The organism is Bacteroides sp. BFG-637 (assembly GCF_024793605.1).
GTDB classification, from domain to species: Bacteria; Bacteroidota; Bacteroidia; order Bacteroidales; family Bacteroidaceae; genus Bacteroides; species Bacteroides vicugnae.
In genome coordinates this window covers 1,557,130-1,787,815 of record NZ_JANUPD010000002.1, presented here as the reverse complement: position 1 = coordinate 1,787,815, position 230,686 = coordinate 1,557,130, and the positions used below count along the sequence as shown (strand labels likewise).

General features: G+C 41.5%; 140 protein-coding genes, 1 tRNA gene and 15 pseudogenes (2 of these 156 running past the window's edge). 68 read left to right on the top strand and 88 right to left on the bottom strand.

Annotated features, from left to right (window positions below; translation table 11 throughout):
- The 3 genes from NXX38_RS07295 to NXX38_RS07285 all read right to left on the bottom strand — a co-directional run.
- A protein-coding gene (locus NXX38_RS07295; RefSeq protein ID WP_258978931.1) for a SusC/RagA family TonB-linked outer membrane protein crosses the window boundary here: on the bottom strand, positions 1-2,008 show its 5' portion. The gene continues 1,337 nt to the left of window position 1, outside the view; only the first 2,008 of its 3,345 coding nucleotides appear in the window; it begins with the start codon at positions 2,006-2,008; the stop codon falls past the left edge of the window.
- A gap of 39 nt (positions 2,009-2,047) precedes the next feature.
- On the bottom strand, positions 2,048-3,247 hold the full coding sequence (locus NXX38_RS07290; RefSeq protein ID WP_258978930.1) for a FecR domain-containing protein: 1,200 nt from the start codon (positions 3,245-3,247) through the stop codon (positions 2,048-2,050).
- A 246-nt stretch (positions 3,248-3,493) separates the two neighbouring features.
- On the bottom strand, positions 3,494-4,063 hold the full coding sequence (locus NXX38_RS07285) for an RNA polymerase sigma-70 factor (protein ID WP_164727186.1): 570 nt from the start codon (positions 4,061-4,063) through the stop codon (positions 3,494-3,496).
- Positions 4,064-5,379: 1,316 nt separating this feature from the next.
- On the opposite strand from NXX38_RS07285, the gene mnmG reads away from it, so the two are divergent.
- The 7 genes from mnmG (at position 5,380) to NXX38_RS07250 (ending at position 12,890) form a co-directional block, all read left to right on the top strand.
- Positions 5,380-7,266, top strand: coding sequence for a tRNA uridine-5-carboxymethylaminomethyl(34) synthesis enzyme MnmG (mnmG, locus tag NXX38_RS07280; RefSeq protein ID WP_148367835.1), 1,887 nt, complete (start codon positions 5,380-5,382; stop codon positions 7,264-7,266).
- A 50-nt stretch (positions 7,267-7,316) separates the two neighbouring features.
- Entirely contained in the window at positions 7,317-7,847 is a 531-nt protein-coding gene (locus NXX38_RS07275) for an adenine phosphoribosyltransferase (RefSeq protein ID WP_148367834.1), read from the top strand.
- Positions 7,848-8,043: 196 nt separating this feature from the next.
- Positions 8,044-9,885 (top strand): excinuclease ABC subunit UvrC, encoded by a 1,842-nt coding sequence (gene uvrC / locus NXX38_RS07270; RefSeq protein ID WP_258978929.1) that lies wholly within the window; start codon positions 8,044-8,046, stop codon positions 9,883-9,885.
- 229 nt (positions 9,886-10,114) lie between these two features.
- A complete protein-coding gene (dtd, locus tag NXX38_RS07265) occupies positions 10,115-10,567 on the top strand; it encodes a D-aminoacyl-tRNA deacylase (protein ID WP_148367832.1) in 453 nt (150 codons plus the stop codon).
- A 19-nt stretch (positions 10,568-10,586) separates the two neighbouring features.
- Positions 10,587-10,925, top strand: a complete 339-nt coding sequence (locus tag NXX38_RS07260; protein ID WP_258978928.1) for a nucleotide pyrophosphohydrolase — start codon at positions 10,587-10,589, stop codon at positions 10,923-10,925.
- Entirely contained in the window at positions 10,912-11,814 is a 903-nt protein-coding gene (gene deoC / locus NXX38_RS07255; RefSeq protein WP_004296713.1) for a deoxyribose-phosphate aldolase, read from the top strand. Before NXX38_RS07260 ends, deoC begins: the two co-directional genes overlap by 14 nt.
- Positions 11,815-12,209: 395 nt before the next feature.
- Complete coding sequence (locus NXX38_RS07250) at positions 12,210-12,890, top strand: DUF1266 domain-containing protein (protein ID WP_148367831.1); 681 nt, start codon at positions 12,210-12,212, stop codon at positions 12,888-12,890.
- Here NXX38_RS07250 and NXX38_RS07245 read toward each other — a convergent pair.
- Positions 12,891-13,866: pseudogene (locus tag NXX38_RS07245) on the bottom strand (polyprenyl synthetase family protein). It lies immediately after the preceding gene.
- 88 nt (positions 13,867-13,954) lie between these two features.
- On the opposite strand from NXX38_RS07245, the pseudogene polA reads away from it, so the two are divergent.
- Positions 13,955-16,805, top strand: a pseudogene (gene polA, locus NXX38_RS07240) (DNA polymerase I).
- A 390-nt stretch (positions 16,806-17,195) separates the two neighbouring features.
- Positions 17,196-17,591, top strand: coding sequence for a DUF3836 domain-containing protein (locus tag NXX38_RS07235; protein ID WP_004296707.1), 396 nt, complete (start codon positions 17,196-17,198; stop codon positions 17,589-17,591).
- A gap of 88 nt (positions 17,592-17,679) precedes the next feature.
- On the opposite strand, the gene NXX38_RS07230 is transcribed toward NXX38_RS07235, so the two are convergent.
- Together NXX38_RS07230 and NXX38_RS07225 are read right to left on the bottom strand one after the other, a co-directional pair.
- Positions 17,680-18,459: a LytTR family DNA-binding domain-containing protein gene (locus NXX38_RS07230; RefSeq protein WP_148367827.1), complete on the bottom strand. Its 780-nt coding sequence runs from the start codon at positions 18,457-18,459 to the stop codon at positions 17,680-17,682.
- The gene (locus NXX38_RS07225; protein WP_148367826.1) at positions 18,456-20,507 is read right to left on the bottom strand and encodes a histidine kinase; all 2,052 of its coding nucleotides are present in this window, start codon (positions 20,505-20,507) and stop codon (positions 18,456-18,458) included. Before NXX38_RS07225 ends, NXX38_RS07230 begins: the two co-directional genes overlap by 4 nt.
- A gap of 124 nt (positions 20,508-20,631) precedes the next feature.
- Between NXX38_RS07225 and NXX38_RS07220 the strand changes: the two genes are divergently transcribed.
- From NXX38_RS07220 to NXX38_RS07140, 17 genes are all read left to right on the top strand, one after another.
- Positions 20,632-21,537: a serine O-acetyltransferase gene (locus tag NXX38_RS07220; RefSeq protein ID WP_004296704.1), complete on the top strand. Its 906-nt coding sequence runs from the start codon at positions 20,632-20,634 to the stop codon at positions 21,535-21,537.
- Positions 21,538-21,553: 16 nt separating this feature from the next.
- On the top strand, positions 21,554-22,993 hold the full coding sequence (locus NXX38_RS07215) for a class I SAM-dependent RNA methyltransferase (RefSeq protein WP_195649662.1): 1,440 nt from the start codon (positions 21,554-21,556) through the stop codon (positions 22,991-22,993).
- A gap of 149 nt (positions 22,994-23,142) precedes the next feature.
- Positions 23,143-23,706: an ORF6N domain-containing protein gene (locus NXX38_RS07210; RefSeq protein WP_148367824.1), complete on the top strand. Its 564-nt coding sequence runs from the start codon at positions 23,143-23,145 to the stop codon at positions 23,704-23,706.
- Positions 23,707-23,720: 14 nt separating this feature from the next.
- Positions 23,721-25,919 (top strand): DPP IV N-terminal domain-containing protein, encoded by a 2,199-nt coding sequence (locus NXX38_RS07205; RefSeq protein WP_258978926.1) that lies wholly within the window; start codon positions 23,721-23,723, stop codon positions 25,917-25,919.
- A gap of 65 nt (positions 25,920-25,984) precedes the next feature.
- Positions 25,985-27,259, top strand: a complete 1,275-nt coding sequence (gene purD / locus NXX38_RS07200) for a phosphoribosylamine--glycine ligase (protein ID WP_258978925.1) — start codon at positions 25,985-25,987, stop codon at positions 27,257-27,259.
- Between the two features lie 236 nt (positions 27,260-27,495).
- Positions 27,496-28,506 (top strand): hypothetical protein, encoded by a 1,011-nt coding sequence (locus tag NXX38_RS07195; protein WP_258978924.1) that lies wholly within the window; start codon positions 27,496-27,498, stop codon positions 28,504-28,506.
- Positions 28,491-28,970, top strand: coding sequence for a YqaA family protein (locus NXX38_RS07190; protein WP_117610918.1), 480 nt, complete (start codon positions 28,491-28,493; stop codon positions 28,968-28,970). Before NXX38_RS07195 ends, NXX38_RS07190 begins: the two co-directional genes overlap by 16 nt.
- A 66-nt stretch (positions 28,971-29,036) precedes the next feature.
- Positions 29,037-29,783, top strand: a complete 747-nt coding sequence (gene mnmD, locus NXX38_RS07185; protein WP_234131826.1) for a tRNA (5-methylaminomethyl-2-thiouridine)(34)-methyltransferase MnmD — start codon at positions 29,037-29,039, stop codon at positions 29,781-29,783.
- 44 nt (positions 29,784-29,827) lie between these two features.
- Positions 29,828-30,757 carry a metal ABC transporter solute-binding protein, Zn/Mn family gene (locus NXX38_RS07180; protein ID WP_074559799.1) on the top strand — a complete coding sequence of 310 codons (930 nt, stop codon included), beginning with the start codon at positions 29,828-29,830 and terminating at the stop codon, positions 30,755-30,757.
- A gap of 37 nt (positions 30,758-30,794) precedes the next feature.
- Complete coding sequence (locus tag NXX38_RS07175; protein ID WP_234131746.1) at positions 30,795-31,616, top strand: metal ABC transporter ATP-binding protein; 822 nt, start codon at positions 30,795-30,797, stop codon at positions 31,614-31,616.
- A gap of 199 nt (positions 31,617-31,815) precedes the next feature.
- On the top strand, positions 31,816-35,229 hold the full coding sequence (locus NXX38_RS07170; RefSeq protein ID WP_258978923.1) for a DUF2723 domain-containing protein: 3,414 nt from the start codon (positions 31,816-31,818) through the stop codon (positions 35,227-35,229).
- Positions 35,230-35,355: 126 nt separating this feature from the next.
- On the top strand, positions 35,356-35,976 hold the full coding sequence (locus tag NXX38_RS07165; RefSeq protein WP_258978922.1) for a polysaccharide deacetylase family protein: 621 nt from the start codon (positions 35,356-35,358) through the stop codon (positions 35,974-35,976).
- 678 nt (positions 35,977-36,654) lie between these two features.
- Positions 36,655-36,885 (top strand): hypothetical protein, encoded by a 231-nt coding sequence (locus NXX38_RS07160; RefSeq protein ID WP_148367870.1) that lies wholly within the window; start codon positions 36,655-36,657, stop codon positions 36,883-36,885.
- A 99-nt stretch (positions 36,886-36,984) separates the two neighbouring features.
- Positions 36,985-37,476, top strand: coding sequence for a hypothetical protein (locus NXX38_RS07155; RefSeq protein WP_032842839.1), 492 nt, complete (start codon positions 36,985-36,987; stop codon positions 37,474-37,476).
- Between the two features lie 20 nt (positions 37,477-37,496).
- On the top strand, positions 37,497-38,132 hold the full coding sequence (locus tag NXX38_RS07150; RefSeq protein WP_195649656.1) for an outer membrane beta-barrel protein: 636 nt from the start codon (positions 37,497-37,499) through the stop codon (positions 38,130-38,132).
- Positions 38,133-38,237: 105 nt separating this feature from the next.
- Entirely contained in the window at positions 38,238-38,957 is a 720-nt protein-coding gene (locus tag NXX38_RS07145; RefSeq protein WP_009001383.1) for a hypothetical protein, read from the top strand.
- 48 nt (positions 38,958-39,005) lie between these two features.
- Entirely contained in the window at positions 39,006-39,476 is a 471-nt protein-coding gene (locus NXX38_RS07140; protein ID WP_074559731.1) for a lipocalin family protein, read from the top strand.
- Positions 39,477-39,694: 218 nt separating this feature from the next.
- Here the strand turns inward: NXX38_RS07140 and NXX38_RS07135 are convergent, their stop codons facing one another.
- The 14 genes from NXX38_RS07135 to metK all read right to left on the bottom strand — a co-directional run bounded on the left by NXX38_RS07135 (position 39,695) and on the right by metK (position 52,811).
- Positions 39,695-40,936: a DUF4861 domain-containing protein gene (locus tag NXX38_RS07135; RefSeq protein WP_074559733.1), complete on the bottom strand. Its 1,242-nt coding sequence runs from the start codon at positions 40,934-40,936 to the stop codon at positions 39,695-39,697.
- A 148-nt stretch (positions 40,937-41,084) separates the two neighbouring features.
- Positions 41,085-41,888, bottom strand: a complete 804-nt coding sequence (locus tag NXX38_RS07130; protein WP_195649652.1) for a gluconate 5-dehydrogenase — start codon at positions 41,886-41,888, stop codon at positions 41,085-41,087.
- Positions 41,889-41,928: 40 nt separating this feature from the next.
- Positions 41,929-42,771 carry a 5-dehydro-4-deoxy-D-glucuronate isomerase gene (gene kduI, locus NXX38_RS07125; RefSeq protein ID WP_074559737.1) on the bottom strand — a complete coding sequence of 281 codons (843 nt, stop codon included), beginning with the start codon at positions 42,769-42,771 and terminating at the stop codon, positions 41,929-41,931.
- 794 nt (positions 42,772-43,565) lie between these two features.
- Positions 43,566-43,636 (bottom strand) — tRNA-Gln (locus NXX38_RS07120).
- A gap of 107 nt (positions 43,637-43,743) precedes the next feature.
- Complete coding sequence (gene tyrS / locus NXX38_RS07115; protein ID WP_258978918.1) at positions 43,744-45,036, bottom strand: tyrosine--tRNA ligase; 1,293 nt, start codon at positions 45,034-45,036, stop codon at positions 43,744-43,746.
- 86 nt (positions 45,037-45,122) lie between these two features.
- Complete coding sequence (locus tag NXX38_RS07110) at positions 45,123-45,815, bottom strand: TatD family hydrolase (RefSeq protein ID WP_258978917.1); 693 nt, start codon at positions 45,813-45,815, stop codon at positions 45,123-45,125.
- A gap of 24 nt (positions 45,816-45,839) precedes the next feature.
- The gene (gene yidD / locus NXX38_RS07105; RefSeq protein ID WP_004298909.1) at positions 45,840-46,115 is read right to left on the bottom strand and encodes a membrane protein insertion efficiency factor YidD; all 276 of its coding nucleotides are present in this window, start codon (positions 46,113-46,115) and stop codon (positions 45,840-45,842) included.
- On the bottom strand, positions 46,112-46,501 hold the full coding sequence (gene rnpA / locus NXX38_RS07100) for a ribonuclease P protein component (RefSeq protein WP_081352769.1): 390 nt from the start codon (positions 46,499-46,501) through the stop codon (positions 46,112-46,114). The genes yidD and rnpA overlap by 4 nt, the downstream gene beginning before the upstream one ends.
- 5 nt (positions 46,502-46,506) lie before the next feature.
- A complete protein-coding gene (locus tag NXX38_RS07095) occupies positions 46,507-47,253 on the bottom strand; it encodes a uroporphyrinogen-III synthase (RefSeq protein WP_074559743.1) in 747 nt (248 codons plus the stop codon).
- Between the two features lie 4 nt (positions 47,254-47,257).
- The gene (locus tag NXX38_RS07090; protein WP_074559745.1) at positions 47,258-48,091 is read right to left on the bottom strand and encodes a DUF4271 domain-containing protein; all 834 of its coding nucleotides are present in this window, start codon (positions 48,089-48,091) and stop codon (positions 47,258-47,260) included.
- Entirely contained in the window at positions 48,088-48,675 is a 588-nt protein-coding gene (locus NXX38_RS07085) for a TIGR00730 family Rossman fold protein (RefSeq protein WP_074559771.1), read from the bottom strand. Before NXX38_RS07085 ends, NXX38_RS07090 begins: the two co-directional genes overlap by 4 nt.
- A gap of 499 nt (positions 48,676-49,174) precedes the next feature.
- Positions 49,175-49,546 carry a DUF3244 domain-containing protein gene (locus tag NXX38_RS07080; protein WP_195649649.1) on the bottom strand — a complete coding sequence of 124 codons (372 nt, stop codon included), beginning with the start codon at positions 49,544-49,546 and terminating at the stop codon, positions 49,175-49,177.
- A 127-nt stretch (positions 49,547-49,673) separates the two neighbouring features.
- The gene (locus NXX38_RS07075) at positions 49,674-51,338 is read right to left on the bottom strand and encodes a hypothetical protein (protein WP_148367810.1); all 1,665 of its coding nucleotides are present in this window, start codon (positions 51,336-51,338) and stop codon (positions 49,674-49,676) included.
- A 180-nt stretch (positions 51,339-51,518) separates the two neighbouring features.
- Positions 51,519-52,811, bottom strand: coding sequence for a methionine adenosyltransferase (gene metK, locus NXX38_RS07070; protein ID WP_148367809.1), 1,293 nt, complete (start codon positions 52,809-52,811; stop codon positions 51,519-51,521).
- A gap of 230 nt (positions 52,812-53,041) precedes the next feature.
- On the opposite strand from metK, the gene NXX38_RS07065 reads away from it, so the two are divergent.
- The gene (locus tag NXX38_RS07065) at positions 53,042-53,230 is read left to right on the top strand and encodes a hypothetical protein (protein ID WP_009001370.1); all 189 of its coding nucleotides are present in this window, start codon (positions 53,042-53,044) and stop codon (positions 53,228-53,230) included.
- On the opposite strand, the gene folK is transcribed toward NXX38_RS07065, so the two are convergent.
- From folK to NXX38_RS06960, 21 genes and pseudogenes are all read right to left on the bottom strand, one after another.
- Positions 53,205-53,690 (bottom strand): 2-amino-4-hydroxy-6-hydroxymethyldihydropteridine diphosphokinase, encoded by a 486-nt coding sequence (folK, locus tag NXX38_RS07060; RefSeq protein WP_217723698.1) that lies wholly within the window; start codon positions 53,688-53,690, stop codon positions 53,205-53,207. The two genes, NXX38_RS07065 and folK, sit on opposite strands and share 26 nt — an antisense overlap.
- Entirely contained in the window at positions 53,690-54,748 is a 1,059-nt protein-coding gene (gene queA, locus NXX38_RS07055; RefSeq protein ID WP_004298889.1) for a tRNA preQ1(34) S-adenosylmethionine ribosyltransferase-isomerase QueA, read from the bottom strand. Before queA ends, folK begins: the two co-directional genes overlap by 1 nt.
- A gap of 17 nt (positions 54,749-54,765) precedes the next feature.
- Entirely contained in the window at positions 54,766-55,488 is a 723-nt protein-coding gene (gene truB / locus NXX38_RS07050) for a tRNA pseudouridine(55) synthase TruB (RefSeq protein WP_148367807.1), read from the bottom strand.
- Positions 55,488-56,342: an undecaprenyl-diphosphate phosphatase gene (locus NXX38_RS07045; RefSeq protein WP_148367806.1), complete on the bottom strand. Its 855-nt coding sequence runs from the start codon at positions 56,340-56,342 to the stop codon at positions 55,488-55,490. Before NXX38_RS07045 ends, truB begins: the two co-directional genes overlap by 1 nt.
- A gap of 2 nt (positions 56,343-56,344) precedes the next feature.
- Positions 56,345-56,587 (bottom strand): DUF3098 domain-containing protein, encoded by a 243-nt coding sequence (locus tag NXX38_RS07040; protein ID WP_009001366.1) that lies wholly within the window; start codon positions 56,585-56,587, stop codon positions 56,345-56,347.
- A gap of 11 nt (positions 56,588-56,598) precedes the next feature.
- The gene (locus NXX38_RS07035; RefSeq protein WP_117513332.1) at positions 56,599-57,480 is read right to left on the bottom strand and encodes an ABC transporter permease; all 882 of its coding nucleotides are present in this window, start codon (positions 57,478-57,480) and stop codon (positions 56,599-56,601) included.
- 3 nt (positions 57,481-57,483) lie between these two features.
- Entirely contained in the window at positions 57,484-58,383 is a 900-nt protein-coding gene (locus NXX38_RS07030) for a methyltransferase domain-containing protein (RefSeq protein WP_008641564.1), read from the bottom strand.
- Between the two features lie 194 nt (positions 58,384-58,577).
- Entirely contained in the window at positions 58,578-61,391 is a 2,814-nt protein-coding gene (locus NXX38_RS07025) for a SusC/RagA family TonB-linked outer membrane protein (RefSeq protein WP_258978916.1), read from the bottom strand.
- A 357-nt stretch (positions 61,392-61,748) separates the two neighbouring features.
- Complete coding sequence (locus tag NXX38_RS07020; RefSeq protein ID WP_234131754.1) at positions 61,749-62,234, bottom strand: hypothetical protein; 486 nt, start codon at positions 62,232-62,234, stop codon at positions 61,749-61,751.
- On the bottom strand, positions 62,185-62,586 hold the full coding sequence (locus NXX38_RS07015) for a hypothetical protein (RefSeq protein ID WP_258978915.1): 402 nt from the start codon (positions 62,584-62,586) through the stop codon (positions 62,185-62,187). Before NXX38_RS07015 ends, NXX38_RS07020 begins: the two co-directional genes overlap by 50 nt.
- Positions 62,583-62,912 (bottom strand): hypothetical protein, encoded by a 330-nt coding sequence (locus tag NXX38_RS07010; protein WP_258982039.1) that lies wholly within the window; start codon positions 62,910-62,912, stop codon positions 62,583-62,585. The genes NXX38_RS07015 and NXX38_RS07010 overlap by 4 nt, the downstream gene beginning before the upstream one ends.
- Positions 62,892-63,478: pseudogene (locus tag NXX38_RS07005) on the bottom strand (RHS repeat domain-containing protein); the annotation flags it as partial. The pseudogene NXX38_RS07005 and the gene NXX38_RS07010, both read right to left, overlap by 21 nt.
- A 75-nt stretch (positions 63,479-63,553) precedes the next feature.
- The gene (locus NXX38_RS07000; RefSeq protein ID WP_234131755.1) at positions 63,554-63,811 is read right to left on the bottom strand and encodes a hypothetical protein; all 258 of its coding nucleotides are present in this window, start codon (positions 63,809-63,811) and stop codon (positions 63,554-63,556) included.
- A 4-nt stretch (positions 63,812-63,815) separates the two neighbouring features.
- Entirely contained in the window at positions 63,816-64,715 is a 900-nt protein-coding gene (locus NXX38_RS06995) for a polymorphic toxin type 10 domain-containing protein (protein ID WP_258978914.1), read from the bottom strand.
- Positions 64,636-68,088 (bottom strand): DUF6443 domain-containing protein, encoded by a 3,453-nt coding sequence (locus tag NXX38_RS06990; protein WP_258978913.1) that lies wholly within the window; start codon positions 68,086-68,088, stop codon positions 64,636-64,638. The genes NXX38_RS06995 and NXX38_RS06990 overlap by 80 nt, the downstream gene beginning before the upstream one ends.
- Entirely contained in the window at positions 68,085-71,090 is a 3,006-nt protein-coding gene (locus NXX38_RS06985) for a hypothetical protein (protein ID WP_258978912.1), read from the bottom strand. The genes NXX38_RS06990 and NXX38_RS06985 overlap by 4 nt, the downstream gene beginning before the upstream one ends.
- Before the next feature lie 98 nt (positions 71,091-71,188).
- The gene (locus tag NXX38_RS06980; RefSeq protein WP_005681936.1) at positions 71,189-71,284 is read right to left on the bottom strand and encodes a smalltalk protein; all 96 of its coding nucleotides are present in this window, start codon (positions 71,282-71,284) and stop codon (positions 71,189-71,191) included.
- Positions 71,285-71,289: 5 nt separating this feature from the next.
- Positions 71,290-71,817, bottom strand: a complete 528-nt coding sequence (locus NXX38_RS06975) for an N-acetylmuramoyl-L-alanine amidase (protein ID WP_234131758.1) — start codon at positions 71,815-71,817, stop codon at positions 71,290-71,292.
- Positions 71,818-71,901: 84 nt separating this feature from the next.
- Entirely contained in the window at positions 71,902-72,405 is a 504-nt protein-coding gene (locus NXX38_RS06970) for an HU family DNA-binding protein (RefSeq protein WP_009001357.1), read from the bottom strand.
- A 122-nt stretch (positions 72,406-72,527) separates the two neighbouring features.
- Positions 72,528-73,418, bottom strand: a complete 891-nt coding sequence (locus NXX38_RS06965; protein WP_234131759.1) for a DUF4373 domain-containing protein — start codon at positions 73,416-73,418, stop codon at positions 72,528-72,530.
- Positions 73,406-73,726: a hypothetical protein gene (locus NXX38_RS06960; RefSeq protein ID WP_234131760.1), complete on the bottom strand. Its 321-nt coding sequence runs from the start codon at positions 73,724-73,726 to the stop codon at positions 73,406-73,408. Before NXX38_RS06960 ends, NXX38_RS06965 begins: the two co-directional genes overlap by 13 nt.
- Before the next feature lie 438 nt (positions 73,727-74,164).
- On the opposite strand from NXX38_RS06960, the gene NXX38_RS06955 reads away from it, so the two are divergent.
- On the top strand, positions 74,165-74,878 hold the full coding sequence (locus tag NXX38_RS06955; protein WP_258978910.1) for a helix-turn-helix domain-containing protein: 714 nt from the start codon (positions 74,165-74,167) through the stop codon (positions 74,876-74,878).
- A gap of 82 nt (positions 74,879-74,960) precedes the next feature.
- Here NXX38_RS06955 and miaB read toward each other — a convergent pair whose 3' ends face one another.
- Positions 74,961-76,334, bottom strand: coding sequence for a tRNA (N6-isopentenyl adenosine(37)-C2)-methylthiotransferase MiaB (miaB, locus tag NXX38_RS06950; protein ID WP_148367735.1), 1,374 nt, complete (start codon positions 76,332-76,334; stop codon positions 74,961-74,963).
- Positions 76,335-76,670: 336 nt separating this feature from the next.
- Between miaB and NXX38_RS06945 the strand changes: the two are divergent.
- The 3 genes and pseudogenes from NXX38_RS06945 to NXX38_RS06935 all read left to right on the top strand — a co-directional run bounded on the left by NXX38_RS06945 (position 76,671) and on the right by NXX38_RS06935 (position 80,151).
- Positions 76,671-77,143, top strand: a pseudogene (locus NXX38_RS06945) (ferrichrome ABC transporter substrate-binding protein).
- Positions 77,144-77,323: 180 nt separating this feature from the next.
- On the top strand, positions 77,324-78,823 hold the full coding sequence (locus tag NXX38_RS06940; RefSeq protein ID WP_258978909.1) for an acetyl-CoA hydrolase/transferase family protein: 1,500 nt from the start codon (positions 77,324-77,326) through the stop codon (positions 78,821-78,823).
- A gap of 131 nt (positions 78,824-78,954) precedes the next feature.
- Positions 78,955-80,151 carry an ATP-binding protein gene (locus tag NXX38_RS06935; RefSeq protein WP_148367732.1) on the top strand — a complete coding sequence of 399 codons (1,197 nt, stop codon included), beginning with the start codon at positions 78,955-78,957 and terminating at the stop codon, positions 80,149-80,151.
- A 6-nt stretch (positions 80,152-80,157) separates the two neighbouring features.
- Here the strand turns inward: NXX38_RS06935 and dacB are convergent.
- From dacB to NXX38_RS06915, 4 genes and pseudogenes are all read right to left on the bottom strand, one after another.
- Positions 80,158-81,469, bottom strand: a pseudogene (gene dacB, locus NXX38_RS06930) (D-alanyl-D-alanine carboxypeptidase/D-alanyl-D-alanine-endopeptidase).
- 143 nt (positions 81,470-81,612) lie between these two features.
- Positions 81,613-82,815, bottom strand: a complete 1,203-nt coding sequence (locus NXX38_RS06925; protein WP_309569431.1) for a TlpA disulfide reductase family protein — start codon at positions 82,813-82,815, stop codon at positions 81,613-81,615.
- Positions 82,816-82,904: 89 nt separating this feature from the next.
- The gene (gene lpdA / locus NXX38_RS06920) at positions 82,905-84,248 is read right to left on the bottom strand and encodes a dihydrolipoyl dehydrogenase (protein ID WP_258978907.1); all 1,344 of its coding nucleotides are present in this window, start codon (positions 84,246-84,248) and stop codon (positions 82,905-82,907) included.
- Positions 84,249-84,289: 41 nt separating this feature from the next.
- A complete protein-coding gene (locus tag NXX38_RS06915; RefSeq protein WP_148367729.1) occupies positions 84,290-84,742 on the bottom strand; it encodes a PH domain-containing protein in 453 nt (150 codons plus the stop codon).
- 106 nt (positions 84,743-84,848) lie between these two features.
- Between NXX38_RS06915 and nadB the strand changes: the two genes are divergently transcribed.
- The 7 genes and pseudogenes from nadB to NXX38_RS06880 all read left to right on the top strand — a co-directional run bounded on the left by nadB (position 84,849) and on the right by NXX38_RS06880 (position 99,681).
- Positions 84,849-86,420 carry an L-aspartate oxidase gene (gene nadB, locus NXX38_RS06910; protein WP_148367728.1) on the top strand — a complete coding sequence of 524 codons (1,572 nt, stop codon included), beginning with the start codon at positions 84,849-84,851 and terminating at the stop codon, positions 86,418-86,420.
- Positions 86,421-86,785: 365 nt separating this feature from the next.
- Positions 86,786-87,844 carry a glycoside hydrolase family 130 protein gene (locus NXX38_RS06905; RefSeq protein ID WP_258978906.1) on the top strand — a complete coding sequence of 353 codons (1,059 nt, stop codon included), beginning with the start codon at positions 86,786-86,788 and terminating at the stop codon, positions 87,842-87,844.
- Positions 87,844-89,107 (top strand): annotated as a pseudogene (locus NXX38_RS06900) (MFS transporter). Before NXX38_RS06905 ends, NXX38_RS06900 begins: the two are co-directional and overlap by 1 nt.
- Positions 89,091-90,824 carry a hypothetical protein gene (locus tag NXX38_RS06895; RefSeq protein WP_258978905.1) on the top strand — a complete coding sequence of 578 codons (1,734 nt, stop codon included), beginning with the start codon at positions 89,091-89,093 and terminating at the stop codon, positions 90,822-90,824. The pseudogene NXX38_RS06900 and the gene NXX38_RS06895 overlap by 17 nt, the downstream one beginning before the upstream one ends.
- Positions 90,825-90,841: 17 nt before the next feature.
- Positions 90,842-93,910, top strand: coding sequence for a TonB-dependent receptor (locus NXX38_RS06890; protein WP_258978904.1), 3,069 nt, complete (start codon positions 90,842-90,844; stop codon positions 93,908-93,910).
- Between the two features lie 24 nt (positions 93,911-93,934).
- On the top strand, positions 93,935-95,488 hold the full coding sequence (locus NXX38_RS06885) for a RagB/SusD family nutrient uptake outer membrane protein (protein ID WP_258978902.1): 1,554 nt from the start codon (positions 93,935-93,937) through the stop codon (positions 95,486-95,488).
- A gap of 238 nt (positions 95,489-95,726) precedes the next feature.
- Positions 95,727-99,681, top strand: a pseudogene (locus NXX38_RS06880) (two-component regulator propeller domain-containing protein).
- 199 nt (positions 99,682-99,880) lie between these two features.
- Here the strand turns inward: NXX38_RS06880 and rbr are convergent.
- Entirely contained in the window at positions 99,881-100,459 is a 579-nt protein-coding gene (gene rbr, locus NXX38_RS06875; RefSeq protein ID WP_148367721.1) for a rubrerythrin, read from the bottom strand.
- Between the two features lie 247 nt (positions 100,460-100,706).
- Here rbr and NXX38_RS06870 point away from each other — a divergent pair, with 247 nt between their 5' ends.
- Positions 100,707-102,386, top strand: coding sequence for a SulP family inorganic anion transporter (locus NXX38_RS06870; protein ID WP_258978901.1), 1,680 nt, complete (start codon positions 100,707-100,709; stop codon positions 102,384-102,386).
- 781 nt (positions 102,387-103,167) lie between these two features.
- Here NXX38_RS06870 and NXX38_RS06865 read toward each other — a convergent pair.
- The 7 genes and pseudogenes from NXX38_RS06865 to NXX38_RS06835 form a co-directional block, all read right to left on the bottom strand.
- A complete protein-coding gene (locus NXX38_RS06865) occupies positions 103,168-105,207 on the bottom strand; it encodes a fimbrillin family protein (protein ID WP_258978900.1) in 2,040 nt (679 codons plus the stop codon).
- Positions 105,208-105,237: 30 nt separating this feature from the next.
- Positions 105,238-105,711, bottom strand: coding sequence for a hypothetical protein (locus NXX38_RS06860; RefSeq protein WP_258978899.1), 474 nt, complete (start codon positions 105,709-105,711; stop codon positions 105,238-105,240).
- Between the two features lie 12 nt (positions 105,712-105,723).
- Positions 105,724-106,905: a glycoside hydrolase family 88 protein gene (locus NXX38_RS06855; protein ID WP_117933363.1), complete on the bottom strand. Its 1,182-nt coding sequence runs from the start codon at positions 106,903-106,905 to the stop codon at positions 105,724-105,726.
- Positions 106,906-106,919: 14 nt separating this feature from the next.
- Positions 106,920-108,851: a heparinase II/III family protein gene (locus NXX38_RS06850; RefSeq protein WP_148367717.1), complete on the bottom strand. Its 1,932-nt coding sequence runs from the start codon at positions 108,849-108,851 to the stop codon at positions 106,920-106,922.
- A 21-nt stretch (positions 108,852-108,872) separates the two neighbouring features.
- Positions 108,873-110,688 (bottom strand): annotated as a pseudogene (locus NXX38_RS06845) (heparinase II/III family protein).
- Positions 110,689-110,708: 20 nt separating this feature from the next.
- Complete coding sequence (locus NXX38_RS06840) at positions 110,709-112,520, bottom strand: RagB/SusD family nutrient uptake outer membrane protein (RefSeq protein WP_148367715.1); 1,812 nt, start codon at positions 112,518-112,520, stop codon at positions 110,709-110,711.
- Between the two features lie 29 nt (positions 112,521-112,549).
- Entirely contained in the window at positions 112,550-115,822 is a 3,273-nt protein-coding gene (locus tag NXX38_RS06835; RefSeq protein WP_258978898.1) for a TonB-dependent receptor, read from the bottom strand.
- A 267-nt stretch (positions 115,823-116,089) separates the two neighbouring features.
- Between NXX38_RS06835 and NXX38_RS06830 the strand changes: the two genes are divergently transcribed.
- Entirely contained in the window at positions 116,090-117,523 is a 1,434-nt protein-coding gene (locus NXX38_RS06830) for a sialate O-acetylesterase (protein ID WP_258978897.1), read from the top strand.
- A 167-nt stretch (positions 117,524-117,690) separates the two neighbouring features.
- Entirely contained in the window at positions 117,691-121,662 is a 3,972-nt protein-coding gene (locus NXX38_RS06825) for a hybrid sensor histidine kinase/response regulator transcription factor (RefSeq protein ID WP_258978896.1), read from the top strand.
- 72 nt (positions 121,663-121,734) lie between these two features.
- On the opposite strand, the gene NXX38_RS06820 is transcribed toward NXX38_RS06825, so the two are convergent.
- The 10 genes and pseudogenes from NXX38_RS06820 to NXX38_RS06775 form a co-directional block, all read right to left on the bottom strand.
- Positions 121,735-122,508, bottom strand: coding sequence for a radical SAM protein (locus NXX38_RS06820; protein WP_148367711.1), 774 nt, complete (start codon positions 122,506-122,508; stop codon positions 121,735-121,737).
- A gap of 117 nt (positions 122,509-122,625) precedes the next feature.
- Positions 122,626-124,740 (bottom strand): DUF5117 domain-containing protein, encoded by a 2,115-nt coding sequence (locus NXX38_RS06815; protein WP_258978895.1) that lies wholly within the window; start codon positions 124,738-124,740, stop codon positions 122,626-122,628.
- Positions 124,741-124,771: 31 nt separating this feature from the next.
- On the bottom strand, positions 124,772-127,114 hold the full coding sequence (locus tag NXX38_RS06810; RefSeq protein ID WP_148367709.1) for a zinc-dependent metalloprotease: 2,343 nt from the start codon (positions 127,112-127,114) through the stop codon (positions 124,772-124,774).
- Positions 127,115-127,129: 15 nt separating this feature from the next.
- On the bottom strand, positions 127,130-128,797 hold the full coding sequence (locus NXX38_RS06805; protein ID WP_258978894.1) for a PKD-like family lipoprotein: 1,668 nt from the start codon (positions 128,795-128,797) through the stop codon (positions 127,130-127,132).
- 16 nt (positions 128,798-128,813) lie between these two features.
- Positions 128,814-129,494: a DUF4843 domain-containing protein gene (locus NXX38_RS06800; protein ID WP_148367707.1), complete on the bottom strand. Its 681-nt coding sequence runs from the start codon at positions 129,492-129,494 to the stop codon at positions 128,814-128,816.
- Between the two features lie 9 nt (positions 129,495-129,503).
- Positions 129,504-131,027: a RagB/SusD family nutrient uptake outer membrane protein gene (locus NXX38_RS06795; protein ID WP_148367706.1), complete on the bottom strand. Its 1,524-nt coding sequence runs from the start codon at positions 131,025-131,027 to the stop codon at positions 129,504-129,506.
- 16 nt (positions 131,028-131,043) lie between these two features.
- Positions 131,044-134,393, bottom strand: a pseudogene (locus NXX38_RS06790) (SusC/RagA family TonB-linked outer membrane protein).
- 132 nt (positions 134,394-134,525) lie between these two features.
- Positions 134,526-135,659 (bottom strand): FecR family protein, encoded by a 1,134-nt coding sequence (locus NXX38_RS06785; protein ID WP_234131774.1) that lies wholly within the window; start codon positions 135,657-135,659, stop codon positions 134,526-134,528.
- Between the two features lie 32 nt (positions 135,660-135,691).
- Complete coding sequence (locus NXX38_RS06780) at positions 135,692-136,201, bottom strand: sigma-70 family RNA polymerase sigma factor (protein WP_148367703.1); 510 nt, start codon at positions 136,199-136,201, stop codon at positions 135,692-135,694.
- A 44-nt stretch (positions 136,202-136,245) separates the two neighbouring features.
- A complete protein-coding gene (locus NXX38_RS06775; RefSeq protein WP_258978892.1) occupies positions 136,246-138,294 on the bottom strand; it encodes a helix-hairpin-helix domain-containing protein in 2,049 nt (682 codons plus the stop codon).
- A 145-nt stretch (positions 138,295-138,439) separates the two neighbouring features.
- Between NXX38_RS06775 and NXX38_RS06770 the strand changes: the two genes are divergently transcribed.
- Positions 138,440-139,018, top strand: a complete 579-nt coding sequence (locus tag NXX38_RS06770) for a DUF4294 domain-containing protein (protein ID WP_148367701.1) — start codon at positions 138,440-138,442, stop codon at positions 139,016-139,018.
- Positions 139,019-139,051: 33 nt separating this feature from the next.
- On the opposite strand, the gene NXX38_RS06765 is transcribed toward NXX38_RS06770, so the two are convergent.
- Genes NXX38_RS06765 through NXX38_RS26880 form a run of 3 tightly spaced genes read right to left on the bottom strand, consistent with a single transcriptional unit; the run spans position 139,052 to position 142,246 of the window.
- Complete coding sequence (locus NXX38_RS06765) at positions 139,052-139,966, bottom strand: DUF4380 domain-containing protein (RefSeq protein WP_258978891.1); 915 nt, start codon at positions 139,964-139,966, stop codon at positions 139,052-139,054.
- A complete protein-coding gene (locus tag NXX38_RS06760; protein ID WP_409013814.1) occupies positions 139,966-141,651 on the bottom strand; it encodes a GH92 family glycosyl hydrolase in 1,686 nt (561 codons plus the stop codon). The genes NXX38_RS06765 and NXX38_RS06760 overlap by 1 nt, the downstream gene beginning before the upstream one ends.
- A complete protein-coding gene (locus NXX38_RS26880; protein ID WP_409013803.1) occupies positions 141,644-142,246 on the bottom strand; it encodes a hypothetical protein in 603 nt (200 codons plus the stop codon). Before NXX38_RS26880 ends, NXX38_RS06760 begins: the two co-directional genes overlap by 8 nt.
- A gap of 414 nt (positions 142,247-142,660) precedes the next feature.
- Here NXX38_RS26880 and NXX38_RS06755 point away from each other — a divergent pair, with 414 nt between their 5' ends.
- From NXX38_RS06755 to NXX38_RS06735, 5 genes are read left to right on the top strand one after another with little or no spacing between them, the layout of a single operon-like run.
- On the top strand, positions 142,661-145,723 hold the full coding sequence (locus NXX38_RS06755) for a TonB-dependent receptor (protein WP_258978890.1): 3,063 nt from the start codon (positions 142,661-142,663) through the stop codon (positions 145,721-145,723).
- An 18-nt stretch (positions 145,724-145,741) separates the two neighbouring features.
- Positions 145,742-146,158: a RagB/SusD family nutrient uptake outer membrane protein gene (locus tag NXX38_RS06750; RefSeq protein ID WP_258978889.1), complete on the top strand. Its 417-nt coding sequence runs from the start codon at positions 145,742-145,744 to the stop codon at positions 146,156-146,158.
- Complete coding sequence (locus tag NXX38_RS06745) at positions 146,152-147,351, top strand: RagB/SusD family nutrient uptake outer membrane protein (protein ID WP_258978888.1); 1,200 nt, start codon at positions 146,152-146,154, stop codon at positions 147,349-147,351. The genes NXX38_RS06750 and NXX38_RS06745 overlap by 7 nt, the downstream gene beginning before the upstream one ends.
- 2 nt (positions 147,352-147,353) lie before the next feature.
- Positions 147,354-149,120: a hypothetical protein gene (locus tag NXX38_RS06740; protein ID WP_258978887.1), complete on the top strand. Its 1,767-nt coding sequence runs from the start codon at positions 147,354-147,356 to the stop codon at positions 149,118-149,120.
- A gap of 4 nt (positions 149,121-149,124) precedes the next feature.
- Positions 149,125-150,762 (top strand): glycoside hydrolase, encoded by a 1,638-nt coding sequence (locus tag NXX38_RS06735; RefSeq protein WP_258978886.1) that lies wholly within the window; start codon positions 149,125-149,127, stop codon positions 150,760-150,762.
- A gap of 668 nt (positions 150,763-151,430) precedes the next feature.
- Here the strand turns inward: NXX38_RS06735 and NXX38_RS06730 are convergent.
- From NXX38_RS06730 to NXX38_RS06710, 5 genes are all read right to left on the bottom strand, one after another.
- Positions 151,431-154,673, bottom strand: coding sequence for a glycoside hydrolase family 2 TIM barrel-domain containing protein (locus NXX38_RS06730; protein WP_258978885.1), 3,243 nt, complete (start codon positions 154,671-154,673; stop codon positions 151,431-151,433).
- Positions 154,674-154,714: 41 nt separating this feature from the next.
- Entirely contained in the window at positions 154,715-157,336 is a 2,622-nt protein-coding gene (locus tag NXX38_RS06725; RefSeq protein WP_258978884.1) for a hypothetical protein, read from the bottom strand.
- Positions 157,337-157,344: 8 nt separating this feature from the next.
- Positions 157,345-158,346, bottom strand: coding sequence for a hypothetical protein (locus NXX38_RS06720; RefSeq protein ID WP_258978883.1), 1,002 nt, complete (start codon positions 158,344-158,346; stop codon positions 157,345-157,347).
- 35 nt (positions 158,347-158,381) lie between these two features.
- A complete protein-coding gene (locus tag NXX38_RS06715; protein WP_258978882.1) occupies positions 158,382-160,193 on the bottom strand; it encodes a glycoside hydrolase family 105 protein in 1,812 nt (603 codons plus the stop codon).
- A 200-nt stretch (positions 160,194-160,393) separates the two neighbouring features.
- Positions 160,394-161,674: a hypothetical protein gene (locus NXX38_RS06710; RefSeq protein WP_234131782.1), complete on the bottom strand. Its 1,281-nt coding sequence runs from the start codon at positions 161,672-161,674 to the stop codon at positions 160,394-160,396.
- 333 nt (positions 161,675-162,007) lie between these two features.
- Here NXX38_RS06710 and NXX38_RS06705 point away from each other — a divergent pair, with 333 nt between their 5' ends.
- A complete protein-coding gene (locus NXX38_RS06705; protein WP_258978881.1) occupies positions 162,008-162,574 on the top strand; it encodes an NPCBM/NEW2 domain-containing protein in 567 nt (188 codons plus the stop codon).
- Positions 162,571-163,959 (top strand): putative Ig domain-containing protein, encoded by a 1,389-nt coding sequence (locus tag NXX38_RS06700; protein WP_258978880.1) that lies wholly within the window; start codon positions 162,571-162,573, stop codon positions 163,957-163,959. The genes NXX38_RS06705 and NXX38_RS06700 overlap by 4 nt, the downstream gene beginning before the upstream one ends.
- A 404-nt stretch (positions 163,960-164,363) precedes the next feature.
- On the opposite strand, the gene NXX38_RS06695 is transcribed toward NXX38_RS06700, so the two are convergent.
- Positions 164,364-164,891, bottom strand: a complete 528-nt coding sequence (locus NXX38_RS06695) for an RNA methyltransferase (RefSeq protein ID WP_258978879.1) — start codon at positions 164,889-164,891, stop codon at positions 164,364-164,366.
- A gap of 491 nt (positions 164,892-165,382) precedes the next feature.
- Here NXX38_RS06695 and nadA point away from each other — a divergent pair, with 491 nt between their 5' ends.
- A complete protein-coding gene (gene nadA, locus NXX38_RS06690; RefSeq protein WP_258978878.1) occupies positions 165,383-166,321 on the top strand; it encodes a quinolinate synthase NadA in 939 nt (312 codons plus the stop codon).
- A 272-nt stretch (positions 166,322-166,593) separates the two neighbouring features.
- Positions 166,594-168,916, top strand: a pseudogene (locus tag NXX38_RS06685) (GH92 family glycosyl hydrolase).
- Positions 168,917-168,967: 51 nt separating this feature from the next.
- Here NXX38_RS06685 and NXX38_RS06680 read toward each other — a convergent pair.
- Both NXX38_RS06680 and NXX38_RS06675 read right to left on the bottom strand, forming a co-directional pair.
- Positions 168,968-170,650, bottom strand: coding sequence for a right-handed parallel beta-helix repeat-containing protein (locus NXX38_RS06680; RefSeq protein ID WP_258978877.1), 1,683 nt, complete (start codon positions 170,648-170,650; stop codon positions 168,968-168,970).
- An 8-nt stretch (positions 170,651-170,658) separates the two neighbouring features.
- Positions 170,659-173,058 (bottom strand): glycoside hydrolase family 95 protein, encoded by a 2,400-nt coding sequence (locus NXX38_RS06675; RefSeq protein WP_258978876.1) that lies wholly within the window; start codon positions 173,056-173,058, stop codon positions 170,659-170,661.
- 301 nt (positions 173,059-173,359) lie between these two features.
- On the opposite strand from NXX38_RS06675, the gene NXX38_RS06670 reads away from it, so the two are divergent.
- From NXX38_RS06670 to NXX38_RS06640, 7 genes and pseudogenes are all read left to right on the top strand, one after another.
- The gene (locus NXX38_RS06670) at positions 173,360-176,359 is read left to right on the top strand and encodes a TonB-dependent receptor (protein WP_195648699.1); all 3,000 of its coding nucleotides are present in this window, start codon (positions 173,360-173,362) and stop codon (positions 176,357-176,359) included.
- A 21-nt stretch (positions 176,360-176,380) separates the two neighbouring features.
- Positions 176,381-178,042, top strand: coding sequence for a RagB/SusD family nutrient uptake outer membrane protein (locus tag NXX38_RS06665; RefSeq protein ID WP_195648700.1), 1,662 nt, complete (start codon positions 176,381-176,383; stop codon positions 178,040-178,042).
- Positions 178,043-178,123: 81 nt separating this feature from the next.
- Positions 178,124-180,887: pseudogene (locus tag NXX38_RS06660) on the top strand (GH92 family glycosyl hydrolase).
- Positions 180,888-180,980: 93 nt separating this feature from the next.
- Positions 180,981-185,039, top strand: a pseudogene (locus NXX38_RS06655) (two-component regulator propeller domain-containing protein).
- 144 nt (positions 185,040-185,183) lie between these two features.
- Positions 185,184-187,196, top strand: coding sequence for an alpha-galactosidase (locus NXX38_RS06650; protein ID WP_258978875.1), 2,013 nt, complete (start codon positions 185,184-185,186; stop codon positions 187,194-187,196).
- 30 nt (positions 187,197-187,226) lie between these two features.
- A complete protein-coding gene (locus tag NXX38_RS06645; RefSeq protein ID WP_258978874.1) occupies positions 187,227-189,161 on the top strand; it encodes a sialate O-acetylesterase in 1,935 nt (644 codons plus the stop codon).
- 3 nt (positions 189,162-189,164) lie between these two features.
- Positions 189,165-191,351, top strand: a complete 2,187-nt coding sequence (locus NXX38_RS06640) for an alpha-galactosidase (RefSeq protein ID WP_371826250.1) — start codon at positions 189,165-189,167, stop codon at positions 191,349-191,351.
- 97 nt (positions 191,352-191,448) lie between these two features.
- On the opposite strand, the gene NXX38_RS06635 is transcribed toward NXX38_RS06640, so the two are convergent.
- The 4 genes and pseudogenes from NXX38_RS06635 to leuS all read right to left on the bottom strand — a co-directional run bounded on the left by NXX38_RS06635 (position 191,449) and on the right by leuS (position 196,824).
- Positions 191,449-192,291, bottom strand: a complete 843-nt coding sequence (locus NXX38_RS06635; protein ID WP_004302804.1) for an OmpA family protein — start codon at positions 192,289-192,291, stop codon at positions 191,449-191,451.
- Between the two features lie 31 nt (positions 192,292-192,322).
- Positions 192,323-192,904, bottom strand: coding sequence for a non-canonical purine NTP diphosphatase (locus NXX38_RS06630; RefSeq protein WP_258981879.1), 582 nt, complete (start codon positions 192,902-192,904; stop codon positions 192,323-192,325).
- 51 nt (positions 192,905-192,955) lie between these two features.
- Positions 192,956-193,873, bottom strand: coding sequence for a YitT family protein (locus NXX38_RS06625; RefSeq protein ID WP_004302802.1), 918 nt, complete (start codon positions 193,871-193,873; stop codon positions 192,956-192,958).
- Positions 193,874-193,988: 115 nt separating this feature from the next.
- Positions 193,989-196,824, bottom strand: a pseudogene (leuS, locus tag NXX38_RS06620) (leucine--tRNA ligase).
- Between the two features lie 733 nt (positions 196,825-197,557).
- On the opposite strand from leuS, the pseudogene NXX38_RS06615 reads away from it, so the two are divergent.
- A pseudogene (locus NXX38_RS06615) lies at positions 197,558-200,129 on the top strand (glycoside hydrolase family 78 protein).
- 114 nt (positions 200,130-200,243) lie between these two features.
- Here NXX38_RS06615 and NXX38_RS06610 read toward each other — a convergent pair.
- Both NXX38_RS06610 and NXX38_RS06605 read right to left on the bottom strand, forming a co-directional pair.
- Positions 200,244-201,161, bottom strand: coding sequence for a HEPN domain-containing protein (locus NXX38_RS06610; RefSeq protein ID WP_217724037.1), 918 nt, complete (start codon positions 201,159-201,161; stop codon positions 200,244-200,246).
- 16 nt (positions 201,162-201,177) lie between these two features.
- On the bottom strand, positions 201,178-202,929 hold the full coding sequence (locus tag NXX38_RS06605; protein ID WP_258978872.1) for an ATP-binding protein: 1,752 nt from the start codon (positions 202,927-202,929) through the stop codon (positions 201,178-201,180).
- Between the two features lie 130 nt (positions 202,930-203,059).
- Here NXX38_RS06605 and NXX38_RS06600 point away from each other — a divergent pair.
- Positions 203,060-203,936: pseudogene (locus NXX38_RS06600) on the top strand (DMT family transporter).
- A gap of 73 nt (positions 203,937-204,009) precedes the next feature.
- On the opposite strand, the gene NXX38_RS06595 reads toward NXX38_RS06600, so the two are convergent.
- Genes NXX38_RS06595 through NXX38_RS06585 form a run of 3 tightly spaced genes read right to left on the bottom strand, consistent with a single transcriptional unit; the run spans position 204,010 to position 208,527 of the window.
- Positions 204,010-205,146 carry an alkaline phosphatase gene (locus NXX38_RS06595; protein WP_250701382.1) on the bottom strand — a complete coding sequence of 379 codons (1,137 nt, stop codon included), beginning with the start codon at positions 205,144-205,146 and terminating at the stop codon, positions 204,010-204,012.
- Between the two features lie 12 nt (positions 205,147-205,158).
- Complete coding sequence (locus NXX38_RS06590) at positions 205,159-206,262, bottom strand: metallophosphoesterase (RefSeq protein WP_250701383.1); 1,104 nt, start codon at positions 206,260-206,262, stop codon at positions 205,159-205,161.
- A gap of 6 nt (positions 206,263-206,268) precedes the next feature.
- A complete protein-coding gene (locus NXX38_RS06585; protein WP_258978871.1) occupies positions 206,269-208,527 on the bottom strand; it encodes a GH92 family glycosyl hydrolase in 2,259 nt (752 codons plus the stop codon).
- Between the two features lie 231 nt (positions 208,528-208,758).
- Between NXX38_RS06585 and NXX38_RS06580 the strand changes: the two genes are divergently transcribed.
- From NXX38_RS06580 to NXX38_RS06545, 8 genes are all read left to right on the top strand, one after another.
- Positions 208,759-211,950: a SusC/RagA family TonB-linked outer membrane protein gene (locus NXX38_RS06580; protein ID WP_258978870.1), complete on the top strand. Its 3,192-nt coding sequence runs from the start codon at positions 208,759-208,761 to the stop codon at positions 211,948-211,950.
- 12 nt (positions 211,951-211,962) lie between these two features.
- On the top strand, positions 211,963-213,645 hold the full coding sequence (locus tag NXX38_RS06575) for a SusD/RagB family nutrient-binding outer membrane lipoprotein (protein ID WP_258978869.1): 1,683 nt from the start codon (positions 211,963-211,965) through the stop codon (positions 213,643-213,645).
- A 12-nt stretch (positions 213,646-213,657) separates the two neighbouring features.
- Positions 213,658-214,752, top strand: a complete 1,095-nt coding sequence (locus NXX38_RS06570) for a glycoside hydrolase family 99-like domain-containing protein (protein ID WP_258978868.1) — start codon at positions 213,658-213,660, stop codon at positions 214,750-214,752.
- A 68-nt stretch (positions 214,753-214,820) separates the two neighbouring features.
- Entirely contained in the window at positions 214,821-216,845 is a 2,025-nt protein-coding gene (locus tag NXX38_RS06565) for a metallophosphoesterase (RefSeq protein ID WP_217720789.1), read from the top strand.
- A gap of 119 nt (positions 216,846-216,964) precedes the next feature.
- Positions 216,965-218,707 carry a hypothetical protein gene (locus tag NXX38_RS06560; RefSeq protein ID WP_258978867.1) on the top strand — a complete coding sequence of 581 codons (1,743 nt, stop codon included), beginning with the start codon at positions 216,965-216,967 and terminating at the stop codon, positions 218,705-218,707.
- An 8-nt stretch (positions 218,708-218,715) separates the two neighbouring features.
- Positions 218,716-219,591 carry a hypothetical protein gene (locus NXX38_RS06555; protein WP_258978866.1) on the top strand — a complete coding sequence of 292 codons (876 nt, stop codon included), beginning with the start codon at positions 218,716-218,718 and terminating at the stop codon, positions 219,589-219,591.
- 262 nt (positions 219,592-219,853) lie between these two features.
- Positions 219,854-222,376 carry a zinc-dependent metalloprotease gene (locus NXX38_RS06550; RefSeq protein ID WP_409013802.1) on the top strand — a complete coding sequence of 841 codons (2,523 nt, stop codon included), beginning with the start codon at positions 219,854-219,856 and terminating at the stop codon, positions 222,374-222,376.
- Positions 222,373-224,865: a zinc-dependent metalloprotease gene (locus NXX38_RS06545; RefSeq protein WP_309600922.1), complete on the top strand. Its 2,493-nt coding sequence runs from the start codon at positions 222,373-222,375 to the stop codon at positions 224,863-224,865. The genes NXX38_RS06550 and NXX38_RS06545 overlap by 4 nt, the downstream gene beginning before the upstream one ends.
- A gap of 54 nt (positions 224,866-224,919) precedes the next feature.
- Here NXX38_RS06545 and NXX38_RS06540 read toward each other — a convergent pair whose 3' ends face one another.
- The 4 genes in view from NXX38_RS06540 to NXX38_RS06525 are tightly spaced (at most 19 nt apart) and all read right to left on the bottom strand, a layout consistent with a single transcriptional unit that may run on beyond the window.
- Positions 224,920-226,209, bottom strand: coding sequence for a hypothetical protein (locus tag NXX38_RS06540; RefSeq protein WP_258978864.1), 1,290 nt, complete (start codon positions 226,207-226,209; stop codon positions 224,920-224,922).
- Positions 226,210-226,221: 12 nt separating this feature from the next.
- The gene (locus NXX38_RS06535; protein ID WP_115483879.1) at positions 226,222-226,425 is read right to left on the bottom strand and encodes a hypothetical protein; all 204 of its coding nucleotides are present in this window, start codon (positions 226,423-226,425) and stop codon (positions 226,222-226,224) included.
- A 19-nt stretch (positions 226,426-226,444) separates the two neighbouring features.
- A complete protein-coding gene (locus NXX38_RS06530) occupies positions 226,445-227,827 on the bottom strand; it encodes a RagB/SusD family nutrient uptake outer membrane protein (protein ID WP_258978863.1) in 1,383 nt (460 codons plus the stop codon).
- A gap of 14 nt (positions 227,828-227,841) precedes the next feature.
- Positions 227,842-230,686 carry the 3' portion of a SusC/RagA family TonB-linked outer membrane protein gene (locus NXX38_RS06525; RefSeq protein ID WP_258978862.1) on the bottom strand. Its footprint extends 467 nt past the window's final position, so the window shows 2,845 of its 3,312 coding nt (coding positions 468-3,312); the start codon falls outside the window, past its right edge; it ends in the stop codon at positions 227,842-227,844.

Genomic DNA, 230,686 nt, shown 5'->3' with positions numbered 1-230,686 from the left:
AAGTTCCTTCAGTACGTGACGGCTTTTCATATATCTCGGCCGCATAATTTGGTGAATGGAACTGTCCATTCGGGAATCCACGGTAATGAGCGTTCGTTGCATCTGAAGAACCGGAAGATGCCTCCCAAGCTACAGACAGATTCAAATTATGTTTATTGAATGAACGCGTATAATATAAAGCTGCATTTGCATTCCAACTCAAGTTGTTTCCATTGTCTACATACAGATCACCCAAGTTATGCCCACCATCATTAGGAGAAGCGGTTGTTTTTGAAGATAATGGATCTATGAACCGTTCTCCATTAGAATACTTGCGGTTCACACTGAATTGGCCTCTGACGGTCCAGTAATCAGTCAAATACCAATTCAAGCTCAAATTATTGGATACTTCATCATAAGCACTCCAAGTATAATTACCAAGAGTTGCTTCATATAATGGATTTTTAGCCGTACGTCCGCCACTAACTTGCGAAAATTTTAAATTCTCTTTTAATGTTCCATCATTATTATAGGGGGTATCATACGGCTGCAGAATGGTATAATCACTAAAAGAGCCATAAGGCGACTCTTTAGATTTGGAATGAGTAAACGATACCGTGTTTTTCACTTGCAAAGACTTCATTCGATAATCCAAAGAGAAGCCAACACTGTAACGATCACGACCGGAACCTTTCATCACACCGTTCGCTCCATTATAAGATGCATCTACACCCCAACGCAAATTCTGCGTACCTCCTTCTATAAAGAGACTGTGTTTATGATCGAATGCATTTCGTAGAGGCAATACCATCCAGTCAGTATCCACACCACGTTGAATCTCAGCAAACTTCCGGTTGTAATCATAGATCTCAGTACCAAAATCATTATTATCGAAAAGTCCGGCAAGACGTTCCATTTCCAGTTTCTCCGAAGCGTTCGCCAAACTATAGTCGCGCAAATCGGGCATTTCCAATGTACCGGTGAAATTGTAAGAAACACGAACTTCGCCCGGTTTCGGAACAACCGTAGTGATTACCACCACGCCATTAGCAGCACGCGAACCGTAAATAGCCGTAGCAGCAGCGTCTTTCAATATAGTCATACTTTCTATGCGGCTAGGATCCAAGTCATATACCTTTTCGATGCTAACCTCAAATCCATCCATAATAAATGTAGGAAGATTCGGATTATTTTCCAGATTCGATTTGGACAATTGATTCTTATCCAAATCTCTGACACCTACTCCTGAACGTCCACGAATATACATTTCAGGTAATGCGTTAGGATCGGAACCAAATTGCGTATTAGTCATCAAGCGGAAAGAAGGATCAAACGACTGCATGGCATCAAGCACATTTGTCTGTGACACCCTACGCAATTCATCACCTGTTATTTGCGTAGAACTACCCGTAAAGCTGGATTTACGGATATTACTATATCCTGTAACGACTACATCCTCCAATGTTTTCACATCGTCCATCATAGTAATCTCAATCATCTTCTTGCGTGTAGCATCTACCTGAAGAATCTGCTTTTTCATACCGATAAAAGAGACTTCCAAAGTCACTTTGTCACTTTTCACATCCAGCGTAAACTCACCTTCAATATTAGTAGAAGTACCCGTACGAGTACCTTTCACAATAATGCTGGCTCCTGGTATCGGTTCCTTATTCGAATCAATAACCGTACCATGGATGCGGTTGTCACGCTTCTCGGTCTGCAATTTACGGACAACAACAATACCGTCTTTCACCACATAATCAAATCCTTGAGGATTTAAAATTAACTTCAGAGCGACTTCCCATTTCTCATTTTTTGCATTAATTGATACCGGAGGAACACCTTTAAACATTTGTGAATTATACAACATATTCACTCCTGTTTGTTTCTTCACTGCATCCAAAACAGTCTCGATAGAGACATTATGCAGATTCAAAGTTACCGTCTTATCCTGTGACGGTAGAGCCCATGTGCTAAATGTGCAACACACTGCCACTAAAAAACATAGCAGCCATCGTTTTTCTCTCATAAATTAATGATTAAACTTTACCTAATATTCTATTTACTCTTAATCTTTCATTCTATCGTATATCAATACTTTCCGACCACTGATTTTATAGGTCAAATCACCTGTCAGTTCTAATGCATCCAGGAATGAATTGATCGCTCCGTTACGCTTCAAACTGCCACTGTAAGTTATATCCCGCAAATCCGGTGTTTCATAATAAACTTGTATATCATACCAGCGTTCGAACGTCTCCATAATCTCCCCTAAAGAACGATTTTTAAAGTTGTACACACCGTTTACCCACCCGACATATTCATCCAAGTCGACGGTACGTTTTTCTGTACCATTGGCAGAGACTGCTGCTTGTTCACCCGGCTGAAGAGTTACCGTTCCTACATTCGGTGCAGAGAATTGTACTTTTCCATGTACCAATGTAGTATAACAAACGGAAGCATCGGTATAAGCATTCACATTAAATGCCGTACCAAGCACCATCACTTCACCTAGATGAGTTTGTACCACAAACGGATGAGATTCATCCTGCACAACCTCAAAATAAGCCTCACCCTCCAGAACTACAGTCCTGCGTTTACCCGCAAAGCGTACCGGATAAGTCAGCTTGGAACCAGCATTCAAATAAACTGTCGTTCCATCGGCGAGGATTACAGTATTTTCCCCTCCACGTGGTATGACAAGTTCATTTGACTTGACTGGCTTCTCTTCGACGTTTTTCTCTTCGTGTTGTGTTGTGACGGTTGGCTCATATGACAGCACTCCTTCCTTATATTTTACCTGGACGCCATCTACTATTACGTCAAATTCTTCCTTACGCACATCAATAATGCTACCATCGGGCAAAGTCAATTGTGCCTGTTGCACTCCCGGCAGAATCAATGGTCTACTTTCTTCTTCAGTCGAAACATAATTCGACATATAAAAAGATAAACCGATTACTAAAAAGATAACAGCTGCTGCAACAGACCACCAAATCCGGAACATCCGAGGCTTCTTTACCTCCGGTTTCATTTGTCCGATTTTCTGAAGGAAAGATTCATAGGCTTTCTTTGATGAATAATTTTTATATTCTTCAAACGCAACTCTCAATGTCTCGCCCTTCTGCAATTGCTCATACACTTTTTGTAAGTCCGGGCATTTCGCCAATCGCTTTTCAAGCTCTTGCTGTTCCGATTCATTAGCTTCTCCTAAAAGAGCTTTCTGTATTAAAGCGGCATCTTGATATACATTTTCAAACTTCTTCATCTTATTTTTCCTTTTTAAATCAAACAACTGTTTAATTTGCTTTATTATAGATATACATAACTTGCGGAAAAGGGTGACAAAAAGATGATATTTTTTTGAGATAAGGAGATAAAGAAGAGGATATTAAACAGAAGAAGATAACATTATGTCACAAAACAGAAGTAATTCGTTCGCTTTTAATAAAGAAAACAAATCTTAATCAATTAATAAAAAGATAAATAAGTATCAAAATGACTTTTCTTATTTTTAGAGAAATAAACAAAGAATTATAGAATACATGGAGTCCCCCAGTCTTTCACGAAGGAATTTATAGCTACGTGTCTTTTGAGTTTTAACAGTATTGATACTTATTTCCAAACGTTCGGCTATCTCTTCCCATGTATGTCCTTCGATTCTCATTAAAATGATCCGGCGTTGTTCGGCCGGAAGTTCTTCAATATGGCAATAGAGCTGCCGGATAATTTCTTCTTTTACCGTTAACGCATAGATTACGTCTTCATCCTCCACGTCTTCTTCCTCGGCGAGAGAACTTAAAATAGTATCATGAATCTGATTATTGCGTATATATAATAAAGTATTATTATAGCAGGCGCGATAGAGATAATTTGTGAGCTCTTTGATATCGGAAAAGGTACGTTTACCTTCCCAAACAGAAATGAAAACTTCCTGAACCAGATCTTCCACTGCATCCGGAACAGGCAATATTTTGGCGACATAAGCGCATAGAGCAGCATAAAAACGATCGTAGAAATCGCCCCATATCTTTTCATCCTTCCGGTTGACTCCTGCTACTATGATGTCAATCTTATCGTCCATACTGTCACTCTACCTATCAAAAAACGAAATAGATTTCTCTGAAATCGCTATAAACACTTACTATAGCGGCATTTATAAATGCAAATATATTGTTTTTTTTTCAGAAACGCAGGCCCAACTAACCTACAAAATAGAAAATAAAAGGCTTCTCTCTTCCAATCAAAAAACACAAAGTCCTCTATCACCTATCACCGCACCTCTCCAATCGACTTATTCATCGTACATTGAAGCATGGTGATAGGTTGAAAATAATCTTTCACCTAACCTATCACCTATCACCACCTATTTCGGTCAATATAAGACGCAGAATACGGCAGTGATCTACTAAAGGAAACGGTAAAAGAAAGCTTTTTAGTCAGTTCAAACGGCCTAAACTTTAGTCTTCTGCTTTCAAACAAGCTGTTCCCCAACCTAAAACTATTTGTTTCAAGGCTTGAAACCATAGTTTCCATGCCGTTGGAACTATGGTTTCTCGGTGTTGAAACTACAGTTTCCCAATGCCGAAACTTTAGTTTCACGATACGAAACCTTTGGTTTCAAACCATGAAACACTTTTTTTAAAGGCATGAAATCAAACTTTCCCAACATGATTGAGAGTAAAGTGCTTACGAGATATATTTAAAAGAGGCATAAAAAAAGAGCGAATCATTCCGCTCCACCTTTAAAGAATCCCCATAAATGGGATTCTTCTTTTTCTTCATTTTCATTTACTCGTTACCTAAAAACGTCTTTTTCCTAATACCTAATCAAAACAATCCTTTTCCTAAAAACTAATCTTAAAATCTAATACCTTAATTTTATAAACTAATACCTTTTAATTATAACCTTTTTTCTAATACCTAAAATATAAGTAGTTTCACAACTACACCGCAAAGGTATAGCTGTTTGCGAAAACAACAAAGTCCATGATACTAAAAAATACATTTGGGCTTGTTTTTTTGATTTATGTCAAGACATGGAAGCAAATTTTGAGTGTAAACCTCACATTTATCTGACGATAGCCTCTATTTTGAACAAATTCTCCATTTTGCCTTCTAGTTTCATCCATTATTGAGCAAACAAGCAACTAATAAAAAGACAGCAAAACAAGGCATAAAAAAGCATAATATCACTATTTTTCACAAAAACGCACGATTACAAAACTCGAAGAATACTCAAATCTCGAACAATCTGCATATTTCTAATCCAAAATTACGGCGTTTTTTTCAGTTAAGCCGGATTCCTTCCCCGGATTTTCAGAAGCAAAAACAGCTTGAAGATACAAGTCTCACAACTTTTCTGTAACTTTGCAGCGTTTGATAATAAATAAGATAGGAATGGATTTTAAGTACGACGTAATTGTAATTGGTGCCGGACATGCTGGTTGTGAAGCAGCGGCAGCCGCTGCTAATTTAGGTTCCAAAACTTGTCTCATCACTATGGACATGAACAAGATTGGACAGATGAGTTGCAATCCGGCTGTAGGAGGAATCGCCAAAGGACAAATTGTACGTGAAATAGATGCACTGGGTGGACAGATGGGATTAGTGACAGATGAGACTGCCATTCAATTCCGAATTCTAAATCGCTCGAAAGGTCCAGCCATGTGGAGCCCCCGCGCCCAATGCGACCGGGCTAAGTTCATTTGGTCCTGGCGGGAGAAACTGGAAAATACACCCAACCTTCATATCTGGCAAGATACCGTATGTGAACTGCTCGTTGAAAACGGTGAGGTCACCGGATTAGTCACCGCATGGGGCGTCACCTTCAAAGCGAAATGCATTGTGCTCACCGCAGGAACTTTCCTCAACGGACTGATGCATGTAGGACGTCATAAATTGCCTGGAGGAAGAATGGCCGAGCCGGCTTCTTATCAGCTGACCGAATCCATCGCCCGTCACGGAATCTCTTACGGAAGAATGAAAACCGGTACTCCGGTACGAATCGACGCGCGTAGTGTTCATTTTGACCAGATGGAAACACAAGACGGCGAATCAGACTTCCACAAGTTCTCATTCATGAATACTAGCACGCACCACTTAAAGCAACTTCAATGCTGGACATGCTACACCAATGAAGAAGTACACCGGATTCTGCGCGAAGGTCTGCCGGATTCTCCCCTATTCAACGGACAGATTCAAAGTATCGGACCACGCTATTGTCCAAGCATCGAAACTAAAATTGTCACTTTCCCGGATAAAGATCAGCACCAGTTATTCCTCGAACCGGAAGGAGAAACAACACAAGAGTTATATCTTAACGGATTCTCTTCTTCGCTTCCGATGGAAATACAAATTGCAGCATTAAAACAAATCCCGGCTTTCAAAGATCTGGTTATCTACCGTCCGGGATACGCTATCGAATATGACTATTTCGATCCGACCCAATTAAAACATACGTTGGAATCGAAGATTATCAAAAACTTGTTCTTTGCCGGACAAGTAAACGGAACCACCGGATACGAGGAAGCAGGAGGACAAGGATTGATAGCCGGTATCAATGCACACATCAACTGCCACGGCGGAGAAGCATTTACTTTGGCTCGAGATGAAGCATATATTGGCGTATTAATCGACGATTTGGTTACCAAAGGTGTGGATGAACCTTACCGTATGTTTACCTCGCGTGCGGAATACCGTATTCTGCTTCGTATGGATGATGCCGATATGCGCTTAACAGAAAAAGCATTTAAGCTTGGTTTGGCAAAAGAAGACCGGTATCAGTTAGTAAGAAGCAAAAAAGAAGCCGTGGAACAAATCATTTCTTTCGCACGCAACTATTCGATGAAACCGGCACTAATCAACGATGCTCTCGAAAAGATAGGGACAACTCCCCTACGTCAAGGATGTAAGTTGATAGAGATTCTGAATCGCCCGCAAGTGACAATAGGAAATATAGCAGAATATGTTCCGGCGTTTCAACGGGAGCTGGAAAAAGCAACGGGTTCGGACCAAGACCGGAAAGAAGAAATTCTCGAAGCTGCCGAAATCTTAATCAAGTATCAAGGATACATTGACAGAGAAAGAATGATAGCAGAAAAACTAGCACGATTGGAAAGTATAAAGATTAAAGGAAAATTTGACTATTCTACTATTCAGTCTCTTTCCACCGAGGCCCGACAAAAGCTGGCAAAGATAGATCCGGAAACAATAGCACAAGCGAGCAGAATTCCGGGAGTCTCTCCAAGCGATATCAACGTGTTGCTGGTACTTTCCGGACGATAAGCGACAACGTTTCACGTGAAACAAAACATTTAAAGAAACGATATAATTCAATGATTATGAGCAAAGAAACGCTAATCAAAAGCATTCGGGAAATACCCGATTTTCCGATTCCCGGAATCCTGTTCTACGATGTCACCACTCTATTCAAGGACCCTTGGTGCTTGCAGGAATTATCAAACATTATGTTTGATATGTATAAGGATAAAGGGATTACTAAAGTAGTAGGTATAGAATCAAGAGGATTCATCATGGGACCTATTCTGGCAACCCGCCTGAACGCAGGTTTTATTCCAATCCGCAAGCCGGGCAAACTCCCTGCAGAAACGATTGAAGAAAGCTATGACAAGGAGTACGGCAAAGACACGGTGCAAATCCACAAAGATGCACTGGACGAGAATGACGTAGTTCTATTACATGATGATTTACTGGCAACAGGAGGCACCATGAAAGCAGCTTGTGAACTGGTGAAAAGACTAAAACCAAAAAAGGTATATGTAAACTTCATCATCGAATTGAAAGACCTGAATGGAAAATCATTGTTCGGAGATGACGTAGAAGTAGAATCGGTATTGAGTTTATAAAGAATTTGGTTCTATTTGCAGAAAATATGTCAAAAGTAAGCAACTAACCTTTTGAGACGCGAATGACGTGGATGACACGGACCATAAGAATAGGAATCCATATTATCCGCGTCATTCGTGTTTAAATAGCCACCGACTGCGGGTATGCTTCATGTCAGGCACATACTTTTCACCTATTAGCCATCCTAAAACAATTATGAATACAGAACCAGAAAGCAGAGCCAATGAATATTTGAAAGGGATCGTAGCCAACCTTCCCGAGAAACCGGGTATTTACCAATACCTGAACACGGAGGGTACAATTATATACGTTGGAAAGGCCAAAAATCTAAAGAAAAGAGTCTACTCTTACTTCAGCAAAGAACATGAACCGGGAAAGACACGAGTACTGGTCAGCAGAATCGCCGATATTCGTTATATTGTAGTCAACACGGAAGAAGACGCGTTATTGCTGGAGAATAATCTGATAAAGAAATACAAGCCGCGCTACAACGTTCTATTAAAGGATGACAAGACCTACCCTTCTATTTGCGTACAAAACGAGTATTTTCCCAGAGTTTTCAGAACAAGGAAAATTATCAGGAACGGTTCATCTTATTATGGACCGTATAGTCACATACCATCCATGTATGCGGTACTGGATCTGATAAAGCATTTATATCCTTTGCGAACTTGCAGTTTAAACCTAACTCCGGAGAATATACGGGCAGGAAAGTTCAACGTATGCCTGGAATATCATATAAAGAACTGTGCAGGACCATGCATCGGACTGCAATCACAGGAGGATTATCTCAAAAATATCGATGAAATCAAAGAAATCCTGAAAGGAAATACGCAAGAAATCAGCCGTATGCTACTGGAAAAGATGCAGACATTAGCCGGCGAGATGAAGTTTGAAGAAGCACAGAAGGTGAAAGAAAAATTTCTTCTGATAGAAAACTACCGCTCCAAATCGGAGGTAGTAAGCGCTGTATTGCACAACATAGATGTATTTTCTATTGAAGAGGACGAGTCCAATTCCGCTTTCATCAACTATCTGCATATTACAAACGGTGCCATCAACCAGGCGTTTACATTCGAATATAAAAAGAAGTTGAATGAATCAAAAGAGGAACTTTTGACACTGGGTATTATCGAAATGCGAGAACGCTATAAGAGCCAATCCAGAGAGATTATAGTGCCTTTTGAGCTTGATTTGGAGCTAAACAACATCGTATTTACCGTTCCACAGCGGGGAGACAAGAAGAAATTGCTGGATCTTTCGATTCTAAACGTAAAGCAATACAAGGCCGACCGACTAAAACAGGCGGAAAAGCTGAATCCGGAGCAAAGAAGTATGCGATTAATGAAAGAGATACAGCAAGAGTTGCATCTGGACAGACCGCCTTTGCAAATTGAATGCTTTGACAACTCAAACATACAGGGTTCTGATGCTGTGGCAGCTTGCGTTGTCTTTAAAAAGGCTAAACCATCAAAGAAAGATTATCGAAAATACAATATAAAGACTGTTGTAGGACCTGACGATTATGCATCCATGAAAGAGGTCGTCAGAAGACGTTATCAGCGCGCTATTGAAGAAAACACCCCTCTACCCGACCTGATTATCACCGACGGCGGAAAAGGCCAAATGGAGGTCGTTAGAGAGGTGATTGAAGATGAGTTGAACCTAGCGATCCCTATCGCCGGACTGGCAAAGGACAATCGCCATCGCACATCGGAACTGCTTTTTGGATTTCCTCCGCAGACTATCGGTATCAAACAGCAAAGCCCGTTATTCCGTTTGCTGACCCAGATTCAGGATGAGGTGCACCGTTTTGCCATCAGTTTCCATCGTGATAAACGCAGCAAACGACAGGTAGCATCGGCATTAGACAATATCAAAGGGATTGGAGAAAAGACAAAAACAGCGCTTCTGAAAGAATTTAAAAGCGTAAAGCGGATAAAAGAAGCCTCTTTTGAGGAGATTTCCGCTGTGATTGGAGAAGCAAAAGCCAAGACTGTAAAAGCGGGATTGAGCGATGAATCATCAGAAAATTAATAAGAAGTTGGGGAGTAGGCCTGTTATCTTTCTATCACTTTTAGGCACGGATTACACGGATTTCACGGTTGAATTACTAAAAAACCGTGTTATCCGTGTAATCCGTACCCCAATAATAAATCATTAACGCTTTCGGCAAAGCCTTATAATATTTTCCCACCAACACACCGTTTTCTCTTCTGAATTTTGTAAATTTGCCTTTCCTAATCATGAAATAGAATAAATAACAATGAGAATAGTCATACAACGGGTAAGCCATGCGTCAGTAACCATTGAAGGATACTGTAAGTCGTCCATTGGGAAAGGAATGCTGATATTAGTCGGCATTGAAGAAGCGGATGGACAGGAAGACATCGACTGGCTTTGCAAGAAGATTGTAAATCTACGTATCTTCGATGATGAGAATGGTGTAATGAACAAATCTATTTTAGAAGATGGAGGCGAGATTCTGGTTATCAGCCAGTTCACGTTACACGCTTCTACCAAGAAGGGAAATCGCCCCTCCTATATCAAAGCCGCCAAACCGGATGTCTCTATCCCACTCTACGAACAATTCTGCAAAGATTTAAGCGGCGCATTGGGAAAAGAAATAGGCACAGGCACCTTTGGGGCAGACATGAAAGTTGAACTTTTAAACGACGGCCCCGTTACTATATGCATGGATACAAAAAACAAAGAATAATAACCAACCATCAACAATTATGACTCTGGAAGAAGCACAGAAACAAGTGGACCAATGGGTGAAAACATACGGTGTCCGCTACTTCAGCGAGTTGACCAATATGGCAGTTCTGACGGAAGAAGTAGGAGAACTGGCGCGTATCATGGCCCGCAAATATGGAGATCAGTCCTTTAAAGAGGGAGAGAAAGACAATATAGATGAAGAAATAGCAGACGTTTTATGGGTTCTTCTCTGCATTGCCAACCAGACAGGTGTAGACATAACCACTGCTTTCCGGAAAAGCATGGAAAAGAAAACGAAACGAGATAATAAAAGACATATCAACAACCCAAAACTGAAAGATCATGGAAGAGAATAACTCACAGCCCAACAAGTACAATGCCGCATTGGCAAAGTATAATACCAATCTGAGCGATGCAGATATTCAAGCTCGCGTAGCTGAATTGATTGAGAAAAAAGTGCCGGAAAACAACACGGAAGACGTTAAGAAGTTCCTGTTCAACTGTATTGACCTGACTACTTTGAATAGCACAGACAGTGACAAAAGTGTGATGCACTTTACCGAAAAAGTCAATCAGTTTGACGACGAATATCCTGATCTGAAAAATGTTGCAGCAATCTGTGTATACCCCAATTTCGCAGCCATCGTTAAGAATACGCTGGAGGTAGACGGAGTCAATATAGCCTGCGTATCAGGAGGTTTCCCCTCTTCACAGACATTCATTGAAGTAAAAGTGGCAGAAACAGCATTAGCAATCGCAGAAGGTGCCGATGAAATAGACATTGTCATTTCCATCGGCAAATTCCTAAGCGGAGACTACGAAGGAATGTGTGAAGAAATACAGGAATTAAAGGAAGTTTGCAAGGAACGTCATCTCAAAGTGATCCTTGAAACAGGTGCACTAAAGAGCGCTTCCAACATCAAGAAAGCTTCTATCCTATCCATGTATTCGGGTGCAGATTTCATCAAGACTTCCACCGGTAAGCAACAGCCTGCCGCTACTCCGGAAGCCGCTTACGTGATGTGTGAAGCCATCAAAGAATACCACCAGAAGACCGGAATCAAGATTGGATTCAAACCGGCAGGTGGCATCAATACCGTTAATGATGCGATTATTTACTACACAATCGTAAAAGAACTATTGGGTGAAGAATGGCTGGATAATCAACTGTTCCGTTTGGGAACCAGCCGTTTAGCCAACCTCCTTCTTTCTGACATCAAAGGAGAAGAAATCAAGTTCTTCTAAGTTAAAGGCTACATTAGCAATCAAATACGCCTTACCGCGCTGTTCCCGTACTCCGGGAACCGACGCGGTATTTTTTATTTAAGAAAATCTAAAGATAGTTACAGGAAAATTCAGAAAAATACTTATCTTTGTAAAAGGTTTAGCGATGAAAATATAGCTAATTAGTTATATTAGAGAACGTTTCATTTATTACCAATTCCTGGAATTCGGCAAAATTCAAAGTTATGAATGGTAATAAGCAAACGGGTCTCACGCACCTTCATGTATATACTTTTGTTATATATCGAATGGAGCGTGGGACTGTTGCTTGTATATTCATAACGGCTTGCCGAAGCCTCAGGAAAATACATGGCAACAGTTCTCACGCTTTTCATGAACCTTATGAAGGTATTAGGATGGACGCATATACGAAAACCTTAAGATTCAATCACAACCCTCTGAACCTCATCCTCGGAACAGAGAAAAAGAAGGGGTTACGCATCGGTTATATGGAAGCCGGACTGCAAGGCTTCTATCTCAACTCTATGGAGACCGGAATCCATCCGCTAAAGCTATCCAAACTGCTGGCAGAAGAGTTTCACTGCACCGACAATGAGTCCGTCACCGGACTATTCCAATTCCTTATCAACGAAGGCGACAGAGTCTCCTACCAGATTATGCTCCCCTATTTACTCTCTACAGAGAACATCAACGAGTTCGAAAACATCATTCAAAAGCGTTTTTTCGGGGTGGAACGTTTCATCCGTCAAGGAAAGAATCTATACAAATTCGTGAAATATACAGAGGAAAGAAGGGATCCGATTATATGGATAAATGACTTGGAAAAAGGCATTATCGGATGGGATATGGGACTGCTTGTGAACTTGGCACGCGCCTCCCAAGCATGTGGTCACATCACCAAAGAGAAAGCCTGGGACTACATAGAGCAAGCCGACAAATTATGTTCTTTAGATCTTCATACAGCGGAAGAAATAGACAAGAGTTTCCTTTTAGGAAAAGCGATGAAATCGGAAAAGATAGAAGATTGGGACCGGTTGTTATTATGCTATTCACTCCTGGGAAAGTACAGGAAGTAATTATTTTTCGCGGTCTACCACGTAATCCAGATAAGACCGGAGAGCTGCACAGACATCGGAATCCGGCAAAGAAGCCAATAGATTGAAAGCTTTTTGTTTATAGCCATTCATAGTCTGGACCGCATATTCAATTCCTCCGTTTTCTTTAATAAACGAAATCAAATAAGCTATTTCATCGAGAGTAGCCGTACCCTCCTTTACTTTGATTGCAATTTCTTGCGCTTCCTCGTTTTTTGTCGTATTCAGCACATACAAAGCGGGCAATGTCAGCTTACCTTCAAGCATATCATTACCCGTAGGTTTACCAATCTCCTTATTATCAAAGTAATCGAAAATATCATCCTTTATCTGGAAACAGATACCAATATATTCGCCCAGCAAACGGGCAAGTTCAGCTTCCCCCTCACCCACACCCACCGAGAAAGCGGCAGCCTTTGTGCAGGCAGCAAAAAGAGCAGCAGTTTTCTTGCGGATTACATCAAAATAGACTTCCTCGGAGAAACTGTGATTACTTACATTTGAAAGCTGAAGCAACTCACCGTCAGCAAGATCCTGTCCAAGAGTGGACACCAGCTGAATAATACGATGGCTGTTTGTCAATTCAGCATGTACGAGGCTGGTTGCCAATAAATAGTCACCCGTCAACACGGCCACTTTATTATTAAAGATTGCATTTACCGAGAGCTGTCCACGGCGTTCGGTGCTTTCATCCACTACGTCATCATGTACCAGGCTGGCCGTATGGAAGGAGTTCCAGCGAAACAGCCGCGTGAAGAGTGGAAGGACATATAGCGCCATAAAGGCGTGCCACGAGCAAAACAAGAATAGGCCGCATCATCTTACCATTCCTCTGCCGTATGTGAGATACGACGCTATCGAGCAATGCATTTGAACTGGAGAGAGAACTATCAAAAAGTTCTTTGAAGTCGCCCAGTTCCGCTTCAATCGGAGTTCTGATAAGTGAGATGCTGTCCATTTATTACACAATTTGAGCACAAAAGTAATAATAAAACGCTTAATACCGTATTTTTTTGTACTTTTACCATGAAAAATTAATTAAATCTATGGATTCAGGTAATAAATTATTTCTTTTAGACGCTTATGCATTAATATATCGGGCGTATTACGCCTTTATTAAAAACCCAAGAATCAATTCCAAAGGATTCAACACTTCAGCCATACTGGGTTTTGTGAACACCCTCGAAGAAGTGCTGAAAAAAGAGAATCCCACTCATATAGGAGTAGCCTTCGACCCCGCAGGTCCCACCTTCCGCCACGAAGCTTTTGAACAATATAAAGCACAACGCGAAGAAACTCCGGAGGCAATCCGTCTTTCCGTACCTATTATAAAGGATATTATACGCGCCTACCGCATCCCTATTCTGGAAGTGGCAGGCTACGAAGCCGATGACGTGATAGGTACGCTCGCTACCGAAGCCGGTCGTCAGGGTATCACTACCTATATGATGACTCCCGACAAAGATTACGGGCAACTGGTAAGTGACAAAGTATTTATGTATCGTCCCAAACACACAGGAGGTTTCGAAGTGATGGGCGTTGAGGAAGTGAAAGCCAAGTTTGACATTCAGTCTCCGGCACAGGTGATCGATATGCTCGGACTGATGGGCGACTCTTCGGATAACATCCCCGGATGTCCCGGAGTAGGAGAAAAGACTGCTCAAAAACTGATCTCCGAATTCGGAAGCATCGAGAATCTATTGGAACATACCGACCAACTGAAAGGAGCATTGAAAACAAAAGTGGAAACTAACCGGGAAATGATTACGTTCTCGAAATTTCTCGCCACCATTAAAATCGATGTCCCCATCCAACTTGAGATGGATTCTCTTGTCCGCGAAGAGGCAGACGAAAATTCACTCCGTAGCATTTTCGAGGAATTAGAATTTAGAACGCTCATTGACCGGGTACTCAAAAAAGACATTTCCGGAAACGGAATAACCTCCGCCACCGCAAGCAAAGTTACCACTGGAAAAAGCGCCCCCTCTCCTCTTCCACTTTTTCCCGAAGAAGGAGGCGGAATGCAAGGCGATTTATTTGCGAATTTCACGCCCGATGAACCGGGTGAAGCAAAAAAATCGAACCTAGAGACGTTAGAATCGCTCACTCACAACTACCAACTCATTGATACAGAGGAGAAAAGACAGGAAATTATTCAAAAGTTACTTACATCGAAAATTCTCTCGTTAGATACGGAAACCACCGGAACCGAACCAATGGATGCCGAATTAGTCGGAATGAGCTTTTCGATTGCAGAAAACGAAGCTTTTTATGTTCCCGTACCATCGGATCAAGACGAAGCGTTAAAAATCGTAAATGAATTCCGTCCGGTCTTCGAAAATGAGAATTCGTTGAAAGTCGGACAAAATATCAAGTACGACATGATTGTTCTTCAAAATTATGGCGCAACAGTAAAAGGTCCGCTTTTCGATACGATGATCGCTCATTATGTTCTTCAACCGGAACTTCGTCACGGCATGGATTATCTTGCGGAAATTTACCTGCACTATCAGACTATCCACATTGACGAACTGATAGGTCCCAAAGGAAAGAATCAGAAAAACATGCGTGATCTCGATCCGAAAGATGTATATCTATACGCCTGCGAAGATGCAGACGTAACTCTGAAACTGAAAAACGTATTGGAGAAAGAGCTGAAAGAGAATGACGCAGAGCGTTTGTTCTATGATATAGAAATGCCGCTAGTTCCCGTATTGGTTCATATAGAACGGAACGGGGTATTGCTGGATACGGAGGCCCTGAAACAGTCCTCCGCCCATTTCACCGCCCAGATGGAGCAAATCGAAAAAGAGATTTACGAATTGGCCGGTGAGACTTTCAACATCGCTTCGCCCAAGCAAGTCGGTGAGGTACTGTTTGACAAACTGAAGATCATAGGAGAAAGCAAAAAAGACTAAGACCGGCCAGTACGTCACCTCGGAAGAAGTACTCGAAAGCCTCCGGCACAAACATCCGGTAGTAGAAAAGATTCTGGAACATCGCGGACTGAAAAAGCTATTGGGCACATATATCGACGCACTCCCCCAGCTTATCAATCCACGCACAGGAAGGGTGCACACCTCTTTCAACCAGACTGTAACCGCTACGGGACGTCTTAGTTCAAGCAATCCGAACCTGCAAAATATTCCTATCCGAGACGAGAATGGAAAAGAAATCCGCAAGGCTTTCATCCCCGATGAAGGCTGCCTCTTCTTCTCTGCCGACTATTCGCAAATCGAATTGCGCATCATGGCACACCTTAGCGAGGATAAGAATATGATTGATGCTTTCCTTAGCAATCACGATATTCATGCGGCCACTGCTGCCAAAATTTATAAGATCGACCTGAAAGACGTAGGCTCCGATATGCGCCGTAAAGCCAAGACTGCCAATTTCGGTATCATCTATGGCATATCCGTATTCGGTCTTGCCGAACGAATGAATGTAGACCGCAAAGAAGCCAAAGAGTTAATCGACGGTTATTTTGAAACTTATCCGGGAGTGAAAGCATATATGGATAAAAGTATTCAGGTGGCCCAGGAAAAAGGCTATGTGGAAACAATCTTCCATCGGAAGCGCTTCTTGCCGGACATTAACTCCCGGAATGCCGTTGTACGCGGATATGCGGAACGAAATGCCATCAACGCCCCTATTCAGGGAAGTGCGGCAGATATTATAAAAGTAGCAATGGCACGTATCTATCAACGGTTCCAGGCCGAAGGAATACAAGCCAAAATGATCCTGCAAGTGCATGACGAATTAAATTTCAGCGTTCCTGTCAATGAAAAAGAGCGTGTAGAAGAAATCGTCATCGAAGAAATGGAGAAAGCATACCGCATGCACGTCCCCTTGAAAGCAGATTGCGGATGGGGCAAAAATTGGCTTCAGGCACACTAAACCATCAAGTGAATAAAGGCCACCTCAATCAGGAATTGCTATCTTTTAGACATTAATTACATAGGGAGACTCCATCTTATCCAAAGCCTTCCCTTACAAAATAGAAGCAAGTATGGGTAATAACATTATTTAACTCCATATCCAGAAAGCTAGAAAAAAGATTCCTTTTTCGACGAAGTGATTCATTCTATATCCGGCAAATTGACTGCCGGATATTTTTTTGTCACCAATATTGGCAAAAAGCTAGTTATCACCCACCTCCATTCTTGACATTTTGACAATCTTTTATCTTCAAAAATGCATAAATACCAAATTAATATGTAGATTTGCAGCGTAAAACCAATGCATTTGGTAGACAAATGAAAGTATAACCCAAAAACTTAAATAGCCATGAAAGCAAAAGTATCTTTAAAAATGTTCGTTTTATCTGCAGCTCTTCTTGTTGTATCGCTTGCTACTTCTGCACGTAGCTACGATAATCAATTGATTTATAATCCAATCGAGGAGAATGGTATGACAGTGGGACAAACCGTTTACAAAATGGACGGAAATACACTTGCCAACTACATGAAGTACAACTACAAGTACGATGACAACAAACGTATGATTGAAAGCGAAGCCTTGAAATGGAACAATAGCAAGGACGCATGGGAAAAAGACCTACGCATCAATTATACTTATGAAGGTAAGACCGTTACTACGAATTATTATAAATGGAACGCTAAAAAACAAGCCTACGTACTGGTACCCGAAATGACCGTTACGATGGATAATACAAATATGTAACATAAACTCTCTCTCATTCTAATATTCTAACAAAAGGATACGCCGCTTCTGCTGAAGAAGTGGCGTATTTCATAATATGAGGTCTACATTACAAAACGAAGAAACGCTCTTGCAGTTCTTTTAGATAACTTCGGGAAATAATCAGATCATTCTTATCGTGAAAAGGCGGATAGAGTTGACAGCATTTACCATCAATCATTGCCAGATAATTAACATTTACAATAGCAGATTGGCTAATCTGTACGAAAGCTTGTGAATAACTGATAATATCTTCTGCTTTTGTATTCCGCTTCAAATTCAGACAAGTTTGATTAAACAAGACCACCTGCCATTGACGTTTGTCTTTCAGATATTCAAAAAAGCCGATTTCCTCCAGTCGCAAAAGCTTGAAACCTGTCACTGTGCTAATCATAAACATGCCTTGCTGGGGCATCAATGCACTAATAGAAGAAGCAAAAGAAGGCAAAAGAGGAAGCGAAGTAGAGGTCATAGCCTTCCGGTAACGGTCTATAATTACTTTCAGGTCTTCCGCTTCAAAAGGCTTCAGCAGGAAGTCGAAAGCCGACTCACGCAACGCCTGAAGCAAGTATTTGTCATAAGAGGTGTAAAATACGACCTTCATATCCCACAAAATATCTTCCCTTATTTCACTTAATAGATTGAGTCCCAACGTATCCGGAAGTTCCACATCAAGAAACAATAAGTCCGGATGCAACTCCATAATCATCTTTTTACCCTTTGCACCATTCCCTGCGATTCCTTTTACTTCAAATTCACGATAGGGCTCCAATTCCCGGCGCAAAGCATCAATCGCTGTACGTTCATCGTCAACGATAACTACCTTATACTTATCTTCTGTATCCATCATAAATCATAAGAAAAATGAAACGGGATATATACCGACACTTCCGTACCGGTTTGTCCATCGCTTCTGTTGGTTATATCAAAACGTATTTTATCACTCTTATTCTTTGTATTCAATAATTGAACGGTCTGATACAACACTTTCAATCCTGTACCAGTACCCCGTGTGGCGGAAACCACCTGCGGGAGATACCCTCGTCCGTTGTCGGTAACCGTTATGCGAATCCCATTTGTTTCACGGGAAACATATACCATTAGCTCCTTTTTTCCGTCCTTTCCCGCCAGCCCATGTTTAATTGCATTCTCCACCGGAATTTGCACAATCATAGATGGAATCATGATGCGGGCTGCCTCTAATTCGTCCTCCACCGTAATTGTTGCGACAAAATCTTCTCCAACACGCCCACGTTCCAGTTCGATATATGTACGCACGAAATCCAGTTCGTCTTGCAAAGACACGCTCAATTTCTCGGTAAGTTCGAGGCTACGACGGAGATATTTCACCAGTTCCATCAGATTATGTTTCACCTCTTCCGAGCCGTTAAACTGGTTGATTTCACGTCCCAGTACATTAAAAGTAAAATGAGGAGAAATCCGGCTTCTCAAATTCTCCATGCGGACACGGTTGATTTGCTGGAAGAAACGCTGGCGAAGAAACTCCCTTTTTTTACGCATATACCAGACAACTACCACTACCCCTGCCACAAGCAACACGCAGACAAGTACCCAGATAGATACGCTCAATTTGAGCACTCTCATCTCTGCCGCCTGCCGCTGAATCTTCATTTCCTTACGAAGCACTATCGTATCCTGCCGGTAACGCATATCCAATTCGGCAACACGCATCTGTATCCGTTCGCTCCGAATGGAATCGTCCAGATGGCGATCGCGTTTCAGGTATTCATAGGCACGACGGTAATCACCGGTATGCTCAAAATAATGTTGCAGATACTGATTGCGTATAGTCAGCATATTGGCGTCAAGATGCCCCACAGGAGCAGTCCGGGCAATCATAGTCTTCGCTTGGGCTATATTACCTTTCTTCAATGCCAGTTCAATCATCTGGGTTTCAATGTAATGAACGGCCGAGTTATGCTGTATATCGGAGAAGAAACGATAACTTTCGTCCAGACAGATCTGTGCGGAGTCCAGTTTGTCAGTCAACAAATACAATTCTCCCAGGTTTACTTTGATAAAATTCTGTTCAAATACCATCTGCGGATAAGAAGATACGAGTGCATTGGCCTTGCGCATATATTTCAAAGCCTCCTGATAGTCTTTCCGGTAATAATAATGGTTGCCGCGATTGTTGAGATAAGTCCATTGCTCGCTCACATTCATTTCATTGAAAAACTGTCCGGCCAATTCATAGTAATGATTGGATAAATCGAAATCACGCAGTTCCATGTAAGTCTGCCCCAATCCGTAGTAAACAGGAAATTTCGTGTGCTCGGACAAGTTCAAAGAATCGCAGAGAAAGAGGGCGCGCCGGTAATACGAAGCAGTGTGCGCCAAATCACTGCGATGCAGATAGGCATCAGCGATATTGATACAAATATCCGGAAGCAGATGCAGTTTTTTTCCTTTCAGGCGATATCCGTAGGCTTTCTTATAGTCGATAATTGCAGAATCGGGACGGTTCAGCTGCATCCACACATTGCCTTCGATATTATAGACATCGGACAATACATCATTCCATCGTGGAGATTGGAGAGATTCAGAAGATTGGGAAGCATTGCGGGAAAATTCTTTTACCCGGCGGTTGTAATAGAGTATAGAATCAAAATCGGAAGAGACAAAAAATGTTTTCCCGTAAAGGGCGAGCAGACGATAATAAACCAAGGAATCTTGCGTCTGCGTCAGTGCCTCAAGCAGTTGTGAGCGGGAATAATGCACATTGGAAAACAACGAATCCTGCACACGAACTTCCAAAGAATCAACCAAAACCTGTTCGCACGAAGAGCTATTGTGATGTCTATCAGCGTATCCGCAACTTAACAACACCAACAGTCCCAACAGCGCAAATAGTCTCATAGCAGTCCTCTGATTCATCAGTCCCCTTTATATATGTCATGTTTTGAATGTGACAAAAATACATTATTTATCCTGAATCCCAGCGAATTTTATTATTTTTTTTAATACCTTTGTCCCCATATAAATATGAGCAACTGACCTAATGAGTCCACTGAACTTCACCCACATTTTGACACAGGCAGTCGATGAGCTATCGGAAAGCGAATCTTATAAAGGACTGTTTCATCAGCACAAAGATGGCGAACCACTGCCCTCTGCAAAAGTCTTGTATGAAATTATTGAGCTTTCACGCTCCATTCTTTTCCCCGGATATTACGGAAATTCTACGATTAACAGCCGGACTATCAATTATCACATCGGTGTAAACATTGAAAAATTGTTTGATTTACTTTGTGAGCAAATCCTGGCCGGATTATGTTTTAGTACTTCCATAGAGGGGAAATGTAACGTCTGCTCCGACTCGAAACGGGAAGAAGCTGCGCGTCTTGCCGCTAAATTCATCAGTAAGTTACCTGCCATGAGAAGGATACTGGCAACAGATGTGGAAGCCGCCTACAACGGTGACCCGGCTGCCGAAAGCTACGGAGAGGTCATATTCTGTTATCCGGCTATTAAAGCGATCAGCAATTACCGTATCGCGCATGAATTGCTGGAACTGGGTGTTCCTCTGATTCCCCGTATCATCACGGAGATGGCGCATAGCGAAACGGGAATCGATATCCACCCGGCCGCCAAGATTGGCACTCACTTCACCATCGACCATGGAACGGGTGTCGTAATCGGTGCCACGAGTATCATCGGAAACAACGTCAAACTATATCAGGGTGTCACACTGGGAGCCAAGAGTTTCCCGCTGGATGCCGACGGAAAACCAATCAAGGGAATCCCCCGCCATCCGATCCTGGAAGACAATGTGATTGTTTATTCCAATGCCACTATCCTAGGAAGAATCACCATCGGGCGTGATGCAACCGTAGGGGGTAATATCTGGGTAACGGAAAACGTGCCCGCAGGAGCAAGAATCGTACAAACTAAAGCAAAAAAATAAAATCAAAAAAATCTATATGAGCGAACAATTCGAGATGATAGCCAAGACTTTCCAGGGACTGGAAGAGATACTTGCAGAAGAACTGACAGCATTAGGAGCCAACGACATTCAAATAGGACGTCGTATGGTTTCATTCACAGGAGATAAACGTATGATGTACAAGGCAAATTTCTGCCTACGCACCGCCATCCGTATCCTGAAACCCATCAAGAACTTTACGGCCAAAGATGCTGACGAGGTTTACAATCAAATACAGGCTATTCCATGGGAAGAATATCTCGATGTGAACAAGACATTTGCTATCGACGCAGTAGTATTCAGTGAGGAGTTCCGCCATTCGAAATTCGTTTCGTACAAGGTGAAAGATGCGATTGTGGACTACTTCCGCGAGAAAACGGGTAAACGTCCGTCGGTACGCATCAACAATCCGGATGTACTTCTGAACATTCATATTGCACAGACTACCTGTACCTTGTCTTTGGATTCGTCCGGAGAATCACTTCACCGCCGCGGTTATCGCCAGGAAGCGGTAGAAGCTCCGTTGAATGAGGTATTGGCTGCCGGCATGATTTTAATGACCGGATGGCGTGGAGAATGTGATCTGATCGATCCGATGTGTGGTTCGGGCACGATCCCTGTAGAAGCCGCACTGATCGCTAAGAATATCGCTCCGGGAGTATTCCGCAAAGGATTTGCTTTCGAAAAATGGGTGGATTTCGATGCGGATATGTTCGATGAGATTTACAATGACGACAGTCAGGAGCGTGAATTTACTCATAAGATTTATGGGTATGACAACAATCCGAAAGCGAATGAAATTGCTACTCACAATATAAAAGCTGCCGGTGTATCGAAAGATATCGTGCTGAAACTGCAACCGTTCCAGCAGTTCGAACAGCCGCAGGAGAAGTCGATTATCATCACCAATCCTCCTTATGGGGAACGTATCTCTACGAATGATTTGCTCGGTCTTTACCAGATGATCGGCGAACGCCTGAAACACGCATTTGTAGGAAACGAAGCATGGGTGCTTTCTTATCGGGAAGAGTGTTTCGACCAGATTGGCTTGAAGGCAAGCCAGAAGGTTCCTTTGTTCAATGGACCGTTAGAGTGTGAATTCCGCAAATATGAGATTTTTGACGGAAAATATAAAGAGTTCAAGAGCCAGGAAGAGGGCGAAGAGAAGAAAGAGGGTGAAGGTGAACAGGCTCCAAGATTCAGAGAAAAAAAAGAGTTTAAGCCACGTCGCGAAGGTGAATTCAAACCACGCCGGGATGGTGAGTCCAGACCTCGCAGAGAGGGAGAATACAAGCCACGCAGAGAAGGTAGCGACTTCAAAGGCGGCGACAGAGATAGAAAGCCACGGGGAGAATTCCGCGGAGGAAGAGATTCGAGAGGGCCAAGAGAATTTAGGGGGAACCGGGAGCCGAGGATTCCGAAGAAGGAAGAGGAATAATTGATTCATAATTAAGAACAATCCACAACACCATATATCTACTAACGCACTGATACTCAATATGAGGTTGCAAATTACGACCTCAAGTTTGAACAACAATAATGTTAAGTAATAGGCGTAGATAGTAAACCAAAAAGTTAGACTAGAAAATGAATGAATTAGTCATTATAGAAAATAAGATATATGAAATCAGGGGACAAAAGGTTATGCTTGACTTTGATTTGGCAGAAATGTATGAGATTGAAACAAAGAACCTGAAACGAACAGTAAAAAGGAATATAAATCGTTTTCCTGCGGATTTTATGTTTCAGCTTACAAAATCAGAAGCTAACTTACTGATAAACAATATAAGGTGCCAAAATGGCACCTTAGAAATAAACTGGTTTAGATATCAGCCCTATGCCTTTACCGAACAAGGAGTCGCAATGCTATCAGGTCTTTTAAATAGTGAAAAAGCCATCGAAGTCAACATCAACATCATGCGAGCCTTCGTCCACATGCGCCAATACCTGCTCTCCCATGCACCCAAACAGGAATTGGAAGAATTGAGAAAAAGGATTGAATACTTGGAAGAGGACATATCCTCCGACAGAGAAAGCTACGAGAAGCAATTTGACGACCTATTCACCGCTTTTGCCAAATTGAGTGCTGCCATTCAAATAAAGCAGACTCCTTTGGACAGAGTAAAAATAGAAGGATTTAAAAACAAATAATAAAGAAAAGAGCAATGAGTAAAATTGGAAAAAGAGCCATTCTGTTATTATTGGCACTACCAATCGGATTCAATGTTATGGCACAAGAAACCAAAAAACCGACGCTGGAAGAACTGATTCCGGGCGGCGAGAGTTACCGCTATGCAGAAAACCTGTACGGGTTGCAATGGTGGGGCGACGAATGTATCAAGCCAGGAGTAGATACCCTTTATTCAATTCAACCCAAAACCGGGAAAGAAACAATGGTTATCACTCGCGAGCAAATCAACAAAGTGCTTGAAGAAAACAAGGCAGGGAAGTTATCGCATCTGTATTCCGTCCGTTTTCCATGGGCAGACAAGCCACAAATGCTATTCACGATAGCAGGAAAGTTCATTGTATATGATTTCAAGAACAATCAGGTTGTCAGCACTTTCAAACCAAAGGACGGGGCGAATAATGAGGACTATTGCGCAGCCAGTGGAAATGTGGCTTACACGATAGATAATAATCTATATGTGAATGAGAAAGCAGTAACCAATGAACCCGAAGGCATCGTTTGTGGACAAACAGTGCACCGCAATGAATTCGGTATCAACAAAGGAACTTTCTGGAGTCCGAAAGGTAACCTGCTCGCTTTCTACCGTATGGATGAAAGCATGGTGACACAATACCCGCTTGTAGACATCACTGCGCGCGTAGGCGAAGTGAACAATGTACGCTATCCGATGGCAGGAATGACGAGCCATCAGGTAAAAGTAGGGATTTACAACCCCGCTACCGGCAAAAGCATTTATCTGAATGCAGGCGATCCGACAGACCGTTATTTCACCAATATCAGCTGGGCACCGGATGAAAAGAGCCTCTACCTGATCGAAGTAAACCGCGATCAGAATCATGCCAAACTCTGCCAGTACAATGCAGAAACAGGAGAACCCATGGGAGTTCTCTATGAAGAAATGCACCCTAAATACGTTGAGCCGCAAAACCCCATCGTATTTCTGCCGTGGGACCCTACCAAGTTCATCTATCAAAGTCAGCGTGACGGCTACAATCATCTTTATCTCTTTGAGGCAGATGCAGCAAACAAGAAAGGTGAAACCTATAATAGCGCCAACGGTGGCAGTTATTTCCAAGCCGGTAAAGTGAAACAGTTGACCAAAGGTAACTGGCTGGTCAGCGAAATCCTGGGATTCAACACAAAGCGTAAAGAGATCATTTTCACTGCCATAGAAGGTTTGAGAAGTGGACATTTTGCAGTAAACGTAAGCAATGGAAAGATAAGCCAGCCGTTCGAAAATTGCAAGGAAAGCGAACATAGCGGAGCACTTAGTGCTTCCGGTACATACCTTATCGACCGTTATTCCACCAAAGACCAACCCCGCGTCATCAACCTGGTAGACACCAAAAACTTCAAAGAAACAGCCAACCTGCTGACAGCTGAAAATCCTTACGACGGATACCAGATGCCAAGCATCGAAACCGGAACAATCAAAGCGGCAGACGGCACTACCGACCTGCATTACCGCCTGATGAAGCCGGCAAACTTCGATCCGGCTAAGAAATATCCCGTCATCGTATACGTCTACGGAGGTCCTCACGCACAATGCGTCACCGGAGGATGGCAGAACGGCGCACGCGGATGGGACACCTACATGGCAGGCAAAGGCTATATCATGTTCACCATCGACAATCGCGGTAGCAGCAACCGCGGACTAACATTTGAAAATGCCACCTTCCGCCGTCTCGGTATCGAAGAAGGCAAAGACCAAGTGAAAGGCGTTGAATTCCTGAAATCCCTCCCCTATGTAGACAGCGAACGCATCGGCGTACACGGATGGAGTTTCGGAGGCCACATGACTACCGCCCTGATGCTCCGTTACCCGGAGATATTCAAAGTAGGCGTTGCCGGAGGTCCGGTAATCGACTGGGGTTACTATGAAATAATGTACGGCGAACGCTATATGGACACACCGGAAAGCAATCCGGAAGGCTACAAAGAATGTAACCTGAAGAATCTTGCCGGCCAACTGAAAGGTCACCTGCTGATTATTCACGACGATCATGACGATACCTGCGTGCCACAGCACACCCTGTCGTTTATGAAAGCCTGTGTAGATGCCCGCACTTATCCCGACCTGTTTATCTACCCGTGCCACAAGCACAACGTAGCAGGCCGCGACCGTGTACATCTGCACGAGAAAATCACCCGGTACTTTGAGCAGAATTTATAAAACCTGCAAAGTCCACCGCATCCATACGAATCATATATAACAGTATAACTTATAATAGCACAAAGATGAAGATATTATTACTAGGCTCGGGCGGCCGCGAACATGCACTGGCATGGAAAATTGCCCAAAGTCCGAAAGTTGAAAAACTGTACATTGCTCCGGGAAATGCCGGAACAACTGCCGTAGGCGAGAATGTCAACATCAAAGCAACTGATTTTGAAGCCATCAGCGCTTTCGCTCTGAAAGAGAACATTCAAATGGTAGTAGTAGGCCCCGAAGATCCGTTGGTAAAAGGAATCTACGACTACTTCCAGAACCGTCCGGAGCTAAAGCATATCGCCGTTATCGGCCCTTCGGCTCAAGGAGCAGAACTGGAAGGAAGCAAGGAGTTTGCCAAAGGCTTCATGATGCGCCACAACATCCCGACAGCCCGCTACAAAAGCATCACTTCCGCAAACCTCGAAGAAGGTCTTGCTTTCCTCGAAACGCTGGAAGCTCCCTATGTATTGAAGGCTGATGGTCTTTGTGCCGGAAAAGGAGTTCTCATCCTCCCTACGCTAGACGAAGCGAAGAAGGAATTGAAAGAAATGCTGGGTGGCATGTTCGGCTCTGCATCGGCAACTGTTGTAATCGAAGAGTTCCTAAGCGGTATCGAATGTTCTGTATTCGTACTGACAGACGGAGAACACTATAAAGTCCTCCCCGTAGCCAAAGACTACAAACGCATCGGTGAAGGTGATAAAGGACTGAATACAGGCGGTATGGGTAGCGTAACCCCCGTTCCGTTTGCCGATGAAGTGTTTATGGAGAAAGTTCGCACCCGCATCATTGAGCCGACCATCAACGGCCTGAAAGAAGAAAATATCACCTACAAAGGCTTCATCTTCCTCGGTCTCATCAAGGTGAAAGGTGAACCGATGGTGATCGAATACAACGTCCGCATGGGCGACCCGGAAACAGAAAGCGTGATGCTTCGCATTCAAAGCGACTTCGTAGAACTGCTTGAAGGCACTGCCACAGGCAACCTGAACGAAAAAACACTGGTGATGGACCCGCGTTCGGCAGGCTGTGTCATCCTTGTCAGCGGAGGTTATCCCGAAGCCTACGAAAAAGGATTCCCTATCAGCGGACTGGAACAGGCTGCCGCTACCGACAGCATCATTTTCCATGCCGGAACAGCAATGAAAGACGGACAAGTAGTGACGAACGGAGGACGTGTGATTGCCGTTTGCTCTTACGGTGCAACGAAAGAAGAGGCACTGGCACAGAGCTACAAAGTGGCAGACATGATCGACTTCGACAAGAAGTATTTCCGCCGCGATATCGGATTCGATTTGTAATTCAAGTTTCGCACGCAAGTAGCCCTATTCCGCATAGCGTTGAACATCATTGACTTGTCAAGCATTAATAGTTGAGTTATCAAGTATTAATAGTTTAGACGACAATTGTTAATACTTGAGGAATCAGGTATTAACAGCTGACAGGATGGTTGTCAACATCGAGCATGCAGGATATTAATATCCAGAATATCAACCGAATGTACCTATAGTATCAAGAGATAACAAGTAATAAACTCATGAGAAATAAAAGACTACAAAGTCAAGTGACGGCAGGACGGTGGACCCTGCCTGCCGTTATCTTTATCTGCGCCCTGTGCTGGGTGTTGACTTACTTTTTATTTCCCAATTCCATAGCCTCAACCGTACTCGAAGGCAGCCCTTCTGCCTGGCAACCCACCCGTGATTTTCTGCTTCCGGGATGGGCAGACCGGATTGTCAGCTTCCTGATTTATGCAACCATCGGCTACTTTCTGATAGAGTTGAACAATCAGTTCAGCATTATCCGTATGAGGGCATCCATGCAGACGGCTATCTATTTCCTGCTGGTCACCGTCTGCCCGAAAATGCATTTCCTATATACAGGAGATATTGTTGCCCTAGGCTTTCTCATTTCCATTTATTTTCTGTTTAAAAGCTACCAGCAAACTCAAGCTGCGGGTTATTTATTCTATTCCTTCTTCTTTATCGGAGCAGGAAGTATTCTGTTCCCACAGTTCACCATCCTCTCGATGCTTTGGTTGCTCGAAGCCTACCGTTTCCAGTCGCTCACTCCGCGTAGTTTCTGCGGTGCGCTGCTCGGATGGATGCTGCCATACTGGATGTTGTTCGGACACGCCTTCTTCTACAACGAGATGGAGTTGTTCTACCGCCCTTTCAATCAGCTACTAACTTTCGGGGAATTCTTCAACCTGCAAATCCTCCAGCCTTGGGAACTGGCAATACTCGGCTATCTGTTGGTGATGTTCATCGTCAGTGCCGTCCATTGCATCGCCGCCGGATTTGAGGATAAGATACGCACACGCGCCTATCTCCAATTCCTGATAGACCTGACGATTTTCCTGTTCCTGCTGATTGCCCTGCAACCGATATATTGCAGTGCCCTATTGCCTTTGCTTATCATAAGCAACAGCATCCTGATCGGACATTTCTTTGTACTGACCAATAGTAAAAGTTCGAATGTGTTTTTCATCCTTTCATTGGTCGGTCTCATCCTCTTATTTGCTTTTAATATATGGACGCTTTTATAGATTCAACGATACAACTCCTCATAGAATGGGGACTCCCGGGATTATTCATCTCGGCTTTATTGGCTGGGAGCATCGTGCCTTTCAGTTCCGAACTGGTACTGGTGGCACTGGTGAAACTCGGCCTGCCCCCGATAGCCTGTCTGATCTCCGCCACTCTGGGCAATACAGTAGGTGGAATGACCTGCTACTACATGGGGCGTCTGGGCAAAATCAGCTGGATTGAGAAATATTTCAAGGTAAAGAAAGAGAAAGTAGACAAAATGGTGAAATTCCTGCAAGGGAAAGGAGCATTGATGGCCTTCTTCACCTTTCTTCCCGCCATTGGGGAAGTGATAGCCATTGCACTGGGATTTATGCGAAGCAACACATGGCTCACCATCGTTTCCATGTTTGTCGGCAAACTGATACGCTATATCCTCCTCCTGTATGTGCTCGAAAGTGCCTGGGATGCTATGGCAGGATAAGAAATAAGTATTAGGTAGTAAGTATAAAGTATTAGACGTTAGGCAGTAAGTATTAGAGATTGTATGATGAAAAGGATTATTGAGAAAACCGATGACGGGAGTGCTACCCTGTTTGTTCCGGAATTGAATGAACATTATCATTCAACGAAAGGGGCACGCACGGAGTCTCAACATATTTTCATCGATATGGGACTTAAAGCCTCTTCCGCCACTACTCCGCGTATTCTTGAAATCGGCTTCGGGACAGGGCTAAACGCCTGGCTCACCCTCGAAGAAGCAGAAAGAAGCGGACGGAATATACACTATACAGGATTGGAACTCTACCCGCTGGAATGGCAGACGATAGAGCAACTAGGATATATCTCCAATGATGAACAATTAACAACGACCGACCGGCAACAACCGGCCATCGAATTGTTTAAGCAACTTCATACATCACCTTGGGAGAAAGACGTGCAACTCACTCCACACTTCACCCTACAGAAAGTAGAGACAGACGTTAATAAATGGGTTGAAAACAGAGAACAGACAATAAGCAATGTCAATGATAGCGTAACCAACGCTGAATCACCTGCCCTGAATACTTCATTTAACCTCATTTACTTCGATGCCTTTGCACCGGAAAAGCAGCCGGAAATGTGGTCGCAAGAACTATTCAACCGCCTCTACGTTTTATTAGATAGAGATGGCATCCTGACCACTTACTGCGCCAAAGGTGTCGTCCGCCGGATGTTACAGACAGCCGGATTCACAGTAGAACGCCTGCCCGGACCTCCGGGTGGTAAACGGGAAATATTACGGGCCCGGAAATAAGAATAGGAACAAGATAAGAAAGAAACCCCGAAATAGAAGAAGTCATGAAAAAACAACTAAAAGATATGAGAACCCTTTTCCTCCTTAGTGCCTGCCTCCTAATGGCAGCCTGCACAGGACGCTCTTCCCAAGCAGGCAACGATGACGAAGCAAAACCGGTGATTACCGTCACCCTGGAACCGCAACGTTATTTCACGGAAGCTATTGCCGGAGATAAATTTAAAGTAGTCAGCATGGTCCCCAAAGGTTCCAGCCCGGAAACTTATGATCCTGTCCCCCAACAACTTGTTTCTCTGGGAGACAGCAAAGCTTATTTCCGCATCGGATACATCGGCTTCGAACAGACCTGGATGGATCGTTTAATGAACAATACCCCCCATATCCAAGTGTTCGACACCTCCAAAGGGATCGACCTCATACTCAACAATGATGATCACGACCACACCCACGGACATAACAGCCACGACGGACATATCCACGCCGTAGAGCCGCACGTATGGAATTCCACCGGTAATGCTTTAATCATTGCAGGAAACACCTACAAAGCCCTTAGCCAACTGGATAAGGCAAATGAAGTATACTACAGAAACCGTTACGATTCGCTCTGCCAGCGCATCCAGCACACCGACAGCCTGATTCGCCGTCAACTCTCCGTTCCCGAAGCAGCCAAAGCCTTCATGATTTATCATCCGGCCCTCTCCTACTTCGCCCGCGACTACGGATTGCATCAGATTTCCATCGAAGAAGGAGGCAAAGAGCCTTCCCCCGCCCATCTGAAAGCCTTGATAGACCTGTGTCAGGCAGAAGATGTACGCGTTATCTTTGTGCAACCGGAATTTGACAAACGCAATGCGGAAACCATCGCGCAGCAAACCGGAACGAAAGTGATCCCTATCAATCCGCTAAGTTACGACTGGGAAGAAGAAATGCTGAATGTAGCCAAAGCCCTTGCGCCACAGGCGGCAACAAAATAAACGTATAAAGAAAGAACCCATCAAGCCATTTCCAACGATGAAACCAATAATCGAAATAAAGAATCTTTCTGCCGGATATGACGGCCGCACTGTTCTTCACGATGTTAATCTAAGCATCTACGAACGGGATTTTCTAGGTATTATAGGTCCGAACGGAGGCGGCAAAACGACGCTTATAAAGTGCATCCTCGGTCTGTTGAAGCCAACGGGAGGGGAAATTATATTCCATACGCCCGAAGAGACCCCTGAAGAGACTTCTGCAAAACCATCTGCCAAAAGTTCCCGGCAAAGTTCTTCCGCAAAATCCTCTCCCCTCCTCGGTTATCTGCCTCAATACAGCACCATAGACCGGAAGTTTCCTATTTCCGTGGAAGAAGTGATTCTATCCGGATTGAGCATACAAAAGTCACTCACTTCCCGATTCACTCCCGAACAGAAGGAGAAAGGCAGACAGATTATTTCCCGCATGGGGCTCGAAGGCCTCGAACACCGTTCTATCGGCCAATTAAGCGGCGGACAACTGCAACGTGCCCTGTTGGGGCGCGCCATCATCTCCGACCCTGCGGTATTGATTCTCGATGAACCCAGCACGTATATCGACAAGCGTTTCGAAGCGCGTCTTTATGAGTTATTGGCTGAAATCAATAAAGGGTGTGCCATCATCCTTGTCAGCCATGATATCGGTACCGTGCTACAACAAGTAAAATCCATCGCTTGTGTCAACGAAACGCTGGATTACCATCCGGATACAGGCGTCACTACCGAATGGCTGGAAAGAAACTTCAACTGCCCTATCGAGCTATTGGGACACGGTACATTGCCTCACCGGGTTTTAGGAGAGCATCATCACCATCATTAAACATAGACTTTATATAGATATCCGGCTATCTTGTTTTAAAATGTATCTTCCCTCTCTGCTGCCTCCCGGAAGAGTGAAAGAGATAGTAAATCACCCCTTTGTTACTTAATATTTCTTACTTTCTTCCTCATTATCCTTACAAATCACTATCTTTGCGACCTCATAATTTGTTTTTAACGAATAAACTACGATAGTGCTAATGAAACAGTACAGAACCGTAAACAACCTTATGGGTTGGCTTACATTCATCATTACGGCAACCGTCTACTGCCTGACAATAGAACCAACCGCAAGTTTCTGGGATTGCCCGGAGTTCATAACCACCGGCTATAAACTGGAAGTCGGACACCCGCCCGGCGCACCTTTCTTCATGCTGATGGCGAACCTGTTTACTCAATTTGCTTCCGACGTGACTACCGTTGCTAAAATGGTGAACTACATGAGCGCCCTGATGAGCGGTGCCTGTATCTTGTTCCTTTTCTGGAGCATCACCCATCTGGTACGCAAATTGATTATCACTGACGAAAACAATATCACCAAAGGACAGCTTATCACGATTATGGGTAGCGGACTGGTGGGTGCACTGGTCTATACGTTCAGTGACACATTCTGGTTCTCCGCCGTAGAAGGTGAAGTATATGCCTTCTCCTCCCTGTTTACCGCTGTCGTTTTCTGGTTGATTCTGAAATGGGAAGACGTGGCCGACCAGCCTCATAGCGACCGCTGGATTATCCTCATCGCCTATCTGACGGGATTAAGTATCGGTGTCCACCTGCTGAACCTGCTTTGTCTGCCCGCCATCGTATTGGTATACTACTACAAGAAAACTCCAAACGCTACTGCCAAAGGTTCGTTAATCGCTCTCTGCGGTTCAATGGTGCTCGTTGCTGCTGTGCTATACGGCATCGTACCGGGTATTGTGAAAGTAGGCGGCTGGTTTGAGCTGTTGTTTGTCAACGGACTCGGAATGTCGTTCAATTCAGGTGTAGTGGTTTACATCATCCTGCTTGCAGCCGCTCTAATCTGGGGCGTATACGAAAGCTATACCGAAAAGAGCAAAACACGCATGGCTATCTCCTTTATCCTGACGATTGCTCTACTGGGTATCCCGTTCTACGGACACGGAGCCAGCAGTATCATCATCGGTATTTTGGTGATCGCCGCACTGGGACTTTACCTCGCTCCGAGTGTACAGGCCAAGATCAAAGAGAGATGGCGTATCACCGCCCGCACCATGAACACGGCTTTGCTGTGCACCATGATGATCGTAATCGGATATTCTTCTTATGCACTGATCGTTATCCGTTCTACTGCCAACACTCCGATGGACCAGAACTCACCGGAAGATATATTCACACTGGGCGAATATCTCGGTCGTGAACAATACGGAACCCGCCCGCTTTTCTACGGTCCTGCCTTCTCTTCGAAAGTGGCACTCGATGTAAAAGACGGATATTGCATCCCGCGCCAGTCGGAAGCAGGAAGCAAGTTTGTCCGCAAGGAAAAGACTTCGCCCGACGAAAAAGACTCTTATATCGAACTTCCCGGACGTGTGGAATACGAATATGCACAGAATATGCTTTTCCCGCGTATGTACAGTTCGTCACACGCACCGCTCTACAAACAATGGGTGGACATCAAGGGATATGACGTTCCTTATGACCAGTGTGGAGAAATGGTGATGGTAAACATGCCTACCCAATGGGAAAATATCAAATTCTTCTTCTCCTACCAGTTGAACTTCATGTACTGGCGTTACTTCATGTGGAACTTTGCCGGACGGCAGAATGACATACAGGGTAGCGGAGAAATCGAGCACGGCAACTGGATCACCGGTATTCCGTTTATCGACAACCTGCTGGTAGGTAACCAGGAATTGCTTCCGCAAGATCTCAAAAACAATAAAGGTCATAATGTATTCTACTGTCTGCCGCTGATTCTCGGTTTGATCGGACTCTTCTGGCAGGCTTACCATAGCCAGCGAGGCATCCAGCAGTTCTGGGTGGTATTCTTCCTGTTCTTTATGACAGGTATCGCCATTGTGCTCTACCTCAACCAAACTCCTGCACAACCCCGTGAACGAGACTATGCGTATGCCGGTTCGTTCTACGCCTTTGCCATCTGGGTAGGTATGGGAGTGGCAGGCATCATCCGTATGTTGCGGGATTATGCCAAGATGCAGGAACTTCCGGCAGCCGTTCTGGCTTCTGTTCTCTGTTTGTTCGTCCCCATCCAGATGGCGGGACAGACATGGGATGACCACGACCGCAGCGGACGCTTCGTTGCCCGCGACTTCGGACAGAACTACCTGATGACTTTGCAGGAAGAAGGCAACCCGATTATCTACACCAATGGTGATAACGATACCTTCCCATTGTGGTACAATCAGGAAACGGAAGGTTTCCGCACGGATGCCCGTACCTGTAACTTAAGTTACCTGCAAACAGACTGGTATATCGACCAGATGAAACGTCCGGCCTACGATTCTCCGTCACTCCCTATCACTTGGGACCGTGTGGAATACGTGGAAGGACAAAACGAATATATCTCTATCCGTCCGGAAATGAAGGCTCTCATCGACAGCTATTTCAAACAGGCAAACGAACTGGCTGCACAAGGAGACACTACCATATTGTCACTCGTTCACTCCATCTTCGGTGAGAATCCTTATGAACTGAAGGAAATCATCAACCGCTGGATGCTTGGCAAGAACGACCAATTGAAAGAACTTCTCAAAAAGACAGGAAAAGAAATACAGCTCCCGCTCATCCCTACGGACAGCATCGTCATGAAGATAGATAAGGAAGCCGTACGCCGCTCCGGCATGAAGATTCCGGAAGCTCTGGGCGACTCTATCCCCGAATACATGACAATCACCCTTAGAGACGCCAACGGCAACCCGAAACGCGCCCTCTACAAGAGTGAACTGATGATGCTCGAGATGCTTGCCAATGCCAACTGGGAACGACCTATCTATATGGCAATCACCGTAGGAAGCGAAAACCATCTGGGCATGGGCAACCACTTCACACAGGAGGGTCTCGCCTACCGCTTCACTCCGTTCGATACGGACAAGCTGGACAGCAAGATCGACAGTGAAAAGATGTACGACAACCTGATGAACAAGTTCAAGTTCGGCGGTATCGACAAACCGGGTATCTACATTGACGAGAACGTGATGCGCATGTGCTACACGCACCGCCGTATCTTCACGCAACTTGTAGGTCAGCTCATCAAAGAAGGCAAAAAGGACAAAGCACTCGCCGCGCTCGATTACGCTGAAAAGATGATTCCGGCATACAACGTACCGTATGACTGGGCAAACGGCGCCTTCCAAATGGCAGAGTCTTATTATCAACTGGGACAGAACGAGAAAGCCAACAAGATCATCGACGAACTTGCCAACAAGTCGCTCGAATACATGATCTGGTATCTTAGCCTGAACGATAACCAGCTTGCCATCGCCAGCGAAAACTTCGTGTACAACGCCAGCTTGCTTGACGCCGAAGTCCGCTTAATGGAAAAATACAAATCAGAAGAACTCGCAAAACATTACTCAACGCAACTCGATCAACTATACAACGAATACGTAACGAGAATGAAAGGGAAATAAATATCAAGTATTAAGTAATAAGTATTAAGTATTATTCGCAGCTTCCGACATATCTTCCGCACGGTATAATACCTAATACTTATTACTTAATACTTATTACTTAATACTTGTTTAACGCAGATTTTCATGTTTATAGAACAACCACCTTGGCTTTTCCGGGCGTTGTATCCACAGGCTATCTTCCGGATGGACCCGAATGAACGGGCAGTCTATCTGACTTTCGATGACGGCCCCATCCCCGAAGTGACTCCCTGGGTACTGGAAATACTGGAAAAGCATCATATTAAAGCTACCTTTTTCATGGTAGGCGACAATATACGCAAACACCCGGATGAATACCGGATGGTGGTAGAGCACGGACACCGCATCGGCAACCATACTTTCAACCACATCCGTGGATTTGAATATTCCAATCCGGATTACCTGGCAAATGCCAGAAAGGTAGATGATATGATTCATTCCGATCTCTTCCGTCCGCCACACGGACATATGGGATTCAGGCAGTATTATACGTTGCGCTATCATTACCGCATTATTATGTGGGATCTCGTGACCCGTGATTACAGTAAACGGATGAGTCCGGAACAAGTGCTGAACAACGTGAAACGCTATGCGCGAAACGGTTCCATCATCACTTTCCACGATTCGCTGAAGTCATGGAACAACGGCAACCTGCAATACGCACTTCCACGCGCTATCGAATTCCTGAAAGAGGAAGGCTATGAATTCAAGGTTTATAATCTTTGAGAAAACAGAAACTTCGAAAAGAACAGAGCTTCCTGATAAGAAAGGAAGGTTTCTGATGAATAAAAAAAGCTCCCTGACAAGAAGAAAAAATATAAGCCGAGGTATTATACCCCGGCTTTTGTAGTTTAAAGCCCGTTTCGTGCCCAAAATTGAAAGATTCCTCCTCTTTCTTATAAGATGTCAGCGCAACCGCATTTCGCCCGGTAAAGGGCAAAAAGAGGGCAAAACAACCTGCATTCAAAAAGTTTCTGATTCACATTACCCTTTCCAACCGTATTTTTTTATACATTTGCAACGTTCTCTTCCGCAGAAAGCCTTCGGGTGACGGGAGAGAGATGTTTATATTGAGAAGACGTTTACAAGCGTTTGTCATTTGTGTTCAAAACTTCGCAAACTTTGACCTATCGGAATGACGGACAGCAACTAAGACGTCCTCCTGATGTGTATTTATATACATCCGTGCCTCACTTTGACAAACAAAGGGAGGTTACGGGTGTTGTACATATCGGCGTGGGCTTTCTACGTTGTTCGTTCCCGGTAGTTGGCATTGCGAAGGCCTTGAACACGGAACGGACGAAGATGAGATTCCCACGCCTTTTCTATATATTCCTGTCAACATTAGATGAATTTGTCCGCCCAACGGGAGTCTGGGGGGACACACATAAGCAGAATAGGCACATGATTCATGCGGGACAACTTATTGAACGCACGCTTCACGAACAGGGACGCACCGTCACCTGGTTCGCTACCCAACTATGCTGCACACGCCCCAATGTTTACAAGATATTCCGGAAAGAGAATATCGACATCCACCTGCTCTGGCGCATCTCCTGCATCCTCGGACACGATTTCTTCCGCGATTTTTCCGACAGCATCAACACCGGAAACTTCCCGAGTGTATCCAAATAGGATACAATTCCGTTTCTTTCTTGGAACTATGCTTTCTCCCAGTGGTATACTCCTTTCGCATACCTTTGCAGACATATTAACATCTAATCACAAAAGGACATGAAAACGAAAAAACTATTTCTGATTATTGCTCTGGTTGTCGGTTGTGCCGTCGGAGCCCATGCGCAAAAGACGGTCTTCAAGTTTCGTGATGCACAGGCACGTGCAGGCGATGCAGTTACTGAAGTTTGTGTCAAACCCACAGTTGTCGAGGTGAAAATACTGGAAGATAAGGGACGGATCAAGGATGAATGGACACTAAGCAAAGAGGAAGTGGAGATCGCCATGAAAGGAGAACTTGACAACATCCGTGCATGGGGGACGTATCTGTCCACCATCAAATACAACTGCGATGTCATCATGGGAGCCACTTTCAAAGTGGAAGATAATGAAAAAACAGGGGGATACACGGTTACAGTAGTAGGTTATCCCGGCATTTTCGTCAACTGGCATCCTGCCACCCAGGACGATTATGAATGGATACGTCTGCAGAAGCTATCACCCACGGATGGAAGAAGCCAGATAGCACCTGTCGTTAAGAATAAGAATTAATCACTAAAACATAAATAACAATGAAAAAAGTACTATCAATGGTTGCCGCACTCTTATTGTGCGTAGGAACTCAAGCGCAAATCGTATCATCCAGAAGCGCAATCGTCAAAACAGAGAAGCAAGCCAGCAGCACACAATGGTTCTTGCGTGCAGGTTTGAATATCATGAACTTCTCCGGTGACGGAGCCGAAGGAGCTGACTCAAACATCGGATATAACGCAACATTTGGCTACCAGAAGCCTTTAGGCAGCACAGGAGGATACTGGGGAATGGAATTTGGACTCGGCTCCCGTGGTTTCAAAGTGGAAGACACGAAGTGCATGGCTCATAATATACAATACTCTCCGTTCACATTCGGATGGAAATTTGCAGTGGCGGACAATGTTCATATCGACCCACATGTAGGAGTCTTTGCCAGCTACGATTACACAAGTAAAATGAAAACAGACGGGGAGAGCATCAGTTGGGGAGATTACGCAGATTACATGGAAGTTGACTACAATCATTTCGATGCCGGTATGAATATCGGTGTAGGAGTCTGGTACAACCGTTTCAACCTGGATCTCACCTATCAACGCGGATTCATAGATACATTCAGCGATGCCGACGGATTCAAGACCAGTAACTTTATGATTCGTCTGGGTATTGCCTTCTAAGGACAACCAAACCTCAATAAACCATATTATTTATTCAGCGTCCACGATCTTTTCTCTTCGCAAAAAGGGCCGTGGATGCTGTTTTCTTAAAAATAACGGAATATGATGACCAAACGACAATTTCTGGCAATCATGTATCTGCTGACGGGAGTTATCCCGCTGATAGCACAGACTTTCACCGAACAGAAAAAGAGCTATCCCATCAGTGCAGACGGCAATAAATATGTGGTCAGCGGATTTACCCCTTTCAGCAGCATGCAAGACGAGAACATCTACGCTAATGCACTGTTATGGACCATCAAAAATGTCTGTCCGCAGCTACGGGAAGGGATCACAGAGGTAAACGTACCGGCTAAAAACTTCAGTTGCGATCTGATACTTGCCTCGCAAGCAGATTCAAATCAGAAGAATACTTACTATTGCAAAGCCCTGTTTCAAGTAAAAGACGGCAAGTTGGTCTACTATCTTTCCAATATACGGATAGAATCATCAGCAGTGATAATGAAGAAAATCACTCCCATGGAGAAGTTGCAACCGGACAAGAAAGCATCTCACAAAGAAATCATGGATGACTTCGTACAGGTGGAATCGCAAGTATTAAATAAAATGTTCGACTTCATCGTAATGAAGCAACTTTCACCAATCACTCACTGGAATGAAATCAGCATCAACAAGCCGGTGAAAGGCATGACGGAAGATGAATGTCTGCTGGCTTTCGGCAAACCGCAGACTATTCAAGAATCAAATGGAGAAGTGCAATGGATGTATTCCAGCTCGTTCTACCTGTTCTTCAAGAATGGACATGTGGAAACGATTATCAAATAAACCCATAAAACAAATCATCTCAAAATCAAACAATTAAAACAATTTATTATGAAAACAATCTGGAAAGCAACTGTTTGCATAGTTGCAGTATTACTGTCATTCAGCATTTATTCCTGTGGCGATGACGACGATGACACTGTCGGTTCACGCGATTTACTGTTAGGAACATGGAATGGAGTGTACTATCTTTCACAAGAATGGGAAGATGGTGAAAAAGTAAGTGACTCTAAAGAAGATTTTGTAAATGGAACCAATCGTTACTCCATAGAGTTCAAGGAAGATGGTACTTATGTCGAGAAAGACGTTTATAACTCTTCCGGAAGTACTAATTATTATCATGGTACATGGAGTTACTCCGGCAATAAGCTGACTCTCATCGACACTGAAGAAGATAATTACACAGAAGTGTGGACAGTGACCACAATGACTGATAATGAATTAATCTATGAACTTCGTGAAAAAGAGAAAGAAGACGGAACGACATACGAATATTACGAACAACACGCTTTTAAGAGATAGCTCAAAAACATTGTAACACAAAAATTTCTTTCTTCTTTAGAAAGACAAGATTAGGCAAAAGTTTCTTTTTATCAAAGAAACTTTTGCCTAATCTATTGAAAAAGACGCATGATATTCAATAACAAATCACTCACTCCGTGACTAAAAAGAAATTAAAGAAGGTATTTCGACATACCCCGACAATCCTCTTTTTGTGACCGTATAAGCAATTTAGCGCATTAATATGCCACCGCCAGCGGAGTACGCAATTTCTGCGCATATTCAGCCATGTATTTATTCCAGGCATCCGGAGTCTTGATAGCCGCCTTATCCCAGGCAGATCCCCAGTAATAAGTATATTCAGCACCCGGCTCATATTCGCTGATAGCCAGCACATGACCGTCGGCTCCGCCACGATCTTTCTTTTCCTTTTCGGAAAGAAGAACCACTTTCGCCTCTTTTACCTGTGCAGGGAACGCAGCACCGACAAATATCTTACCGTTTGCACCGCTACGGTCAGTTGTAGGATCTACGTAAGTGATATAGCCATTTGCAGCATCTGCCACCACCGCACCGTCCGGTTCACGCAACACAAGTCCCGTAGTTACCGGCATTGCTTCTTTCAAATTGGTATATGAAACAACTGTTTTATTGAGATAAGAACCTGCATCCAAGGAGATGACGCGTGTTTCCACCACGTTAGAATCTCCACGGACCACCAGCGGATTAAACTCCAGCTTCACCGTGAAACGCAGCGGACCATTATCAAGGATTTCCTGTGTGCGATAGCAGTAAGGATAGATAATAGTGTCACCTGCCATCAAAGCGGCAACGCCGGCACCCAATGTGGGTCCTACGGCATAGCAATCCATACCGTATCCATGGTCGATATGGTAAGAGATGGCATTCTGCAATTCGGAAGCGGCTTTCGGGTCTGTCTTTTTCAGTTCGGCTATCTTGGCACGCTTTTCAGGATTGAGCTCTTCAGCATACAGAGATTCCAAAATCGGCTCCGTAGTGTTATACTTCGTAAAAAGATCGTAGCCGAAACCACGTTCTCCACGAGCCTGCAAAGCAGGACCATAAGCACGGAATCCGCCAAGATCATTCTCCCAGGCAACGTCGTCCAGACGTTCGGGGTAGTATTTACCGCAAGCAATGACATCAAAAGGTGCAGGTGTGCCCGGTTGAATGGTATAAGTAACCGCACTGTTTGCCCCTACCGTAACGGGGAAGACCACCTTCTCATCATACGTCACCTGATAAGGCACTTGCTGACCGTCGACGTCAAGCACCACAATTTGTGCCGTATCCGCCAGTTTCAATTTAGCGACCACATCGCTCATCGGCACTTCAACCATCTCCCCTGCCCGTTCAAGAGCCAAAGGATTGGTCACTGTGACTGTCATTGACTGCTTGCTGTCGGCACAGGAAGCAAAACCGATCAAGGCTACAGCAAACAGAATTAATATCTTTCTCATAATTAGTCTACATTGAATAAATAACATATACTTTGTAAATTAGAGGCTATTATATCCTGCAAAGGGAATAATAAAAAATAAGGTGACAGATGAAAAGAGGATGCTCTTTGCCATTCTATCACCTTACCGGAATCTCTTCTATCTTATATTATTTCGGTTGTTTTCCGATATAAGCAAGAATACCACCATCTACGTAGAGAATGTGACCGTTAACAGCGTTAGAAGCTTCAGAAGCAAGGAACACGGCAGGACCTGTCAGTTCTTCCGCTTCCAACCAACGACCGGCAGGAGTCTTAGCGCAGATGAATGAATCGAATGGGTGACGGCTTCCGTCTGCCTGCGGCTCACGAAGAGGAGCAGTTTGCGGAGTAGCGATGTAACCCGGGCCGATACCATTACACTGGATGTTGTATTCACCATATTCAGAACAGATATTGCGAGTCAGCATCTTCAAACCACCTTTAGCAGCAGCGTAAGCAGATACAGTTTCACGACCCAGTTCGGACATCATAGAACAGATGTTGATGATCTTACCTGCACGTTTTTCCATCATAGCCGGCAAAACAGCCTTAGCAACGATGAACGGAGCATTCAAGTCGATGTCGATTACACGACGGAAATCAGCAGCATCCATCTCGTGCATAGGAACACGACGGATAATACCTGCGTTATTTACAAGGATATCAATTGTACCTACTTCTTTCGCAATCGTAGCAACCATCGCCTGAACAGCCGGTTCGTCTGTCACGTCGCATACGTAACCGTGAGCTTTGATACCTTTTTCAGCATAAGCAGCCATGCCTTTGTCTACCAACTCTTGATTGATGTCGTTAAAACAAATTTTAGCGCCTTGTTCTGCAAATGCAGAAGCAATAGCAAATCCGATACCATAAGAAGCACCTGTAACGAGAGCTACTTTACCTTCCAAAGAAAAATTCAAAAACTGATTCATAATTCTTTTTGTTATTAAATTAGGAAAATTATTGTAGTTGTTATTTCAAATCCGTAATCAACGAGAAGTCCTGATCGCCGTAGTCGAGGTTCTCGCCACCCATTCCCCAGATAAAGGTATAGTTGTGGGTAGCAGCAGCCGAGTGGATTGACCATTCGGGCGAAAGAACGGCCTGATCGCCTTTCATCCATACGTGACGCGTCTCGCCTACCTCACCCATGAAGTGGCAGATAGCATGATCTTCGGGGATCTCGAAATAGAAGTAGGCTTCCATACGACGGCTGTGTACGTGTGCCGGCATTGTGTTCCACACACTTCCCGGAGCGAGTTCCGTCATACCCATCTGCAACTGGCAGGTAGGCAACACCTGATTCACCAACATCTTATTGATGTTGCGGTGATTGGAACCTTCCAAAGAGCCCATTTCAGCTACCACGGCATCGGCTTTCGTCACCTTACGGTCGGGATAGTTGCGGTGTGCAGTCAGTGAGTTGAAGTAGAATTTAGCAGGATGGGCAGCGTCTTTGCTTTCGAAAGTCACTTCGCGATCGCCCGACCCCAGATAAAGAGCTTCTTTATAGTCCAGTTCGAACTCTGCGTCACCAGCTTTCACAATACCGGGACCGCCGACATTGTAGATACCCATTTCGCGACGGGTGAGGAAGAACGGAGCTTTCAGCGGATCAATCGCTTCGAGCGTCAGCACCTCTCCTACCGGAAGCGCACCACCTACCACCATACGGTCGTACATGGAATATACCATATTTACTTCATTGGGGACAAATATGTTTTCGATTAAGAAATCTCTGCGGATTCTTGTTGTATCATAACTTTTTGCATCTTCCGGATGCGCAGCATAGCGAATTTCATAGTTCGTTTTCATACCTTATTTATTTATAGTTATTGAATAAGTTCTCTTTCTACGTGCACTTCGTTTACGTACACGATGCAAAAATAGCAAAAGAAAACGGGTTTACCTTGCAATTTTGTTCCAATTATCCACCAAAAATGTCCAGAATCTGTGCAATGTACACTTTTTTAACGAACTATAATACGTTTTGGGAGAGATTTCTACTTAATGCAGCCAAAAGCTTCCATTAAAATAAGATCAGCTATTGACTTTCCTCTTTTTATTTTGTATCTTTGAGGAACAGAAAAAGAAAAAGCAATATGAGTTATATAAAAATCAAGACATAATAACACATTATCAAAACATATATTTCCATATATGGAAGAACCGAATGGGAGAAAATCAGCACTGATTTTCTCCCATTTTGTATATATAAATCCCAAACATTCCAATAATTTCCTGAAAATAGTTTTTAATAAACCCAGATACCGTTCTTAATAAACTCCCCCACTATTTATTAAAAACGGTATTCGGATTTATTATAGAACTGTAAATATATTATCGCTAACAATATAGAAGTCTATTCAAATATGAGTAAGGCAAACATCGAAACAGTCAATATTACGTACAAATAAGCTATAATAAATTTCTTACATCCTAATAAAGAGATACTTCTTCAAGGCATTTTTCTCGACTTCGGCAACCAAAATATAGAAATCATCGTGTTGTTGTTCCGTATGTGAACGTTCTAATGACTCAAGAAGTGACTTTGCATCCACAAAAAAGAAAAAGCCCCGAAAGATATTCTCTTTCAGGGCTTTTCTTCGTTGGACTACCAAGATTCGAACTTGGACAAACAGAACCAAAACCTGTTGTGCTACCATTACACCATAGTCCAAACTTATGTGCTTTCTGTTAAAAAGCGGTGCAAAGATAGAGGTTTGCAAGCAAACCTCCAAATATTTCGTTCACTTTTTTATATTCTATCGAGTGAATCGTGCATTATTACTTTGCAATCAGCAGATAATAGTTCTTTTTACCGCGCTGAACAAGCAGATATTTCTCGTCGAGCAGGTCAGCAGTCGTAATTACCTGATCAAAGGTCGCCAGCTTCTCCTTATTCAACGAAACGCCACCGCCCTGAACCAACTTACGCATTTCACCTTTCGACGCAAATACGGCCGCATTATCAACGAATAGATCAACAGCCTTTACTCCTTCTGCCAATGCATCACGGGAAATCTCAAATTGAGGCACTCCTTCGAATACAGCAAGCAACGTATCTTCATCCAGTTTGCGCAAAGCTTCCGAAGTCGCATTACCGAACAAAATGTTCGATGCGTCTACTGCTGCGTTATAGTCATCTTCAGAATGAACCATCACAGTCACTTCCTTAGCCAGACGTTTCTGGAGGAGACGCAAATGCGGAGCTTCCTGATGTTCGGCAATTAATGCTTCAATTTCTTCTCTCTCGATAGAAGTGAAGATTTTAATATAACGTTCGGCATCGGAGTCGCTTACATTCAACCAGAACTGATAGAACTTGTAAGGTGAAGTATAGCGAGGGTCCAGCCAGATATTTCCGGATTCTGTTTTACCAAACTTACCACCATCAGCCTTTGTAATCAGCGGGCAAGTCAACGCGAATACCTCTCCCCCATTGGTACGGCGGATCAATTCGGCACCGGTAGTAATGTTTCCCCACTGGTCGGAACCACCCATCTGGAGCTTACAGCCTTTCGTTTCATACAAATGAAGAAAGTCATATCCTTGAAGCAACTGATAAGTGAACTCGGTAAATGACAATCCATCACGCGCTTCACCATTCAGACGACGTTTCACAGAGTCTTTCGCCATCATATAGTTTACAGTGATGTGCTTTCCTACTTCGCGAACAAAATCAAGGAAAGTGAAGTCTTTCATCCAGTCGTAATTGTTCACCAGCTCGGCACGGTTAGGTACATCCGACTCGAAGTCGAGGAATTTGGCAAGTTGATTCTTGATACACGCCTGATTGTGACGCAATGTCTCTTCGTCCAGCAGGTTACGTTCTGCCGATTTACCGGAAGGGTCACCAATCATACCTGTAGCGCCGCCGATCAGTGCCAACGGCTTATGACCGCAGCGTTGGAAATGACGAAGGATCATCACTCCACAAAGGTGACCAATGTGTAGCGAATCGGCAGTCGGGTCGATACCCAAGTAGGCAGTCACCTGCTCTTTGCTTAACAACTCTTCTGTTCCCGGCATGATGTCCTGCAACATGCCACGCCATCTCAATTCTTCTACAAAATTCATCGTATTACTCTTTAATTATTTGGTTTTTATTGTATTTCAATTCCATGTGCGACAAAAGTACGACTCTTTCTCGGAAGATACAACTCTTACGCCTTAAAAAAGACATTTTGGGTATTCCGGCGAATCACCTCACGCAACGCTTCCACTTCTACCCCACGCACCCTGGCTGCCTGACACAGGATATCTTCAATATCAAGCAAACTGTCATCCGTTTCCAAAAACAGGCGTTCATCGGGGACTATCTGCATCGTTTCATCGGGATAATATTCTCCAAAAGAAAGATAAAACCCCTTCTTCAACAACTGTACTGCCTGCTCCGGTTTTCCACGAAAGCCATGCCATATCCAAGGTTGTTGGGGACGAGATTCTTTTTTCACGGCCAGCAGTTCTTCCATTGCTTTCACGCAGTGGATAATCAACGGCATGCCGAGCTTTTCCGACAATTTTACCTGTTCCTTAAACACCGCTAACTGAAGCTCCATCGAAGCTTCCGCCAATTTATCCAGCCCCGCCTCTCCTACAGCTACAAACTGTTTTCCCTGCAACTGCTGTTGAAGAAAGCTCAATTGCTGACTGACATTACTCTCTCTCACCTCCCAAGGATGAATACCGACAGAATAATAAGATCCTCTACCCACAGTCACTTCCACATTCTCTGCCAGAGGCATATACGATGGAGAGTCCGCCAATAACGGATAATTGATGATAGATTTCCCTAGAGAATCAACTTCCTGTTTATGAGTATGGATATCTAAAATATCAGTCACATTCTTTTTCATTTCCTATTTCTCATTTCAGTTGTTTCAAGGCACGGGATCATAACCGGAACCACCCCAGGGATGGCATCGCAGAATACGCCGCACAGCAAGATAAAGCCCCTTTATAGGACCGTGTTTCTTAATTGCTTCGAGCGCATACGCTGAGCAAGTAGGCGTGAACCGACAAGAGGGAGGAGTAAGGGGTGAAATACAAATCCGGTAAAAATAGATGGGAACAAGCAGGAAGAAGGAAAATACCTTTCTCAAAATTCCCGTAACGAATACCCATGCGGTAGATATCCGGGAGTTATGAGGTTTCATGAGAATAGTTTTTCAGAGATGCGCGCAAGCGCTATTTTCATTTTCTCTTCCAGCTCGGCAGTAGCAACAAGCTCGTCCGACAGATAGATAAAGGCAACGGCCAACCGTTGCTCCCGGCGTTGCAGTTCATCCACCAGAAGAGACTTGTTCTTCCGGTAGGCTTCACGTATCTGGCGTTTCACCCGGTTACGTTTCACCGCCCGTTTAAAACGACGTTTTGATACACTGATTAATATAGAAGCAGGAGCCTCTCCCTGCTCGACAGGCATATATACAACGCGTATCGGAAAGATGGAAAACGATTTAGAAGCACCGCCTTCAAACATCTTTCCGATCAAAATTTTACTATTCAGCCTTTCGGCTTTACACAAAGTATATATACCCACTCTGTTTATTTATTGTTTTCCTTGATAAACATGTCAAGTGCGGCAGTCATTGACGGAGCCTGCACCGTAGGAGCCTCAAGATCCAGACGGAGACCTGCGTCACGTACAGCCTGTGCGGTAGTAGATCCGAACGTTCCGATCTTAATCTCTTTCTGATTAAAATCCGGAAAGTTTTTCTTCAAAGAAGTCACTCCGGCAGGGCTGAAGAACACTAACATATCGTAATCAAACTCCTCGTCCGGTGTAAAGTCGTTGCTCACCGTGCGATACATCACAGCTTCCGTATGCTGAATGCCGTTCTTGTCGAGCAGGTTTTTCACATCGTCATTATGTACGTCTGACATCGGAACGAGATACTTCTCCGTTTTATGCTTCACGATGGAAGGAATCAGGTCTTCAATCTTTCCGGTAGCCCCAAAGAAGATCTTACGCTTACGATATTGCACATATTTCTGAATATACAATGCAACAGCTTCCGTCACACAGAAATACTTCATTGTCTCGGGAATTGTCACACGCAACTCTGTACACAAAGTGAAAAAATGGTCAATAGCATGGCGCGAAGTGAATATTACGGCAGTGTGGTCGAGAATCGAAATTTTCTGTTGCCGAAATTCTTTCGCCGAAAGACTTTCAACCTTAATGAAGGGTCGGAAATCTATTTTAACGCCATACTTCTCAGCTATGTCGTAATAGGGAGATTTCTCTGACGCAGGCTTAGGCTGCGACACTAGTACTTTTTTAATTTTCAACGTCCTAAAATTTTATTAGCAAAATATTGTTCATTTGAATCATACCCTGATACAGTAAAAGACAAGGTACTATTTCAAGAGCGCAAAAGTACAAAATTAATAGGAAAAGCCCGCTAAATTGATGAAAAAAAAGCTTTATCCACTTATAAAACATCAATATTTTAGTGAAAATTAAAATAATAGACCCGATTATAACCAAATTCGTTAGACTCAAATCAAAATAAACCAGGAAAAGGACGAACGGAAAAAGGGCAAATCCGACATAATATATGAGCGCAGAATACGATTCCAGCCATATATTTGTCTTATTTTTATCAAAAAAAGTCCACCCCAGAAACATATAAAGCAACCATTTCAGTAAGAAATAAGCGAGGCAAAAACCAACGTAAATACCCAGCAAAAGGAGGGAGGATACATGATCCATCAGAGCGGGAGATGTATCATGAAAATAATTAAAAAATGTGATGCCCGACAAGACACAGGTCTGCAATACAAGCACAAGGAGATAACGCACATCGGCCGCCGTAGAGCTATCAAAAATGCTCGTCCGTTCGCGATGCAACACAAAGTCTTTCACCTGTTGGGAGAGAAATTTCTTTCCGCGTGCCAAGGCAATGGAGGAAAGAAAGAAGCAAGCCAGTAATGTCAGTGCAATAGCATCGTCCGTACGGGGAGAGTAGGAGATAGGGGTTCCTTCAAAGCCGGAATCAACCTCTTGTACAGCATGAAGATCGGCCAACTGCAGACTATCACTGTCTGCCTTTGCCGGACTAATCTGTTTCTGCTGGAGAAGAGACAAGGTATCCGCGTTCTGGGAACTTAGTGTGTCGCCTATCATATCGCTGCAAATTTACGAATGGAAATATCCCATACAGGAGTCTCATAAAGGAGCTGAACCGCTTCTTCCGGCGTCTGTGCCACTTTCCATATATCACCGTGTTGGCGTCGCATAAAGTTCTCATCGATTGCCTTTTCAAGCATTTCGAGCAATGGATCGAAAAATCCGTTTGTATTGAGGATTATAATCGGATTGAGATACAACCCCAACTGTTTCCAAGTGATAATTTCCAGCAATTCTTCAAGGGTACCGCATCCACCCGGCAAAGCGATGATACCATCACTCAAATTGGCCATCTTCTGTTTGCGTTCGTGCATGGATTCTACCTCGATCAGCTCTGTCAGTCCAGTATGATGCCAGTTTTGTTCCACCATGAAGCGGGGAATCACTCCGGTCACTTCACCGCCATTTTTCAACACAGCATCTGCCACAGAACACATCAGACCAATACTCCCGGCTCCGTTTATCAAACGGATACGGTGTTCGGCAAGCAGACGGCCGAGAGTCTCGGCTGCTTGAAAGTAAACAGCATCTATCTTGGTACTGGAAGCGCTATATACGCATACGGAATTTATCTGATTCATCTTCATCACTATCCTTTATTATATCAAGGAGGCAAAATTACGAAAAAATTCCGTTATTCATATTCAACTTAATCAGAGATCATTGTTATCTCCACATTTATATCTTCATAAAAAAATCTTGGACTTCTTATTTATAGAAGTCCAAGAGCTTTTCTCACAGAGAATACATCTATCACAGATTTCTCATCTACTAACAGGTGTATCACATTGTTGCTGAATAAACTTTATTATCTGAACTATAAAATCGTTCAAATACCCTACCAGTAGTAATCCAGCACACAATTAAAAAGTGATTTTAATTTTACGTTTCAATATACCTTTATGGGCCTTTCACAAGGCTTATTAAGCCCACGAATAAAAGTGAACCGATTCTTTCCCCTTTCGGTCATCTAAATCGTCATTTCAGCAATGCGCCATATATTTCAACAGCGGGGCTTCAACAGTTAATGATTTAGGTATATCATCTTATGTTAGTTGCAAATAATATATATCCAAAGATTTAATCTAATTCAAAATCTCCGATAAAGGCTTCCTTCGGAAGTTGTATCTCCAAAGTATATTTACCTTTTTCCTCACCTGCAAGATCAATATAAACCTTATCTACATTTATATCAGTAGATGTATAAACTACTTCTCCTGTTTCTGCATCTTTGATGGTAACGGTTACAGTAGGAACAGTAGAAAGAAGGTCAATAGACAACAATGAGTTTTCAATACAAGCAGCAGGAGTAACAGGGATAGACCGATGTTGTACCTCAGTTTTATTCTTTAGTCTGATTTGACGTGCAGATATCATTTCATGTGCAAAAGAAAACATACTTACTTGAAGTAAGACAGTCAACAACAAAAAAGGTAAAAATTTCGTTTTCATAATAAATGGGTTTAAAATTTCGCTCCAAAAATACACAGATGGAAGCAAAAAAAACGATTTTTATGCGGTAACAATGGTAACAGCCTTTCATTTAGAAGCAAAACCAACCTAGAGGGATCAATATATCTCACTGAATATCAACGCCAAACACGCGATCGAAAATTTGAGCATCCATTTTGTTCTTTATACGATTTTTACGGGTTTTAAGAGCATCTGATGTAGAATCCATTAACTCCATTATGACAGTTTTCGAACAACAAAGCAATGAAAGAACACAATAAAATATATCATCACCAGTTAAAGCCGGATAACGTTCCTTCAAATTCATCATCACATCAACAAATGCACTAGAAATTTCAGAACGTATCTCTTTTCTCAAACTACGCATCACCAATAGCTGTTTAGGAGTCGCTTTCTCTAATGCTTCCAATTGATCATAACAATTAGTTGTTTTAAGTACAGATATACATAATTGAATTTGCTGCTCTGTTAACTTCGACCTTTTCTTATCTAGATCTTCTTTATTAGTTTCTGAAATTTCTTCCTCTTTGAGCAGCATAGTATCTACCCGATTTTGGGTCAATTCACGTTGTAATGCTATATAACGCTTTTTCCTTTTCCTATCATTCCACATAAAACAAAAGACACAAATAATCATTAAGAAAAAGAATACAGAAACCAAAGTAAAAACCAGCATTTTAGTATGTTCTGACAATAGCCTCTTATGTTCTTCTAATTGATGTTTATCCATAAGTCGATTGAGTTCTTCATTGTCATTCATAATCTGCATAGAATCATAAAGTACTCTATATGCATCCATATTTTCTGTCGCAATCTTCCACTCACCTCTTTTCTTTGCTATTTGATGCATTCCATCATAGCAAACAGCCTTTCCATAAATATTAAGTTGATCTATATTCTTACTAAAGAAATAACTGGCAGAATCAAGTTTATTCAAGTTCAACATAATTTGAGCTTTTGACAAACAGACATTAACAGCATCATCCCCTTGCATAATCATTGCTTTTGATACATATTTATCAGCTTGAACATAATCTTTTTTTTCATTGTAAACCATAGCGAGATCATGATAAAGAGCCCCTATCAAACTAGAGTCTTGCTCTGCTAATGCATAATCAAGAGCTTTTTGATAGTACAACAATGAGCTATCCTTTTTATTTTGCAATAAACAGATACGTGCAATACCTCTCAATGGATATGTCTGCTGACTTCCCCCCTCTAATATCTGATAAGCTTGACGATAAGCCTCAATCGCTATATCATACAAATCATCTTTTTCATAACAGTCCGCAAGATTATCATAAATCATTGCTAAGAATTCATCCCTAACAGGCATCAGTCGAATTGCCGTTAAATACTCGTCTACAGCAAAAGAAGTATATCCTTTCTCTCGATAGGTAGCTCCCCAATAATAATGAGCTTTTGCAGCACGTACACTTTTCTTCTTATCACCATAGTATTCAACAGCTGTTTTTATCAGCGAATCATCCTCTAAAGCAATATAATTTTTATGCCTTGCTTGCGTAAGCAATAACGCATAAAGTGCTCTGTCGGCACGTGGCAATTTCTGTGGGGAGGAAATTGATTCCAAAATAGATAATGCACTATCAGGATATATTTCCATCAATGAGTCAGCAGATAGTAGCAATGGACTCTTCACCGAAGAAGAGCAGGAAGATAGAAAGACAGACATCAGAATGCTACCTACGCTGACAAGTAAACTAAAAAACACCAATAAATAGCGTTTAGAACAACAACATCTTGTTTTCATTAGGCAGTCGTTTATTTACGGGGCAAAAGTAACAAATTCCGGCAAAAGAAGATTAATATCCAAAAGACATTTATTTAAATATAACTTATTTAAAATCAAGAGCCACAACCTCTATTTCCTACCAAAAGGAGTTGAGGTTGTGGCTCTTACTGAACGAGCTAAGCTCGCTTTCAGACTATTTTACAGACCAAAAGCAGCTTTAATTTTATCTACGTAGTCAAGTTTCTCCCATGTAAAGAGTTCTACTTCCACAGTTTTGTCCCCTTCGTAGCGAGAGAAGAATTTCTTCGTTACCACTTGCGGTTCACGTCCCATATGGCCGTAAGCGGCTGTTTCCTGATAAATAGGATTACGAAGTTTCAGACGTTCTTCGATTGCTTTCGGGCGAAGATCGAACAACTGGTCGATAACGCGGGCAATCTCACCATCCGTCATATTGACGTGGGAACGACCATAAGTATCTACAAAGATATTGATCGGACGAGCCACACCGATAGCATAGCTCACCTGTACAAGCATTTCATCTGCTACGCCTGCCGCTACCATATTCTTAGCGATATGGCGTGCTGCATAAGCTGCGCTACGGTCTACCTTGCTAGGATCTTTTCCGGAGAAAGCACCACCACCGTGAGCACCTTTGCCACCATAAGTATCAACGATAATCTTACGACCTGTCAAACCGGTATCTCCGTGAGGACCACCAATTACGAACTTGCCCGTAGGATTCACATGATAAATGATTTTATCATTAAACAGCGCCAACACTTTATCGTGATGGATAGAAGCAATGACACGAGGCATCAGAATCTCGATCACATCACGACGGATGATAGACAGCATTTCCTCGTCAGCTTTCAGCTGGGCAGCTTGAGAATCATCTTCCGGTTGGATAAAGTCATCATGTTGCGTAGAAACAACGATTGTATCAATGCGAACAGGAGTTCCGTTGTCATCATATTCAATAGTAACCTGGCTTTTGGCATCGGGGCGGAGGTAAGTCATCACCTTTCCTTCACGACGAATGTCGGCCAGCACTTGCAGAATGCGGTGTGCCAGATCAAGAGAAAGCGGCATGTAGTTTTCCGTTTCATTGGTAGCGTAGCCAAACATCATACCCTGGTCGCCTGCACCCTGTTCCATCGGGTCCTGACGCTCTACACCACGGTTGATATCGGGGCTTTGCTCATGAATAGCGGAAAGTACGCCACAAGAGTTACTTTCGAACATGTACTCTCCTTTGGTATAACCGATTTTCTTAATCACTTCGCGTGCGATGAGCTGGAGGTCAACGTACGCTTTAGTTTTCACTTCACCCGCTAGCACCACTTGTCCGGTAGTCACTAGTGTTTCGCAAGCTACTTTCGAACTGGGGTCGTAAGCCAACAGTTTGTCAAGCACGGCATCCGATATTTGATCGGCTACCTTGTCGGGGTGTCCTTCTGACACCGATTCGGATGTAAATAAGTATCCCATCTTTTTAAATTAAGAATTAAAAATTGAAAATTAAAAAATGAGAGAGAGTAGGAGAGGCGAGTGCTGCAAAGGATAAGCCGAAAGGCGTCAATCAGACGTGTTTTAGCATTTTTTTCCGTGGTTGCAAGCTACTCAAATCTGTCCACACTTTCATTTCGGGTACAAAGATAAAGAGATTTCGGAGATTATGAGTATCTTTGCCCTGTATTTAACACATAAATAGATTTATAATGATTCTAAATAAGAAATTTAAAACGCTTTTGGTGTTGGCACTTTATATAGGCTTCACGATTGCTATCTATGCCATTGTCTGCCATTTCATCGACAAGCCGTTTCAGGAGATTCATTTGCTGTATGCAGTATTGATAGGATGCATTGCCTATTTGCCGGTGTTTATTGCGGAGAAAAAGAAGAAATAAGTTCCTTCATCGTTTTTCCAAGTACCGGATGCACTAATCCGGGAGCAATTTCTGCCAGCGGCTTCATAACGAAGTCACGTTCTGCCATCAACGGATGGGGGAGGATCAACTTCGCTCCGGAGGGAGAAGTGGTGGAAAGTATCAAATCATCATAAAGCAACAGGTCAATATCAATCAGGCGGTCGCTATATATACCGTTGACGGATTTCTTCGTACGTCCCAATTCCTGTTCAATTGCCTGCGTTCTCTGTAAAACGTCTATGGGAGTCAATCCGGTATCTACACAAACTGCTGCATTCAGGAAACTGTTATCGGAAGAAAATCCCCAAGGGGCAGTTATGTAAAAAGCAGACAGGGAAACTATTTTCCCCACCTGCTCTTCTATTTTTTGCACGGCATCCCGAAGATTTTGTTCTTTATCTCCGAGGTTAGTGCCGAGTCCCAGATAAACTTTTGCCATTATTTGTCCAAAATCAGCATTGCATCTCCATACGTGCCGAAACGGTAACCTTCTTTCAATGCTACATGATAAGCATCCATCACTTGATCATAACCACCGAAAGCAGCTACAATCATCAGTAAGGTAGAAAGCGGCATGTGGAAATTGGAAATCATTGAATTGGCTACGGTAAATTCATATGGAGGGAAGATAAACTTGTTAGTCCATCCTTCAAATTCCTTGAGATGCCCGTCGGTGCTGACTGCGCTTTCAATAGCACGCATCACTGTCGTACCTACCGCACATACATTTCTACCGTTATCTTTGGCACGATTCACAGTTTTCACCGCCATTTCGTTTACAAACATTTGTTCTGAATCCATCTTATGCTTCGTCAAGTCCTCTACGTCGATGTCGCGGAAGTTACCCAGACCGGCGTGCAGAGTGATATATGCAAAGTCCACACCTTTGATTTCCAGACGTTTCATCAACTCACGGCTGAAGTGCAAACTAGCAGTCGGGGCAGTCACCGCACCTTCGTTCTTTGCGAAAATTGACTGGAAGCGTTCAGCATCTTCCGGTTCTACAGGACGGTTGATAATAGAGTGGGGGAGTGGAGTTTCACCCAAAGAATACAGTGCCTTTTTGAACTCGTCATGAGGTCCGTCGTAAAGGAAACGGAGCGTACGCCCGCGAGAAGTGGTGTTATCAATCACTTCAGCCACCATTGAATCGTCCGGACCGAAATACAGCTTGTTACCGATACGTATCTTACGTGCCGGATCAACCAATACGTCCCATAAACGAAGTTCTTCATTCAACTCACGCAACAAGAACACCTCGATACGAGCACCTGTCTTCTCCTTGTTACCATACAAGCGGGCAGGAAACACCTTCGTATCATTGAATATAAACACATCTTTATCATCAAAGTAGTCCAACACATCTTTGAACATCTTGTGCTCAATCTTACCTGTATTACGATGCAATACCATCAAACGCGACTCATCCCTATATTTCATAGGATGTAGAGCGATCTTATCCTCGGGTAACTTAAATTTGAATTGTGATAATTTCATATCTATTCCTTATTACGTTAATTATTTTCTTCCTCATTTTCTATCTCCTGTCCGTCGATCCACTCTTTAAAGTGTTCGGGGTTCAGGCAGTCTTCCAACCGGACATCACCTACGCGGGTGCGGATCAATCCTGTCAGGTGAGCTCCGCTATGGAGTGCTTCACCGATGTCGCGGGCCAGGGCACGGATATAAGTCCCTTTGCTGCATACGACACGGATTTGAATCATCGGTTCCGGATCATCCAGACGACATTCCAGCAATTCAATCTCGTCGATAACAAGCTGTTTTGCTTTTAGTTCGACTTCTTCTCCTTTCCGGGCCAGTTCGTAAGCACGCTTACCGTCTACCATACAGGCAGAGAAAGCAGGAGGTACCTGATCGATGGCACCGATAAAATGCGTCAGCACTTCTTCCACCAGTTCCCTCGTGATATGTTCGGTAGGGTAGATGGCATCTATTTCATGTTCCAAATCGTATGACGGAGTAGTGGCACCCAAACGCAACGTTGCAACATACTCCTTCGTATGATATTGAAACTCTTCTATTCGTTTGGTTGCCTTGCCTGTACATACAATCATCACCCCTGTTGCAAGCGGGTCCAGTGTTCCGGCATGGCCGACTTTTAGTTTTTTCACTCCTATCCGGCGGCAAATATGATAGCGGGCATGCCCTACTACTTTAAATGAAGTCCATCCGAAAGGTTTATTGAAAAACAGTACTTCTCCTTTTTTAAAATTCATCAGCCAATTTCTAAGTTATATCCAAGCAACAGCATTACCAGAATGATTCCGCCAACTATAATTCTGTACCAGCCAAATGCTTTAAAGCCATATTTCGTAACAAAGCTAATAAAGAACTTGATAGCCAGCAAAGCAACGACAAAAGCCACCACATTACCGATAATAAGTGCCGGCATGTTGTTGACAAGAATCTCGGTTCCACCATCCAGGAAGAGTTTCAAGACCTTGTAGCCAGTTGCCGCAAACATAGTTGGCACGGCAAGAAAGAATGAAAACTCAGCAGCATCCTTACGAGTCAGTTTCTGGGCCATACCTCCGACGATGGTAGCCATCGAACGGGATACACCCGGTATCATTGCAATACATTGAAACAAACCGATATTGAATGCCTTTTTTTCTGTCAGCACGGTATCTTTACTTCCCTTCGAAAAAATCTTATCGCAGAACAGCATGAATATACCACCGATTACCAGCATCACTGCTACTATCGCTACACTTTCGAGCATCTCGTCTATCTTATCGCTAAACAGGAAACCCAAAATTGCTGCAGGAATAAAAGCCACCAGCAGCTTCCAGTAAAAATCGAATTTATGCAGAAAACACTTCAAAGCGGAAGCGCCTGCAGGAGCCGGTGTATGGTTCAACCGGAAAAAACGTTTCCAGTAAAGGCAGACTACTGAAAGAATTGCGCCAAACTGAATAATTACAGTAAACGCTTTTACAAATTCTGTACTTTCTACTCCTAGTATGTTTTGTGTAATAATCATGTGTCCTGTAGAAGAAACCGGTAAAAACTCGGTCAACCCTTCTACAATAGCAATAATAATCGTCTCAAATGTTGTTAAATCCCCCATTTTTATTCTTCTGTTTTTTGTGTTTTAGGTTTGCGCAATACTGCATAAATCATAGATATAAAGCCAAACAGGCAAACGACCGGCGCTACCTTGATTCTGCGTACACTGAAAATATCGGGTTCAAAAAGCGTTTCGGACGATGTAGGTCCCGTCATCAATAGAAAGCCGATAATAACAATCGCCATCCCTATTGCGAGCAAGATAAAGTTCACTTTATCAAAGGCAAATTTCTGCTTGTCAGACATAGTTTATTTTTTTAAATATAGTACAGGCTGTTCGCTTTCATTCTCAAGTATTTATTCATGGAGAAATAGGCGCATAGCCACGTTATTACAATTCCAAACGCCAATACGCTTGCACAGACTATCAACATGACTTCAGGCGTGATGACCTGAAGCAATTCCTGTTCGTATGTCACAGCCCAATAGGCGGTTCCCATCAATATGGAATCGGCAACGATGGCTGCCAATATCCCGCTCCATACATTCTTTCGAAGGAATGGCCCCCGGATAAATCCCCAACTCGCCCCTACCAGTTTCATGGTGTGAATAAGGAAGCGTTTGGAGTAAATAGCCAGTCTTATGGTATTGTTTATCAGGGCAAAAGAAATAAAAGTAAGCACGACCGCCAAGGCAAGCAGTACCAGACTGATATTTCGTATGTTATCATTCACGGCGTCAATCAACTCCTTTCGATAGAGCACATCTTGTATGTTGGTATTCTTTTTAATCATTTTCTCTATCTTCGCAATGCTGTCCGAGTTGGCATAGTCAGAATGGAGTTTGATTTCGATGGAAGCGGTAAAAGGGTTATAGCCCAGAAATTCTTCCGGATCGGTTCCCATTGCTTCCGTCTGTTCTTTCAGTGCTTGTTTTTTAGAGATATATTCGGATTGTTTCACGAAAGGTTCCTGATTCAGCTTCTTCTGAAGTTTCAGTATATCCGCTTCCTTCATGTCGTCGCTGATAAGAACGGAGAAACTGATATTCTCGCGGACATATACGGAAAGATTGTGCGCTGTCAATACAAAAAAGACAACCAGTCCGAGCAACAGCAATACCAGTGTCGTACTGATACTCGACGTGATGAACTGCATGTCGAAAATCGAACCTGACTTATATTTGTTTTGATTTCCCATGCGTTATCTCTTTTTTCGGAATACATAAATCATTGAACTGCTGCGTTCTTTCCTTCCCAAAGCATTGAACCAGGCCAACGTCCCGGCAAACATCCCTTTCAGGAAACTGCATGAACTGCCACGATGTTTCTCGCTCAACATAGATACGTAAAACGCATCGAACGGCATCGGATGACGTGCCGCCATAATAAAACCATGGCGGGAAGCCAACTGTTGTATAGTGCCCGGAGTGAAATGCCAAAGATGGCGGGGAACGTCATAAGCCGCCCAATACTCACCGTAGCGCTTGGCATCATAAGAAGAGCAGTTGGGTACTGCCACAATCAATACTCCTTTTTCTGTCAGCAGTTCGCGAAGCGTCTCCCAAGTCTCATTCAAAGATTCGAGATGCTCCATCACATGCCAGAGAGTGATGACATCAAAACTAGCAGGAGCAAACTCTTTCAGAGCCGATTCGGGCTTTACATCCAGTTCGAAGTGTGTTTTTGCAAACTCACGTGCCTGCGGACTTTTCTCCACTGCCTCTACCTTCCATCCCCGACGAACCATTGTATCGGAAAAATAACCGGTTCCCGTACCTATATCGAGCAAACGCCCCGTCTTGCGATGCGCTTCCTTGGCTACCAGACGCGCTTTGCGACCCAGCATATAAGAACGTACGTAATGGTAGATATTATTCATCGCTCCCTTGCGCGTATCAGTGTGGGAGATGTAGTCGGGAGTCTCATAATACTTGCCTATCTCTGCTTCCACGGGAACTCCTTGTGTGAATGTAAATCCACAGTCTTCACACGAATACAGTTCAAACTGTTCGCCCGAAGCATAAAAATCCGTACAAGTCATGACGCGTTTCAAGTGCGTACCGCCACACACCGGACAAGCATTTATACTGAGTTTCTCCATTAATTTCTAAGCAAAATTAAGAGCCGCCTCGAATGACAAGACAACACTATACCCGAATTTGGTGCAAAGAAACAAATAAAAAGTGATGGATTGGGCTTTCGTTAAGGACTTTTAATAGAAGAGTTGCTCCCGATACAAGATGAGAGTAGTTTTGACAGCTCATATCGGGACAAGATATCTTTTTTGAAGAAAGATTAAAAAGTCAGATTAACGGAAAAGCCCATGTTTCTGTAACTGGGTTGACGGAAGTTGTCTATGCCCTGCCCCCAGGTTCCGGTGCTTGCCGTAGATTCCGGATCAAACGGAGCTTTATTATACAACATAAGCAAGTTACGTCCCACTAATGCCACCCGTACATCCTGTATCCACTTCACCCATCGGTTGACGGGAATATGATAAGCAATCGACATTTCTGCAAGACGAATATTAGTGGCATCGTATGTATACACCGTTCCTGTACGTGCCCAGCCTACCAGCCTATAGTAGTTCTCTGCCGGAATCTTTTCACCACTCACCCAAACACCACCATTGTCACGGGCTATGGCTGTGGCCTGCGATACCCCAAATTGATCCATAACTGCTTGAGTCATTGATAGACCTACGCCGCCGAAGCGGGCGTGAATCACAAAATCAAGTTCAAAACCTTTCCAGGAAAAGCTATTTGCCAGCCCCATCGTATATTTAGGGTCAGCATTACCCGCATATATATATTCGTTTACAGGAACGACATTTTGTGAAGTTTTATCAATAACAACATTTCCCTGCTCATCCCTCTGCAAATCTGTAACATATATATCACCTATCGAGCCACCTTTCTTCAATGGAGTATACCAACCGCTACCTTTGGCCATCTGAATTTCTTCTAAATTAAAATCGGTATCTGTTATAGGATTTTTCTGTGGTTCTAAAAGCTGCTTTACTTCATTCTTATTGATAGAATAAGTGAAACGTCCATCCCACTTAACCTGCCCGATATTCATATTTGCACTCAAGGTTAGCTCGAAACCTTTATTATCAATCCTACACCCATTATACATGAAATAAATATCCCCCTGAGAAGGAATAGGAAGATATCCTCCAAACGGTAAATCGGAAGTAGATGTCTTATACATCGTAAACGCCAAATTGATTTTATCATTAAGAAAACCTGCATTGAGCCCTATTTCGTGAGACTTGGTATGCTCGGGATCCAACATATTATCCTCCAATCTAGGTTTCAAACCTACCCTTTTTTTATTCAAAAAGATATAATCGGTAAAACTATTGCCGGTTTCACTGTAGGTATAATTGAGTCTTAGAAACGAAAGGAATCGGTTGGGATTATCAGGCAACCATCCGGTTGGTACTACAGATGCTCCTATCGAAGGATAGATAACGTCTGTTGAATAACTTGAATTATCATCCCAAAATTTAAGCCATTCCATTCGTCCACCCAAATCGAGAAATAATCGGTTCTTATATCCCAATTGCGCAAGCATAAACAATGATGTAGCTCGGTCATGATAATTCCACTCTGCAGAAAAGGGATATCTCCGCTCATCCAATCCTGATAAATTAAACTGATTAAGCACTTTCAAAACGCCATCAGCATAAGAGTTATCAAATTTCGTATTACAAATAGAAGAGCCTAAGGTAGCATCAATTGAGAAGTCTCCTATCGTCTTACGGACATTAAACTGGAGATCGGAATAAATCTGTGTGTTTTCATCTTCAGATTCGTAATATGAACCTAAAGGACCGGCTTGAAGAGAAGACGCATAAAGTTTTTCAGTTGCAGTTTCTTGATCACGGTCGTAATGAATACGCCCTGACACATTAAGCCAAGAGGTCAAGTCGAATTTCATTCCTATTCCGCCCAGCAAACGCTTCTTTTTTTGATTGTAAAGATTACGGTTAATTATCCAATAAGGATTTTGCATACCTATCCCCATATCTCCTAAAGGCCAATATTGCGCATTAGCTCCAAGCCTCGGATCGTAAACTTCAAAATGATTCTTGTAGTTATAATCGGGATTGACATTAATACGTTCTTGCAATACGTCAGGTACCAAATAGACAGGAACCAGCGGATTACCATACATACCTTGCGATAACATATTCTGCTCTGCGGTATGAATATATCTCAAAGTGAAGTCGAGCTTTAGTCTATGATGTAATAAAGAAGATGTATTCCGGAGGGAGAAATTGTAACGGTCCACATTGTTTTTGGGAATGATGCCGGTGCCATTCATCGTTACAGCCGAAACCCGCGTCTGATTATACTCATTTCCCATAGAAAGGCTAAGGGAGTTATTGATAGTATGTCCGGTACGGAAAAAATCCGTCGGGTCCCACGACTGGGGATGGCTTATCTTGTCTCCCCATTGCGCCCCGTAAGTCTGTTGGAATTCAGGCATAACAAGTGGCGAACTGAAAGTAGTACTATTCCCCAACTCTACTCTTAGTTTTCCGGAATTTGCTTTCTTAGTATTAATCATCACCACACCGCTAGCGGAACGACTACCATACAAAGTAGAAACTGCTGCGGTACTCAAAACAGAAATACTCTCTATATCGTCAGGAGAGAAAGCTGCTATACCGTCACCAGTCTGCCAGTTAGAGGTGTATGAATTAGAAGGTTGCTCTGACTCCAGTCGTGGCAAAGGTACACCGTCCAAAGTAAAAAGCACATTGTTGGATTTTAATATGGAACGGTAACCACGTAGCACCATCCTTACTGAACCACCCACACCGGAAGCACTGGGATTAATAGTAGCGCCCGCCACTCTTCCTATCAGGGAGTTTACGAAATTGGCGTCTTTCACCTTCATCAGATCGGCCCCATCAATCTGTTGTGAACTGTATGGCAACTTCACCGTATCCTTTAGAGAAGTTTCATGATCCGCATAAGTCACAGAAATGGGTAATAAGGCCAAAAAGAAAGCGGTACCACTTTTTTTCATCAAAGAAATGCAGAAAGATTGTGAGAAACCACAATTAAGCAATGTTTTGGGAGTAAATGCTTTCATAGACATAAAATATTTAGATTTTGGTTATTACAAACTATTTGTATATCAAAGTATATAGGAAAACTATATATAATATAAATACAACCATAAGAGGCTTTCTACTAAAAGAGAAATGAAACTTTTTAAGAAAAATCTTAGATTACATTTTAGATAGTTGTTATTTTCTTTACTAACAAACTTCAAATTACATGTCCTCGCACATTACCACCCAACAATATTATGTAACCCTAAAAGTATTCAAATTAGAGAATACCAAATACCCTGATACAAATTGACTATTTTCTAGCCAACTTATACCAGGGTAAGACAAAAACAGTTCACATTACAAGTACAGATGAACAAGAAAATACCTAAATTTTAATCAGTATGATTTATATCTACATGTATTACTCTTGTCAATATTACATTCACAGCTTTGTCCTCATGAATTCCTGCCTGCCAATTTTGCATTAAATTTAATGCTTTCAAACCATTTTCTTCAAAAGCCGAAAGCTTATCCCCCTCTTTCTTATTGTAAATTCTAGCACCTATCAAATGCCCTTCTTTATCTATAACATACTGAACTTTCAAGATTGTTTGTTTAGGTTCAGTATCAGAATAAACAGGACGAAATCTTCTGCTAAAATCAGATATGAAAGCTGCTTCACCTCCCTTATAAAAAGGCATTTTTTCAACAAAAGTATATACCTCTTTCTGCGATAAACTATCATATTTAACAAAATCATTTTTTTGTTGCCCTTTTATTAAATTACAAGAGCAGATACATAGCACTAGAACAATCAATAGATATGTTTTATTGATTATGAACAGGAGTTCCTGGGAAATTAAGCCAATAGTCTTCATAATATTGTTTATATAAATTAGCATTTTGTTCAGGAGTTAACACTGAATTATATTTTGGAGCAAAACCATATCCTCGTTTTTGTAAGTTTATCTCATTTAATATATAATTCAGCTGCCCTTTTGTTAACATATTTAGATCGCAACCTTTCATACCATCAATAGTAATTTGAGGATAGTTCATAATATTATTCACAATATTCTTATCCGTTGTAGAAGTAGATACAAAAGAGTTAGGAGCTACCCTTACCAACTCTGTATCTGCTGTTTGCATCAACTCAAATGGATGTCCTAGCCTTAATGTATGTAATACTTCATGTGTAGCATCCGAAGCTATATTGGAAAGTGATCTCAACTCCCCTTAGGATTAAACAAATTCACAGAAGAACTAAAATAGGTAGTGCCCCCTCCTAATGTGCCATCCATTTTCCCCAAAGACAACGATTGCGATATGTTTTCATTTCCACTATAAAAAGTAACAGCAGTTGATACCATCCCTCCAGAAGCTTCTTGAAATGTATTGTTTAACTGTGTGCTAATAGCTATTTTATATGCATTAATTTGAGACGATGTCAGATTAAGACTTGAATCAACATTAAAATTAACAGCTAGAGTTACAGTCTTAGTTCCATTGGCATTCAAAACAATACCCCACTCTTTACCATTGACATCAACTAACATAATAGGATTATTACCACAATACGCATACGGACTAATCGAATAGTATTTCTCCGCCAACGGATCCACAGTCATAAACCGTCCCAACACCGGATCACAATGTCTCGCCCCATAATCATACAGATTCAGCCCACCTTTTCTATCCAGCTCCTTCCCATTATACTTGTAAGGCTGGACAGATGAAGTCGAAGAAATGTACCACCAAAAGGATAATAATGATTCACCTCCTCCACACTACCATTCTGGCCCACGACCACACGATTATTACCCTGATGATCTTTCAAATAATAATGATACTTGCCATCAACAAGGGAAATATATCCCAACCCCGTCAACAAAGTAGTGAGTACACCATTTTCATAGATCGCATCGTCAAAGTAATCAGTAGTCGTGGTCTTTCCGGCTATTATGTGCATTGTTCGGAACTTTGTTCCTTTGGCATCATAAAGATAGGAAATGACACCTCCATCCTCAAACTCTATACGGTTGGGTAAATTTAAACAATTATACTGAATTTCAGAAATCTTTTTGTTTAAATCCTGTATTAAATTTCCGTTTGAGTTATAATATAAAATACCCTGATACAAATTGGTTGTTTTCTAATCAACTTATACCAGGGTAAAACACGAGAATGGTAAGAAATATTAATCCTCCTCTATGATTCTTACTGTACCATCATCTCGATCAAAGGCATTGATGTATATCAATTCCAGATGAGTTATATGCCTAAACCCATCAGGAAGAAGATCTTCATCAAGCCTATCCAGTCCATTGCCTTCAACTAGATCATAAGTTGTCTCATTTTTCTCTCTCAAATAAGTTAAATAATGGATCATATCATCTATACCTTCATTATCAAGATAGATGCAATTTTCCATTCCGCCTGCTGTTACACTAATCATTATATTAATTGTTTACTGGTAATTTTTTCTTTTCAATATTTTTAGGTCTAGGCTTTGGGTAGTTTACATCAATATGTGGACCCTCAACTATTCTTTGCCGACCTATTCTAGTAGGTCTACCTTTATCTAAATTGTAAGAATAGCCAGATTTGTTATTGTAATATGTTTTATTCAACCCCGTTCTATCATCAACAACAACTACTTTTAACTTACCTGTACCTACATGCTTATCCATCGATGTCCTGACCTGGTCAAGTGTCATATTCTTGAATGGATTACCTAACCCTTTCACCTTTTCTACACCCGAACTCGCTTTTCCTAACGTTCCGGTAACTTTTCCTACTCCTACCCCTGCTCCTGTTGTTACGGCATCAAACGCGATATCTCCCCACTGATTCCCAATAACCTCTGCTGAAGTCATGGTACCATTGGCCTTATCGTATGCGATGGCTTGTGCCACATCCAGTTGATTAAACGTACTGCCTAACGGACTCATTGGACTTCTTAGCACTTGCTCACCAACACCAAACCCTGCTTCGGTAGGAGTTACGCTCTTTATAGAATTCACTACATTCGTAACGGCTTCCACCGGATGAGTAACGGCATTCCAAAAACTAACAAACGGTTGAGAGAAGCCTTTGCCAAAAGATGCCCAGAAACCCGGAGGAATTTCCGTAACCATCCCTGTTGGATCAATAAACCTCACCGGATTTCCCAGGCAATACGCATACGGAGACCACAAATAATATTTCTCCGCCACCGGATCTACAACATGCCATCTTCCTAGCGCCGCATCATAATGTCTCGCCCCATAATCATACCAGTCAAGACCACCTTGTCCTATCCAGTTCCTTACCGTTGTACTTGTAAGGTTGAACAGATGAAGTCGAAGCAAATGTACCACCAAAAGGATAATAATGATTCACCTCCTCCACACTGCCATTCTGTCCCACAACCACACGATTATTACCCTGGTGATCTTTCAAGTAATAATGATACTTGCCATCAACAAGGGAAATATATCCCAACTCCGTCAACAAAGTAGTGAGTACACCATTTTCATAGATCGCATCGTCAAAGTAATCAATAGTCGTGGTCTTTCCGACTATTATGTGCGTTGTTCGGAACTTTGTTCCTTTGGCATCATAAAGATAGGAAATAACACCTCCATCCTCAAACTCTATACGGCTGGGTAAATTTAAATAATTATACTGAATTTCAGAAATCTTTTTGTTTAAATCTTGTATTAAATTTCCGTTTGAGTCATAATAGCATTCGACCGGCAGATCTGCTCCATCTTTAAATTCAAAACTATCAGCATGGGCAGAACCTGTTACACTATCAGATACAGCCTTCAATTGATTTCCATTATAACTCATGACAAGGTTATCTATTAAGCCATATTCATCCTCTGATCTCTTTCCGCATCTTTTAATACCAAGGATATTCCCATTTTTATCATACCCGGTTATCTCTTCATTAAAACGATCCTGATTGACATTCAAGCCTTCACCTTCACCATATACAGCACGAAGCAGGCGGCTTCTGTCATCATACATAAATTTATAACCTCTTTTCATACCATCAGCCTCCCATGTCATACTACTAATATTTCCATTATAACAGGGATCGCCCAATCCGTCCACATAATGCAATTGCTCTCCAAACCCTGCATTACTATCAATACCGGTCAGCCAGCTACGTATATTATAGGCATTTTCTGTAATTACCGAATCTTTTCCATGAATACGTTCCAGTCTTTTTAGCCTTCCTAACTTGTCATAACCATACAACAGATCAACAGTATCCTTATCTACGACACAATGTCTTTCGTGAATCAGCCTTCCTGCACGATCATAACTATACAATTTATTTAAAACTCCTCCTTCGTATTCCGAGCGGACACTCACAGGCTGCTTGAGAAAATTAAAAAGCGATTTATTTACTTTCTTATTTCCACCCGATGTCGTCTTACGTTCCTGAATCAGATTATGATAATAATCATAATAATAACTGGCATACTGGTATTCTTCCGTTCCCAATATTCGAACGATACTTCCTGTTAGTTGTTCTTTGCAATGAGGTGAACTCTGGCTATTCTCATAGCGTTCCCCGTAATTATTATCAAATACATACCATAGTGAAGACAAAGAATCCGGCAATAAGTTCTGATATTCATAAGTATCATAAAAATAAACCTGTTGTATGTCCAAATAATGATTCTGCAATCCATAAATAGTATATCCATAGCAAGGCAAATCTGTATTTGAAGTAAATTCAGCATAAATATCCTCTGAAGCACAATTCTGAAAATCAGGCGTACCGCGGTAAACACCGGTCAACACAGAGCGCCCCGACAAATCTTCCAAATGAAAAGCCCATTCATTATTTGCCCGTTCTTTTCCATTTTGAGTAAAAATCAATCGGTCGCAACGATCATACACTAATTCTACCCACTCGCAACCAGGCTGTTTTTTCCCAATACAACGGTTACGGGTATCGTACTTATACAAGAAAGCATAATCGGATAAAACAGAAGCACTATCCGTAAGAGAACCTGAACAAAAATTGGCAGAACACATCGGAGGAAGAACAACCCGTAAATTTCCGAATATATCATATATATAGTATGTGTCATCCATTCCTTCATTACCATTTATACTGCGAATCAGTACGATCCTTCCTTCTTTATCCGTAAATTCATACCTTACATGATTGTCTTCATCAACCTCTTTTACGACATATAGTTCCCCGGAAGCATAGGTTCCTGCACAACTAACAAAAAGTCGTGTTCTATCAGTCGGCACGGTATAACGCAAGCACACCAATGAATCGCACAAGTCCAACAAGGTAGTATCTTTGGATACGTTTGTTAAATATCTGCTATTAACCCCTTTTCCCCGATTATGCCATTCCATACCCGGACCATATCGGCTCTCCACTTTCCCTATAGCCGAATTTTCATATAACGTTTTTGTATAAGGCATAACATCGTTTCCATTAGACAAAACAGAACTATTCCTCAACTCTTCCGCTTCGACAAATGCACCACAATTGCCGGGTTCCGATACCCCAGGCAGCCATTCTCTAAATAAACGTCCCATTTTATCATACTCTGTAATTGACAACAAATCCGTATCATCAACACTATGCTTCACTTTGACATTTTCAATGGAACGCCCCAAACCGTCAAAATATTCAACATCATCCCTGAATTCCATTCCATCCGGAGTAGTATAAGTACGCGTATGTATATAATTCTTTGACGAAAGGTTCAATTTCTCACGCACCTTTATAGACACAATATTCGAAGTATATACATCAACCCCGTCATTAGCCATCATTCTGAAATAAGTGGTTTGATACAGCGGACCCGGCTGATATACTGTTCTCAAATCCGGTACATCAAAGACATCTACCCAATGTATCTGGTCATGACTGTATTGCCACCATCTGAACAAATCATCCCTCATCCCGTCATTATCCACCCAAACACCATAAGAAGTTTCACCCGGATTAATAGGTTCCTCCTGTGTAGGTAAAAGCAACAAGAAAACATCATCGGTAAAATTCCAATTCTGTTCAACTTTTACGGTAACTTTATACTTCTGGTAGTTACTCATGTCTATAGAAAAATTGCTATTACGTGAAAATCCACGATACAAAAGTTCAATCTGCCCACTACGGTTATCCCCGAAATTTCTCATAACTTCTATTTTTACAGTAGCAGGATGATCCGTGTTTTCCCATCCGGTATACAGGAAACTACACCAATCAGATGTATTTTCTCCAAGCCATAATTCTGTACAAATAAAATCACCAGGCAGCGAAGGACAATGCTTAGTAAGATCAATATAAGCCTCCCCGCCTCTATTGGTAAAAGACAAAGGTTCTGTGAGCCTTTTCACTCTAATATCCGAAGAATATGCAACCAAGGTACCACTTACAACCTTTCTTCTGATATATACCCCTTCCGCTCTGTATGTATTGAAGTATTGGGATGAAACCAAGCATCCCCCCTCATAGTCAGATTGAGCAAGCCGGGTAATCTCACTCCATTCATTTGAATCAGTATACCGGTATTCCCACGATATAGAATAAGTCCCGTTCCCCCCTGAAGGAGAAACTACGTCTTTAAGTAGAATATCACTCCCAAAATATTGATGATAGCCTATTTTTCCCGCAAATAAAGGAGTGACAGTATTATTTTGTGCCGTTAGACAAGTGCCTGTACCCAACAATATTAATAATATTATGATCCGAAGTTGTTTTATCATAGCTTATAATTGTATTTAAATTCCTGAATTAATTGTTTTCTTCCGTTTCTTTCCAAATAAGATTCTTTAAGGTGACCAAACTGATCATAGCCATATCTAGTAGTAAAGCCATCAGAAGTAGTTATTGAAGTAACCCCGACGTACGGTTTATACAGAAACGTTTTAATAAAGACCTGATGGCTATCTCTAAAAGCCATCCGTAGTTTATTTAGCTCACGCTCTAATTGATATTCTCCATATCCTTGCAGATAGGATAAATCATTATTTTCATGACCTAAAATGCTTTTTACAGAGTCGTATGTCGCCCCTTGTATTTCCGCTATAGGATATTTATAATTATATCCCCATATATAGCAGGTATGATTATTATTTTTATCAACATATTCTAATATATTTCCTTTTTTATCATACGATACATAAGTCATTTCTCTTTTCAGCCCAAGGGGGCCATCGTGAGATATATCAACATAAGCAGGTAATAGCAGATTTTGATACAGCCCATATTTTATCTGTTCACGATATACTTCCTTACCATTATATTCGGTTATAGTTTCAACCGGATAATCGAGCATATTCCTTTCTACCATAAGATTACTTATGGCATCTGTATAGTTATAGGGGTACTTTATATTCTTTATCCTACAATCACCACCACCATTTTGAGAGGTACGAATAACTTTTATCAACTGGTTCTTATCATCATAGACATAACCTTCTTCTGACACAACTGTTCCCCCGTCAAAATATTCACTAACGACTTTCTTACTCAACAAATCCCTTCCGGACATGACCGAGTAAGTCATATATTTGAAAAGAGATGGCCTGGAAAGCTCGATCGTATGAGCAAAATCATACGTATCCTGATAAACAGGAATAACAACTTGCTCCATCTTAATTCCTCCGTCCATAACCAAACCAGCGCTTCTACAATAGGTATAATCTTCCTTTTTAACTAAACGTCCGTCCGAATTAAAGTACCGGCATGATGCAATGTTAGTCTTTATTCCATATTGATATCTGTGTATATAAGATTTCCATCCCCTGTTATTCAGTAAATCAGGGCTTCCTACATATTTCTCATTAGTATTTTCAGGCATCATATCTATGTAAAGAGGTTGAAGCAGGTTAAAAAGATACGAAATCTTATTTTCACCCTTTTCCTGTTTGCTATATACATGTACTTGCGGATATTCTACAAAAAAATTACTACTAATGTTAGCATCTCCAAAAGCCACCGGAGAATAAATACGTGAGCAAAATGAGACATAATCATAAAGCCCTGGAGATGTACTATATTGTATTCTGTTCTGTTTCACATCTGCAAAGGTTTCACAACTCAAATGAAAACTAGGAACACCAATTCCATCCTCATTTTCTCCATATTTATACCTTTGCTCATGTAAATTGCCATTATCATCATAAGTTTTAACATTACTCAATCTGATACCGGCCCCCTTCACACGAGCGGAATTCAATAAATACTCATTGGGTTCATATATGAATTCTTGTGACCCACCGGTAGGAAAATATATCTTCTTCAGAGAAAAAAGATGTGCTTTTGTGTTATCCGAATCATTTTTGAAATTCACATTTGGAATAATCTGGGATAACTTCTTGATGACATCATCGTACAAACTTGCTCCAGGAATGGGTTTAAGAAACACAAAACTATCATCTACAAATTCACGGCTTATTACAGGCAGATCCACTTTATCCAACGATGTGGAAGAATACAAATAATATCCCCATAAATCAGATGTATAATGCGTATTATCATATTCACCCAATCCTAAGTCAGAAGGTGTATAATATGACAAATAATACTTTTGGCCATCCATTTCCAGCCTGTCTAAAAAGAAATGCGGTCGTTTGTTCATCCCGGAATATGAGAGGTTGATTTGTTTTATAATATCACCAGACTGCTTATCAACAACGGTTATACTATCTACTGCGTTGGAGTAAATGCCATCTGCCGACGCACGCAAGAAATTCACTTTTATTCCATTCGCCTCAATCCCTGACAATAAGAAAGTTGTATAGTTGGGTAAAGTTATATTAAAGTTCAGCGCAGTGCTTAGTTCATATTCTTGTTGTACTCGGACATCTCCTTCATCTTGTACGTACATACGGTAAGCATAAGAATCATTTACAGACAACGTCTTATATTCCGGCTCTGTAATAAAACGGTCCGTATATCCGACATAGTCAAAACGAACCGTATCATTTTTCGCCGTTACAATACTTTTCAGAGCCCATCCTGTAGTTCCCGACGAAATATCCGTTCGATAGGCGTCCTCATGAACATGTTCGCTGGCATTACCACCATAATTATAAGTAATACCATGTCCATCAACAATTTGAAACCCGGTCAGCAATCCTCCTGTTAAGATAGGAGTAATTTGGCAATTTATCTTTTCCAGGATTTCAACCTTATCCAATGTAGACGGATCTGGAAAAACAAAATGACCACTCTCGCTTAATGTACTAAATGTAAAAATATCACATCCCTGGTCCCACGATGCGACAGAGAAATAGGAGACATTACCCATTATTCCAGACGAAAAAGCAGACAGATATTTGTCTACATCGATATGATTATTCAATTTATTTAAATCATCAAATAATGTAGGCACTCTTTTCATTGCTTCATCCGGATAGCCAATAATCGTCCTAGATATTCTGGCGGCAGGGGATAATGTCCAGCCCACTCCGACATCACCAGACGGTTGTTTATATTTGACTCCACAAGTATTATATGAGATATTAATGGGAATATTGAGGCCTTTCACTTCAATATCATATAAATTGATATCAATAGTCTTTTCTCCACGAGCTGAAATATCATTATTGAAATATTTCTCATAAAAATTTTCTATTAACTGACTTTGGGGAGAAGACGGCATCACATCCGGCGACTTAAACTGCTGCGCCATAGCAATTGAGTAACTGAAAGTCACTACAATGAGTAAAAAAATCTTCTGTATATATATTGTTTTCTGCATTTTAATAAATATTTTTATATTTCTAATTATCTATCGTTCAATTAATTATCTAACCATCAAAATTGCAGGACGGCGCGCACGTCCCACAATTCAACTAATTACAGATTCATCGCATTAGCGCCCAAAACGCCAGCCAAAGCCGAAGCCACTGCGATAACCACCTTAAGGATCATATCCCAAACTGATTTCTTCATTGCCATCATTTACCTCCTTTCTGTTCTTTAATGTGTTGTGTTACTCTGTGTTCTTCCGTGTTCTCTGTTTTGATAGCAAACTCCTCAAGTTCCTTGAATTCCTTTGCCACCTCAAAACACGGGCACGATTTAATCCACTCTTCCGGCTCTATCTCACCGTTTCCGTTCAAGTCCGGTGAAAGATCCCGGTGTCCGCATACCCGGCAGCCGGGGAATTTCTCCTGTAGTTGCCCGATGAGTTGCCGGAGCGTAGCCCGCTGTGCCGAGGTTCGGGTATCTGCCGGGCGTCCCCGGCAGTCCAGACCACCCTCATAGCAGATACCTATTGAATGAGCATTGAAACCTTTTGCGTGCGCTCCGACACGTTCGATGGGGCGGGTGAGGTGCACTGTTCCATCCTTGCGGATGTAGTAGTGATAGCCTGTTCCGTTGAATCCCCGACGTCGGTGCAACCGGTCCAAATCTTCCGGAGAGAGCGTACAATCCCCCCGCGTGGCACTGCAGTGCACCACGATTAAATTAATAATTCGCATGTTAGTGGATAATTAGTTTACTAGTCTAGTTAAAAAGTTCCGTTTAGTCAGCCATTCGTGTTTGTGTTGCGTCATACAGACAGGCTATGCTGCCGGATCCGGTGCTTCTCCACTGCCGCCGGAACCACCACCGTCATCGGGTTCACCACTATTTCCGCCACCCGAAGCCGAAGTATCGGCAAGGTCGAAACGGACACACTTGGCACCTGTCACCAAAGAGCGGGTAGCGGTGGTACGGTCGGGATTCTTGGTATAGTTGGGCAGGAAACGGACGGTAAGGGAAGCCTGGGCAGCCGATACTTTTTCCGGCAGTTCCACCCCTTTGCCGTTGGACTTCATCACCATACGGAAAGTCCCGAAGCCGTCGAGCGTTACACTTTCCGATGCTTGCAGATGCTGGGCAGCCACTGTCACCAGATTATCGAGTGTATTCTTCACATCACCGGTGGAGAGAGACGAGTAAGCGGCTATCTCTTTGGCGAGTTGGGTGGTTGACACATTGGCCGTGTATATCACACGGGGATGAAATAATTTCTTTTTGTTCTTGTCTTCCAGAACCGACTGGAAGGGTTTGTACAATACTGGCATAATTGTAATAGTTTTTACGTGTTAATAAATTAGTTTAGTGTTGTCCTTAAGCTTAATGACACTGTAAAGATACGGGTATTATTCAGACTGACCCAATCATTTTTTCAAAGTGCGTTCATAAATTAATTAATTACGCTCAAAAGATAATGTCCCGGCAATTTGATTTTTCCATTACTCCCGCGGATGTTGCTGAAGCCCTTCCACACCGGGTGTCCGATAGCTCCGAAGTTACTTTTCAGGATAATGGCATATTGCTCGGAAGGCGGAATCTTGTAAGAGTGAAGGTTCTCCAGCAGTCCCTCGAAGTTACGCTGCATACCGTCGGACGGTGGTTGCAGGTTGTCGATGTCGTCCTGTGTCATCGCCTTCCTTCTTTTCAAGATTTTTCCTCCTCCGTTCTCTCCTTGAGGAGAGTCAGAGAGGTGGTTTAATTTGTTTTGGTTTGTTTTAATTTGTTTTTCTTTGTTTTGTGTACCCAATGTCGACATTTCAGCTTCCGATGTTGCAGAATCGGTGTTTGATGTTACAGAATCAGCAGTTGATGTTACAGCATCGACTGTTTCTTTATCAGCATCATCCGCGCTACTTTTGCTATTTTGAGAAGAGTGATACGATGCAAGCTCTTCCGCTTCCAACAGGCAGTAGTCCGGCTCTATCAACGAACTGCTGCGACGCTTGGTGATAAAGAGATACTGCCGTTGGATATCGGCGGAAGTCAGGATGCCGTATTGGCGGAAAAGCCCGGCATCAAACAGGCCATATTCCACGGACAGGGTGATGATACGTTTCACATCATCCATATCCGTATTGTAAAGGCCGTCCGTCAGTTCATCGTAAAACTCATCACTGGCAGAGATATAATATCCTTTTCCGGCATAGATGTACGACAGCGTTTCTACCAATGTGGCAAAAGCAGCATCACCTTCCCGCTTCATGACACGACGCACCATGCGGTCGTGCATGAAACTGGTGCTCATGGGGAAATAATCCAACCCCTGTTTTATTCTTCCCATAGTGCGTGTAGTTTTTCCTTTTCCTGCTTCCGGCGAATACTGTCCGCCACCACCTGACGGGCATGACGGATAAGGAGCATCCGCAAAGCGTAGTCCTTTACCTCGGTTATTACCGGATAAGAAAGAGTTTTGTTTTCAAATGATATATTTTTATCCTGATTGCGATGTCTGCGCGTGTTTGCCTTACGGCATTCCTTGCAGTAATTATCTGAAGCCCGGGTACGCTGATTCATATAAAAGGCTTCCTGTGGGAGCTTCCGCTTGCAACATCCGCAGATGTGTAGAGATTGATTCATAATGGTTTCCATACTGCTTTCCGTTTTTATAATTTTCATATTTAAACATTCGTGTGTATATTAGAGATATATCGCTTGCGCGCAGGACATATAGTTGCTGTATATTGGGGATATATCGGCTGCACATTGGGTATATAGATGCTACACGCAAGATATATAGATGGTGTAAGCGGGCTCAATATTACTTCCGTCCGGCACGGCTTCCTTAAAAAGGGGGGTGAATGAGGTATTTTGCAACCTTTCGTAAACTTTTTGCGGTTTCTCATGGTTTTTCTATTTAAAATTTATAATTTTGAAACATATTTGTAATTTCGTTGCTACAAAGATAAAACAGTTTTCACAAAGAAAACAAATGATTTTAAGAATTAACTTTAAAAAAGTAGATAACAAATTATCAATGAGCAATTAACGAGTTTATGAATTTTTACATCAAAAATAAACGATAATAGAATGGATACATTTTTGGATGTTACAGGAATAGTGAAGCGCGCCAAACAGGCGCTAAACTTCAAGAACGACAGCGAGTTAGCTGAATATTTAGGCGTCTCACGCGCTACAGTATCCAATTGGGGTGCACGAAATAGCATTGACTTCCGCCTGTTACTCGATAAATTCGGGGACAAGGTGGACTACAATTGGCTATTATTGGGAAAGGGAAATCCGAAACACCAGTCAAGATATTGCGAAAGCGAACTGGTGCAGGGAGAAGTCGAGATTATACACAATCCGAAAACACCCGAACCAATAGACGACCGTAGCGTGACATTATACGATATTACGGCAGCTGCGAACCTGAAAACATTGTTCACCAACAAAAAGCAGTATGCACTGGGAAAGATATTAATTCCGAATATTTCCGTATGCGACGGAGCAGTCTACGTCAACGGAGACAGCATGTATCCTATATTGAAATCGGGAGATATTATCGGATACAAGGAAATTAGCAGTTTCGACAACGTGATTTACGGGGAAATATACCTGGTGTCGTTTATGATTGACGGAGACGAGTATCTGGCGGTGAAGTACGTGAATCGTTCGGAAAAAGAAGGGTATTTAAAGCTCGTGAGCTATAATACTCATCATGAGCCGATGGATATTCCATTCGTGTCCATCAATGCGATGGCAATTGTGAAGTTCTCCATCAGGAGACACATGATGATGTAAAGTCCACCACAGAGGACGCAGAGGACACAGAGGTCTTTTTCTTCCTTGAAACTCTGTGTCCTCCGTGTCCTCTGTGGTAAAATCAGATTTCTTCCCCCTTCAGCGTAGCCGAACTGGCTTCCGTGACACGCACGTTGACGAAATCACCGACACGGTGCGTACCTCTGTCGAACACCACCACACGGTTCTGCTCCGTACGGCCGAACAGCTGGTCGCGCGAACGCTTGGAAACTCCTTCTACAAGCACTTCATACGTTTTACCGATGCAACGCTGGTTGGATTCGGCAGACAGACGGTTCTGCAAAGCGATAATTTCGTTCAGGCGGCGCACTTTCACCTCTTCGGACACATTATCTTCGAGATGCTTCGATGCATACGTTCCCGGACGTTCGGAGTATTTAAACATGAAAGCAGCATCGTATCCACATTCTTCCATCAGCGAAAGTGACAAGGCATGATCCTCTTCCGTTTCAGAATGAAAACCGGAGAAAATATCGGTAGTCAATCCGCAATCGGGAATGATACGTTTGATAGCTGCCACCCGGTCCAGATACCACTCACGGGTATATTTACGGTTCATCAGTTTCAGAATACGCGAACTGCCGCTCTGCACAGGCAGATGGATATGTTTACACACATTGGGGACTTGCGCAATTACTTCCAACGTCTCATCGCTCATGTCTTTCGGATGGGAAGTTGTGAAACGAATACGCACTCCCGGAGCAGCTTCAGCCACCGTTCGGAGCAACATCGGGAAAGTAACCACTTCGCCTGTCGGTCTTTCAAAACGGTAAGAGTTGACGTTCTGCCCCAACAGGGTGACTTCCTTATAGCCTTTCGCCACGAGGTCTGCCACTTCATTCAGGATGCTTTCTACGTCACGGCTACGCTCGCGTCCACGAGTATAGGGCACGATGCAATAGGTGCAGAAGTTATTGCAGCCACGCATGATGGATACAAAACCCGAAATATGATTGCCGCAGATACGCGACGGAATCACATCCCGATAAGTCTCGGTAGTAGAAAGTTCCACATTGATTGCTTTTTCACCAGTTTCTACGGCAGCAATCAAGTCGGGCAACGTCAGGTAAGCATCCGGCCCCACAACGAGGTCGACATGATGATTCGTTATCAGATCATCCTTTACCCGTTCGGCCATACAACCCAATACACCTACAATCAGGTGCTTTTTCTTTTTCTTCAGCGAGTGGAAAAACTCCAGGCGATTCAGAATCTTCTGCTCCGCATTGTCGCGGATGGAACAGGTATTCATAAACACGGCATCGGCTTCCTCCAGCGTTTCGGCTACGGAATAACCCGCCATTTGCATCACCGAGGCAATCACCTCACTGTCGGCTACATTCATCTGGCAGCCATAGGTTTCGATAAACAACTTTTTGTTGTCATCATTCATTTCAGTTGCGGATTTAAAGTCCGCTCCCGTTAATTCATTCATACTCAAATCTTAGTTTAAAAATTCGGATGCAAAGATACGGCTTCGCTTTCAATAAGTAGTGAATTGATATCAAAATAACGCAAAAACTTATGATTTGGCAAGCAAATTTGTAATTAATGTTAAGGGAATAAACATTTTTAGGCGATATGCTTGGCAAATTTAAATTTATTTTTCACATTTGTGCAATGAAAGAAACATTAGATTTTTTCATAGTTAAGGTTTAGGTTAAAAAAATTAAGGGGAGCTGTGAAGCTGCCCTTTTTTCATACTAAAAAGTTAGCCTGAACCAGATAAAATACGTAACTTTGGCAGATAACTAATTAGCAGTGAAACACAATGGAAGATTTTTTGAAATTTCTCTTGATAGCAGGTGTCATTCTTGTGGGAATATTCAAAGAGGTGAATAAGAATAGTAAATCGAAAAAAGCTAAGAATAAACGCCCCGTTTCCCCGATGCCATCCCCCGTTGAAGTAGCTCCGGATGCAGTTCCTATGCCCGAGGCATGGGGCGGCCCCAAGTCGCTGGAAGAATTGTTCCAGCCTAAACCTATCGAACCGCCAACCCGGAAAAAGCATTCACAACAGACGCCACCCGGAAAAGTTCCGAAGCAGAAAAAGAAAAGAGAAGAAGTTTCCGTTGCCGCATCCCTGGCAAACAGTGCCGCGCAAGATCAATTGAACAACAGGCAAGGTTCTCATTACGACGCTCTCAACAAATCATCCGATAACAACGAAGACTTCACAATTCATTCGGCAGAAGAAGCCCGCCGAGCCATTATCTGGGGGAGATACTTCAACGGAAATACTGACGGAAATTATAAAGACATATATTTCAGGCACGGATTACACGGATTACGCTATTGCTTTATGCAATCCCTAACTTTCCGAAAACCGTGAAATCCGTGTAATCCGTGCCTGAAATTTTAATAAGATATCGAATTATTAACCGATAAAATATCAACTGTATTTTAACACGAAATTTACTATTTATGTCATTCAATCGTATTTCGGCAGCGGAAGCTGCAAGCCTGATCAAACATGGCTACAACATCGGCCTAAGCGGATTTACTCCCGCCGGAACGGCCAAGGCTGTAACAGCCGAACTCGCAAAAATTGCTGAAGCAGAACATGCGAAAGGAAACCCGTTTCAAGTAGGAATTTTCACAGGCGCATCAACAGGGGAATCCTGTGACGGTGTACTGTCACGCGCCAAAGCCATCCGCTACCGCGCTCCTTATACTACCAACGCCGACTTCCGCAAAGCTGTGAACAACGGAGAGATTGCCTACAACGACATACATCTCTCACAAATGGCACAGGAAGTGCGCTACGGGTTCATGGGTAAAGTGAACGTAGCCATTATCGAAGCCTGCGAAGTGACTCCCGACGGAAAGATTTATCTGACTGCCGCCGGTGGTATTTCGCCGACTATCTGCCGTCTTGCCGACCAGATTATCGTGGAGTTGAACAGCGCACACAGCAAATCCGGTATGGGTATGCACGACGTATACGAACCGCTCGACCCGCCTTACCGCCGCGAAATACCGATCTACAAACCGAGTGACCGTATCGGACTGCCTTACGTTCAGGTAGACCCGAAAAAGATTATAGGCGTAGTGGAAACCAACTGGCCGGATGAAGCGCGTTCTTTCGCTGCTGCTGATCCGTTGACCGACAAAATCGGGCAGAATGTTGCCGACTTCCTTGCTGCCGACATGAAACGCGGTATCATCCCGTCTAGTTTCTTGCCTTTGCAATCGGGTGTAGGAAACATCGCCAACGCCGTACTCGGTGCATTGGGACGTGACAAAACGATTCCTGCATTTGAGATGTACACAGAGGTAATCCAGAATTCCGTGATCGGATTGATTCGCGAAGGACGTATCAAATTCGGTAGTGCCTGCTCACTGACTGTTACAAACGACTGTCTGGAAGGTATTTACAACGATATGGATTTCTTCCGCGATAAACTGGTTCTCCGTCCGTCGGAAATCTCAAACAGCCCGGAAATAGTACGCCGTCTCGGTGTCATTTCCATCAATACAGCCATCGAAGTTGACCTGTACGGCAATGTAAACTCTACCCATATCGGCGGAACAAAAATGATGAACGGCATCGGTGGTTCGGGAGACTTTACCCGCAACGCTTACATTTCTATCTTCACTTGTCCGTCTGTGGCCAAAGAAGGTAAAATCAGTGCGATCGTACCGATGGTATCCCACCACGACCACACAGAGCACGATGTCAACATCGTTATCACCGAGCAAGGTGTTGCCGATCTTCGTGGCAAGAGCCCGAAAGAACGCGCACAAGCCATCATCGAAAACTGTGCACATCCTGACTATAAAGAGCTTCTTTGGGATTACCTCAAGCTGGCCGGTAACAGAGCACAGACTCCGCACGCTATTCAGGCTGCACTGGGCATGCACGCAGAGTTGGCTAAAAGTGGCGATATGAAGAATACCAATTGGACTGAATACGCAAAGTAAATAGAATATAGAATTTACAGTATTCGATTCAAAACAAGTATAATTGTATTCTCTGGTAAACAAAATCCAACTATTTTTGTTTATTAGAGAATACAATTATATCTTTGTAGAAGAATCAATAAGTTACTCCTATGAAACAGTTATTCACCACATTCTATCAACTTAAAGAACGGGTCTCTCTGGATTTCATCAGATACCTGTATCATGAAATTCGTTGGAACAATCGACTGATAGCTATAACAGGTGCACGCGGAACAGGAAAAACTACCCTGATGCTTCAATACATAAAAGAGCATTACCCCGGCTATGGCAATGAAGCACTCTACGTTTCATTAGACAATATATGGTTCACCACTCATTCATTATTTGAACTGGCTGACGAGTTTCAGAAAATGGGAGGAAAAGCTTTGTTTTTGGACGAAGTACACAAATACCCCACCTGGTCAAGAGAAATAAAAAACATCTATGACAGTTATCCGGACATAAAAATAGTATTCACAGGATCTTCTTTATTGGAAATACACAAAGGCGAAGCAGACCTCTCAAGAAGGGCTGTTACCTATCATCTTCATGGCCTTTCTTTCCGTGAATTCTTACTATTCGAATATGGATATAAAATGGAAGCACTTACACTTTCTGATATTCTGAACCGACATATCGAAATGGCCATGAACGTAAACAAACAGTTGAAGCCGCTTGTAGCGTTCAACGAATACTTAGCTTACGGCTATTTCCCTTTTTATAAAGAAGATAAAATATTGTATCATGAGAAACTATTAGCCACCCTGAATACAATTCTGGATGTAGATCTACCTTCTACTGAAAAAATAGATTATTACTCCATTGGTAAAATAAAAAAACTATTTGCCATACTCGCCGGACTTGTACCCTATATTCCCAATATATCAATGCTTAGTAAGGAGATAGAAGTCAGTCGTATCAGTCTGTTGAATTATCTATCCTATCTCCAAAAAGCCCAAGCCATCCTACTACTTGACAAAGAAGCTTCCGGCATCAAACAACTGGCAAAACCGGAAAAAATTTATTTAGGTAATACAAATTATGCATACGCATTGGGAGGAGAAAAAACAGATATAGGAAATGTCCGGGAAACATTCTTCTTTAATCAAACAGTCGTAAAACATAAGGTTACCTATTCCTCCCAAATAGATTTCACATTGAATGAAACATATAATTTCGAAATAGGTGGTAAAAACAAAACTCAAAAACAATTAGCGGGAGTGGAGAATGGATACCTAGCCCTTGATAACATAGAAATCGGATTCAACAACGAGATTCCACTTTGGTTGTTCGGGCTAATGTATTAACATAGCCTATTTCCCGATAATCACCTCACACACCTTATCCTGAAACGCTCTCGCTTTAGCAGCCGAAAGCACATTCTGGTTCATAATGGCAAATGCCACTTCATGCCCGTTCTTCATCTTCAGATAGCCTGCAAGTGCATTTATTGCCGTAAACGAGCCTGTTTTGGCATGAACATTCCGGAAAGCGGGAGTACCTTTCATCCGGAATTTTAAAGTTCCGTCCACCCCGCCAACGGGAAGTGATTTATACAACATCTGAAACACTTCTGTTTGCGAGTACGCATATTTTAGAAAGTCGACCAGCAGAGCAGGGGAGAGGTAATTATAATTAGACAATCCGCAACCGTCGGCAATCTTATAGTCTTTCGGATCATGCCCCAGGCAGCGGATCAGCTTCATTATTTCGACAATGCCATCTTCGGCAGCTACTTGCTTCTTTCCCGTAGCCTGCGCTCCCAGGCGACAGAGAAATGCTTCCGCATTGAGGTTATCACTCTCTTTCATCAACTGGTTCAGCACTTTCTGCACGGAAGTGTTCCAGCAAGCCATACGCTCCACTCTCACACTGTCGCGAGGCAATTCGGCAAAACCATACGACTGGGGAGTCGTGATTCCTTTCCCACGAAGGCGTTCCAGAAAAGTGTGCATAAAGAAACGGGGGGAATCGTAGATGTTGACATCATCTTTCCGGATCGAAGTGACATTGCCCGAAACAAGGAGATTGTTTCCATTCGTCAGCCAATCTCTCGTGAAAGAGAATTTCCCGGCAGAAGAAGTGCGTGTTTTCGTCTGATTCGTTACTGTATAATAGGAAGATACAGGTTGGCAGGAAACACTTGCCGCATCGCCCTGCACGGTGGAGGGAACTACGGAAACCTGTACAGTCCCTTTGCAGAACATCAATGGAGAGAGATAAGGCTGATAACCCGCAGGCGTATCGTCCCAGGCCCATCCGCTGCCCCAATAAAGGGAGTCTTTCATTGAGACGTCACCATATACCTGACCGTTAATGACCGAAAAAGGAAAAGTGATTACCTCTTCTATCAATGAATCCATCGACTGGCTGTCAAATTCCGGATCGAATCCGCCTACCACATACAGGTTGCCTTGCAAGGTGTCATGTTCTATCACGCCATCATGCCATACTTCCGTACGGAAAGGTTCGTTGGCTTCTGGGCGGGAGAGTGCGGTAATGGCCGTCAGCAGCTTCCATGGTAGAAGCAGGACGGGAAAGTTTCTCCGCACGATAGTTATAAAGCGATTTCTTAGCCGTCAGGTCGTAGACGGATATGCCGACTTCGGATGCTTCGGGGAGCATCTTCTTGATAAGCGAATCTATCCGGGAGAAGTTCTGTTGCCCCCAAAGTGGCAACAAACAAACAGAAAGGGCGACTAACAAAAAACTTTTTTTTCATACAACACTGTTTATGACATCAACAAATGATAGTATCTTACATCTATCTATTTCAAGTTTTTCTCTACCTGTCCAAGAAGCGAACCGGAGCCATAGCCGGACCATACATCCTGGATTTTTCCATCAGGGGCAATCAATACATAATGAGGGATTCCCCGTACCTGATAGTTCAGGGCAAGACCGGTACGTCCTTTACGAAGTTCGTTCCACTGGTTACCGCCCATTCCTTTCGTCTTGATATACTCTTTCCAACGTGCTTTCGGGTCCTCACTAATACTAATCACAGTCATTTTATCCTTATACAGATCCATCACCTTCTCCATTTCGGGTATCGACTCCACACAAGGACTACACCCGCTACTCCAGAAGTCGAGCAAGATGAACTTCCCCTTGAACTCTGAAATATGACGGAGAGAACCATTCACATCATACAAGTCCCCATCCACCATCATATCTCCAATTCCCACCGTAGAGGGAGGAAAAACATAGGCTGTAATCTCCTGTCCGTCATCCGTTTGCTTATCGGCTTCCGACATCCGGGCATAGAGTTTTTTCACCTCTTCTTTATAAGGCATGATGGTTTCATATTTCATCATGGAAGCAAATAGCAATAACCTGTCCATCCATACCGGGGAGACGGGCGCTTCTTCCATGTATTCCATTTCCTTTTTCCAGATTTCCTGCTGCAACGGCATTGACAGTTTCCGGATAGAATCTATCTTGGCCCAGGCCTGACTTTCAAACTCCCGGTCGCCCGGACGATCTATGAACATCATCCGTTGCCAGTCATATTCTGCCGCCATGTGCTGCATCAGTTCTTTCTGTTGGGCCATCGCGCAAGCCGTAAAGCGGTTTTCTTCCTGCTGTTCCGGCACATCGCTTACTACTTCCCATGTTTTCACTAGTTTGTCCTGCCCCTTGATTTCGATGTATTCTCCCGGTGCGATCCACACTTCCAGCCATGTACCCGGGAAGCCCCGGTTATCAGACATAATCAGCATTTTCCGCGTGGTAGAAACCGTGTCGCGGAAAGAGAACTGCCTATTCATAAGCGTATCTCTCCATACACAGTTGAGAATACTTCCGTCTTCCTCATACAGACCAATCACAATGCTGTCGGGAAGATTAGCCAGTTCGCCCTGAATCAAATATTCATTTGCAGCAACTGACGCTTTACGGTTGAATGTACAATGACACATCACCATACAAGCTATTGTCAATAAGACCGGAGTGATTATATATTTTTTCATCATCTATTCGATTTTATAAGTGAGATATCCTAGTCCATGAATCAGATAAGTATCTTAATCAATGCACAATGTCAGATATCAGAATCCGTTTATAAAGCCTCGCGGAAGATTTCTCCTACCGTGGGATGCGGGAAAACAATCTTTTTCCATTGCGCTGCTGTCAGTCCGAGTTCAATGGCAGTCCCCGCAAGAGTGATAATCTCCGAAGCGGGATTTCCCAATACATGAGCGCCAATCACCCGTTGCTGTTCATCCAGCAGTACTTTGCAAACTCCGTTCACACCTTCATTCTCCGCCACAAAACGGCCGGAGTAAGCCATCGGAAGTTTGATAACCTGATAATTGATTCCTTTCGTTGAGGCCGATTCCTCCGTTTCACCCACTCCGGCAATCTCCGGATTGGTATAGACTACGCCCGGAATAGCCCGGTAGCTCATGGTGTCTTCTTTCCCCAAAATGGAATGTACGGCAACTTCTGCCTCACGAACGGCCGTATGGGCGAGCAAAGAGAATCCCGTCAGGTCACCACACACATACACACCCGATACAGAAGTCTGCATCTTTTCATTGACTCTGATAGTGCCACGCTCTGTTTTCTCCAGATTCAGGTTTTCGAGTCCGAAACCTTTCGTCACAGGACGGCGACCGACGCTCATCAACAGCTTTTCTGCAACGACACTACCGTTTCCCTCTGCATTTTCATAAGAGACAACAGCTCCTTCTTCCGTTTGCGACAAGCCGATAACTTTCGTACCAAGCAGGAATTTAATACCACGTTTGGCATATTCCGCACGGAGCAAGGCGGAAAGCTCTTTATCCATTCCACCCAGAATTTCGTCCATCATCTCAACCACCGTCACCTGTACTCCCAAACTGTTGAAGAACGATGCAAACTCCATCCCGATCACTCCGCCACCGACAATGGCGAGAGAAGCCGGCAATTCCTTACTATCCAAAGCATCCCTGTGCGTCCAGTAGTTCACTGCATCCACTCCGGGAATAGGGGGAATAAAGGTTTCCGAGCCTGTACAAAGTATCAGGTTCTCCCCTTCGTAAGTCTCTTCTCCGCAACGAACTGTATTTTTATCAATGATCTGTGCTTCTCCCGATACGATCGTCACATTGTTGGCAGTCAGCTTTGCTTTCACTCCCAGCACCAGTTTACGCACTACCTTACTTTTACGTGCTATAATCTTAGGCAAATCGAAAGAGACTTCCGGAATATTGACTGCATACTTTGACGCATGTTTTGCACTGTCATAAGTCTTTGCCGAATACAGCAACGTTTTCGTAGGAATACAGCCTTCATTCAGACAGACACCTCCCAGACTATTCTTTTCGATAAGCAATACGCTCAAACCGCCTTTACCGGCAGCTTCGGCAGCCGTATATCCCGCAGGACCGCCACCGATGATAATTACTTGATATTTCATAGTATATAATCAGTTAATCTTTTCATTATTATCAAAACACGCTATGGTTCATCCTCTTGAGAATCTACAGAGTCTATTGTCTCCAGCCCTTTTATCTTCTTTGCGAACATTCTCTTTTCGAGCAGTTCCGCAAATTCCCGTTCCTTGACAGGCATCACCGAAACAAACTTCCCTTTTCCATATTCTATCAAGATATAATCCGTCACCGAAAAACTACCGAACTTCATGGAATGGTATTTCCTTACTGTGGTGATTTCGGAAAGCGGAATTACCTTCTTACGAATAAAACGGCCGCGTGAAACCTCCAGATTACCGTCTGTAGTCAATGTATAAGCAGTGTGTATAATCTGCTCGATTACTACAATCAGCATAAGCATGAACAGTACGGCTACCAAGATATATTTACACCACAATGCGCCGACGGCATTCACAGTAAGCACTACCAACAGGAAATATTGGTACCAGGCGATGCGGGCATGGAAAATTCGATTCATTTTGTCAGATTTTTGCCTGCAAGGTAGCAATTTTATGAATTAGTGACAACGAAAAGTACAACGAAGTAACTTATTTTGTAGCTTTGCGGTGAGAAATAACAAGATTATGGTAAGAAAATTCGATTTCCTCGTTATCGGTTCCGGAATTGCCGGTATGAGTTTTGCGCTGAAAGTGGCGCACAAAGGTAAAGTTGCTCTTATCTGTAAAAGCGGGCTGGAGGAGGCCAACACGTACTTCGCCCAAGGAGGGGTAGCCTCCGTCACCAACCTTCTGGTGGATAATTTCGACAAGCACATCGAAGATACGATGATTGCAGGCGACTGGATCAGCAACCGTGCCGCAGTAGAAAAGGTAGTGCGCGAAGCTCCCGCACAAATTGAAGAACTGATTAAATGGGGAGTGGACTTTGACAAAAACGAGAAAGGCGAATTTGACTTGCACCGCGAAGGAGGACACTCGGAGTTCCGTATTCTTCACCATAAAGACAATACAGGAGCAGAGATTCAGGACAGTCTGATTAAAGCCGTGCAACGGCATCCGAATATCACGGTCATCGAAAACCAGTTTGCCATTGAAATCCTGACACAGCATCATCTGGGGGTTACCGTAACCCGTCAGACACCGGATATTAAATGCTACGGCGCTTATATCCTCGATCCGAAAACGGGAAAAGTAGATACGTATCTTGCGAAAGTGACATTGATGGCTACCGGTGGAGTAGGAGCCGTTTATAAAACGACCACTAACCCGCTAGTCGCTACCGGAGACGGTATCGCTATGGTGTATCGTGCCAAAGGTACGGTGAAGGATATGGAGTTTGTACAGTTCCATCCTACCGCCCTGTATCACCCGGGAGATCGCCCTTCTTTCCTGATAACGGAAGCGATGCGCGGCTACGGAGGCGTACTGCGCACCATGGATGGCAAAGAGTTCATGCAGAAATACGACCCCCGTCTTTCCCTGGCTCCCCGTGACATCGTGGCACGTGCCATCGACAACGAGATGAAGAATCGTGGAGACGACCATGTATATCTGGATGTTACCCACAAAGATCCCGAAGAAACAAAGAAACATTTCCCTAATATTTACGAGAAATGTCTTAGCCTGGGCATCGACATCACTAAAGATTATATTCCGGTAGCCCCGGCCGCTCACTATCTCTGCGGAGGTATCCTTGTCGACCTGGACGGACAATCTTCCATCGAACGTCTTTATGCCGTGGGAGAATGTTCCTGCACGGGATTACACGGAGGTAACCGCCTGGCTTCAAACTCATTGATTGAAGCAGTGGTATATGCCGACGCTGCTGCCAAACACAGTCTGCAAGCGGTCGATCAATATTCTTATAATGAAGATATTCCCGAATGGAATGATGAGGGAACCCGCTCACCGGAAGAAATGGTGCTCATTACGCAGAGCATGAAGGAAGTGAACCAGATTATGAGTACTTATGTAGGTATTGTCCGCAGCGACCTCCGTCTGAAACGGGCGTGGGACAGACTGGATATTATCTACGAGGAAACTGAAAGCTTGTTCAAGCGCAGCGTAGCGTCCAGAGAAATCTGCGAATTGCGTAATATGGTGAACGTGGGTTATCTGATTATGCGTCAGGCAATGGAGCGTAAGGAGAGTCGCGGATTGCATTATACGATTGATTATCCGCATGCAAAGAAATAGAATTTACAGTATTATTCTTATTAAAAATAAAGAAACAAGAGGCTTTCTCAAATTATATTTTTGAGTTTAGCCTCTTGTCTTTTTATCTTGATACGTTTCTTTTCACTCCTCAAAGAAACTATACTATACATTTATGAGAATATAATACACTTCAGAACGCCACTTATCAAACTGTAAAACAAGCATTTACGCAACAATAGCATGTAAGTACGAATATCTCTGTCTATTCTAAAATTGTCCCTGAATATCACTCTCTTAAAAACATGTTCTTGAGCATGTGTACACTTCTTTGAGAATATAGTAAACGCTTTCCTGTCTCTCATCCCATACTTTTGCTCACAGAAATAATCACTAATCGAAATATTATGGATATAGCTAAAAGATGTGAGCAGAACCCCCTACTGGCTCCAAAAGATTTAAAAGCGGGAATCAACGGAATGGAAATTACATGTTTGTTAAATCCCGGAGTTTTCAAATATCAAGGCAAAATTTGGTTACTTTTACGCGTCGCAGAAAGACCTATACAGAAAGAAGGAATTATCAGTTTTCCTATATATAATGAAAAAGGAAAAATAGAAGTGGTTTCGTTTTTAAAGAATGATCCCGATTTGGATGCTTCAGACCCACGCGTTATCGGTTACAAAGGAAAGAATTACCTGACCACGATGTCTTACTTACGTCTGGTTTCAAGTACCGACGGTATTCACTTCAAAGATGAACCGGAATTTCCACCTATTTTCGGAAAAGGAGAGCTGGAAGCATTCGGCATTGAGGATTGTCGTGTTGCAACAACCGAAAATGGCTTTTACCTTACTTTCACAGAAGTATCATCGGTAGCTGTAGGGGTTGGACTGATTCACACCAATGATTGGAAAAACTATACACGGCATGGGATGATATTCCCACCGCATAATAAAGATTGTGCATTGTTTGAACAGAAGATAGGTGACAAGTATTTTGCTCTTCATCGCCCCAGTAGTCCTGAACTTGGTGGCAATTACATATGGTTGGCAGAATCGCCCGACCGCTTGCACTGGGGAAACCACAAATGTGTAGCAACCACTCGTGACGGAATGTGGGATTGTGCACGTATAGGGGCAGGAGCTGCTCCAATAAAGACAGAAGAAGGCTGGCTGGAGATTTATCATGGAGCCGATTTTAATCACCGTTATTGCTTGGGAGCTTTATTACTCGATTTAAATGATCCGTCGCAAGTGATTGCAAGAAGTGAAGAACCTATCATGGAACCTATCGCAGCTTATGAGCAAACAGGTTTCTTCGGAAATGTTGTTTTCACTAATGGTCATTTCGTGGACGGCGATACGATAACCATGTATTATGGAGCAAGCGATGAAGTGATTTGCAAAGCAGAGCTTTCTATTTCAGAGATATTAAATGTATTAAAACAGACACAAGAGAAGTAATGAATAAACTGAAAAAAGAATATCTGTTCTTTAAGCAACAGGAACCTAACATGAGAACACTGTTGGTTACCAATATGCTTTATGCATTGGTACTACCGATAGTAGAAATCTTTGTGGGAGCCTATATCATGAGGAACACGAGCGATCCGGTAATGGTTGCTTTTTATCAGCTGGCAATGTATATAGGTATCATTACGACCTCTTTTGTTAATGGTTATCTACTAAAAAAATACAGTGTGAAGACGCTTTATTCTGTAGGAATCTTAGTAAGTGGCATTTCCATGTTCGGTATGATGGCTATTAATTCACTTGGTTTCATAGAACTTGGTCTGGCCGGTTTTTTAATGGGAGCAGCTTCAGGTTTCTTCTGGACCAACCGATACTTACTGGCTCTCTATAATACCAACGATAATAGCCGTAACTATTTCTTCGGACTAGAGTCTTTCTTCTTTTCTATTAGCTCCATCGGTGTTCCTTTAATTATTGGTGCATTTATCAGCCAGATAGATGGAAAAGAAGTTTTTGGATTCCTCTTCAACATCAATACTTCTTACTGTGTGGTTACTATGGCAGCAGTAGTTGTTACTGTTATCGCCTGTATGACACTGTGGAAAGGTAAATTTGAGAACCCCAAAGAAACGAACTTCCTCTATTTCCGCTTCAACATTCTTTGGAAAAAGATGCTTTGGCTAGCCGCATTGAAAGGAATGGTACAAGGTTTTTTAGTAACGGCCCCAGCTATATTAGTGTTGAAGCTGGTAGGGAAATGAAGGAGCTTTGGGATTGATACAGGGAGTTAGCGGAGCATTGACTGCTGTCTTGGTGTATGTATTAGGACGTATGGCCCGCCCGGAAGACCGTTTGAAAATTTTTGTAGGAGGATTAATCATATTCTTTGTCGGTACACTATTTAACGGCGTTCTCTTCTCTGCTACAGGAGTGATCCTTTTTGTGCTTTGCAAAGTGATATTCCAACCTTTGTTCGACTTGGCTTATTTTCCCATTATGATGAGAACAATTGATGCAGTTGCAAAGATTGAGAATAGAAACGAGTATGCATATATCCTGAGTCACGAGTTCGGTCTTTTCCTTGGAAGAGCTTTCGGCTTACTACTGTTTATCTTCCTTGCTTATTGTGTATCGCAAGATTTTGCATTGAAATATGCGCTGGTGATTGTTGCCGGATTACAATTAGCGGCATATCCTTTAGCTAAGAATATTACTAATCAAACAGATATTATTGAACATGAGAATGAGAAGTAAAGGTCTTTTTTTACTTATCGCCGTTTGTTTTCTGGCATCTTGCTCAAGCAACGGAAATAACTTTGGAGAAAAGGTAGAACAGGTTTCCATCCATAGGGTAGACTCTATGCCTGATATGCCTGAAACTTATAAAATGCTGGACTGGAAGCAAAAAGCAAAAATGTATGACCAGTTTATTTTTGACTGGAATAATAAAAGCGAAGTCGGACCATTAATTTGGTTAGATGATGCCCGCAGAAATATTGACCAAACTACATTTGGTTTATATACCGCCATTAAAGATATTCGTCAGGGAAAGGATGTCAATAACGGAGAGTTCCATGAAAGTCTGAATTCATTGGCGGCTATTCTTGGTGCTGGTCTTGTAGGGATTGATAAGACTAATCAAGACGGATATAACTACGTAAAAATGGTGCAGAATTATTTCAATTCTGATAACGGATGGAATATAGTAATGAACAATACGACTCCGTCAGTAGCCCTTTTAGGAGGAGGCTATGGTCGTGACTGGTGGTATGATGTATTACCCAATGCTTTATATTATGCTATATGTGATGTTTTCCCCGATGTAGACGGGGCAGAGAAGATACAAAAAAGCATTGCGGAACAATTTGTTAAAGCAGATTCGGTATTGAATGGAAATTACGATTACTCTTATTTTGATTATGCACAAATGAAGGGAATGGTCAATAATATTCCATTGCAACAAGACGCCGCCGGTGGTCATGCTTATGTATTGTTATGCGCTTATCATAAGTTTGGTGACCCACGTTATCTACAACATAGTAAGAGTGCCATCGAAGCCCTCCTTGCCCAAAAAGAAAGTCGTTTTTACGAGGCTCTTTTACCACTTGGAGTTTATACGGCAGCCTATTTGAATGCGGTAGAGGGAGCCAACTATGATGTATCCAAACTTCTTGATTGGGTATTTGACGGATGTAAAAGCCCTGCGGGAAGAACCGGTTGGGGAATTATTGTAGGAAAATGGGGTGAATATGATGTAAGTGGTCTGCAAGGAAGCATCACAGACAGCGGAGGATATGCATTCCTCATGAACAGTATCAAACCCGCCTGGCCTTTCATTCCGATGGTGAAATATCAACCTCAATATGCAAAGGCTATCGGCAAGTGGATGCTGAACAATGCAAGTGCGTGTCGTTTATTCTATCCGGGGGAAATAGATGAAAAACATCAATGGGCTCCAGAATTGAAGGACATTACGTATGACAATGTTTCTTATGAAGGTTTACGAAAGACGGATGACTATGGGAAAGAGTCATTAAAAGGGGTTAGCCCGGTTGCAATTGGCGATGGTCCCAAATGGATAAAAGGTAATCCGACGGAAAGTATGTTTAGCGTTTATAGCTCTTCTCCTGTCGGCATTTTGGGCGCAATTGTTTATCAAACAAATGTGGAAGGTATTCTCCAGCTGGATTGCAATGTCACAGACTTCTATGTAGAGAAACCTTATCCGGTCTATCTCTATTATAATCCTCATAAAGAGGCCAAAACCATTACTTATCAGGCTACCCAGCCATGTGACTTGTTTGATATTGTTGCCAAAGAATATATAGCAAAAAATATAAAGGCAAATGGTTCTGTTGAGATTCCGGCCAATGACGCAAGAGTTATTGTGGAACTTCCCGCCGGAACAGAATTAGAACTGAAAGATGGTAAGATTATTGCGAATAAACAAAATATCATTTCATATAATTAAATCTAAGTGTATAAACTATGAGTAAGCATTTATTATTACTAATTCTTATTCTTGCTGTTTGCACAAATGTCTTTGCACAGCAAACCAAGAGTATTTCAGGTGTGGTATACGACAGTAATACCGGAGAGGCTTTAATTGGAGTTTCTGTTCTTGAAGTGGGAACGACCAATGGTACTATCACAGATTTTGACGGCAGATATACATTGAAAGTATCGTCAAATAAGGTTTCATTCTCATACGTAGGTTTTAAAACTGAAATTGTAAATGTAACAAATAGCGGAACGTACAATGTAAATCTATTGTCCGATAATAAATTGGATGAGGTTGTAGTTATTGGTTACGGTACTCAAAGAAAGAGTGACCTTACCGGTGCCTTGGCTTCTATAAGTAGTAAGGATATTAAGAACTATGCAGTATCTAATGCCTCTGAACTACTTACAGGTAAGGCAGCCGGAGTATTTGTTGCCGCCAGTTCCGGCCAACCGGGATCGGATGCAGTTATTCGCGTGAGAGGTTTAGGTACTGTAAATGATAACAATCCATTGTACGTAGTTGATGGTCAGTTCATGGATAACATTAGCAGTTTGAATCCCTCTGATATTGAACGTATGGAAGTATTAAAAGATGCTTCAGCTTGCGCTATTTACGGTTCAAGAGGCTCCAATGGGGTTATTCTCATTACTACGAAGGGAGGGGTGAAAGGTGAAACAACTGTAACATTGGATGCTTATGTAGGTGTGAAAAACAGTTATAAAGCATTGAACATGATGAACAGCGACCAATATTATAACTTCATAATGAAAGCATATGAAAAAGATGAAAGCTTTCAAAATTCAATGAAGGATAAGTTTACCAATCAGTATCAGAAGGGTTATAATACCAACTGGTGGAATGAAGTAACTCGTACAGCTTTTAACCAGAACTATAATCTGAGTATTCGTAAAGGAACAGATAATTCAAGATCTTCTTTTAGTTTAGGATATGTAGATGATCAAGGTGCGATCATTACTACTGAATTCAAGAGACTTTCACTTAAGGCGAATCTTGAATATGATATCAACAAATTTATCACGGTTGGCACCAATGTCAATCTGGCAAAGATAAGAAAGCGTGACGCAGGAGCAATTCCTTCATTCGATTTCATTCAAAAAGCTGATCCTTTTACCCCTGTTATCAGCCCGTTGGTAGATCCGTCTTCTGAAAATTACGAATATAACAAATATGCTCCTACCGAGTGGTCTTATGACCCTAATCCGGTAGCCATGCTCGAACTTCCTAACAGATACAATGACATATTCAATGTATTTGGTAATGTGTTTGCCCAAATCAAATTGTATAAAGGATTGAGCTATCGGGTACAGTATAGCTTCGAAAGATACCATGATACTTTCAAAGACTTCCGTCCTGTCTATTCATCTACTTTTTCGGAGGACAATTTAGCGAATCAGGAAAGTAAATATAATACAGAAACTCAATTGAATAATAATAGCGCTGTAACTTCTAATTATCTGGTGGAACAACGCCTTAACTACAACACTACAATAGGCAGACATAAACTGGATGCAATGGTTGCCATGACCTATGAGAAGAACAGCAGCGAAGGTATTAATGCATTTAAGAGAAAGGCTTTAGGTAACGATGAAATCTATCAGATACTTGATGCACAAACTGCTGGAGATAACACCTCGGGAGGTAAAGAAACATCTTCTATGCTATCGTACTTAGGACGTATTAATTATGTATATGATGATAGATATCTTGCTACAGTCAATTTTCGTGCCGACGGTTCTTCAAGATTCGCCAAACGTAACCGTTGGGGCTATTTCCCATCTGTTTCATTAGGTTGGAGAGTGAGCAATGAAGAATTCTTTAAGAACCTGAACATTGAAAATACAATTTCCAATTTAAAACTGCGTGTAGGTTGGGGACAAAATGGTAATCAACGAATTGACAGAGACGCACCTCTTACGTTGATTGGCACCAATAATGAAAATCAGTGGTACTTTGGAAACGGATACTCACAAGGTTACGTTCCAACCTATGTAGGAAATGCAGATATAAAATGGGAAACCAGTCAGCAAACCAATGTTGGTTTAGATATGTCCTTCTTTAGAAACAGTCTTGATGTAAGCATGGACTTTTATGTAAAGAAGACAAGTGACATGTTGCTGAATATGCCTATTCCTTCTTTTGGTGCCTTCCCTAACAGCCCCTTCTTTAATGCGGGAGACTTGAAGAATACCGGTTTTGAAATAGTAGTCAACTACCGTAACCAGATAGGAAAAGACTTTAATTACAACGTAGGACTGAACATGTCTACTTATAAAACAGAGGTAACCAAACTTACATCGGAATATTTGAGTGGGAATACTAGCCGTACTTATGTAGGAGGTCCTATCGGACGTTTCTGGGGGTACAAGCAAATAGGAATATTCCAGAATCAGGAAGAAATAGACAATTATGTGGATAAGAACGGTACCAAGATTCAACCTAATGCACAACCGGGTGATTTTAAATTTGCCAAATTAGGAGAATCAGGCGAATTGAATGATGATGATGACCGTACTTTTATCGGTGATCCTAATCCGGACCTCATTTATGGTTTCAACTTAGGATTTAGTTATAAGAACTTTGATGTAAGTATGGCATTCCAGGGAACTATTGGGAATGACATCTGGAATGTTGCTAAAGGAAGCCTTGCTTCAGCAGGACGTCAGAACGCTTTGGCTGATGCTTACACAAAAGCATGGACAAAAGACGGAGATTTGGATGCTGTATATCCACGCATAACCAACTCTGATTCTAACAATAATATGAGAGGTTCTTCTTTCTATGTGGAAAATGGTTCTTACCTACGTTTGCAAAATCTGCAAATAGGTTATACACTGCCGAGTCACATTTGCCAGAAGAGTAAACTGTTTTCAAGTTGTAGATTCTATGTGAGCGGTCAGAATATATTTACTTTAACCGGTTATTCCGGGCTTGATCCGGAACTGGGTATCAATAACCCATTGGATATGGGAGTGGATACTACACGTTATCCGTCTTCACGTACATTCACTTTTGGAGTTAATTTGCAATTTTAAATCTAGCTAAAAAGACATTACATTATGAGAAAAATATTATATATAATATGCTGGGCTCTTGCCGGAGTGGGGTTGTATAGCTGCTCTCTCGACGAACCAAGTTATGGTAAAACCACAAGCGATAATTATTATCAGAAGGAAAGCGATATTGAACAAGCCTTGACAGGAGCTTATCTTCAATTACGTACAACTTGGAATGAATATGCATTAAATCATTATTTTGTAGGTGATTGTAGCACTGATGATGCCCTAAAAGGAGGAGGTAATGACGGTGACCGTGCCGAAGTACGCGACTTATCCGACTTTACTGTCTACACAACTAATGGCGAAGTAGGCCGTCGTTGGGAGATACTGTACAGATTGATTAATCGCTGTAACGATGTGATTTATTATGCCCCTAATGCAATAGGAAATGAAGAACTATTGACGCGTTATGCAAACGAGGCAAAAGCATTGAGAGCATTCGGTTATTATTGCCTGGTCAGTACATTCGGAGAAGTTCCTTTAATCACTACGCCAATGCAACCCGCTGAAATACTGCAAATACCCCGTTCCCCATTGGAGAAGGTATATGAATGTATTGTGAGTGATTTAACCGATGCCTCTGCACTTCCCGCCAAAGGAGATTACTCTGATGATGATGCTTATCGTGTAACACGTGGCTTTGCAAAAACAATGCTTGCTAAAACATATATGTTCAAAGGTGATTTTGCCTCTGCCGAAACTGTACTTCATGATATTATTGAAGTAGACAAAGACTATACATTATTGAGCGATTATGGCATGAACTGGCGTACTGAATATGAAAACAGCTCGGAATCTGTATTTGAGATTGCCAACAAAGTATATGATAAAAACATTGCCACAGGTACCAATGTTCCCCACTTCTTTACAAGCAGACGCATCTCCGGTTATCAGGGATATGGATTTCACGTACCGACTCAAGATCTCTATAATGCCTTTGACGCAGATGACCCACGTATTACCTACGTATTCACACAAACTGGTGACAGATATAAAGGTGATACTGAAGCGCAAGACAACGCTGAATCTCCAAGCGGTTATCATGATTACAAAATGACTGTACCAGCAATAGAAAAAACAGGTTTCGACGTCTGGATGATTAGTTACAACATTCGTTTGATCCGTTACTCCGATGTCCTCTTAATGTATGCCGAAGTATTAAACGAAAATGGAAAACCAGGGCTTGCACTTCCTTTCCTGAATGATGTAAGAGAAAGAGCCCGCAAAACTAATCCGATAGATCCGAGAAGAGATCAACAGACGTATGTTCCTGCTACAACAGCTAATACCCTGCCCGACATAACAGAAACGAACCCAGAACGTCTAAAAGAAATCATTTGGAAGGAGCGTCGCTGTGAATTGGCTATGGAAGGCTGGAGACGGGATGACCTAATGAGGCAAAAACGTTTCGGAACCGTGATGCGTGCTTATGCAACAAAATATAATACATCGAAAGGTGCCAATTTTAGGGACGACAGAGATTATCTGTTTCCTATACCACAAGGTGAAAGGGATAAGAGTAACAATATTCTTTCCCAAAATCCGGGTTATTAATATGAATAAAATGAGGGGGCGGGTTATAAAATCCGCCCTCTTTTAACAACCAACTGACCATGAAAAAGACATTATTATTTCTCGTGAATGAATGCTGAACCTAGCAAACGCCTATTGATTATTGATTGGTTGTTGACGATGAAATCATAGACTATCGTTACCGATAAAAATATGCGTGGAATAAAATAAATTCCTTATATTTGCTATCATCCTAACCGTATAAATAACATTCATTTACATGAGAAACATCTTATACGTACAAATAATTTTTATTTTGATTATTGCATTTGTTACTCCCATAAAGTCTTATGCATTTAATGTAGCAAAACACATATCAAATGTTAACGGACTGACAAATAACTCGGTAAACTGTATTTTGGAAGATGAGGAACACACGATCTGGATTGGGACATGGGATGGACTAAATGCGTATAATGGAAGAGAAATTACAACATTCAGATATAGCAAAAACAATCCGAATTCTATAAGTAATAACGTTATCCGACAGATTATTGAATGTAAGGGTAGTTTATGGATAGCAACAGATAATGGAGTTAATCGGTTAGATAAACGAACTCGTCAGATAACAAGGTATTATTTGAGAACAGACAATAAAGTACCTAATCAGGAAAAGTCTTTTATTTTAGGAAAGAGTGCGGCAGGAGATATCATCTGTCTTATAAAAGGGCTTGGTTTCTTTGTTTATAATGATTCTGAAGATGAGTTTAATCCGATTAACACAGACTTTGCAAGTCATGTAAAGGATTATTCTGTGAGTGATTCTGATCATGTGCTTTTTCTTTTAAATAATGGAAGCTCTGTATATTTGAGTTATAATCTACTTGTGAACGGAGGAAAGCAGGATGATTTACGCACAGTCGGCATACATACTCCTGTGGATAAAATATTTCTGTCGAAAGGCAGATTTATCTTGAATAAAGACAACAGGATTTTCCTTTTGAATCCCGACTTTACAGTTTCCCAAGACATTGAACTGGATAGTAACAAACCTGTATCGCAAGCTATTTTAGCAGAGGATAATATGTTCGTCAGCTTTATAGAAGGTGGCTGTATTAATTATGATTTAAGAAAGAATACTTTTACCTATCTGAACGAACTTTCCAACCAGTTGTCAGTTTTCACTCTTTATTCCGGCAGCCAGAATATATTGTGGATAGGTACGGACGGACAAGGACTAATTCAGCTTTATCATTATGATTCTTTGTTTGAAACCATTCACACTAGCCACCCTGTGAGATGTTTTTGTGAGGATGAAAATGGTAATATTCTGATAGGCACAAAAGGAAGCGGAATAAAGCTGTTGAATCCTGAAACTAAAGAGTTGGCAGATTATCTGAATGAAAGTAAAGGATTGATATCCAATTCCGTCTATGCATTGAAAAGAAATAAAGCCAATGATATTTTTATCGGAACGGAAGGAACCGGAATTAATATATTGAATGCCGCTACAGGACGATTGGAAAAACTAGAGATACCTGATAAATACCCGCCCTTCAAGGCTGTATACAACATTTATTTTACGAATAATGATTCTCTTTTATGGATCGGTACATCAGGGTATGGCTTAATCAAAATAAATATTTCCAGAGAACAAGGTCGCTACCACGTTAAAGGATTCCGGCAATATAACTCGTCAGATAAGAATATCTCATTGAATAACGATGTTGTTTATGCCATTACATCCGACCCGAAAGACAATATGTTATGGTTTGGCACACGTGGCGGAGGCTTAAACTGTATTAATATCAAAAATAACGGCATAAAATCATTGGAGGATATAGACAGTCGGATTTTACTCACCAATAATGATGTATTGTGTTTACTGCGTGATGATACCGGTATATGGATAGGGACAAGTTATGGACTGAACGAATTGAAAAAGGAGGAGAATGATTTTCATCTGATACAATATGCCGACGAGAAATTGAATAATAAAACGATTCACGGAATATTAAAAGATCATGAAGGAAATATATGGATCAGTACCAACCAGGGGTTGTCCAGCTTGAATATAAGAAGCAATAAAATAGATAATTATACTTTGAATGATGGATTGCAGAATGATGAATTCTCTGATGGAGCTTTCTTCAAGGATAAACGTAATTTCTTATATTTTGGAGGAGTAAGCGGGTTTAGTTATTTCAATCCTCAAAATATACATTTGCGCAAGTTTAATCCTCCACTTATATTAAGTAGTTTGAAGATATATAATACGGTGCAGGATATTAATGAACGAATCAAAAAAGGAGTGTTGAAACTTAGCTACGAAGAAAGATTCATGACTTTCAATTTCATAGCCAAAGACTTTATTAACAATGAAAACTGTGAATATGCTTACCGCTTGAAGAACCATTCGGTTGATTGGGTGGAAATGGGTAATAATCCGAATATTATTTTTACCCAACTTCCTCCGGGTGAATATCAATTTGAAGTGAAGAGCACGAATGGAGACAAAGTATGGGGAGATAACATTTATCACTTAACCATAAAAGTTGGTTATCCGTGGTGGCTTAGTGTCCCGGCATTGATTATTTATGCCATATTATGCGTTATTATCTTCTATATTACAAAGTCTGTTATCAAAAACCGTATACGGTTAAGCCGTCAGATTCTTATAGCCCAGATAGAGAAACGGCATGAACAGAAGATATATGAATCCCGGCTAAACTTTTTCACTAATGTGGCACATGAGTTCTTTACTCCACTGACTTTGATTTATACACCTGCACAACACTTATTGGAACAGAATGGGCTAGATAATAACACAAAGAAGTATCTTCAAATAATAAAGAATAATGCCGAAAGGATGCAGAAGCTGATTAGTGAGTTAATGGAGTTCCGTAAAACTAAATCGGGCAATATGAATTTGCATCCTGAAAGTGTGAACGTGAAAACATTAATGGAATATGCTTCCAATAATTATGTGGATATACTAAAAGAGAATAAAATAGACTTCAAGGTAGAGACGCATGATACGTCAGAGATATATTCCGACCGCAATGCTTTGGAGAAAATTATATTCAATCTGCTATCGAATGCTTTCAAATATACTCCTCGTTATGGATATATTCACGTTGAAATATCACAGAATGAACCTGATAAAACCTTATATCTGATTGTAAGAAATTCAGGTAAGGGGTTAACAGAGCAACAGATGGCAGAGATATTTGATAAGTATAAGATATTTGATACTCCTAAATTGGGTAACTCTGTAAGTAATGGCATAGGTTTAAATCTAACAAAGAGCCTGGTTGAATTATTAGGTGGGCAGATAAGCGTAAACAGTGAGCTAGGAAAAAATGTAGAATTTTCAGTTGTAATTCCTCCTTTACCATCCGATCATTCACTTGTTGTAACAGATGAAAAGGATTCGTTGCAGAAAGAAAAAAACGAGCAGGACGACTTATCTTCTCGCAAAGACACTGTCATACTGATAGTGGAAGATGAAAAGAACATCAGGGACCTACTGAAAGATGTCCTCTCCAATTATGTGATACATGAAGCAAAAGACGGGATGGAGGCTTTGAAAGAGATAGGAACACAATCATCCTGATATTATTATAAGTGATATTGTCATGCCCAATATGGACGGTTTAAGTCTAATTCATAAGTTGAAATCCGATTTGAAAACAAGCTATATTCCAATTATAGGAATATCGGCAAAAGCTTCCGTAGAAGACCAAATTAATGCCTTTAATCATGGTGCAGATGCTTATATCGTCAAACCATTTCACCCAAGGCAGGTTATATCCGCAATAGAGAATTTGCTGTCGAGGCAGATGCTTTTAAAGGACTACTTCAATTCCAGCATGTCTTCTGTGAAAGTAAAAGACGGGATTGTGCTTCATCCAGAAGACGAAGAGTTAATACAGAATGTAACAGATTTCATAAAAAAGAATATAGATGATGAGTTATTAAGCCCTTCTTCTATTGCCGAGTTCGTAGGAGTGAGTAAAGCTACTTTATATCGGAAGTTCAAAGAAATAATAGATAAAACTCCGAGTGAGTTTGTACGAGGCATCAGACTGGAATATGCAGCCAAACTACTAAGGACAACTAAATTGACTGTATCCGAGATTATGTTCAGATGTGGATTCTCTAATAAATCTTATTTCTATCGAGAATTTTTAAAGCAATACGGTGTATCTCCAAAGGATTACCGGAATCAATAGATAATATAAAAAAGGCTATCCGAAAAATAAATAAATCCTATCAATCTGTCATTAACTTTGTTCAAAGCATGGTCAAAATATTGTGAAGCATCTCTTCTTTAATATAAAGCGCGAATTCTTCCACAAACAGGATGACAGAGCAAAATGATAGCAAATAGTACTTTTTTCGGAAAGCCTTTTTATTTAATCAATCCGCAGATTAATAGTTTTCCTTCTTCACCTCGAAGTAAGCCTGCGGATGCAGACATGCCGGGCAAACTTCAGGAGCTTCCTTACCTACAGTAATATAACCGCAGTTACGGCATTGCCATACCACTTCGCCTTCTTTAGCGAATACAGTCATATTTTCGATGTTGTTCACGAAAGCAAGGTATCTTTCTTCGTGACCTTTTTCAGCGATGGAGATATTGCGGTACATAGCAGCAATCATCGGGAAACCTTCCTGTTCTGCCACATCAGCAAAGTGAGGATAATCCAGTGACCATTCTTCATGTTCACCCGCTGCTGCAGCGCGAAGATTCTCAAGCGTATTACCGATTACACCAGCCGGATAGCTGGCAGTGATTTCTACCATACCGCCTTCGAGGAACTTGAACATACGTTTTGCATGCTCTTTTTCCTGATCAGCTGTTTCTGTGAAAATGGCAGCGATTTGTTCGTAACCTTCTTTCTTTGCCACACTTGCAAAATAAGTGTAACGCATTCTTGCCTGTGATTCTCCTGCGAATGAAGTCAACAGATTCTTCTCTGTTTGAGTTCCTTTAATACTCTTAGCCATAATTCTAATCTATTTTAAATTGGTTGATTACCATACGTAACTTGTCGTACCATTTATAACACAAATATACGCGATTTGTTCATAACAAACCACCTTTTCTTCAATTAATAATAACTATCAGCTCATCGATAAAACCTATCAACAAATAAATAGTATGTTGAAAAACACACTTCTTTCGATTATTTTATATAATTTTGCAACCTCTACTTTACAAAAGGGCTGAATATATACATAACAACTAATAATAATGAAGCTATTTGAATTTAAACCCAAACTGGTTTCTTGTTTAAAGAATTACTCAAAAGAAACGTTCATGGCCGACTTGATGGCAGGTATCATCGTAGGGATCGTTGCGTTGCCATTAGCCATTGCCTTCGGTATTGCTTCGGGGGTATCGCCCGAAAAAGGTATTATTACCGCTATCATTGCCGGATTCATCATTTCCCTGTTGGGAGGAAGCAAAGTCCAGATCGGTGGCCCGACAGGAGCATTTATCGTCATTATCTACGGCATCATCCAGCAATACGGCGAAGCCGGACTGATTGTAGCCACACTCATGGCAGGTGTACTCCTTATTTTATTAGGAGTGTTCAAGCTCGGAGCGGTTATCAAGTTCATCCCTTATCCTATCATCGTCGGTTTTACCAGCGGTATTGCTGTCACTATTTTCACTACCCAGATCGCCGATATTTTCGGTCTGTCTTTCGGAGACGAGAAAGTGCCGGGGGACTTCGTCGGGAAGTGGATGATCTATTTCCGTCATTTCGATACTATCAACTGGTGGAATACCATCGTAAGTATTGCCAGCATTATCATCATCGCCATCACTCCGAAATTCTCAAAGAAAATTCCCGGCTCACTGATTGCCATCATCGTTGTCACAGTAGCCGTTTATCTGATGAAAACTTTCGGTGGAATCGACTGCATCCAGACCATCGGCGACCGTTTCACCATCAAATCGGAATTGCCTGATGCCACTGTGCCTGCACTGAATTGGGAAGCTATCAGAGAATTGTTTCCGGTAGCCATCACCATCGCCGTACTGGGAGCCATCGAATCCCTGCTGTCCGCCACTGTAGCCGACGGTGTGATAGGCGACCGCCACGATTCCAATACAGAACTGATCGCCCAGGGAGCAGCCAATATCATAGCCCCCCTGTTCGGAGGTATTCCCGCTACCGGAGCCATTGCCCGTACCATGACGAATATCAACAACGGAGGTAAAACACCGATAGCCGGAATTATCCATGCAGTGATACTGCTTCTGATTCTGCTCTTCCTGATGCCCCTCGCACAATATATCCCGATGGCGTGCCTTGCCGGGGTACTGGTCATCGTATCTTATAACATGAGCGGATGGCGTGTGTTCAGAGCTTTATTGAAGAACCCGAAATCAGATGTCACCGTATTGCTGATTACTTTCTTCCTGACCGTAATCTTCGACTTGACTGTCGCTATCGAGGTAGGATTGGTGATTGCCTGCGTCCTCTTCATGAAGCGTGTCATGGAGACTACCGAAATCTCGGTGATTACCGACGAGATTGACCCTAATAAAGAATCGGATATTACCGTACACGAAGAAAACCTGATGATTCCCAAAGGCATAGAGGTATACGAAATCAATGGTCCTTACTTCTTCGGTATCGCTACCAAATTTGAAGAAACCATGGCTCAACTGGGAGACCGTCCGAAAGTACGTATTATCCGTATGCGTAAGGTTCCGTTCATCGACTCCACAGGTATTCATAATCTGACCACCCTCTGCGAGATGTCACAAAAGGAAAAAACCACCGTTATCCTTTCCGGAGTAAACGAGAACGTGCATAACGTACTGGAAAAAGCCGGATTCTACGAACTGCTTGGAAAAGAGAATATCTGTCCGAATATCAATGTAGCGTTGGAGAGGGCGAAGAGCCTTGTAAAATAAATGAGCTACTGAAAGCGTAAAAGACGTATTACACAAAAACAATTTACAACAAAACGGGCTGCTACAGAATCACTTCTCCGGCAGCCCTTCTTTCTTTAAATTAAAAACAGAAAGAGTATGATGTCATTTATTTAAGTTTCACAAGTAGTAAACAAACCTTTGCTCGTGGCAAAGATACCATCGTTTATATGAAGATGAGCATTCAATAAATCGTATGCAGGAGACAGACGGAATCAATATGAAGAAACGCATATTTTATCTATTCTGTGCCTCATAATTCGAGCTCCTCTCTTCTGAATCAGAAAAAACGCCTGCAATTTAAAACAGCACAATTCACAAGCGGCACCAAACACCTATTATTGCTAGACAAATTGCAGTAAAGCAGACCTTTCAAAAGTATAAAAAGTCACTATATCGCCAGACACATATCAGATTGCTATTTACAAACCAACAGAAAAGAAAGACCAACCAGCTCTAATTCTGCTCTCCCAAAACCCAGTTTCGCTTCCTTTAAAAGGAACCGACGGTTTGTTTATACCAAAGAGAGCGTTTGTTTTAAACAAACCGAAGCTTTGATTACACCAAACCGATGGTTTAGTGACACCATATATTGCATATTTCAAGGAAATAAATGCAATATAAAAAGAAAAAGCGCATATTCTTGCAACTGAATATGCACTTTTTCTTCTATTAGGTCCTTTTATCTTATTCCGGTTTTCTTCTGAATCTTAAAAATGGAACAGAGATGGAAAACTCTATTTCCTCATACAGACCCATAAGCCTAACGATTCTCGGTATCTTTCATACACCGTACAGAGAATGCATGAGAACGACCGGAAGAGTGAGTCCACGTCTTATCGGAAACTTTATAATACAAGGAAGTAGCTCCCTGATCCTTATCATTTCCATAACTACTTGCCGATGAGTTGGACCAATAGCAAGCAGCACCCTTGCTAGCATCCAGCCCCGTATTATTACCATTATTTCCACCATTAGATCCCCACTTACAACCTGCTAACGGCCAATAAGCATAGTTTGTACCATCATAGCAATATTTAAATACCGCAGTTGCGCTCTGTTTCACAAATTCACCTTTCTGCTCTATCTCATCCAATACACGGGGAGACACTACCCGATACCCTTTCGGACAAGGATCATAAATAGATTTATGACCGTCAGAAGGATTGAGATAAGTGCTCGATTCGTTCGGATTACCCCAGAAGTCATCTTTACGGTCGGTACGTGCACCGGTCCATGCACCCAGATACCAGTCGGATTTTGTATTCTCCACTTCATTGGTATAAAGCAATGCACGAGGATTTTCGATAGAGAAGCGGACATTGGTGGCTTGAGTAGGTATGTTAGTACCCACGGTTCCCGACCAGCCCACCGGCGTAGGACGTCCCCACTGGAAGTAAACACCGTTTTGCTTCCAGTTGTCTCCTTCGCATGTCATGTAAGTACCCAAATTACGATCCAACACTACATATCCCGTATTACCATAAGGGTGTTCTGCCGGAGTAGGGGTCATCCAGATAATAAAACTCCAGATAACAGTAGTCTGATCCTCTCCATAGATAGCCACCTGACCGCAACCGCCGTCATAACCTCCACTTACCTTATAGGTATTGATCGTAATATTGTAATCACCGCCAACGGGAGTGATGTCCGTAGTAGAACCATTCACAGCAATCATCTTATGATTAACATTCAAATCGCACCCGAGAATAGTCTTTGCATACTTAGGTTCTTCCACTTCCATGAAGTTACCACGTGCTTTCACACTAATCGTATTGCTCACACCACTGGTCGAAATATTCGTCATCAGACAGTTGGATTCGCCATAAGCCCATCCGCCTGCCAGCAGACGTGTCTCTACAGGCTCATACCATTCACAGGAATTATCCGAAAGTTTCAAGTTATTAATAGCAATCGTATTGACTGCATTGGCTTTCAACTGCTTTCCTTCCTTTAGAATAGGAATCGTAACCGTCTGCCGGTCATTCTCCAGAGTGACCACAATATACACCTCTTTGCCGCTTAAATCAGCAGGATACGTAGTCAGATATAGATCCTGTGCGGAAGCCAGCAACTCGGGAGTAGCCAGTGAAACAGTGGCATACGGCTTGACATCCGTACCGTATGTCAACTCGTCCGTATCCAGATTCGCGGTAAACGTACCGGAAAGAGGCGTTTTCGTCTCCTTGTCATACAGGGAAACACTCTTTAGCCTGTACGTAGAAAGTTCCTGCGACGAGATGCTGAACTTCACATAAGCCATCGCATGATTCAACGTAAATTTGGCAAGCATATCCGGACCGCTGACTGTTGCTTTGGCAAATGCAAACCCATACTTTCCAATATGATGACTATCACCCGGACGACTTTGCTCCTGCTCTACAGACAAGGAAGAAGTAATCTTGTTCCCGTCCTCGGCCAGTTCCGTACTTGCCCGGTAAGGGTAATAGATAAGAAGTTCCGTAGCTCCTGCTTCCGCCATCTTCACATCGTCCGAAGTAAAGACACCGGAATTCTGCCCGATCGATTCATCACTTAATAAAGACTGCACATTGTGAATATCAGTCCCTGCCGTACGGGAGAAAACTCCCAAGGCATCCCCCTCACTCCAAAGCACCGGATAAACATCACCTGTTTTATCACCGATAGAAACACGCGTCTGCGGAGACGAGAGTCCGACCAGCGTCAGACATGAACCTTCCGTTACCGGTTCCCGGCCGTTATCGGACGAAATAAGCTCGTCCTGTGTGCAACTTGTCATGATCAGAATCGTTACACCTATTGCATATAATTTATTTTTCATACCATTCATTCTTTTAGGTTACATCCTCGTTTACCATTCATTCTCTTCCAGATCACCGGCAGAACCGCCATCACTCCATGCGCCTTCTGTTCCTGCCGCTTTCCAAGTCTGAAAAGCGGAACACACAGCACGCCCCTCGGCATTATAGGCAATGATAGCACTGATATAATTCACTCCCGGACGCAATCCTTCGGTGACTTTACGGGTATAGGGCAGAGATACCGGTTCTCCGTTTTCTTCTACGAATTTCACCAGCTTCACTTCAATGTTGTAGTCAAAGCCGATGTCGGCCACCGGATAGAAATCAATGACTTTCGCTCCGAATGTAGTACCTGTTTGCTGTTCGGAAGTAATCAGAGCCGTATTGTCTGCAATCTCCGAAACTGTCAGGTTCATGGTGGGGATGATACGTGGAGCCGAATCATCCTTGTCCGAACAGGAGGCAGTTATCAGCAGTAATACGAAGATAAATGCCATGCTTATATGTAAGTTCTTCATAATCATATTGTATTAGTTTTATTTTTGTAGATTCTTATACCGTAGCAATGCTTCTAAAAAGTAATAATCGGCATACGTCAGGGGGACATCTACTTCGCTTTTATCTGGAAGTGCGCCTACGCTATGCTTCAGGAGGAAGTTCCCGTTCGTATCCGGTTCGGCCAGATACTCTTTCGAGGCAAGCGTGCGAAGTTGCTTTTCCGCCATGGCAAGATAAGATTCCTTAGCTTCCGTTCCGGGGATATAGCGGCTTAGCTCGATAAAGGCAGAGGCCATGATAGCGGCAGCAGAAGCATCCCGATAGGAGTGTTCTTCCACCGGAGCGTCAAAGTCCCAGTAAGGAATACCGTCGGCAGGCAGACGGCGGAGCAGCATATCGGCAATATGTCCGGCTTGCAACAGATAATTCTGATAACCCGTCAGGCGGAACATCATCGTATAGCTATACAAGGCCCATGCCTGTCCGCGGCTCCAAGAAGAATTGTCCGAGAAACCCTGCACAGTCTGCTTGCCGCGCACTTCTCCGGTTTCAGGATCGTAGTCCACCAGATGATACGTAGAGTAATCATCGCGGAAATGATTCAGGATAGTGGTGTTGGCATGTGTGCAGGCTATGTTCTGCAAAGAATCATCGGCATAGGCTTTCGACATGGATAACAGCAATTCAAGATTCATCATATTGTCAATAATCACCGGAAACTTCCAGTCACAACCTTTGCGCACAAAGTCCCAGCTACGGATTACACCGGCAGTAGGTTGGAAGCGGGTTGACAGGGATTTGGCTCCCTGATAGAGCACCTGTTTATAAGCCTCATTGCCCGTCAGCCGGAAAGCATTCCCATAACTGCAGTTCAACTGGAAACCTACATCGTGATCTCTGGTCACGTACTGTATAGAGTCGAGTTTCAGCGTATTCTTCTCGGCCAGCGCCTTCACGGCATCGTTCCGGGTATATTCATAGATATACCAGAGGGAGCCGGGATAGAACCCGCTGCACCACCAATAGATATTCGAAGGGACAAACTCACCCTCGGCAGAGAGCGTGCGGGGAAGTGTCTTTTCCGTCAGGCGGGTATCCATATTCGTGTATTGTTGCTCTGCAACGGTAAACACACGGTCAATCAGCGCCTCCATCGGCTCCTGCCTGGAGCAGGATGCCAATGTTAGAAGTCCTAGTATAGATAATAATAAGATTCTCATACGTTCAATTCATTTTATTTGGGGGACAGGGTTGTAGTAAATGTGGCAGTCTGGTTGGCTGTGACCGTTGCTTCAAAGCCGACCATATAAGTACCCGGATTAGCCTGGTCATAAGAGTTTTCACTGGTAGTACTCCATGTTTTGTAGGTAGGCTTCACGGTTCCGCTGGCTGTGAGATACATCACTTTGCTTCCGTTAGTCAACACGATGCGGTTACTTTCCACCGTCGGGACGGCAGGGGTCACCATACACCAGCGCACTTTGGCGGATTTATCCGTTCTTGCCCTTATCTCATCCATGACTACTAAATCTTTATCGTTCACGATTTTCACGGTACGGGTAGCGGATGCAGCCTGATCGGACACTACTTCTGTCAGATCGAAAGTGGCTCCCAATTCCGTAGCAGTGTTGATGGTAGTGGTCAGGGTAGCCGCACCGTCCACCCGGTGACGGGCATCATTGATTGAGATCGTGCTATGATTGAGATTATTCAGGCGGAATACATCCCAACGCATCGAATTCTGTCCCATATCCCAAAGATTACCACCCAAACCGGCCAGTACCGACTCAAGAGTTGTATAACTTTGCAGACCGAAATCCATCGACCAACGCACTCCATACGCATCGTATACAAATGAACCGGCATCCATGTGTCCATGACTAGAACCGGCCTTGCCGCCTTTGATACCGAGGTATTTATCCGTATCCGTGTATGTCCAGTCGGTATGCACCATCACGACGGGCGTTTCCCCTTTTCCACTCCATAGCTTATTGGAAGGGGCGGAGATCGCATCCAGATTCAGATTATTGGCGAAAGCCATAATCATTGGCAATAGGCGGTTTTCGGCACAGGAAGCATATTCACCGTTCTTCAGCATTTTCAGTTCATTATAGAGCAATGACGGGTTACTGTATTTATCGGCAAACCACCACGAAGCGAGTGCTGCGGTAGAAGAGGGAGCACAGTCCGAATAATTAAAGAACTTGCTGTTCAGCCCTGTCATATACAACATATATTCTGCCGTTTTGGAGAATCCCGGTGTATCGGAAAGTCCGTTATCCGTGCCAAGCGTACTGTTGAGGGCGGCAAGCATCAACACCTGATAAAGTGTGCCATAACACCAGTAACCGCTGCCCTCCGGATAGTTGCCGTCGGGAGAGTACATCACTTCCAATGCAGGTTTATTGGATGCTAAAGCCTTTTCAATCATGTCCTTTGCTTCGGAAGGATTGTTTTCATAAGAAGCCAGTGCCGCACAGACCAGTCCGCCATTACAAACCTGGTTCCAGTTGTTGGTAGCTTCATAGAAGTTCAGGTTCCAGTTCTTGTTCTGTGCCTGTTGGAAAGCAAACTTCAGCAATGCGTTGGCTGCTTTCGTACGGGTGGAGGCGCTTAGTTCGTTATAGAGCCAGTCGTAGCCGAAAGCAACGGCCGTAGCCATTTCGCCCACATCGAGAAAATGACGTTTCGAGTTCCAGTCGGGAAAGTTGCATACGGCATTGATATCGGTTTCCGCTTTAGTCAGGTATTTGGCATCGCCAGTCATCCGGTAGGCATAAGCACAGGTGAAAATACGCAATAGAGCATCACGGGAAACATCGAGAATACGTTTGTTGCTGGCATCCAGTTTATAAGTCAGTGCCGTTGCATTCATCCCTTTGCTGTTGCACACTCCCATAATGGTGTTATGCAGCAAGGTCAGATTGGCACTCGTATTTGCATCCACTTTGGCTTTCAATGCAGTGAAAGCCTCGGTGTTCATCAACAGACGGGGATGGTTATCCGCAGTCAGTCTGGAATAATCCAGTCCACCCTCCGGTTCCGTAGGATTCGGTTTCTCATGGGTAGATCCCGGACGGAATCTGTTCTCATCCTCATCGGAACAACTTACGGCTGTTCCTACGAAGAAAGCTATGATGATTGTTTTAAAAAGAATCGTTTTCATGGTTCAATGAATTTATTTGTATTACTTCAAAGGAATAAGTCGTACTTTCAGTTGCGAGGCACAATGGGCAGGAATCACCGTTTCAAAGCCAACGCGGATGGTTCCCGGATTGCGGAAATCATATTCATGCGGGGGCACGTTGGACCAGATTTTCATTTCTACTTCCGTACCGGTATCTGCTGTCAGGAGCATCCGTTGTCCGTCTTTAGTCAATTCTATACGGTTCTTGCCTGTAATCTTGGCTTCTGCCGGGGTGACCATCATCCAGGATACGGTAGCTTCCTTATCGCGCGTCTCCAAGCGGTCTATTACTTCCAGATGGTCTTTCTGATCCAATATCACGGTGCGGACAGCTTTCTTCACACTATTGGCAAACACAGTCGACAGGTCTACTTCCGCCCCTTTCTGTTTCTTCGACTCGAAAGTACGGGTAATCGGGGCATTGCTCTCTACCAAATGGCGTTCTCCGTTAATCGTCAACGTATTGTGAGCGATATTGCTTAGCCGGAATACTTCCCAGCGTTGTCCGTTCTGCGACATATTCCACAGGTCCACTCCCTTACTTTCGAGTGTGATATAACTCTGCATCCCCAAGTCCATCGCCCAACGCACTCCGTCTCTCTCGAAGATAAACGACCCGGCATCCATGTGTGCATGAGAGGTAGAGGGCGAACCTCCTTTCACTCCCAGATAGGTGTCTTTCTTACTGTCCCATCCGCCACGGTAGATAAACACAGGCGTATCTCCGCGGTTAAACCAGAAGTTTTTCTTCGGCTTTCCGATCCGGTTCAGGTCGAGCTGTGAACAGAACACCATCAGGCTGGGTAGTAAACGGTCTTCGGCAAACTGCATATCCGGGCGGTCGAGATACTGACGTTCAATCCACAACAGGGAAAGGTCTTTCTCCTTGCCTGCAAACCAGAACATCATCATGTTACATTCCGCCTCCACCGGAGAATCCGAGAAACAGAAGCAGTCTCCACTCGGAGCCGTCATATACTGCATGAAACGGGCAGACTCCTTAAATCCGGGGGCTTGGGAGAGCCCATTGTCTGTGCCGAAAGCACTTTCGAGCGCAGCAATGAGCATTACCTGAAAACTCGTCCCGTACCCCCAATATCCGAATCCTTCGGGATAACCTCCATCAGGACCATAGCCTACCATCGCTTTCGGATTTGTCTCCATGCATTTCTCGATAATACCTTTCGAGATCTCCGGAATCTCTTCGAAAAGAGCCAGCGCACCATACGCCAATCCACTATTACATACGGAATTCCAGTTATTCTTGGCAGTGTAGAACCAGGCATGACGGGTATTCTTTGCCGCATCAAATCCTTTTTCGATGATTGCTTCACGCACCACCCGGCGGGTGTCGGGCTGCAAAGAATCATAAAGCCAGTCGTAACCGATAGCCAATGCCATTACCATCTCGCCTACATCCAGGAAATGAGTAGGGTTCCAGTCCGTGAAACGGCTGACAGCGAGCATCTCCTGTTCCGCACGGTGAGCGTATTTCTTATCTCCCGTCATACGGTAAGCGTATGAGAGGTAATAGATACGCTTCAATGCGATGCGCGAAATCGCCAACAGGCGTTTGCCCTCCTTGATACGTTCCACAGGTGGTTCTGTAAGTGTCCGGTCGCAAAGTTCCATGATCCGTTGGTGAACTGCTGCCAACGGGGGGATACTCCGCAATAGCTTTCTTAATAGCTTCTTCTCCGCCCTCCGGCAATAACAGACGGGGATGAGGCGCTATCTTGCCATAATCAAACTGTTGTGCAAACGCACCTGTGCAACCGGATACAAAAATGAGTAATAGTAAAAGTATTTTCTTCATCCTTATTCAAATCTTTATGATTAATACGCCCAACCGCTTCGTTTAGTCAGGTTCGGGTTCTTCTGCGTTTCAGAGATAGGAGCAGTCCACGGCCACATAGATTCGGTGTAATACCAGTTATACTCTACCATATCGCCCCACCAGGACTTACCTCCATTCACGTCTTTTCCCTGAAATTTGGTTTCTTTATAGGTTCCCCAACGTACTTCGTCGAAGAAGTTGATTCCTTCCAGACAGAATTCCACGCGACGTTCATAGCGCACTCTTTCGAGCATGTCTTCTTTTCCGTTCACTGCGCACGGACCGCTTCCGCCCTCTGTCAACACAGGCATGTGGGCGCGGGTACGTACTTTATTCACCAAGCGGATGGCTTCTCCTATCTGGTCGGTCTGTGCCAATGCTTCCGCATACTGTAACAATACATCGGTATAGCGAATCAACGGCCAGTCGGTATGACAACGGCTCCGGCTAATCAAGCGGCCTTTCTCAAACTCATTGTATTTACGATAGCAGTAGAAAGCGGAAGTACGTTTATCGAGCCAGAAGTCTCCTCCATTCGTGCCTTGTTCCTTCAACGGCCAGCGGAGTTGTTTACCGATTTGGTTGGCATCTCCGGCATAGTTAGGCTTGTAGCAATCTACCGGGATATAAGGGGTAACGACTGTCTGTTGCAAACGTGGATCGCGGTTGTCATACGCCTTTTTAATACGGGCTTCGTTACCGCTGTTCAGGTAATATTTCTGATAAATATCTTCACCTACGCGTTTGATAAGGGCATTCTTTTGTGAGGACATGGATTCCAACCCGTCACGGCAGAAGAAGATTTCACGTTGTTGCGGAGTCAATAAGTCCCAATCTTCCAAACCGTCTACTTCCGACCATTTGAAGTCCGATCCGTCGGCATTCTTATAATAGTCTACAAAGTCTGCGGAAGGTTTTATTTCCGTCCATCCGTCATACGTATCACGCGCACCGGTCATTTGCTGAATGTTGTCACAGTAACCGGTTTCTTCGCTAAACTGGAGCGAGAAAATCATTTCTTTGTCTTTCTCGTTTTCATATTTGAAGAAGTCGGCATATTCGCCTGTCCACAAGCCGTAGCCGCAGGTTTCCACTTCTTTGAAATCATTGCCTGCTTCCTTGTATTGCTTCTTCCACATATATACCATGCCACGAAGCGCATAAGCAGCTCCCTTGGAGGGGCGTCCGTAGTTTTCGTTCAGCGTGTTATGGGGGAAATCGGGATTATTGATACAATACGTCAAATCGTCCAGAATCACTTGCCAGACTTCATCTACCGAAGATTGACCACGCGTACAGTCTTCATTATTGATGGGTTCCAGATAAACGGGAACACCCTGATAAAGCATATTCAGCCGATTGTAAGCCCACGCACGGAGGAAACGGGCTTCGCATTGATAACGCGCCAGTTTGCCGGCAGCCATATCCGCTTTATGCAGATTGGCAATCGCATCGTTACACGCATGGATGATGGTGTAACAGAACTTCCATTCATACCACACCTGAAAGTCATTGGCAGGTTTGGTAGCCAGCGAAAGCAGTTCCACCGGATAGTTGTTGGAATAATAATCGGTTGCGAAGCTCATGGCTTCGATTCCCTGGCGGTTCAAACCGTCGGCACGCCGGAGCTGGGTAGACGAGAGTTGGGTGGCATAGAACGGATAGTAGAGTCCTGCCATTCCCTTGTCGGCAAGCTCCTCCGTAGTCCACATGTTTTCACTTGCGATCTGGTCTTCCGGGGCTACATCGAGAATATCCATGCAGGAGGTAGCAGCCAGAGCCATCGTTAAAATCATTAATATCTTTTTCATATCAGATTCTGTTTTTTAGTTCTACATCATTAAAAGGTAATCTGTCCGCCAAAAGAGATCTGACGCATCAATGGGTAGCCGATTTCAGTTCCTATTTCCGGATCAAGTCCCGGGTAACTGGTAATCGTCAGGATGTTATCCATCGACACGAAAGCACGGAGCTTGCTTACAAAGAACTTACTGGAAATCCTCTGCGGCAATGTATAGCCTATCTGGATATTCTTCAACTTGAAATAGTCGGCCTTATATTCGTTCCAATCACTCTGGATTCTGTTATTATACGTAGTTCCATACGTCAGACGGGGGTATTTGCCCGACTGGTTGGTGCGCGAATCGTCCGGATTGGAAGGATCGAAGAAGTAATGATTGTCGGCAATATGTTCGATAATGCCATATCCGTGACTCACAAGCGTGGAGTTGTAGTAATCCGTATTCCAGTTGAGGTAATGTCCGAAAGCTCCCGACCACAACATGGAGAAATCAATATTCTTGTAAGAGAAAGCACAGTTGAAGCCCAGGTTGAATTTCGGCACACTGGTATGACCGGAGAAATCCCTGTCGTTCGTATCACCATAGTTCATATCCCCATTGCTGTCGGCATAGAGAATGTCACCATACCAAAGCTGGTCTTTGGCAATCGTCTTCATTCCTCCGAATGAATAACCGGAGTCAATCATGGCCTGTACCCATACCATGTCTTCCTTCGTACGTATCATTCCGTCCTTCGGTCCGGCATGGACGTCCACCGCACCTCCGGTATAGCCTTCGCCAGAACCTCTGTACACCTTATACATATAGGTTTCACCCAGTTGGCGACCTTCGCAGATGTATCCTCCGAATCCGGATTCGGACACATCACTGAAGTTGTTGACATAGCTGACTTTGTTTCCCTGTGCATCATACGTCCAGTATTTCTGGAGATCGCCCTTGAATTTCATTACCTTATTGGCATTGAAAGAGAAGTTCATGCCTACCCGATATTCAAAGTCTTTTCCGATACGGTCGTTCCAGTTCAGGGTAAATTCTACACCGCGGTTGCGCACTTCACCCAGATTTTCGGGAGCAGAACCAACAACACCCATCGAGAGATAGAGTTCGGGATGGTAGAGAATGTCCGAAGTATATTTATTATAGTAGTCTATTTCACCCGTCAGGCGGTTGTTGAAGAAACCGAAGTCAAGTCCGATGTCGGTTGTTGCGGTACTTTCCCAATGCAGTTTGTCGTTGCTTAGTTTTTTACGTACCAGTCCTTTGGTTCCTTCACCATCGATTACAACATTGCCTGTGGCATAATTTGCCTGCCAGTCGTAGTTGCCCGTAGAGTTGTTACCTGTCTTTCCCCACGAAACACGCAGTTTCAGGTTGGAGAGATAGTCGGATGCTCCCTGCATGAACGATTCTTCCGAGATACGCCATCCACCGGAGAACGAGGGGAAATATCCCCAACGCTGGTTCACACCGAAACGGGAAGAGGCATCGGCACGTAGGTTGGCTTCGAAGAGGTAGCGTCCTTTATATCCATAGTTGACACGGCCGAAATAGGAGAGCAGTCCCCATTTGGCAGGTGCCGAGCTGGAAGAGCTGACGAGCGTTTCATAGGTGCTCAATTCGTTCAGTGTCCAGTCAGTAGCTCCTTTACGGGAAACGGCAAAGCTCTTGCTGTAATATTCCTGTGCGGAATATCCGAGTAATGCGCCCAAATCGTGGTCTTTCTTGATGGTAGTTTGATAGCGTACCAGTATTTCGGCACTCTGACGCCAGGTGCGCGCGCTTGTATTGGTAATGGAAGCATTCTCCAATGCGCTTTCGCTGACACGTTGGTCGGTCACGTAGTCCCAATAGCCATTCTGGCGGCTATAGGAAGACTTGTCGGTAAAGGTCGGCGAATAGTTGAATGTACCTTCGATGTTGAGACCTTTATAAGGAGTGATAATTCCGTAGACTGAAGCGTTGAGACGCCATACGGTATTGAAACCGGTAGCTCCCGCCATCTGCCCGAAGATATTATTGGCATTGGAAGATTCTTCACTTGCCAGTGCGGGACGTCCCCAGTAGTTCGGTTCGCCCGGATATACACCCGGAGTAGTCTGGTAGAGATACTTGAATCCATTGCTGATGTTTGCCATCCCGTAATCCTGCTTTTGTCCGTAAAGGCGGGTACCGACGGTCATCCATTTCACAATCTTAGCTTCCAGATTGGTACGGAAATTGATTTTCTGCGTACTTGAATCGAGGTTCCAGCGGTTCATGACTCCCTGATTGTCGAGATAGCCCAAGGAGAGCATATACTTCACTTTCTCCGAGCTGCCGGAGACAGAGAGGTTGTGTTCCTGCGAATATCCGGTGTCGAATACTTCGTCGAACCAGTTCGTGTTCGGATAGGCCACGTAATTGGGCACTCCGTATTCGTTCAGTCCGTTCGGATCGGCAGAAGCAGCCCTCCAGCGATCAATGCTTTCCTGCGAGAAAATGCCTTTGGTATTCACATTTTCGCAAGCCTCGTTGACCAGTCCCATATAGCGGGCGTAGTCGCTTACGAAAGAGAGGTTGTTGTAAGGCATCTGCACGACTCCCGAATAAGAATAGGAGATTTGCGGTTTACCTTTTCCGCTTTTGGTGGTGATGAGGATCACTCCGTTAGCGGCACGCGTACCGTAAATAGCTGTTGAGGCAGCGTCTTTCAGTACGGAGATGCTTTCAATGTCGTTGGGGTTCACGTTGTCCATGCTCCATTCAATACCGTCTACCAGTACCAATGGGGAGTTGGTATTAAACGTACCGTTACCACGCACGCGGATGGTGGCGCCGTCCGATCCGGGTTGTCCCGAAGCCTGCGTCACGTTCATACCGGCAGCGAGTCCCGAAAGGGCAGAAGAAACGCTCATGATGGGACGTCCCTCCGTCTGGTCGGCAAAGTTGATGGAAGTCACGGAACCGGTCAGGTTCACTTTCTTCTGCACACCGTAACCCACTACCACTACTTCATCCAGCACTTTCGTTTCCACCTTCATCCGGACGTCGAGTTTCGTGCGTCCGTTCAGGGGAAGCGTGGTGGTTTGATAACCAATGTAACTGAAAGAAACAGAAGGTTTGGCAGAAGTTGTTTTTAAGGTGTAGTGCCCGTTCAAATCTGTCAAGACACCGTTCGTTGTACCTACTTCGACGACGGAAACACCCGGCAGGGTTTCTCCATTCTCATCGATCACTACTCCACTTACTGTAGCAGATGTCTGTGCCCACACCACATCTGTCAGTAAAAAGAGCGAAGCCAATAAAAATAATAGATAATGCTTCTTTTCCATTTGATTAGATTTAATGAAACAATTAGGTTGTTAAATACTCACAGTGCAAAGAAATGGGATATTTAACCAACCTAATAATACTATTTAGGCGATTGATGCCACTAATTAAGAAAATTCGGCCGAGAATGAAAAGGAAAAACCAGCTTTTAAGATTTCGACTAGCTTTTATCAGAAAATGACCAGCTATTCTTATTCCATATTTAAAAATAGATTGTATTTTTGCCCGATACCTAATAACTATTCGTCGAATATCTAATAAAAAACAGTATGAAAAAACAATTTCTACTTCTGATTTTATCACTTTTATTCCTACCGCTTGCACAAGGCAAAGTAAAACTTCCCGCAATGATGGGAGATCACATGGTACTTCAACAGAACAGCTCCGTTAAATTATGGGGTTGGGCAGACGGCAAAAAAGTAACCGTCACTACTTCATGGAACAACCGGACTTATCAGGCATCTACCGACAAAGACGGGGCCTGGCTGGTGAAAGTAGATACTCCCAAAGGAGGATATACACCTTATTCTATTACAATCAGCGACGGAACTCCGGTCACTCTCTCGGATATACTGATAGGGGAGGTGTGGATCTGCTCCGGACAGTCGAACATGGAAATGCGCATGATGGGAAATGCCGCACAGCCCATTGACAACTCGCTTGAAACGCTTCTAAACTCGGGAAATTACCGCGACCGTATTCGCTTTATTACCGTACCGAGAACCAATGATACAGAGCGCCGCACGGATTTTGAAAAAAGGAAATGGGAAGTTTCGTCACCTGAAACGACCATTGATTGCAGTGCCGCCGCCTATTTCTTTGCCAGACAACTGACTGAAAGTCTTCATCTTCCGGTAGGGCTGGTTATCAACAGTTGGGGAGGTTCGGCTATCGAAGCATGGATAGATGAACCGACATTGAAAACCGTCGAAGGTATGGACGTAGAAGCTGCCAAAGATCCTAAAAGAGGGGTGCATCAGCGTCTGGAATGTCTGTACAACTCGATGTTATGGCCTGTTAAGAACTTCACGGCAAAGGGTTTCCTCTGGTATCAGGGAGAATCGAACATATCCAACTATCAGTTCTATGCTCCGATGATGACTGCCATGGTGCAGCTATGGAGAAACGTATGGGAGGCTCCCGATATGCCTTTCTATTATGTGCAGATTGCTCCTTACAAATATGAAAACAGCAGCAATACGGGGGCCGCTTTATTGCGTGAAGCACAGATGGAAGCATTGAAAACGATTCCTAATTCGGGCATGATACCCACTACGGATATTGGTGATGAGTTTTGTATCCACCCATCGCCAAAGGATGTGGTAGGACTCCGGCTGGCTACGCTTGCGTTGACTAAAACATACGGCATCGGCCGATTGCCGTCCAACGGTCCGATGATGACTAAAGTAGACTATGAGGGAAACAAGGCCATAGTGACATTCAATAACGCACCTGCGGGATTGTTCCCTACTTTCGCCCAACTGGAGGGATTCGAGATTGCAGGAGCCGACAAAAAGTTCTATCCGGCGAAAGCGAAGATTATAGGACGTACCAACACGGTGGAAGTATCGAGTGAAGAGGTTGCCCAACCGGTTGCCGTGCGCTATGCTTTCCGTAATTATGTAGGAAATATCACTCTGCGCAACACTTTCGGATTGAGCGCTTTCCCGTTCCGCACGGATACGTGGGATGACGTGAAATAAAGGGCTCTACAAAGGGGATAGTTACCCAGTTTACTGGATATATAGATCCAATCTGTTGGCTATATATGTCCAACGTGCTGGGTATATAGATCCAATACGCTGGATATATATACCCAGCAAACAGGAGATATATTGCCTATAAACAGGAGATACAAAGAAGGGAAATTATGAAACGATCCATCTTATCTATATGTATATTGCTGGCATCGGTTTCTCTGGTCTTCGCCAATATCTACAAGAAATATGACGTTAGATCAGGGTTATCGGGCAATTGTGTCCGGAGCATCCTTCAGGATAGCATCGGATATATGTGGTTTGCCACACAGGACGGGTTGAATCGTTTCAACGGTATTGAGTTTATCAACTACGGACATTCGTCAGAAAACGGCGGAAACAGTTATATGAATATAGTAACCATCTGCCGCCATCAGGATAACAATCAGATCTGGGTGGCAAGCACGGAAAAGCTGTATTTATTCGACTCGCAGGAAGAGAAATTTACCGTATTCGACCACCGGACAGAAGATGGAGTGACAGTCAACAGTGTCTTCGGGATGGCTTATGACAACTCCGGACAGCTATGGATCGGAACAGCCAGCGGATTGTTTGTCTACAACAAGAAAAGGGGAACATTGAAGCAGTATCTACATTCTCTCTCCGACCCTCACTCATTGCCGGACAACCATGTGTGGGTGGTCTGCAATGATTCATTCGGGACAATCTGGATAGGCACGCGGAATGGCCTTGCGAAATACAACCAGCGCACGGACAACTTCACAGGGTATATATCCGAAGAGACTTCTTTCGGACGTCCTGCCTGCAACGAAATTATTTCTTTGATGGAAAGTTCGCAGGGAGTGCTATGGGCGGGTACATGGTACGGAGGACTGGCACGTTTCAATAAGGAGACAGGGCAATTCCGCTATTACTTCGGAGAAGGGGACACACTCACCATCCCACGCATCCGCACCCTGTTTCAACGGACAGCCAACTCTTTCTATCTCGGCTCCGATGACGGACTTTACACATTCAACACCACCACAGGAGAGTGTCTGCCGACCGACGATGAACAAAGCAAAGAGAGTATCTATGCCTGTTATCAGGACAGGGAAGGGGGAATCTGGATCGGGACATATTTCAGTGGAGTAAGTTACCTGTCTCCCAAGCATAAGGATATCGAGTGGTATTATCCCAACGGTACGGAGAATTCTCTTTCGGGAAATGTTATCAGCCAATTTTGCGAAGATCCCGACGGCAACATCTGGATTGCTACCGAAGACGGCGGATTGAATCTCTTTGATCCCCGCACGAAGAAGTTTAAGAATCATCTATTGAGAAGCAATAATCCCAATATCGGTTATCACAATATCCATGCGCTGCTCTACAACGAAGGAAAGCTGTGGATCGGCAGTTTCTCACGGGGGTTATATATCCTGGATATCCAAACGGGAAAAACAAAGAACTATCGCCACAACCGTACTAACCCGCATTCCATTCCTAACGATCATATCTACTCCATTTATCAAACGAAAGATGGCAGTATTTATCTGGGCACTCTGTCCGGATTCTGCCGGTATGATGCGGACAGTGATTCGTTCCGGACACTGGAGCCTTTAAGTCATATCTTTATCTACGATATGGTGGAAGACCAGTATGGGGACTTATGGCTGGCAAGTAAAAGGGATGGCATCTGGCGTTATAATCGCCAGACCGGTAAGCTGCACAACTACCGTAACGATCCGGCTGACCCTGCTTCTCCCTGTAGCAACTGGGTTATCCGTGTGTATATCGACCATAAACAGAATCTATGGTTTTGTACCGAGGGAGGCGGCATCTGCCGTTATCACTATCAGGAGGACCATTTTGAAAATTTCTCTACCAAAGAGAATCTGCCGAACAATATCATTTACGGCATACTGGACGATCAATCGGGTAACTATTGGCTTTCTTCCAACAGGGGACTGATCCGTTATGAGCCGCAAAACAAGCGGGCACAACTTTATACCATTGAGGACGGATTGCAAAGCAACCAGTTCAACTTCCGTTCTTCCATGCAAGCCCGTGACGGGAAATTTTATTTCGGTGGGGTGAACGGATTCAACAGTTTCTATCCGTTCAAATTATCGATCAATAAGGTAAAGCCCACGGCATCTATTTCGGCAGTGTATATGCACAGTCCCGATGATAAGGTGAGCCTTAGCAAACGCATTCCTGCCCTTAGCGGACAGGTTACCATTCCTTATCAGGTAGTTTCGTTCGACATCACATTTGAAAGTCTAAGTTATGTGGCTCCCAGCAAGAATTTATATGCCTACAAACTGGACGGCATCCACAAGGAATGGATATACACGGATAAACATAATGTATCCTTTCTCAACCTGCCTCCGGGTGAATATACGTTCCGTGTGAAATCCAGCAACAACGATGAATATTGGAGCAATGACGACTGCTGTCTGCATATTGAAGTTCTTCCTCCACCCTGGAAGACGATCTACGCCAAGATTTTCTATTTACTAATTGCATGTGGCTTCACTTATTTTCTGGTAAGGCTTTATCTGCGTAAGCAACAAGCCGTGAAATTAAGGAAGATGAAAGAGATGGAACAAATCAAGAATCAGGAATTGTTCCAGTCAAAGATAACGTTCTTTACACAGGTTGCGCATGAAATCAAGACTCCGGTAAGCCTTATCAAAGCTCCGCTGGAAGCTATTTTGGAAACACATGAATGGAACAGTGAAGTAGAAAGTAACCTGTCGGTGATACGGAAAAACACCAACCGCCTGATGGAACTTATCAAGCAATTGCTCGACTTCCGCAAAGTGGATAAGGAAGGATATGCGCTTTCATTCAATGAGGTAAATATCAACCGGATGACCGAGGAAATCATCGACCGCTTCCGGGCCATCTCGCTGACCGGAATATCCTTCAGTGTCTCTCTTCCGAAAGAACATCTGCAATATAATGTAGATCAGGAAGCACTGACGAAAGTCGTCAGTAACCTGTTGACGAATGCCATGAAATATGCCCGCAGCCGTATTATGGTGATTCTGGACGAGCATTTGTCCGCCGAAGGACGTACTCTTTCCATCTGTGTACGCGATGACGGGCCGGGAATTCCGCAAGATGAATGCAGCAAGGTGTTCGAACCCTTTTATCAGGTGGGAAATGCCGGCAATAACGGATCGGGAGTAGGTATCGGGCTAAGCCTTGTCAAACTATTAGTCGAAAAACATAACGGGAAAGTTTTTATTAACCCTAATTATGCCGAAGGTTGCGAAGTGTGTGTGGAAATCCCTTATTTAGAGAAAAGTATTCCGGCAACCCACGCCGTCACTTCTATGCCCGATGAAGGTCCCGCTCCGGAAGAAGAAGCCGAATCCGGCAGTTACTCTCTGCTCGTTGTGGAAGATACGACGGATATGCTGGAATTTCTGGCTAAGAATCTGGGAAATGCCTATACCATCCACACAGCGACCAATGGCAAGGAAGCATTTGAATGTCTGGAAACAACGACAGTAGACCTTATTATCAGTGATATCGTCATGCCGCATATGGACGGATTCGAATTATTAAAAGCCATCCGTTCCGACAATATGCTTTGCCATATCCCGTTTATCTTGCTTTCGGCACTCGACAGCATCGATTCGAAAATTGCAGGTCTCGACTATGGAGCAGATGCTTACATAGAAAAACCTTTCTCCCTAAGTCATATGAAAGCCACTATCAATAATCTGCTGGAAAACAGGCGTATGCTGTTCAATCACTTCACAACCGTGCCGAATATGTCATACGACCAGACATTAATGAATAAAACGGATGTGAAATGGCTTACCACGATTAATGAAATTATTACCCGGAATTTCACCAATGAAGAATTTACCATCGACAAGATGGCGGAAGAAATGGCAATCAGCCGTTCTAATCTGCAACGCAAGTTGAAAGGATTGACCGGAATGCCACCTAATGATTATATCCGGTTGATACGGCTCAAAACGGCCGGAGAACTTCTGCGTGAAGGAGAATACCGGATTAATGAGGTTTGTTTCATTGTCGGATTCAATAATCCTTCGTATTTTGCCCGTTGCTTCCAAAAGCAATTCGGGATACTGCCGAAAGATTATGTGAAGAAAGGAGGATAAGATTCTTCTATTATACTTATATTTATGTATTTGTGCCGCCTCAACAAAAAGAGGCGGCATTTTATGAAAAAACTAATAAGAAGCTGTTGCCGAAATCCCTTCTTTCTCCAGTAAAGCTACAATACGGTCTAATTCTTCATGCGTAGCTTTCTGTAAGTCATGGTCGGGTGTTTCCCGGTCAATCGTATAAATCATCACTTGACGGGGAGCGATTTCCTTCACTGCTTCTATCCAGGGAAGCACATATTTATCAGATGTATTATCCATGTCCTTTCCCTGATAACCTCCTTTCAGAAACATCGTTTGCACAATGCAGTTTCCTTTGAACTCTTTCATCTTTCCGATGATCTTCTTAACGGAATATTTTCCATTAGGACGATCTAATAAATGAATATATTCTTCATCCACTGTATCCAGTTTCAATATATTATTATCTATCTTGTTCAGTGCTTCGAATACAGCAGGACGGTCTATAAATGTAGAGTTACTCAATACACTTACTTTCGCTTTCGGGAAATACTGATCGCGAAGTGCAAGCGTATCTTCTATAATTTCCGGGAAATGGGGATGAGCAGTCGGTTCACCGTTTCCGGCAAACGTCAGCACATCAGGGGCAGGACCGTTCGCCTGCATATCTTTCAGTTTTTCTTCAAGAGCCGCACGGACTTCTTCACGGGTTGGGAGAGGCTTCTTTGCACGATGATCGGCATTGAAACCACATTCACAGTAGATGCAGTCGAATGAACAGACCTTACCGTCACCCGGTAATAAGTTAATTCCCAAAGAAACACCCAGACGGCGGGAATGTATAGGACCGAAGATGGGTGAAGGAAAAATAATAGTCATCTTTTTTTATCATTTACTTCATAAATCTTTGCAAAGATAACCCAAAACTTACAGGTTATCCTACCTGTACCACCATTTTTTCATCATCCCCAATAAATCATCATTATTCAATGATACTCAAGAAACCACATGGAAATATTGGCTCATTCTTTCCACAAGCAAAATATACATATCACGCACTTCCACCTGGGGATGTGTTGTACTAAGCTTCTCCAACCTACCACACAGATGATACAATTCATCCTTTAAACGTTTCGCCATACCATTATGTTTAGCGTCTTCCTGTATCATATCCAGCCATGTTTCCAGACATATCAGCTGCATATCCATCTGTTCATAAGTAACGGCAGACGACGGATCAAAACCATTGAACAACCCTTCATAAAGATCCTGGAAAAAATCAATATCATCATAGGCTTTCCTGTCACTTCGCAATGCCTGCAATCGAAGAGCCGAAATTGTCTTAACACTCAACAATTGCTTAAACAATTTCACCAATTCCGGATATAGGATATGGTTCCTCACTTCCAACAAATTCTCTTTTACATAAGCACATTCCATCTTTTTAGCAGGATGAAATAAATATGTATCCAGATCAAGCATTGCCTGATGCTGTATCTCCGCCGGCTGAGAGCTGCCTACCGCTTTCGCTATTTCCACCAGATAACTTCCATACAAACGAATAGCCTTTCTATATATATCATTGAGTGAACTTCCCCTATCTCCTTTTTTTCCTTTATATACAATCTTATCCAACCGGCTTACTACGGTCTGCAAATCCGATATTCTTATTGCATAATCCTTTGAAAACCCAGTATCAAGCTTCTCTTCTTCTGATGATCGGAACAAACGAATACGATCCGGCAAATGATGATCTATCCATTGGCGAAGCTGCTCTCGTTCATCATAGCAGTTCTCACATCCTTTGAAAGGATGATAACCAAAGTAAACGGCCAGACAATCATCATCCCCAACTTTTAAAGTCGTCCCACATGAACTTTCCGACAAACTTCCGCGCAAACCCAAAAGATGCCCGATCTCTTCCGTTATTTCATTTTGCAGTAACTCTTTTTCCACTTCTTTAGAATAACGGTCAGCCAGAATACGCGGATCCGAGGCACCGCAACTTAGCAGATAATCATCTAATCGCCCTTTCAGAAATCCATGTCCGATATTCAGACGACATGAAAGTATCTCTCCCGTACGAGGATGATGTGTAAGGTCACTTTTTATCCCCGGCATTTTCAAGTCATAAGATATAAAAGCACGTTGTTCCGCCGGAATGATCTTCTTGTTTGCATACTTCACTTGCAAGGCATCATGGATGCCTGCCTTGCGGAATGCGGTATTCCATGCCGACACCCCTTCTTTCACCGCCTGAAAATATTCCTTCGGAAAAAGAGTATCTACATAGAAAGTGAGTGTCTTTGACGTATCCCAACGAAGAATCAACGAATCTTCTGCCATACAGTAAGGATCTTGGGAATAATCTTTAAAACGTAATGTTTGATAAGGTATCCTGTAATCTGCCAGACGAATTCGATCCCTTTTCCGGGGAAGTAAGCGTATTACACAGGTAACCTCCAAAGGCATACTGCCGTCAGGCAATATGACAGTAGAACTGGAAAACATATATCTTTCCGATTCAGCTCCGTGATAGCGCCTGATTGTCAACGATACGCCTTCTTCGAAGGGATGTATTTTCGTTACTTCCGACAATTCCGGAACCAGAGAACGGATAAAACCATAATTATTATAACTGAACCAATCATCACCGTCCATCAGGTGCTCTGTTATCCGGATAACAGCTCCCCGCTCTTTTGAATAGGTTACCACCGGATAACTTTTACCGGCAGGTTGCACGTTTGACAAAGAGAAAGATGACTGATATGCGCTCGTTTCATCCAGAATACGTTCTGCATAAAAAGGTTTCTGAAAACAGATTGTAGCCTTATCAGGGGATACAATACGCACTACTCCCAGTCCGTCGACCGGACGATTCAGTAAATCAAACCCTCTATCTATCTGACCATTCACTTCGATTTCCCGACCGATATATTTTTCCGGTATTTCCAGATAGACTTCTTTCTCCGCCACATATACCGGAAATACACCGTCAAACTTATTCATCCCGGTAACCCAAAACTCATCGAATGGCTTGACGGAATTCTGCGCCTGAAGCAAAGCTGCAACACACAACAATATAAAAATTACATATTTTCTCTCCTTCATGAGTTTCTTTATTTGCTTTTCATCATTAAAATTAAATACTATCTACGAGAAACATTGCCCGTTTTTTAGCAACCGGATCCGTAATTCTATGACTATAATCAAGACCTTCTTCCTTCATTCTATTCAAAGTCTGCATAATGGAAACCAATAACCTCGACGAAGTTACCTTTTCTGATCTATCCAATAATTTAGAAAGTTTATTCACATAAAGTAGCTGCACTTTATATCGGGCATCACTTACAAAAACGTTATCATCCCATTCGGTAAATAATCCGTTATGTATGCTTTCCAGAAAATCATCTACAGACAACATATCCTCGCAGGCATTCTCCGTCTCCCCCACTTTCTGAAGAGAGCGGATTATTTCTGACATAAGCTCTTCATAAAAGCGGTCGAACTCACGACTACCATCTATTTCCAGATTGGTGGTCAATGTTTTATCAAACATCCACACAGGAGGCTGTAATACATAAGTCTGTATAAAGTTCATAACCTTTTGATTGTAAGCGGCTTTTTCTGGTATATAAATATTCTCATCCTCCGTTTCAGCAAGACGTTTCCCACCCAAATGAGACAAAACATGCCGCACCCACTGTTTATAATGATTTAATACCGCTTCATAACGTCCCTGCAATACGCGCAAAGACGTTTTATCCGTCACCTTCCAGGCATCAGGATGTTCACACAAATATTTCAGATTCTCTATCCCCTGTGCATTAACCACAACATGGTCATTACCTAAATCTTCCGCCTGCGCCCGTACATCCACTCCACCCGAGAAATGTAATGAAGAATCTTTCTGCTTTTCCTGATTCCACAAATCCCTGTTCTTCTCTCTTTCGGCAACATTCTTACCCGGGAATATGCGGTATCCCCATTCAATGGCCCATTTGTCATATTCACCGACACGTACCCACCTGTTTGTCAAATCAACCTTATCTTGAGGACGCAAAGCGTAATTACACCGCACATAGTCCATAATGGAACTTCCTATGCTATACCGGCTCAAAAAATCATTATCACGTAACTGGTCTATGGAATAATGGGAACTACCCAGAAAATTATGTTTCAACCCCAATGTGTGGCCGACTTCATGCGTCAGCACTTTTTTTATCTGTTCGTATTGCAAAGAGTCCGGCAACTCTATATTCCATGCCTGCGGATCATTCGCTCCACATTGAGCAAAATACCATTTCTGCTCCAGATTCAAGACACTGCTGAAAATTCCGATATGACACGCAATAATTTCACCGGACCGAGGTTCGCAAGGCGTTGGCCCATAGGCGTTATTTTGCCCTGATATTTTCCATGAAATAAACGGATAACTGCTATCATAAATACTAAAATCAGAATCTTCTTCAACGGTAGGAACCAGTCGCGCATCAATGGCGTTCTTAAAACCGGCTTTCTCAAAGGCCGGACGCCAGTCGCGCACTGCTTCAATGATACAGCCGATGTACTTTTCCGGTGTATTACGATCTATATAAAAGATAATAGGTTGTATGGGTTCCACCAATTCTCCCTTCATGTATTTTTCTTCATCTTCCGGCCTTATCTCCAGCCTCCATCGTTTGATAACAGCCTTCCGGTCGGCAGGCTGATCGCCTTGAAAGTAATTTTTGTCGATTACAAAATACGCTTCGGTATTAGCAAAAACGGGATCCAGCGGTTCTTTTGATAATAATTTTATGCAGATACCTGTATCCCAGTCTCCTATATAAGGAGGGGCAACAGGCTTACCGCGCATTCCCATTGATGAACTTTGATAAGTTCGTGTCGCATGTATCAACAGACGGTTATCAAATCCTTTGATTTCCTTGATACAGTCTTTTTCCCTTAAACGTGTACCTATCAACAAATCAAAAGACACAATATCAAGAGTAAACAAAGGAAAATCTTTTAATACTTCACCAATCTCTACCAGGTTACTTTCCGGATTCTTTGCTTTGACCGGCAATATTTTATAAAGCCTTTCATTTCCACGTCGGGCGGCGATCTTTGCATACACTCCTTCGGGATCTTCTATCACCCTTTCATGTTGTGGATCCAGCATCCACAATTCGTTCCCGTGTTTCCGGAAACTGAAGAATACCGGACCGATCATATCACCCGAATATCCGAATTTCTTTTCCATATCCCGATCCGGACGGGCAGGAGCAGCCAGAATAGTAGTCGTAACGACAAACTCGCGTCCAATCAATGAATCCGGAACTTCCCAATAGATACGACCGTTACTGCGATAAGTGGTAAACATACCGGGAATCACTTCTACAGATGCCTCTTCTTTAAAAAAAGCAGCAATGTCCGGCTGCTGACCGTACAGACAAGTACAGACAACAGCCAGAAATATTGCACCGATAATTCCTTTCAACATAAAAAACGATTTATACTATTCATAATTATAGGAAATATCTACAATCTTGCCAATGGGATGATCGGTGTCTTCGTACATACAAATACTATTCTCTTCACGCGAAACATCACCCGCCACCGTCAGTTGCAACTCTACAACTACACCTTTACCAGCAGTATTAATACCTAGTCCGATAGACATACCTATTTTCTCCTTATATTTGCCTGTCTCCTCATCATCATCTTCCGCTCTCACACTTTCAGGATCCTTAAATTTCAAACTGGCTATCTGTGCTGACGGATCTGCCCCGTAAGCATAAAGTTCAACCACCCTTCCACGATCAAGGTCAATACGGTACAATCTATTACCTGACGTCATAAATATAAGATTTGCCGTATAAGCATAAGAAGCGGCGAATTTTGCTGTTTCTACATCTACTTCAGACGGCAGAGAAATTATATATCGGGCAGCACAAACAGGATCTTCATCCTGCGCACTGAATTTAAATACAGTCAATTCTTTCCCGTTTCGTGGAGCGGCAACTGCATAAGCGAAATTTCCCCAGTTTCCCCCTGTAACAATATCACGTACTTCTAAAGACGGATCAATCACATCCGGATCAAACACATTAGCCTCATCTGACATTGAATATGTGGAGACAGGTTTCTGGTCACTCCATTTAGTTCCATAATTACGTATATTTTGAGTGGCTGAATTCATTATATAATCACTGACACCTGGAATAAATGATCTAAGAAAGCAATGATTTTCAGGATCAAAAAATAGCATACCACCACTATACGAACCATAAGCGGAAATAGCAGGAAAGTCGCTCCCCTTTTTCACAGAGAATGGTACGCAAAATCCATCCATAGGAGCACAATATGCCCTTTCGCTATTTACAAACAACTCACCATAAGCAGTCATCTTATAATATTCGATATTCAACGGTTCACCTTTTTCCACCGGTTCAAAAAGTATTTTATTTGAAGGATATTTCGTCATTAGTGTACTTGGAGTCAACAATGCCAAATCCTGATCCGTCACTAACATTAACGCTGGACTTACTTTAAAACCCATAAAAGACAGCATACCACTTAAAAGCGAATTCCCATACTCTTTTCTTGCACTTACCGCCAAAGGTTTCCCATCTAACGGAAAAGATTGATTCGATTCTGACTTAAATACATCCGGATAAACATAATATCCTTCCGGAGTACCTTCTATTGCTCCTAATACACCTTTTCCTTCTTTTTCCTGCAATACAAACCAGCAAGGATTCAAAGGACGGATAATTACAACCTCACCTGTCTGATACCAAGTTGTTCCGTTTATTTTATCCGTAATGACCAACATCAAACCTATATTTTCCGACTCATAAGCCTCGATTGTTACTTTACACTCTTTACCTATGGAATAATCTTTATAATCACTAAGTCTGTCCGAACCTGCTTTCTTCCCTTTTATCGTTTTCTTCCATTGAAACACTAGATTCTCCTCATTTTGCTCCAAAGTTTGAGAAATCTCGGGTATAATTGAAATTTCCACCGCTTCCTCCTTTGGCATACGCACTTTTGTTTCAGGTATTACGATGTCCATTGTATTCACATCATGATAATCGTAATCTCCCTTATCATCATAACAGCTTGTCTGTAACAAAGCTGCTCCAATAAAACTTACTATACAGATGATATATTTTCTCATAACGTTTCCTTTAATCTTATTCATATTCAATTTCATCACCATCGTCACCCAAAATGGGAGGATTTCCAGCCTCTATATACTCTTTATAAGCCTGCTGGATTTTTACCACGTCATCATCTTCCAAATCATCCCACACACGCTGGCACACATCCATAATAAACATATATTTATTATCACTATAACTGCCGAATCCTACATAATCACTCCATTCGGCCGGTTTAAGTTCCCATCTGACATTCAGCACCACCTGATTCTTCTCCACCAGTCCTTTATCAAACTGATGAAGAGGATTATCCAGATCAAATTCCAGATAACAACCATATACGTTTCTACCTGACTCTACTTTCGGACGATTGATCTTATAATAAAATACCTGATAAACAGTGTCCAGTTTGGTGTATGTATACTTATCTTCCAATATTACATCCACCGGATTTCGATAATCACTATTTGGAGTTACTTTCACACAGAAATCGCGATTTTCTTTTAAAAGGTCTCCTTGTATACTTACCGTAAAACTATCTATAGCATAAGGTTCTGTCTTCACATAATCTGTATCAACCAAAGTACGAATATATGTACTTCCATAAAAATTAATACGGGATGTCTGGCTATATAAGTCTATCTCACTCTCACTGCATCCTGCATAGATGCCGCAAACAAGAATAGCTAAAACAAAGTATATAATACGTTTCATAAGACTTCATCATTTAGAGTTGTTACCAAAAATATACTCATCATCCGGTAATGTCATCTGATAATGAGCTTCAGTCATTGCTTCCAGCCCACAACCATAATAAGTGCTATAATTATGTGCTTTCAAAAAATAAAAAAGCTGGCCTTCCGCAAAATATTCTTTTCTATATTCTTTCATGATTTCATTGATACGCTTAGTCTGGTCTTTATTTTCTTCCGAAATAATATCAAGATCATCATATCCGGTAGTCAGAATCTCATCACTGTAAGAGATACCACGTGCAAAACGCACAGTATTTAATGCGTCGGCACTTTCCGATGCAGAAGATGCACATTCTGCTACAATGTAATACATTTCGGGCAAACGGATCAAAGGAACAGCATCAGCACCGGAATAGGTATATCCGGCATTGAGGTTTTTTTGATTATATTTTCTGCAGAAAACGTTTGTGCTGCTTGCCCCATTAATGACCTGAAACATTTCCGTATTTTTTCTCCAGTCAGTATTCCCTACATCAGCTGTTTCATAGAAGAGACTGAATTTATCTCCATCCAAATAAAAATGTTGCTGAGTATTCGTATTTTCCATATCCATATAGTTTTCAATAAGCAGATTAGAAAATTCATTTACAGTGATTCCGAATATCTGCTCTGCGTAACGTATGGAATTATAATTAGAAGCAGTTTGTGATTTGTACAACGTAAAATACTTAGAAGCAGCAATCACTTGTTTTGCATATTCTGTAGCCAATCCACGGCTTTCAACATCACCTTTATAACAATATACACGAGCTAGCATCGCTTTTACTGCATACAGATTCATACGAAACTCACGATTAACAAGGAAATGGTTTTTCTCTCCATATTCCTCATCCGTTTGGTTTGTGAAGAAATCAAGCGGATCACTTTCCTTCAGCAATTCTTCAGCCTCATTCAAATCTTTAAGAATAGCGATAACCACTTCGCCGGCTGATAAAACAGGGGTGGCATCTTTATTAAAAGCAGTTCGATAGGGGATAGCCTTTGATGCAGGGTGTTCCTTATAAACAGGACCGAACATGCGCAACAAATCAAAATGAAGAAAAGCACGAAGCCCCAGTGCTTCTCCTTTCATTGTTCCGTAATACCGTTCGGTAACTAGAACATCTTTATTCCTGTCTACGTACTCCAGAAAATTATTAATGTTAGCAATGATATTATACATAGTCGAGTAAATTGCATTTTTCTTACTCAAGAACATATTTTCATAATCGAATACGATACTCTGTTCAAAAACAGCATTGGTATTATATCCGGGATAATCGGAGTATAATCCGGCCAATTCATCCAAGTAAGCATAAGTCAAATCTCCGGCGTATAAGGTAGTAGTTCCCAGCTTCAAATAAATACCTGTAAGAGCATCCTTGAATCCTGATTCCGATTCAAATTGTTTCTCGGTAGGGATAGAAGTCTTCGGAGATACATCCAACCAGTCGCTGCAAGACGTAAGCCCCAGCATTGTTGTTGTCAATAGTATATATATTATCTGTTTCATACAAATATGTTTTTAATTAGAAAGCAACATTCAAAGCAAATGTAAACTGACGGGAATACGGATAGTATAAACCTCTTTCGCGTTTCACTGTAGACCAATAGAAAAAAGTCCTCCATATTAAACGTTACCTTAGCAGAACTCAATCCCCAATGAGTGATAAACTTCGTATTAGTACGGTCCATACGATAATAAACAGACAATGAACTTCCCTGAAATATATTTTCATCCATAATGAACCGTGAAGTAGCTTTCGTCTCCCATCCACCAGGGTTAAGCCCACGGAATTGTGCCTTGTCACCCGGCTTCATCCAACGCAGTTGGGTCACCCGCCGGTCTACATTGTATTTCAAATTGGCATTTTCCACTTTGTCAAGCAGTGTCTGATTGTATACCTGACCACCAAATTGATACCTGAAACTGACATCTGCTCCCCATCCTCTGTACGTAAAAGAAGAATTAATATATCCCTGCCATTTAGGTTCTGTATTTCCAACAGGTACTACATCATTGGCATTCCAGTTAGTGGCATTTGTCATTTCTCCATTACTTTTCAGTAATATTTCATCTCCTGAAGCCGGGTCAATACCCAATGAACGCACTACCCAAATGCGAGAAAGAGATTCACCTTCTTCGTAGCGTGGCAGTGGTGTATCCTTTAGTTTTAATGCATTCTGATCGTTCACATATTTCATCGCTTCCGATATTTTGAGTAATTTGTCTGTATTATGAGAACCGTTTACCATAATTGTCCAATAAGCCTGTTTAGCAACGTTCTTATAAGGAATAGCAGAAAAAGAAAGTTCCCAACCCTTATTTTCAATCTTTCCCAGATTTTCCGGATAACTGCTAAAACCAAGAGAAGGAGCAAGACTTATATCTGTAATCATATTGTCTGTCACTTTCCGGTAGTATTCCACACGTGCGGTAAAACGCTGATCAAAAAGTCCTAATTCCAATGCAAGATTCGTGCTTTTTGTAGTCTGCCACTTTAAGCCTTCATTGTGCATGGCCAAAATTTCCGATCCTGTCGCATCGGATGAATAATAAGGAAGCAATAAATTGGAATAGGTGTAATAGCCATGTGCCTGATAAGGGTTGAAACCTTGTGAACCGGTCGTACCATACGTGCCTCTTAAAATCAAGTCAGAGATGAAAGAAACATCTTTCAGGAAATTCTCTTTTTCAAATCCCAACGTAATCCCGTCGACCAGAAAGGTGCCCACCGATTGTCTTTTCCAAACTGGGAGGAACCGTCCAGACGCACATTAAAATCAAATGAATACTTATATTTATAAGAATAACCTCCGGCAACAACCCAACCAATGGAACGTGTTGTACTTTCCAACCCATCTACTTTCTCATTGTACTTCTTACCAAATAACAAGTTGTCCATATTATCATTCGGAAAACCCGTCACATAGTTTCCATACGTCTCCGAATTATTTTCCAATACACTCATACGGGCATTAGCGGTCAGATAATGATCTTTCAACTGTTTGTTCCAGCTTCCTGTCAAATCTATTCCCCACTTGACAGATTCACTCTGGCTTTTGCGATAATCACCTCTTAACGTAGGATCAGTCACATTATCAAAAAAAGTATGTTGCGCAGGACGGAACATATCGCGATGTCCCACACTTTTGGACAAAGAGAATGCACCTTCAAACCGCAATTCTTCAGTAGGATTATATTCTAACTTGAAAAGTTCGCGCACTGTAAAATTCTTACTCTGGTCTTTACTGTTGAACGTTGTATTATACATGGGGTTCAAATAACTCGATTCACCACCTAGTCCTTCAAAATTATCAAGACGTTTCTGTATCTCTCCATTTTCTCCATAAGGACGCAAATAAGGATTCAAGCGGGTGTATTCGCTAAAACTTCCCCATGGAGATTCATCAGCCACTGAATTATCCAATGTAATGCTATTCTTTAACAATACTTTTTTCAGACGATACTGAAAATCAAGCGAACCAGTCAATACATCACGATTACTGCCCTTCATCACACCCGGAGAACTGTTATATCCGACATACATACGATAACGCAAAGCTTCGTCACCTCCTTCCAGTGTAACTGTATGACGTTGCTGAAAAGAAGTCTGCAAAGGTTTATCCAACCAGTAGGTATTTACTCCCGCCAAAACTTCACGCAACTTTGATTGATAAAGTCTCCATTTTTCAACTGTTTCACCACCGTATGTATAAAGCCCGCTCTGTAATTCCGCATCTATCTTTTCTCTTGAATTCATCAGGTTATATCCAGTCATATCCGGAGCTTCAATACGAAGTTCACCGCCATAAGTTACCCAGATACGCCCCGGTTTAGGCGTCTTACTTTCGATGACAATTACCCCATTTGCCGCACGCGATCCATAAATAGCTGTAGCCGCCGCATCTTTTAGCAAAACGATGGAAGAAACCCGGTCGGGGTCCATATCGGCAAGCGCCTGTATACTGATTTCAAATCCGTCCATGATAAGCAATGGTTGATTGGCATAAGTCTCATATTCCCCTTGGACCGCCAATACGTCATTACTGGCTGAATTAAAGTCTACCGTAGCTTGTGCATTCAAATCCATATTTGCACTACCACGCATACGCATATCAGGTAGATTATTCGGATTTGACCCCATATTAATATTATCTACGATACGAAGCCCGGGAGCAACAGCCGCAATTGCTTTAGCTACATTATTCGTACTATATTTTTTCAGATCTTCGCCCTTTATAGTAACAGCAGAGCCGGTAAATCCTTCTTTTTTCCTATTAAACATACCTGTTACCACCACTTCATCCAGTGCTTTTGTATCAGACTTCATCACTACTGACATAAATGTTGAAGGATTCAACAACTGAGTTTCCAAACCTACATAAGAAATCCTCACCTGACTATCTTCCGGAACATCAGAAAGCTGGAAATTACCATTATTATCTGTGATGGTACGGATATTGGCATCTTCCACTATAATAGTGGCACCGATAACCGGAAACCCGTCTTCTTCGGAAAGCACTTTTCCTTTTACTTGTGAAATATTCTTTTTAGGATTCTTTTTAGTGATATTGATAAATTGTCCGTCAATGTGATATTTCAATGGATTTTTCCCGATAATCACCTTTAAAGCTTCACCAATAGTAGCTTTCTCAACTTTCCCGGTAGAAGTATAAGAACTAATCTCATCGTAGATAAAAAGAACTTTATATCCCGATACTTTCTCCAAATGTTTAAAAATAGAAGGTAATCCTTCATTTTTAAACTCCATCGTTATTTGCTTTTCTTTACCTGTTTGTGCTTCAATGCGCCACGAATACGCAAAAGGAAAAGCAAGAACAAAACAATGAACTTTTGTGCCTGATTTTTTTTCATAAGCCTGAATAGTTAAATAGTATTTCATTCTTTTAATTGTATACGAAGTTTAAAAAAGAATGGTTACCCTTAAAAGAATTTATTTTCAGAAATATGTATTCCTATTCAGATTTATGACGTTTTGCTCGTTTTTTATTCAATAATAAGTTTTCCTGTTTCAAAATAGGCATGAACTCTCTCCATTCGATTCAATAATTCAATCAAATTAAAAATGTCTTGATGACGATTTGCAAAAAAATGCATACGGAGATCCATAATTTTACTGTTGCGGAATTCTATATCTATATTGTACCAACGCCCTATCTCTTTCATCATGTCAGCCAGAGGGATATCATCAAAATAGAAAAATCCTTCCTTCCAATACAAAAATGATTCTATATTAACTTCACTCACAGCAAATGTTCCGTCAGTAGAAAGTTGTGCACTTTGTCCCGGCTCCATTTCAACGTTATGAGTTCCGCAGGTATCGCTGACAGCTACTTTTCCTGTAATTAATGTGATACGGACATCGGCAGGAGAGTATCCACGTACATTAAACTCCGTTCCTAAGACACGAACCTGCACATTTCCGGTTTTTACAATAAAAGGATGTTCGACATCTTTACTTACTTTAAAATAAGCTTCCCCTTCCAACGAAACGATCCTCTCTTTTCCCTTAAAAACGGTAGGATAAACCAACCGGCTGTCCGAATTCAAAAAGACTTCAGTTCCTTCGGATAAAACAACTTTGAATGTTTCTCCCCTGGGAATACTTAATCTATGTATTTGTACTTTCTGTTTTCCGACCTCTTTATTTTCTGTCTGAATAGTACGATGATAGTCTATTTTTTGATCTTTCAAAGGTCTTATTTCCTTTTCGTCATCAATTTGCAAAGTAGCTTGTGCGATGGCATGGTTTGCTTCAAAAATTTTAATACTTTCCAGTTTTGGTTCCGGTGAAATCATCATTGTACGTAAAATCAGGATTACAATGACAGTTGCCGCTACTCCTGCAATAGCAGTCCACAGAATACGCGTATTCTTCTTTTTGTTATTATTCAAACGTTTATTATGAAAGTCTACCAATTCTTTCTGAACATTAATTGCCAGTGTATTTTGCTTTTGCCGCATCTCCATCACAACCTCTGCAATATCAACACATGCCTGGAAACATTCTTCATCTTTCTCCAAGCCATGTAATTGGTCAGAAGTTATATGGGAAACATTCTCCATAATTTTCAAAGCTTCTTCTTCCGACTTATTTATATTTATATTCTTCTCATCCATAAATAATTCATTCAATATATAATATTTACGTTTTAAAGTCCATCCCGGTTACCTTTCCGGCCTAATTCTTCACGAAGAATACGCAAAGCCTTCACTATATTCTTATGGATAGCCGCAACACTCACATTTAATTCTTCAGCTACCTCCTTGTACTTTTTATTATGAATATAACAAGCTTCCAGAATATGGCAGTTGTAAGGAGTCAACTTTTCCATCGCCTTGCGTATCTGAGAAATACGTGTATCTGTCTGCTGCGAACCAGACTCTATGATTTTATTGGTTAATCGTGAAGCAAATTCCACATATTCTTCATGAATATTTTGTTTACGGAGATAGTCGATACAACGCGTGCGGATAATTGTATAAAGATAAGTTTTTGCCGTAGCTTCTTCTATTTTATCATAATTACGCCACAAATATTCAAAAGCATCACTTACAATATCTTTGCATACTTCAACATCGCTTATAAAATAGTATGCAAAATACACGAATTGTGCATACCATTCATTAAACATTCTGTCAAAAGTAGTCCGGTCTTTCATTCAATATCGTATTCTTCTGTTATTTTTTGGCAGACAAATATACATTAAAACTTGATACGCAGTTGCATTTGTACATCTGCTTTTTTATTTCCACAGATCAAATCATTGCCGGAACCGATTTCGTTACGGTCGAAATAGACAGTTTCACCGAACTTGGTTATCAACAGGAAATGTTTGTTCAGTTCATATCTTAAACGAACGGCACATCGGAAGCCACGCCCTTGAAATGACGGAGTGTAAAACGTATAAAGCAGTCCGCTTTCCGAAACATATACACGCGAATCATAATCATCTGTAAAAAAATAACTGCCTTGAACGTCAGCAAACAGCCTGGCCCAAGGCAGTTGGGAGGATATCATTTGTGTAACCTGATATCCTTTATTAGCAGCTCTGTCCTGAGAATGAAAATGATTATAATCTAAAGTTGTACGACTGCTTAACACATCTCCCAAAGAATAGTTCAAACGATAGCGAAGCTGATGATGAAAAATAGGAAGCGTTAGCGTTCCTTTACTACCTGTCCAATCACGTTCTTTTTGTTTATAGCGATACTTTAGATACATGGATAGATTACTAAGTGGAGTGAAAGTAGCTTGAACCAGACCGTCTGTTCCACGGGAGGGTTTATTTATTCTGTATTTTTTCCATGGGAAGGAAAACAAATCGAATGATGCAAAGAACTTCCAATAGACAAAAGGAGAAGTCTCCAATCCGATATAATATCCCTGTTCGTTTTGAGTCGTACTTCCCTCACCGAATGAATGGGCGAACATAGCCCAATAATTATAGGAATAGAACCGATGTATCAACATGATTTGGGTGTTTTGAACCGGTGAATACTGCAAACGGTTCAAAGAGGCCCAACCTTGTTTTCCTATTGCTGTCTCTCCCTGAAAAGAGAAACGATGCCAACGATAAGCATACTCTATTCCTAAATTGTAGAAGTTATTGCCGTGGAGATTGTATTTGGAATAACCTGTTAATTCCGGTTCATAAGATCGGTTGAAAAGGTAGTAAATAGCGGTGATACCCAGTCTGATATGGTTGTGTTGATAACTCACATTTCCACCTGTTAATTGCATAGTGAACAGATGCTTTTTATCTGCTTCTTTCCGGCTCCGGTGTAATCCGGTTTTATAGATAGAGGTAATTTCTCCATCTGTTATCACGCCATCCAATGAACGATGCGAATAAAAACCGGAAATGTCCCAATCCTTAGATAAAGCAACTGTGGCAGCCACTCCTCTGAAATAATTGTATTCATCACTGGAAGAGTGTTTCTTTATCCTGCTGCTACGATTGTTGAAAGAAGAGGCATAGACTGTTTTTCCCATCAGATAATCAGTGCTAATCACCAATCCTTGTCCAAAACTAAGCCGATAGTTACCAACAGCTAATGCTTTTAATCGCCCACAATCTTTTAATAACAGATAAAAGGAATAATAATCGTAGCCATAGCGATTGTGTAAAGCTCCCAAAGGTTCTCCGGCATCTTTTTCTGCAACGACTCCTGCATAGAGTCGGTCACTATATCGAAAACTGTATTTCACAGAGTTATAAACAGAAGGTCCTAAATAAGTATGTTCATAACCTTTTCGTTTATAAAGTGGTATATCAAAGCGAGTTAACAGTTCATTTTTTCCATACTTCGCTGCGCTTTTCAACATAGTTTTCCACCGAAAAGAAGATTCATTGTTAATAGCTTTTATACAGACGAATGGTAGTAAATACTGAATTGTCTGCTTATCCATATCTTCCACTAGTTGAAGTTCATAGATAGTTTTCATCTGTCCGTGTATATAGATGTAAGCCAGCAGATGTTCAATCTGAATATCACTAAGGAAAGGAAACTGTTCGAGTTGTTCACGGGTAGCAACATTCAAATTAATAGGTTCTTGCAGACGATTGGAAAGTTCTTCCAATTCATTCTCCCAATTCAAGGTATTAACAGAGTTATTAATATCGTTATTAACAGATAAATCTTCAAGAACATCCTCTAAAAGACTTTCAGAAGGGTTTTGAGCACTACAAGCAGGAATTATGAACAGGCTGTTTATAATACTTATCAACCGGATTAGTTGAGTAGTTTTCATCAATAAAATGTGTATTATCTTCTCGCTTTTTTACATACAAGGGGGCAAAGATACTTTAAATAGGTTAACGTCTGAAAGATATGTCTGAATAATAAAATTTTAATTCTATTTTTGTATCGTGAAAAGAAGGCTTAACATAGTAGTAATGACACTGTTTGCCACTGTTTGCTGCTCACTACATTTGCAGGCACAGGAAAAACAAAGCATCAATGGATATTTGGTTCCGATGTGTATCTACAATGGAGATACAATCCCAAGTATCCAACTACCGACTGTGTATATCTTCAAACCACTTAAGTTCAAAAATGAAAAGGAACGTCAGGAGTACTATCGATTGATTCGGAACGTGAAAAAGGTATATCCTATTTCCAAAGAAATTAATCAGGCTATCATCGAAACTTATGAATATCTTCAGACTCTACCCAATGAGAAAGCCCGCCAAAAACATATCAAACGGGTTGAAAAAGGATTGAAAGATCAATATACTGCCCGAATGAAGAAACTCTCTTTTGCACAGGGAAAATTGTTGATAAAGCTTGTGGACCGTCAAAGTAATCAGACTAGTTATGAACTGGTAAAAGCGTTTATGGGACCTTTCAAGGCAGGGTTCTATCAAGCATTTGCCGCACTGTTCGGGGCCAGTTTAAAGAAAGAATATGATCCGCAAGGTGAGGACAAACTAACGGAACGCGTGGTATTGATGGTGGAGAACGGACAAATCTGATACCACAAGTCCTTACCGGTGCAAAAGCAAGCTTTATCTACGTTTTTTTTGTTTATCTATATATCTTTTCAATTTGCTGGTCCAATCAGATACTCTCCCGTCGGACACATCTTTCAAAAACCATTTTTGTTGATATACCAAAGACTCTCCGGGTGGCAGTTCTGTATATCTTCCGTGATTTTCAAGTTCCAGATACCGCCCCTTCGGTGCTACGAAAATCTCTGCTTCACCTTGTCCGGGAGGAACTTCACCGGGTCCAATGTCCGGGAAACATTTTATAAACAGAAGCTCCTTATAATAATGAGCGATCCAACCTTCATAAGCAGTCGAGTATAATTTCTGACCTCTCTCATTGGTACCATCCGGACATGGAACCCACATTATACCCTTATCCTCATATGCTCCCGTGACATCAGACTTATTCATCTGATCTGCCTCTCCTACAGGGAAAAAGCTCAAACCTCCATGCACTCTCACCACATCCCAGGGGGCAAATCTCTTTAGCTGGCAAGATACATTCCGAACAGAATAATTAATCAATATAGATGAATCTCTTTCTGATACAGAAAACTCCTTAATGATAGAGATACCGCTTAAAGAATCCGGCGAACTCACCAGTCGAAGAATTTGTCCGTCTATCTCTGCCTTATAAGGAAGCTCATCGATACACCGATATTGTGGCCAATAGTTTGACTGTGGAGATAACCAGAACGTTGCTCCGTAATACTTACTATGTACCAAATCAGAAGTCAGCAGTTCCTTATCTCTGCATTTAAAAGAAATAATCCGTCCCCCCTTTTTTGCCGATACGCTGAAAGAGAGGTCAGCAAAAGACAAAACATACACATCATTTTGCTTATTTATCCGGCTTTTTTTGGGCAAAGAAGACTTGCAACCAAAACACAAGCAAGATATAAACAGATATAACAGGAGCTTCAGACTTCTCATTATTCACTTAGAATTTCGGATAAAGACGGAGGTAAAACCGAATCCCCAAAGTTACCCGGAACCGAACCCATCGTAAATTCCAAGATTCCTCCATCCACTATATCGGTATGTGTAATAAAAAGCTTATTATAAACCTCACCATTAAGTTTCACCGATTGCACATATATGTTCTCATCATTCCACCCTGCTGTTTTCACTTTAAAGAGCTTGTTTCCAATGGTAATTTCAACATTTTCTACCATCGGTTTACCCAGAATATATATTCCTTCCGCGGGATTCACAGGATAGAATCCCATCGCGCTGAAGACATACCAAGCCGACATTTGCCCGCAATCCTCATTACCACATAATCCGTCCGGCCGATCAGTATACAAAGTAGACATGATTTCATGCAACCGTTGTTGAGCTTTATGAGGCTGGCCCGCATAATTATAAAGATAAGCTACATGATGGCTAGGCTCATTGCCATGTGCATACTGGCCGATAAGTCCGGTTATATCTATCGGCACATCATGGCCTGACATACCCATAGGCATGGAAAATAAGGTATCGAGAGCATTGACAAATTCCTCACTGCCCCCATATAGATTTATCAACCCTTGCACATCGTGAGGAACAAAGAAAGAGTATTGCCATGAATTTCCTTCCACCCAATCACATTCCCCATAAGATGAAAAGAAAGGATCAAACGGACGGCGGAAACTGCCTTTGCTCGAAAAACCGTTCATTAGTTTATATTCTTTGTCAAAATATGTTTTATAACCGGAAGACCGGCTTATAAAATAGTTATAATCATCCATCTTACCCAAGTCCTTGGCCATTTGAGCTATACACCAATCGTCATAGCAATATTCCAAAGCCGCAGAAACCGATTTATTGTAAATGTCATAAGGAATATAACCGTATTGTTTCAGCTCTTTCACACCAAAGTTATCCTGCATAGCCGATGTCCTCATGGCTTGATACGCCTTTTCCACATCATAATTTCTTATACCTTTGAAGTATGCGTCTACAATAACCGGAATGGCATGATAGCCAATCATACAATTTGTTTCACTCGACCATAATGGCCACACCGGCAGTAATCCATACTGATCATACTGCGCAAGCATAGATTGTACCAGATCGTTCGTTTTATCTGGAGCAATCAACGTTAATAACGGATTCTCAGCACGAAAAGTATCCCACAGCGACAACACTGTATAGTTATTGAACCCTTCGGCTGTATGTATCTGTTTATCAAGGCCCAAGTACTCTTTATTCACATCATTATACAAATAAGGGGCCAATAAAGAATGGTACAGCGCTGTGTAAAAAATTATTTTATTCTTATCAGAAGCTTCTACCTTAATCTTTGATAATTCTTTTTCCCATATCGACTGTGTCTCGCTAAGCGTTTTGTTAAAATCCCAATGCGGTATCTCTTCCGAAAGATTTTGAAGTGCATTTTCTGCACTTATAGCAGATATTCCCACTTTTACTAACACCATCTCATTAGAGGAAGTTTCAAAATTAAGAATAGCTTTTATATTTTTGCCGGAAGCTTGTTTTTCCTGAATAAACAGATCATCCACAGCAACAGACAAGTCAAATGCCTTAGATACTTTCAAAGCAAAAAACAATTGTTGTTCACTCCAGTATTTTTCTCCGGGCTCACCCCAGCCTTTTGTCCTCCTTTCACCTATTATTGTACAACTGTCCTATCCTATTCATGGAAGTAAAAAGAACAGAATCAGTTGCGAAATGATGAGATAAATCCAATATAATATGAGAAGATTTACTTTCAGGAAAGGTATAACGATGAAAACCGCATCGAGGAGATACGGTCAATTCAGCCATAATATCATAATCTTTCAACCTTACTTTATAATATCCCGGAGATGCAGACTCCTCATCATGTGAAAAACGGGAGCGATATCCTTCATCCGGTTTATCTTTCGATCCCGGATTCAATTTCAAATTTCCCGTCGCAGGCATCAACATCACATCCATCAGATCGGAACGTCCTGTACCCGAAAGATGCGTATGAGAAAAACCAATGATGGAACTATCGGAATAATGATAGCCGGAACACCAATCCCATCCTTCAAGTCCTGTGTCAGGACTTAATTGTACCATTCCGAAAGGGTATGCTGCCCCCGGAAACGTATGTCCATGTCCACCTGTACCTATTAATGGGTCGACAAAGTCCAACAAACTATCTGCACTGATAGTACTATTTTCGTATCTGCACCCGGACAGGGCACATAACGCCATGATGGTCCATATTATTTTTCTCATCTTTTTCTTTAGATTATTATGGAAGCAAATTTATCCCAAAATCTCCATATATATGTCTACAAAAAGCTAAGAAAGAAGAGAAAAAGGAAAAACAAAACGCGAACAAAACATAAACAAAGTACGATAATGACCACGCACATAAGCGATTGCTCCCAACCTTACCTCTATTTGATTTATAGCATCCCCAAAAAGAAACAAATTTCCGGTACAGTCATCCAATAATAGAATATATTTGTCTTGAACAAAGACGAGAGAAACCCTCTATTATCCGCCAAACCCTTGGCCAAAGCACTTTTGTTTGTATTTTGTTCATGTTTTGTTTTTACTTTATTGCTTTTTTCATTCGGTCACATTGATCTAAATGCAATACTTTTACAGCAAAATTCGTTTTGTATAACTTTAAAATTTAAAACAATGAAAAAGTACTTAAAAATTAAGCTTCTGATATTGATATTCCTGACGGGAATACAATATACGAACGCACAGGGTACAGCAGTCGTCAATGGAGCTGTTATTTCCGATCAGAATGATCCTCTGATAGGTGTTACAGTGACCGAGACGGGAACTACAAACGGGGTAATAACCGATATAGATGGTAAATTCTCGATTAAGCTGAAAAATGCTACCGGGAAACTGACTTTCAGCTATGTAGGATACATTACACAAACAATCGCTGTAAACAACCAAAGTAAAAATCTGAAAGTTGTATTAACAGAAGACTCTAAGCAGCTAGAAGAAGTCATCGTCGTAGGTTATGGTGTACAAAAGAAAGCGAATGTATCCGGATCTATTACATCTTTGGGCACACGAGACCTACATACGATGGCCACCAATGATGCCTCTCAAGCCCTACAAGGAAAAGCACCCGTCTATGTATCAAGGAAAAGCGGATTACCCGGTGAGGGTTCCTCTGTATATATGCGCGGTGTAGGAACACTAAATAATGCCGCTCCACTCTGGATTATCGATGGAGTGCCTGGAATGCCACTGGATAATTTTAATGAAGTGGAGTCTATCCAATTATTAAAAGATGCCGCATCCGCCGCCATCTATGGAATTGAAGCAGCCAATGGAGTCGTATTGGTGACAACCAAGAAAGGTGCTAAAGGAAGAATAGCCGTGAACTACAACGGATACGTAAAGATAAACCATGCCCTCGGACTTCCTGAAATGCTGGGAACCCAAGGTTACATTGATATGTACAAGGCCAGATGGATGTCCAACAATCCGGATAAGGGCGAACCTACAACTAATGATATTAAATCGTTCTATTTCCTGACTCCAAATGAAGTATCGCAATTACCTAATACTGATTGGGTAGACGTTATGTTTGGCACCGGAATAGAACATTCTCATAGCATTGACATCTCCGGAGCTTCCGATAGATCATCTTATTTCCTTTCTGCCATGTACGAGAATGACGAGGGTACCTATGTGAATACAAACTACGAGAAATGGGCCATTAAAACCCGATTCGAACAAACTCCATTGAAATGGCTAAAATTCAGTCAGACAGTAAATTTCAGTCACTCAAAAAGAAAACATAATGCATTGAACTGGCAACACGTCCTTCGCGCTAATCCAGCCATGAATGTATACGATGACACCAACCCGATGGGTACAGGATATGGATACTTCACTGATGAATTTGCAGGAACAATCGACTGGCAGGGAGGAAACCCATTGGAAAGCGCTGACTTGAAAGATCATTGGGAGAAATGGAACGTTGCATGGGGAAATTTGCAAGTAATCATCACCCCGATAAAAGGACTGGTATGGACTACCAACCTGACAGGAACTCTTAGCAATCATGCGACTTCAAGCTTCTTATATAATACATTTGGAGGCATATCAACCAACTCTATTGACTTTGTGGAAGGAAAAAACATCCAAGGACACCAATTGGATTATTCTCACAATCAAAGTACTTCCTACTTGTTGAATACATACGTAAACTATAATAAATTGATTGGTAAACACGATCTTGGAGCAATGGTCGGTTTCGAAGTAAGAGAATCACGTAATGATGACGCATCAGGATATGCTGAATGGGGTATACCGGCTCAAGACTTAAGAAGTACTGCTCTTACCGATCACAGAGACGGTACCAACTCTTGGGCTACAGGAAGTAGCTACTCCATATTCGGACGTGTTACCTATGCTTATGACAACCGCTATCTGCTAACAGCGAACTTTAGAAATGATGCCACTGATATATTTGCTCCGGGCAAAAGAAGCGCTTTCTTCCCATCTGTGTCTGTTGGTTGGAACATAGCCAATGAGAAGTTCTTTAAAGTAGAAAAGATTAATGACTTGAAACTAAGGTTTGGTATCGGAGAAATTGGCAACAACAGTATAGACAAAAACTGGTGGAGACAAGAATATAAATTACAAACGAATGGTACTTGGTTGGCCCAGAAAACTCCGAATAAAGACGTAACATGGGAAAAAACAAGAATAACTAACATCGGAATAGATCTTGGAGCATGGAATAATGCTTTTACAGCCACTATCGACCTATACAACAAGAAAACACGCGATGCATTGATTGAACAAAAAATGCCTTCACATATCGGTGTTGGTAGTAGTACTTATAAGTTGAACAAAGGAGAAATCAGCAACAAAGGTATTGAAGTGGCTTTGTCATACAGAGGATCAATCAATCATTTCAACTACCTCGTAAGTGGAAATATCTCGTACAACAAAAATAAAGTACTAAACATCGGTAATGCCAGCTATTTGTCCGGAGGAAGCTTCAATCGCACACTCGTAGACGGACCGATAGCAGCATTTTGGGGATACGTAGCAGACGGATTGTATCAAACACAGGCAGAAATAGATGCCTTGAATACGATATCAATGGAAAAATGGGGCGTAGCATACGATGCAGGAAATATAGGCCCGGGAGATATTAAATTTAAAGACCTGAATGGAGACGGACGTATCAATGATGAAGACATGACTTCAATAGGTAACCCTTGGCCAACATATGTATATGGATTCAATGTGAACTTGGAATACAAAGGTTTTGAGTTCAACATGAACTGGCAGGGGGTAGCTGACAGAGATATATACAACAATACCAAACAATGTCTTGAAAATATGAATGCTGACTGGAACTCAACTCCGGATGTGTGGAATGCATGGACACCCAACAATACCCAAACCAGCCAACCTCGTCTGGGTAATGCTACCCACAACTATCAATTGCCTAACTCATATATGGTTGAGGATGGTTCATACTTGAGATTAAAAAACATTCAGCTAGGATATAACTTTAAGAAATCGGTAGTATCTAAAATGAAATTATCAAAACTGAAAATTTATGTAGGAGTAGAAAATGCACTGACATTCACTAAATTCAAAGGATTTGATCCTGAATTTATAGGTAATAACAATGCCGAACAGGGAGTATATAGCTTAACTCAATATCCTCAGTCCCGTTCTATTTCATTTGGTCTTAATGTTGGTTTTTAATCAGATAAAAATATAAATATGAAAATTAAATATATGTTCATAGCAGGATGTCTGCTTCTGACATCAGCATGCAGTGATTTTCTGGATCATCCTCTAACAACGTCTGTATCAGACGATAATATTGGAGAAATCATACAAAAAAACCCCGCAAAGTTAGGCGAATTTTTGGGAAGCGCTTACAGGTCTCTAGGTTCTATCATGCTTTATGGAAGACAGACGGAATATATGTCAACCATGTCGCACGAAATGGATATTGATTGGCTGGGCGAAGAACAACGTAATCAATGGGCCATCAATGGGCTCACTTCCAGCAACAAGAATGTAGAAGAGGCCTACATAAAATACTATAAAGCCTTGGCTTCTGCCAATCTCATGCTAGACTTGATCGACCATGTAGACTTGGAAGCGCTGGATGAAGAGAAAAAACAATGGTAATGAACTTCCAGGGTGAAAGTTTATTTTTAAGAGCATTCATACATTTCGATCTATTACGCCTGTTCGGAGAACAAGGACCTTCTTTCGGGGGAATGTATCCAAACAACAAGGATGCGAAAGGAATCATTCTGATGGAAGGTATTGCAGACGCTAGTAATGCAATTACAGCCAGATCAACTATTGAAGAATGTTATCAATTGATAATCAAGGATCTGAAAAAAGCCGAAACCTGCATTGGAGACAACCAGATCCCGGTCAATACTGCAGTACCCGGTCCCGGCTATACAGACACTGATTATACAAAAGACCAGGGATGGGCCCAAAAACCGGCTGTACATGCATTACTCGGAAAAGTGTATCTGTATATGAGCGACTATGCCAATGCCAAGACAGAATTTGAGAAAGTGATAGGCGACAGCCGCTTCAAATTGGACAAACCGGTCAACTTTACAGATTACATTCAGCATACGGACAACAATCCCGAATGTATCTTCTCCCTGCAATATTACCTCTCGTCAGGAAGTGCCTATGATGATGCCCCCCAACATCACCTGGTTCGTATCTTCGGAGGAGCTCCGGGTGCCTGGAACAACTTTTTCGTCGATCAACGTACTGCTGCACGATTCGGAGACGATCCACGTCTGTATGAAGCTACATTATACGATTATACATGGCAAGCTTGGAGTACAGCCACTACCGGCATTACATTTATAAAGGCGGATACGGATGTGCCCGATTACAGATATTACGCACGTAAGTATACCGACTTCTATAACGTGTCTTCACCTGTATTCTCAACCAAGAATGTAGATATCATCCGCTTGGCGGATATTTATCTGATGTATGCCGAAGTAATGCTCAAACTGAACTCTGTAGATGTGGCCACCGAATATGTGAACAAAGTCCGTCGCCGGGCATGGGGAGAAAGTAACTACGACGTACCCGGTACAAAAGGAGAAGATTTTTCGACTGTCACCATGGAAATCCTTCAGGAAGAACGTTACAAAGAGCTATTCTTTGAAAATATCCGTTGGTATGATATTTGCCGTTGGGGAATATTGGAACAGGAATTGGCCAAATATCCTTCAACAAAGGCAGGAACTGTACATTACGATCCACAAGACTATTATCTTCCGATACCTGAAAGTGAATTGAGAACGAATCCATTAATGAAACAAAGTAAAGGATATTAAGTATGAAAAAGCTGTTGATTTTACTGGCATTTGCTTTTCTGTTTCTCTCTCTCACCTCTGCGTCTTCTTTTGACGAGCGGAAAAAATATCTCCTTGATTATTACTCCAAAGCCCGTCCAAACGACCAATATTGGGGAGATAACGACATCAAGACAGCAATGGGATTTGTTTTAGCTCGCCTGGAAACAAAGAAAGATGTCAAGTATGCTCTGGATATGCTGAACCGGATGCAGGAAGATGCACCCTTCGACATGTTCGATTGTCATCAGAATATCGACGCGTATCTACGCTTTCAGTCTGTATACCCGAAAGAGCTGAAAGAGAAGGTACGGAAACGTATGACAAGCGAGGATTATTTGGCAGATGGAAGTACCGAAAATCATAGACTGATGTTTAAAACAGCTGGATATCTTACCGCACTGGCTTTCCCCGACTGGGGGAAAGCCGACACGGTAATGGCACATTGCCGTTCAGTACTTATGGATGTAATGGATAAGACGGTACGTTATGGTATCAAAGAGTTTGATTCTCCTACGTACGGCACATTCTATATCACTTGCCTTCTTTCTTTGTATGACCACAGCAAGGATGCTGAATTTAAGAAACAGGTACAAATGACTCTTGAATGGCATTTACTCAACATGGCACCCGAATGGTTGAATGGTTATTTCATATCTTCCTCTCTACGGGAATATTATTTTGCTTGTTCTCCCCATATGATGAGTCCTTATCCACTTTTAGGCTGGTTGTTTTTTGGTGGCGGTCCCAATCCGGTATTAGAGCAAAAGTATGAAAACGGAGAGTTGATTGTGAACAATGAAGGCTTTTACTCTGTACTGGCAGCCGTTTCTTCCTATCGTGTACCAGAGATTATACAGCATATAGCATCGGATAGAAAGAAGACATACGTGCATAAAGAATCGCATGATATGACTCCATTTGCACAACTCAACTATCCATGGGGATTCAAGAAATATACATATATCAACAAAACGTATGGATTAGCCAGTCAATGGGATGGAATCAGTCTGGGATGGAGCGCACAGATGCGCCGGTGGAAACTAGTATGGGAATCGGATGCACCCGCAAGTACTTTCTTCCTGACTCATATCAGTCATTATGGTAGATCAGCCGAAAGCCTTTTCGGAGCTACTTGTCGCGAACAAGTATTACAACATAACGGCACGTTGCTGGCCATGTATAAAATAGAATCGGAAGAACCCCATCCGTATGTGACAGGAGTAGTGCCTATTGATGCAATAAAACAAATGAAAGAGGACAAATCCGGCTGGATATTCTTTGACGGAGGAAGTGTTCTGTTTGCCGTAAAATTCTGTCATCCATACACATGGGACGAAGACCGGATGTTCCGCGGGGTAAAACATAAGATGTTACGCTGTGACCAACGTGGCACTGCCGCAGTCATAGAAACCTGTTTGCCGGATAAATATCAGCCTACAGGAACGCAAACAGCTTTGGACCTGTTTGCAGAAGATATACTGAAAACAACGAAACTGGAATACATCGTTACCAATCCGGAATACCGACAGACCATTTATCACTCACTTAGCGGTGATACACTAAAAATTATCTACAACTACGGACGTTTCGTCAACGGAGAAAAGGTGGATTATGAAAATTGGCCTTTGTATTCAAACCCATGGATGGAACAAGCGGTGAACGGACGTTTCCTGAATGTTTCGCATGGAAAAGAATCACGCGTGTATGACTTCAGAAATTGGAACGTGACAGATAGTAAAGAGGATTAATAATATGACGAAATCTATCTTATTCAGCTTGACACTGGTATTCATCACAATCGCTTGTTTTGCACAAGACTATTATGGGAACAACCGTAAGCAGTGGCTACAAAAAGCAGAGCAATATAAACCGAAACTTATAATCACAGAGAAAAAGCCACTGAAAGTAGTAGATATTGTACCCGACACACAATCGTTTCAGAAATACAAAGCAGTAGATGTCAGTCCTATCGACTCTTTATACTCTATGCCTTTCAGACTGAAAAAAGAGATTACGATTGATTTCGGAGAGCATCTGACCGGATATTTTAGTTTCTCCGTAAGAAGCACCGGGCTTGCAGCCGACGGTCCGTTAAGGTTTAAATTGACTTTCGGGGAAGTTCCTTCGGAAGTAGCTGTTTCTTTTGATTCTTATAAAGAAGGCTTAAGCAGGGCATGGCTTCAGGACGAAGTTGTTTCTGTAATGTATGTGCCGCAAACAGTCACTCTTCCACGCAGGCTGGCTTTCCGCTATATAAAAATCGAGTTGTTGGGCAGTTCTCCTTATTATGATTTCAACATACATGATATGAAATGTATGGCTCAAACTTCTGCCAAAAATATACCTGAAGAGCTTCCACAGGCAGTTGATCCCATGATAAGGAAAATAGATCGTGTCGGGCTCAATACACTGAAAGAATGTATGCAAACCGTTTACGAGGATGGTCCGAAAAGAGATCAGCGTCTTTGGATCGGGGATTTATATCTGGAAGCTCTTGGCAACAATTATTCTTACAAGCAGTACGACCTTACAAAACGGTGTTTGTATTTGTTGGCCGGATTGAGCGACCTGAACGGATATCTGTTGGCTACAGTAATTGAAAATCCTGTACCGAGAGCCCAGGACAAACAGTTTCTTTATGAATATGCGCTACTGTATAATGTAACATTGAAAGACTACCTGGAAGCAACGGGCGATATGGAAACTGTCAAAGACTTGTGGCCTGTGGCTAAAAAGCAACTGGATATTGTCCGTACCAATGTCAAGGCGAATGGATTGATGGATTTTGAGAAAGTAAAGAAAGACTGGTGGGTCTTCTTCGATTGGAAAGAGGATTTGTATAAAGAGGTTCCCTTACAAGGAGTATCCATATTTGCACTAAAGGAATCCTATAAGTTGGCTCAACTGCTCGGAAAAGAAAAAGAAGTTGCCGACTTGCCTGCATTAACTAACAAAATGATAAAGGCTGCCCGCAAAAACTTATACAATCGGAAAACCGGCCTTTTCGTCGGAACAGGTGACAAACAGATTTCTTATGCGTCACAGATATGGATGATTTTAAGCGGAGTTACCAGTAAAGCCGAAGGCAAAAAGGCTTTATCAGCATTGACTACAACACAGGATGTTTGTTATCCCGGCACTCCTTATATGTATCATTATTATATTCAGTCGCTGATAGATTGTGGAATGAACCTCGAAGCAAAAGAGGCTTTAGTCAATTACTGGGGAGGAATGATTGCCAAAGGAGCCGATACATTTTGGGAGGCATACGATCCTACAAACGACTTTATTTCTCCATACGATTTTTATCCTATCAACAGCTATTGCCACGCTTGGAGCTGTACGCCTGTTTATTTTATCAGGAAATACCCTGAAATATTTCAGAAGTAAGGTGTTCAATACAAACCACTAAGAATACTTTTAATTCTGTATATCGCAAAAATTTGGAAACGCTCTTTTTATGTTGTATATTTGTAGAACAAGAATATAGATCATCAATCAAAAAAGACGAATAAAGAATGGATTTAAAAACAAATAAATTGAAACAAATAAACTAAGTAATTATATAAAAATACAGTGGACAGAAATCCTGTCAATAGCTAAGGCTGCGAAATTCTATGAATTCTGCAGCCTTTCTTGTTACATAAATTCAATATAAATGCCGATAAAATCTTCCATATAGTTTTTAATAAACTCAAACAACGTTTCTAATAAACTCTTCAAAAATCTATTAGAAACGATAAAGCTGTTTATGCATAAACAATAAAGATATTTCAATAAAATAAATATCGTAAGAAACAAACAACCGTGTACTATATATATAAACGATAAATTTATGATACATACACACTATTCCATTTATTATACAAATACACTTTCAGGACCGTGTACAGTTGGCCATTTTCATCACTGAATTCTAAATGACCAATGCTACACCTTATTCTGACGAGAGGATTGAAAGTTCCTGAAAAAGAAATCACCTTTGCTACGATATGCTGTAGCAAAGGTGATTCATTAGATCAAGACTTTTCGGACGACCCTTTTATAAATTTAAAAGCTTATTGGACAGCCTTTTGATTAAGAACCGGATAAATACAAAAGCTAAAAGACACAGGTTCTGCAAAAAGTACATATTGTTCGAGTGGGGGAGGTCCGCAACTCCTATTACCAATCGGATATGTTTTATAATCGATATTCCACGTGACGTTGTCAGTACGCTTTAATTGGCTCTCATCTATAGCTTCAGACAGGTTTTCAAGGGAGTAATGCATTACACTGGATTCAATAAATGGCATACCTTCAACAATAAGTCCAATTCCCTCATTGTCGGTCAATGAAACCCATGAACAATGATATTTGTTTCCATTCTCTTGAGGATACGCATGATGCGTAAACTGTTCATCTACAGTTCCTGAGAATTTACCCAAACGAGCTCCCGAATGTCTGTCGTTATATGTGTCATACGGTCCGTAGCCATACCATGAAAAAGTATCATTGCCAGACTTTACAGTCATAGTATAGCCTATACGGGGGAAGCTGATTATATTGCCAAATGGCTTCAGATCAGTATCTATCTGTACTTTTCCGGAAGAATCAACAATATATTTAGTGATATATTCCACATACGACTTATTTCCCGTTTTTTGTGCAATAAATGTTGTTGCCACACTGACTGTACCATTCTTTTCTTCAGTCAGCTTAAACGATTTCAATTTATGTTGCAAACTATCCAGTCCGGCTTCTACCCATTGACGAGAAATTTCATTCTCTGTTTTAGGACGGTAACCGCCATCATTATGGGTCGGAGCCCGCCACAGATTGATTCGAGGACCTCTCTCCAAAAATTCCTTACCACCTACGATCCAACTTTGAATGAGCCCCGTTTTCTTGTTGAACACAATATTTATACGATCATTATAAATACCTATTTCATTCGCTTTCTTCTGTACAGTCAGCTTTCCGCCATTTCCTGTGTTTCCTTCCACCGTAGGATTTACCTTTCCTTCTTGCAAGGTGAATTGCTCCCATGCGATTTCAAATCCCTTAGGTGCCCAAATAGTACCCTTCTTTAAATAAGCACTGATTTCGAGTATGACTTCCCCTTTCTGTCCGGAATCAGGATATCCGGTATCTATTTTCACTCTGGCAGAAGTGCCCGGAAAAGCCTCAATATCGGTCAATTCGCCATTTTTTATCAATTCACCGTTTAGCATTAATTTCCATGAAAAATTAAATGCGGAAAGCGGCAGATAATTATATTCATTTTTGATAGTCAGTTCTCCGTTAGTATAATCAAAACGAATATGCTGATAGATCTTCTTACATTCATTAATAGCCGGCTTTATTTTCCGGTCTGCAAAAACAAGCCCATTAGTGCCGTTGAGGGAAGAGAAATATTCTTTGCCTGTTACATCGTCTTTTCTAATTACACTTTGATCCACCCAATCCCAGATATAGCCACCTATCAGGCGTGGATATTTTTTCACTGCATTCCAATATTCCTGATGATTACCCAATGCATTACCCTTAGCGTGAGCATATTCGCACATCAATACCGGACGTGTTTCACCTTCTTGAGTAGCAAGCTTTATAATCCCTTCTACAGACGGATACATGGTACTGACAACATCTACAGCCGGAGGTTCCGGAGGATTCACCGCCGGACGGTTGGTCTTCATAAAATCGATGCCATAACCATATTGCCTTGAACCTCCATTATGCATATAGGCCTCGAAATGTACAAGGCGGGTAGGATCGTAATCTTTGACCCACGAGGCTCGTGCGGCATTGTTTGCTCCAACACCCGATTCGTTCCCCAACGACCAGAAAATAATAGACGGATGGTTCTTATCTCTTTTTACCATTCCGGCAACACGTTCCATTTGAGCAAAAAGCCATAACTCATTATTTGAAAGTTCAGCATCTGCGCCACACGTTTCCACATTAGCTTCATCCATCACATAAATGCCATATTCATCGCATAAATCATAGAATGCCGGATCTGCAGGATAGTGGGAAGTTCTTACAGAGTTAAAACCGAACTGTTTCATTAAAGTCACATCCTGTACCATTCTTTCATAAGGAACGGTTTTTCCTTCCCAAGCGTCATGATCGTGCCTGTTTACTCCATAGATGTATTCACGTTTTCCATTCACGCACAGTTCATGGTTGTTCTTGAATTCAACTTTGCGAAAACCGATACGGGAACTTCTTGATTCTACTACGTTGCCTTTATTATCCTTTAATGTCAGGACTATGATATATAAGTTAGGCGTTTCGGATGACCATAATAAAGGAGCCTTTACATTTGTTTCCAGATATTTTGCCAATGAAAAATTCTGTTGATACTTTTCGGTCGTAATCGTCTTGACCGGCATTGACATATCTACTCCGAGAGCAGGATTACCTTCTTTAGTATATAATCTGGCTTCAAGCACCCAGTCCGAAACATCTACTGTTTTCTTGCTGGATATGACAGGGCGTATACGCAGTTTTGCGTCTTTATAATCCTTGTCCAAGTCTGTAATTACAGCAAAATCCTGTATAAAAACATCAGGGCGTGATTCAATATAAACATCCCGGGTGATGCCGTGAAAGCGCCAATGATCCTGATCTTCAAGATAGGAACCATCACTCCATCTCAACACCTGAACTGCCAATTGATTCTTTCCTCTTTTCAGAAAAGGAGTCATGTCGAATACTGCAGGCAGAGTGCCGCCATCTTCATTATAACCGACTTTTTTCCCATTGACATATAAATAGAAAGCCCCTCTGACTCCGGCAAAATGAATCAATACATTCTGTCCCTCCCATGATGCAGGTACTTCAAACGTCTTCCGGTACAATGCTATATGATTATCTTTACGTGGTACAAACGGAGGATTGACAGGACGAAATTCATAGCCTTGTCCACAATAAACCTGATCACCATATCCTTTCATTTCCCAGGTAGACGGAACAGGTATATTGTCCCAGGAATCATCATTTGCCTCTACTTTCATAAAATCAGACGGAAGATTGTCCCAATCTGTAATAAACTTGAATTTCCATGTTCCATTCAATGACTGATACCGGGAGGACGAAGAGCGTTTTACTTGTAACGCTTCTGTTTCAGTAGGAAATGAAATAGATGTTGCACCATATGGTTCCCTGTTAATACTGTTGATTAAAGGGTTTTCAAATTCACTTTGCCCGAATCCTATGGGTGGCGTAGCATAGCTATCACTGCCATCAAAAGGTATTTGTGAAATCCCTTTAGCAGCCAGACATAATAGAAATATGATTATTAGTTGTTTTTTCATTTTCATTCTATCACTTTCAATAATTATCATTCCGATAGCCTTTATTTCTCTACTCCAAACTCAACCTCGTTTGCCCAATGCTCTTTCCAGTCCGGATGGAATGCTCTGGAGTTTTTCTTCGAAACACTTCGTCCGCGTGCTATTTCCATACAAGCAGCCCCGGCGCCATCATCATTGATTCGGGCAGAGAATTTAATTTTATCGCCTTTATCAATGGCTTTTTTCACATCGGGTATTTCGGACCATGGAATGGCACATTCATAATACAATGTATTACCTTCACGTGTGGTAATCAATTTTCCATCTTTTACAGCCCCGTCAAATGGAGATTTGGGTTGGCGAGGATAGAAGTGTTTTCGTGGCATGCCCGGAACAAGCATTCTCCATATTTCAAAACCACCGCCATATTCGGGAGCAACAGTATTCAAGGCGTATTCATAATCTGTGCATTTATAACCGATGTAACGCGGCATGGTGCCTTTCGTTTCAGCTTCCATACCATCTTCGCCGATTGGAATTACATTAAAAGCAATAAGTATATTATCCGTTGCTATCCCATTGGTGCCATCCGGTAATGTCGGGCGTTTACGGTAAGTGAAACGACGTACCTGTTCCGGCCATACCAAAGGAACCAAATCATCTTGAGAAACAACATTGCAAGTAACATCTTGAGGCAAAGAAGAATCTGCACCAATCAGATAATATCCTAATTGCCCGTATTTACCAATCCAGTTTCCGACAGTATCAAAATCACGGTTTACAAGTTTTGCTGAAGCACCGGTATTACCCGAGTTAACAACATTGTCTGATGAATCAAAAAAGATACCTGATAATTTCGTTGTGTACCACCAACCATAAGATGAACAACGTATGCGCACATTACCACATAAATCCAATGTCAGATAAGTACCATTCCATAGCTTGTCTATCTTGGTAGAAAGTAATTCTTTGCCACTTTCTTTGTCATAAACAGTAACAGATAGCCCATTCTGATTTATACTTGGGAAATAAAGAGAAGTGCGGACATATTTATCTTTTGGCAAATGAATATCCATACCCATCGACAGAGTAGTAGATGTATTTTCCATATAATTCATCATGCGCCCTTTTGCCGAAGGCAATTGCAATGCTTTTGGATCGGATTCTGCCGCAGGCTGTGTCACTATGGTAGAATGCATGGCATATATGGTCTGCATATAAGCTGTGTCAGGATAGAAATAATCATCATCATTGCGAGTCTCAAATCTCAATGTTCCCTTATTGGGAGTTTTGTCCGCAACTTTTGCTGCAAAATAAAAATAGTCATCATCGTAAGCCAGGTAGGTATGTGCCAATCCTTCCGCATTACTATCAAACTTTTGATATGGATACCATGCAGCTTCCGTCAAAGAAATGCTGGCCTTGGAAGAACCTTCTATCGTTTGTGAGATCATATTTTGCCAGTCATTCAGATTACCATCTATCTTCATTGTTTTTTTTGCAATGTAATTGACATGCATATTTTCCCAATGTACGGCGAATCCATCTTTTCCGGCATCGAAATGAACTTCAAGCGGATAGTTATTATCTACACTGGCAGTCCCATTTGCCACTTTCACTCTGATTATTTTTGTCTCATTAGGCTTAAACGATACATTCTGCGGATAAGATATATCCAGATTACCAATAGAAACAGACAATACACCTTTCACCGGACGATTGAGGATATTGGTCAGTTGAAGTTCCATTTCCGGTTTGCTGGCAATGGGAACTGTAAAGTCTTTCGCAATTATTTCTATAGGTTCATACCCCACGATGTCTGCCTTACTAATGGCAGAAACAAGTTTGTCAAAAGCTCCCTTCTCACCATTTACACGCATATAATATCCCTGATAATTAAGAGGGATTTCGTAGATTCCATTTTTAGGAGCAATGACATTTCCATAGAAATCATAAAGCAGGAAGGAGGGATTGGCTTTCAATATCATTTTCCCGTCAGTGATGGGATAGTAGGTATTCAGTTCATTTTCTATCTTTTTACGTTCAGCACTATTTGCAGGTAATGTTTTCAATTTATGATGCAAGTCGATTTTTTTTCTCGCTTCGCTTAGGCTACGCACATTTCTGAAAAGGATATTCTCTGCACCGAATGCTTCACCCAAATCTCCGGTAATCACAATTGTTCCGTCGTCTTTCTTATTTTCATACCCATCAAAGATCATTACCCAAGGCAACCCATTTTTAAAAAGAAGCCTGTCAAACTCTCTTTCTCCGATCATACTTTGTGCTGCTCCCACAGCAGCTGCCGCAGACCATGTATTGTGGAGTTTAGGCATTGTCTCCTTTCCTTTTTCGGTACGAACCTCCATACTACGCACTGACCGGTTCGGATCCCCGGAATACATATAACCTCCAAATATACCCATCGATCTGTCATATCCGGCGGAACGGTTGGCTGCAATAACAAGCCCCACACGGTCGTCGGTATTTCCTACCCAACTTTCGGTATCCCATATTTTCACACGCCCCTTGTTATCCTTACGCTTATTCCACTCGGGATATAATACCGGTGCCTCCATACCTTGATAGTGAATGGAGAGAAAATCAAAGATTGGCAACATATCCATTGTTCCATCAGCAAAAAACTTATCCAACGCATTCGAATTAGAGTCGCCTCCTCCCACAAGAACATCTATGTTTTCTTCCGGGCTTCAAGCACCGCTTCAGCCATTTTCGTATATATCTCTTTATATCTTATCATATCAGCCTGCCAACCGGATATGGAAGTTCCTTCCCACGGTTCGTTCCACAAACAGACAGCCGTTACCGGTCCTTTGGGCCAGCCAAAATCAAGACATAATTCTTTTACGAATTTCTTAAAGTCTTCATCCAATTCGGGAAGCCATACCAAATCCTGCTTCGTATGAAGAAATTTTCCATTCTCATCCAAATGCGGCCTGGTAGTACCCAAAGGCATGGACTGTGCCATACGTCCCTCACCAAACATCAGCATAACAGTGATATTGTTATCCATGAAATCTTTCATCAATCTCTTCAACTCTTGTCGGAATCCTTGATAATCCGAACTATTAGTCGATACGAAAGGAATACCGTAGCGAATGGACTGAACACCTACTCTATTCAAAAAATCTACTCCCAAATAATCCAAAGATTGTTTGGGATATTGCATTTTCACTAATGACGGCTTCATGCTATAGACAAAACTTGTACCCAATCGACGCCCGTACTTTCCAAGATCAAACACAACGGCATATCCTCCAAAATCCTTAATATCGTCTACCGATACAGACGTATTGACATAGCCATTCGGCGAGATTGATAGGTGAACAGGAATCACTTTCTCATAATCAAGCTTAATCATCTGGGGCAACCAAATATCATTAGGGATTCCTTTCGTTCCATAGCGAAAGATATGTACTTTCGCATCTATATCTATTGATTGTGATGTGTTATTAATCAACTGAAACTTGAGCCGGATATCATCCTCCGGCCAAAAAACATTAGCAGGAGCAGACGATTCTATCAGATTTACATCGAAATCATAAAATCTTAGTCCATTTTTTACACCCATTATTTCTTCGTAGCCTACCCAGTCTTGGGGGTCTTTCATCTGTGCTGCCAATGTCGAGACAAGCATGAAAGACAAAGCCATTAGTACAAGTATCTTTTTCATAATATTATATTTGGATATCTATTTTTTTACATCAGTTATTTGGCGTATTCATCCATCATTCGCTGGACTTCTATACCTGCAAATATGACGGCAAACGATCCATGTGTATCATCATCGAAAAATGGACGGTTCATATAATAGTTTACATCTTCAGTACACATGGTTCCTATACAGATTTTATGTACCGTTCCATCGTCTTCGATCTCGGATGCCACTGCATCCCATCCTTTCAATGCAATTGGTATGAATTTTTTCTTATCCAGCCAGCCATACCTGATACCGCGTGCTATACCCATTGTAAATATGGCCGTACCCGAAACTTCCTTGGGAGAATCGCTACGATCGATTACATTATGCCAGAATCCGTCAGGACTCTGATATTTTATCAGAGAATAGACAAAAGTCTGATATTGCTTGAGTATTGCTTTGTATTTGGGATGACTCTTAGGCAATGCCATCAATACGTCAGACATAGCCCAAATAGCCCATCCATTGGCACGTGACCAATGAGGTAGTTTAATGCCGGGGCGTGATGTATAATTAGCATGCATATAAAGACGAGTGTCTTTGTTCCATACATGTTTCGTAAAATCTATAATCTGATTGGCTGCATCATCGAAGAATATCTTTCGCAACTCCGGTGAATTGCTATACAATCCAGCTTGTATCAAGAAAGGAATACCCATAAACATATCATCTACCCACACTGTATATTTTTCCGGAGTATCACGGGTATAATTGGTCATTCCTTCACTTCTGATTTGCCCGAAACGTGCATAGTTTGTCATTTTATCAATGTATGCCTGATAAATGTTTCTATTCTTAAAATCCTTATCTGTACGTAAACGGTATAGAATGGGAAGTGAGGGAGCTAATGTAAAATCAAGTAATGTGGAATTAATTACCATCGCATTGGCTGAATTATATGCCCGCAAATTGTTGACTTGATAGTCAACAAATGGCATGCCTTCCATTTGATAGTCGCAGAAGTCAGTTGCCCATTTGGTATATTTATCTGCTCCGGTCAGTTCACCAAGTTGCTGCATGGCCCAGGCAACACCTCCATTATGGTAATTCCATTGGTAAGTAGTTCCCCAAACTTCGGGATCTATCATCTCTCCGAGTACCTCTATTTTAGGAATTGTCCAAGTCACCGGACAATGAAGTCCTTTATACATATATCCAAACTTGAATTCCTGTTCCGGTTCATGCACTACGTCAATGCCACCCCGAAAAGGTCCGATAATGAGCCAGTTGGTAAGGTTGGATACTTGTTTATCAACATTATTCAAATTGGTTAAACCTATTTGAGGATAACTTCGGACAATGGATAAAACGGCATCATTATCACTTGGTGGTTGTAAGAACACACACCATTCTTTGCCGAAAGTGGCCGACTTTATTAACACATTGTTATTACCACTTTTCAACGGAAGCAAGAATGAAGAAGTCATCTGCATACTTCGTTCTCCGCGGTTTATCTTAATATCCCGCTTCCCTTTATTTTCATAAACCAGTTGTCCGTTACACCAGATTTTACAGGCATCGTTATGCTCTGTTTCTACACGTATGGTGGTATCTCGGGGAAACGATAGCTGTGTATAGGCATAGGCCACAGCTTCTTGTCCCAAACCGAAGGTACGCCCGAAATCCACAAAGTTTAACGTGTTGAAAGAAGTACTACGAGAAGCAAGTCCCAGCTTGTAAGCAAAGGGAGTTTCTCTAATCAATTTATCACCAATCTTCTTTACTTTTTCTACAGGTGATTCTTTGCTCTGTTGAGGAAAAGCAGTGCCTACCCCCAACAATGCAGATAATAACAAGCATATCCATTTCTTCTTTTTCATCGGATCATTTCAGATTATATAGATTTAGTTAACGCGCCCAACAGGACAATGATAACAATTGCAAATCTATCCCAAATCATCCGCAACCATGCAAACAAAAGGCTAAGAAAAGAGAGAAAAAGGTAAAACAAAACAGGAACAAAATATGAACAAAACAAGACAACCACCTATGTATAAGATGGTTGTAAGAAAAGAGAGTACTATTTTCTTTTATCTGAATCGAAGTTTTCTTCATATACAACCTTACCATCAAGATTGTAGACTTTCACATAATCTACAGCTCCGCATCCCTTAAATCTTAACGTAAGTTCATTGGCATATCCCAAAGGTTCATTATAATCCATACCTAACACTTCTTCTCCATCTACGTAGAAGGTAGTTTTCTTATTCACTACTTTGATAGTCATGACATGCCATTCGGAAGAGTTAAAATTAAACCGGCTTAAGTTGTACTCATCTCCCTTAATTGTATTTTCTCCACTGATGAATTTTATATAAGCATATCCGTTTTCATTCATAGCAAAGCCATGCATAGCTGTATCCGAATGTATATACATGATAATATCCGAGCAAGGAACAGCATTCTCCTGTTTTGAATTGCGAACGCGTGCCTCGTATATGAAATTATCTCCGTCTATCAACTTTTCTTTATAAAACACATAACTGACAAACATGTGGTTAGTATGCGCTTCTTGTGGGACATTTTCTATTGGTAAACTTACATATCCCGAATCATTGTAAGCCTGCTCCATCGGAAAAACTCGAAATATTTTCTTTCTTTCCTCACGGACGAAAACCGACCACCCCGTCTTGCGGCACTCCACCGGAATGGTCTTTATAATTCTATCTTTATACTTCAGATGACAGAATGCTTCACCTTCATATATATAGGTGGCATTTATCTTATCTATATTTTCATTTAGTTTTCTTTCGGATACATCCCCATTAGCTTCTTCATATACAACAGTGATATCTTCAAATAATGAAGCTGGTATATGATAGGAGAATGTGACTGTAAGCGGGCATATTCCTTTTACTTGTGAAGTGGTAAATTCTATTTTTGAAATCAGATATTCCACATACATATCCTTTAATTTATATGTATACAACATATATCCGACTATTGCCAATAATAGTATAGCAGTAAAATTTACATACCATTTATTTTTCTTATAGATACGATTCGATACCTCTTCCGGATCTTTTGTCACTTTATTCGACGTGTTATCCAGCTGGGAACTATTTACATTTTTTTCTGTGTCATCTGTATGCTCCTTTGTTTCTTCAACAACGTCTTCCGTCTGGATACTGATAGCCTCTTCTTTCTTCGTTTTCTTCATTACAAAGTCGGTATACCCCGAATAACCTAAGAAACGACATAAAGCATCTTTTGTCGCCAACTGTGGATTGCCTGTCTTCTGCTGAAAAAATCGTTTAAGTGTATTAGCATTTACATCGATCTTCGTTGTTTCGAAGATCATATTTTCCAGTGTTTTAAATTGATTTAAGTCCCAGGACTCCGAAGAACCCCACGACTCTAATAAAATATTATATTCTTTTATTATTTCCTTTATGTACCTTTTATCCTTATATTCGTCCATCATTTATATTAAAATTAAACACGAACTAATTATTTAGAAATAAAAATCCGCTGTGAAAATACAAATAAAATCTAGTAATTGTCAAGCATAAAGTGGTTTATTTGCGTTTTGTCCGGATTTTGTTTTCATTTTATTCTCTTTTTTATTCAACTTCATCAATCCTATCCTATACTTTTGCAGTAAAGAATTTATTTAATACTAATTTCAAATACAATGAAAAAATACTTCTCCGCATTATTAATCATACTGCTTTCGAGCTTTACAACTGCTCCCCGTATAGTATGGTTAGATGAATTAGATCTCTCTAACATCGATCAATCTGCAGGTAAAGCAATAGCCAATCAATCAATGTGGAAAACACCACTTTCTATTGCCGGAGAAAAATTTGACCGGGGTGTAGGTACACATGCCGCAAGCGTATTCCGCATAAAACTTGACGGCAAAACAATCTCCTTCAAGGCATCTGCAGGAATAGATGACTCGGCACCCGAACACGAATTAAAACAAGCCAGTGCTGAATTTATAATTTTAGGAGATGGTAAAATCATCTGGCGAAGTGGAATCATGCATGCAGGAGAAAAAGCAAAACAAATAGATATTTCTACTAAGGGTATAAAATCTCTAATCCTACATGTCGATCATGCAGGAGATGGAATAACCGGAGATCGTACCAACTGGGTAAATGCCAGATTTGAAGTTAAAGGTGTCGATCCTGTTTCGGTAAAAAAGAACGTGAACAGGAATACATCCTCACCCCTGCTGTTGCAAAACAACCTATGATTAATGCTCCTTATATATATGGTGCCCGCCCGGGAAATCCATTTCTGTTTACAGTACCTATTTCAGGAGAAAGGCCACTGAAAATAACTGCAACCAATTTACCCGAAGGATTATCCATCGACAGCAATACTGGCATTATTACAGGAAAAGCAATAAATCCGGGAACCTATACTGTTCATATCTCCGCTAAAAATCAATATGGAGAAACTAGTAAAGACTTGACTCTTGAAATTGGTGAAAAGATAAGTCTGACTCCTCCTATGGGCTGGAATAGCTGGAATGTTTTCGGAGCAGACATTGATGACAAGAAAATAAGAAGAATGGCCGACCGGATGGTAGAATTAGGACTCGTCAATTATGGATATGCTTATATAAATATTGATGATGGATGGCAAGGTGCACGTGGAGGAAAATACAATGCAATAATGCCGAACGATAAATTTCCTGATATGAAAGGCCTTGTTGATTATGTGCATAGTAAAGGACTCAAAATAGGAATATATTCTTCTCCGTGGGTACAAACTTTTGCAGGGTACATTGGCAGCAGTGCTGATACACGTGATGGTAAAGTTATCAATTCAAGCCGCAGATATGGAGAATTTTCATTTGCCAAACAAGATGTAAAGCAGTGGGCAGAATGGGGATTCGATTATATTAAGTATGATTGGGTAACTAATGATATAGCCCATACAGCAGAACTATCATATCTTTTACGTCAATCGGGAAGAGATATTCTGTATAGCATCTCCAATGCTGCCCCATTTGAACTGGCAGAAGACTGGAGCAATTTAACAAATGCCTGGCGGACAACAGGAGATATTTATGATTCCTGGTGTAGTATGACTACCATAGGTTTCCTTCAGGATAAGTGGCAACCATTTGCCAAACCAGGCAGTTGGAATGACCCGGATATGCTCATTGTAGGAAAGGTTGGCTGGGGAAAAAATATACATCCTACACATTTATCTCCTGATGAACAATATACGCATATCACTTTATGGAGTATTCTGGCAGCGCCTTTACTGATAGGATGCGATCTGGAACAGATGGATGATTTTACAATGAATCTATTAAGTAACAGAGAAGTAATAGCCATTAACCAAGATATTGCCGGTATACAAGGTAGCAGAGTATATGCTGATAATAATAAAGAAATTGAAGTATGGAGTAAACCATTAAAAGATGGTTCCATAGCAGTCGGATTATTCAATCTATCCGATAATAAACAGAACATATCTATTTCCTGGGATCAACTGAATATTCAAGGTAAACAGAAAATACGTAATCTTTGGGAACAAAAAGACAAAGGCATTTACATCAATAAATATCAATCTGATGTACCTTCACACGGAGTACTTTTTATAAAAATAGCACCTGTAAAATGAAACGACTTGATATAATTTGCAGGTAAAGACAAACTAACAGATCTGAATTACACATTCGATACTTATCAACCGACTCTATTAACTCTGGTTAATAGAGTCTGGTTATAACCTTTCTTATTCTGGACTTACCAATATTTATCTTGCTTTTACAAAACGTATATAAGCAATATGCAAGAGCTATAGATGCTACTCGCAGGAACTATATGTCCAACGTGCAGCGCATATATGTCCAATACGCAGGATATATATCCCCTGTAAACAGCATCTATATATCCTGCAAAGAGTATAATCACATCACTTGGATTCTATACTTATGAACAATCAAAGACCTATTGATTATTAGTATATTAACTATGATATAAACCAGTTATAAACTACTTATTAACCAATGAAGTTTTAAGCCATTAACGTAGCTTTTTGAACAAATCCCAAATTACAATACCGGTAGTTACAGAAACATTCAACGAGTGCTTCGTACCATATTGAGGAATCTCTATACAGCCATCTGAATGGTTAATAACCTCCTGCTGTACCCCTTTCACTTCGTTTCCCATTACGATAGCGTACTTCTTGGTTTTATCCAGCTGAAGTTCATCAAGCATGATGCTTCCTTCCACCTGTTCTACAGAATAAACGATATATCCCTCTTTTCGGAGATTATCAACAGCATCAACAGCGTTATTAACATACTTCCAATCAACAGTGAACTCCGCACCCAATGCAGTCTTATGCATTTCAGGGTGTGGCGGGGTAGCTGTTATACCACACAGATAGATACATTCAATACGGAAAGCATCCGAAGTACGGAACACAGAACCTATATTGTGCAAACTACGAATATCGTCCAGCACTACTACCAGAGGCAGTTTTTCAACTTGTTTAAACTCTTCGGCACTGATACGGTTCAGCTCTGTTATTTTCAGTTTACGCATACGTCTTTTCTTTTATTATGTTCTTGTCCACAAAGGTAATTCTTTTCTGTTAACAGAGGTGTTGATAACGGTTTAAAACCTGTCAAAACTATCGGCAAAGATTTTGAAAAATAATTCTTGCATTATTCAAAAGAAGATATATGAGGTACTCGTTATGAACATTCCAAAAAATAAAATCAAAACTTTCCATGCAGACATAAACATATTTTTCAGCACTTATCTATCTGTTTATATCCATAAAGTTTTTAACTTTGCACTTTATCAACAGGGAGTTAATAGCAAACTGTCTATTGCCGGTACTCTCATTGATAATGAAGTGAATAGATAGGATATCTTCTTCTTTTTTCCCGTTCATAACGGACTCATAAAGCAGAAGCATGGACTAATAACTTATCCGGCAAGAAAAAACGGATTTATTTGCTAACACTATTAACAGGCTATCATTACTAACAAAGGATTTTTTTTAAAAGGAAAGAAATAAGAATATTATTATGAATGAACTCATAAAGACTATTAACGAGCTGAAGAAAGAAAAGAATGCAATCATTCTGGGGCATTACTACCAGAAGGGTGAGATACAGGACATCGCTGATTACGTCGGCGACAGTTTGGCATTGGCTCAATGGGCAGCCAAAACGGAAGCGGACATTATTGTGATGTGTGGCGTCCACTTTATGGGGGAAACGGCAAAAGTGCTTTGTCCGGACAAGAAAGTGCTGGTGCCCGACATGGCGGCAGGTTGTTCGTTGGCGGACAGTTGTCCGGCGGATCAGTTTGCGCAGTTTGTCAAAGAGCATCCGGGATACACCGTTATTTCTTATGTCAATACAACAGCTGCGGTGAAAGCGGTGACTGATGTGGTGGTGACTTCCACCAATGCGAAGCAGATCGTGGAAAGTTTCCCAAAAGATGAGAAAATAATCTTTGGCCCAGATAGGAATCTGGGGAATTATATCAACTCAGTTACGAACCGGAATATGTTGCTTTGGGACGGTGCCTGTCATGTGCATGAACAGTTCTCTGTTGAAAAGATTGTGGAATTGAAGACGCAGCATCCCGAAGCATTAGTGCTGGCACATCCCGAATGTAAGAGCACAGTTTTGAAACTGGCTGATGTGGTAGGATCTACAGCTGCTTTGTTGAAGTATGCCGTGAACCACCCGGAAAACACGTATATTGTGGCTACCGAATCGGGTATCTTGCATGAGATGCAAAAGAAGTGTCCGCAGACAACGTTTATTCCTGCTCCTCCGAACGATAGTACGTGCGGATGTAACGAGTGTAGCTTCATGCGGTTGAATACGTTAGAGAAGCTCTATGAGTGTTTGAAGAATGAAGCACCGGAAATAACGGTAGATCCGGAAGTAGCGAAGAAAGCAGTGAAGCCGATTCAGCGGATGTTGGAGATTTCGGCTGAACTGGGATTATAAACTATTGAGAATATATAATCTATAATTAAGGCTGTTTCAAAGATGCTTGGAACAGCCTTAATTTTTGGCAAACTATTATGTAAAAGAGATAATGATGACGCATTTGTATCAGTAATAGGCGTATTTGTGTTTTAGTAGACATCACTTCTTCTCTATCTTTGTGCTATTAATAATTGTAATATGGAAAACATAAATAATAGGGCAAGATGATTTTATTCATATTTCAATGAATGTAGATGATGAAATAACTATAACAACCTTTTAAATATAGAATGATGAAAACAATAAACCGACTTGTATTAGTACTATTATTCTCGATTCGTATTTTTTTATCTAATGCTCATGAACTAGTTGATTATGTGAACCCAATGATTGGCGCGACGACTTTGGATAACATAGGAAATACAGATCTTGGGTTAGGCAAAACTTTTCCGGGTGTATGTACCCCTTTCGGTTTGGTACAGTTAAGTCCGGATACGAAAACCGGTGGAGATAATGGGTCGGGATATTCTTATCATCATACAACTATTGAGGGATTTAGCTTTACTCACATGAGTGGCATTGGTTGGTATGGCGATTTGGGCAATTTTCTGGTCATGCCGACTACCGGTAAACTTCATACTTTTAAAGGAACAGAGGAAAATCCGGATGAAGGCTATCGTTCCAGATTTTCTCATGAAACGGAGTCGGCACATATTGATAAATATGAAGTGAAACTTGATGACTACGATATCAAGGTGGAATTGACTGCTGCACCGCGTTCGGGAATGATACGCTTCACTTATCCCGAACATGAAGAATCGCGTATCCAGATTGACTTGGCACGTCGTATAGGGGGGGACTTCTACCGAACAATTTGTGGAAGTTGTTGATAATCATATAATTCGGGGATGGATGAAATGCACACCCGAAAACGGTGGCTGGGGAAATGGTGCAGGCCAGGCAAATTATACCATTTATTTCTATTGTTTGTTCAGCCGTCCTTTAGTGGATTTTGGTATTTGGAGTGCGGACATTCCCGAAGGTATTTCTCGCAAGAATGAATCGAATGATGACGAGAATTATTATCAGTATGTCAGAAATGCTGTTATTCATCCACAGGCAAAAGTGATGGAAGGTAAACATTTGGGATTTTATACTCAATTTCCAACCAGGAAAGATGAACAGGTTCTGATGAAATGCGGTATATCTTTTGTCAGTATAGAAGGCGCACAAAAGAATTTGGAACATGATATACCGGATTGGGATTTCAACAAAGTTTCTGTGTGCACGCGGAAGATGTGGAATGATGCATTATCTAAGATAAAAATAGAGGGAAACGAATCTGATAAGACTACTTTTTACACTGCGTTGTATCACACGATGATTGATCCGCGTTGTTTTTCGGATATAGACGGAAAGTATATAGGAGCTGACAATAAAGTTTATCAGACTTCTACGTTTACATACCGGACTATTTTTAGTGGTTGGGATGTGTTTCGCAGCCAGTTTCCTTTGCAAACGATAATTAATCCGGATTTAGTGAATGATGAAATTAATTCATTGATACAGATAGCGGAGAAAAGTGGAAAGGGGTATTATCCCCGGTGGGAGTTTCTGAATGCTTACTCCGGCTGTATGGTAGGCAATCCGGCTGTATCTGTTTTGACTGATGCTTATCAGAAAGGAATACAAAATTATCCGGTAGATAAATCCATTCAGTATGCTATCAACACCGTACGGACATTTGGCAATAATGAAGACGGATATGATTCCGGAGATTTATCTAAAACGTTAGAGTATGCTTATTCCGACTGGTGTGTCGGTACTTTGCTTCGTTCTCAAAATCGTGTTCAGGAAGCAGATATTTATTTGAAGAAATCAAAGGCTTACCGTAATGTATGGTGTGACAGTGTAAAGTGGTTCAGAGCACGCCTGTCAAAAGAAGAATGGTTGCCTTGGAAAGGGAAAAAAGTACATTGGCAGGGTTGTATAGAAAGTAATAACTATCAGCAAGGATGGTTCGTTCCGCAGGATATTGAAGGTATGATACAATTAATGGGAAAGAAATATTTTGAAGAGGAATTAATCGAATTCTTCAATGGGGCGGATGATGATTTTAAATGGGGAGACTATTACAATCATCCTAATGAACCTAATCATCATGTACCTTTCTTGTTGAATTATACTTCACAACCTTGGCTTACTCAATATTGGACACGGAAGATATGCCGCAATGCTTATAATAACACAGTTAACGGACTTTGTGGAAATGAAGATGTGGGACAAATGTCTGCTTGGTACATATTGGCGGCGATGGGGATGCATCCTATTTGTCCCGGAAATAATACATATGAACTCACATCACCGCTTGTTAATAAAGCTACGATTGAATTAGACAATCGTTATTATAAAGGAAAACGTTTTACCGTCATAGCCCGGAATAATTCGGAAGAAAATGTATATATACAATCTATAACTTTGAATGGCAAGAAAATAAACCGTTTATGGATTACTCATCAGGAAATAACTCAAGGAGGAGTATTGGAATTTGTAATGGGGAAATATCCTAATAAACAACTGAAAGGAAATCTATCATCCGGACAATCCAATTAATAAGGTAATACAGCACAGAACTATTTTACTGGTTGGAATCCTGTGGTAATTTTACTCATTCTCCACATTTGTACAATGTTCCAATAAAACAGATTCTTTTGTGGAGATAGGGTAAATCCCATCAAAATAGTTTCCTGAAATTCGGATATTATCTGTCCAACGGGCATAGATTGCCTGTTTATCTTTCAGTGTCAGTGTAAAACGATTATTTTCGATACGGATCCCTTTATGAACAGTTCCGTTCGGACGGTTATTTTCGGGAGCAATATTGATAACCGGACTTCCACATTCTATGAAATGGTTGTTTCGGATGGTAAGATCATGTACGGGGCCTGACTCATACCAACTGCGAGCATCATTTGAGATAGCAATAGCACTCATTGGTGTACGATAAAATACGTTATTTTCGATTATAACTTTCCGGCGTGTCGTAACAAGTATTCCTCTTGTCGGTGTCCGGGCAAAATAGTTATTGCGGATTTCTACTTCCGGTGTCCAAGTGATATTTTCTATTACTACCTCCTGTTGTGGTAGGATAGAAGGAACGGAACCATTCAGTGTAAGTTTACAATCGTAGTCGTTTACTCTCTCCACTTTGAGTACTGATGCTTTATGCAGACATTGTAATGAATGTATTTCTGTAAATTCAACTTCATCTCCAGGAAAGAAAGCTTCAAATCCGTAAGATTGAGGATGCATGAAACGAACTACTATTTTATTTCTCGGTTCGTAAGCAATAACTTTCAGATGAGTTCCGTGTACATTGATCGGATCATCTTGTGCTCCTTCAAAACGAGAGTTGATGATACGGATTTTTCCTTTGCATCCGGACATTTGAACAAAGTCAGCAAAACTGGCACAGGTACGACCACTGCCATACTCCGGTTCACAGTTTAAATATTTGTAAGTCAGATTTTCGGAATATTGGCCGACAATTCCAAAGTTTCCTAGAAAATGCAGGTTCAAATGTTCAAGTATAATGTTTTTGCTCAAATGAATAAATCCACATGCTTCATCTCGGATGGCATCCCGCATCTGAAATATTTCTCCCGGATATAAAGTTATTTTCTTGTCGTATGTTGCGTGTATCTGATGATTTCCGATGTCGGTAAGAGAAACGACATGGTCGGTAGGCAGATTACAACGGTTTGTTATATTGGTATGTAGATTAAAAGTTTGGGCAATGCCACCGGTAAAACTCCATTCTGTTCCTATCCATTTTATCTGTTTATCTGCAATTTCATACCGGTCTTTGGGGTGAATTCTGAAAGTTGCCGTATAAGCTGTTGTATCAATAACTTTCATTTCCGTAACCGAAGGATCGGCAGCTTTCAAAGTAAAATTGCGGAGTGTTATATTTTCACTTTTGTCTATAACAAAAGAAGTCATTTCTCCGTGTGTAATCAGATGTGCGCCACCACCATCAATAATTAAGTTTTTCATATCCTTTATCCAAAGGCCAATGTGTTTGGTAGGGTCGGGATTTTCTTCTTTAGAGGCAGTGTTGGATATAAAATAAACTTGCTTGGAACTACTGTTGCGGTATAGATCATAGTTTCCTTGTTCAAGTTGAATCACTACTTTCTTCCCTTTCAAATGACGTGCTTGTTCTATGGCATTTTGTAGGCGTGGAGTTGCATCACCGGGTTGCGCTTTCACATAAATAGTTTCTTGTGCCGACAATATGCTGAATACACTTACTTGGAAAAGGAAGAAAATAATGATTCTGTACATAAGTTTACTTATTTGAATTTCAATATATCTTTAGCTTTCATGGATACGGTAATCAGTCCGTTGTTTATCACTGGGTTGATTCGTTTATTATTCAGCGTGATAGTGTAATTTTTCCCTTGTGGAACTTTTACTGTAAATGTATTGTCAGCAGTAGCTTTTAAAGTTGCTTCGTTAATCAACGACTGATTCCAGGCTGCTGAAACTTCCGCTCCTCCTTTCACACACAGGCCTTTATAATTTCCTACGTTCCATTGTTCGGGCAGACAGGGTAGGAATTCAATATATCCTTCGTGTCCTTGTACCAGCATCTCTGCTATTCCGGCCGCTCCGGCTGTATTTCCGTCAAGAATAAAAATATCATAGGGTGCTCCTGCAATACCGGCAGGAGAAATGCTCAACAGGTTCTCACGTGTGAATATACTCTCAAGAGTAAGGACACTTTGATAAGCTTGTTTGGTATCTTTCAGTCGGGCATAGAAACAAATCATATTGGCGCGACTCCATTCCGTGTCTTCCCAACCTTCCGCAGCCAGGCGGTCTTCGATTGTTTTGCGTGCACCTGCGGCGAGTTCGGGAGTTTTATCAAGGGTAATCTGTTCGTAAGGATAAAGAGCCAGTAAATGTGAAGTATGGCGATGATTAGGGTGTGCTTCGTCATAATCTTCCAACCATTCTCGTACACCTCCGTTAGCACGCAGACGGATGGGAGGGAATTTCTTGATGGCTTGTTGTAAACTATCACTGAACTCCTTATCAATGTTCAGGATTTGAGCTGATTGAATACAAGCATTGAATATTTCATAAGCTAATACACGGTCACAGGTGGGCATCATTGATGCACATAAATTATTACCTTCGTAAAGGAAAGAATTTTCCGGTGAAATGCTTGGTCCTGTTACCATATAACCTGTATTGGGATCTTCAACCATATAATCGAGAAGGAATTCTGCATTTCCTTTTAACAGAGGGTAAGCGGTTTTCGCTAGATAATCTTTGTCACGTGTGTATTCGTATTGAGTCCAGAGATGCGAGGCAATCCAACTGCTTGCTGTGGGAAATAATCCCCACAGGATGCTTCCTGAAGGAGCTGTGTATTCCCATATATTGGCTGTGGTGTGAGCTGTCCATCCTTTGCATCCATATATCTTTTGAGCAGTTTTCGCTCCATGAACAGATAAATCTTCGATATATTTGAAAAGGGGAAGATGGCACTCTGCCAGGTTGCCTACGTTTGCAATCCAGTAGTTTTGTTGTGTATTGATGTCCAGGTGATAATCATTTGTCCATCCCATGTTACATGCTAAATTATCATTAAAGAAACCTTGCAGGGCGGCTGGAAGAGGTGAATTTTCTCGCGATGAGGCTAGTAATAAATAGCGTCCGTATTGGAAAAGCAATACATCAAGGCCGGGATCATATCCGCCTTTTTTTACTTGTTCCCATCTTTTGTCAGTTGGCAGACCGGCATATTCTCCTGTTCCCAGTTGTAGGGAAACACGGTCGAACAGAGGAGCATAATCGTTGAGATGAGTTTTCTTCAGTTTTTCATAAGTCTTCTTTTCTGCTTTTACAACAGTTTCTTTGCAAAGAGATTTATAAGCGTCATTCTTATAATTCGTGCGTACATCTATTACAATAGTCAGCATATCAGCATCATTCACTGATATGGAAGAATCTTCAGCTTGTAGTGTTCCATTAGGCGCGGATATTGCAATACGGCCTTGAAAGCTGACACCACCGGGACCTTGCTTGGGAAAATTAACTGTTCCTTCAAAAATCAATTGATTACCATCGGTTGAAATTTCAGATTCCCGCAGCATACTTAATGATAGTTTTGCATTAATAGCTTTCTTCTTACTGGCGGACATTCGTAATACAAGAACGTCGTCCGGATTGGTTGCAAAACATTCGCGCACGTAATTAACGTCACCTATTGTATAATTGGTTGTACTGATAGCTGTACCTAAGTCGAGAGAACGACGGTAGTTACTGACTGTATTTTCCGGATAACTGAAAGTGAGTTTCAAGTCACCGATAGGAAGGTGTGTACCAAAAGAATGTCCATTACCATGTAGAAATTCTCCAGCAATTTGATTTCCTTCTTGTATTTTTCCTTCGAAAAAGAGTTTTCTTAATTCATTCATTCTTTCTTTTCCGAAAGGAATTTCCTGATTCTCGTCATATTGTCCTGACCACATGCTTGATTCATTCAATGCGATGGTTTCTTCTTCGATACCTCCGAATACCATCGCTCCGATACGTCCGTTGCCTATTGGTACAGAACTCATCCATTCTTTTGCGGGTTGTTCGTACCATAGTTCAACTTTATCCTTTGCTTCCAGATTCGTACATCCGGAAAGGGATATCATCATAATGGCTAGAGAAAAACTAATGGTTTTAATTTTCATGGCTCAAATATAATTAAATGATTAATATATAAATAGGAGTTGTTTTTTTATTATAGGACAAAATTAGTCCATCGTGATTTTATCTGCTCTATACAAATGATTCATAAAATAGAAAGAATACGTCCTGCAAGAAGCCTGGACGATATTTGAATCAAATATTCTATTTTTTGCAGCGTTCATAACTCAATTACTTGCTACATATCGGGTATATTTGCATTGCGTTTAAAGATAAATATTAGATCTAATAAAAAACATGAGATTCATTAAATACAATTTTGTTTTACCTATAAATTCAAACTACATGAAAAGAAGCTCGAAGGCGGTAATCTCTTTATTATTTGCCTGTTTATTGTTGGGAACTCCAACAAAGTCTTTAGCTTTGGAACCAACATCTGCTGTTGCTAATGACACGAAGGAGCGAAACTGGACTATCCAGGGACAAATACTTGAAAACTCGGTACAGCCTCTTCCTATTGCAGGTGTTAATGTTCTTATTAAAGGTACTACGATTGGTACTATAAGTGACACGAACGGATATTTCTCCATTAAAGCTCAAAAAGGAGATGTTATTGTGTTCACTTATCTTGGGTTCCGACCTTATGAATTTGTAGTATCCCGTGCTATCAGTAACTTGAGTGTCTCCTTATCCGAAGATTCTGAAGCATTGGATGAAGTGATAATTACCGGTTTTTCGGAAGAAAAGAAACTAAATTCAATATCCTCCGTATCTACATTAGATATTGCAAAAAATCTGAATTCCAAGCCTATCACTTCTATTTCGCAATCTTTGCAGGGAGGTGTCACAGGTCTGACGGTTACTCAAAGCTCCGGTATGCCGGGAGGAGACGGAGCTTCTATCAAGATTCGCGGTATCTCTTCATTACACACCAATAATGACCCGTTGGTTCTGGTTGACGGTATTCCAATGGATATGAACCAACTGGATCCGAATACAATTGAAAGCGTTACTATTTTAAAGGATGCTGCCGCAGCCGCTATTTATGGTGCACGTGCAGCCAATGGTGTGATTGTAGTAAAAACTAAACGAGGTACGGTAGGAAAGATTAATGTATCGTATGACGGTTACTTTGGTGTTCAGAAAGCAACTTATCTTCCTGATTTCGTGAATGCGGCAGAATATATGACTATGGCTAATATTGCCCAAAAGAATATTGGCGGTGATGAGTTGTATGATGGCGAGTTAATCAAAAATACAATTGCCGGTACCGATCCTTATAAATATCCGGATACAGACTGGGCAGATTTCTTATTTGGCACAGGATATGTACAAAACCATTCAGTGGCCGTTTCGGGTGGTGGTAGTCTGGCACGTTTCGCTTTGAGTGTAAACTATATGCAGAATGAGGGATTGACAGAGCATACAAGTTCTGACCGTTTGAATATCCGTGCCAATACCACTGTCAGTTTGCGGGATAACCTGTCTGTAAACATGGACTTCAATGCTTACCGTACCAACCGGAAGCAACCGAAAACAGACGCTGCTGATAAGTCATTGTTTGAATGGATGTATAAGACACCGCCCAATACCGTAACTCGTTATCCGAAAAAGGCAGGTAGTGATTTTACTTATTATGGCAACAGACCTAATATGACTAATCCGGCAGCTTATATCGATCGTGCGGGAATACGTGAAGATTATGAGGATAATATCAGTGTGAATATTTCTCCTCGTTGGGAAGTATTGCCAAATCTGGTACTGAAAGGTCAGTATTCTTATCGTATCAGTAGTCGCGGAGGTAAGAGCAAACGGGAAGCATATAATTTCTTTGATTATGATACAGATGCTTTACTGAATACTTGGGGAGCAGATTTTTCAGATTATAGAGATCATGATACCTATTATTATCTGGGTGGTACTGCTGAATATACGTATGATAAAGGCGATCATCGTCTGTTTGTCATAGGAGGTTACAATCAGGAGCTGACTCATCAGAACAGTTGGGACAGTTATTCAATGATTTCCATGTTTGCTAAAGCTAACTATACGTATGATCGACGTTATCTTATTGAAGGTACTGTGCGCCGTGACGGTTCTTCACGTTTTGGAGACGGTGAAAAGTTCGGAGTATTTCCTTCTATTGCTGCAGGTTGGAATGTGCATGAAGAAAAATTCATGAAATCATTAAAGAACGAAATCAATGAATTGAAGTTGAGAGCTTCTTATGGTTTACTTGGAAACGAAAATATCGGATTATATAAGTATCAGACTTTTATTGATATGGGTAATGGGGAGGAAAAAGAATATGGTAACCCTGAAATTACCTGGGAAAAGGTGAAAATGCTGAATATCGGTGCAGATATTCGCCTGTTCAAAGATTTGAGCCTGACTTTCGACTGGTACGAAAAAACGACTTCAGGAATGCTTATTACTCCTCCTATTTCTTCTATCGGTGGTACTTGGGCAACTGCTATTAACTCTGGAAAAGTACGTAACAGAGGTTGGGAATTTAGTGCAAATTACGACAAACAGTTTAAAGACTTTGGCTTCAGTATTCATGGTGGCCTGTCTCAAAATAAAAATAAAATCATAGATTTGTTTGGAGCACCTTATGATAACGGGTCTACAATCAACCAAATAGGTTATGCGTTAAATAGTTATTATGTTTATCCTACTGATGGTTTATTGCAGGAAAGTGACTTTACGAAAGATGCTTCAGGCAAATGGATACCCAAAGAGGGAGTAGTTATTTTTGATGGACAACAACCGGGTGACATCAAGTATTTGGATGTTTCCGGTCCTGACGGTACTCCTGATAATAAGATTACTACTGACGACCGCGTAATACGTGGAAATGACCAGCCTGACCTGAACTATTTTGCAAACCTTTCTTTTAATTATAAGAAATGGAGTTTTGAAGTTCTATTCCAGGGAGTGACAGGTGTGGATGCCTATTATAGTGCGCCTTTTTCTAACGGGCTGAACTTGACAGGAGACGGTTTGACGCCTATGAAAGCACAATTAGATTATTGGACGCCGGAGAATCCGGGCGCGCGTTATCCGAGACTGACGCCGTCTCCTGATTACGGTAATAATCATCATGCGTCCGATTACTGGCATTTTGACGCAAGCTACTGCCGTGTGAAATACATTCAGGTGGGATACACATTCGACCAAATGTCACTGAAGAAAGTAGGTATTTCCAGCATCCGCGTATATTTGAATGCCCAGAATCCGTTTACTTTTGCCAAAGAAAGCATGATTGATCCTGAAAACCGCGGTCAGATGGGTTCTTATCCATTGGTGAAAACTTATTCTGTAGGTCTTAGTTTGAACTTCTAATCATTAAAATATAGACATATTATGAAACGATATAATAAAATAATTTTTAAAGGTTTGTTTCTGGCCGGACTCATTGGCTTATTCAGTAGTTGTGAAGACTTTCTGACGAGAGATAAACCGAATGCTTCGACAGATAATGATTTCTGGAAAACACAACAGGAATGTGAATCGGCACTTGGTACTTGCAAGTTGTGGTTGAGAGGTGATTGGGGTGGAGATGAGATAGGTATGGTTTTTCAGGACGGAGCGTCAGACAACGTTTATTTTACAGGAAACTTTGACGTGCGTATCCAGCAGTTGGGAAATGGTTCTTTAGTGCCTCCGGCCGACAATAATAATCCCGGTCCATGGGAATATCAGTTTTACACCTGGAACCAATGTTACCGTAAAATCCGCAATTGCTGTCGATTGCTCGATAATATTGATAATGCCTATTTTACGAATGAGTCTGAACGCGACCGTATGAAAGCGGAGGCGAAAGTATGGCGGGCATGGTATCATATTCGTTTATTAAACTGGTATGGTAGAAATGATGGTATTCCGTATGTAGACAAGGCTTTGTTGCCTTCGGAGATTTATATGGCACGCACTCCGGTTAATGAATGTCTGGATAGAATTAATGCAGAGTTGGACGAAGTAATCAATTCGGAAGCTCTCCCGTTTATTTGGGATGAAGGAAGACGTGACCGCATGTCCCGTTCTATTGCCCTGACTTTGAAAATGGATGTAAATCTCCAATTCAAACGATATGATATAGCTAAAGCGGCTGCATGGGAATTGATAAAGAGTGGAGAATTTGAGTTGTATTATTCTACTGCTACCGACAATAATCCGGGTAAGAACTACCGCGACTTATTTACATATGTGGGTAAACAGAATAAAGAACGCATTTTATATAAGGGAGGCGGTTCGAGCGGTATATTTTCCCGTTGTATGTCGGGAAGTTTTGGCGGACAAGGAGTAATGAATGTATTGAAATCGTTTATAGATACTTATGAAACGATAGATGGACAAACAATTCAGTCTTTATCCACTTCTGAAAGAGAGGCTTATGAAAAAGATCCGTATCATGGAGCAAGAGATCCTCGTTTGAATGTCAGCGTTTTTGTACCGGGTGATAATACAGGACTCTCCAATTATACATTTAGTCCTTTCAATCCGGATTGTGGTGATTATATTGGCAGGAACGATGGTATTCGCAGCGGTTATATGGTGAAGAAATTTATGACTGAAGATGATCGTGGCAACAATGGACAAGGCAGTCTTGATTTCGTTATTTACCGTTATGCGGAAGTATTATTGGATTATGTTGAATGTTTGGTTGAAACCGGTGATTGGGATGATCCGAAAGTAAAGGAATATATTGATGCTATTCGTGTTCGTAGTGGAATGCCAAAAATGGATCAAACGGTTTATAATTCAGAGGAAAAGGTACGTGAATTATATCGTCGTGAACGACGTGTAGAACTTTGTTTCGAAGGCAAACGTTATGATGATATACGTCGTTGGGGAATTGGAAATGATGTAATGAACGGTCCTATTTATGGAGCATGGAATCCTGACACACAATCGTTTATTAAACTTGAAGAACGTCGCTGTACATTCCCGAAGTTTGATTCATGGCCGATTCCGCAGAAGGAAGATACTTCTAATCCTAATATAAGTCAACCTACGGGTTGGTAAACTTTTATTCTCCAATGAGAAACACTATATTTCTCATTGGAGAATACTACATTTGTTAATGTAATAATTAATAGAAATCAGATGAAACCATACCGCCTGTTAACAAGTTTAATTACTTTATTGTCTTTTAGCCTAGTATCCGCTTCCCCATATAATATTGCGCCTGATAGTCGTGTATCGGCCTCGTCTACATTAAATGAATCGTATGGAAGCATCTAATGTTACTGACCGGATAATCCGTGTACCGGACAAAGGAGAATGGGCTTCTAAAAGCACTATGACGTTTTGGGGGCAGATTGATTATCCCTGGATACAATTAGACTGGGATAATCCGGTATGTGTTAACAAGGTTGTTTTGTATGACCGTCCCGATGAAAAAACACATATCGCAGGCGGTATATTGCATTTTAGTGATGGGAGTTGTATAAATGTGTGCCAAATACCTAATAATGGTAGCCCGAAAGTAGTTGAATTTTCTGCAAGAAAGACAAAATGGATCCGTTTTGAGGTAACTGACGGAGATGGGGTGAATCTCGGCTTATCAGAAATTGAGGTTTTTCCGGCTCCTGAAGATTATTCTGATTATGTGTCGTGGGTAGATCCCTATATCGAGTCGGCAAGAGGGAGATATTTCTTTTTTGTCACGGGGAGTCAGCCATTCGGGATGATAGGTGCTGCTCCTTTAACCCGGAATAAAAATCAATATGGCGGGGGATATAATTATAACTCTACCGATATACTCGGTTTTCCCCAGATACATTGTTGGATGTTGTCCGGTTTATCACTCATGCCTACCACTGGAAATGTGAACCCGACATTAGGTGAACAACATTGGAAATCTCACTTTACACACGATGGAGAGATTGTACAACCGGGTTATCACCGGTTATATCTGGAGAATTATAATATGTGGGTGGAGCAAACTGCAACAGACCGGGTTAGTTTTTACAGGTTGACATATACCGAACATGCATCAGCAAATATATTGTTTAATCTGGGAGGGTATGTTGGCACTTCCACTATGGTTAATTCCAAAGTGTATAAAACAGGCAATAATGAGATTACCGGATATTTTGATACAAAGGGACGTTTGTGGGGCGGACCGGATATTGTGAGAATATTTTTTGTAGCTCATTTTGACAAGCCTTTTGACTCTCTTGACGGTTGGGCTGATAAAGACTATTTTACTGATATTGAGGAGTTTCAAGGAACTACAGAAAGTACGCCACGGATAAGTTCGGGATGGAGTTATCATGATGCTCCCACATCAGGAGTCAGTGCAAAATATGAAGTCCGGGCGGGAGATCAGATAAATGTTAAAATGGCAATTTCATATGTAAGTATTGCTAATGCGAAAGAGAATCTGAAAGAAGATTGTGATCATTGGAATTTTAATCAAGTTCGCCGGGAGTCACAAGATGAATGGAATCAATGGCTGGGTAGAATCGAAGTAAAAGGAGGGACGAATGCTCAAAGAATCAAATTATATACAGACTTGTGGCACACTTTGCTGGGACGTCATAAACTGGATGATTATAATGGCGAATATCCGGATTATACAAAAGGCGGAATACGGCAAGGATCACATACGGTAAATGTAAAACTGGCGGTTGGGAAATTGAAGAAAGACAGTCGCGGTAAGCCGATTCATCACATGTATAATTCAGACGCATTTTGGTTGACCCAATGGAATCTGAATACTTTGTGGGGACTTGCATATCCTTCCGTATTGGATGATTTTGCAGCGTCTTTGATACAATACGATGTCAATGGTGGTTTATTGCCCCGTGGTCCTTGTGCCGGAGGATATTCATATATTATGACTGGGTGTCCTGCCACATCACTTATCACTAGTGCATATCAAAGGGGCATAACCAAAAAGTGGTCGCCAAGGGCAGGTTATGAAGCGATGAAAAGAAACCATGCCAAGGGAGGTATGCTGGCGTTGGATATGGATAACGAACTTGATTTTTATATTCAAAACGGATATTGCCCTGATAATGCGGGATTGACGATTCAGTGGGCCTTTGAAGACTGGGCTTTAGCAGAAATGGCTGCTAAAATGGGTAAACGGAAAGATTATATCTATTTTCATAAAAGGTCGACAGGTTGGACGGAATCTTTTAATAAACAAGTAAATCTTATCCTACCTAGAAGAAAAGATGGAAGCTGGCTGCATACCGATCCTTTGAATGGTGCGGGATATGTGGAAGCTAATGCCTGGCAAGCTACATTCGGGTTATCTCATGATATACCTAAATTGGCGGAGCTTATGGGTGGTAGCGATAGTTTATGCTATATGTTGAATAATGCTTTTGAGCAATCCAGATCAACAGATTTTGTTTATGGTTACGGTGGTGGATATGTGAGTTATGCCAATCAGCCGGGATGTTCTAATGCACATGTTTTCACTCATGCGGGTAAGCCTTGGTTGACTCAATATTGGGTACGTCGTGTGAAGGAACAAGCCTATGGAGCAATAACACCGGATAAAGGATATGGCGGGCACGATGAAGATCAAGGACAGATGGGAGGTGTGAGTACCTTGATGGCAATCGGACTTTTCAGTTTGGACGGTGGTGCAAAACGTGATCCGGCTTACGATATAACAAGCCCGGTATTTGACGAGGTTATTATAAAATTGGATTCAGTTTATTATAAAGGTAAAGAGTTCAGGATAAAAACTTATAATAATTCGACAGAGAATTGTTATATACAGCGTACCTGTCTAAATGGCAAAGAATATGATTCTTATCAAATCCCGCACATTGATTTTGCTCAAGGCGGGGTACTCGAATTATGGTTGGGAAATGTTCCGAATAAGAAATGGGGAATTGCTGATTGATATATTTCATTTTATATATAATATTATGACGTTCGTTCGATATAAGAAAATTCGTGTATCTTTGCGTATGTAACGAATAATATTATCCATACTATGAAAAGATCTATACTCATATTGTCGGTAGTGTGTAGTTTGATACTTTCCGCAACATTTGTCAGAGCACAGGCATATTCTCAATTTTACTTTACTCATATTAATGGTGAAAATGGCTTGTCGGCAAGTAATGTCAAGGCAATCTTGCAGGATAGCTATGGATTCATGTGGTTTGGCACTAAGAACGGATTAAATCGTTATGATGGTACGTCTATTCTTCAACTTAACTGTGACGACCTGAAAGCAGGAATCGGAAATCATAATATCAGTGCTCTTTACGAAGACAAGGAACGTAAACTTTGGGTGGGAACCGACCGGGGAATTTATGTGTATGATCCCACAATGGATATTTTTACCCGCCTGAATCCAGAGTCACCGGATAAAATCACACCTGATAATTGGGTGGCGGAAATACTTGCTGATTCTGTCGGTAATGTATGGGTGCTTATTCCTGACCAGGGACTATTTCGTTTTGAAGGAACGAAGAAAGTCAGCCATTATCCTATCACGGGAAAAAGTAATTTTAAAAATGAAAGTCCCGAATGTATTGCCATTGACAAAAAAGGTGGAGTATGGGTAGGAACTTCCGGAGTAGGATTATTTAAATATAATCCGCAGAAAGATGCGTTTGAACAGTATCTGGAAGACCGTAACGGACATTCATTGGCTAATAAGAACATAATGAGTATGTGTTTTCGGGACGATGATACCGCTATTCTTGCTATTCATGAAGGAGAATTATTAAAATATAATACACAGTCTCGTGAACTGGCTACTATTCCTTTTCCGGGAGAACGGAAAACTTTTTTACGTGATGTGGTCTGTTTCGGAGATGAACTTTGGGTAGGTTCTCATCATGGGCTTTTCATTATTAACGAAAAGAAAAACAGTACATTGCATCTTAAAGAAGATTTGATGCGTTCGTTCAGTTTGTCGGATAACATTGTCTATTCAATTTATAAAGATACCAAAGGAGGTATCTGGATTGGGACAATGTTTGGAGGTGTTAATTATCTGCCTAAACATCGTCTTGTATTTGATAAATATGTTCCCGGAAGCGACGGACATTCTTTGAATACCAAACGCATCCGTGGATTAGCGGAAGATGATAACGGATGTATTTGGATTGGAACTGAAGATAACGGAATTAATGTGTTGAATCCTCAGACCGGAGAAGTACATCAAGTGTATGATAATGTACCGGGGCATCTTATCACTTTATGTGTAAGACATTATAATAATCATATTTATTGTGGATTATTCAAGCAGGGGATGAATGAAATCCGTCTGCCTGATGAACGGATCCGGTGTTTGTCAGAAGGGGAGTTAGGCATTGATGAAGGCAGTGTGTACGACTTTATGATAGATAGTAAAGGGCGTAAATGGATAGGAACCGGATGGGGACTTTATATGTCCGGACCGAATGAAAAGGAGTATCACAGGGTAGATGCTATCGGTTACAACTGGGCCTTTAATATCATGGAGGCGAAAGATGGTACAATTTGGGTGGCATCTATGGGAAACGGAGTCTGGAAATGCAGACCCGAATCAGGGATCTATCAGAACTACGCCTACGAGGCAGGTAAGAAAAATACGCTTAGTTCCAATTCCGTCAGTTTCATTATGCAGGACAGTAAGGGCAATATATGGTTCTCTACTGATCGCGGCGGAATCTGTCGCTATAATGAAGTACAGGATAACTTTACCTCTTTTGGAATTAATGAAGGATTGCCGGACGATGTCTGCTATGATATTCTGGAGGATGAACATTCTAATTTATGGTTTGGGACTAATAAAGGACTGGTACGTTTTAATCCGGAAAGTGGAGATGTAAGCGTATTCACCAATAAAGACGGATTATTAGGGAACCAGTTCAATTATAATTCGGCGCTTAAAGCACGCGATGGTAAGTTTTATTTCGGAGGGGTGGACGGACTGATTGCTTTTGATCCCAATACTCAGGATGAAAGCGGATCGCTGCCTCCGGTTTATATTTCCAAATTTAGTATTTATAATAAGGAAATCACTGTGCATACTCCGAATTCGCCTTTGAAACAGTGCATTGTACATACCAATGAAATAGAACTTCCTTATAATCAGTCAAATATCAGTTTTGATATAGCTATGCTTAGTTATTCTACTGCGGAGACCAATCAATATTATTATCGTATGGTACCGCTTGATAAAGAGTGGATACGTGCTGCCAGCAACAAGAATATATCGTATGCTAAATTGCCTCCGGGTAAATATACTTTTCAAATAAAGGCAACTCATCATGCGAGCAAATCCGATCCTTCAACCCGTTCGTTGACGATTGTTATTTTGCCGCCTTGGTGGCAGTCCGTATGGGCTTATATTGTTTATGCACTGGCTATTATCTTGTTTGTATTCTGTTGGTTTTTATGGTACAAGCATCGTAAGGAGCGGCAGATGGAAGAACGTCAGAAACTTTTTGAAATAGAGAAAGAAAAGGAATTGTATGAATCGAAGGTTGATTTCTTTACGGAGATAGCTCATGAAGTACGTACTCCGCTGACGTTGATTAATGGTCCGCTTGAGGCTATTCAGGAGGAGAATCTTCCGGAATCTAAAAAGAAGAAGTATATTAATGTAATAGTACAGAATACGAAGCGGCTGTTGGAACTGACAGGACAACTTCTCGATTTCCAGAAGATTGGTGCCAACAAGCTTTCCATGAAATTTGAAAGTGTTGACATTACGGCACTTCTGAAAGGAATCGTAGCTCGTTTTGAAGTAACTTTCAATTTGAATAACAAAGAACTGGTTCTGAAATTGACTGAAGAGGAAATATGGGCGGCAGTAGATAAAGAAGCAATAACTAAGATTGTGAGCAATTTGCTTAATAATGCATTGAAGTATGCCTGGCAGCATATACAAGTGGAACTGGAGAAAGACGATCTTTATTTCACGATTCGGGTTATTAGTGACGGAAATAAGATTCCGGAAGAAGCGAGCCAATATATCTTTGAACCTTTTTATCAAATGGAAAAGAAAGAAGCACCTAAGAACGGGTAGGGTATCGGACTTTCATTAGCACGTTCGCTGGCATCTCTTCACAAAGGGACACTTACCTTGGATACTACAAGAGAAAAGGATAATGTCTTTATTCTGACCATTCCTTTAAATAAGGAAGGTATCAGTCTGGAGAATAGCAAAGCGGTACAAAAAGATATAGTTGAGTTGGATGAGGAAACTTCTGTTGAAACAGATATGCACGGATACACTCTGTTGTTGGTAGAAGATAATGAAAGTATGCTGGCCTTTATCTCTGAAAGGTTATGTGAGTGTTTCACTGTGGAGACGGCGAAGAATGGTGCGGAAGCAATCGAAATATTGAGAAGCAGTCATGTCGATTTGATCATTAGTGATATTATGATGCCGGTGATGAATGGCTATCAGTTGTGTAAGGAAATCAAATCAGATCTTGAGCTTTCTCATATCCCTGTTATCTTCCTGACTGCCAAGAATGATATTGACAGTAAAATCAATGGCTTGAAGTATGGGGCGGAAGCCTATGTGGAGAAGCCTTTCTCGTTCGGTTATCTCAAAGAACAGATATTATCATTACTCAATAACCGTCGACGGGAGAGAGAGGCATTCTCGAAACGTCCGTTCTTCTCGGTAGATAATATGCAGATGAACAAAGCGGATGAGGAATTTATGAATAAGGTGATCCGGATTATTGAAGACAATATAACCGATGATAATTTCGGAGTAGAGAAAATGGCGGATATTCTCTGTATGAGCCGCTCTAGTTTGTTGAGAAAAATCAAAACGATATTTAATCTCTCCCCACTCGACTTCATTCGCCTGATTCGCCTGAAGAAAGCGGCGGAATATATTCAGGAAGGCAAATACCGGATTGGAGATATCTGCTATATGGTGGGCATTAATTCTCCGTCTTATTTCAGCAAGTTATTCTTGAAACAGTTTGGTATGACTCCGAAAGATTTCGAGAAACAGTATCAAAGTGGAAAACAAACAATCATTCCACAGGATATAAGGAATACGGATACTATAAATGATGCGGATAAATAGAAAATTTGCGGATTCAGAGAGATTGTGAAGCATATTGCCGTAAATCTTTCATTTTTTGACTTGTTTACGCCAAGCCATACTTCCGGCAATGCCTATCTTTGGGGAACACTTTTATTCTATTTAAAACCATATTCATTGTGCCATATGAAAAACAGACTTCGACAGTTTAAAATCATTTTCGGAACTATGTTCCTGTTATTCACTTTATCCGGATATGCTGCCGGATATAAAGGTCTGACGACGGGCGGCTGGCAAATCCGCTTCGATGATCAGAAAGGGGGAGTTTCACTTTATAAAAAGTCAAAAAATATTTGTGAAGGACTATATGCTTCTTACCTATGGGGAGAGCAGACGGTTACTACGCGTGACTATGCACGCCATAAGGTTAGTATTCGAAAAATATCAGATGCTTTCGGTAAAGGAACTCTTTATAAGATTGAACATACAGATAAATCTTTGCCTAAGTTGACACAGTACTTTTATCTTTATCCGGATAAAGAGTATATATTGACGGAGTTTAGTATAGAAGGAAAGAATAATGTCGCTTCCAATCGGATGGCACCTGTGAATGTAGACCGCATGGCTGAATTACTTCCGGCAGGTGACAATCGTGCTTTATTTATGCCTTTTGATAATGATAAATGGATCAGATACCAGTCTCATGCACTTAATTTCGACACATTGACCAGTTATGAGGTAACGGCTGTTTTTAATAATGAAGGGCGTAGCGGACTTGTTGTAGGTTCTGTGGAGCATGACAATTGGAAAACGGCTGTAATGTTAGGTAAAGGAGACCATAGAAACATCGGCTCTTTGACTTGTTACGGTGGAGTAGCTGATGAATTGACGCGGGATGTGAAACCTCACGGAGCATTGAAAGGCAAGAAGATCAAGTCGCCCAAAATATTACTGGGATTCTTTGAAAACTGGTGCGACGGATTGGAAACTTATGCAAAAGTTAATGCAATCATATCACCTCCGAAAGAGTGGGGAAAAGCGGTTCCATTCGGTTGGAACAGTTGGGGAGCTTTGCAATTCAACCTGACTTATGAAAAAGCGATGGAGGTTTCGGACTTTATCAAACAAAATCTTCAAAATAATCATTTTGTCAATCCGGATCACACGGTTTATGTCGGATTGGATTCCGGTTGGGACTGTATGAATGAAGAACAATTGAAGTCATTCATTGCAAAATGTAAATCGAACGGCCAGATTGGAGGGATTTACTGGACTCCGTTTACCGACTGGGCGCGTGACCCCGAAAGAACGGTGGATGCTGCTCCTGAATATAAATACAAGGATATCTACCTTTATGCTAACGGAAAACCACAGGAACTGGACGGTGCTTATGCCATTGACCCTACTCATCCTGCTGTAGAGGCAATGATGAAAAAGACGTCTAGCTTGTTTCACCGAACAGGATTCGAGTATGTGAAAATGGATTTTATGACCCATGGAGCGATGGAGGCTGATAAATGGTATCTTCCTGAAGTGACAACGGGTATCCAGGGATATAATTATGGGATGCAGTTGCTGGATAAATATTTTGGGGATATGTATATCAATCTTTCTATTTCTCCGGTATTTCCGGCACAATATGCACAGTCGCGTAGAATTGCCTGCGATGCATGGAACAAAATCAAGGATACCGAATACACACTGAATGCATTGTCTTATGGATGGTGGCAGAAGTATATCTATCAATTCAATGATGCAGACCATATTGTGTTGAGAGATGCTACAGATGGTGAAAATCGGGCGCGTATCACTTCCGGAGTTATTACAGGTATCTATATTGGTGGAGATGATTTCAGTGCTGCCGGAGGAAAAGATGGAAAAGAAAAAGCGTTGAAATATCTGACGAATCCTGACATCAATGCTCTTGCTACAGGTGAAGTATTTCGTCCGGTAGAGGGGAATGGAACTCAATCGGAACAGATCTTTGTAAGAAAGGAGAAAGATGGAACTTTTCATTGCGCACTTTTCAATTATTCGGAACAGGAACAGACAGTGACACTTTCGTTGGATAGAATAGGGCTGGAGCAAACACACAGTTATCAGGTGAAAGAATTATGGAGTGGCAGCCGGACTACTGCCAAAAATAAGATAGAGGTTACTATACCTGCCAAGGATGTGAAAGTGCTGGAATTCAACTAATAGCCGATAATCAATAAACTAACCGAAAAAATGAATAAATATAGAATTACTCTTATGGCCCTGTGCATGGCTATTTGTACACAGGCTAAGGTAACTTTACCATCGTTTTTCACCGATAATATGGTGATACAACAAAAGAGTACGTTGATATTGCCCGGAAAAGCAAAAGCCGGCAAGCAAGTCACAGTAAAAACGAGTTGGGATAACCGAAAATATACAGTTAAAGCGGGAGTGGATGGAAGTTTTACTTTGCAGTTACCTACTCCTGCTGCCGGAGGTCCTTACCAGATTGAGCTTTCAGACGGCGAAATGCTGACTTTGCGGAATATAATGGTGGGAGAAGTCTGGTTTTGTTCCGGACAATCCAATATGGAAATGCCAGTTGCCGGATGGGGCAAGGTTATGAATTATGAGCGGGAGGTGGCAGAAGCCAATTATCCGTTTATTCGTCTATTACAGGTAAAAAAGACTGTATCTTTAACTCCGCAGGATAACGTAGAAATGAACGGAGGGGGTTGGCAGGAATGTAGCCCTTCCTCTGTTCCGGAGTTTTCATCTGTCGCTTATTTCTATGCCCGCCAATTGTGGAAAGAATTAAATGTACCTGTTGGTGTGATAGATTGTACCTGGGGTGGCACTCCGGCCGAAGCGTGGACAAGCTTCGGTACCTTGCAACAGGTGATGGGTTTCCAGGAAGAAACAGCTAAAATGAAGAGACTGGATTTTAATAAAGAAGCTCTTTCTGCTGTTTATCAACAGGAGATGAAGGACTGGCGTGAACAATTTATTATCCGGGATGCTGGTTTTACTCAAGGGACTCCGCAATGGATTTCGGCTTTACAGACTGGGAAAGAGTGGAAGCCTATGGAGTTACCCGGTTATTGGGAAGAAAAAGGACTGGATGGGCTTGACGGTATTGTCTGGTTTCAAAAGGAGATAGATATTCCTGCCGAATGGGCAGGAAAGGAGGTAACTCTTAGTCTGGGAATGATAGATGATGAAGATATTACTTATTATAATGGTAAGGAAATAGCCAGAGGATCGGGGTTTGCCACCCTCCGGAAGTATACGATTCCGGCTGGGGAAGTTAAACCCGGCAAAGGAATTATCACAGTTCGTGTATCTGATTTCGGGGGAGAAGGTGGTATTCATGGAAAACCGGAAACTTTGTATGCGGAAATGGGTGGACAGAAAATATCATTGGCCGGAATCTGGAACCATCACATCGGATTAACTTTGGATGAATTACCATCTGCGCCCATGTCACCGGAGGGTTCCAGTTATCTGTCTGTATTGTATAACGGAATGGTTCATCCTTTTACGATTTTTCCAGTTAAGGGTGTTATATGGTATCAGGGCGAAGCTAATGTAGGCCGTGCCCGTCAGTATTCCCTTCTTTTTCAGTCGCTGATAGCCGACTGGCGGAAACAATGGAAACAGGAGTTACCTTTCTATTTTGTGCAGTTGGCAAATTACTTGCGTAGTCAGGAGATACAACCCGATTCGAAATGGGCTGCATTGCGTGAAGCACAGTCTGATGCACTTTTTATGGAAGGCACGGGTATGGTATCGGCTATTGATCTTGGTGTAGCGCATGATATTCACCCAAAAAACAAACAGGAAGTGGGAAGACGGCTGGCTCTCCTGTCGTTGGCAAATACTTATCAGAGGGGCACGTATGATGTACCGGCTTTTCTGGAATACCGTATTTCGGGAAATAAACTGATACTTAGTTTCGATTGTGAGGTGAAGACTGCGACAGGCGAACCCAAAGGATTCATTATTGCCGGACCAGATCAGGTGTTCTATCAGGCAACTGCTACTATCCAGGGAAAAGAGGTTATCCTTGAATCGCCGGAAGTGGAAATACCTATTGCGGCACGTTACGGATGGGCAGATAATCCGGAGTGTAATCTTTATGGAACTGCCGGACTTCCGGTTGCTCCGTTCCGTACTGATAAATAAGAAATGATTGTAATAACATTAAATAAATATACCGTGAAAGTAAAAGTTATTTTTTTATTCTGTCTTTTGGGCATCTCCTGTATGTTGAAGGCAGCTGACAAACCTATTATTAAGATTGAAACAGATTGCACAAGCCTGATTTTCCAGGTGGGAGACAACGGTCGTCTATACCAGCGTTATCTGGGTAAAAAACTGAATCATGAATCAGACTTTGTCTACTTGCCGCAGGGAACCGAGGTTTATATTACACATGGGGCAGAGGATTATTTCGAGCCGGCTATTCAAGTGCTTCATAATGATGGAAATCCATCTTTATTGTTGAAATACGTAGAACATAGCAGTAGCCGACAAAATGACGGAAGTGTAGAAACAGTGATTACCCTAAAAGATGATAAATATCCTGTGACTGTGAAATTGCACTATATAACGTATGCTGCGGAAAATATCATCAAGACATTCACTGAAATCAATCATCAGGAAAAGAAACCTATTGTATTGAGCAAATATGCTTCTTCTATGCTTCACTTTAACCGTGATAAGTATTTTCTCACGGAGTTTTCCGGTGACTGGGCACATGAGGTCAACATAGCCGAGCGTGAACTGGCATTTGGTAAAAAAACGATTGATACCAAGTTGGGTGCGCGTGCCAATATGTTTGTTTCTCCATTTTTCCAGTTGTCTCTGGGTGCTCCGTCGGAGGAAAATTCAGGAGAGGTATTAGTCGGTACTTTGGGGTGGACAGGTAACTTCCGTTTTACCTTTGAAGTGGATAACAAGAATGAACTTCGTGTCATTTCCGGTATTAATCCGTACGCTTCGGAATATAGCCTTCCTGCTAAAGAAACCTTTCGCACCCCGGACTTTTATTTCACTTATAGCTTGAACGGTAAGGGAGAAGCTAGCCGCAACTTTCATGATTGGGCGCGTAAGTATCAGATTAAGAAGGGTGACCAGACCCGTATGACACTGCTCAATAACTGGGAAGCTACTTATTTTGATTTTGATGAGAATAAGTTGGTTGGATTGATGGATGAGGCTGTCAAACTGGGAGTGGATATGTTTCTACTCGACGATGGATGGTTTGGTAATAAATATCCGCGTAGCGGCGATCATCAAGGGTTGGGTGATTGGAAAGAAACGGCGGATAAACTGCCGAATGGTGTAGGACGTTTGGTAGAGGAGGCGCAAAAGAAAGGTATTAAATTTGGAATATGGATAGAGCCTGAAATGGTGAATCCGAAAAGTGAACTGTATGAAAAGCATAAAGACTGGGTGATTCATCTGCCTAATCGGGATGAATATTATTTCAGAAATCAGTTGGTACTTGATTTGAGTAACCCGGCAGTGCAGGATCATGTATTCGGTGTGGTAGATAAATTGATGACAAACTATCCGGGCATTGCTTTCTTTAAGTGGGATTGTAACAGTCCTATCACCAATATCTATTCTTCTTATCTGAAGGATAAACAGTCGCATCTGTATATCGAATATGTGCGCGGGCTGTATAAAGTGTTGGAGCGTGTGAAAAATAAATATCCGGATTTACCGATGATGCTTTGTGCCGGTGGTGGCGGACGCTCTGACTTTGAAGCATTGAAATATTTTACGGAATTCTGGCCTAGTGACAATACTGACCCTATCGAACGTTTATTTATTCAATGGGGATTCTCACAAATATTTCCTAGTAAGACGATGTGTGCACATGTTACGACTTGGAATCGGGGAACCAGCATTAAGTTCCGTACTGATGTAGCTATGATGTGTAAACTGGGCTTTGACATCAAATTGGATGATATGAACGAGAATGACCATATCTATTGCAATCAGGCGGTAGAAAATTATAATCGTTTGAAACCTGTTATCCTTGATGGCGATCTGTATCGTTTGGTTTCTCCTTATGGCAGTAACCATACCTCTTCTATGTATGTAAATAAAGGTAAGAGTAAAGCTGTATTGTATGCATTTGATATTCATCCGCGTTATGCAGAAAAATTATTACCGGTACGTTTGCAGGGATTGGATGCTGACAGAATGTATCGTGTGAAGGAAATCAATTTGATGCCAGGTAGCAATTCTTCGTTTCAAGGTAATAATCAACTATATTCAGGAGAGTATCTGATGAATGTGGGACTGGAAGTGTTTACAACCCAACAACTGAACAGCCGGATTGTAGAAATCACTGCTGAATAAATTAATATTATGCGTTGATTTATAACAGACTTCCAACATTTGTTTTGTTGCTTTTTACATATATGGGCTGCTTATTAAAGCAGCCCCATATATGTTTTTACTTAGACTCTTCCGAACTTTGAAGCATCTGAAACAACTTATCCAGTTTCGGAGCCATGATAATTTCCGTACGGCGATTCTTACTTCTGCCTTCGGCTGTTTCATTATCATCCACAGGCATATATTCACCGCGACCACTAGGCTGAATCTGCAAAGGATTCACATTGTAATTCTTGATGAGGATACGAACTACGGAAGTGGCACGGATCACACTTAAATCCCAGTTATCTTTGAATTGTACAGTATTGATCGGTTTGTTATCCGTATGACCTTCGATAAATACATCAATGTCCGTCTGCTTGTTTAGTACTTCCGCCAGTTTACCGAGAGCTTCTTCTCCGCGTTTATCCAGGCGGGCACTTCCTGATTGGAATAATAGTTTATCGGACATAGCTACATATACTTTTCCGTCTTTCTCACGAACGGTCAGCTCGTCGGTACTGAAACCAAGTAAGGCATCTTTTACATTGCTCAAAAGATTCTGTACCTTATCGTTCTGCGCTTTAATCATATCCTGCAACTCATTGATGGTACGCTCTCTTTCGTTAAGCTCGTTTTTCTTCTGGCTCAACAGGGCATTCAGCTTTTCCTGTTCGGTCATATTCACGTTCAGCATGCTTTGATACTGACGGATACTGTTTCCCATTTTGGTCGTATCACGCAAAAGGTTCTTGATTTGTGCCGACATTTGCGCGTTTATATTTCGGCAGTCGGTCAATAATCCTTGCAAACTATCTTTGCTTATAGTAGCTGCCATTTCTGCCTGCATGAACTTCTTTTTTGTTACACATGAAGTACATAACAGTAACGTAAGTAAAGTAAATAAAGTAATTTTCTTCATTGTGTTTTATATTTTAAGTGGGTATGTATAATTAGCTTTGCAGAAACTCACAAAGTTTCTGTACAGCCAGTGCACGATGGCTGATTTGGTTTTTTATATCATTTCCCAATTCGGCAAAAGTCCGGTCGTAGCCTTCAGGCTTAAATACAGGATCGTAGCCAAATCCGGAATCACCACGTTTTTCTTTGATTATTTCGCCTTTTATCACTCCTTCAAAGAGATACTCCTTTCCGTCCAATATCAACGAAATAGCGGTGCGGAATTGCGCTTTACGGTTTCCCTTTCCGTCCAGTTCGTGAAGGAGTTTGAGCATATTAGCCTGGGCGTCATGTCCTTCACCTCCTGCATAGCGGGCGGAATAGACTCCGGGAGCTCCGTTCAAGGCTTCCACTTCCAATCCTGTATCATCGGCAAAACAATCCAGATGATAGTTTTTATAGATATAGGAAGATTTTAATAGCGCATTTCCTTCCAGTGTTTCGGCAGTTTCGGGAATATCTGTTTGGCAACCGATATCATTGAGACTTAGTAATTCCACTTGATCTCCTAAGATAGCGGCTACTTCTTCCAGTTTATGAGCGTTATTGGTAGCAAATACAAGTTTGCGTTTCATCATCTTATTTTTTTGTTTTAACAAGGTGGTTCAATACTTATCAACCAGTTATTATTTCACTTTCAGTTTATCGAATCCTTCGCCATACACGCCGATAACAGAACTTTGAGAGATAAAAGCATTTGGATCAATGCGTTTTACCAAACGGAAAATGTCGAGTGACTGACGTTTCTTGGCAAGTACTACCAATACTTTCACATTGTTTTTACTGTACCATCCCGTACCGTCGAGTACTGTTACTCCCCGGTCGGCATCTTTAATAATCCGGTCGGCTATTTCATCATATTTCTTGGAGAAGATGAAGAATTGAACCGATTGACGGGCACTGTTGATAATCCAGTCGAGCACAACGCCGATGATAAACAGAGTGACAAAACCGAAAATAACCCGGCGCCAGTCATGAAATATAAAGTAACAGGAACTGATAATGAATACATCACAAATCATAATCATTCGTCCGAGTGATACATCTTTGTATTTATTGACGATAGCGGCGATAATATCTGTTCCACCCGTACTTCCATTGTAGTTGAAAGTGATACCCAGACCTACACCGCACATGGCTGCACCGATAATGCAGGCCATGAAATCCTGCCCTGTACCGAGTAACAACGGTTTACCGTCCGGCGTCATATCCGGCGCTTCTACATAATTGTTCACCACCAACTGGAATAACCAAAGCAGAAAAGTCAGTGTAAAAATAGCATAAGTGGTTTTTATACTAAATCTTGGACCTAATACCCGGATGGCAAAGGTCATCAGAACTGCATTAATAATGAAGTATGACCATTGGATTGGAAATCCCGTTGCATAATAGATAATAGCTCCGATACCGGTAGTTCCTCCGGTAGTTATCTGATAAGGTAACAGGAATGCAGCCCATCCCAAAGAATAGCTTATCAATCCGAGAGTGATGTAGATATAATCTTTCACTTCTCTCATTACTTCTGCTTTTGATAGTTTATGCATAGGATTTTAAGTAATAGGATTTTTAAAGTATTAGGTATAAAGTATTAAGTATTAACCTGGCGGATATATTGGGATAGCGGCTACGGATAATACTTAATACTTATTACTTAATACTTTAAATTACAACGTTTACAATCTTCTTCGGAACGACAATGATTTTCTTTGGAGTCTTGCCGTCAATCCACTTCTGCGAACGTTCGTCGGCCAATACAGCCGCCTGAATAGCGTCCGAAGCTTCATCTGCTGCAAATTCCATATTGAAACGTGCCTTTCCGTTGAAAGAGATGGTATAGTTGACAGTATCTTCTTTCAGATATTCTTCATTGTATGCAGGCCATTGGGCGTCGCATACGGAAGTCTCGTGTCCCAATACGTCCCACAACTCTTCGCAGACATGCGGAGCGAAAGGAGCGAGCGTGATAACGAGCTGTTCCAGAATCTCTTTCTTGCTGCATTTCAGGTTGAAGAGTTCGTTTACGCAAATCATGAATGCGCTGATAGATGTATTGTAAGAGAACTGTTCAATATCACCTGTCACTTTCTTAATCAATTTATGAAGGCTCTTCAACTCTTCTTTCGTTGCAGGTTCGTCCGTTACCAGATATTCATCCGTACGGCTGTAGAACAGCGACCAGAATTTGCGGATAAAACGGTGTACACCGTCAATTCCGTTTGTATCCCACGGTTTGGATTGTTCTACCGGGCCGAGGAACATTTCGTACATACGAAGCGTATCTGCACCGTATTTCTCAACAATCATATCCGGATTGACTACATTGAACATAGATTTACTCATCTTTTCAACTGCCCATCCGCAAACGTATTTTCCGTCTTCGAGGATAAATTCGGCTGTTTTATATTCAGGACGCCATGCTTTGAATGCTTCCAAATCCAAAATATCATTAGATACGATATTTACGTCTACGTGAATAGGGGTAACTTCGTACTGATCTTTCAGGTTCAGTGAAACGAAAGTATTGGTGTCTTTGATACGATATACAAAGTTACTGCGACCTTGAATCATTCCTTGGTTTACTAACTTTTGGAATGGCTCTTCCATTACAGACACACCCATGTCATACAGGAATTTATTCCAAAAACGAGAATAAATCAAGTGCCCTGTTGCATGTTCGGTACCACCTACATATAGGTCTACATTTTTTCCAGTACTGGTCAATTTTCGGATCAACTAATGCCTTATTATTATGCGGGTCCATGTAGCGGAGATAGTAAGCCGAAGAACCGGCGAATCCCGGCATGGTGTTTAGCTCCAGCGGGAAGACAGTTACATGGTCAATCTTCTCATTTTCTACTACACATTTGTTTATTGTATCCCAAGCCCATTTAGTTGCGTGTCCTAATGGAGGTTCACCTGTTTCGGTAGGCAGGAATTTAGCGACTTCCGGAAGTTCAAGCGGCAGGCTGGCTTCGTCGATCATATAAGGCATTCCGTCTTTGTAGTAAACAGGGAACGGCTCACCCCAGTAACGCTGGCGGGAGAAGATAGCGTCACGCAGACGGTAGTTCACTTTCACACGGCCCAGATTGTGGTCTTTTACATATTTCTTGGTCGTTTCTATCGCTTCTTTGATAGTCAGTCCGTTCAGTGAAAGATCACAGTAAGGAGTGACATCCGGACGCGGAGAGTTACACACGATACCTTCTTTTGCATCGAAACTTTCTTCGCTAACATCACAACCTTCTACCAACGGACGGATTTCTAATCCGAAATGTTTGGCAAATGCATAGTCGCGGCTATCATGAGCAGGTACAGCCATAATAGCTCCTGTTCCGTATCCGGCCAGTACGTAATCGCTGATCCATACGGGTACTGCTTCACCTGTGAACGGATTGATGGCATACGAACCACTGAATACACCGGTAACGCTACGGTCGGCAATGCGTTCACGTTCCGTACGTTTTTTGGTACGGTCGAGGTAAGCGTCTACTTCTGCTTTTTGTTCAGGAGTCGTTAATTGTGCCACCAATTCACTTTCCGGAGCTAATACCATAAAAGTAACACCGAACATGGTATCTGCACGAGTGGTGAAAATTGTGAATTCGAGGTCACTGTCTTTTACTTTGAATTGCACTTCAGCACCTTCCGAACGTCCGATCCAGTTTCTTTGGGTTTCTTTCAGAGAATCTGTCCATTCGATCGTGTCCAATCCATCAAGCAAGCGTTGTGCATACGCAGATACACGCAAACACCATTGGCGCATTTTCTTCTGGATAACAGGAAAACCGCCACGTTCGCTGACTCCGTCTACTACCTCGTCGTTAGCCAGTACAGTTCCTAATTCGGCACACCAGTTTACCATTGTTTCACCCAGATAAGCGATACGATAGTTCATCAGGATTTCCTGCTTTTCTTTTTCGCTTTTGGCGTTCCATTCTTCGGCAGTGAAACTGATTTCTTCGCTGCAAGCGGCGTTCAGTCCTTTGTTTCCGTAGATGGCGAAGGCTTTTTCCAGTTCTTCGATAGGACGGGCTTGCTGTTCATCGTTGCAATAATAGCTGTTGAACATTTTTTGGAAGGCCCATTGCGTCCAGTGATAATATTCCGGGTCGCACGTGCGGATTTCACGGTTCCAATCGAAAGAGAAACCTATTTTGTCCAACTGCTCGCGATAGCGGTCGATATTGTTGACGGTAGTGATTGCAGGATGCTGTCCGGTCTGGATGGCATATTGCTCGGCAGGCAAACCGTAAGCGTCATATCCCATCGGGTTGAGTACATTGAAGCCCTGCAGTCGTTTGTAACGGGCGTAAATATCCGAAGCAATGTATCCCAGCGGATGACCTACGTGTAGGCCGGCTCCTGATGGATAAGGAAACATGTTTAGTACATAAAATTTTTGCTTCGAATCATCTTCCGTAACTTGGTAGGTTTTCTCTTCTACCCACCTTTTCTGCCACTTCTTTTCAATTTCTCTGAAATTGTACTCCATAGTGATAAAGTTTTTATTTATAGTGATTTATACTGTTATTTCTAATTAGAGGCACAAATTTACGTGTTTATTTTCAGATAACCACGCTTTCCCTATTGACTTTCTTCTTTTTATTTTGTATATTTGAGGTCAATAATAATAAAGAAATAACAATGAAATATATAAATTTTATTACATAAAGTTCAATAGGTTAATATGCGAATTGCATAACGAGGATAACGAATGGGCAAGAAACTGTGAAGGTTCTTGCCCATTTTTGTTGCAATAATTCTATTTTAGGTATTGAAAGTGTCAAAAAAGAGTTTATAATAAACTTGATACCGTTTATAATAAACCTCTTCGTTATTTATTAAAAACTTGAATAGAGTTTATTCGATTTCGAGGATTTCGTGTAAAGAAGAAAGAATGATTGCAATGAATAACTGGCATCTTCTTTTCTTATTTGGTAAATAATAGGTACAATAGGCTGAATGATTGTATTGATTATATTATTTTACAATATATCATTGTTTTGCTTGATAATCGATCATTCAATGTACAAAGCTCCTGTCGTCTGTTCAATCAGATCGGACTTATGAGTCAGTTCCGGATTGAATAGAAACCAGCATTGAGTCAAAAAAAATGCAGAAATCGTCTGTCATATCATATAATTCTGTAATTTTGTTGTGCAAGCCCTGTAAAACTAAACAGCATTTCCAAGTTAATCTTTTAATACTAAAAAATACATATAAGTATGAAAATGAATCTTCATTGTTTTGCGAATCTTATCCCGATAATGATTCTCGCGCTTTTCTCGAATAGCGGACTGATAAACGCAACCGAGGTTGGAAAACGTACTGACCCATTGGAAGCGTCAGCCTGGAACGAATCCAAATGGATTTCAGCAGTAGATGCCCCTGTAGTGAAAGGACATAACAACGGTCGTGCGGCCGATGGCGCGAGTTGGTTTGTGTCCACCGTGAAAAACGAACAGAAAATTGTCTCCGCCAAGTGGATGACTGCTGGACTGGGAGTTTACGAGTTGTATGTGAATGGGAAACCTGTAGGGTGGGGAATTCCTGAAACCGGGCTTCACACACTATGCCAAGACCAAACGTTCTTTCACCTATGATATTACAGACGTTATCCATACCAAGCCAAACGCCGAGAACATGCTTTCCGTACAGGTGACGCCGGGATGGTGGGCTGATAAAATCATAACCCCCGGAGGACATGACGGCATGATAGGCAAGAAATGTGCCTTTCGCGGTGTACTGGAACTGACTTTTTCTGACGGAAGCAAGAAGCGCTACGGTACCGATCTCGAAAACTGGAAAGCCGGAATTGCCGGTCCGGTGAAACATGCCGGTATCTTTGACGGAGAAGAGTACGATGCACGCGAACCGATGGGCTTCGAATGTGTGGACAAACTCTCCATACCCGAAGAGAACACCGAATTTTCTGGCGACATTCTGCCTTCGGACGGAGCGGAAGTCTATCTGCGTACAGATCTTGCTCTTGCTCCTATCAGAGCATATATTTGGAAGAATATAGAAGGAGCGAAAGAGAACGAGTTCGGTAAGGTGATTATCGCCCGTGAGTTCGCATCGGGCAAGGAGATGACCGTAAGTCCGGGAGAGACGTTAGTGGTGGACTTCGGGCAAAACTGTGCCGGTGTACCCTCTTTCGTATTCAAAGCTGCCGAGGGAACAGTGTTGATCTGCCTTCCCGCAGAGTTGCTCAATGACGGCAACGGTGCTAAGATTCGTGGCATGGACGGTCCGGAAGGAAGTTGCCATCGCGAAAATCTGCGCATCCCCCACACCGGTATTCGTCTGGATTATACTTTTGCTGCCGGAGATAATTATGTGACCTACTACCCTCATTGCACCTTCTTCGGCTACCGCTACGTCTCCATAACTGCCACCGGAAATGTCTCTATCAAGTCGTTGAAGTCTATCCCCGTTACTTCCATCACAAAGGAACTGGAAACCGGCACTATCACCACAGGTAACGACCTTGTGAATAAGCTCATTTTCAACACCTATTGGGGGCAGCTATCCAACTACCTCTCAATACCTACCGACTGTCCGCAGCGCGACGAGCGCTTGGGCTGGACAGCAGACACACAAGTGTTTGCCGAAACCGGTACGTTCTTTGCTAACACCATGAAGTTCTTCCACAAGTGGATGCGTGATATGCGCGACACCCAAAACAGTTTGGGCGGATTCCCCGGAGTGGCTCCCTTGGCACAATACGGTGATGAGAAAATGCGTTTGGGTTGGGCCGATGCCGGAATCATCGTGCCCTGGACGGTATGGAAGCAATTTGATGACACGCAAATCATCGAGGAGAACTGGAACGCCATGGACCTGTTTATGAACCATATCAACGACACCAAGTATAACCACGAGACCCTCTGCGGCGAGAACGGCAACTACCAATGGGCTGACTGGTTGAGCTACGAACCGCTGGAAAGTTGTAGCGGACTGGCTTTCTCTCCCCAAGGTCCGCTTCCCGATGCTATTAGTTACTGGAACTATTTGAGCGCTTCCTATTGGGTAATAGATGCTTTCATGATGCGAGACATGGCTGCCGCTACTGGCCGCAATGCCTCCAAGTACCAACAAATGGCCGACTTGGCAAAGGTATACATCAAAAAGAACTTCCTCAACGAGGACGGCACCTTCAAAACCGCCATCCTCAACACCATGCAAACTCCTGCCTTGTTTGCCCTAAAGAACCAGCTTTTGGAAGGCGAACCCAAAGCGAAGATGATAGACCGCCTGCGTGAAAACTTCGCACAGCACGATCTTTGCTTGCAGACCGGATTCTTGGGCACATCCATCCTCATGGCCACCCTCACGGAGAATGGCATGGAAGACATTGCCTATGAACTCCTCTTTCAACGTAAGAACCCAAGCTGGCTATACTCTGTGGACAATGGAGCCACCACCATTTGGGAACGGTGGAACAGCTATATGATAGACAAAGGAATGGGACCACGCGGTATGAACAGCTTCAATCATTATGCCTACGGATGCGTATGTGAATGGATTTGGGAAACTGTTGCCGGCATTGCAGCCGATCCTGCTACTCCCGGCTTCAAGCATATCATTATGAAGCCCATTCCAGACAAGCGATTGGGACACGTAACTGCCGAATACCGTTCCGCCGCCGGACTCATCAAGAGCGCTTGGAAATACGAAGGAGATACCTGGATTTGGGAATTCACCATTCCTAAGGGTGTTACCGCTACCGTAACCCTTCCCGGAGAGATGAAGTCAAAGGAGTATGGAAGTGGAACTTACAAGGTGACCAAATAGTTTTTCATGTAAGAATATGATATCAAGGAGATATCTAGAAACTCTCTTTTAACGTGATTACCCTCATTACAGCTATCTGTGATGAGGGTAATTCTTCATTTTTACAATATATGGTTATATCTTGTCTTTCTCTTCTTTTTCTATCATCTCGTCGTAATACGCTATGCGTGCAGCACATTCCCGGATAGTTACTTCGCGCAGCACCTCTGTTCGTGCCAGCATATACTCGTATTCCTCTTTGTTAACGGTGAACAGCCGGTTGTATCGCGCTTCGATATATGCCCTGCATAATTTATCAAACGCTTTATTTTCTTCGGGAGTATTGGTAGGAAACACATTAGCAAATCCTCGTGAACAGCTTCTGACCATCGCTCCTAGTACTTTCAATTCATGAGATTTAGGGCGAATACCGCTATACACAAGAGTAAACGTTTTGTAGTAACGTTCGCAGGCTTGATGTAATAAGAAAGAGCCATATTTAAAATTACCTTTTTCGTAAGCAGTATGCCCCGAATCTAGAAAACATTCTCCCATGTAGAAACATTCTTCATATTCTTCCTCTGCATATTGCTTAATCTCCCGATACGGCAACTTCTCAGGTTTACCAATCTGAAACGTACCATTGTCATACAATAGAATTCCGTCTTTTATAATTTCATAAAAGAAATAATGCTTCCTTCTTATAGCTCTATTAATAGTCACTGGAGTTTCTACAATAATATTAGGCGGTGCCGGATGCCGCTTTCCTTCCATTCTTGTATCATATTTAGGAACGATCACCTCGCGCGCATGCCTCTCTGCTTTATTTGCGTCTCTCGTATCACATATCACCAGAATATCCAAGTCACTTTGGTAGTAAGTAGTTACTCCACGTTCGTCGTATATTTCATCCCAGATGACATATTTTCCCCGCGCATAACTTCCATACAAGATAATCATACGCACATTCGTAAGATTTGACAATATCAGCTCTTGCAACACCGCCAACTCTTCTTGCGTGCGTTTGGGCAAACGTTTTATTGATCTTTTCATATTGTTAGCCTATCTGTTAAACCTCTTCACATACCGGCATATCCATTCCTTTGTACACCACCACAATCTTATGAAGCTGTGTAGTGCCGACTGCTCTCTTTACCGTATCAGTGTCAGCATAACGATTCGCTTGGGCAATAGCTTCCTGTCGCAGTTCTTCCACGCGGTTTTCAGGGTCTTTATACTTGGCATATTTCAGTTCCACAATGTAGCTGTGCTTCATGTCTGAATAGATATCCAGTAGCGGACAGAGGAAAATGTCGACATAGCCTGCCTGTGTGTCCTGTTCGGAAATGGGACGGTAGAAACGGTTTTGTGCCGTCATGGCAAGCGTAAAGCCGTGGACAAAAAATTCACCTTTCTGCTTGTCACGCTGGGAGGTGTAGCGTTTCAGGCAGTCAGCAATATAACCGAAATAGGCTTTCCAGTCGCCTCGGTAGGCAAGGCCGCTGGCAAGTTCATTTTTCTCGTAACTACTGAAATTGAGTTCGGCTTCGTTATAGGTACTTAGCAGATAAGTGTAGATTTGTTCGCGGACTACCTGATTAGGGATGGTGAGTTTGGTCCTTCCTTCATACGTGCCGCTAATGGTGAGCATACCGAAATAGTAGAGTAGGCTCACAAAGTTGTCGGGGTTGGTGATATTGACGGCAGGAAAACCTTTTTTCAGTTCTCCGGTGACGTAGCCTTCGCTCACCAATGTCTGTATGATGGAGGCATCATGGGCAAACTCTTTGTCCTTCCGGATGAGCATACGTAATTTTTCGTAGTCGATACGGATATTGTCTTCTACCATATCCCGGGGGGCTTTGCCTCGTTGGATGTAGTTCTTGACGAAGTAGAGTACCATGTTGGAGTTGTACATAGTGGTTTCACCGTAACATTCTTCTGCAAAGCAGTAGTTGTCATACCAGGGTTTCATTATTTCTATCAATTCGTCCACACTGTGGTTGAATGGACTGGTGGTGGAATAATAAGTGAGCATTTGGCGCACTTCTTCTTCCGTGAAACCTATCATCTCGTTGAATTCCGGTGTGAGCGAGTAGTTGGTTCCGATATTGAAACCGCTTGTGAGGTCGTCCATTGTCACGGGGCTTACGCCGGTAATGAAACAACGCTCGATGCTGGAATAGGTTCCGGCTTTGATTTTATTGAAGAAGGCGCGCAGATAACCTTCGCCATGTGTTTCGTCCGTATAGCGGTGCAGGCTTTCTATATCCGAGAGGATGGCATTGGTGAAATGGTCGTATTCGTCGATAAAGAGGTAAATACGTTGGTTGGTCTTATTACATTCTGTGAACAGATATTCAAATTGTTCGACAGCTCCTTCTTTTTTGTCGAGTTCTTCCTTGATGCCTTTGGGGAGATAGTCGGCGTAAATGTCACAGAAGTAGTCGAACATTGTTTGGCAATGCGCGTCCAGTCCCTTGCGGTAGTTGTGCAGTTCGCCTACTATTCCGGAGAAGTTGAGGTATAGTACCAGATAGCTGTTCCGGTCGCGTGTAGGGTGCTTCCCAATGTAAAGGTCGCCAAACAGCGCTTCGAACTTATCCTTGGCAAGTATATCATAATAGTGCTGCAACATATTTACTGTGAGACTTTTGCCGAAACGGCGCGGGCGAATAAAGAAGAAAAACTTGTCCGCTTCTTCTATCATGGGTATAAACCGGGTTTTGTCCACATAATAACAGTCGTCGCGGCGGATTACTGCAAAGTTCATCATACCATAGGGGATACGTTTCCTGTCCGGAGCTATATATTCTTCCATAACTTATACCTTATTTTAGGAGTTTTCTTTGAACATAAACAAAGGTACGGGCTTTTTGTTACTTCTCCAAACAAACATTCCATAACTTCTCGCTATCTTTGCACTCTATTAAACAAACATCACCACCATTATGGAATTGAAGCATGGATATTACCATCTGATTGCGATACTTGTAGTTGCTATCTGGGGATTGACTTTCATATCAACCAAAGTATTGATTAATCACGGACTGACCCCACAGGAGATATTCTTCCTATCGTTTTCTCATTGCTTATCTGGGTATTTGGGTGATTTCTCCCAAACGTCTGTTTGCGAGTAATTGGAAAGACGAACTTTGGTTGATGGCAGGAGGTTTCTTTGGTGGTTCACTCTATTTTTTTACAGAGAATACAGCTTTGGGAATTACGCAAGCATCCAATGTCGCTTTCATCATTTGCACAGCTCCCTTGCTTACTACCATTCTTTCTCTTCTCTTTTATAAGAGTGAAAAAGCCACCAAAGGTTTGATTTATGGTTCCATATTAGCTTTAATCGGGGTGGGGCTGGTGGTCTTCAACGGTAGTTTTGTACTCAAATTATCTCCGGTAGGGGATTTGCTTACTTTACTTGCTGCCCTGTCGTGGGCATTTTATAGTTTGGTGATAAAGAAAATGACAGGGCGTTACCCCACAGTATTTATCACCCGCAAAATATTCTTTTATGGAGTATTAACCATACTTCCCGCCTTTCTTCTTCATCCACTGCAACCGGATTTCGATGTACTTTTAAAACCGGTTGTATTATCCAATCTCTTATTTTTGGCCGTCCTGGCATCCTTGGTTTGTTATGTCCTCTGGAATGTGGTATTGAAACAGTTGGGAACCGTTAGAGCCTCCAATTATATCTATCTCAATCCGTTGGTAACAATGGTGGCATCCGTAATCATTCTTCACGAACAAATCACATGGATTACATTATTGGGAGCAGGTTGCATTATTTTTGGAGTCTATCAGGCAGAGAAAAAATAAGAAAGAATTTCTTATTTTCATATAGAAGAAATTCTTTCTTATTTCAGTTTGAATGACAGATCTGTTTTATATCTTATTTAGCGAGTAATTGGAGAATTTTATTACTAACATCGCTGTTTTCCTGAACACCACCAAAAAGCTTGGATTGTGGACCGTATGCAAACAGTGGAACCATGATTGGTGTATGTCCTTTAGATACAAACATTGCTTTCATTTTGCCTTCTTTTATGTTTCCGTCACGTAAAGCTAATGCTCCGGTTTCATGATCAGCTGAAATAATCACTAATGTATTTCCATCTTTTTCTGCAAATCTGATAGCAGCTTCTACCGCCTTGTCAAAGTCCAATACTTCACGGACAACTGCCGAATAATCATTACTGTGCGCACTTTTATCTATTCGGGCACCTTCTACCATTAAGAAGAAACCGTTAGTACTCCTGCTCGAAAGATAGTCAATAGCCATTTGGGTGGTAGACGGAAGGAAATCTCCCCGGTTTTCGTTTACAGAAGCTGTTTTGCTTTTTGTGGGTAAGTATCCCAGTTTTTTAGATTTCTTGATAGCTTTGTCATTCGGTTCCTCTATGATGGTAAACTCTTTTTTGATTTCCTTTTGAACGTTTGGTACTTGTTTTTCAAATAGTTCATAACTACCGGCAGAAAAGAATGTCAGCTTACTGTTAGGAAGATCCGCCCAAATTTCTTTAGACATTCCACGCTCCGGTTGGTGAGCAAAAAAAGCAGCAGGAGTAGCTCCGTCGAGATTGTCAGTGGTAACAATTCCTGAAATGTAGCCATAGCCGGATAACTTCTCCGGTAAGTTTGGAATAACTTGGTTATTTTCATCCATTCCGAGCGCTCCGTTTTTAGTTTTTTTTCCGGTTGAGTAAGCAGTTCCGGAAGCAGCTGAATCTGTTGTAAACTTGTTGGCGGATTGCGTTCTGACGAAACCGCATGTTTTTAAATTAGTGATAGTAAGCTGTCCTTGATTGGCATACATTCCTGAACAGATATGTGCCAGTCCCATGCCGTCACCTATCATTAAGATGACATTCTTCACCGGTTTGTCGGTAGCATCCATGTCAAATGAAGGAACATACGAACTTTGTGGATTTTCGTTCTTAAAATCTCCTTTGACGATTTCTTGTGCTGATAGATTATAGCAAAAGAATAAGGAGAGAATAAATAAGTGAGTTTTAAATTTTACATTCATGGCTAATATGTTTTAATTAGAAGTAAGTAATTCGGATATGTTGACTGTATCGTATGGCTTTTCTCCAAATGCGGCATAATATTTTAATTGCATCTGGTTGTTTTCTTTGTCAATAGAAAGGATGCCGTAGCCCGGTAAATCCATTTGTTTGAAAAAACGGATATGGGGAGTTTCTTTATCAATCCATTCCATACGCTGTTGTAGAGTAGAAGGTTGCCATTGTGGGTGTGCCGTTACTAATTTAGGACTATAGTCTGTAACTACATTTTTCGGAATCAGCATATTTTTATCTTTGATGACACTGTTGACGAGAATCTGAACGATAGGTCCCCAAGGAGTGTCCCGACAGATAACGGAGTATAGATGCAGATGTGCACAGAGTACGATTGCTTGTTGACTGGCGATGATTTGCAGTAATTGTTCCCTCTTGGCATTGTCTTGTCGGAATACATGCCAGCATCTTTCGTTTACCGGAATCACAGGCTCGTGTAACATGACAAACTTGTAAGTAGCCTTCGAACCGGCTAGTGACTTTTCTAATTGTTGTAGTCCTTCCGGATTCTGATCCCATGGATCATAACACACAAATAATACATCATCAAGAGTAGTAGTGTAATTGGCTGACTGTAAGGATGGATATCCTGCCAATCTTGCCATATTGGGTAAGTAGACTTTTTCAAAAGCTTCTTTAGCCCCTGGCCCTGTGATATCATGATTACCTTTAGTCATAATGAAAGGTACTTTCAGATTCATTTTGTTGACAGCTTTAAAGGCACTGTTAGCCATCTGTATTGCTTTTTGTGGAGAACCGGCTAATCCTTCTGACAAGTCCCCCATTTGCAGAACAGCTTTTATTGACGGCTGGTGTTTTTGAACTTTCCCGCTGATTATCCGGGAGAATTCCGGCCATGTATTTTTCGTGAATACTGAATATTCTTTGGTAACTTGGCGCAGATCATCCGGTTTGGTGGATAACCATTCCATATCGTGATCTTCCAATAAATCATAGTGTATATCTCCCAACAAGAGAAATGAAACTTCTTTTTCATTTTGCTCTTGGGAGTATGATTGCAGAGAAGTCAAAAGCGATAAAAGGACAAATAATATTTTATTCATATTCTGTTATTTATTCATTTCAAAAGAAGGGGGCACACTGTCTGCCGCCCAATTCTTATTGGGAGTGTTTCCCATTGTAAATTCCAGTTTGCCGCCATTCATCAGTTCTTTATGTTCGAACCAGGACTGGTTCCAATCTTTGCCATTTAATTTGGCTGATTGGATATATTTATTTGTCGGCGAATAGTTGTGCGCAATGACTTCGAATGATTTGCCAGCTCCTGTTTCAATAACTGCTCTTTCGAACATAGGAGTTCCGATGACATAAATAGGCAAACCAGGAGTAATAGGATAGAAACCTAGCATGGAGAAGACTACAAATGCTGACATTCCTCCGCCATCTTCGTCGCCCGGAAGTCCCATCAGGTCATTTCTAAACCATTCATCGAGCAATGTCCTTACTCTTTTTTGAGTTCTCCAGGGTTCTCCTATATAATTGTATAGGTAAGGAATGTGCATACTGGGTTCATTAGCCATTGAAAATTGGCCTACATTACCCGTATGATCCGGTAATTGCGCATAAAATACATATTTGGCTTCGCCCAATGGGGTGTTATACATCGTTTCAAGATTATTTCTGAATGCTTCTTTCCCTCCCATCAGTTCAATTAAATCAGCAATATTATGGGGAACATCCCATCGGTATATCCAACCGTTATTCTCGCCGTATGCTTCACGAGCACCTAATCCGCCGGCAGTGGCATAATCAAAGGGTTCTATGAATTCGCCTTTTGCATTTTTGGGATGGAAGAATTTTGTTTCAGGATTGAAAATATTCCGATAGTTTTTACTCCCTTGTAGAAAGTAGTTATAGTCTTTTTCATATCCAAGTTGTTTGGCTATTTGTGCCAGGCACCATTCATCGTAAGACGTACCTAGAGTGACGGCTACCGGTTGGCGTTTTTCAAATGGGTGTACTTCGTCAGCTGTTTCTTGTTCTCCCGGTGCCAATGCCGGTAAATATCCGTTTTCCCAATAGAATTTTGTGATTTCACCTCCCTTTATGCCTGACCACGGGGCTAACGTTTTTTCTGTAATACCAAGTTTGCAGGCTTCGTAAGCAGCTGATAAATCAAAGTTACGGATCCCTTTTATATATGAATCAATAACAGTGGCTACACCGTGATTGGAATTCATTCTACGGCTGTCTCCCGTCACTTCAGGAAATGTAGGCATCCAGTTATATTCCATTTGCTGTGCCATTCTGATAAAAGACTGAATCATGTCAGCTTCCATTTGTGGTTCGATGATGACACGTAAGGGGTGGACTGCTCTATACGTGTCCCAAATCCAATCGTCGGTATAAAATGGGACAGAATCTTTGTGGATACTGTTGTCGAAAGCACTGTAATAGCAGTTGTCTTCCGAAAGGCAAATCATCCGTTCGTAAGTCCGGTAGAGGGAAGTATAAAATATTGCTTTTGCATTTTCGTCTATTCCTTCCACTTTGATTTTACTTAATGTTTGGTTCCAGATGTTTTTGGCAATGTTCATTTGGTTTTCCACATCATAATCTTTTATTTCCCGCTGTAGGTTGGCTTTTGCTTGCTTTTCATCAATGAAGGAAATGCCGTAGCGAACTTTGATTGTTTTTATATCTGTTGAATATAAGAGAGCGATACCCACGTTCTTGCCTTTTATGGCAGTGTGGCTGTGATTTATTTCTTCTTTGCTGACAGTCATCGTTTTTTCCGGTAGTGCGGAAGTCTCCATATAAACATATACTTTGGTTTGATGATCTATGTTCTGATAACCGGAAATGGTATTCTCCGTAGTTTTAAGCTCACCATTGGTGGTACTAAGTATTAAATATGGAGCATCGTTTTTCCGGAAACTTAGTTCATAGATTCCTGCCTGGTGGGAGGGAGCAAATTTAGTGGAAACCTCTTCTTCTTCAAAATAGGAAGAATAGGAATAGGGTTTTATCACTTCATTATCATAACAATAGTAATATACCGGTTGTAATCCGCTCTCTGCTCCCTGATAGAAAGACAGGCTGAATGCAGACTTTCCCCGATGCGAGGTGACAATGACCGGTAAGCCTTTTATTTTATCAGAGGTGTAATCTGCTCTTTCCGGATAGATGCGGAGCATACTATTGGGAAGATGGACAGTTGGGTAAGTAGGAACTAACAAATGGCTGATATTCCCCATATAAGGATTTACATAGTCAACCGGAGTTAACACTACCTCTTGCTTGTTGCTGCATCCATTGACGATTAAAATCATTAACAGTACTAACGGAATGAATTTTCTCTTGTACATAAACAGATTTTTTTATTTTTCGATGGTTTTAATTAGATTTGCTGTAAATATAGGATGGTTTGATTAATGAAAACTTAATGTAACCTTAAAATCTATCTTCTACAAATATTTTTTTTGTAAAGTCCCGCCATTAAGAGAATATTAATCTAATATTAATCACCATAAAATATCTTTGGTTCATCTTTAATGCATTAATCAATACTGTATTCTTTAATTTAATAATTAAGTATTATGAAAAACTACTTCCTATTCTTATTCTTTTTAGTAATAAGTGTATCGGGTTATGCGCAAGGAAAGCGTATAACGGGTAAAGTGACAGATGCTGCGGATGGAATGCCTATCATAGGAGCTACGGTGGTAGCTGTTGATCCGGATGGTAAGACGAACGCTAAATCGGTAGGTACAATTACCGATATAAATGGTATGTTTACACTTAATGTGCCTAATGGATGTCAAGAATTGAAATTTTCGTATGTCGGAATGGAGACGAAAACGGCTAAAATTACCGGTTTGACTCATATCAATGTATCTTTGGCTAGCACGGCGAAGGCTCTTGATGAAGTGGTTGTTACCGCTCTCGGAGTGACGCGTGAAGCTAAGAGTCTTAATTATTCACGGCAGAGTGTAAATGCGGAAGCCTTGGCAGAAAATAGTAGTGGCAATCTGATATCTTCTCTTTCCGGTAAGGTGGCGGGGGTTACCATTACTCCTCCGGGAACGAGCAATGGTAGTGCGCGCATTGTCATTCGCGGAACAAGCTCACTGACTGAAAACTCACAGCCCGTATTCGTGATTGATGGTATGATTATTGAAAACGAACCGGGTGATACAAGTGTGACCGTTGATGGTGGTACAGGTTCTACCGACCTTGGTAATCCGGTAGCGGATATCAATCCGGATGATATTGAAAGCATTGAAATCCTGAAGGGACCGAATGCTGCTGCACTTTATGGTTCGCGTGCAGCACAGGGGGTTGTATTGGTGACAACTAAACGTTCGAGCACATTCGAAAAAACAAAAGTATCTTATAGCGGAAATTTTCAATTTGAAAAAGTGAACCAGTTTTTAGATTATCAGAATGGTTGGGGAACAGGAGAGAACTCTTATTTGCTTGACCATAAATTGACGCTTCAACCTAATGGTAACAGGTTGCAAACAGATTTACCGAATTTCAGTGGTTATAATTCTTCTGCAGGTGCTAAATTGCGTAGCTGGGGAGCACCTTTGTGGGATCAGGTTATCTATGGACATGATGGCGTACTTACTACTCATTCTTCACATCCGGACAATGTGAAGGATTTCTACGAAACCGCCCATCGGTACACGCATACATTAGCTGTGGAAGGTGGTTCGAAAAAGAATAATTATCGCGTATCGTATACGAGAAGTAAGGGGAATAGTGTGGTACACGGTATCAATGAAAGCTTTAAAGATATATTCAATCTCCGGTTGATGAATACGATTACCAAATGGATGACTTTAGATTCTAAAATGACTTACTCACATGAAAAGGTAGACAACCGTCAATATATGAATGGTTCGGATAAGAATCCTATATATGCGTTTGTTACTCTTCCTCGTTCGCTTTCTATTGATGTATTGAAACATTATAAGGATGAAAATGGAAATGAAATGATTCCGATTGGTGAACGTGGTTATAATCCGTATTGGAATATTTATGAAAATACGAACTCTGACACGCGTGACAGGGTGAGTGGATCGATGAATCTGGAAGTAAAATTACTTCCGGGCTTGAAGGCGGTAGGTAAAGCCGGACTGGATGCTTATTGGTGGAAAGGAATGGAGTTCTTTAATCTGGGTGCACGTAGTGATGTGGACGGTGGTATGAAGAACTGGATCAATAACAGTACTTCTACTAACTTTGAAGCTTTATTGATGTATAATAAAACATTTCATAAAATATCAGTCAATGCCATTGCCGGTATTAGCCGATATGAACGCAACTCGGAGAAAAGAACGGAAAGTGTGAATAGTATATTGGTTCCTGATTTCAAGAATATTTCTAACTCGAATGAGTATCCTAGTGCCACTCAACTGCAATCTAAGAAGATAATCCGTTCTGCTTACGGCTCGGTGTCATTAGGTTACAATAGTTATGTTTATTTAGATGTAACGGCCCGCAATGACTGGTCGTCTACTTTACCACTGGATAATTGCTCTTATTTTTATCCTTCTTTTGGTGCTACGTTTATTTTTACCGATGCATTTAAGATCAAATCACCTATCTTGTCGTTCGGTAAGATTCGTGCTTCTTTTGCTTATGCCGGTTCTGACACAGATCCATATCGGATTAATCAAACCTATAAGTTGGGTAGCATTTATAATGGTTCACCTTTGCAAACTATTAGTACAACTTTAAATAATGATCAACTTTTGCCGGAACGTAACCGTTCTTTGGAACTTGGAGCTGATCTCCGCTTTTTCCATAATCGTTTGGGTGTAGATGTAACTTATTATCGTTCTGATGCCTATGACTTGATAACGAAAGTCGCTTTGCCGGTGCCTAGCGGTTATAGTTTTAAATTCTTGAATACAGGTCATGTACGTAATCAAGGATGGGAAGTTGTGTTGTCTGCTACTCCCGTCAAGACTAAATTGTTTGAATGGAATGCGAATATCAACTGGGCGCGTAATCGGTCAAAAGTGATTAAGGTAGTGGACGGAAATCCTAATGTGCAATTATTGAAATCAAGTAATGTCAGTATTATGTTGGAAGAAGGTATGCCTTATGGAGTCATTCGGGGACGTGCTTGGAAACGTGATGATCAGGGACGTAAATTAGTCGATTCTTCAGGTAAAATATTGGTAACGGATAATACGCAATATTTAGGCTGTGCCGAGCCGAAATGGACGGGAAGTTTTGGAAGCAATTTCAGAATTCAGAATTTTACAGTTAGTTTCCTGTTTGATGCACGTATTGGAGGAACTCTTTATTCGGGAACATGGAATAGAGCGACAACAGCCGGTGTTGTTGCCGAATCTGCCGAAGGGCGTGAAGGATATTATGTGAGTAATGTGATTTATGGTGAGAGTAGTGCGAAGGCAACTTCCGGTTATCAATATCCGGACGCTTATTTTGAAGACGGAACGCCTTGTCTCTTGTTTGTCAAACCTAATAACCGCTATGCTAGTTTTGATGAAAGATCTGTATTTGATGCTTCCTATATTAAATTCCGTGAACTTTCTGTTGCCTACAGTCTTCCGAAGTCTATCATAAAGAAATTGCCGATTAGTGGTCTACGACTGGCTGTGGTAGGACGTAATTTGGCTATTCTTCATCAAAATACTCCTAAAGGCATAGATCCGGAGGCTTCTTCTTCATCAGGAAATGCTCAAGGTATAGAATATGGAGGAATGCCGCCCGTATCTTCTGTCGGATTTGATATTAAACTAACCTTCTAAAGATAGAATATTATGAAACAGATTAAAATATTATTAGCCGGTTTTGCTGCAATGGCCATTTCTTTCGTTTCGTGTACGAATGACTTTGAATCTGCCAATGCCAATCCCAATGAACTTAATGAAATTAATCCTGAATATTTGTTCAATACGAGTTCTTATTATACGCTGAATGCTTTTTGCGGAAGCATGAAAAAAGTGTTGTTGGCCAACTATAGCCATTATTATGGTGGAGCTACCGGTGGACAGGTACAACGGTATGGAAATCAAGGTTCAACCAATGATTCATATTGGAAGAATGTATATAATTATGCTATTTTTCCTGTTCACTTTATACAAACGCAAATGGAAAATGACGAGCAATATCACAATCGTGTACTTATTGCTAAAATATGGGAAAACTATCTTTTCTCACAAGCAGTTTCTATCTGGGGAGGTATTCCTAAAAGTCAGGCATTTAATGCCGGCGAGAGAGTGCCTTACGATAAGGAATCGGATATTTATTATGCTATGCTGAATGATTTGAAAGCATGTGCCGACGGGTTGAAGATGGATGGAGATGTTTATAAAGCAGACCCTATTTTTCCTTCAGGACAGAAATCCAGCGACTTATTGAAATGGAAGAAGTTTGCCAATTCATTACGTTTGCGTTTGGCGGTTCGTATTTGTAATGCTGACCGTTCGAAAGCGACTGAAGTGATTGATGAACTTATGAAAAATGAACAGAACTTGATGACAAGTAATGAAGATAATTGTCTTTTGCAATGGGGAGATAACGCAGATACAAGAAATTATTTTTATGATTATCTGGTCATCAACCGTGAAAGTAATTTGGATAAGCTTCACTCTGCCGGTGAATCGATTCTGATGTATATGGCTCCCTATGCTGATCCGCGGTTGGAGAAGTTTTTCACTCCTGCCAATGCTGCTTCTATGCCTGATAACTTCCATTGGGCACCTTATTGGGGACAACCGAAAGTTTCTAATTTGCCTTCGGGAGTCAGCTTGTCTCCCAATCCGCATAGTGGAAAGACGGCTGATGATTACTCTCAATTACAGGATAAATTCACGGAGCAAAGTTATGCAGAAGTAATTATGAATTATGCAGAAGTGTGCCTGTTGAAAAGTGAATTGGTTCATAAAGGTTTGGGAAGTGGTTCGCAAACAGCCGAGGCTTATTACAATGCTGGTGTGAACGCTTCAATGGCTCAATATGGTGTAGACGGTGGAAAGGTGAATAATTATCTTCAGACTCCGGGAATTAAATGGAATACATTGACAGATCTCACAGTCACAGAAGAAGGTGAAGATTATTATAAAGATTTTATCGGCATTGTATCTTCTGCTATTACATCTGATGAACCTGATCCGATTTATCGTCAGATTATCATGCAGCAATATATAGCTATGTTTTATCAATCGTTGGATGCGTGGACACTGATTCGCCGTAGCCAAGTATTGGAATTCCCACCGCATTTCCAGCCGGAAACCGGATATGGTGCTGTGAATGCGGGCACCAAGGATAATCCTTATGCTTATATTCCTCAGCGATTGGTATATCCCGATAGCGAGAAAACAAACAATGAGTATGAATTGACGAAAGGTATCGCAAATCTCGATGGTGGACAGGATGCAATGTCGACTAAGCTATGGTTTGCATTGCCGACTAAGACTAACCCTTATTTGACAAATAATTAAAAAATGAAGGATATGAAAAAGATAACTATTATATTGCTCGGATTCATCGCTTTGTTAGCTGTATCTTGTGATAAAGACGATCATTTGGCTCCTGATAAGAGCAAATATGTGTATGATATACCACAGACGGATTTACCTGTGGATGCGATAGTTGGTGCTTATTATACCAATATAACTTCCTCTTCCAGCTGGTTAAAGTCCGGTAAGAAAATATATGCCGGTACTCCTTTGTTGGGTGAATATTTGTCTATAACTAGTGGAGTGTTACAGCAACAGCTTGCTTGGGCGGATGAGGCTGCCTTGGACTTTCTGATAGTAACTTGGGATGCTGCTTCAGCAGATAATACATTGATTACAAACTTTAAGTCTGTACGTACGGCAACCAATGCAAAAGTCCGCTTAGTGATCAATTATAACACCAAACATCTGAAAGTATCTAATGACAAACCGCTTCAAGAGGAAGAGAATTTGAATAAGATGATCAATGACTTTACGAATACTTTAGTGCCTTTATTTAATGAGGAGGCCTATTATAAAATGAACGGAAGACCGGTTATTCTAATAACTCCGTCTAACCTTTCTTCTTCTGCATTGAAGAGTATTGATTATTCTTTGGTCATCCCGGCATTAAAGAAGGCTGTATCAGAATTGGGGTATGATCTTTATGCGATTGGAGAATTTACTACCGGTTGGGTAGCTCCGGTGAATTATGAGGAACATCAGATTGCTTCTTTTGATGGAGTGACAGTGAACGACTGGTCAACGAATATGTATGACCGTTATTATGCCTTTTTCAGTTTTGTTGATTTGAATTGGGCCAATTGGAAGACTACAATAGCCAAATGGAATACAGACTTTGTTCCTTGTATCTTTCCTTCTTATAATGACCGTATCAATTCAACTTCAAGTTATAAATATACTTTCGGGCAAGATGGAGAGACTGCTGATTATATTAATTTCTGTAATGTAGCTAAACGGAATATCGGAAGTAAAAACATTGTGTTAGTCAATTCATGGAATAATTACCAGAAAGGAACGAATTTGGAACCGACGGAGGAAAACAAATCTGAATTTCTGAAGATAACCAGAAATCAATTTAAGAAGTAATAGTTATTAATAACGGGATACGATGTATCAGGCAGATCGTCGTATCTCGTGATAACAATAAATAATTTATGAGAAAGAAAATAATATCAGTCGTTTGTTTTCTCTTGGCTGTTTTTGTATCTCATGGGATAGCTGCGGATTCTACTCCCTTTTTCTTTTTGCAATTAAGTGATCCCCAATTTGGCTTCATGGATAATAATAAGAGTATTTCGGCAGAAACAGAGGCTATGAATAAGGCTGTGACAGCTATTAATCAGTTAAAACCTCCGTTTGTGGTGATAACCGGTGATTTTGTAAATAATTCGAAGAGTAAGGAACAGATTGCTGCTTATAAGTCAATGATTGCTCAAATAGACTCTTCAGTAAAGGTTTATATGATTCCGGGAAATCACGATATAGGTAAGGTCAGCCGGGCTTCTATAGATAATTATAAAAAAAACTACGGAGAAACCCATTTTTCATTCAGGTATGGTGATTGTGCATTTATAGGTATTGATTCAAATATAATAAAAGAAGAGGACAAGGAGAGGGAAGAAGTTCAATTTAAGTGGCTGGAACAGGAATTACAGAAAACGAAGGATGCCAGATTCAAGTTTGTTTTTACTCATTGCTCTGTTTTTCTAAAGCGGATGGATGAACCTGTGAATTATTCGAATTTCTCTTTGCCTATGCGAGAGAAATATGTGCGTTTGTTTCAGAAATATGGAGTAAACGCAATATTTGCGGGGCATTTACATAACAATGCTTATGGAAAGGTTGGCAATATGGAAATGATAACGATAGGTCCGGTAGGAAAGGTGTTGGGGACAGGGTATCAAGGGATGAACCTTGTGAAAGTATATCCGGATCGGTTTATCAGTGAATTTATTGCCTTAAATCAGTTTCCTAAAGAGGTGGTGATGTCTGATCCGGCGACAAAAACGACGGAGTCAATGAGTCGTGTCCGTTTCAAATCAATAAGGAATTTAGTGATGGCAGGGTATCAGGGTTGGTTTAATACTCCTGAAGACGGTGCTGGTTTGGGTTGGAAACATTTTGAAAAAGAAAAAGAGTTCAAACCGGGCAAGTGTACCATTGATCTTTGGCCGGATGTTTCTGAATATGAGAAAACCTATGAAACGGCTTTTAAGTTACCTGATGAGACACCAGCAAAGGTTTTTAGTTCGTATGATGCTTCTACTACAGATCTGCATTTTAAATGGATGAAGCAATATGGAATTGATGGGGTATTTATGCAACGTTTTGTTGTTTCTATACGAAATCAGAAAGGGAAGGATAATTATAATAAGATACTGAATAATGCTGTTCTTTCGGCAGAAAAGTATGACCGGGCAATTTGTCTGATGTATGACCTTTCCGGTATGGAAGCCGGTGAAGAAGATATATTGATACGTGACTGGAAAGAGCTGTGTGAGAAGTATAAACTAGTTTCCCGGAACAACAATCATTATGTTTATCATCATGGTAAACCGTTAGTTGCTGTTTGGGGAATAGGGTTTAATGATCGCCGTAAATATGGATATGAGCAGGTAAAGAAAATCATTGATTTCCTGAAGAGTGAAGGTTGTTCTATATTGGTAGGTGTACCTACTCATTGGCGGACATTAACGATAGATGCTGTTTCTGATACGCGATTGCTTGAACTGGTAAAACAGGCGGATATTGTTCATCCATGGTTGGTAGGACGTTTTGATAATAATACGTATGAGCCATATCGTAAATCGATAGAGGAAGATATAAAGTGGTGCAAAGCGAATGGTAAAGATTATATGCCGGTGTTATTTCCGGGCTTTAGTTGGCATAACATGAAAAAGGATGCTCCGCAAAACATGATTCCGAGATTAGGGGGACGTTTCTTCTGGAAACAGGTGAAAGGTGCTGTAGATGCAGGAGCAGAAAGCCTTTATTTGGCAATGTTTGATGAGATAGATGAGGGGACAGCTTTCTTTAAATGTACAAATACACCTCCGGTGGGTGAAAGTTCTTTTATAACTTATGAAGGAGAAGCACCCGATCATTATCTTTGGCTGGCAGGTGAAGCTGCTAAATATTTGAGAGGAGAACTGCGTTCATCCCGGATGCCGGTTCGATAGGGATGTGGAGTATAATAGCCGGATATATTTCGTTATTGGTGCAGAGTAACTATATTATTTTAATATCCTAAGATTGAAAAAACATATTTTTATATCTTTGCTTCAAATAAGCTTTTGCTATGAAATATATCCGACTGTTATTTTATATTTTATTTATCTCGAAGACTATAGTCACTTGGGGTGGTGAAAATATCGGAGGCCTTTCTTTTCGTGCTTATGAATATTCAAAAGATGAACGTACTTCATTCATCATACCGTCCGGCAATCAGGGAGTGAGATTCAAAGATTATTTATCTGTTTCTTTTGATTTGAAGATTAGGGAAAAAGGCGAGCATTTTGGTTATGTATGCCGCATGATTGTTGACAATAGAAATAGCCTCAATCTGATATTGGTTAATCCTGTGAACGAAGAGCCTTATTTGTGTTTGATTAAAGACCAGCAATATTTAGGAAAGATACATTCTTCCGCGGCTATCGATATTCATGAGTGGAATAGGATAAAGATAGAATTGGAGTATAAAAATGATACGTTATATGTCAGAAATAATGGTTCTCTTATTTCTAAAGAGAAAGTTACTGCCCCGGATAATCATTCTGTTAAAGTCTGCTTTGGTGCTAATAAATTAGCTTCTTACACAACTTCGGACGTGGCACCTATTATTTTGAAGGATGTACAGATCGGTCTGGAACCTGGGAGCATAAAATATGAATGGTCGTTGGAGCAAGCAGTATCTGACACTTTGCTTCAGGACAAGTTTCGGCAGATGACAGCTTTTATATCAAATCCGGAATGGATTATTAATAGTCATATATATTGGAAACATAGGAAAACGTTATCTTTTTCATCCAAGACTTTTCCTGTCCCGTGTGAAGATCAGTCGGCATGTTATTTTATTGCAAAAGATCGTATTGTCAAATATGATTTAATACGGAGTACAACTAAAGAATATGTTTTCTCGCCATTGATTGATGTAAATCGGATCACTAACCAGTTTCTTTTTGTTCCTTTGAAAGATAAAGGTAGCCAGTTGGTTTATTATGACTTTGAGAAGCCTGATGGGGAGAATTTGTCTTTTTTCAATTTTCAAACAAAAAGTTGGTCTATTCCTATCCAACGGAAAAGGCAGTCTTCTTATACACAACATAATCGGTTTTTCAATCCAAAAGATTCATCGATTGTACAAATTCTGGGATATGGATTTCATTTGTATACCCGTGAGTTGAATAGAATATCTCTGTCGGGTGAAGTGATAAAGGGAGAGTTGCCGGATGTGATTACTCCCCGCTATTTGAGTGCCATAGGGAAGACCGATTCGCTGGTTTATATTTATGGAGGATTGGGAAATGACTTGGGCAAACAGGAGTATGGGGTCGTTCATTATAAGGATTTGTATAAATTGAACTTGAATGATTATTCTTTGGAAAAAAAGTGGGCTATACCGGAGAATCTTTGTGATGAGGTAGCTGCTTCTACGTTGATAGTTGATGAAGTAGAAAAAGGTGAACATGCAAAAGGATTGTTTTTTTCTTCAGGTCGTTTTCTATCTTCTCTAGTTTTAAAAGATTTAAATTTGGAGAACGGGCAAGAAACTGTTTTAGGTGATACAATACCTTATACTTTCTTAGATGTTAATTCTCATGCAGATTTAATTTATCTTGCTTCAGAAAAATGTTATTATGCTGTAACAGTTCACCAGGTAGAGGGGAATAATTATGAAGCTAATATTTATTCTATTGCATCTCCTGTGTTGCCTATTCAAAATATGACAGTACAGGAAAGCAAGGGGAATTGGTGGAAATTACTGTTTATATGTATTTGTGTAGCAGGTTTAGGGGGGAATTGGGTGGAGATTGCGGAATAGCAGAAAGTATGATAAGAAAAAAAGTTATATCTATTTCGCAACAAGATATTTGTGAGAAAGAAGAAGGGGGCGTTTTAGATATAAATAGTGAAAAAGAAATTCAAGAAAATGACCACCTATATTCCTCGTTTGAAGCTCCTGTATTGAACACCACACCGGGAATTTATATGCTAAACGGATTTCAGGTAATTAATCGGGATTTAAAAGACATTACCGGAAAATTTACGCCCATTATGCGTCAATTATTATCTGTTATTATTCTTTATTCCAATCAGAATAATAAGGGGATTTCTAATATCAAGTTAAAAGAACTGTTGTGGTATGATAAGTCAGAAGAGAGTTTCTCTAATAACCGTAGTGTAAATATACGTAAGATACGTCTTTTGTTGGAAGAGGTGGGAGATACGGAGATATCATCAGCAAATGGTTATTGGTACTTTCTTAATAAGGGGCATGTATATAATGATTATACTATAGCAAATCAATTGATGCAAAAGATGGCGCCTTTAGATGTGGTTCATAAGGAAGATTTAGAAAAATTATTGAGTCTGGCTTCATTTGGTCAATTACTTCCTAACATGCAATTTGATTGGGTAGATAGTTTTAAAGCAGATTATTCCGATTCAATGATTGATCTTCTGAGTCGGTTAAGAGATAGCAAGCAATTTGTAGGAAATGATAACTTGAGAATACAAATCTCAAATTGTATTCTGCGATTTGATTCGTTAGATGAAGAGTCTGTTCGCGTTAAGTGCCGTGCTTTAGTGGATTTGAAACGTATGGGAATGGCATATACTGCATTTGATCAATTCACCAAGGAGTATAAGCTAATATTGAATGAGGATTTTAAATATAGTTTTGAGCAGTTTATAAGTGAGAAATAGTATGTAATCTTATGATTGCTATAGGGGTGGTCTGATTCATTAAAAGGCGGTTTGTATCTGGGTAAGAGAAGTAAATAACTAACAAAGTGTCGTATTGTATAGTGTCTTTGAAGGAAAAAAGTAGATTTTATTGGAGATAATTCTTTATAATTCTTAGATTTGTATTCTATTACTAGAGTATGAATTAACACTATTATCAAAATGAAAAGAATTTGGGTGGCTCTTTTAGTATTTTCTATGTTGGGAGGAGCTGTATCAGCAAATGCTATTTCTTTTAAACGTAAAAAGACAAAAAAGGAAAGAATCTGTTGAGAAAGAAAAAACTGCTTATGATAAACTGTTCTCATCTAATCATTCGAAAGCAGAAGGTTTCATCACTGTACACAAAGTGAAAGAAAAAGTTTATTTTGAACTTCCATTATCGTTGTTGAAACGTGATATGTTGTTGGGCTCTGCAGTTACAGAAATCAGTGATAATAGAAATGCCATTATAGGATCAAAACCTACCGAACCTATTCATTTTCGTTTTGAAAAACTGAATAACAAAATCTGTCTGTCTGCTATTCAAACAGATAATGTGAGTGGTGATAATGACAATCGATTGAAGACGGCTATTGCATTAAGTAACATGGATGCCATATTGCAAGCTTTTGATATTTCTGCTTATAATAATGATAGTACGGCTGTTGTGTTTGATGTTACCGGTTTTTTTGTGGGTGACAATAAGCTAATGGATCCTTTTGATAAATATAGTGCAAATATGTCGAGAGGACGTAAGCGTTCCACTTCTTTCCAAAGTAGCAAGTCGTTTGTTGATGGTTTTAAAGCTTTTAAGGACAATATATCTGTCCGGAGTTGCCTAAGTTATACTTATTCGTTGACCGGAGGTAGTGGAAAAGACATTAAGGACGAACCTCTGACTGCAAAGGTGACACGTTCTATCCTGTTATTGGATTCTGTTCCTTACCGTCCCCGATTGATGGATAGCCGGATTGGTATTTTCCCGACTATAAAAAAAGAATATTCGGCAACCAAACAGACGATGCGGGCAATCTATTATGCAAATCGCTGGCGTTTGGAGCCTTCTGATTTAAAAAGTTATGTAGAGGGTAAAAAGGTGTCACCTGTGAAGCCGATTGTTTTTTATGTAGATAGTTGTTTCCCTGATAGTTGGAAAGCATCTATATTTGAAGCTGTCAACCAATGGAATGAACCATTTGAAAAAATAGGTTTTACACAAGCTATCCAGGCTAAAGAATTTCCGAAAGACGATCCGGAATTTGATGCGGATAATTTGAAATACTCTTGTATTCGTTATGCACCGATTGCTATTGAAAATGCAATGGGGCCCTCTTGGGTAGACCCGCGCAGTGGAGAAATACTGAATGCTTCTGTATATCTGTATCATGATGTTATAAAGTTGTTGAATAACTGGATTTTTATCCAGACTGCTCAAGCTGACAAACGTGTCCGTCATAAAATTATTCCAAGGGAAGTGATGGATGATGCTTTACGTTATGTCGTTTCACACGAAGTAGGACATTGTCTCGGATTTATGCACAATATGAGTGCTTCTTCCGTCATTCCGGTGGACTCTCTGCGTTCTCCTTCGTTTACACAGAAACATGGCACCACTACCTCTATAATGGATTATGCACGTTTTAATTATGTGGCACAACCCGGTGATATGGAGCGTGGAGTTCGTATGATGCCTCCTCGCTTTGGGCTGTATGATGATTATTTGATTCGTTGGAATTATACACCGGTACCGGAAGCTAAAACAGAGGAAGAAGAGTATGCGATTACTTCAAAGTGGATTACGGATTTATCCGGTGATCCTGTATATCGGTATGGAAAACAACAGTCGGATATACTTGACCCTCGTTCTCAAACGGAAGATCTGGGAGATGATGCGGTAAAAGCAACTCAATATGGTGTGAAAAACCTGAAGTATATCTTGGCTAATCTGAACCAATGGCTGGATAAGGAAGATAATGATTATAAACACCGATCTACTATTTATGATGGTATTATAATGCAGTATTTGACTTATATGTTGCATGTTTATCATAATATCGGTGGCATTTATCTGCATGAAAAACTGGTCGGTGATAAAGTGGAAGCTCTGGAAAGTGAACCGAAGGAGAAGCAGAAAGAGGCAATGAGTTATTTTCTGGAACAGCTGGAAACGATGGATTGGTTAGATAACAGCGATGTATTGGATAAGTTGCCTATGGTTGGTAAACCTTCTGATGCTTTGCGTAATGTGCTGATGAAATTATTGATGGCGGCTCCTGCCCGTGTGGAATTTTCGGCACTGAAAGCTGAAGGCGATAAATATGATGTTGACGAATGTATGAATGACATTTATGAATACATCTGGAGTCCTACTTTGAAAGGGCGTAAACTAACCTCTACTCAAATGAAGTTGCAGAATTTATTTATTAAACAGTTAGCTTCAACGGCAAAGATCAATTGGAATAAAGATTCGAAATCATTGGCAGATGAGGATGTTTGGGAATCGTTAACCACGCTTCATCATAAGATAGGGGAAGGACACAAAGGATGTTGTGTGTCGGACTTGGAACGTATGTTTAATCCTGTAGCCGGATTTGAAGAACCAATGGCCGAGTACTTTGTCCCCAGAAATCAGGAGAGTATGTGTTATGGTTATTTCTTGCGGGTGCGCGACTTATTGAATAATCAAAAGCAACATGTCGATAAAGATACTCGACTTCACTATCAATTATTGCTTCATCAAATGAATAATGCGTTAAACAGATGATTATGAAGAATAAATATATCCTTTTACTTTTTTTGTCGGTCTTTGCCCTGTCCGTTTCTTATCCTTTGAAAGGGGCAGCTAAGAAAAAGAAAAAAACAGAGCAGGTAAAATCGAAGAGTGATTATGAAAAGCTATTGAAAGGTAAATCCAATAGCGTGGAGTCCAAGGGATTAATGAATCTTTATTGGATTGAGAATAAGATATATATGGAAATTCCTAAGGCTGTTTTAGGTAAACGTCTGTTGATGGGAGGGGTGGTTGATAAAGTCAGTAATCCGCAGGAATCGTCCGTGGGATTTCGCCCTGCCACTTCTTTGCAGGTGAGATTTTGCCAATCTGATTCGTTGGTCAGACTTTATCGGGTTGCCAATCGTCCGATTACCGGTGATGACTCTCGTATCGGAGATGCATTGAAAAAGAGCTTTAGTGATATTGTTCTGGAGCAGTTTCCAATCAAGGCTTATTCTCCTGATAGTGCTTTGGTGATTGATGTCACTTCTTATGTGTTTAAAGATGACGAATACATGAATCCGATAGATCCAAAGGCATATAATACAATGGATGGTTGGGTGAAAAGGAAGGCTACTTTTAAACAAGACCGGTCGATGATATCCGGGATTGCCTCTTACTCGGATAATGTATCTATCTCATGCAATATGAGTTATAGTCTTTCCATGTCGTTATTCGGGCTTTTTCCGATAGCAGACGATATTCCTTTCAGTGCGGTTGTGAAGCGTACATTTATGTTATTACCGGAGGATGAAGATTATCTTCCTCGTTTGGCAGATCCTCGTGTTGGTACTCTATGGAGTGACAAGGTTAGCTTTTCGGATGAAGCGCAAGGAAGTGAAGTGCAGTATTGGGTGAATCGTTGGAATTTGACAGAGGAAAACCCTATTGTCTTTTATATAGATACTCTGTTGCCCGAAAGCTGGCAGCGCTGTGTGTATCGTAGTGCTGATATATGGAACAAGTCTTTTCAGAAGATTGGTTTTCCCAATGCGCTGGTAGTGAAGCCTTATCCTAAAGACGGTACGGTGTTTGATGCCAATAATATTACTAAATCCTGTATTCGTTATGTCATTTCACCGTCTAACCAGATTACAGACAACTGTTGGAGTGATCCGTTGACAGGAGAGATTATAAGTGCCAATATTTACATTCCGCACAACTTGGCATCGAAAATCCAGTTGGATTATTTTCTGCAAACATCTTCTTTTAATGAGAAGGCTCGTACGTTGCTGCCCGATGAGGGCTTGGTAGAGGAAGCGTTAACGTCTTTATTATTGAGGCATTGGGGACATTGTTTGGGGTTGAGTGATAATATGGCAGGATCTATTGCTTATCCTGTTGATTCGCTTCGTTCGAAGGAGTTTGTTAAGCAGCATGGGTTATCTGCTTCCGTTATGGATAAGCTCCCCATGAACTATTTGCTTTCTGATGATAGTTATAGTGAAGGAATGCCTCTGGTGCAATCGGTGTTAGGGGTATATGATGATTGGGTAATTCGTTATTTGTATCAACCTATGAAAAAGACTACGCCGCAGGAGGAATTATCCGGTTTGCAATCGTTGATATCTGAACGTAACCACAATCCGTTATTGTTGTTTAAAGGGGTGCAAAACAGGAAAGCGTATTATGACCCTCGTGGAATGGAAAGGGATCTGGGGGATGATGCTATCCGTTCGGCAACAATAGCTTGTGAGAATATAGCGAAAGTAATAAAGAATGCCAACCAGTGGTTGGACAAGGAGGATATGGACTATGAGCTGCGTGCTGTTTTATATGGTCATATCATCAAGCAGGTGAATGAATATATGAAGCATGTATTGCAACAAGTGGGTGGTATTTATTTGAATGATAGTTACTATGGAGATGTTTATCCTTCTTTTCAATCAGTGCCAAAAGAGGTTCAGCGCCAATCTTTTTTATGGATGCTGGATGTGATTGAAAAGATGACATGGATGGATGATAAGGAATTGCTGAATCATTGTGCTTTAACAGGGAGTGTTGCCGATTATTCTCAAAAATTCCTGGGAAACTTGGTATTAGTGCAGTTGAGTAATATTTGGCTTAGTGAAAGTAAATCGAATGATCCTTATACGCAACAGCAGGCTATTTCAGATCTGATAAGTTTCTTGTTCAAGGAAGCCAGGATGGGCAAGAGTTCTGCAGAATTTAAGCGTTTTATGCAAGGACAATTCTTGAATGCTGTTATTTCATGGTCGGATGTAAGTCCGGTAAAAGAAAAAGGTTCATCATCCGGTTCTTCTAGCTTTGCGATTGGAGAAACTTATTCTCATTGGGGAATGGAGCCAATTGAAAGCATTTCATATCTGTCTGTTCCGGCAAGAGCTCATTTTTGGTATGGATGTTTGATGGATTTGAAACAGGAATATACAAAAGCTAAAGCAATGGCACCGACGAAAAAGTTAAGAGAGGATTATGATTATCGGTTGTTTATAATTGAGAAGGCGTTGAGAAAATAAGATATGTATAATTTGAATTAAGGATGCCCGTATGACTCGGGCATCCTTAATTTTTTATTCTTCTTCTACTCGTGTGAATTTATATGTAATACCAAACATTTCAGCATCAAATCCTCCCCATTGTTCATAGGAATACGTAAAGAAATCGGTTGGAATATAGTCGTGGATATAGACATAAATATTGTTATCGTCTATTTTATCTAATCCCAAAAGGGCATCACCAATTTCTGTTTTTGTAGAAAAGAGTTTGTTTATATTGGTTATTTTAAAATAGGGGACCATTATATAGTCAAATATAGAAGCATCAAGGAACTCTTTGTTTATATGATCGAATGTAACCCTGTGTTCTGGTCCACAGAAATATTTTTTTAAACCTCCAGTCATGTGGGGAATAATTCTATCGACTCCGCCTTCGTTAGTAAATTCCAAATAGTCACCAGCAGCAAAATCTTTAGGTAATTTTCCTTCAAAATCGTTACTGGGGAGTTCTTCCTCACCCCATACATAAAAACCATCTTCGTTGCTAAGCTCAACAGGTTTCCATTTGCCTAATAAGTCGATAAATTTTAATTGATCCAGTTTTACAGTGAAGGTAGTGAATGAACCTGCATAATATAAATCAGGATCTTCTCCTTCCGGGGCTTTCAATTCAAGGATGGCTTCTTTTCCAGCATAATCTTCTGCTCCTTCTACTATATTAACACTGAAGTTGACTTGTCGCGTACCTTTCGGAATAGTTATAGAAGTTGAGTGATTCTCGATTTCAAAATCAGTATCCAATTCTGCAGTACTGGAAGAAGATATTTTTAATGGAAGTACAATGTCTGTTTGAGGGATATAGCTTCGTCCACTAATTTCACCTTGTATTTCAACCCATATTTGGATAGAACTAAGAATGCGGGAATAAGAAGTGGTGAATGAGTACATAATACGTTCTTTGGTTTCTATCGGAATGATAGCCACATTCTTATCTCCTAAGCTATATCCTGCTACCGGATTGATAGACAAACGGATTTCTTTTCCTTGGGCTAGATTATTTTTGGGAGTTATTGTTATTTGGGCATTTGTTTCTCCTGCCTTTATTATAAATTCTTTAGCTGATATTTCGTATTCATCATTTAACACTGCTGAACCATCGATGGTTATAGGAACTATCAGATCATTTTCTGGAGCTACAGAGGCTTTTAGTTCTATATTTAAACTTCCAGTAGCCGGTAGAACATAGATAGAGCGGCTAAAGGAGAGATTTGCCCCTGCATCATCATCATTATTGCATGAAGTAACCATCATTGCCAATAATGTTATTGTCAGAATTTTAGTTATTTCCTTTATTATAGTTTTCATCTTTCTTTAATTTTACTGATTAATGGCAGTATTATATTCATTCCAACGTTCTTGGACTTCTTCCCGTTCTTGAGCGGTGAGAATTACTCCGGTTGGAAGTAAATAATCACTTGTTGTATCATCTACTTTAGGAGTTAACTCTTCAGATTCATCACAGGCTGAAAAAGTACTAAAGGATATGATGAATATAAATATTGTATATAATAGCTTTTTCATTGTTCTAGTGTATTAATGGTTATTCAATATATCCCGGGTTTTGTATGATAAGCCCAGGAAATAGGTTCACATCAGATTTGGGAATAGGGAAAGTATATAAATATTTTTCCGTTACATATTTTTTCCCATTAGCGGCAATCCAGAATTCTGGACGTCCATTACGTTTTAGCTCAAACCAACGATCACCTTCCAAAAATAGTTCTTTCCTACGTTCACAAAGGATAGCTGACATTAATTTGGTAAGTGGTGTCCCTGTTGCATCTGTCGTAATATTCTGTTTAAAAACCTCAGGGAGATTATCCATTGTATAAGCTATATAATTTTCCGTAATCCGTTTGGAACGTAATAAATTCAAATATTCTAATGCTTCAGTCTCTTTACCTAAATGTGCGTATGCTTCAGCAATGATAAGACATAACTCTTCACTACGGAATTTTGTGGTAACGACTTTAGTTGTTATTCGTTTGGTATTAAACCCTGAATTACGGATATCATTTGGGGTATTACCAAAAAGGTCTACTAAGTTTTTGCATACAGGGCGTTTCTGGACATTTGTTTGAGCAGTTAGATATCCCATGCTTGCAACATCATTCTCATTTGTATATGAACGTATAATGACGTTCTTAGTTGGCTCTAATTTTTGATTTATAGCGTTAACATACTCGTCAGCTTCAAGCATTGGATATTTATCTAAAACTTCTTTAGCATAAATAATGGCATTATTCCAGTCTTGTGTCCAAAAGAAGAAGCGTGCCATATAGGCTTTAGTTATTGGTGCAGTAAAAATATAGTTTTTATCTGTTGAGTTGTATGATAGCGCATGTTGGAATCCTTTCAATATGAAATCGGCTGTTTCTTTAAGAGTGGACCGGCTTGGCTTGGCTTCGATATCAAACTCGTCCACAAGAGGTAATCCTAGTGTTTCAGAAGCTGTTTGTAATTGATAAGGTTCACAATAACGTATCATTAAATTGTAGTAGCAAATAGAACGGATGCTCCATGCGGTTCCTAATAAGGTTTTGGCCGTTTCTGATTCTGTATCTTCCATCTCTCCAATGATTATGTTACAATCTTTGATAGCGGAATATAATGTTGAATAGTATTTTTGATTTCTGTTGATACTAGTTCCTGCATACAAATCTATTACTCCATAGCTACTAGCTAAGGTGCCGTCAAGATCTTCTGCAAAAAGTTCTAAATCAACAGTTCGTTCAGGTGAAAGAACGATAACATCATCTAGCCCTTTTTCAATATCATCTAACCAATAATGAAGGATAGAAGAAAATTCTTCAGCAGTTTGGGGTATAACCTTACCTTTGGGTTTTACATCCAGGTATTTAGTACATGAGGTGAGTGCGATACACAAACTGCAACATATAAATATAAATAGTTTTCTTTTCATTGTCTTTTTGCTTTTTAGAATCCTACATTTACGCTAAACATAACGGACCGGCTTACAGGATAAGTTGCTCCTGGTGTTTCTGGATCCATGCCTTTATAGCTTGTGACAGTTATAAAATTGTTGAGTGCCATCGAAAAATCTACGTTTGAAAGATTGGTTTGTTTCAGTAGTTTTTTGGGCAGGGTATAACCTAAAATTATGCTTTTGATGCGCATATATGATAGATCTGTAAGAAAAGCTCCTCGAGTTATTTCTTTGCTCATAGGATTGTAATAGCTAAAACCATATGCTTCACCAAATACATTCCAAACTCGGGGATAGGTACCATTGGTATTAGTAGTCGTCCACCGGTCGGCAGCAATCTTGGGAACATTTAAGTGTTGGGCGAATAAATCGTTTTGGAAGACTTGCACTGATTCATTTTGTACTCCTCCCCCTGTGCTTTGGTATGAGGCCGGGGATTCAATGTACTCAAACTGTTTAGCTCCTGTTGCAAAAGTACCATTAACACTCAATCTAATACCTTTATATTCTGCTGTTACATTGAAACCTCCGGTTACAGGAGCTTCGTTTGTTCCTAGATAATAACGATAGTTATCTGATTTATTCAAATCTGTGGCGGTATGTATTTCTGCATCCGGGCGTAATTGGAAGGTATAAAGTCCTGTATCAGGATCTATACCTGTAAATCTGCCACTGTAAATAGCACCTACTGGATAGCCTTCCCATAGATTGGAATATCCCATAGATTTATATGATGGATTATATTTAGCTACTATATTCAAGTTGTAGGCAAGATTGGCAGATAAAGCCAATGTGAAATCTCTACTTTTTACAGGGGTTCCGTTTAAGGTGATTTCAATACCTTTGTTTTCTAACTCTGCAGTATTGTATCTTTGACTGGTATATCCGGTAGTTGATAGTACTTGCACACTCGTTACTATATCGGAACTTTTTCGGTAATATCCTTCGATGATACCATTCAGACAGTCATTAAATAGTCCGAAATCTAAGGCTAATTTTACATCTTGAGTCTTTTCCCAGCGTAAGTCCGGATTAGGTGGTGTGGTGATACTGCCAATATGAAAAACATTATTTGATACATTGCGGTAATCATCAAAATAGTTGATGATGATTTGTGGACTTACGCTACGGTTGATATTACCAGTGAATCCGGTTGCCAGACGGAGGGTTAACCGGTTTAATACCGGTTTGAGAGATTGCATAAAGTTTTCTTCACTGATATTCCACGCAGCACCTGCAGCCCAGTTGGGATTGAATTGTTTGTCACTACCAAAATTGGAACTACCATCAGTGCGGAAAGAAGCATTCAGCACATATTTATTTTTATAATAATAGTCGGCGGAAGCATAGAAGGAAGCAAAACGTTGTTCATTCCATGTTTCTCCGGTAGAGGCATCGAGGGCTGCCAAATACTCTTTTAATTGTGCATATCCGATACCTTCCGTGGTTGATGGCAGCGGGGTGATTGTATTGCCTGTTATTGCATCATAACCATATCGTTTGCTATACAGACTGTTTGATTTACTTCCACGGAGCTCGGCACCAGCGATAAGGGAAATAGAGTGGTCATTTCCGAATTGATCGTCATAAGCGAAGTGTCCGCGTACCATATAACTTTCGTTGTCAATATTGCGTTGTAATATAGAGGCATACTCTTTCTGACTTAACCCATCTACTGATAAACGATTGTCCAAAGCAGCTTTCGTATCACTGTTGTAGATCTCTTTTAAACGGTTAGTGGAATAAGTGAACGAAGCTAATCCGACAAAACGTAATTTGCTGATAATACTATAATCGATTCCTGTCCGTACGGTAGTATTGACATTTTTAGTGCGTGAAGAAGTTTCATTCATCTCGCGCATGATATTGAAGCCACTGTCGGGAACAGTTTTTCTGGATGTTTTTTTATTATTATATTCTCCTAATGAATAATAGGTTTCATCTGCTCTGTAGCTACCATCTGTATTATATGGGCTTTCGTATGGATTAGCAAAGTAAGCATAAGTAAATGGATTGATGTTATTTAATGCTGGCGATTTAGAGTATTGATATGACATTGATGCCCCAAAATCCAATTTTACTTTTTGGTTGGGGTTCATAGAAAGGTTAGCAGTTATATTATAACGATCGTAGTCATTATTTTTTAATAGACCGGCATTACGTGTATATGATAATGATGTATAGTAAGTATATTTTTCTCCTCCTCCACTAATGGATAGATTGTGCGTAGTGGATACGCCATTACGAAATAGTTCGTCGTACCAATTAGTGTTTGTTTGTCCTAATTCGTTAATATAGCTATCCTGTTGTTCTTTATTCCATCCTTCAAAACGACCTTTTCCGGATCTAATAATGCCTACTATGCCTACGACAGGATAATCTGTTTTTCCTGCTTCAAAGCCGGGAGCAGAAAATTCATCCCATAATTCTTGTTCATATGCAAGCTTTTCTTTTGAATTCATCAAAGAATAATCTCGTTGGGGTGACAAAGTGACGGAAACATTACCAGAATAGTTAACTCTGGTTTTTCCTTGTTTTCCTTTTTTGGTAGTAACGACAATTACACCACCTGCGGCTCGTGAACCATAAATTGCTGTGGCGGAGGCATCTTTTAAGATAGTGATACTTTCAATATCACTCGGATTGATCCCTGCAACACCATTCATGAATAAATCATCAAACTGGCCCGATTTTATTTCAGAACTATTGGGCATGTCTGCTGTACTTCCCTGCATAGGAACTCCGTCAATTACCCATAGTGGCTCACCGTCTCCGGTAACAGTATTGGTACCTCTGATTCGTATTTTCTGTGTACTACCGGGCTGTCCAGTTACA

What these genes read in the sequence shown, in the direction of transcription:
- NXX38_RS06980 (WP_005681936.1), bottom strand. Translation starts at nt 71,284, where the DNA reads ATGAAGAAATCAGTTTGGGATATGATCCTTAAGGTGGTTATCGCAGTG.
- NXX38_RS06815 (WP_258978895.1), bottom strand. Translation starts at nt 124,740, where the DNA reads ATGAAGGAGAGAAAATATGTAATTTTTATATTGTTGTGTGTTGCAGCT.
- NXX38_RS07210 (WP_148367824.1), top strand. Translation starts at nt 23,143, where the DNA reads ATGAATGAATTAGTCATTATAGAAAATAAGATATATGAAATCAGGGGA.
- deoC (WP_004296713.1), top strand. Translation starts at nt 10,912, where the DNA reads ATGGAAGAGAATAACTCACAGCCCAACAAGTACAATGCCGCATTGGCA.
- NXX38_RS07285 (WP_164727186.1), bottom strand. Translation starts at nt 4,063, where the DNA reads ATGGACGATAAGATTGACATCATAGTAGCAGGAGTCAACCGGAAGGAT.
- NXX38_RS06605 (WP_258978872.1), bottom strand. Translation starts at nt 202,929, where the DNA reads ATGGAAGAATATATAGCTCCGGACAGGAAACGTATCCCCTATGGTATG.
- NXX38_RS06610 (WP_217724037.1), bottom strand. Translation starts at nt 201,161, where the DNA reads ATGAAAAGATCAATAAAACGTTTGCCCAAACGCACGCAAGAAGAGTTG.
- NXX38_RS06665 (WP_195648700.1), top strand. Translation starts at nt 176,381, where the DNA reads ATGAAACGATATAATAAAATAATTTTTAAAGGTTTGTTTCTGGCCGGA.
- NXX38_RS06850 (WP_148367717.1), bottom strand. Translation starts at nt 108,851, where the DNA reads ATGAAAACGATTCTTTTTAAAACAATCATCATAGCTTTCTTCGTAGGA.
- kduI (WP_074559737.1), bottom strand. Translation starts at nt 42,771, where the DNA reads ATGAAAACGAACTATGAAATTCGCTATGCTGCGCATCCGGAAGATGCA.
- NXX38_RS07085 (WP_074559771.1), bottom strand. Translation starts at nt 48,675, where the DNA reads ATGAATCAGATAAATTCCGTATGCGTATATAGCGCTTCCAGTACCAAG.
- NXX38_RS06990 (WP_258978913.1), bottom strand. Translation starts at nt 68,088, where the DNA reads ATGATAAAACAACTTCGGATCATAATATTATTAATATTGTTGGGTACA.
- NXX38_RS07110 (WP_258978917.1), bottom strand. Translation starts at nt 45,815, where the DNA reads ATGAAAAAGAATGTGACTGATATTTTAGATATCCATACTCATAAACAG.
- NXX38_RS07160 (WP_148367870.1), top strand. Translation starts at nt 36,655, where the DNA reads ATGATTCATGCGGGACAACTTATTGAACGCACGCTTCACGAACAGGGA.
- NXX38_RS07215 (WP_195649662.1), top strand. Translation starts at nt 21,554, where the DNA reads ATGAGCGAACAATTCGAGATGATAGCCAAGACTTTCCAGGGACTGGAA.
- NXX38_RS07020 (WP_234131754.1), bottom strand. Translation starts at nt 62,234, where the DNA reads ATGAAGACTATTGGCTTAATTTCCCAGGAACTCCTGTTCATAATCAAT.
- NXX38_RS06820 (WP_148367711.1), bottom strand. Translation starts at nt 122,508, where the DNA reads ATGACTATTATTTTTCCTTCACCCATCTTCGGTCCTATACATTCCCGC.
- NXX38_RS07190 (WP_117610918.1), top strand. Translation starts at nt 28,491, where the DNA reads ATGGACGCTTTTATAGATTCAACGATACAACTCCTCATAGAATGGGGA.
- NXX38_RS06705 (WP_258978881.1), top strand. Translation starts at nt 162,008, where the DNA reads ATGAAAAAATACTTCTCCGCATTATTAATCATACTGCTTTCGAGCTTT.
- NXX38_RS06650 (WP_258978875.1), top strand. Translation starts at nt 185,184, where the DNA reads ATGAAAAACAGACTTCGACAGTTTAAAATCATTTTCGGAACTATGTTC.
- NXX38_RS07260 (WP_258978928.1), top strand. Translation starts at nt 10,587, where the DNA reads ATGACTCTGGAAGAAGCACAGAAACAAGTGGACCAATGGGTGAAAACA.
- NXX38_RS06755 (WP_258978890.1), top strand. Translation starts at nt 142,661, where the DNA reads ATGAAAAAGTACTTAAAAATTAAGCTTCTGATATTGATATTCCTGACG.
- NXX38_RS06540 (WP_258978864.1), bottom strand. Translation starts at nt 226,209, where the DNA reads ATGAAAACTATAATAAAGGAAATAACTAAAATTCTGACAATAACATTA.
- NXX38_RS07075 (WP_148367810.1), bottom strand. Translation starts at nt 51,338, where the DNA reads ATGAAAACAAGATGTTGTTGTTCTAAACGCTATTTATTGGTGTTTTTT.
- NXX38_RS06775 (WP_258978892.1), bottom strand. Translation starts at nt 138,294, where the DNA reads ATGAAAACTACTCAACTAATCCGGTTGATAAGTATTATAAACAGCCTG.
- NXX38_RS07010 (WP_258982039.1), bottom strand. Translation starts at nt 62,912, where the DNA reads ATGTTAGTTGATGTCAATGGTAAAGAGTGGGGTATTGTTTTGAATGCC.
- NXX38_RS07090 (WP_074559745.1), bottom strand. Translation starts at nt 48,091, where the DNA reads ATGATAGGCGACACACTAAGTTCCCAGAACGCGGATACCTTGTCTCTT.
- NXX38_RS06860 (WP_258978899.1), bottom strand. Translation starts at nt 105,711, where the DNA reads ATGATTATGAAGAACTTACATATAAGCATGGCATTTATCTTCGTATTA.
- NXX38_RS07025 (WP_258978916.1), bottom strand. Translation starts at nt 61,391, where the DNA reads ATGAAAGCATTTACTCCCAAAACATTGCTTAATTGTGGTTTCTCACAA.
- NXX38_RS07235 (WP_004296707.1), top strand. Translation starts at nt 17,196, where the DNA reads ATGAAAGCAAAAGTATCTTTAAAAATGTTCGTTTTATCTGCAGCTCTT.
- NXX38_RS07225 (WP_148367826.1), bottom strand. Translation starts at nt 20,507, where the DNA reads ATGAATCAGAGGACTGCTATGAGACTATTTGCGCTGTTGGGACTGTTG.
- NXX38_RS06795 (WP_148367706.1), bottom strand. Translation starts at nt 131,027, where the DNA reads ATGAAACAGATAATATATATACTATTGACAACAACAATGCTGGGGCTT.
- NXX38_RS06905 (WP_258978906.1), top strand. Translation starts at nt 86,786, where the DNA reads ATGGATATAGCTAAAAGATGTGAGCAGAACCCCCTACTGGCTCCAAAA.
- NXX38_RS07080 (WP_195649649.1), bottom strand. Translation starts at nt 49,546, where the DNA reads ATGAAAACGAAATTTTTACCTTTTTTGTTGTTGACTGTCTTACTTCAA.
- NXX38_RS07220 (WP_004296704.1), top strand. Translation starts at nt 20,632, where the DNA reads ATGAGTCCACTGAACTTCACCCACATTTTGACACAGGCAGTCGATGAG.
- NXX38_RS07030 (WP_008641564.1), bottom strand. Translation starts at nt 58,383, where the DNA reads ATGGAGAAACTCAGTATAAATGCTTGTCCGGTGTGTGGCGGTACGCAC.
- NXX38_RS06565 (WP_217720789.1), top strand. Translation starts at nt 214,821, where the DNA reads ATGAGAAAGAAAATAATATCAGTCGTTTGTTTTCTCTTGGCTGTTTTT.
- NXX38_RS06740 (WP_258978887.1), top strand. Translation starts at nt 147,354, where the DNA reads ATGAAAAAGCTGTTGATTTTACTGGCATTTGCTTTTCTGTTTCTCTCT.
- mnmG (WP_148367835.1), top strand. Translation starts at nt 5,380, where the DNA reads ATGGATTTTAAGTACGACGTAATTGTAATTGGTGCCGGACATGCTGGT.
- NXX38_RS06800 (WP_148367707.1), bottom strand. Translation starts at nt 129,494, where the DNA reads ATGAAACGTATTATATACTTTGTTTTAGCTATTCTTGTTTGCGGCATC.
- NXX38_RS06625 (WP_004302802.1), bottom strand. Translation starts at nt 193,873, where the DNA reads ATGCATAAACTATCAAAAGCAGAAGTAATGAGAGAAGTGAAAGATTAT.
- NXX38_RS06780 (WP_148367703.1), bottom strand. Translation starts at nt 136,201, where the DNA reads ATGAAAGACCGGACTACTTTTGACAGAATGTTTAATGAATGGTATGCA.
- nadA (WP_258978878.1), top strand. Translation starts at nt 165,383, where the DNA reads ATGAATGAACTCATAAAGACTATTAACGAGCTGAAGAAAGAAAAGAAT.
- NXX38_RS07275 (WP_148367834.1), top strand. Translation starts at nt 7,317, where the DNA reads ATGATTATGAGCAAAGAAACGCTAATCAAAAGCATTCGGGAAATACCC.
- NXX38_RS06675 (WP_258978876.1), bottom strand. Translation starts at nt 173,058, where the DNA reads ATGAAAATTAAAACCATTAGTTTTTCTCTAGCCATTATGATGATATCC.
- NXX38_RS06890 (WP_258978904.1), top strand. Translation starts at nt 90,842, where the DNA reads ATGAGTAAGCATTTATTATTACTAATTCTTATTCTTGCTGTTTGCACA.
- uvrC (WP_258978929.1), top strand. Translation starts at nt 8,044, where the DNA reads ATGAATACAGAACCAGAAAGCAGAGCCAATGAATATTTGAAAGGGATC.
- NXX38_RS07170 (WP_258978923.1), top strand. Translation starts at nt 31,816, where the DNA reads ATGAAACAGTACAGAACCGTAAACAACCTTATGGGTTGGCTTACATTC.
- NXX38_RS06885 (WP_258978902.1), top strand. Translation starts at nt 93,935, where the DNA reads ATGAGAAAAATATTATATATAATATGCTGGGCTCTTGCCGGAGTGGGG.
- NXX38_RS06680 (WP_258978877.1), bottom strand. Translation starts at nt 170,650, where the DNA reads ATGTACAGAATCATTATTTTCTTCCTTTTCCAAGTAAGTGTATTCAGC.
- NXX38_RS07250 (WP_148367831.1), top strand. Translation starts at nt 12,210, where the DNA reads ATGGACGCATATACGAAAACCTTAAGATTCAATCACAACCCTCTGAAC.
- NXX38_RS07195 (WP_258978924.1), top strand. Translation starts at nt 27,496, where the DNA reads ATGAGAAATAAAAGACTACAAAGTCAAGTGACGGCAGGACGGTGGACC.
- NXX38_RS06585 (WP_258978871.1), bottom strand. Translation starts at nt 208,527, where the DNA reads ATGTACAAGAGAAAATTCATTCCGTTAGTACTGTTAATGATTTTAATC.
- NXX38_RS06575 (WP_258978869.1), top strand. Translation starts at nt 211,963, where the DNA reads ATGAAACAGATTAAAATATTATTAGCCGGTTTTGCTGCAATGGCCATT.
- NXX38_RS06840 (WP_148367715.1), bottom strand. Translation starts at nt 112,520, where the DNA reads ATGAAAAAGATATTAATGATTTTAACGATGGCTCTGGCTGCTACCTCC.
- NXX38_RS07000 (WP_234131755.1), bottom strand. Translation starts at nt 63,811, where the DNA reads ATGATTAGTGTAACAGCAGGCGGAATGGAAAATTGCATCTATCTTGAT.
- NXX38_RS06965 (WP_234131759.1), bottom strand. Translation starts at nt 73,418, where the DNA reads ATGGGAAGAATAAAACAGGGGTTGGATTATTTCCCCATGAGCACCAGT.
- NXX38_RS06590 (WP_250701383.1), bottom strand. Translation starts at nt 206,262, where the DNA reads ATGAATAAAATATTATTTGTCCTTTTATCGCTTTTGACTTCTCTGCAA.
- NXX38_RS06595 (WP_250701382.1), bottom strand. Translation starts at nt 205,146, where the DNA reads ATGAATGTAAAATTTAAAACTCACTTATTTATTCTCTCCTTATTCTTT.
- NXX38_RS06530 (WP_258978863.1), bottom strand. Translation starts at nt 227,827, where the DNA reads ATGAAAAGAAAACTATTTATATTTATATGTTGCAGTTTGTGTATCGCA.
- NXX38_RS06545 (WP_309600922.1), top strand. Translation starts at nt 222,373, where the DNA reads ATGATTATGAAGAATAAATATATCCTTTTACTTTTTTTGTCGGTCTTT.
- NXX38_RS07130 (WP_195649652.1), bottom strand. Translation starts at nt 41,888, where the DNA reads ATGAATCAGTTTTTGAATTTTTCTTTGGAAGGTAAAGTAGCTCTCGTT.
- NXX38_RS06555 (WP_258978866.1), top strand. Translation starts at nt 218,716, where the DNA reads ATGATAAGAAAAAAAGTTATATCTATTTCGCAACAAGATATTTGTGAG.
- NXX38_RS06895 (WP_258978905.1), top strand. Translation starts at nt 89,091, where the DNA reads ATGAGAATGAGAAGTAAAGGTCTTTTTTTACTTATCGCCGTTTGTTTT.
- dtd (WP_148367832.1), top strand. Translation starts at nt 10,115, where the DNA reads ATGAGAATAGTCATACAACGGGTAAGCCATGCGTCAGTAACCATTGAA.
- NXX38_RS07150 (WP_195649656.1), top strand. Translation starts at nt 37,497, where the DNA reads ATGAAAAAAGTACTATCAATGGTTGCCGCACTCTTATTGTGCGTAGGA.
- NXX38_RS06580 (WP_258978870.1), top strand. Translation starts at nt 208,759, where the DNA reads ATGAAAAACTACTTCCTATTCTTATTCTTTTTAGTAATAAGTGTATCG.
- NXX38_RS06640 (WP_371826250.1), top strand. Translation starts at nt 189,165, where the DNA reads ATGATTGTAATAACATTAAATAAATATACCGTGAAAGTAAAAGTTATT.
- NXX38_RS06750 (WP_258978889.1), top strand. Translation starts at nt 145,742, where the DNA reads ATGAAAATTAAATATATGTTCATAGCAGGATGTCTGCTTCTGACATCA.
- NXX38_RS06730 (WP_258978885.1), bottom strand. Translation starts at nt 154,673, where the DNA reads ATGAAAAAACAACTAATAATCATATTTCTATTATGTCTGGCTGCTAAA.
- NXX38_RS06710 (WP_234131782.1), bottom strand. Translation starts at nt 161,674, where the DNA reads ATGATCTTCGAAACAACGAAGATCGATGTAAATGCTAATACACTTAAA.
- NXX38_RS07135 (WP_074559733.1), bottom strand. Translation starts at nt 40,936, where the DNA reads ATGAGAAAGATATTAATTCTGTTTGCTGTAGCCTTGATCGGTTTTGCT.
- purD (WP_258978925.1), top strand. Translation starts at nt 25,985, where the DNA reads ATGAAGATATTATTACTAGGCTCGGGCGGCCGCGAACATGCACTGGCA.
- mnmD (WP_234131826.1), top strand. Translation starts at nt 29,037, where the DNA reads ATGAAAAGGATTATTGAGAAAACCGATGACGGGAGTGCTACCCTGTTT.
- NXX38_RS06670 (WP_195648699.1), top strand. Translation starts at nt 173,360, where the DNA reads ATGAAAAGAAGCTCGAAGGCGGTAATCTCTTTATTATTTGCCTGTTTA.
- metK (WP_148367809.1), bottom strand. Translation starts at nt 52,811, where the DNA reads ATGGGATACTTATTTACATCCGAATCGGTGTCAGAAGGACACCCCGAC.
- NXX38_RS06715 (WP_258978882.1), bottom strand. Translation starts at nt 160,193, where the DNA reads ATGAAAAAGAAGAAATGGATATGCTTGTTATTATCTGCATTGTTGGGG.
- NXX38_RS07145 (WP_009001383.1), top strand. Translation starts at nt 38,238, where the DNA reads ATGACCAAACGACAATTTCTGGCAATCATGTATCTGCTGACGGGAGTT.
- NXX38_RS07155 (WP_032842839.1), top strand. Translation starts at nt 36,985, where the DNA reads ATGAAAACGAAAAAACTATTTCTGATTATTGCTCTGGTTGTCGGTTGT.
- NXX38_RS06970 (WP_009001357.1), bottom strand. Translation starts at nt 72,405, where the DNA reads ATGCCAGTATTGTACAAACCCTTCCAGTCGGTTCTGGAAGACAAGAAC.
- NXX38_RS06870 (WP_258978901.1), top strand. Translation starts at nt 100,707, where the DNA reads ATGAAGCTATTTGAATTTAAACCCAAACTGGTTTCTTGTTTAAAGAAT.
- folK (WP_217723698.1), bottom strand. Translation starts at nt 53,690, where the DNA reads ATGGCAAAAGTTTATCTGGGACTCGGCACTAACCTCGGAGATAAAGAA.
- NXX38_RS06700 (WP_258978880.1), top strand. Translation starts at nt 162,571, where the DNA reads ATGATTAATGCTCCTTATATATATGGTGCCCGCCCGGGAAATCCATTT.
- NXX38_RS06720 (WP_258978883.1), bottom strand. Translation starts at nt 158,346, where the DNA reads ATGAAAAAGATACTTGTACTAATGGCTTTGTCTTTCATGCTTGTCTCG.
- NXX38_RS06940 (WP_258978909.1), top strand. Translation starts at nt 77,324, where the DNA reads ATGTCATTCAATCGTATTTCGGCAGCGGAAGCTGCAAGCCTGATCAAA.
- NXX38_RS06805 (WP_258978894.1), bottom strand. Translation starts at nt 128,797, where the DNA reads ATGAGAAAATATATCATCTGTATAGTAAGTTTTATTGGAGCAGCTTTG.
- NXX38_RS06645 (WP_258978874.1), top strand. Translation starts at nt 187,227, where the DNA reads ATGAATAAATATAGAATTACTCTTATGGCCCTGTGCATGGCTATTTGT.
- NXX38_RS06535 (WP_115483879.1), bottom strand. Translation starts at nt 226,425, where the DNA reads ATGAAAAAGCTATTATATACAATATTTATATTCATCATATCCTTTAGT.
- NXX38_RS06735 (WP_258978886.1), top strand. Translation starts at nt 149,125, where the DNA reads ATGACGAAATCTATCTTATTCAGCTTGACACTGGTATTCATCACAATC.
- NXX38_RS06770 (WP_148367701.1), top strand. Translation starts at nt 138,440, where the DNA reads ATGACACTGTTTGCCACTGTTTGCTGCTCACTACATTTGCAGGCACAG.
- NXX38_RS07230 (WP_148367827.1), bottom strand. Translation starts at nt 18,459, where the DNA reads ATGATGGATACAGAAGATAAGTATAAGGTAGTTATCGTTGACGATGAA.
- NXX38_RS06810 (WP_148367709.1), bottom strand. Translation starts at nt 127,114, where the DNA reads ATGTTGAAAGGAATTATCGGTGCAATATTTCTGGCTGTTGTCTGTACT.
- NXX38_RS07140 (WP_074559731.1), top strand. Translation starts at nt 39,006, where the DNA reads ATGAAAACAATCTGGAAAGCAACTGTTTGCATAGTTGCAGTATTACTG.
- NXX38_RS06825 (WP_258978896.1), top strand. Translation starts at nt 117,691, where the DNA reads ATGAAACGATCCATCTTATCTATATGTATATTGCTGGCATCGGTTTCT.
- NXX38_RS06865 (WP_258978900.1), bottom strand. Translation starts at nt 105,207, where the DNA reads ATGAAAAATAAATTATATGCAATAGGTGTAACGATTCTGATCATGACA.
- NXX38_RS07290 (WP_258978930.1), bottom strand. Translation starts at nt 3,247, where the DNA reads ATGAAGAAGTTTGAAAATGTATATCAAGATGCCGCTTTAATACAGAAA.
- NXX38_RS06915 (WP_148367729.1), bottom strand. Translation starts at nt 84,742, where the DNA reads ATGAATCGAATTTTCCATGCCCGCATCGCCTGGTACCAATATTTCCTG.
- NXX38_RS06745 (WP_258978888.1), top strand. Translation starts at nt 146,152, where the DNA reads ATGGTAATGAACTTCCAGGGTGAAAGTTTATTTTTAAGAGCATTCATA.
- lpdA (WP_258978907.1), bottom strand. Translation starts at nt 84,248, where the DNA reads ATGAAATATCAAGTAATTATCATCGGTGGCGGTCCTGCGGGATATACG.
- truB (WP_148367807.1), bottom strand. Translation starts at nt 55,488, where the DNA reads ATGAATTTTAAAAAAGGAGAAGTACTGTTTTTCAATAAACCTTTCGGA.
- queA (WP_004298889.1), bottom strand. Translation starts at nt 54,748, where the DNA reads ATGAAATTATCACAATTCAAATTTAAGTTACCCGAGGATAAGATCGCT.
- tyrS (WP_258978918.1), bottom strand. Translation starts at nt 45,036, where the DNA reads ATGAATTTTGTAGAAGAATTGAGATGGCGTGGCATGTTGCAGGACATC.
- NXX38_RS07205 (WP_258978926.1), top strand. Translation starts at nt 23,721, where the DNA reads ATGAGTAAAATTGGAAAAAGAGCCATTCTGTTATTATTGGCACTACCA.
- NXX38_RS06985 (WP_258978912.1), bottom strand. Translation starts at nt 71,090, where the DNA reads ATGCAGAAAACAATATATATACAGAAGATTTTTTTACTCATTGTAGTG.
- nadB (WP_148367728.1), top strand. Translation starts at nt 84,849, where the DNA reads ATGGTAAGAAAATTCGATTTCCTCGTTATCGGTTCCGGAATTGCCGGT.
- NXX38_RS06855 (WP_117933363.1), bottom strand. Translation starts at nt 106,905, where the DNA reads ATGAGAATCTTATTATTATCTATACTAGGACTTCTAACATTGGCATCC.
- NXX38_RS06935 (WP_148367732.1), top strand. Translation starts at nt 78,955, where the DNA reads ATGAAACAGTTATTCACCACATTCTATCAACTTAAAGAACGGGTCTCT.
- NXX38_RS06550 (WP_409013802.1), top strand. Translation starts at nt 219,854, where the DNA reads ATGCTATTTCTTTTAAACGTAAAAAGACAAAAAAGGAAAGAATCTGTT.
- NXX38_RS06635 (WP_004302804.1), bottom strand. Translation starts at nt 192,291, where the DNA reads ATGAAGAAAATTACTTTATTTACTTTACTTACGTTACTGTTATGTACT.
- NXX38_RS06835 (WP_258978898.1), bottom strand. Translation starts at nt 115,822, where the DNA reads ATGGAAAAGAAGCATTATCTATTATTTTTATTGGCTTCGCTCTTTTTA.
- rbr (WP_148367721.1), bottom strand. Translation starts at nt 100,459, where the DNA reads ATGGCTAAGAGTATTAAAGGAACTCAAACAGAGAAGAATCTGTTGACT.
- NXX38_RS06955 (WP_258978910.1), top strand. Translation starts at nt 74,165, where the DNA reads ATGGATACATTTTTGGATGTTACAGGAATAGTGAAGCGCGCCAAACAG.
- NXX38_RS06975 (WP_234131758.1), bottom strand. Translation starts at nt 71,817, where the DNA reads ATGCGAATTATTAATTTAATCGTGGTGCACTGCAGTGCCACGCGGGGG.
- NXX38_RS06765 (WP_258978891.1), bottom strand. Translation starts at nt 139,966, where the DNA reads ATGAGAAGTCTGAAGCTCCTGTTATATCTGTTTATATCTTGCTTGTGT.
- NXX38_RS26880 (WP_409013803.1), bottom strand. Translation starts at nt 142,246, where the DNA reads ATGAGAAAAATAATATGGACCATCATGGCGTTATGTGCCCTGTCCGGG.
- NXX38_RS06925 (WP_309569431.1), bottom strand. Translation starts at nt 82,815, where the DNA reads ATGAAAAAATATATAATCACTCCGGTCTTATTGACAATAGCTTGTATG.
- miaB (WP_148367735.1), bottom strand. Translation starts at nt 76,334, where the DNA reads ATGAATGAATTAACGGGAGCGGACTTTAAATCCGCAACTGAAATGAAT.
- NXX38_RS06560 (WP_258978867.1), top strand. Translation starts at nt 216,965, where the DNA reads ATGAAATATATCCGACTGTTATTTTATATTTTATTTATCTCGAAGACT.
- NXX38_RS06630 (WP_258981879.1), bottom strand. Translation starts at nt 192,904, where the DNA reads ATGAAACGCAAACTTGTATTTGCTACCAATAACGCTCATAAACTGGAA.
- NXX38_RS07040 (WP_009001366.1), bottom strand. Translation starts at nt 56,587, where the DNA reads ATGTCTGACAAGCAGAAATTTGCCTTTGATAAAGTGAACTTTATCTTG.
- NXX38_RS07180 (WP_074559799.1), top strand. Translation starts at nt 29,828, where the DNA reads ATGAAAAAACAACTAAAAGATATGAGAACCCTTTTCCTCCTTAGTGCC.
- NXX38_RS07035 (WP_117513332.1), bottom strand. Translation starts at nt 57,480, where the DNA reads ATGGGAAATCAAAACAAATATAAGTCAGGTTCGATTTTCGACATGCAG.
- NXX38_RS06570 (WP_258978868.1), top strand. Translation starts at nt 213,658, where the DNA reads ATGAAAAAGATAACTATTATATTGCTCGGATTCATCGCTTTGTTAGCT.
- NXX38_RS07165 (WP_258978922.1), top strand. Translation starts at nt 35,356, where the DNA reads ATGTTTATAGAACAACCACCTTGGCTTTTCCGGGCGTTGTATCCACAG.
- NXX38_RS06695 (WP_258978879.1), bottom strand. Translation starts at nt 164,891, where the DNA reads ATGCGTAAACTGAAAATAACAGAGCTGAACCGTATCAGTGCCGAAGAG.
- NXX38_RS06785 (WP_234131774.1), bottom strand. Translation starts at nt 135,659, where the DNA reads ATGGATGAGAAGAATATAAATATAAATAAGTCGGAAGAAGAAGCTTTG.
- NXX38_RS07065 (WP_009001370.1), top strand. Translation starts at nt 53,042, where the DNA reads ATGATTCTAAATAAGAAATTTAAAACGCTTTTGGTGTTGGCACTTTAT.
- NXX38_RS06960 (WP_234131760.1), bottom strand. Translation starts at nt 73,726, where the DNA reads ATGGAAACCATTATGAATCAATCTCTACACATCTGCGGATGTTGCAAG.
- NXX38_RS06830 (WP_258978897.1), top strand. Translation starts at nt 116,090, where the DNA reads ATGAAAAAACAATTTCTACTTCTGATTTTATCACTTTTATTCCTACCG.
- NXX38_RS07045 (WP_148367806.1), bottom strand. Translation starts at nt 56,342, where the DNA reads ATGGGGGATTTAACAACATTTGAGACGATTATTATTGCTATTGTAGAA.
- NXX38_RS07175 (WP_234131746.1), top strand. Translation starts at nt 30,795, where the DNA reads ATGAAACCAATAATCGAAATAAAGAATCTTTCTGCCGGATATGACGGC.
- yidD (WP_004298909.1), bottom strand. Translation starts at nt 46,115, where the DNA reads ATGAAACCTCATAACTCCCGGATATCTACCGCATGGGTATTCGTTACG.